Below are 230,686 nucleotides of genomic sequence, written 5' to 3' on the forward strand. Positions count from 1 at the left end.
GCCCCACCGGCACGCACAAAAAAATAAAGTCGGCATCCGCCGCCGCCTCTTCCATGGACAGAGTCACGGCGTCAACGACGCCGCGCTCCTCGATGCGTTTGAGGGATTCCGGACGGTGGGCATGACCGACGACCGTGATTCCCGGCTTGCCTTTGAAGCACAACGCCAGCGAACCTCCGATCAAACCAACGCCAAAAATGGCAATTTTCGTTGTCATCATCTCTCACTCATTTTCTGCGAATAAATTGGGAATTAGACCCGGGTTGCCGACTTGCCAAGCACTTTCTCCAATGCAGCCACGAATTTGGCGTTTTGCTCCGCCGATCCAACGGTCACCCGCACATAACTTGGATATTTGTGGAATCCACCCCGCACGATCATCCCCAGCTTCAATAACGACTCAAACATTTCCCCGGCCGGACGCTGAACGTCGACCATAATGAAATTGCCATGCGCCGGAAAATACTTCAGGCCCAACCGCTCAAACTCGCCGTAAAGATAAGCGATTCCCTCGCGGTTTTTGGCACGACAATCGGCTACGAATTCCTGATCGGCCAAAGCCGCTTTAGCTGCCGCTTGCCCAATCCGCGAAGTATTAAACGGCTCACGCACCTGATTGATCAGCTTGATTACAGCGGGCTGACCAACGCCATATCCGATGCGCAACGAGGCGAGACCGTAAATTTTGGAGAACGTACGAAGGACCACCAAATTCGGATATTGGCTGAGCAATGCGATCCCGTTCGTATAATCCGAATCGGTGACATACTCCGCATACGCTTCATCCAATACGACCAGCACATGTCCCGGAACCCGGTCCAGAAAAGCAACAAGCTCGGCATGAGGCACGATTGTCCCCGTTGGGTTGTTGGGATTGCAAATCCAAACCACCTTCGTTTTGTCCCCGATACGGGCAAGCATCCCCTCCAAATCGTGGGTGCCTTCCTTCAGCGGCACCTCGATGCTAACCGCACCTTCGATGTCGGCGTTACTCTTGTACACGCTGAACGTCTGATCCGCCATCACCGTCTCATCGCCAGGCAGGAAAAAAGCGCGAGCGATCAAAGCGATAATTTCGTCCGAACCGCAGCCAAAAATGATTTGCTCCTTCCCGACGCCAAGCCGGTCAGCTAATGCTTCGGTCAATTCAGCGGCACTGCCGTCAGGATATAAGCTTAAGTTCGCCAGCTCCTGTTCGATAGCGGCGCGGACGCGCGGAGAACAACCAAACGGATTTTCGTTGGATGCCAGCTTAATGACGTCCTTGAGCCCAAGCTCCTTCTTCACTTCTTCAATCGGTTTACCGGGTTGATATACCGGCAAATGGACGATTTGCGGTTTCGGCAACATTTATGGGTTCCTCCCTCAAATAACCTTATTGTGCAGTTCCAATGATCCAAAAAATCTATAATCTCAATTTTGCCACAAAGTCACGAATTTGCAACAATCCTTGCTCCCGGGTTGAAGGCTGAGTCAACAAAGGCAAGCTCTCTTCGATCTTGCGCACGATCGCGCTGCCGACAACCGCCCCGTCACAGATCGCTGCAAACCGCTCGACCTGCTCGCGGCTCGAGATGCCGAAGCCAACAGCGACGGGCAGATCCGTTTGTCCTTTAACCGACGCGATAAAATCGTTGACGCTGGCATGAAACGTAGCGCGCTCTCCGGTGACGCCCAGCGAAGACACGCAATAGACGAAACCGCGGGCGCGGGCCAAAATTTGAGCAATCCGGCCGCTGGAGGTGGGTGCAACGAGTGGAATCAATTTGACGTCAGCCGCATCCGCCAACGCCAGTACCTCCTCGGACTCTTCATACGGCAGATCCGGAATGATTAAACCGCTGATCCCCGCAGCCTTTAACTCGGCAAAAAAACGTTCCGTGCCCATCTGCAGCACCGGATTGTAATAAGTAAACAAGACGAACGGAAGACGGATGCCCCGTTCGCGGGCCTTAACCGCCGTCTCGATGCAGGAAGCAACCGTAACGCCATGGACCAGGGCACGTTCCGAGGCCCGCTGAATGACCGGTCCGTCTGCTAAAGGGTCGGAATAAGGTACACCTAGTTCCACTACATCGGCACCGGCCTCCTCCAGAACCGTCAAGATGTCGAGCGTGATCTCGGGGTCCGGATCTCCAACGGTCACAAACGGAATCAACGCGGTGTTTCCAGCTGCCTTCAGCTTCGCAAACGTTGCGTCAAGCAAATTTTCAGCCATGACACTCATACCGTCTCCCCGCCTTCCGTATACGCCATAATCGACTCCACATCTTTATCCCCACGGCCTGACAGGCAGATGACGATGATTTCGCCGCGGCTCATGGCGGGGGCCATCTTCACGACCTGCGCTACCGCATGCGCCGATTCCAGCGCCGGAATAATTCCTTCGGTCCGGCTCAGCAATTGGAGCGCGTCCAGCGCCTCTCGGTCGGTAATCGGATAATACTTCGCGCGTTCGATATCCTTCAGATAAGAATGCTCCGGACCAATCCCCGGGTAATCCAGACCGGCGGAGATTGAATGAGCCGGCAACACCTGACCGTACGCATCTTGCAACAAATAACTCATCGAGCCTTGGAATACGCCTTTCGTGCCTTTGGTCATTGTAGCGGCATGGAAGTCGGTGTCGACACCTTTACCTGCGGCTTCTACCCCCACAAGACATACATCCTGATCCTCCACAAACGGATAAAACATCCCGATCGCATTGCTGCCGCCGCCTACCGCCGCGACTAGCATATCCGGCAATCGGCCTTCAGCTTCTAAAATCTGCTTCCGCGTTTCATCACCGATCACGCGCTGGAAGTTCCGCACCATCATCGGATATGGATGCGGGCCGGTCGCCGACCCCAGAATGTAAAACGTGTCATGCACATTGCTAACCCAGTAACGCAACGCCTCGTTGCAGGCATCCTTTAATGTGCGTGTGCCGGACATGACTGGAACAACCTCCGCGCCAAGCAGCTTCATCCGAAATACGTTTAGCTGCTGCCGCTTCGTATCCTCCTCGCCCATAAACACCTTGCATTCAAGCCCCAGCAAAGCGGCTACGGTGGCGGTAGCCACGCCGTGTTGGCCTGCGCCGGTTTCGGCAATCACCTTTTGCTTACCCATCCGCTTAGCCAGAATCCCCTGCCCAATCGCATTGTTGATTTTATGAGCGCCGGTATGGTTCAAATCCTCGCGCTTCAGATAGATTTTGGCCCCGCCCAGGTGTTCCGTCAGGCGTTCCGCATAATACAGCGGCGTCTCCCGCCCAGAATACTGCTTCAGCAGATAAGCGATCTCCGCTTGAAACTCGGGATCATCTTTATATTTCAAATAGGATTCTTCCAGCTCGATCAAAGCGTTCATCAACGTTTCCGGTACGTAGCGGCCGCCAAAAGGACCAAACCGTCCATGTTCATCCGGTACCTGCTTCATCATCCCTTCACCCTCTCCACGAATGCTGTCATTTTCGAGATATCCTTCACGCCCTCGGTTTCCACACCGCTTGAAACGTCTACGCCATCCGGCTGCAACGTCTCGATTAACGTCCTAACGTTGCCGGGATGCAAGCCGCCGGCCGCTAGAAACGGAATGCCGCGTTCCTTCGCCCACCCTCGATAAGGCGCCGCAGCTGCCCAATCAAAAGCGATGCCGGAGCCCCCGCCGTACTTCGGGTCGTACGTGTCGAGCAGCAGCCCGTCCAGCACGCCGTCATACTCCGACAAAGTTGCGCCGGCATGGACCGTTCCGTCTGTCTTGACCGAAAAGGCCTTATAAATCTTGACCCCATAAGCGTCCTTCACCTTCCGGCAAAAATCCGGGCTCTCCGTCCCGTGGAGCTGCAGGATGTCCAGCGGCGCCTGCCGCAAAACCTCGTCCAGCTCCTCCAGGGTCGGATTGACGAAGACGCCAACGCTCTGCGGGACCTCCCCCGCACTCCATTCCTGAAGCACGGGAAGCAGCTCCGCCGCGCGGCTTCCGCTAATTTGGCGCTTGCTTCGGGCAAACACGAATCCGACATAATCCACGGGTAAGTTCACCATAGATTTTAGCACTTCAACGCTTTGAAGTCCACAAATTTTTACGGCCACATCACCCATGCGACGTCGTCCCTTCCCTATCAAATTGCGGTTCTCCGGCTTTCAACAGCAGACCCATCAAGTCATATACAGCGTCTCCTACGTTCTCCCGACGCATAAACGTCTCCCCGATCAGCACGCCCCGAGCGCCAGTCCGTTGCAGGAATTCCACGTCTTCCCTCGTTTGAATCCCGCTTTCGCTGATGAGCGTCACATCTGAGGGAACCAGCTCTGCTAACGCAGCGGTTGTCTCCAACGACACCTCAAAGGTCCGCAGGTTCCGGTTGTTAATGCCGATCAGCTTCGCCGCAGGAAGCGTCAGAACTCGCTCTAGCTCCGCGCGATCATGCACTTCAATCAAGGCGTCAAGCCCCAGCGTCGTAGCGATTGACAGATACTCACGAAGCTGTGTATCGCTCAGGATCGCGGCGATCAGCAGTACGGCGTCGGCGCCAAGCAGCCGGGCTTCATAAATCTGCCGCTCGTCGATCACAAAATCCTTGCGCAGCAGCGGAACATGTACCGCCTCGCGAATCGCGCTCAGGTAGGCGCCGCTGCCTTGAAAATACGTTTCATCTGTCAACACAGAGATACAGTCGGTGCCTGCTTCCTGATACGCCTCCGCTAGCTGAACCGGATGGAAGTCCGGGCGAATCAGCCCTTTGGACGGGGATGCCTTTTTCACCTCGGCGATTAACCCCATCTCGCGTTTCCGGCCCGTCGTAAGAGCCGCATGGAACCCCCGCGTTGGCCCCATCACCGCGATGAGGCGCTCCGCTTCGGCGAGGGAGAAGCTTTCCGCCAAACGTGCGACCTCCGTTTTTTTCGTCTCAACGATCCGCTCAAGATACATAACTTAATTCCCCCGTTGTCTGAATCAGCTGTTCCAGCTTGGCATATGCTTTTCCCGAATCAATCGCCTCCGCAGCGATGGCAACCCCTTCACGAACATGGTCCGCCAAACCGGCCACATATACACAAGCGCCTGCGTTCGCCAGCACCACGTCCCGATGAGCTCCATGCTCCCCTTGCAGCACGCGCCGAACGATATCTGCATTCGTCTGCGGATCGCCGCCGATCATCGCCTCCAGCGGATACGTATGAAGTCCCAAATCTTCCGGCTGAAGATCATAGGTCCTGATCTCCCCGTTTTTCAACTCGGATACCCGCGTAGGAGAGGAAATGCTGATTTCATCGAGGCCTTCCCGGCTGCTGACGACCAGCGCCCGCTTCGAGCCGAGCTCACGCAGCACCTCGGCGATCGTCGTCGTTTTGCTGCCGTCATAAATGCCGAGCACCTGGCGATCCGCCCCGGCCGGATTGGTTAATGGGCCTAGCATGTTAAACACCGTGCGGATGCCCAGCTCCTTGCGTGGAGCCGCTGCATGCTTCATCGAAGGATGATACAGCTGCGAGAACATAAAGCAGATGCCGATATCGTCGAGACAGCGCTTCGCCTGACTTGCGTCCAGCTGAATGTTGACGCCCAACGCTTCAAGGACATCGGCGCTTCCCGAACGGCCGGAGGCCGATCGGTTACCGTGTTTAGCAACCCGAACTGATACGGATGCCGCGACGATCGCCGCCGTTGTCGACACGTTGATTTTGTGGATACCGGAACCGCCCGTACCACAGGTGTCCAGCAGCTTCTGTGTTTCCGTCTGTATTCGGCTAGAGGCCCCGCGCATCGCTTCAGCAAAACCGGTGATCTCATCGACCGTTTCTCCTTTAATCCGCAGCGCCGTCAACAAGCTGCCAATCTGGGCTGGCGTCGATTCGCCGTTCATAATCGCCTGCATCACGCCACGCGCTTCTTCCCGCGCCAAATGCCGTCCTTCGATCAAGCGGCCAATGCCCGCCTGAACCGTTTGCTGTCCTGTCATCTCGATTCGCTCCTCTCTTTAGTTCCCTGGGGTATATTCGTAAAGGTAATCCTGGTTGATCACACCGTCGTTTCGGGCTGGCGGCGGAAACATCTGCTCAGCCGTACGGATCGCCGTCAGTAAGGCCTTGGCCTTATTCACCGACTCTTGATACTCGTTCTCCGGAATTGAGTCCCACACGATCCCCCCGCCGGCCTGTACGTAAGCTTTGCCTTGCTTGAACACGATCGTGCGGATCGTAATGCAGGAATCCATGTTTCCCGAGAATCCGAGATACCCGATCGCTCCGGCATATGTGCCGCGTGCCTCCCGTTCCAGCTCGGCGATAATCTCCATCGCCCGCAATTTCGGTGCACCGGAGACCGTACCTGCCGGCAGGCAGGACAGAAATGCATCGAAGAAATCCTTGTCATCCCGCAGCTTCCCGGACACTTTGGAGACCATGTGCATCACATGGGAGTACCGCTCAATATCCATATATGATTCGCAAGTTACGCTGCCGAAATCGGATACCCGCCCCAAATCGTTACGGCCGAGGTCGACCAGCATGAGGTGCTCCGCCCGTTCCTTTTCGTCCTGCAGCAGCTCCGCTTCCAGCGCCAAGTCTTCCGCTTCCGTCGCTCCCCGCGGTCTCGTTCCGGCAATCGGTCGGGTCTCCACCCGACCGTTCTCGACCTTCACCAGCGCTTCCGGCGACGTTCCCACGATAATTTCCTCGTCTAGCTTGAGGTAGTACATATACGGCGAAGGATTCAGAGTACGCAGGACGCGGTAAACGTGAAGCGGATCCACTTCAGTTTCGATATGGAACCGCTGGGACAGCACCACCTGAAAAATATCCCCCGCGCGAATATAATCCTTCGCTTTATCCACATTGGCGATAAATTGCTCTTTTGTCAGGTTGGATTTTACGTCTCCGAGATCTGTCACCGTCGGCAACGGCCGGCGGTTAAAGCTTTCGCCCGGTCCTTCCTGCTGCAGCAGATCCGCTGCCAGTTCCAGCTTCAGCTCCGCTTCCGCATAAGCCCGGCGAATATCCTCATCGCGATCGCCTGGTTTCACGTGTACGTTGGCCACCAGCAGAATCCGCTGCTTGACGTGGTCGAACACGATCACTTGGTCGCAGAACATAAACTGCATATCCTGCAGGTTCAGGTCATCAACCTGATGAGCCGGGAGCTTTTCATAGTACTGAAGCAGATCATATCCGAAAAACCCGATCGCTCCGCCCGTAAACCGCGGCATATCCGGAAGCTTCGGACTGCGGTAACCCCGCAGGATTGCTTTCAGCTCATCGACGGGCCGGGACGCGCGCAGCCGCTCTGTGCCGCCTTTCCGCTCGATCGTGATCTCGCCTTTCTTAGCCGAGATGGTTAGGAATGGATCGGTGCCGATAAAAGAATACCGCGCCCACTGACTGCCACCTTCCACGCTCTCCAGCAAAAATGCCCGCTCCCGCTGAGCGATGCGGCGGAAAATCCGGATCGGGGTTTCCATATCGGCGAGCAGCGTACGGGCAATCGGGATCAGATTGTATTCGTTCGCCAAAGCAATAACCTGTTCTACTTGCGGGGTTGCCATGTCTCTCACTTCCTTTTCGGGTTGGTTTAGAGCCAAATAAAAAAACCTCTACCGAAGTAGAGGTTCTGGGATTTGCGGTTTATGGGAAAGCACAGCTCCAAATGAGGCGATCGGCTCGTCTTTTCCCGGATAAAAGAAAACGACGAAGTACGCACCAAGGAACAGGCTATTCGCTCAGCTAAACTCAGCTCATCTCAACTTCACTCTACTAGGCTCTAGAAATACTCATTCACTCAAAGACTCAATTACTCAACTATACTGCTCTCATCTAACTTGCACTCATCTAAAATCTAAGATAACTATACCTTATCGGTTGCCCGTTTGGCAACCCAAAACTGTAGACGTAAGTGCATCCGGGGATATTGCTTCGCCTTCTGCGCTTAGGAATTGGAGGAGCTCAGGTCCGGGCGCAGGCTGCGGGCTTCGTTTAAATACACATGCTTCATATCCCGCTGTCCTTTGGTGGTGTTGACTTGAATCAACAGGCGGATGCACTTTGGCAGGGCGCCTTTGACCGGGATTTCCGTGGAGCACATCAGCGGAACCATCTCCCAGCCGCTCAACACACGGATGGCGCGGGCCGGGAAGGTGGCGTCGAGATCCGGCGTAACCGTAATCCAGACGCTGCAAATATCCTCGGGTACGATTTCGTTGTGCGCAACAATCTCCTTCAACAATGCGGCTGTTGCATCCAGAATTTCCTGTTCGTCGTTGTGGGCTACCGTTGTTGCTCCGCGAATACCTCGGTTATACATGTTGTCCCTCCTCTTTTAATTCAGCAATCACTTGGCGAACTTCATCCAACGTCATATCAGAGACAATTTCCACTTGTCCAATCGCAATCGGCAAAATAAAGACCATCGTCTGCTCCTTAAACTTCTTGTCGTGCATCATGGCATTAATCAAATCCTGCTCGCTCAGATGTGCCGGCATCGCCGTCGGCAAACCAAAGCCGCGCAGCAAGGATACCGTCTCCTCGTAGATTTGCGGATCCCGGCCCCGGTTCACCGCCAGCTTCGCCGCGGCTGCCATCCCGATCGATATCGCTTCCCCGTGCAAAAATTCGCCATACCCGCCGATCGCTTCGATCGCATGGCCCAGCGTATGCCCCAGGTTCAGGATTGCGCGTAGACCGTTCTCCCGCTCATCCACAGAGACAACCTGGGCTTTAATCGAGCAGCCCTGGGTTAATCCATAACCAAGCGCTTCGGGATCCAAAGCCAGCAAGTCAGCCGTATGCTCACGGCACCAGTCCGCAAAAGCCGCATCCCAAATCAAGCCATGCTTGACCATTTCGGACAAGCCAGCCCGAACGTCGCGCGGAGGCAAGCTTTGCAGGCTGTCCACGTCATACAACACCATATCAGGCTGGTGAAAAGCACCAATCATATTTTTGGCGAGCCGATGGTTAACTGCGACCTTCCCGCCGACACTGCTGTCGTGGGCCAAAATCGTCGTGGGCATCTGTACAAACGCCACGCCGCGCATATACGTCGCCGCCACAAAGCCGGCCAAATCACCAACAACGCCGCCGCCCAGCGCGACCACGACCGAACGGCGGTCCAATCCGCCCTCAATGGCCGCAGTCATGACGTCCTCGTAGACATCCAGCGACTTGGATTTTTCACCGGATTTGACCACCTTGCTAACCGTCCGGTAACCTTTGGCCTGCAATGCAGCTTCGACGACCGGCAAATACTTCGGCGCGACATGGTCGTCAGTGACGATCAGGACAGGGCTCTTCGTCGACAGCTTATGCTGCTCGAAGAAATCCCCGGCCTTCCCCAGCAACCCGCCGCCAATATAAATCGGATAAGAACGTTCGCCTAAATCGACCTCTAGCGTTCTCATCAATACTCCTCCAATTGAGCTAGATATCCTTTATAATTACGCTCGATCTCCTCGATGGAATCCCCGCCAAACTTCTCCAGAAACGCCTTGGCAACCTCCCAAGCGACAACGTGCTCAAGAACAACGCTGGCTGCCGGTACGGCGCAAGCATCTGAACGCTCCACTTGGGCTGCGAAAGCCTCGCGAGTGTCGATATCGACGCTTTGCAGCGGCTTATACAGCGTGGGGATCGGCTTCATTACGCCGCGGACAACGATCGGCATGCCGTTGGTCATCCCGCCCTCGAATCCGCCAAGCCGGTTGGTAGCTCGGTAATACCCGCGCTCCTCGCTGTACAGGATTTCGTCGTGAACCTTGGAGCCCGGCAGCGTTCCGGCTTCAAAGCCAATGCCGATCTCCACTCCTTTAAACGCGTTGATCGACATTACCGCTTGTGCGATGCGTCCGTCCAGCTTCCGGTCGTACTGCACATGGCTGCCCAGTCCAATCGGAACGCCTTCAACGATACATTCGACGATCCCGCCGATGGAGTCGCCTTCCTCTTTGACTTTATCGATGTAGGCTTCCATCTTCTTCTCCGTCTCCGCGTCGGCCACCCGAACCGACGAAGCTTCGGTTACGCGGGCCAGCTCGTCGAGCGGCAAATTATGCGGCGGCGCTTCGATTTCACCGATACGGATGACCTGCCCGGCGATGCGGATCCCAAAGCGTTCCAGGAGCTGCTTAGCCACTGCGCCGACGGCAACGCGTACGGCGGTTTCGCGCGCACTTGAACGCTCCAATACGTTGCGCAGGTCCTTATGATTATACTTCAAGCCGCCGTTCAAATCGGCATGCCCCGGGCGAGGACGGTGGACTCTGCGCTTCTCCTCATCCGTGCCTTCGATCGGCTCGATATTCATGATTTTCTGCCAATGCTTCCAGTCGTTGTTCTCCACGACTAACGCAACCGGAGCTCCAGTCGTATATCCGTGGCGGACGCCGCCAACAATCTGCGCGGTGTCCTTCTCGATTTGCATCCGCCGGCCGCGGCCGTACCCTTTTTGACGGCGGGCCAGTTCGAAATTCAACGCTTCAAAATCCAGCTGCAATTGGCTGGGTAAACCTTCAATAATCGCAGTCAACTGGGGTCCATGCGTCTCCCCGGCTGTTAAGTATCGCAAACTCATGATGTTACGTTCCCCCTTTAAACTGTTAAACTGTAAAGAGCTAAAACCCGATGATATCTTTGCTCATTATAATATTGATTGATGCATTCTGTCACGTGGTGATTCGCTTTTGCGGGAATTTCCTTGTTTAACAGACGGCTTGGCAGAGGAGCCGAAAAAAGTCATAGCGCGCGATCAGCCCCGGGATTACATTCATGGCGTAGTCCAAACTCTGAGGTTGAAAGGACTGATGTTATGAAGCCGCTTGACCGTTTTGAAACCTGCTTTCCTCTCTTAGAACAAAACGCTCGCACCTTCTTGAGCCCGGATGAATTGAAGGACTTCCGTTCCTTCTCCGGCGAAGAAGCGGCACGGCAGCTTAAGAATTTGCTCGAAAAACCGATCGCCGAATTTACGGTCATCAACGAAGTCTATTTTCGGGCACGTTGGGCGCAATTGCTTCAAATCCTCCATCCCGACGAGGATCTGGTCCTGCTGGAGGTCGCTTCGGGCGACGCCGATATGATTCCCCAGGCAATGGCTCGCACGCATCCGAAAGGCTTGTATATCACGGCTAATATGAACCAAGCGCTGAACGACAGTTTAACCCGCAAAACCCAATCGCTTGCCTTAAAGGTGAAAATCATTGAGGATGACGCCGTGCGTATCGCCGATCACACTGGCGAAGGCACCGTTGACGTCATCGCCTTCCAGCATGCCGTCAACGACGTGATTCAGTCCATCCTTTGCGATAAAGCAGGCGTCGACACCGTCCACGCCGATTGGATGGAACTGCTGCCGCGCATGATCGAACTCGTCCAGCAGGAGACGTCGCAGAACGCTTTGGCCGGCCAGGTCAAGGAACCCTTCCTGGAATTGATGCGCGTATTGCTGGGAACCCTGCGAACCGGCGGTTGCGTTGCGTTGAATCACTACATGTTCCAGCTCGACCTGGATTGGGGTTATCCTCCTCAGATCTTCGAGCACATGATTCCGATGACGCGCGAGTGGCTTCGCGAGCTGAATGGTTGCCGCGAAATCCAGCTCGACGGCTTTGACTCACAGTGGTGGATATTTCTACAGAAAACCGACAGCTAGCCGCCGGTTAATCTTCTCGTACCACTTCCTCCAAAACGGGCGCATCGGTTCGCTTGACTGCCGACAGCTTGCGAATCCGATGCTGCCCAACCTCGCGTACGGCGAACACATAGCCGTCATATTCGAATTCCGGCTTCTCATTGATCGTTGGGATGCGTTTGAGTTGGCCGATCATAAATCCACTCAGCGTATCGTAATGCTCGATCGGCAGCTTGATATCGAGGATGTCCTGGGCATCGTCCAGGGACATCGTACCGCTGAACAAGTAGCTGCCTTCGCCAACCAGCTCGTATTCGCGTTCCTCTTCGTCGTGCTCGTCATAGATGTTGCCGACGATTTCCTCCAGCAAATCCTCCATTGTGACGATCCCGGCCGTCCCGCCGTATTCGTCCACAACAATCGCCATATGGATACGATTTTGCTGCATTTCCTCGAACAGTTCATTGGTTTTTTTCGAGATTGGGATAAAATACGGCGGCGTTACCAGCTCCTGCAGGTTCCAGTTCGCCTTCTCCCCGTTTCGCAAAAAGCGGATCAAATCCTTGCTATGCAAAATACCAATCAGGTTATCAACTGTATCCTCATACACCGGGAACCGGGTATACTGCTCCTTATCAGCAATTTCAGCCACAGTTTGCTGGTCGGCATCCACAGGGATCGCCACGACGTCAATCCGGTGCGTCATAATATCGGACACCGTGAGGTTGTCGAAGTCAAAAATATTATTGATCATCAGCCGTTCGCTAGGATGGATCGTCCCCATTTCCTCCCCGGTATCCAGCATCATGCGGATTTCCTCCTCAGAGACCTCTTCATCGTTGGCGTTGGGATCGATGCCAAACAGACGCACGAGCAGGTTGGTAGACGTGGTCAACAGCTTGACGAACGGTGCGGTTGCTTTGGACAACACCGACAATGTCGTGGCTGCGAACATCGCCATGGCCTCGGCTTTTTTCATCGCCACCCGTTTCGGCACCAACTCGCCAAGGACCAGTTGGAAATAGGAGAGCAGCAGCGTAATGACGATGAGCGAAATCGTACTGAGCACGTTCTCGGGAATCGGCAGGCCCAGGCGAATCAAGTAAGCCGCCAAGTCGCCAGCAAAGCTCTCCCCGGCAAAGGCGCTGGCAAAAAAGCCCGCCAGCGTAATCCCGATCTGAATCGTAGCTAGAAACTTGCTGGGCTCCCCAAGCAAGCCGATGATAACCTTCGCTTTCCGGTGGCCCTGTCCGGCCATCGCTTTGATTTTATTATCGTTGAGGGAGATCAAGGCGATTTCCGATGCGGCAAAGAAGGCATTAATCAAAATTAAGATCAAAATGACCAATAGTTCAAACAATCCATTCCACCTCCAAAAATTTCCCCGGTTTAGTTTGAGGATGTCACCCCGCGGATATACGCAAAAAGGCATAACCCGCCGTCAAAAAAATGGACGCAGGTTATGCCTAAACTCCACCGATTTCAAATCGATTCATGTTCAATTGTTCTGTGTTGCTACTCTCCGGGTCGTCCGACTCGCTCATCGATGAAACCTCTCCTGACCTGAATTTATAAATATTATAGAAAGCCACCTACTAACTGTCAAGAACACCCCTTAAGCAACCCATGCAAAAAAGCGCCGGTTCCGCCTATTCCGGCGAAGATCGACGCTGCCGATTCTTTATTGGATTTGGACGTTTTCTATGATTATCTCAGTCCCGAAGCCGATTGATTCTCCAAGGGATCTCCCCTTCTCGGATCCATCGGAAAATCCTCCAGCATTCTTTTTAGATGTGCGCCTTCGATCCCCAACACCTGCGCACATTCCTGCGGCGTCAAGAATCCCCGTCGGTAAGCTTCGATCACTTTGCGCTTGTCCATGACCTGACCTCCATTGACTGTATGGTCCAAGTATAGGAAAGATCCAACCATTCTATACTATCGGCTTTTCATCATGAAGCAAATCACAGAGGTGGATTCGGCTTCGAATCTTGAACTTGACATCCAACCTTCTCGGCGCTATGAAGCCAAAATTGAATAGACAAAAAAACGTCCAAACCAGCCCGGATCGAGCCGATTTGGACGTTTTGCCTTTACCCTTTTTTGCGGTAAAAGAACGTCTCCGCCGCCTCCAGGTCGTATTGGCCTGGGGAGAAGATCTGTTCCGTACTTCCGACGAACAAGATGCCGCCGGGGCGCAATGCGCGAGAAAACTTATGATAAAGCCCGTGCTTCGCTTCTTCGGTAAAATAAATCATGACGTTGCGGCACACGATCAGGTCGAAGCCCTCTTCGAACGTATCGAGCAGCAGGTTTTGCTTCTTAAACGTAACCGCCTTCTTCAGCTTTGGATCAAAACGGTACATCGGTCCTTCCGGCGCAAAATATCGCTCGGCTACCGCTTTCGGCACATCCTTCAGCGAGCGTTCCAGATACAGCCCCTCCTGGGCCTTGCTCAGCGCCCCGTCATCGATGTCCGAGGCGAGCAGATAAGTGTTCGGCAGAAGCCCTAGATCCGCCAGGATCATCGTTAACGTATACGGCTCCTCTCCTGTCGAGCAGGCCGCGCTCCAGACCTTCAGCTTAGGTCGTCCGGCCGTCAGCTCCGGAAGCACCGAATCCCGCAGTACTTCCCAACGGTTGGGGTTCCGCCAAAACTCGGATACGTTAATTGTCATCTTGTCCAAAAATTCATAAAACAACGGCTTATTACTCATCATCGCCGTGTAAAATTCCAAAAACGTCGCATAGCCATTCTTGTTGCGCAACGTCGTGAGACGCCGCTTCATTTGCGCTTCCTTGTATTGGGCCAAATCGATGCCCGTACTCTTCTTGATGTTTTGGATAAAGCAAAGATAATCCGGGTCCGGTGCCGTCTCTGCGTTGTCTGCCCGAGGAAGGTCGGGAAAAATTCGGTTCAGATCCATGGGCTCACGCTTCTTGTATACTGCACAAGCTCCTGCGGCGCAAAGAAATTAGCGATCTCCCGCTCCGCACTTTCCACTCCGTCGGAACCATGAATCAGATTAAACGGCGTATGGGCGGCAAAATCGCCCCGAATCGTACCGGGAAGCGCCTCCGTTACTTTCGTTTTGCCGATGACCATGCGGGACAAGGCGATAATGTCATCCCCCTCCCATACCATTGCAAATACCGGCCCGGAAGTAATGAAGCCGACGAGCTCGTCGAAGAAAGGTTTGCCCTCGTGTTCTGCGTAATGTTTTTTCGCCTGGGCTTCCGTCACCTGAACCAGTTTGCCTGCGATCAGTTGAAAGCCTTTATCCTCGAACCGGCTGATGATTCTGCCGACCAGCCCGCGCTGCACGCCGTCCGGCTTCACCATTAAAAACGTTCTCTCCATGGTTCCCCTCCCGAAAATAAACAGCATCAATTCCGATTTATTAAACGGCCGCCAAGAAGGCGGTTTCACCAGCATTTTACCAGAAACTTGTGAAACAGGTAAAGCTTTTAATAGGAGCGTTTATTCACGAACTCCGCAATATCCTCCAAGTGGGAACGCGCCCCCGTAGCCGGCAGCTGCTTCAAGGCATCAAGCGCCTTCGCGATAAACCGGTCCGCCAGCGCCTCGGCTTTGCCGATTCCCGAACTGGTCCGGATCATTTCGATGGCCCGGGCTACTTCCCCGCTTCCGTCACCGGCCTGGATGCCGCGAATCTCTCGGAGCAGCGGCTCACGCAGCTCCGACTCCTGCAAAGCGAAGAGAACGGGAAGGGTAATGTTACCTTGGCGCATGTCGCTGCCCGGCGGTTTGCCAATCGTCTTCTCGGTACCAAACAAATCGAGCAGGTCGTCACGGATCTGGAAGGCCATTCCCACGTTGTAACCGTACCGATACAGCAGCGCGTTCACATTGTCCGGGGCGTCTGCGGCCATTGCTCCGAGCTGACAGCTGATGGCGATAAGCAGTGCGGTTTTACGCCGAATGCGCAGCAAATAATTGCGTACGCTTTGTTCCGTGTTGAAAAAATCGCGGATCTGCTCCATTTCGCCGATCGACATCTGAACCATCGCCTTGGCCAGTATGCGGTGTATGTATGGGTTCCCAAGCTCGGAAACCTGCAGCAGCGCCTTGGCGTAAATGTAGTCGCCGGTATACATGGCGATCCGGTTGTCCCATTTCGACTTCACCGTGGCCTTCCCCCGCCGCGTATCGGCATCGTCGATCACATCGTCGTGAACAAGGGAAGCCGAGTGGATCAACTCCAGCGGCACCGCGATATACTGCAGCTTCTGCAGATCGTAAGTCCCGAATTTCCCGCCGAGCAGGACAAAGATCGGCCGAAGCCGTTTACCGCCCGCCTTCAGCAGATGCAGGGACGTCTCGCTAAGCAGCTCGTCCTCGCCGTCGATGCTCCGATACAGCTGCCGTTCGATAAAATCCATATCTTTTTTGAGTGTACCGAAAATATCCAGTAGTTTCATTCTTTCACCCGTGTCAACGAATTGTGACTCCACATCTCTAGGTTAACCCGATGGTCCAGCAAGCCCATCTCATAAGCATAGTCAAAGTATAACGAGAGGCCTTGGCGGTGTGATTCATCAAAATCATAACGAATGTTCTGGCTAAAATAATGGCGCCAATACTCCGCCGTACCGCCGAGCTCCGCGCAAGCTTTGGCAACCAGCGGTGATACATCGCTTAAGCTCTTACGTTTGCTATCCACAAAAGCTTCCGTCACTTCAGACAAGTAGTCGCTGTTGGCTTCGGCAAACGACTTCTGTACGGCCCAGACCGCAAAGGTCATGCCATAGCCGGTCCATGATTTCCAAACTTCCCCCAAATCTGTCACGATATAGCCGTGATCCCGCCAGGAGGCCTGAATCGCGTGATCGCCGATCAACAGCGCAGCATCGCTTTCCGCCATCATCAACTCCAAATCAGGCTCACTATCCCAATAGTCAGGTTTGCCACCGTACGCTTTTTCCATAATGATCTTCAACAAGTTGATTGAGGTAGCCGATGTATTCGTCAGCGCGATTCGACCGTTAGCGATTTGCTCCGGCGGCTTCCGTGAGAACAGCAAAATCGAATTGACCGGTCCGTCGGAGCTGACCGAAAGGTTCGGCAGCAGCACGAAGCGATCTGAACCGTACCCATAAGCAAAAGAAGACACCGGGGAAATATCGAGCGTGCCGCCGAGCATACGGCGGTTGAGCTTCGAAGGCACCTCGGTGACCAATTGGCTTGCCTGTGGCAGGCGCGTAACGTCGAAATAGTGAAATACAGGCCAAACGTTGCTATATTTGATTTTGCCGATGAGGATGTTTTCATTCTCCCGGTTGTTCATCTTGATCCCCCCATCTTCTGAATAACGCATGCTCGATCCCCAAATTGTCGAGCACTTTGCCGACCAGGAAGGCGACCAGATCGTCGATCGTCTGCGGCCCGAAATAAAACGCTGGCATCGCCGGGATGATGCGCACGCCAAGTCTAGCCAGCTTCAGCATGTTCTCGAGATGGATGGCGTGCAGCGGAGTCTCGCGCGGGACCAGCACGAGCGGCCGGCCTTCTTTCAGCATGACGTCGGCCGCCCGGGCGATCAGGTTATCCGATGTCCCGTTTGCGATCGAAGACAACGTCCCCATGGAGCAAGGCATCACGATCATGCCATGCGTGAGAAACGAGCCGCTGGCGATTGAGGCGCCGATATCGGCGATCGGATGATAGACCAGCTCGCCGGGGAAGGAGCTGAAATGTTCTTGCAGCGCCGCATCCCGGTCGCTCGTATTCCAACCCAACTCTTCCTTGATTACCCGCCACCCCGCATTTGAAACGACGAGATGAACGAGGAAATTCATACTGAGCAGCGTTTCAACCAGCTTCACCCCGTAAATCGAACCGCTGGCTCCCGTGATCCCGACGACAATCGTTTTCGCTTTATCCATTAGTAATGACGCACCACCAAATCAATCAATGTAAAGGAAAATACCACGATGCTAAGCACGCCGTTCATGGTAAAGAAAGCGGTTTGCAGCCGGCTGAGATCGCCTGGGGACACAATATGGTGCTCGTAAAACAAAATGATATAAGCAATAACCATACCCGCGATATACCACCAGCCCAAATCCGTCATCAGCAACAAGCCGATGAAGCCAAGCGCGGTGATAATGTGGAAGGCTTTAGCAATCTTCAACGATTTAGCGACACCAAACCGAACGGGAATGGAATAAAGGCCCTCTTTCGTATCGAATTCCACATCCTGACAGGCGTAAATAATATCGAAGCCTGCGATCCAAAAGGTAATCGTCGCGTAGAACACCATTGCCGTCCAATCGACTTGTCCGGTGACCGCTGCCCATCCACCAAGAGGGGCCAATGCGATCGTCAGGCCAAGCACGACATGGCATAGCCAGGTGAAACGTTTCGTGTAGGAATACAATACCAGCATGATGACAGCGATCGGCAACAACTTCAGCGCCAGTGGATGAAGCTCGGCAGCTGCCCAGAACAGCAGTGCAAAGGAGGCGATGACAAACACAACGACCTCTCCGATTTTCAGCAGACCCGCAGGAATCGCACGATTTGCAGTACGAGGGTTCTTAGCGTCGCTGACGCGATCGATCAAACGATTTAGTCCCATCGCCGCGCTTCGAGCCCCGATCATTGCCAACAGGACCCAGCCGATTTGTGCCCAGGATGGCAATTCTTGATGAATCGCCACAGATCCCAATAAGGCCGCCATAAAGGCAAAGGGTAAAGCGAATACCGTATGTTCAAATTTGATCATTTGCAGGAAAATAACGATTTTCTTAAACATGTTGCGTCTCCTTCGTTCCGATGTGCAAGGCGGCAATTCCGCCGGTTAAAGGATACGCTTCGACCCGGGCAAGTCCCGTCTCCCGGAAAATCTCCGCCAGCTCCGCGCGGCCGGGAAATTGGACGAGGGAATCGGGCAACCATTTGTATTGCTCATACCGTTTAGCTACTAGTTTGCCAAGCATCGGAAGCATTTTCTGAAAGTAAAAATAATAAAGTCCTTTAAACGGCTGCCAGGTCGGCTTGGACAACTCCAAGCAAACGACCTTCCCTCCGGGTTTCACGACGCGCTGCATTTCCTGCAGCACCTGGCGTAAATCGGGGACGTTGCGCAAGCCGAAGCCAATCGTGGCGTAATCGAATCGGTTATCCTCAAACGGCAGTTCCATCGCGTTCCCCTGAATCAGGTTAATCCGCGAACACAGCCCGCGTTCTTTCACTTTACGGCGGCCGTATTCCAGCATTTGCTCGCTAAAATCCAGGCCGACGATCGGCCCACCGCTGGTTTCAGCCATACTGATCGTCCAGTCGCAAGTACCACAGCACAAATCTAACGCGGTATCCCCGGAGGACATATTCATTTTGGCCATTGTGAATTTCCGCCACGCTTTGTGACGTCTGAAGCTGAGCAGATCGTTCATCATGTCGTATTTCGGAGCGATGCTTTCGAATACAGAATGAACGAACTGTTCTTTGGTCTCGGATGAAGACGATTGACTCATCAGCTGATCTCCCTACCCTTCTTGCACGGAACGGCGTGCCGGCGACAGCGCGGCGATAAACGGCTCAAGGATGTTTTTGAGCTCCGTTCGCACCGTTTCCTTCTTGCATTCATGCAGCAGCGATTGTACATGATCCACCGATTGGTGCAGCATGGACATCAACTGCTCTTTGATGTTGTATTTTACCAGCATCAGCGTCCAGTCGCGTTCAGCGACTTTGCGTGCGGAGAGCGCATCCTTATCCTCAGAGGACCCGGTTTCCATGATTCGCAAATAAGCAAACCCTTTACGATCCTGCGGCAATTCAGAGGAGGATTGGATTTCATCCAGCATAACTTCGCAGCGGCTTAACTCGGTCAACAGCTTGCCCCACAGATTTTGTACGGACTTGTCCAAGACCTCCGTAAAAGAAAGAAAAAGCCCCATTTTGACATGGACGCATTCCTTCAGGTACTCCTCCGCAGGCAATACCACCCGCTTTAATTTGCTGTAGAGCTGAACTTTTAACCGGTTTACTTCACAGATCGCCGAGCTCATCAGCGGAACCATGCCGGTTTCCCCTGCTCCGGCGAGCAGATGATAAAATACGCCGCTGAAATAGTCGCCGGCCAGAACCTTGAGCTGGCGCGAACGCATCGCTCGAGTCGCTTCACCTAGTCCGGATGCCAGATCAATACGATCATGGGTATCCATGCCGAGCTGCACGAGGAAGGCTGCCAGCGCGCACGTTTCGGCTGACTCTGGCGATGCTCCCTCCCGCTCGTTTAAAAATGTATAAAGCAAACGAACACGGGGCACCGGAAACTCCGGAAGCGCCGTGTATGCGGTAATCATGTCATAACTGACATATTTATTGGCCAATTCTGTTATGCGATAAGGTTTCATCCTTTGCCTCCGTGCCGCTGATCTTTCAGTAATAAAGCTGTCACAATCTTGTCTATTATAGCATATGTTTTTTCACTGCGCACAGAGGCAAGACATGAATTCGACTCCTAGGCTGGACAAGTCGGCTACTCCTGAAGAAAACGCGACCTCCACAGCCGGGTCTCCGTTAGCCGCATCCGAACCCGCAGTGCCTCCGGCAGCTCGCCGCTCCCGGCATGCCGCAGCGCGTTCAGTTCCTCGGCCGAAAATTCGGCGCGACGAACATCGGCGGCCACAAGCAAATATTTGGTGCCGAGCCATCGGTCCTCGGCCATCAAACGCAGCAGCAGCTGGTCAATGTTACTCGTATGTTCGAACGCAAAAGAAATCATTTCGGCCATTCCCCGGTAAACGTCATCGGTACCGATCTTGTCGCCGTCAACCTTCAGGTCGACCGACAAGATCCCCCGGTTTAGTTCGACTTTTGCGATGGGCATCGGAAGCTGCAGCGGATCCAAGGCATCCACGAGGTTATCGTCGGTCAGCTCGGCCGGAGTTGGCCCGGCGAACACAGTGGCCGCCTGCCGCGGCTGGGCGGGATGTTCGCTGAGCCAAGCCGCACCCGCCATCGCCAGCGCGCAGCCAAACGTAAGCAGAATAGCCCGAATCGCTAAGTTTCGTTTCATGGGGCACTCCCCCTTCAGGTTCACTTGGACAGAAGGCTCCCCTCCTGTCCAAGAGGTTCTTATACCCCATTCTACATAGAAAAAAAGCAGGCTATGCCTGCAGAATTGAAATTCATTCTTCCGTATCGATCATCCCATGCTTCGTGTAAACGAGTGCTTTCCCGCGAACCTTGACCGCCGACGTATGATCGGTAAACTGGGCAATAAGCACCTCACCCTTGTCCAGTTTCTCGGTGTGATGGAACCGCGTGTCCTTTCCCCGGGTCAGCCCAATGACCGTAACGCCTTGTTCCTTGGCTTTGACCACAAAATAGTCCCCGCCTGTGGCTGCTTGATCGTTCCCACCGCTATGCTGATTATCCATGATGGCGCGCCTCTCCCTTCCTCAATTTGACAGACTGCTCTCCATCTACGCCTTCCGCGAAAAGAAAAAGCCGTGAACGAGAAGCCCACGGTCTTTTGCACGGAAAGATATGTAGAAATCTTTATTTAATTCCGTCTTTGAGCGCTTTACCTGGTTTGAAAGCAGGAATTTTGCTCGCAGGGATTTCGATTTCCTCTCCGGTTTGCGGGTTGCGGCCTTTACGGGCGGAACGCTCGCGAACTTCAAAGTTGCCGAAGCCGACCAGTTGAACTTTGTCTCCGTTTTGCAACGCTTCGGAGATCGCTTCGAAAACGGCATCAACCGCTTTAGTAGCGTCTTTCTTGGACAGCTCAGTGCTTTCTGCGACTTGAGAAATCAAATCGGATTTATTCATGTGTGATTCACCTCCCCATACGGAAAATAATACCACTTGCTATTTGTGTTTCCGTTTTACCGCAGAATATACGTGATTTTTGCAAATTCGTTACGTACAAATTCCCCAAAAACCTGATGAAATCGCACTTTCGGGGGCGCGGAACAAATTTATAGTAATACAGCCCATGCAGAATTTCAAGCTATTTCAAGGCTTCACGGCGATTTTTCCTCATTTCGCCCTACAAAATGGGGGAATCTGTCCCCTAAACAACAAAACAACCGCACGCAGCTAGAATCAGCATGCGCGCGGTCATTGAGGAGGAATTGCCTAAGTTAGGTATTCATTAAAGTTAAGAAGTCGGCTTTTCAGCACCGAGAAGGTTGGATGAAGCAATTCAAGATTCGACGCCGACTCCGTTTCCTCGGGTTAGCTTCGTAATCTTTTAATCACCTTACAAAATGATGGCGATAAGGCCGCCGGAGCCTTCGTTGATGATGCGTCCCAGCGTTTCCTGCAGCTTGTAGCGGGCATTGTCCGGCATCATGGCGATCTTGCCTTGAATGCCTTCGCGTACGATGGAGTGAAGGGAACGGCCGAAGATATCGGACTCCCAGATCTTGATCGGATCGTTCTCGAAATCCTGCATCAGATAACGCACCAGCTCTTCGCTTTGCTTTTCGGTCCCAATGATCGGCGCGAATTCCGACTCGACGTCGACACGGATCATATGGATCGAAGGCGCGGTCGCCTTCAGCCTTACGCCAAAGCGGGAGCCTTGACGAATGAGCTCCGGCTCATCCAGTGCCATTTCCGCCAGCGTTGGTGCGGCGATGCCGTAACCGGTCGTTTTGACCATTTCCAACGCCTCGGCGAACCGGTCGTATTCCCGTTTCGCATGCGTGAATTCCTGCATCAGCTGCAGCAAATGGTCTTTGCCGCGGATTTCCACGCCCACCACTTCCATCAGGATGCGATCATACAAATCGTCCGGCGCGTACAGATCGATCTCGGCTACGCCTTGACCCATATTCAGTCCGCTGAGTCCGGCCCGATCGATGAAATCGTATTCCATGAAGTTTCCGACAACCCGATCGACATCGCGCAGACGGCGAATATCCTTGACCGTGTCGCGGACGGAGTTCTCATAATTGCTGCGCAGCCAGTGGTTCTCATTCAGCACCATGACCCAGCTAGGCAGGTTGACGTTGACTTCGTGTACCGGGAATTCATAGAGCACTTCCCGAAGCACGCCGGTCACATCTTCTTCCGTCATTGTCGCTGCACTGAGCGTAATGACCGGAATGTCGTATTTCGCGGCCAGTTCGCCGCGAAGCTGTTGCGCTTCCTCACTGTTTGGCCGCGTCGAGTTGATCACGAGCACAAACGGCTTGCCGACCTCTTTCAATTCGGCGATAACCCGCTCCTCGGACTCTACGTAAGAGTATCGCGGAATATCGGCGATCGTTCCGTCGGTTGTGACTACCACCCCTAGGGTGGAGTGTTCTTGGATGACTTTACGCGTCCCGATTTCCGCCGCTTCTTGGAACGGAATCGGTTCCTCAAACCATGGTGTAGAGATCATTCGCGGCCCGTTTTCGTCCTCGTAGCCTTTTGCGCCTTCCACGGCGTATCCGACGCAATCGACGAGTCTCACGTTAACCTCGAGTCCTTCAGCCACCTTGATTTGCACCGCATTGTTCGGGACGAACTTCGGTTCGGTCGTCATGATGGTTTTGCCGGCGGCGCTTTGCGGAAGTTCATCTACCGCGCGGACCCGATCGGCTTCGTTCGCGATGTTCGGGAGAACGACCGTTTCCATGAAACGTTTAATAAAGGTCGATTTCCCGGTACGGACCGCACCGACGACCCCCAGATAGATGTCGCCTCCGGTTCGTTCGGCAATGTCCTTAAAAATGTCCACTTTCTCCAATACCAATGATATCCCCTCCTCAAATTTCGCCGAAGGAAAAATGCCCCGAGAGCATCCGCTTCGTGATTCGCCATGATTTTGGGCTTCGCTGCTACGGCAGGAGCGGCAGCCCCTCTTGCCCGTGTCCGCCGCCGCAAACCTGTGGAAGGAACCTGAACGAAGCGGCGTAAACTCGTACATGCATTTGGACTAGTAACATCTTATGTACCAGATGCGAGAATATGACGGTTAACACCGTCCAAGCCCGTTTTTTTTGCGAGGCCGCTCATTCAACCCGAACAAGGCGGGCACTTAACCGCCATACTCCCATTTGTATGAGTCTATCGGAAAAAGTATGACGCCCCGAAGAGAGGAAGAACCTCATTAGCAAAAAGAAGCCTTTCGGAAAGAGTCCGAAAGGCTTCTTCATATTAGCCGGCGTCAGGCACCGGTTCACTCCCGTTCCAACGATAAGGCAGCGATTTGACCGGAACAAACGCCGAGCGGTCCGTTAACCAGGTACGCAGATCCTCATCGCCTTGCGGGGGGGTATCTGACTGATCGATCGCCTGCATCATATCAAAGGCATAATCCACATATACCTGACCCTCTGCATCCATTAGATAGGGGAGGGTCTCCCCGGAGTATACGCTTGGCAGGGCTAGGCTCTCAGCCTGCAGCAACGCGAGACTGACAGTATGTAAGCCCGGATAGGTCTCCTCGGCAGCCTCATGCGGCAGGGCACCCCCATGGCTGGATTGGTAGGTCATCACTTTCCGCTGGATATCGTTCACCTTCTGCACCGTGTTTAAATCCATCACTTTCACCGTGGGGTTAGTCTCCTCATCGATCACGAGAAAATACACGCTCCCGCCTTGCTCGAAGGCCGCGGCCGGTATTTCTTCGAGGTAGCCCTCCCGCTTCAATTGGTTCAAGTCGATCCGGTACTTCTCGTACCGCGGGGTTTCCTCTCCGGCCGTGATGATCGGCAAGATTCCCTTGTCGTCCTGAAAGCGGTCCAAAGCCCGCTGGATCCGGTCTACGCTCTCCATATAGGAAACCGGGCCGCTTTGCTGCCTATCCCCGCGATACAAACACCCCGACAACAGGGAGGCCGTAAACATCAATAAGACAAGCAATACCGCCGATCGGACGCAAGTCTGCTTCAAAAAAGATAATTTCACCATGTTGAAATCCTCACTTTGTCCCCTTCATCCTCACCATAATTCCTCTTCGTCCCGCTGCCGTTCCAACTGCTTACGAATTGCCGCCTTAAGCGGGTCCTCCGGCAGCTGCACGGCCACTTCGCCGCAAACCTTCGCTTGGCATGCCAGCCGAACCCCCTGCTCCAACAGAGGGCCTAGCTTGCGCCGTTCGGCCTCGCTGGGCGGAGATAACGCCACGGCTTGCTCCGGATCAACCTGAACTTTACACATTAAGCAGCCGGCATTACCGCCGCAGCGAGTCGCAATCCGGATCCTCGCCTCGCTGGATGCCCTTAATACCGTCGTTCCCGGCCGAACCTGCACGGTTTTCCCTGACGGCAGAAACGTGATGCGCTCCCCCACCACGCGCTCCTTAAGCTTCCCCGCCGCGATGCTCGCGCCAAGGACGGGAAAGCAGCGGACGGTCCAACAACTCAGCCAGACGTCCAACCAGTTCTGCCGACCACTCATTTCGTTTCAGCAGCTCGTCCAGCAACGGCATGTGCCGCTCCGGTTCCCGGCGGATCATGGCGGCGATCGCCAAATAACGGTCCGGCCGCTCCCTCAGCAGGTTAAAGACCAATTCATGAGCAAGCGGCATCACCGAAAGGGCGGTATCCCGCAGCGTCACGCGCTGCGCTGCCGGCGCCAGTATCAGGTCAACCTCGGTTCGATATAAGGCCCTTGCGGTCCGGACTTCAAAGCCGCCTACCAGCTCAACCGTCGATTCCCCAATACGATAGTGGCTTAACTGAGAGCTGTATAACCCACTCCGGTCATGGCGCGGTTGATCCGTCGCAAACGGTTGGAGACGCTCGTGCAGCCGGGCTGCGGTCGCAAGATCGGCGTACACGTCGATGTCTCGCGGTGCCGCTGCAAGGGAGACTCCCTGCAGCCACAAGCCGCAGCTGCCGCCCAGCAGCCAGGCGCCTTCCACCTCTGCACAGCTGTCGGCTAACGTACATAAGGCTTGCGTCAATTCAGCATAAGCCTTGCTTTCTTGTTGTTGCATTCCTTTTCCTCTTCTCTCGGGTTCCGTGTTGTGAAGGTTCCTCTTAAGTTATCGACACAAGTCCGGTCAGAAAACCCGCCAGCATAATGATAAAGGCAAGCAGCGATAAAACTCCCCTGACAATCCCTTTGGTTTTCGTCCGTGCGAACGTGATCACAAAGACGGAAATCCCCATGATCAACACGGCCGCGATCGATAGCCACATTTTCGTCATTGCATCCATGAGTTTGAATCTCCTACTCTTTTTTTGCTTTAATATGATCCATATTATAGCATTATGCAGCTTTTCAGGCTACGCAACGTTCGGGATTTCCATTAATGGCCGGAACGTAAACAAAGCCCCGCGGCAAACGACCGCAGAGCTTAGGGGCAACAAGGAAACCGTATGATTATTTCTTGATCATTAATTTCATCAAGGCTTCCATATTGGATGGATTCATGCCGCTCTTTTTCACGGCGTTCACAATCTCCTGAATCGTAGTTTCCGATACGGGGACTTTCGCCATCGCCGATACTTGCTTGATTAGCTTCCGCAATTCGGCTTCATTTTGCATCGTTGACGGCTTGACGGTGCTGGCCAGCTTTTTGACCGAGCCTTCCGAAATGGTTTTGCCCGACTTTTTGTTGATGGCATTCAGGGCCTCTTTGGATATTTTGCTCACGCTATCGCCTCCTCCGCTGTCCTCTTCAACCAATGTATGAGGAGGCGAGGGCGATGGTGATATTATCCCAACAAAACGGGCTGTCGTCTTTTAATCACGAAGCCAGAAATTATTACTTCCCATTCAATAACAGTTCAAAAGTCGGCTTTTCAGCACCGAGAAGGTTGGATGAAGCTAGGGACCGAGCAGCGGAGCGTAGGTGAGCCTACGTGAGCAGCGGAGGGCCCTGGGTGAATTCAAGATTCGATGTCGAATCCTCATCTTTGAACTTACTTCGTGATCAAAAGTCGAGGTTTGAACTTCCCCTTGAACTTCCTCTCAGGTGTGCCATTGTTCCCAGGTTTCTAGGGACATGACTTCCATCTCCGTTTTCCGGTCGCGACCCATCAACGCCTCTACGGCGGTACGCGGATCTAGACCCTCGAACAGAACGTGGTACAGCTGCGCTGCAATCGGCATTTGCACTTGATATTTCTCGGAAATGGCGTGAGCGGCTTTCGTTGTGCGGATGCCTTCCACGACCATGCCCATCTGGTTTAATACGGTCTCCAGCGGCTTGCCTTCGCCCAGCATAAACCCGGCCCGCCAGTTCCGGCTGTGCTGGCTGGTCGCGGTCACGACAAGGTCGCCGATCCCAGCCAACCCGGCAAACGTCAGCGGATTGGCCCCCATCTCAACGCCGACCCGCGTAATTTCAGCTAACCCGCGGGTGAGCAGCGCCGCTTTGGCGTTGTCGCCGTACCCCAAGCCATCGGACATCCCTGCGCCTAGAGCAATGATATTCTTCAGCGCCCCGGCGAGCTCCACTCCAACCATATCGCGGTTCGTATATACGCGGAAATAAGGATTCATGAACAGGTCCTGAGCCAGTTCGGCCTGGGATGCGATCTGTGAAGCGACAACAACTGTGGTTGGGCAACGTTTGACCACTTCCTCCGCGTGGCTTGGTCCGGACATGACGACAATCCGCCCCTCCTCACAACCGAGCTCCTCAGCGATCACCGTCGACATCCGCTTCATGCTCTCGATCTCAAAACCTTTGGTGGCATGCACCACCAGCATATCCTCATGCCAAAAGGGCTTTAATGCCTTAGCCACCTCGCGTACGGCCGAGGACGGAGCAACCATCACGACCGCTTTGGCGCCGTGTACGGCAGTCTCCATATCGGTGGTCGCAATTAACCTTGGGGAGAGGTCAACTCCGGGCAAAAACCGTTCATTCCGATGCTTCGTATTGATTTCTTCCTGTTGCGCTATGTTGCGCGTCCACAAGGCGACTTCCATGTCTTTGTCAGCGAGCACGCTGGCAAGTGCCGTTCCCCAACTGCCCGCCACCAGCACGGCGGCTTTATTAGACAACGCGATCTCCTCCTTTGGAACCCAGCTTATTTTCTTTGCCGTGCACGATTTTCACGATATTCGTGCGATGTCTCCAGAAGGCGAATACACAGATGATGAGACTCGTCCAGAAATAAGGGCCAAATTCGCCGGAGACCGCCAGGAAAATCGGCGTCAAAAAGACGAAGATAAGTGAACCAAGCGAGACGTACCGGGTAATAACGATCGATAATATCGCGATAATCCCCGCGTACAACGCCGGGAAGAAGAACAGGGTAGCCATCACACCAATCGTGGTAGCGATCCCTTTTCCACCGCGAAAGCGGAAATAGAGCGGCCAGTTGTGGCCGATGATAGCGGCGATCCCGCAGAGTGCTGCGGTCCATTCCACACCGTCTCCCAGCCAGCGGCCGATCCAAACCGCCGCGATCCCCTTGAGCACATCCAGCGCCAGCACCAGGATGGCCGGGCCTTTCCCCAATACGCGAAGCGTGTTGGTCGCTCCCGCATTGCCGCTGCCGTGCTGACGAATGTCGATTCCTTTAAGCGCCTTCGCCAACACGACACTGAAGCTAACCGAACCAAGCAAATAACAAACGATTACAGCTACTACGGGTAAAATCACTCTATTCTCCCCTAACCTTCATCAGACTTACGACGTGTAAACAGCCGGATTGGTGTTCCCTCAAAATCGAACGCGGCCCGAATTTTATTCTCCAAATACCGTTCATAGGAGAAGTGCATCAGCTCCGGATCGTTGACGAACACCACAATCGTCGGCGGTTTGACCGCGACTTGCGTCACATAGTTGATCCGCAGACGCCGTCCCTTATCCGTAGGCGGAGGATTAATGGCGATGGCATCGGACACAACATCGTTTAACAGATGGGTTTGCACACGTTTGGTATGCTGATCCGCTACATGTTGAACCACCGGCAACAGTTTGTGTAAGCGCTGCTTCGTTTTGGCCGACAAGAAGACAACCGGTGCGTAGGTCATGAATAGAAAATGGTCGCGGATTTTTTGCTCGAATTGATGCATGGTTTTATCGTCTTTCTCAACCACGTCCCATTTGTTCACGACGAAAATGGAAGCTTTACCCGCTTCGTAGGCATATCCGGCGATATGCTTATCCTGCTCGATGATACCTTCCTCGCCGTTGATCAGCACCAGTACCACATCCGCCCGCTCGATTGCTTTCATCGCGCGCATGACGCTGTATTTCTCCGTCGTTTCATATACCTTCCCGCGCTTCCGCATACCGGCCGTATCGATCAGCACATAACGCTGGCCATCCTTCTCAAAAGGCGTATCGATCGCATCGCGCGTAGTTCCCGCAATATCGCTGACGATAACCCGCTCTTCTCCAAGAATCGCGTTCACCAACGAGGATTTGCCGACATTAGGCCGCCCGATCAGAGCGACGCGGATCACATCCTCATCGTACTCGTCATCCGCCAGTTCCGGCAGATTGTCGGCAATCGCGTCAAGCAGGTCGCCGATTCCGGTGCCGTGGCTTCCCGAAACTCCGATCGGATCTCCAAAACCCAAGTTGTAAAATTCGTAGATGTTATCGACGCGGCCGATATTATCCACCTTATTTACGGCAACGATCACCGGCTTGCCCGAACGATACAGCAAATTGGCAACTTCCTCGTCCGATGACGTCACCCCCGCTTTGGCGTCGCACATAAATACGATCACGTCCGCCTCTTCGATGGCCAGCTCCGCCTGCATGCGGATCGATTTTAAAATCGGCTCCTCATCGTCGAGCTCAATCCCCCCGGTATCGATGATGCTGAACGCTTTCCCGTTCCATTCCGATGCGCCGTAAATCCGGTCACGCGTGATCCCAGGCTTGTCTTCAACAATAGCCAGACGGTCTCCAATTATCCGATTAAATATCGTGGATTTCCCCACGTTTGGCCTCCCTACAATGGCCACAACGGGTCTTGCCATAGACATCCCTCCTAATTCGTATTTTTCAACCCTTACAAGTCGTTTTCATTTCTTCTATATAGGTTTCACTCGTTTGTTTGCGGATACACGTTATTCATCATAGCAAAAAAACGATGGCTTGGCTAACTCGGGGAACAAACAAAAAACGGCGAACCCGCTTCTTCAGGGTCCGCCGATGTTCGAGCTACATTTACCTGATTATTTCAGTTTGCTGAGTTTGTCGCCGAAGCGTTCGCCCAGCGTGATGCTCAGGCCTTGGTTGCTCAGCGATACGTTAGGGTTGTCGCCCAAATCTTCTTTTCTCACGCTGCTGCCTTTGGAAGGTCTTTCACTCTTCGGTGCAGGAGCCGGAGCTTCTTCCGTTTCCTTGATGCTGAGGCTTACCCGTTTTTCGCTTGGGTTCACGTCAAGCACCTTCACCTGTACCGTTTGGCCTTCTTTCAGCACTTCATGCGGAGTACCGATATGTTTATGGGAAATTTGAGAGATATGAACAAGTCCTTCTACCCCCGGTGCAATTTCCACGAAAGCGCCAAAGTTCACGAGGCGTTTCACTTCGCCGCTGACGATGTCACCGGTGTGGAATTGCTCGGCCGCAGTATCCCAAGGACCCGGTTGTGCCGCTTTGATCGAGAGGCTGATTTTGCCTTTTTCCGGATCGACTTTAAGTACCTTAACGTTCACTTTGTCGCCTTCGGACAGGACATCAGCTGGCTTGTCGACATGGTTCCAAGCGATTTCGGATACGTGTACCAATCCGTCTACGCCGCCTACATCAACAAATGCACCAAATTGAGTCAAGCGTTGAACCGTTCCTTCGAGAACTTGACCTTCTTTCAAGTCAGCCATAACCTTCAGTTTGTTCGCTTCGAACTCTTCGTCAAGCACATCCTTTTGGGAAAGGATCACTTTGTTGTTCTCGCGATCAAGTTCTTTAACTTTCACGCGCAGCGTACGGCCTTTATAGTCGCTGAAATCCTCAACGAAGTGGCGCTCCACCATCGATGCCGGAATGAAGCCGCGTACGCCTACGTCAGCAACAATCCCGCCTTTAACGACGTCAGCCACCGTTACTTCAAACGTTTCGCCGTTTTGGAACTTGTTCTCCAGCTCTTCCCAAGCGTTCTCGCTGTCGATCGCGCGTTTGGAAAGCACCAGGCGCTCCTTCTCGTCGTCGATGCTGACCACTTTCGTTTCGACTTCCTGACCTACTGCTACAGCGTCTGCAGCGTTGTCCAGGTGTACGGAGGACAGCTCACGGATAGGAATAACACCGTCGTATTTATATCCAATGCTTACGTAAGCTTGGTTATCTTCGATTTTGACGATCGTTCCTTTGACGGTGTCCCCTTTTTTCAAAGAGACGATTTGTTCCATCTCATCCTGGCTTGCGACTTCCGCAGCTTCTTGAACATTTTTTGTTTCTTCCGACATGTCAATAACCTCCTCAATTCAAAAACCCATTTATTTAAACCCGCTCTAAAGGTTGTTCAAAAAGTCATCTTTGGCTCATGAAGCAAAAACCTGACTTTCCAAACTTCCACTTGTAGCGAAGTTCAAAACTTGCCTTTAAGGTATAGCTTCCCTAATGTCTTCCGCCTTCATGCATCCCATCCGGGTAAAGGCAAGAAGAAATTAACGTTTCTTGAGCTCGGCGATGCTGGCCATAATTTTCTCCGTGGCCCGCTCGGCCGCGTCAGGCCCGCCGCTTTCTTTGAATTCCGTTAGATCTACCGGTGGTCCGTATACGACGCGCATTTTTTGAAACATTTTATAAGTGCCAATAATCGCGACCGGAATCACCGTTGCGTCGCTGCGGAGCGCGAAGGTTGCCGCCCCTTTCTTGCCGATCATACTCTCCTCGGCCCCTTTAACCCGTCGGCCTTCAGGAAAAATACCCATCACATGGCCATTGCGGAGCAGAGTTAGCGAGGTCTTGATCGATTCTTTGCTCACGCCTCCCCGCTTAACGGGAAAAGCGCCGAGCTGTCGGATCAGCCAACCGAAACCGAAGACTTGAAACAGCTCCTGTTTGGCCATAAAATGCACCTTGCGTTTCAACATGATACCGATGGTCGGCGGATCAAGCAAGGCGATGTGGTTGGAGCACAAGAGCACTCCACCCTCACTTGGGATATGTTCCAAGCCGGTAACTTCAAGACGAAAAGCCAGCTTGTAGAGGATCCGAAGTACACTTCGACAAAAACGATAGATCATTCAGGTTCAACTCTCACTTCCATAGGTTCTGCACAAAGATACGATATGGTCGGCCACCTCGTCCAAGGTCATGTGCGTCGTATCCAACAATCGGGCATCCTCCGCCTGGCGCAGTGGGGAAACCTCCCGCTCCCGGTCCAGCCGGTCCCGCTCCTCGATCGATCGCACGAGCTCTTCGAACGAAATTTCGTCCTGCTCTTTCATTTCCTTGTACCGGCGGCGTGCCCGCTCCTCAACGCTCGCGGTCATAAACACCTTCACTTCCGCATCGGGTAAAACGCAAGTGCCGATATCGCGTCCATCCATGACGACGCCTTTGCGCAAAGCCATTTGCCGCTGCAAAGAGACAAGCCGTTCGCGCAGCCCCTCGATTTGCGCATATCGGGACACCTGGGCATTCACGGCCAACGAGCGGATTTGCTCCGTAACGTCCTGACCGTTCACCCGAACCTGTTGTCCTTGATCTCCGGGCAACAATTCAATATCCAGTTCAGGTAAATCACGCAGCACTTTGTCCACTTCGTCCGGTCCGACACCCTTCTGCAGAAAATGCCATGTCGCTGCCCGGTACATCGCACCTGTATCGACATACACATAATGCAATCTGCCGGCAACCATTCGAGCTATCGTACTTTTCCCTGCCCCCGCAGGACCGTCGATCGCGATGTTGATTTTATCATGGGTTGTAGACGTCTCGCTTGCCAAAGGGGCATTCCTCCTCAAAACAAATCCTCAAGAAAAAAGCAGGCATTGCCTGCGACGTGAAAATTATACCACAGATAGCAAAGGGATGCAAAAGAATCGCACTCGCGTCTGTGTTTATTCGCCCTGCTCCCGGCGAATCGGTACCCCTTCGTATTTTTCTGCCGAGGCGAGAAAATATCGCAGTTCCGGAACCCGCAGCAGCACCTGAAACAAACATAAGATCGTGAGCAGCACCAGTACCCCCCGCTTTAACCAGGTTTCCGCCTTCTCTGAAAATGACAGAAACAACTCCGTATAGATTTCATCTTCCTGGGGCCGTTTCATTCGGCATCCCTCCCTACTCCCTAAATCGACTCACGCTTATCCGTTTGATCCTGCGCGTTCAAGTCTAGCTTATCCATCTAGGGAAAAAGAGAATCGCCCTCGTGCGGCCGAAATCAGCGATTTTTGAAATCAAACTGCCGTTCGAAGCAATACCGAATCAGCTTCTGCCGCTCCAGATCCGAAATGCTGACGAATTTGAGCATCACGACGGTACGCCCCGTCTCCAGCTTCTTCGTACGGACCACCTCGGCTTCAAATGGAACATGGTCTATCGTACCGTTCTTAAACGGGATTAGCAGCCAACAAAACAGCTGATCCCCTTGAGCCAGCTTAAATTCGCTGTTACAGATCAACGAAACCCCGCCGCCGCCAACATCCTCTGTATGAGTAACGAAGCGGACGCCATCCTTCATGAGAACGGCAATTTCCAATTCCGCAACCACTCGCAAAAAATTACGCCGTTGGATTTTTGTAATTGAATCCGGCTCGGGTTTACGAATGCGCACCAATTGGACGACATCATCAGCGAAGCCCAGCACGTATGTATTAAAGTAGTTTTTCACTCCAGATTCCGTCAAAAAATAAACGGATAACTCGTCCCCGATGTACAGTTTCTTGATGCGTCCGTTACCGCTTTCGATCGGCACCTCGATCAAAAACGACTCTTCCTCTACGTCCGCGATCCGTGATTTACACTCCTTCTCTTCACTTGGCTTGTCCGCCGAAGCGACTTGAATGTATACGAGATCGTTCACTTTAGGAAACAAGTTTCCCCACCGCCCTATACCATGGTAGTATTGCTACCTCCTGATTATAGCATGGCGAGGCGCAGCTGGGCCTAATTTCTTCTCCGCAAACCAAAAAGGAATCTTCCGGAGGACCGGAACATTCCTTGTGATACTGCCTTTAAGAAGGTGTAGCTCCTCCCTTATTGTTGCGGTTTCGAATCTCTTCGACAATCTCTTCGTTGCCGTTCTCGGCGTTGATGTAGATTTTGTATTGCGATCCGTTGATCGCACCGCCGAATTCGTAGGTCAGCACCTTCTCTGACTGCTCGTTCTCAATGAGAGCGAGGCGATGGTATCTCTCCTTATATTCCGGGTTCAAAAATTTACGCGCCTGTTCTAACGTCAGTTTTGGCTTTCCTACTTTTTCGCGGCTTTCTCGTTCATATACATAGTCGCTCGCCTGCATCCCGGTCACTTGCCCGTTATCCAAGGCCACACGAATCGTGATTTTCTCCGGATAAATCAGCACGTCGCCTTGTTTGCTAACGAACGTAAAGTTTCCTTCGTTATCAAACTCATCGTAGGAAACCGCTGTCAGCCCGGGATACCCCTTATTCTCCAGAAACTCGGTGGCCCGTTCCCTTGCGGTACCAACCTCCACCGCTTTAGGTCCAAGTTGGCGATGGTAGACATAGGAGATTAAATGACCGCCGTTCCGGGTAAAATCGAGCGACCAGGACTCCCCGCCTTTGTCGTTCTTCAGGTTCGCGGTATACGAAGCCCACTCCGTACCTTTCCCGTTCTCCACGACCTGGATCGCACCCGCATTCTGAACACCGGTAAAATCCGCCGTTTTGCGTTTGATTTCCTCGACTGTGATCGGACTTCCGCCCAGCTTCTTCACCGAGCGTTTATTATACATGCTGGAGATCGACGGTCCCCAATCCAGTTCCGGATATTCACCGACCTTTTTGTCCACGGTTTTAAAGCCGTCGATAATGGTATTGTCCCGCGGCTCTTTTTCGCTGGCCAGCGCCGTCTCAACGTCCATCCAACGCAGCCGGTTGGCGATAACTTTGTTTTGTACCCCCTGAAGGTCTTGGGCGATTTGCGCCGAACTTTTATATAGCTCCTTCAGGTTCTTCATTTCATTCTCACTCAGCGGCTGCTTGGTTAAATCGCGAATGGCGGTTTGATAGGAAAACTTAGCGATCCGCGACAGAAATTCTTCCGTTTTATTAAACGGGAGCAAGGTTAAGGGGAGTTGGTTGATTTCATTTTGCGCCTCGCTGGTGATCCGCCATACGTTAACCAATCCTTTACGCTGCGACCCGGTCGAGGCTGAATTTACCGCCAGGGTGTTGCCCAGCTCGCTATGGAGCTTATCCACGTGATAGGACAAATCGTGAAAAGCCCGCTGATATTGGTTTTCCGCCTTGATCAGAATCGAGTTTTTCTCCTGGTTCTCTTGATACCCCCATACCAGGGCGCCGATCAACAATACCGCGGTCACCGGAAACAGGATCGCACTCAGTCGTTTGTACATTGGGCTTATGCTCTCTCCCTTCTTCAACTAGGTTGGGATTAGTGTGACAAGAAGGAAAGAACTTTATGCATTATAATAAGGTAGTTCAAAAAGGTGTCTTCCGATCACGCTGCAATTCTTTGGAGCCTATTCGTCATCGGATCTTGGATTCACCCGGTCTCTCCGCGGCTCACGTAGCTTCCAGCTACGCTCCGCTGCGGCCAAACTGACTTTACTGGGCCTCTTCTTCGATCTCGAAGTCGTGTTGATTGTTGCATAAGCATTGCTTGAAGCCGGTATCGATATGGCCGCGTTCTTTTTTGCCGCGCAATACGAACCGCTCGCCGCACGCTTTACAAGTTATTCTAACCTTGACGCGCACGAAAAAAGGCACCCCCTTCTATTCAACTTCGCGCTCCGCCAAACTGCAGACGCGCGAATCGCTAGAATCAGGATGCCCTATTCTTTCATAAATTAGTCTTGCCCCTTGGCTCCGGGCGTTAACCGGAAAGGGGATCGATTGTTGGCCCGGTACACCTTGCCAAGACCTCCATACCATAAGAAGGCCATGAGCGGCACGATAAACCAAATCCAGTATTGTGTCGTGTTGTTTAAAATCCAGTCATATACCCCGTGCCAGAACAACGGGAAAACTAACGAAAAAACCAGGAACTTCTGGCTTGACCGACCGGTTGAAAATTTCGCCCGGCCCAAGTAATACCCCATCATGACGCCAAACATGGCGTGACCGGACACTGGAAGTAACGCCCGAACGATCATGGTACCAATCGAGGCGTGGCTCGCCAAAGCATACAAGACATTCTCGACCGTGGCAAAGCCCAATGAGATGGCGACTGCATATAAAATCCCATCATACGGCTCATCGAACTCCGTATGATTGTATATCATATGAAAGAGCACAAACCATTTCAGGACTTCCTCAACACCAGCCGAAATGCCAAACGCCGTCACCAGAGGGCCATCGCCCAGCCACATCGTCAATCCCCGCTGGATGATCATGACCGGTAATACGATCAGAAAGCCAAGCAGGAACACCTTGATGACCATATGCAACGGTTCCGCATCATACTTGTCCTTGAGATAAAAATAAGTTAGCAGTGCAATACCGGGAGCAACCGCTGCGCTTGCTATTGAGAAAAAGAGCAACGGTTATCCCCCCTTATTCGCCGCTTGCTGTTCTTCGTCTCTCTCATATGAATTCACGAGGATGCCTTCGTCGGATACATCCAAATTAATCCTGGCGCTTGAAGTGGCTGCAAATCGTGTCCACCGCATGGTCGGCCATGATCAAATTCCCGTACTCCTCCAGCATCGCTGTCGTTACTGATGTCGCTTCGCCAAACTCAGCTAGCACCGCGATTAAAGCAGGGTGTTTGCCCTCCTCCAATTCCTCCGGCTCCAGCTGAAGAACCCATTTCCCATTATATTTATACAGTCTGCCGGCATTCTGAAGCATCGTCTTAAGCACATGTGCCGCTTCGATTAAATTTTCGAAATCGTCAAAGGAATACAAAATCGTATCGCTTTGCTCCAGCGTGACTTCCATCTCGTATACTTCTTCCGGCAGTTCATCCTCATAAGGCGAGCCGATCCCGTGCTGATGGTGATCGTATTTGCCGCGCGTTACGATGACGACCATTCCTTGTGCAGGAAGGGCGAACACTTCCACAGCCAAAGGCCCGGTGGCATCAAAGCCCACTTCGTTATAAGCCTGATCCATCATTTCGGTGAACAGGTCATGGACTTTGGGAATTTCTTGCCACATGTCCTCTTTCTGTATACCGCGTTCGCTTAAATCGTCAAACGTGAGGAAAATCCGTATCTTATCCTGGCCTAGTCGTTCTATCTTCATACAGGATCCTCCTCTCTCTATGCCGTGTTATAAACAGATTATGAAACCTGCTGTTAAATGTGCTGGAAATGGTTCTTTGTATGTATGTTATCACTTATTTCCTCTAAATGCACGCTTTAAAATAGACCAAAAAAGAATCATTTTCCGATCCCCCGGTAAGGGGGCAGAAAATGATTCTTGAGCGGGTTTGCGGGCAGTCTTATTACAGTCCTGGAACCGGTGTTTTCGTCTCCTTGAGGATGGCTTCGACTTCACGGCGAACATCCGCATCGCCTTTAATAAAATCCGTCAGCTGCTTTAGACTGTATTCCTTCGAATGATTCGTACCGGTCGCTGATACCGTGCCGGAACTGGGATACACCTGGGCGTTGTCTGCCCCTTTTGCCTTTGTGACGGTTTCAGAAGCTGGACCTTCCGTCTTCAGCGCTGCCGAGATATCTTCGGTGGGGGTTTCATGACGATTCGAGGTCATCCCTGCAAACTTCAGGGCCGACCCTGCGCCGTTCATCACCGACATCAGGCTTTGCTTCCGTCTCGATGCCCACATCGCGGCGAAGACGCCAACCAGGATACCGCCTAAAAATGAGGAAGATTTCACGTAAAAAACCTCCTTGGTTATGTTAAAATCATCTGTAGTGTTCGCGGTTTGCCTTAAACTCATGCGGCATAAATACAGGAAAGCGAGATGACTCCTTTGCTCCACAAGAAACTCCTGCCCATCGCCGCCGCTTGTCTTATTCTTAGCTCATGCGGCCAAACTGATGCACCAACGAAACAAACCACATCCAACCAAAATGTGACTTCCCCTGCTGAAGCGACCGCACTGGGGGACAGCAATGAAGCCGGACAGGCTGACGGACAGCTTGAAAGCTCGACCCCAGCCGATTCGGGAGCGCCTTCCGGCAATTCATCCGGCTCACCCGGCAATGCTGCCGAGGTGGATAGCAATGAGGAGGGCTCCGAAGCAGAAGTTCCTCCGCTGCTGTACCACATTAATAAGGCGTATAACGTTGTTCCCAATGTGGAGACCGTGGACAAGAAGGTCGTGTTACTGACGTTTGACGACGGGCCGAAGGAAAAGGAAATGATCGACGGACTGATCGATACGCTGGATAAGCATCAAGCGAAAGCGATCTTTTTCGTCAACGGATACCGTGTGAAAGCTCATCCCGAATTGCTGCAGCTGATTCAAGAACGCGGACAAATCATCGGCAATCATAGCTGGGACCACATCAACTTGAAGAAAGAATCCGCAGCAAACATGCGCAAACAGATCGAGGACGTGCAAAATATCGTAGAAGAAACGATCGGCGAAGCGCCCCGGTTTTTCCGCCCGCCCTTCGGATCCGGCAACGAAACTACGCATCAAATTGCGGACGACAACGACCTGATTTACATGACCTGGTCCAACGGTTCCCTCGACTGGGACAGCAAAAACAAAAACAAGCCGGAGGCAGTTATCGCCAATGTACTTGAACAGCTTCATGCCGGAAGCAACATTCTGATGCACGAGCTTCCTTGGACCGTAGAGGCATTGGATGAATTGCTGACCCAACTGGAACAGAAAGGGTATGGATTTGTTGACCCGCGGAGCATCGGACCTGCTCCCGTCGAGGCGGAATCCGGAGGTACCAAATAAGAATACGCAAAAAAACCGTCAGGACTTCCCTGACGGTTTTTGGTGTCTTCCCTAAGATAACCCATGGCTCTTCCCCCAAGGAGAATCGCTTACGCCCCACCATAACAAATAAATGAGAATGATGACAAAAATATATAGAAGCGAATTGTAGAACCAACGGGTCATTTTTATACGCTGCGACGGAAACAGTTCTTTACGTGTAGGCAGCAGATCCACTTCCGGATTCACTTCCGGATCTATTCCCGGACTAGCCGGAGTCTCTCCACCCGACATCGTAAACCTACGCCCCAATTTATCGTCCTGCCCATCATCTGTATATGTCATTCTGAAATTCGGGGTCGAAGAGAACGCCGACGAGCGAATCGGTTCCTTCAATTTGGCTAATGCGGCGACGGCGGCAGACTCGAACTTACCCTCACGCGCGGCGCTCGATTTGACCGGCTCCAGCAATGACGGAGCCTGCGGCATTTGCCCCCGCCGTCGTTCCTCGGGGGACGACATCCGCGGGATCAGCAGCCGAACCATCGTCTCGTCACCGATCGCCGGCTTCTTCTCCTCGCGGGTGAGGGGGGGCTCAATCTCAACCCCCGCCAGATCGCCTCTGGAACGAAGGATTGAGGTTGGCAGATCGTCACCCGCTGCCAGCGCTTCCGGGGTAGGCTGAGGCGCTGCTATTCCGGAGGCAAGACTCCATGAGCCCACGGAACCGCCGCTGCGTTTCACTCGATTTGGCTGACCATAACGGTCCTTTCGGCTTAAATGCTCGTTCATGACTCCCTCCGAAATTTAATCACCAGTCCCGATACCAGGTCGATCAGGAAGTGACATAGGATCGGCGCCCAAAGCGTCCCTGTTTGTACATAAATAAACCCGAGACCATAGCTGCTCGCGAACACCCATGCCGTTGGAATCCAGTGCCGAAGATAACGGACATGAATCGCCGCGAATAGGATACTCGTCCAATATGGACCGATCCCATGCTGGATCGCTCCCCGAAACAAGAGCTCCTCGCATACGGCCACAACCGCCGAAATCACGGCGATATGCCAAATCGGCCGTTGGCGAAAGAGCAGCGAGTTAATGCCCCCGTCGTCCATACTCTCCTCAGAGATAAACCGGGATAACAGCATATCCGCACCAAACATCACCGCGGCTAACCCTGCCCCCCAGTACAAAAATTCGACACTTTTCGGAATGTCGAACAGGTGAATCGGGTTTCTTTTCTGAAATAACAGAATCACCAGACCGATAAATAAAGTAAGTCCTTGCGTTAAATACAAATTAATAAGCAGCAAACGATCATTCAGCTGACCGGGGTCGACTTTTTGGATTTTTACGTCGCGCAATTTGAACTTTTTCATAGTTTTTGTCAAACCCTGTCCTTTATATTATATTAGCGTATTCAATTCAAAATGGTAAGGAGCATCCTCATGATTCGTAAAAATAATGCCAAATTTGAAATGCTGTTTGTACTTGGTTTTCTCGCCACTCTGGTGATCGCGTTCGGAACCTTCTTCCTGGGGCTGAACATCGGCATTGACAAGACGGAAGCCAAGTACGCTTATTTAAAAACTACGCCGATTGGAGAAGAAAACGAAAGCTCTTATCAACAACAGGATTTGGTCACGTTCTACTACGTGGTGTTCCAGCCTTATCAACAGTTCAAAGAAGACTATCTCACATTGGTCGATGACATGTCTCGAAGCACCTCGAAATCGGTCTCTGCGGACGCGATGAAGGAAATCTGCGAGAAAGCGAAGGCCAGCTATGAACAAATCGCCGCACAGTCCATTGCAGATTCCTCCCCCTTGCTGAAAGAGGCACAAACTGACTATTTAAGAAGCTTGAAGCTGTTTGAGGACAGTATGGACCAGATCAAAACCAAGGCAGGAAGCAAGAAAGGCGCGGAGCTGGCCAAAGTGGTTAACCAGGACGAATTCACGGTAAGCGCCAAAAACTACGGCCTGCAAGCGCAAAAGAAATATTATTCCTCCATTCTGAAGTGGACCGCGAAAACAAAAACCGGCGTCCCCACCGAATTCACTATTAAAAATAACATCGGGACCAAGGAATGGACCGGATATTCGCTAGCCGTTAAAAACAAAGCAATCACCGACATGATGGTGAACGATCAGCTATATGTATCTTATCTGCCGCAGGATCTGACCGCTAAAATCGATCAATTGATCGGAAGCGGAAAGGCCGATGCACTGAAATTGACCTCCGTTGCCTCGATCGTTAAGGTTTTGACAGAAACGGACGCCGTTAAAAACAAGGAATTCGTCAAATGGAAGTCAACGTATTATGCCTCCGAATCGCTGCCGGAGCTGCCGTTCTTTGCGGAGGATTAGGCCTTGCGGCTTGTCGCCGGAATCAGACGCTTTTCGACATTAGTAAAATCATAACCAAAATTTTAGGCGGATTCAAGTTTAGTCAAAATCCGAACGACAACCGTCTATCTTTATAAAAATGTTCAGGTTAGTGTTGACACTTTGCCGGGGACCGTGTTACATTATGAAAAATTACATTTGATGAAACACGTTGAAGGAAAAAAGTGTTCGGAAAGCTTCCAGAGAGCCGGTGGTGCTGCAAACCGGTAGCGGAACGAATGCTTTAGCGCTCCCGAGTCGCTGCGTTGAATTCTTGAGTAGGCGCAGCCGGTGAACCCGTTATCGTTCTGTCAGCAATGACAACTGAGGCTGCTTCTGTGAAGGCGCAGCGAATTAGGGTGGTACCACGATGAACTCTCGTCCCTTACTACGGAAGTAGTGTGCGGATCGAGAGTTTTTTTAGTTTATCAAGCGCAGCTTGTAAACGAACGCGGACAACGATCTTCACGTCCTTAGGTACCTCCGTTCTTTTGCGCGGTGATAGGACACAGCGTCACTGGAGGACATTTCCTCTGAAACCCGTCAGCTTATGCTTCCGATGAAAGCGATGCATGTCGACTTTCCAGGAAGCCTTGCTATATAAAACTTTTAGGAGGGTCAATAATCATGTTTAAAGTGTTAGTATCGGATCCGATCAGTGACTTGGGAATTCAGCAGCTGATGGATGCAGCCGACGTTGAGGTCGATAAGAAGCCAGGTCTCAGCGAAGACGAATTGGTGCAGATCATTCCGCAATATGACGGTCTTCTGGTCCGCAGCCAAACGAAAGTAACCGAAAAAATCATGGAAGCCGGGACCCGCTTGAAAGTCATCGGCCGCGCAGGCGTCGGGGTCGACAACATTAATCTGGAGGCCGCAACGAAGCGCGGGATCATCGTCATTAACGCTCCAGACGGCAATACGATTACGACCTGCGAGCACGCATTTGCGATGATGATGGCATTGGCTCGCCATATTCCTCAAGCTTACGCCAAAACGATTAACGGCGAATGGGACCGTAAGTTCCTGGGCGTGGAGCTGCGCAACAAAACGTTGGGCGTGCTGGGCATGGGCCGGATCGGCAGCGAGGTTGCCAAGCGGGCCAAAGCGTTTGGCATGGATATCCTCGGGTATGACCCGTTCCTCACCGAGGATCGTGCCGAGAAGCTAGGCGTGAAGCTGGCCACCGTGGATGAAATCATTCGCAATGCCGACTTCATGACCGTGCATACGCCATTAACGCCGGAGACCAAGCATATGATCGCGCGTCCGCAGTTTGAGGTGATGAAAAAAGGCATGCGTATCGTCAACTGCGCCCGCGGCGGCATCATTGACGAAATGGCGCTGGTTGAAGCGATCGATCAGGGCATCGTCGCCGGGGCTGCCTTCGACGTGTTCGAGAAGGAACCGCCGGAAGCCGATCATCCTTTCCTGAACCATCCGAAAATTATCGTAACCCCGCACCTTGGCGCCTCAACTGTAGAAGCCCAAGAGAACGTGGCGATCGACGTCTCAGAGCAGGTTCTCCATATCCTGCGCAACGAGCCGTTCAAAAATGCCGTCAACATGCCGCCGGTAGCCGCCAGCGTCATGAACAAACTGCAGCCTTACTTTGAGCTTGGCGAGAAAATCGGGATTTTCCTGTCCCAGCTGAACAATCAAGCTGTGAAGGAAATCCATGTCGACTACGCTGGGGATCTGGCGGAAGTCGATACCCAACCGCTCACCCGCTACATTATCAAAGGGGTGTTGTCCCGCCATTTCGCCGGAGACGTCAATATTGTCAACTCGATGCATCTGGCGAAAGTCCGCGACATCAACGTTGTCGTATCGCAGGCTTCGGCCACCAAAGGTTTCACCAACCTGATCTCGGTGACGCTGAAGGCTCAAGACGGAGCGGAGCGCCGGGTTGCCGGTACGCTTCTTAACGGGTATGGCGCACGGATCGTACAGATCGACAAATTCCCGGTCGACGTTGCGCCGGAAGGCCATCTGATCTTCATCTCGCATAACGACAAGCCGGGGATCATCGGTCATGTAGGTACCCTGCTCGGCAAGAACGACGTCAACATCGCCTCCATGCAGGTGGGACGGAAGCTGGTTGGCGGCGAAGCCATCATGGTGCTGACCGTCGATAAGGCCGTGACGAAGGAAGTGCTCGACGAATTGACAAAGCTTCCCGAACTGAACAAAGCACAGCATATCATTTTTGCCTAATTGGTTTGAAATTCCGAGGATTGTTCCACGGTGAACAAGATTTATCTGCGGCATTCAACAAAAAAACATCCTTCTTCGCGAAGGATGTTTTTTGTTGATTACGTGGTTTGTCCCGATTCGACAGGAAGCAAGAAATGAAAAGCCGTGCCTTTGCCGATTTCACTATCGGCCCAGATCGAGCCATGATGAGCGTCAATGATATTCTTGACAATCGAAAGCCCCAAACCCGTACCGCCGTTTTCACCGCGAACCCGGGCCTTGTCGGCTTTATAGAAACGATCGAAGATAAACCGTAAATCATCGCTGGGGATGCCCACTCCGGTATCCGCCACGCTCACGTGAAGCTGCTTGCCTTGCGCTCCCGGTTCTATGCGAGCCGTTACCGCCACTTTCCCTCCTTCCGGCGTATGCCGGAAAGCATTGTCCAGCAGGTTGGTCAGCACTTGCTCCAGCCGGTCTTCATCGGCTTGCAGCTTCAGTCCCCCTTCGCTCAGTTCCAGCGCGAGCTCAACGCCGTTCTCCTTAGCCCGCACTTGAAACTTACGATCCACCCGCTCGGCCAACTCGCGGAAGTCAATCTGACGCATGACCATATCCGTATGCCCCGCCTCCATGCGGGCCAGATCCAGCAGGTCACGAACAAGCCGCCCCATCCGCAAGGACTCGTCATGAATGACTTGAGCCAGCTCCGCGCTTTCTTCCGGGGACGACGCCATGCCGTCCAACAACGCCTCGCTGTAGCCTTGCATCATCGAGAGCGGGGTCCGGATTTCATGGGATACATTCGCAACAAAATCGCGGCGCATCTTCTCCAGACTTACCTCTTCCGTCACATCGCGAAGCACAGCGACCGCCCCGCGAACCTCGCCGTCCGAGGATAGCGGGGCCATATGCACGGACCAAACGCCCTTCATGACATGTACGTTCATCTTCTGGTCGTTCTCCTGATTCAGGAGCCGGCGAAACATCGGTAGCAGCGGTTGCGGAACCACCTGCCCTTCTCCAGTAAGCACAGGCCGGTCCTCCCCCTCTTCCTCGGTCAGATCGCCCCACATTTGCAGAATCCGATCGCCCGGTGGATTGGTTAGGATCACATATCCCTCTCGATCTAAGGTGATCACGGCATCGTTCATGCTGCGCAGGACGCTGGACAGATGCTCTTTCTCATGCTTCAGGCTGCGGATCGTATTCTCGAGCTCCTCCGCCATATGATTAAACGTAATCGCTAGTTCGCCAATCTCATCGCTTGTGCGAAGCGACAAACGGGTGTCGTATTTCCCCTTGCGTACCGAATCTGCAGCCTGGATGAGCTGTTGCATCGGTTGGGTAATCTTTGTGAACAGAAACAACGCAAAAAACGTAGTGAGCGAAAATCCGATCATTGAGACGATCACAAACAAACGTTTGACCGCTCCGGAGTTCGTAAAATTCGTATCGATATACGGCAGGAGGAACAGCCCCATCAGCATCAGGACGCAGGCTACCAAGCAAATGATCGTGATCCACAGCTTACCGACGAGCGTTCTCCAGAAGTTCACTTATTTCGAAACCTCCAGCTTGTAACCCACGCCCCATACGGTCGTGATCATGGCGGCGGATTCCGGCGATACCTTGTTCAGCTTCTCGCGCAGCCGTTTGACATGTGTGTCAACCGTGCGCAAATCGCCAAAGAACTCGTAATTCCATACGTCCTTCAGTAACTCTTCCCGGGAAAATACCTTATCCGGCGAAACCGCCAGATAATGCAGCAGCTCATATTCCTTTGGCGTTAAGCTGACTTCTTGGCCGCTGGCGGTTACCCGGTGGGCGTCATGCTCTATAACGAGATGAGGGAACACGATATTGTTGCTAGTCCCGCTTTCTTTAGTTAAATAGGCCGTTGCTGAAGCGCGTCGCATAATCGCTTTGACCCGGTAGATGACCTCTCGAGGGCTAAACGGCTTCACGACATAATCGTCCGCTCCGACCTCAAAGCCCTGGACGCGGTTAATTTCCTCGCCCTTGGCCGTCAGCATCAGCACCGGGGTTGCTTTGACTTGTCTCAAACGGTTACAGACCTCGACGCCGTCAATGCCCGGCAGCATGACGTCGAGCAGAATCAACCCATAATCGCCGGAGGTCGCCATTTTCAAGGCGGTCTCTCCGTCTTCGGCTTCATCGATTTCGTAGCCTTCTTTTTCCAAGTACATTTTCAGCAGCCGGCGAATCCGCTCCTCGTCATCGACTACCAGAATGCGGTTTGCTTGATCTGACATTAACAACAACCCCTTCATCATCTTACCCAATCTGTTGAGCAGTCCATATGGTCTACTTGCTTGGTTAATCGGTACCCGCGTAGGAGTGCAGACCCGCGATGATCAAATTCACCCCTACCAGCGTAAACATTACAACCAGAAATCCCAAGACGGCTAGCCACGAAGCCTTGCGTCCCTGAAACCCTCGCGACAAGCGCAAATGCAGATAAGCACTGTAAAAGAGCCAGGTAATCAGCGCCCAAACTTCCTTCGGATCCCAGCCCCAGAATCTGCCCCAGGCCTGCTGCGCCCAGATCATGGCAAATACGAGCGCCCCCAGCGTAAAGATGGGGAACCCAATCGCAATCGCCCGGTAACTGATCTCATCCAGATCATCCGGATCGATGGCCCGAAGCGCCGGTGATAGGGCCGAACCAAGCGGTTTGCGCAAAATTAAACGAAGCAGCACATAAAGCACGATACCCGTTAGTATTGCCCAAATGACCGTGTTCAGCTTGCGGCCCGCCGTTTCCCCTTTCATCCAGGCAGGTGCCTCGAATAACGGCTTTGTAATTCCAAGGAACGGCTGAATTTGCTCCGGTTCACTTTGATGCGGACCGACGATCGGCGGCAGATTATAGATTTCTTTATCCTCTATTGTACTATCCTGATCTACTTGGCTGTCAATCGTTGTCTGATTTTGTACGAAGACGGCTTCATATCCGGCTGCCCGAAAGGCGAAAACGGAAACAATAAAGCCCAATACTATAATAATAGAAAAAAGCGTAAATTCAACCCACCATTTTTGCCGCCGACCAGGCCGATCGGTAGCCTTGAAGTCCACGGCGCGCAGCAGGTACATCAATCCAGCGATAAACCCGACGGCGAAAAATGACTCGCCGGTGGCTGCCAGCGTGACGTGGATATAAAGCCAAATGGAGCGGAGCGATGGTATTAATGGCTGTACGTCCTGCGGAAAAACCGCGGCATAGGCCATAATTAGAATCGCCAGCGGGAGCGCAAACACCCCGAGCAGAATTTTCCGGTAAATGATAAAGATGATGGTGAACGCCACCATAATCATCATAGACAAGAACGACATAAATTCGTACATATTGCTGACCGGCACATGTCCGCTGTAGGCCCAGCGCGTAGCGCAGTACACAAGATGCGACAACAGCCCCAGCGAGGAGACGCCAAACGACAAACGTCCCCATTTAGTTTCATGGCGCACCGGATCGCGATTACGCCACGTTTTCCCCGTTACAGCCACCACATAGAAAATAAAAGCCGCGCAATATAGCAAAAAGGCCGTCATAAATGCGACTCTACTGATTTCTAGAAAGTTCATGGACGTTTCCCCCTGTTTTCCAATGACTTCTCATCCGCTTCCAGGCCCATCAACTTCAGGAACCCAGACACTTCGCGGCGCATGCCAAACCAATTTTTCGTTGTGTGTCCGCCCAACGTCAACTGACGGTCGTCCACACGCAGCCAAATTCGGCGATGCTGCCAGTAAAACCCTAAAATCAACCCAAGCATCACAATTCCGAGCCCCAACCAAACAAACGGCATCGCCCGGTCGATCCGGATGTTCAAGTAACTGGACGCTTCGATAAAATCCACGTCCTCCATCCCAAGGACGTCCAGCTGCAGCTTCGACTGCACTCCGCCAAGCTGCTGGTTAATCGCCTCCTGCTGAAACCGCTCCTTGTCGACCTGCTTGGGAAAGTAAATGTACTGCGCGCCTTCTGCCGGAAGATCCGGTCCCTGGATCAAAAACAAAAAGGCTGGCGCGTTAGGCTCGCCGGAGATCGATACCGGCTGCCCCTCGTCGTTCAAGGAAAAATCCATATATTTATTTTGCAGCGTTAATCGATAAGGACCCACCTCATACTCGCGTTGTGGATCACGCATATCCAGTTTAAATTTACCGTAGGATTCCCCGGTTTTGGCATCCACCAAGGCCGGCTGCACGGATCTCAGCTTCGGCGTGAGATCGAAATCAAACTGGTACGCTTGAAGACCTTTGTAACTCAGCGGATCATTCACCCGGATCGCATGTCGCTCCACTTCCCGCAATTGAGGCTCCTTGGAAGGATCGTCGCAATCGCCCGTGCATTCATAAAGGACCGCTTGCGTTTCGTACAGTTTCGGCACGACTTTCTCCCTTGCTTTGAAATCCTCGGACATTTCGTCCTCACTGTAATATTCGACCGTAAACTTCTCATTTTTTAGATAAAGGTTAGTTTCCGGAATCCGTGTAATCTCTCCTTCGGGAAACCAGTAGTGTTTGTCCAAGTGAAGACCCGGCAAACCGCGGAACAAGACCGCAAGCAGAAAAATGATCAACCCGATATGAATGATGTAAGGGCCCCAGCGGCTAAATCGCTGCTTCTCAGCCAGTAGAGCGCTACCGTCCGTATACACGCGGTAATGCTTCTTTCGCAAAGGTTGTACGGCCCGCTGAACCCATTCAGCACCATCTTCATCGATTTCCCCTTGGTAGACGACTTTTTGCCGGGTGAGGAAATCAAGGTGCTTACGCACCTTTTGCTTTGAAAGCGCTTTGTATAACGGAAGCACGCGATCCAGGCTGCAGATCACCAGCGAAGCACCGATCATCACGAGCAGCAGGATAAACCACCAGGATTCGTACGTATGGGATAGGCCTAGGCGGTAATAGATTTCGCCGATCGTTCCGTATTTGTTTTTGTAAAAGGTGGACGGGTCGAAGTTGATAAAGTTACTCTCCTGCTCAAATACCGTGCCGAACATCGCACCGATGAGTGTGATGATGATCAGGTAAATGGCCACCTTCACGGAGGAGAAGAAATTCCAGATCCGATCGATTACGTTAGGATTGGCTCGCTGCGATCGCCGGGCGACCCCGTCATAACGCATCTCCAGCAGCCCGCCGGGCTGCTCGTCCTCAATTAGCGGTTTGCCGCAGGCTTCGCATAACACGGTCCCTACCCGATTCTGGTGGCCGCATTCACATTTTGTATTCTGAATCACCGATGATGTCCTCCTCTCGTGGTCAAAGCTCCATCAGCTGCTTGATTTGGTCATCCAACGTATCCAAGTTCAGCTCGCCTTGATGGATGGAGGAGATTTTGCCGTTCTTACCGATAAAAAACGTCGTGGGCATCGGCACGATCCCGTAATCGCGCGTCGTGGTATTATCGGAGTCATATAAAATGGGAAAATCCACACCGGTCTGCTTGACGAAATTTTGCACAGTCATCTCGTCTTCGCCTGTGTTAATCCCCAGCACAACGACGCCTTGATCGCGCCATTTTTCCCACTGGGCTTGCAATGCGGGCATTTCTTTCACACAGTAGGTGCACCAGGTCGCCCAGAAGTTCAGGACCACCGTTTGGCCTTTGTAGTCGTCCAGCGTATGTACCTGTCCATCCAAACCAAGCAGTTTAAAAGCCGGCGGTTTACCGCCTTGCTCTGGTTTATCGGCCTCGCCGCCGGACACCGCAGTCCCGATCGCATAGCCGCCCAGGACGACGATTAGCAACAAAATAACGATTTGGATTGGCCGTCTCGCCTTCCCCATAGTTAACTTCCTTTCTATGACAATAATCATAAGTGTTGAACAAATCGTGAACACTCTATGAACATTATAACGAAATTTGCCACAGTTTCAGCCCGGGGAAATATGAATATTATGTGACGCGCTGGAAATGAGGGGGGAATGTGTGGGGCAATGGCAGTAAAGTGAAAGATTCTTGCGAACATGCTGTCGCTTATAGGCTAATTTGACTTGAACAAATGGTTGGCTACGACTGGGGCAGCCGGGCAAAATGTTCTTACGATCGCTGTTGCTCGCGGAATTCTTTATAATTATGATTTCAAAGTAGAATTCCGCTCACAAAGGCAAACGCTTCGCTTCTTCAGAATCATTTTCCCCTTTTGCCACTCTCCGTGTTTCTGTTCAATCACAAGGCCTTGGCGCTTCGCTTTTTCAGAATCGTTCCACCCCGTTGCCTCTCACCCTCTCTTTCACCGCATTTCTAGCGCTTTGGAGTAGGGGGAGTGGTTGTGCGGGCTTGTTTATAGAGGCTTTCGACCTCTTCCTTGGTCAAATGGCGGTACAGACCACGCTTCAGGTTGCCGAGGTACAGATCGCCAAAGGAAATGCGCTTCAGCTTCGTTACAGGATGTGAGATCGCGTCAAACATACGGCGTACCTGCCGGTTTCGTCCTTCATGAATGGTGATCGAGATCGTCGAGAATTTACCCTCGGGATCGATGTCTTGATACTCCACCTCTGCCGGGGCCGTCATTCCATCCTCTAGCATCACGCCTTGCTTGAGCTTGTCTAGTGCCGAGCCATGCGGCACCCCTTTGACCGTTGCGTGATACGTCTTCGGCACATGATGCTTCGGATGCGTCAGCAGGTGAGCAAACTCGCCGTCGTTGGTCAGCAACAGCAGCCCTTCGGTATCATAGTCGAGCCGTCCTACCGGATATACCCGCTCGGTGATTCCTTTTAGATAGTCGGTGACGATTTTACGGCCCTGGGGATCGGAAGCGCTCGTGATCACCCCTTTGGGTTTGTTGAACACAAGGTACAGCTTCTTCTCCTTGCCGATCGCTTTCCCTTCGACGGTAATGACGTCAACAGCCGGATCCGCTTTTGTGCCCAGCGTCGTGACGGTCTCTCCGTTCACCTGAACTTTGCCGCTCAGAATCAATTCCTCGCATTTGCGACGGGAAGCTACGCCTGCGGCAGCCAATATTTTCTGTAATCTTTCCATTTTCGCTAAGTCACCTCATACACATGATACCCACCGGAGGGCAAAATCACAATAGCCGCGCGGAGAAACTGCAAAAACCGCCTCATCAGCGAAGAGCTGAGGGCGGTTTAAACTTGGCCTCATACAAGATATGTAGGATTTAACCAAATAAGAGCAGGCATACGGCGATCGCCGCGATAAAGCCAACAACATCTGAAAACAAACCAACCTTTAAGGCATAACGGCCATTCCGAATCCCTACGGCGCCGAAATAAACCGTCAAGACGTACAACGTCGTATCGGTACTCCCTTGAATTGTAGAGGCAATCCGGCCGATCATCGAATCCGGACCGTAGGTTTTAATCAAGTCGGTGGTGAACGCAAGTGAGCCGGTCCCGGTTAAAGGCCGAAGGAAGCCTAGCGGCATCACTTCCGGCGGAACCCGCAGCCAGGATAGCAAGGGAGCCATCCATCCGACGAAGAAATCCAGCGCCCCTGAAGCTCGGAACACGCTGATCGCCACCATCATGCCCACCAGATGCGGGATGATGCCGATGGCGGTGGAGAAGCCATCCTTGGCCCCGTCCACAAACGATTCGTAGACCGGTACTTTTTTGAAATAAGCATAAAGCGGAATAAATGCGATCATCACCGGAACCGCCCAAGCGGAAATCAGATTGATCCAGTCCAGCAAAGTGCCTCACCCTTTCAGCGAGATATTGGGCGGCGCCGTGGCCTGTGGCGGCGTACGATAAGTGTTGCGCTTGCGATACCAACGGTCGGCCACAATGGCCGCCAGCGTGGCGATTGCCGTGGCAAGCAGCGTAGAGCCTACAATCTCTGCCGGATTCGCGGAATGAAAATTGATCCGGATCGCTATCAGCGTGGTTGGAATCAGCGTGATGCTGGCGGTGTTGAGCGCCAGAAGCGTACACATCGCAGGAGAAGCCGTCTGTTTGTCCGGATTCAACTCTTGAAGCGATTGCATCGCGCGGATTCCCATGGGCGTTGCCGCATTGCCGAGTCCAAGCAGATTCGCGCTCATATTCGATAATATATACCCCATGGCCGGATGGTTCTTCGGGACATCAGGGAACAAATACCCCACGATCGGTCCAAGCATCCGGGAAATGGTCTTGACTAGCCCTGAATCCTCAGCCAGCCGCATGATGCCAAGCCAAAACACCAGGACGCTGATCAAACCAAAACATACGGTTACGCCGGTCGCCGCACCATCAAACGCCGCTTGCGTGACCACTCCGATGTCCCCTTTCACGGCAGCAAAGAGAAACCCGATGATGATGAGCGCGAGCCATATTTTATTAACCATCCTCTTCCCCTCCTTGCCTTGTCCTGCGAATATTCCTTTAGGAAACGTCAAACAGCAGGGATTTCAGCACTTTCTTCAGCGAGCCGGTCCAGTCGGAAGGCAACCGGATGACCTTGCTGTCCGAGGCAGCTCCAAAGGCTCCATCCGCTTTAGGAGTGCTCCCGTCTCCCGCTTTGGACGAGCTGTAGCTGAGTTTATCGTAGACCGGCACCGTACCGATCTCTTCCCCCTTCAAAAGTACGCTGATTTTCCCGCGGTAACCAAAGGAACCCGTACGCACTTCGGTCACCTTCAGCCTTCTTTCGATTTGCCCCACTTCCTCCGGTGCCAGCGCATATCTGAATTCCGCCCCGGTGACCATGCCTTCCTGTATTTCCTGCCCTTCGCTGATCAACGTTGTCAGCGGATAGTTGGCAAATCCATAGTCCAGCAGCTTCTGATGGTCGTTCCAATCGTCCCCGTCATTTAAAGTGACTACGGCGATTTGCTGACCGCTCCGGGTCGCGGAGCTCACCAAACAGCGTTTGGCGATTTTGGTATATCCGGTTTTAACCCCGTCCGCCCCATCGTAAAATCGCAGCATTTTGTTTTTGTTCAGCCATTTATAATCCCAGGGATCGTTTGGATTGGGCGCGGTTTTGCTGGGTGTGCGAACGATCTCCTTAAAATGCGGGTTTTTCAGCGCATAGCTTGTCAGCTTGGCCAAATCATTGGCCGTGGAATAGTGCCCTTTGGCGTCGAGACCGTGCGGATTCTGAAAATGGGTGTGCGTAAGCCCAAGCAGCTTGGCCTTTTCGTTCATCAGGTACACGAAGCCCTCTTCCGAGCCGCCAACATGCTCAGCAATCGCGGTAGCCGCGTCGTTGCCCGAACGGAGCATCAGCCCGTACAGCATATTTTCCAGGCTCATCTCTTCCCCTAAATGCAGATAGATGGACGAGCCTTCCTTAGCAAAAGCGTTCTTCCCAACCGTCACCGTATCCGTAAGTTTCCCATGCTCGATGGCGACGATCGCGGTCATGATTTTCGTCAAGCTGGCGATCGGCATTTCCTCATCGCCGCGCAGACTGTACAACAGTCGGCCTGAAGTCACGTCAATGACCGCAGCGGACTGAGCATGGATCGATGGCGCGGCAGCGGCAGGAGTGGCTTGTACGGCTTGCGAGCTTGACCAACCAAGCAGCAGCAGTGAAGCCAAGAAACTGCAAAACACGCGAAATCTGCGGTCCTTTGGTTTTTTCCTCATAAGCTGATTCCTCCGGTACAGGTACTGTTGCAAGTACTTGTTTACTTATATGCGAACCTTCGTGAGAGTATGTCCCACCTTCAATCAATAAAAAGACCCCTCCCGGAAGTCCGGAAAGGATCAACGGTCGAAAGACGATTACGCAAACGGGTTGAAACCCGTGCGCGCAGCCGATTCCTGCATTGCGTTTTGGGCGGTTTGCGCTGTGGCCATCGAGGTACCCGCAGTTGCATGTTGGTTCGGGAACATGGACTGGATTCTGTCGATAACGCCAGGCACCGAATCGATGATTTTTTCCACCAGGTGGGTCTGATTATCCAGCGGTACGATGTGGACGCCCGGCTTTCCAACGACGAGGAACGCGATCGGATTAATCGATACCCCGCCGCCGCTGCCGCCGCCAAACGGACGGGCTTTGCCGTGCTCGGACGAACCTGAGGCCGATTTATCTTGACCGTCCTCGATATTGAAATCACTACCCCCGGCGGCAAAACCGAAACCCACGCGGCTGATCGGAAGAATCACGCTGCCGTCCGGCGTTTCGACCGGCTCGCCCACAATCGTATTGACATCAACCATATCCTTGATGTTTTCCATGGCGGTTTGCATTAATCCTTGAATAGGATGGTCAGCCATTTTTTCACTCCTCCCTTCACTTTTAGCACGCGAACTATAAGTACCAGTCCAGCATATATAGCATAACCGCAGCGAATTTTCGCTATGCAGCGAAATTCCGTGGAAAATAACGGCGTACCATCAAATACGGGAACGACGAACAGCTTGGGTCTTTGCTTTAAAGAAATATGATGGGACAGCCACCCGACGAGCGTTGCTTTTACTCCCCATAAAGCTCCGGTTAATGTCGCGGTATGGGCCGCATCCTGTAAGCCAACATTCGTCGACCATTCCAACTGGCGGAACGATACGCGGCGGAGCATAGCTCGAAGCCAAACCCGAAAACCGCTGGTCGCCTTGAGCATACGTTCAAACTCGTCCATCCATTGTTGGACCTGGTCCTTGTTTACTTGGTGGTCAACGCTGGAAGATTCCTTTTGCAATACGTTTTCCGGCCGGTCTTTCTCGACTTGCAGACCGTCGCGCCAGTTCTTCAGGCGAACCGAGGGCACTTGATAGTGCATGCGAACAAAGCCGTAGAGCATCGTAACATCCAGCAGGATCGTATCGTCCCGATTCTTCTTGCGCAGGGTCAAATGGAGCGTGATTGTAGACAGCAAAATCAAGGCGGCTATTAGCAGCAGCAGGATCAGGATGCCTCCGAGCCAAATCCACACGGGAAAGCCCTCCATACCTATCAGATAAAAATTCTCCATCGTAGTATGGCTTGACGAATAGGAAAAAATTCGAATTCAACGCAAAAAACACCGGAGGGCTGCTCCGGTGTTTCCAGGTTCGATGTCAATTAGTCGTTGGTTGGGTTATCGTTATCCGAGTTCTCCACATCCTGCGGCTCCTCCGGCGGCGCCAGAGCCTCGTCGTTGACGTCGTCGAAAGTCAGTTGTTGTTCCTCCAGCCGTTGGAACAGCAGCTGCGTCTCTTCCTCGAGCTGCTCGGCACTCTCGAAATCGGCCATATCTGGCAGATCCTTCAAGCTAGCGAGTCCAAAATAATCGAGGAACGCTTTGGTTGTGCCGTAGAGGATCGGACGCCCAATCGCTTCGGCGCGGCCAACCTCCTCAATTAAATCCTTGTTCACCAGTGAATGAATCGCCCGCTCCGATTTAACCCCGCGAATCTCTTCAATCTCCACACGGGTAATCGGCTGTCGATACGCGATAATCGATAACGTCTCGAGCGCGGCCTGGGATAAGGTCGAACGCGAAGGCGAATAAGCCAGACGTTCGAAATACGGGGCGTGATCCGGAAGCGTCGCCAACTGATAGTTGCCGGCGATCTGCACGATTTGAAGGCCTCGGCCGGCTCGTTCGAAGGACGACTTCATATCGAGCAGGGCATCCGTAACCACCTCCTGCCGCTGCTCCGTCACTTCAGTCAGCTGCTTTAGGCTCAAGCCCTCTTCGCCAGCCAAAAACAGCAGCCCCTCAATAATCGATTTCAATTCCTGAAAATTCATCGATGTTTCCTTCCCCTCTCCACTCCATAACAATATCGTCGAATAGCCTGTTCTGATAACAGACGATCTGTTTCATCTTCATCAGCTCCAGTACGGCCAGGAACGTGACGACGATTTCATGCCGATACATTTCGGGATGCAGCAGCTTGGAAAATAACAGCCGCCCTCCCTTGCCCGCCTGCTGCAGCGCGGATACGACCTCCTTAAGCCGGTCCTTGACGGAAATCTCGTCGCGGTGAATCCGCGCCACCGTATTCCGTTTGGCGGCCTTCCGAATCGCCTTCTGAAAGACGGCGATCAAATCGGCGGCGTGCAAGCCCTTTACCGGGTTTTCCTGCACTTCCGGCATATACGGCGTTAAATCCTCCGGCTCCTTGGAGAAGATTAAGCTGCGCTCCCATTCGCGTTCATGCAAATGTTCGGCAATCCCTTTATATTTTCGATATTCGATCAGCTTGCGGATCAGCTCGTCCCTCGGATCCTCCTCATCCTCAAGCAAATAATCGAATTCATCGTCTAATTCGATGACGGGTGGTTTGGGCAGCAGCTGCTTGCTCTTGATCGACAGCAGCGTTGCTGCCATGACCAGAAACTCACTGGTCACCTCTAGCTCAAGCTCCTGCATGTCTTGCAAATATTCGAGGTACTGATCGGTGATCTCGCTGATGGAGATTTGATGGATATCGATCTCCGCTTTATCAATTAAGTGCAATAGCAAATCCAACGGACCCTCGAAGGTTTCCAGCTTATACGTTACTGTCGTCAATGAACATCCTCCACCCGTAAGCAAACATGTATGTACATAAGTTTACCTTAAAAATCGTTGGTTGCAAAAGAAAAATGTAGTACCCCAACGGATCAGGGGTACTACATTTAGATAAGCACTATTGCAGCTGTTTCGTCAAGTTTGCCATTTCGATCGCCGCCATCGCCGCATCCCAGCCCTTGTTCCCCGCTTTGGTGCCCGCGCGTTCGATCGCTTGCTCGATATTTTCGGTCGTTACGACGCCGAAGATCGTTGGTACGCCGGTTTTGAGCCCAACGGCGGCCACGCCTTTCGCGACTTCGTTGCAGACATAATCATAATGCGTGGTGGAGCCGCGAATGACCGTGCCCAGCGTGATCACCGCGTCGTATTTGCCGCTTTCCGCCAGCTTTTGCGCTGCAAACGGGATTTCAAAAGCACCGGGCACCCAAGCCACGTTGATCTCCTCCTCTTTGGCACCATGCCGTTTCAAGGCATCCAAGGCCCCGGAGAGCAGCTTGCTCGTAATGAACTCGTTAAAGCGTCCAACCACGATCGCATATTTTAACCCTTCCGATACTAAATGTCCTTCAAATACGTTTGCCATGATTCATCAAACCTTTCTATAGGTGGAATAGTAGATAATTTCGGGAGAAGCAACCTTAAACCCGGGAGGATTCATCTTGCTCCAAATCGTCAAATTGGAGCAAATGCCCCAGCTTGGCCTGCTTCGTGTGCAAATAGTTGGTGTTATCTTTGTTTTCCTTCATTTGAATTGGAACGCGTTCGACGATCTCCAGCCCGTAACCTTCCAGCCCTTTGATCTTCCGCGGATTATTGGTCATCAGCCGGATTTGGCGGACGCCCAGATCCTTGAGGATTTGCGCTCCGATCCCATAATCGCGCAGGTCCGCTGGGAACCCAAGCTTCAGATTGGCATCGACCGTATCAAAGCCTTGTTCCTGCAGCTTGTAGGCTTTCAGCTTGTTGATCAAACCGATGCCGCGGCCTTCCTGGCGCATATACAGAAGCACGCCTTGGCCCGCCTCTTCGATCTGGCGCAACGCCGCTTCAAACTGCGGTCCGCAATCGCACCGGTGGGAGTGGAAGACGTCCCCGGTTAAGCACTCGGAGTGTACCCGCACCAGCACCGGCTCGTCGCCGTTGATCTCGCCTTTGACCAACGCAACATGTTCTTTGTTATCCACGTCGTTAGTATAAGCGACAGCGCGGAATTCGCCGTAATCGGTGGGCATACGCACTTCCACCTCGCGCGTGACAAGCTTCTCTTTCTCATTGCGGTAATGGATCAGATCCTTGACGCTGATCAATTTAAGGTCATAGGTTTTGGCGATCTCCACCAAATCCGGCAATCGGGCCATCGTCCCGTCTTCCTTGATCACTTCGCAGATGACGCCTGCCGGATAGGCACCGCACATCCGGGCCAAGTCTACCGCCGCTTCCGTGTGGCCGGCGCGGCGCAGCACGCCGCCTTTCTTGGCGATCAGCGGGAACATATGCCCCGGGCGCCGGAAGTCCGAAGCCTTGGCGTTCGGATCCATAATCGCTTTCACCGTCAAGGAACGTTCATATGCCGAGATTCCCGTTGTCGTATCTTTATGGTCAATGGAGACGGTAAAGGCCGTCCCATGGTTATCGGTGTTTTGCGCCACCATCGGCTGCAGATCCAGCTCTTCCGCCCGTTCTGCCGTAATCGGCAGGCAGACCAGACCGCGGCCTTGGGAGATCATGAAGTTGATCACTTCGGGCGTCGCTTTTTCGGCCAGCGCCACGAAATCCCCTTCATTCTCCCGGTCCTCGTCGTCTACGACGATGATGACCTTGCCTCGCATTAGCTCGTAAATCGCTTCTTCGACGCGGTCTAATACGATATCACTCATGTTTTTCCCCTCCTTAGTAGATGTAGATCAAAAAATCGTTTTTCGATCACGAAATGGGCTCACGCTCCGCTACTTTATTAAACGAACCCGTTCGCGGCTAGAAACGGCAGGTTGATTCCCGACTCGCCGTCGCCAACACTCGCACTCGCCTCCGTATCTACGCTACCTCTGCCGTACTTCAGCAGATGGTCCACGTATTTCCCAAGCACATCGCACTCCAGATTGACTGTATCCCCAGCCCGCTTAAACGCGAGCACCGTCTCGGCCAACGTATGCGGAATGATCGATATCGTAAACGTGCCGCCTTCCGCTTCGACCACCGTTAAGCTGATTCCGTCCACGGCAATGGAGCCTTTCGGAATGATGTATTTGAATAAGGACGGTTTACCCGGTCGGATCTCAAACACAACGGCATTCTGATCCTGGCTGGTGCCAACAATCGTGCCGGTGCCGTCGACATGCCCCTGTACGATGTGTCCGCCAAACCGTCCATTCGCCGCCATCGCCCGCTCCAGGTTCACGCGGCTGCCTGGTTTCAAATCCTTTAGATTCGTATTGCGAAACGTCTGCGGCATCACATCGACCGTAAAGGAGGAAGCGTCGAACGAGGTGGCTGTTAAGCATACGCCGTTCACCGAAATGCTGTCGCCAAGCCGAATGCCTTCCGTGACAACCTTCGCCGAAATGCTTAGGAGCATGGCTTCACCCTTACGGCTAATCGATTTCATCGTACCGATTTCTTCCACTAGTCCTGTAAACATCAGTCGTCTCCCTCCTTTCCCTCAACCTGCGCCCAGACCGGTACTCCCCGGATGCACACATTATCCCCGATTTGCTCCACTTCCATGTCGCGCAAGGTAATGGCATCCCGCATAAGATCATACCCAGCAAAGTGAAAAATCCCGGGCGAGTCGCTACCGCCAATCAGCTTGGGAGCGAAAAACAGCACGATCTCATCAACCAGCCGATGCTCCAGCAGTGAGCCGTTTAAGCGGCCCCCGCCTTCAACGAGAACGGAGGAGATCCCCCGCTGCCCGAGTTGAAGGAGCGCTTCTCGAAGATCGACCTGCGGACCGATACCGCATCGGAGGATTTCCGCGCCCAGGGCGGTTAGACGATTGGCCTTATCCGGATCGGCCTGTTCCGTGGTCAAGATCCAAGTAGGGGCCGCCCCGTCCCGTAGGATCTGTGCCGTCTCTGGAATCCGTAGGGCGGAGTCGGCTACGATGCGAACGGGCGATAACCCCGGAACGGTTAACCGAGTCGATAGCTGCGGATCATCCGCGAGGATTGTGGATACACCAACCATAATTGCCTGATGACGGTGCCGCATCGTATGAACGATTTCTCTCGACTTCTCATTGGAGATCCATTTGCTGTCCCCCGTCCGGCTCGCCAGCTTTCCATCCAGCGTGCTGGCGGATTTAATCGTCACATAAGGCATGCCGCTGGTGATGAACTTGATAAAACGACGGTTCAGCTTCAAAGCCCGCTCGCGCAGTACGCCAACCGTAACCCCGATGCCGGCGGTACGCAGCATGTCGATTCCTTTTCCAGCAACCAAAGGATTCGGATCTTCGCAGGCAACCACGACACGCTGAACCTTCTCGTGAATCAAACGTTCTGCGCAAGGCGGCGTCAAACCATGGTGGCTGCAAGGCTCCAACGTGACATAAACCGTGCTGCCTTCGGCCTTGGAACCGGCCATGTTCAGAGCATGCACCTCGGCATGCGGAGTTCCTCGCTGCAAATGAGTACCCAGTCCTACCAACGCTCCATCCTTGACGACCACGGAGCCGACGACCGGATTGGTTCCGGTTTGCCCAAGCGCCCGTTCCGCCATGTCCAGCGCCAATCCCATGTAATATTCATCGTCGATCACCTTCACCAAACCGTCCTCCTTTCGCCAAACCATCAAGCTAATTAAACCAAAAACACCCCTGCCGCAATCCGGCAGGGGTGTATCATGAGAGTGGTTCTACGCAACATCAAAAAGAGCGCCTTCGCTTGCATCATGCCTGCTGCCCACCTTCGATAAATAGGGTCGACCTTGGCATGACGAAAAGCCAACAACACCAAGCATTCCACTTCACAAACAAACACTTGTGAAAAATGGAACTTGGTTGTTTGAAGCTCTTTAGGTATGAACACCATCGCAAATAAAAAACGAATGTGCTCTCGCGTTTTCCTTCTCCCATCCAGACTATACTGTCGGTCCCGGAATCTCACCGGCTCAGCCGCATGCTTACGAAAGCGCTGCGGGTCACGGACTTGTGCTGCATTGGATGAACTTCCAATGCGCCATCACCGTCGGTAGGGAATTTCACCCTGCCCCGAAGGATTGCTAAATATTAGGTTTGCATAACTGCAAGACGAATGTTAGCACTATTCCCTGCAAAAATCAAGCCTGCTCGTCACAACATAACACCACGATTCCATTCGGGTAGGGATAATCATCCCCCACCCGCGGCGAACCAAAGTGAATAAAAACCTCTCTAAACAGCCAACCTTAAAGTCGATATCGTAATACAAATCTCGATATTCAGGAGGAATGAAACGTGGCTAAACCGGACAACCGCTCTGACAATGTGGATAAGCTGCAACGGAGCATTCAGAATACCATCGAGAACTTCCGCGAGGGACAAGACTACCTCAGCGAGCATGCCGATGAAATCTCCGTCAAGGAGAAGAAGCAGATCGAGGAGAAGAACGATAAACGGCTTCACGCCATCGAAGGCTTCCGCGAAGAAGTGAAGGACGAAGCCGCTCATCAAAGAAAATCATAATATGACCAAAGGGGTGCTCCGCAGCCAAGTCTTGCTTGGTTTTGCGGGGCACCCCTTCACTTTGAACCTGATTAAGCTTCGTCCCAAACGGTAACTTCCTTCATTTTGTCGCCAGGGCGGACATTATCCACTAGCTCCATTCCCGAAGTCACTTTACCAAAAACGGTATGTACTCCGTTCAAGTGCGGCTGCGGCTCATATACGATGAAGAATTGGCTGCCGCCGGTGTCTTTACCGGCATGGGCCATCGACAGCACGCCGCGTTCATGCTTCGTTACGTTCGTATCCGTCTCGCATTTGATGGTATAGCCAGGACCGCCGGTACCATTGCCGATGGGGCAACCGCCTTGCGCTACAAACCCCGGGATCACGCGATGGAACGTGAGACCGTTATAGAATCCGGAATTAGCCAGTTTTTCGAAGTTTGCGACCGTACCCGGTGCTTCCTCAGGCAGGAACTGAATTTCGACCTCGCCGCCTTTTTCCAATACGATTTTACCTTTTTTCATATCCGTGCACACACCCTTCTAATTTAGCGTCATTGGACAAACCTCTTTCAGTTTACTAAAAAAAAGACCGGCAAGCAAAAAAAGGCCGAAAGGGGCCGGTATAACCGGTTCCCCCTCGGCCTTCAAGCTTGCTACACCATCCGCTTATTTCAGCGAAGGCTGTTTAGCGATCCGCTCCGGAATCACGTCACAGGCGATCAAGTCCTGCAGGGACTCCCGTTTCACGACGAGATCGCTGTGTCCGTCTTGAACGAACACTACTGCCGGACGGCGAATCCGGTTATAGTTGCTGGCCATAGCGTAGTTATAGGCGCCAGTACATGCCACGGCGAGCAAATCGCCGCTGTTCACCTTCGGCAAATCCACGTCCCAGATCAGCATGTCGCCGCTTTCGCAGCATTTGCCAGCGATCGATACAGTCTCTTCGTTCACATCGTTCCCGCGGTTGGCGAGCATCGCCTCGTATTTGGAGCCGTAGAGGGCCGGACGCGGGTTGTCCGTCATCCCGCCATCAACGGCAACGTATTTACGTACGCCAGGAATATCTTTGTTTGTGCCCACTGTATAAAGCGTCGTACCAGCGTCACCCACAATGCTCCGGCCTGGTTCAACCCAGATTTCCGGAAGCTGCGGATAGGCCGCGAATTCCCGCTTCACCGCATCCGTAATCGCGCCAACGTAATCGGAGACCTTCAGCGGCGTATCGCCTTCCGTATAGCGAATGCCAAAGCCCCCGCCCAAGTTTACCACTTTGAAGGTCACGCCGAGCTTTTCTTGAACTTGCAGGGCAAAAGCCGCCACCCGCTCAATCGCCATCTGGAACCCTTCCACTTCAAAAATCTGCGAGCCGATATGCGAATGCACGCCCAGCAAATGCAGATTCAGGCTGCGGTTGGCCAAATCCACCGCTTCCATCGCCGAGCCGTTGCCGATATCAAACCCAAATTTGGAGTCGGTTTGGCCGGTCGAAATATATTCATGCGTATGGGCTTCCACCCCAGGGGTTACGCGCAGCAGGACATTCACCGTAACGCCTTTCTCAGCGGCAAGCGCCTGAAGCATATGCAGCTCCGTAAAATTGTCTGCTACGAAACAACCGATCCCGGCGGAAATCGCCATTTCCAACTCTTCCGGCGTTTTGTTGTTGCCATGAAAATGGATTCGCTGCGCGGGAAATCCCGCTTGAAGGGCCGTAAACAATTCACCCTCGGAGACAACGTCCAGGGACAAGCCCTCCTCCTCGGCCAGCCGGCACATCGCCATGACGCAGAATGCTTTGCTGGCATAAGCAACTTGGAAAGCCAAGCCCGATGCCCGGAAGGCATTCATATATTCACGGCATCTTTGCCGCACAAGGGCTTCATCTACGACATACAACGGCGTTCCGAAGGTTTGCTTCAACTCGACCGTATCGCAGCCGCCGATTTCGAGATGGCCTTTTGCATTAATCTTGCTGGTACCGTGTAAATACATCTATGCAGTCCTCCACTTTCAAATTTTACACCAGTATAGCAAACAACCGGCAACCTGAAAAATGGATTTTTCTGAATAACATTTGTGTTATTTGTTGAACAAGCCTAAGCCGTCACCGTTTGCCCGGCATCCGCGTATTGTCCCGCGGCTTGTTGGAGGACGGTCTTTGCTTGGAGGTCATCACCGGAACGCGGAGCAATACCCCGGCCATTGCCTTTGCATTAAAAGGTATAAATGGCCACAAATAAGAAGAGTTGTTGGAGCGGCGCAGAGTTAGCCATAAGATAAACGCAGTTATCCCGACGACCAGTCCGGGGGCACCGAAGATCGCAACCGCCACAAGTAACGCCAGCCTCACGACGCGATTGGCGAGGCCCAGCTCATAGCTTGGCGTCGCAAACATCCCGATCGCTGCGACCGCCATATAGAGAACGACCTCGTTGACGAATAACCCGGTCTGGACGGCGATATCGCCGATTAGTATCGCTGCAATCAAGCCCATCGCGGAAGCCAGCGGGGTCGGCGTGTGCACGGCCGCCATCCGCATCAGATCGACGCCGAACTCAACCAATAGGAACTGGGCAATCAGTGGAATTTTCGCTTGCTCCTGAGGCCCGATAAAGGCAAGCCCCGCCGGTTTAAACTCCGGATGAACAACGATCAGCAGCCAGATCGGCAGCAGGAAGAGCGAGGCGAAGATCCCGAAGAAACGCACCCAACGCAGATAAGTACCCATAAACGGGGTCTGCCGGTTCTCCTCCGCATGCTGGCAAAGATCAAAGAACGTGGTTGGCAGGATCATCACGCTGGGCGAGGTATCCACGAACACGACGACCCGGCCTTCCAGCAGATGCGAAGCGACGACGTCCGGTCGTTCCGAATAACGCACCAGCGGATAAGGATTCCACCCTCGATGAATGATCGCCTCCTCCAGCTGTTTATCCGCCAAAGGAATGCCGTCGATGTTGACCGCTTTGATTTTTTCGCGGATTGAATCGACCTGGGTCTTGTCCACGATATCGTCGATGTAGGCGATACATACATCAGTGCGGGTTCGGCGGCCTACGCTGATCATCTCCAGCTTAAGACCCGGATCGCGCAGCCGGCGGCGGACCAAGGTAATGTTGGTCACCAGCGTCTCTGTGAATCCATCCCGTGCGCCGCGCACGACGCGCTCCAGGGACGGTTCCTCCGGGCTGCGCACCGGGTATTGCCGGGTATCCATCAGCAGCGCCGTTTGCTCGCCTTCGATAAACAGCGCGCTCATCCCGGTTAGCGTCTTGTTGATCGCATCGCTCAGCTTATCCGTTTTCTCAACCTGGATATGAGGAATATAGAGTTCGAAAAAAGAGCGGAGCGCTCCGGTCGTCAGATTCTCCGGCGTCAAATAGGTCAGCCGTTTGATGATCTCCTGCATCACGTCCGTCCGGGCGAACCCATTGATGAAGAACAGGCAGGTACGTTTGCCCCCAAAGGTCATGTCGCGGAACACGACGTCAAAGCTTTCCCCTAGTCCAACGACTTCCTTAAGCGTATGTTTCGTTGTCGTTAGACTCCGGCTGATCGCATCGCTTTGCTGCCAGTAGATGACCGATTCCTCAACGTTATCGGACCGTTCTGCTTCGCGTTTCCGTCGAATGGCCTCCTCCTCCGGATAGTTCTCCTGCAGAAAATTCTCCTCATCCTCGGGTACGAAGTCCGGCACCGCCTGCGGCTGCTCCACTCCATCCTGCATCGTATCTTGCGTATCCTGCTCCATCCAACCTCAACCTCCGTTTCTTCGATTCACGGTCTATAAATAAACCATTCAAACAAGGAGCCCGCCATTTTGCCAAAGACCATCGCGAGCAAGAAACCAAACAAATACCGCTGCATATGCAGGCGTTTAGCCAAAATCGGCAGCACGTTTAACACCTCAGTTAAAGCGGCTGCCAGCATGCCAACGAAAACGCCGTTAAATAAGCCCACCACACCGGTGGCCAACCAGGGCCCGGCTACCCGCCAATCCCAAAAGTCCGCTACCGTCCCGACCACCGCCCCGGCGATCATCGCCCCTTCATACCAGTGCACCTTATCATAAGAGTTCGTCACCTGAGCCAGGCGTGGGATCATGTCCAATACGATAAACAAAGCGATCACGCCTCCGCCAACAGCAATGCCGCCCGCCAGGCCCAGGAAGACGGCCAACCCTGCAGCGATGGGCGACATTAGCTTCGCTTCGCCGAGGTTTCGGCGCGGTGCATTTTTTTGTATTCTTCAGCGACGACGTATTGGTTCAGGTTCTCCTGGTAGAGGAACATCTCCACTTCAAGCGGGGTGGGTTCTTCGTTCCATTTTTTCTTGAATAAATGATTAAAGAACACGATCATCCCGAAACCGATGCCTACGGAATACGCTCCTTGAAACAGATACGGATGCTCGTCCTTCTCGCCCGTGATCATCTCCACAATCCGGACCTGCACCTCCGGCATGCTGACGTCGGCGTGGAAGTTCATGATGGTGAGGGCCGCCCCGAAGAAGAGCAGCAGCCAGACCAAGGCAAACAACAGCAAAGACGGCTTCTTCTCCGGTTTAACCATTTCTACAAGCACATGCGGTTCGCCGAGCAATTCGACACGCTGTCCGGGGAATCGGGCTTGGATGGCGGAGATGACCTGAAGCATATCGATGACGATTAAATTGCCATCGCGCTGTTCCGGCCGGACCAACTCCAGCTCCAGCAGCTTGGCCTCCAGCTTCGGCTCCGCCAGCACGCGGGCCACGTCACGCAGCCGGATCGGCGTCCCGGCGGGTATTCCGACCTGCTTGCGCAGACGCAAATAGACGATGGAAGCGGAATCTTTATCCATGCTGACCACCCTTCCACTAGCGTATTGCCCATAGTATGCCAAGCAAGGAGGGGCTTTACTCTTGATGATGATTTTGCAGCAACAAAAAAAGCATGGAGAGATGCTTTCGCATCGATTCCCCATGCTTGATTTGCTATGCAGCTCCGGAATTACAACGATACCGCCGTGTCCAGCGCCACTTCCATCATTTGTTTGAAGGTCGTTTGCCGCTCTTCAGCTGACGTCTCCTCGCCGGTCAGTAAATGGTCGCTAACGGTAAGAATCGTCAACGCCTTTGCGCCGTATTTGGCGGCCAGCGTATAGAGCGCTGTCGTCTCCATCTCCACTCCCAGCACGCCGTATTTCATCAACAGTTGAGTTACGCTTGTATCGTCGCGATAGAACATGTCCGAGCTGAAAATATTGCCGACGTGCAGCTTCAGCCCCTTTTCCACGCCGCGTTCATAAGCCGCTTTCAACAGCTCAAAGTTAGCGATCGGCGAGAAATCGTACCCGCCGAAGACATGGCGGTTCATGCTGGAATCGGTACAGGATGCTTGGGCTAAAATGACATCCCGCACATGGACATGCTGCTGCATGCCGCCGCAGGTTCCGACGCGAATCAGATTTTTGACACCGTATTCCTTCATCAACTCATTGACGTAGATGGAAATCGAAGGAATCCCCATGCCGGTCCCCTGAACGGAAATCCGCTTCCCTTGATACGTGCCGGTGAAACCCAACATCCCGCGCACCTCGTTATAGCAAATGACGTCGCTCAGATACGTTTCCGCGATAAATTTGGCCCGGAGCGGATCCCCCGGCAGCAGGATCGTTTCGGCGATGTCTCCCGGTTTAGCTGCGATATGTACACTCATGTTTCTGGTATCTCCCTTGCTAACAATTTTGGTGTAGCTGCCACTCTCCTATTATATAGGATGTGACGACCTGAGTACATGGATGCACCTATCGCAAACCTATTAAGGACGGATTAGATTTGATTGATCGTACACGTCCAGCGCCGCCTGAACGGCTAGCCCGGCGGGTACGCGGAAGCCCTGGCGAAGAAGCGCTGCCTCCAGGGCTCCAAGCAGCCGCAACACATTATCTGCGCGGCAGCTGTACCCCATCGTCCCGATACGCCAGATCAAGCCCTTCAGCGGGCCAAAGGAGCTGGCGATTTCAACGCCAAACCCCTCGAGCAGCAGCTTCCGGACTATTTCGCCGTCCACCCCTTCAGGGATATTGACGCAGGTGACCATCGGCATTTTGCAGGCGGGATCGCCGTACAGCGTTAATCCCATCGCGGTGAGCCCCTGCATTAGCGCCGACTCGTGCAGGCAATGGCGGGCAAACCGCGCCTCCAAGCCTTCCTCCAACACAAGCCGGATTCCCTCGCGCAGCGCGTAAAGCATGGAGGTCATTTCCGTATGGTGATTCAGCCGGAGCGGGCTCCAGTAATCCTGAAGCATCCCCAGATCAAAATAATTGCTCCGCACCGGCGTAACGTCATCCGCCAGACCCACTTCCGTCCTTAATCCGCGTTCCACCCGTTTGCGGGACAACAGCTTCTGTTCGGCACGGTCATTGTACGTGATTGGCGCCATGCCCGCCGGAACGGACAAGCACTTCTGCGTTCCGCCGATGACGGCATCCAGCAGCAAGCGGTCCGTATCCACGGACACACCGCCGATCGTAGCCACCGCATCGACGATCAGGAGGGCATCAACCTCGCGGCAGGCCGCCCCGATCCCTTCCAGCGGCTGCAACCGTCCGGTCGAGGTTTCGCCGTGCACCATCGCCACGATCTGCGGCTTGATCCGCCGAATCTCCGCTTGGATCTCGCCGGGCGCAAACACGCTGCCCCAAGGCCGCTCGAGCACATGCACCTCGGCCCCGCAGCGGTCGGCAATTTCATGCAGCAGATGGCCGAAGCGGCCGTAAATCGGGATCAACACGCGGTCTCCCGGGGCGATTAAGCTGACCATCACCGCTTCGATGCCCGAACGGGACGTACCGTCGATTGGATACGCCCAATGGTTTTGCGTAGCAAACAGCTCGCGCAGCATAGCCATCGTTTCGTTCATGATGCCGGTAAACTGCGGATCGAATTGCCCCAGCACCGTGTACGACATCGCCCGCAGCACCCGCGGATCCACCTCCACCGGACCCGGCGTCATGATCGATCGCAAGGACGGCGACAAGTCGTCAAACCGTTTCATGCCCCTCTCTCCTTTCACTTCCTGCTGGCCCAGCCGCACGGTCCTTCGATCCTTCCTCATATCCCAGCTTGTATAAGAGGGCGATCAGAACGTTCAGACCGGCGGCCAGCGCTTCCGGAGGCGTATACTCCTCTGGTGCATGGCTGATGCCGCCCCGGCTCGGGACAAAGAGCATCGCCGCCGGGCAAAGCGGGGCGAACAGCTGGGCGTCATGCCCGGCGCCGCTCGCCATGCTCCGCCAGCTGAGCCCCTGCCCGGCGCAGATCGCCGCAAGTTCTGCTTGCAGGCGGGCATCCATTGGCGCCGGGAGTCGGTATCCCGAATGAGGGTCGACAAAGCCTGGGGAGAGAGACGGAATTGTTGTATTTTGTCGACTTGAAGTTGGGTATAAGGGACAGGCGCAGGCCCATCGGCGTCGTGCCGGCGTGGTTCGCCGTTCCCCGAACGACGGCGGCGAACCGCCGCTGACCACAGATGGCGCTAACAATGCCAAGCTGCGTCCCTTCACGCTCCAGCACGATGCCCTGCTCAATGTGGAGCTCGACGTAAGCGGCCAGGCCGCTGCAAGGTGGCTTAGGCTGCCTCGGCCCAAGCGCACACCCCGCCATTGCCTCCTGCAAGGAGACGCCGCCGGCATCCCGGCAACCGGCAGCTTCGCTGACGTTGTAAAGCCCGGTCACGTGGCCCGACCCCCAAAACGTCAGCGGGAAGCGGCTGCCTTCCTCCTCGGCGAACGACACGGCGGTTATCGTCCGCTGCGGCGGGCCGTACGTGCGGCGCAAATACCGCAGCGCTGCCAGCGCCGCCGCGACGCCATAGGCTCCATCGTACCGGCCTCCGCTGACAACCGTGTCGATATGCGAGCCGGTCAGTACGATCGGCTCGGAGCTGCGGCTCCCGGTCAGCTCGCCATACACGTTGCCCACGTCGTCGGCATACCCCTCCAATCCGCTGTCGGCGATTTGCTCCAGCAAAAACTGCTGGGCCTGCATCCACTCCGGGCTGTACAACAGCCGGGTGACTCCTTCCCCCGGCTCACTAAACTCCGCAAGCTTCTCCAGCAGCCCCTGCATGTAGTTGGCGGCTTCCTCCGCCCCGGTCATCGTACCGGCTCCCGGTTGCCAAGACGGACCGGCTCTCCGCCACCGGGAGCGATCAGTCCATCTTTTAACGTATAAACCAGCCGGCCTCGCAGAAGCGTGGCGGTCACCCGGCACGACAACGCCATCCCCGTGTAGGGACTCATCCGATGCCGGTAATAGAGGTTCTCCGCTTGAAGGATATAAGGCATATCGGGGTGCAGTAACACCAGATCGGCATCCAGTCCGGCGGCGATCTTCCCTTTGCGCTCGGCCATACCAAACCGTTGGGCCGGGGAAGCCGCAAGCAGCCGCGCGATCAAGGGCACCGGCAGCCCCCGGCGGTTGACACCTTCGTGGAACAGGAGCTCCAGGCTGCTCTGTGCGCCGGAGATGCCGCCCCAAGCGGTGAAAAAGGACAACCCCGGATCCAGCTTCAGCTCGGGCGGACAAGGCGAATGATCGGAGGCGACTAGATCGATCTTCCCTGCAGCCAGCGCCTGCCAAAGCTTCTCCCGTTCTACCGGGCTGCGCAGCGGCGGCGCGCATTTTGCAACCGGACCCAGACGGCCCATATCCTCTTCCGTGAGCAGAAGGTAATGGGGACAGGTCTCGACGGACACGTCCTGACCACGCCGCTTCGCGGCCTCGATCAGCTCAACCGCAGCCGTCGTGCTGATATGCACGAAATGCAGTCTGCAGCCGGTTCGCTCCCCATACAGCAACGCCCGCGCGACCGCCTCCAGCTCGGCAAGCGGCGGCCGGGAAGCGGCGAAATCGCGCGCCCCTGTCCTCCCACTGCGTATCGCCGCTTCGCCAAGCACGGCGGTCATCGCATCATTTTCGGCGTGCAGCGCCAGGAGTCCGCCGAACTCCGCGATCTTCGCCATCCCTTCGTACAGCGTGGCATCGTCCACCTCGCGAAAGCGGCCCTCTCCTTCCCCGCCGGGATTGGAGATAAACGCCTTAAAGGCGGGAACGCCTGCGGCCCATAACTTCTCCAGTTCGCCGAGATTTCCGGGAACCAGGCCGCCCCAAAACGCATAGTCAACCGCTGATTGACCGGCGGCTCGCTCCGCTTTTAGCTGAAGCGCCGGAACGTTCACCGTCGGCGGATTACCGTTTAGCGGCATATCGATGTAGGTGGTGCAGCCGCCGGCCGCCAGCGCCGCCGAACCGTTGGCAAAACCTTCCCAATGCCCGAAGTTCGGCTCATTAAAATGCACATGCGCATCGACCATGCCCGGCAGCACGTAATGCCCTTCGGCGTCCAGCACCGTCTTCCCCGAGCTCCGCTCCAGGTCTTCCGTCAACTGGACAATTTTTCCGGAAGACACGGCAATGTCGAGTCGGGCAACCCTATCCGGCAGCACGACTTGGCCGTGTTTGATGATCAGATCGTAAGTTTCGCTCATGCTAAGCTTCCCCCTCTCCGATGACCTTCCGCCTTACGCTTAGCTTCCGCGGTAGGTGCTGTAACCACCTGGTGCCAACAGCAACGGAACATGATAATGGCCGCCTTCAGCGCTGATGTGAAATCGGATGGGAATGTGGCGTAAAAATCCGGGTTTCCCCATTCCTTCAACCGATGCAAACTGACCCATCTGACTGAAATAATCCTCCGCGTCAAATAAAAGCTCGTATTCGCCCGCCGTCATCTCCGGTCCCTCCAGGAGCGGAACGTCCAAGCGCCCCTCCGCATTGGTGCGGGCGGAACGAAGCAATGGGCGATGTTCCCCTTCCAGCCTTCTTAACTCCACATGCATACCTGCTGCCGGAACCCCCCGCGCCAAGTCCAGCACATGGGTCGTCAATCGGTTGTACGGCCCGCGTACCATGCCATTCCGCCCCCTTTCTTGTTCTGGCAAATCGCTTCCGGCTCGGCTCGATTAAGCAACAACGAGATCTTCCAACCGAAACCGGGTAATTTTGCCGATTTCGATCCATGCCCGCTCTTGCTCCAGCTCCAGGCTCGATTCGATCCGCTCGGCGATGGAACGAAGGATCTCGCTCTTGCTTTTGCCCCGTACCGCGAGAATAAACGGAAACCCAAACTTCTCCATATATCTCTGATTGCATTCGGCGAGTTGGGCGTACTCCTCGTTCGACAACGAATCGAGTCCTGCCCCCTGCTGTTCGGCTGCCGAGAGCGGTGATACCTTCATCCGGGTCGCTAAATCGGGATGGGCGCGCAGGAGCTCAAGCTGGGTTGTTTCCTCAGCATATCGTGCCGCTTCCAGCATGACTTCGTGCAGATGGGCCACAGAAGTAAACGGCCGCAACGGAAAAGCCGCTTCTGCCACCCAAGGCGAATGCTCAAAAATCCCGCCCAGCGCCTGCGTAAAATGCTGCCGATCCATGAGATTCAAATCGGTCAGCGTTAAGCAGGAACCTTCAGTTTTCATGAATGTCGCCCCCTTGTTCGATCGCTCGATTTACCGCGCGGAGAATGGACGCATATCCAGTGCAGCGACACAGGTTGCCCGACAACGCCTCCTCGATTTCCTCCGGTGCGGGCTGCGGGTTGGCTGCCAGCAACGCTACCACGGAAACGACCATCCCCGGCGTGCAATACCCGCATTGGAATCCGCCTTCCTCCTGGAAAGCCTGCTGTACCGGGTGAAGTCCTCCAGCGCTGATCCCTTCGATCGTGACGATGTCGGCGCCTTCGCATTGATAGGCCATCGTCAGGCAAGCGTTCACCGGTCGACCGTTCAGCAGCACCATGCAGGAACCGCAGCGACCTAGCTCGCAGGAGCGTTTCGTCCCGGTTAATCCGAGATCCTCACGAATCAGCGCCAACAGCCGCCGTGAAGGCGGCACTTCCAGGGTGACGGGATGCCCGTTTACGCGGAACCCCACCTGAAAACCTCGCCCCGCCTCCATCGTATCCGGGATTTTATCCAACATGCGAATCCACCGCCTTCCCGCTCATAAAAGGCATCTCTTGCAGCAGCTCCGGTTCGATCGGCAGCCGGTTCACCCGTTTGCCTACAGCTTGAAACACAGCGGAGGCTACCGCCGGGGCCAGGCACACCGACCCCACTTCCCCGACGCCGCGCGGACCGTAGGTGTCCTGCTCCGGCAGATCCTCCATCGGCTCGACCTGGATCCTGCCGTTGAAATCAAGAACCGTAGGGATCAGGTAGGTGTCCAAGTTTTTCGTTAGATAGAGGCCTTCATCCATCCGTGCATCTTCCGTCAACGTAAACCCGGCAGCCATTGCGGCCCCGCCTTCGATTTGTCCCAGATAACCTTGCGGATTCGCCACTGGACCGGCGGCAATCGCGTGATACTGATCAACGATACGGACCCTGCCGGTCAGCGTATTCACTTCCACCTTGACCGCAACCGCCGCGTAGGTATATAGAAAATGAGCGCCAACCCGCTCCATTGTCGTTGTTGGGTACGAGAACGCGGTTTCGCTTACGATAGGCTCCGACAAGGCTTGTGCCAGCTCAACGTACGTCATCACCTGGTTGCCGTCCTTCCACATCCCGCCTTTGCCGGGATGACAGCCTGCGCCCCCGCCAGCTCGTTCCACTGCGGCAGTCAGCTTAGCGGCAAAATCGGGTACGAGGCGGCGCAGCGCCATCCACATCATGCTGGTAGCCCGCGAGGCCGTGCTGGAGCCGCTGTTCGGCACCACGTCCGTATCCCCGATGATGATCCGCAAATCCTCGGCCGCGAAGCCGTATTGCTCGACCAGCATCTGCTCCATCGTAGCAATGAGGCCTTGACCAAACTCCTCGTAGCCGAACACCGCTTCGATCCGGCCGTCCGGCGCCAGCCGCAGCAGGCCTCCTGCGGGATCGGGAATGCCGAAGCCAAGCCCGGCCCCGTGCATGGCAATCGCCGCCCCGATGCCGGTTACCGTCCAAGGATCATAGGGCTCTCGAACCGGACTTCCCCTTCGTTCCACCATCAGCGAACTGGCTTCTAAGGCCTCCCACACCTGCCGGGCGCCATCGGTTGGGGCAATCGGCTGGCCGAGCGGACCGGGGTCGCCAAGCTTCCGCAGATTGCGGCGACGTATTTCCCACGGATCGATTCCGACCATCGCCGCCAGTCGATCGATCTGACCTTCCAACGCAAAAATCGCCTGGTTGCCGCCAAAACCCCGGAACTCCCCGGAAACGCCATTGTTGGTATACACGCATACGCTTTTCACATCGATATGCTTGATTTGATATGGCCCGATGACATGCTCCGTGGCGAAGTTCAGCACCTCGGCACCAAGCGTGGCATAAGCGCCGGTATCGGACACGACCCGAACGGTATGGGCCAGCAGTCGGCCTTCCCGGTCGCAGCCCGTGCGCATCGTAATCTTCATCGGATGGCGTTTCAGACCGGCCCGGACGGACTCCGCACGTGAGTTATGCATCCGTACCGGCCGACCCGTGCGCAGTGCAAGAAGCGCCCCATATGGCTGGACATTCAATTCGTCCTTGCCGCCAAACGAGCCTCCGATCGGGCTGGAAACGACGCGGATCCGCTCCTCCGGCAGCGCGAGGATTCGCGAGAGCTGCATCCGGTCTTTTAAGCCGTGTTGGGTGGCCGAATACACCGTTAACTTCCCGTCCGCTTCCGGAACAAACAGCCCGCCCTCCGTTTCCATATACGTATGCATCTGCCGCGGCGTAAAGTAGGTTTCCTCGGCCACATAGGCACAGGACGCAAACGCCGCTTCCGGTTCGCCTTCGCGGTATTCCGCGCGATGCAGCACGTTCCCTTCGGGATGCAGCAGGATGGCCTCCTCCCGCAAGGCCTCCTCGGGGTCGGTCACCACCGGTAACGACTCGTAGTCCACTTCAATCAGGGACAACGCGTATTCGGCCAGCTCCTCGTTCTCCGCAGCCACCGCAGCTATTGCATCACCGGTATACCGAACCCGATCGGCACAAAATACCGGCTGGTGAGGAAACGCAATGCCAAACGCGTTTAGCCCCGGTACATCCTCATGGGTTAACACGGCATACACGCCGGGCACGTTGGCGGCGGCCTCCGTGCGAATCCCCAAGATTCGCGCATGGGGCTTCGCACTTCTCAGCACACGGCCAATCAGCATCCCTTCCGCCGATCGGTCGGTTAGGTATTGCAGTTTGCCCGTCACCTTCTCCAGACCGTCCGGCCGCGTCCGCCAGCGGGCTCCGCTGGACTCTCGATTCAGCAGCATGGTCTCCTCCCCCTTCATGCAATGTCCTCTCCTATTCCGACGCCATTTCCCCCGGTGACACCGGTTGCTCCGGGGAGTGTTCCCGAGGATGAAGCAGCCTCCAGAGCTCAGCGGCAATCAGGTTGGCCGCCGTTTTTGTCTTATAGGCTCCTGTCGCAAATGCATCGCCAGAGGGTGCATATTCCTCATGTACCGTCTCGCAGAGCGAAGACATCAGCTCCGCGCTGAAGCGGCGGCCCTCCAGCAGCGCCTCCGCCTGCTCCAACCGGTGCGGGCGGCTACTTCCGCCGCCGGCGGCGATTCGCACGCCGCGGAGAACGCCGTCCTCCCCGATCGTTCCGACGAGCGCTGCCGTCACCAGCGACGGCGTAAACGCTTCGCGGCGTCCCACCTTGCGGTAGACCTCAAACCGCCGTCCACCGAGCTCAATACAAGCCGACGCCGAAGGCAAGCGTACGCCCGCCACGATCGTTTCCGGATCGTACGCGCTGCCCCAGCGATCCGCCAACCAAGCTGCCACCGGCACCCACGGGCTGGAATCCGGACCGCTCACGGCTAACTCCGCTTCAGCCACCAGCAACGCGGGCAATACATCCCCATAACCGCAGGTGATGTTCCCGCCAATCGTCGCTATATTGCGGACGGACGGAGCGGCAATCCCCCGGGCAGCTTCCCGCAAAACAGGAGAGGCCATCGCAATCTCTCCATGGCTTCGACAAGCCGATAACTCCGTCAAAGCCCCGATATATAGGTGCCCGTCTTCATGACGGACCCCCGAAAAGCCCGCCACACCGCGAAGGTCGATCAGCGCCTCCGGCAGAGCGGCGGTTCCGTTCTCCCACAGCGTACGCAGCAAAGTGCCACCCGCCGCGTAAACCGCCTTCGCCCCAAGTTCCCGCTTCAGCTTCCGCGCTTCCTCCAGGGTGCTCGGCTGATAAAGCACCGGTGTTCGAAGCAAATCTTCACGCCATTGCAACATAACCCTTCCCCACCCTTCCCCCTTATGCGCTAAAAACGCTGCTCCCGAACATAAGGAACACCCAGCGATTCCGGCGTACCCGACGGTTTGCCGCGATCGCGGTAGCCCAGGTACATCAATACAAGAATGGTAACGACGTAAGGGATCATTTTGAGGAAATACGGCGGAATGGCGCTGCCGAGCAGCTGCATCCGGAAGCCCAGCGAATCCAATGCGCCAAAGAAATAAGCGCAAAGCAGCGCCCGTACCGGATTCCACCTTGCAAAAATCACCAGCCCCACTGCGATCCAGCCCCGCCCGGCCGTCAACCCTTCGTTCCACGTCGGGGCAACGGTTAACACCATATCCGCACCGGCCAACCCGATCAACATCGCACCGGCGGTCACATAGCCGTAACGGATCAAGTGAACCCGGATCCCCATCACGTCAGCTGTCGCCGGACTGTCGCCAACCGCCCGCAAATGCAGGCCCCAGGAGGTGCGATGAATCAGTAGATGAAGTGCGATGACAAGCAAGAAGCTCAACCAGGTCAGCAGATCCAGCCTGCCAAAAATCACCCCGATCATCGGAATCGGTTCAAGGAATTCCAGCGGGACTCTAGGCAGCATACCGGGTAACGGGTTGCCGCTGACCGCCTTGCCGAGATAAGCGCTAAGCCCGCTTCCGAACAAGGTCATCGCGAGGCCGCACATCGTCTGGTTAGCCCGAAGCGTGACCGACAGGAACGCGTGTACCATCCCCAGCAGCGCCGTGACCGCCGCAGCCGCCAACAAGGCGAGTGCCAGGTTCCCCGAACGGATGAACACAAGACAGGTCGTCACGGCTCCCATCAGCATCAGCCCTTCGGCACCCAGTTGAATGATTCCGGCCCGTTCGGTAAGAATACCGCCAAGAGTAGCCAGCAGCAGCGGGGTCCCGGCGGTGATCGCAGCAAGCAGCAATTGCGTCACAAAATCCATCAAAGGAACCTCCTTCGCGTTACGCCGCCCTGCGGCGAACCCGGAATCGTGTGATCATATCCCCGGCGATCAGGAAAAACAAAATCGCCCCCTGCAGCATTTCCGACACGGATGATGGCAAGCCGATCGTCTGTACGCTGTAGCCGCCGACGATCAGTCCGCCGAATAATACGGCCGATACGATTAATCCGAGCGGATTCAGCTTCGCCAGCCAAGCAACGATAATCGCGGTATACCCGTAGCCCGGAGAGATGCCCTGCATCAGCTTGTGGCTGACGCCGGAAACCTCCGCCATCCCGGCTAAGCCGGCCAGCCCCCCGCTGATCACCATGACGAGCAAGATATGACGGGTGATCGGGATGCCGTTATATCGCGCTGCGACTGGATTGGCACCAATCATCCGCAGCTCGTAGCCCCAGCGGGTGAACCGAATCATCAAGTAATAGATCAGAACGGCGACAAGAGCCAAAAGCAAACCGATATGCAGCCGCGTTCCGCCTAGTGTAGGCAAGGATTGCGAGGCGGCGAACATCGGCGACCCCGGCATGTTGAAGCCTTCGGGGTCTTTCCAGGGCCCAATGACGAAATAATCCAACGCCAGCAGTGCCACGTAATTCAGCATCAGCGAGGTAATCAGCTCGTTGACCCCAAAATAGGTGCGCGGAATCGCGGTCAGCAGCCCCCAAAACGCCCCTGCCGCAACCCCAAGCACCAGCATCAGCAGGATCGACCAAACCGCGGGGATTCCGGGAAAATAGATCGTCACCGCCGTAGCGGCGATTGCGCCGGCCGTCAGTTGCCCCTCGGCCCCGATGTTCCAGACCGAAATGCGGTAAGCTACGGCGATCCCAAGCCCGCACAGCAACAGCGGAATCGCCTTGACCAGCGTCTCGGTGAGGCCATAGCCGGTTCCAAAGGCGCCGTTCCACATTTTCGCGTACACCGTCCAGGGATTCATGCCGTTGACGGCGATGAATCCTGCGCACAGCAGAAGCGCCAGCAGCACGGACAAGACCGGCGTCCACCAAGGCGAGCGAACCCGTATTGCGTCGAATTCCAGCCGCCAAACCCTGCTTTTTCCTGCGGATGCCGGGGAAATGACTGGCTTCAGCAACGTTTCGGCCCCTGCTTTTTGCCGGCTCATACGACCTTCTCCTCCTCGCCGAGGACTCCCGCCATCAGCAGGCCAAGGCGTTCCCGATCCGCCGACGCGCGGGTCTGCTCGCCAAGGATCCTCCCGTTATACATCACGAGAATCCGATCCGACAGCTGCATCAATTCGTCCAGGTCCTCCGAGATCAACAGCACGCCGCTGCCCGCTGCCCGCAGCTCCAACAGCAGCTCCTGCACGCCGGCTGCAGCGCCGACGTCCAACCCCTGCGTCGGATGCACGGCGACCATCAGCTTCGGCCGCTGCGTCACCTCCCTCGCAAACAGCAGCTTTTGCTGGTTGCCGCCGGATAACTGCTGCACGGGTGTATCCAGTCCCGGCGTCTTCACATCGAATCTTCGCACCAGTTGCTCAGACCACTGCCGGTTTCTGGCTGACTTCAGGATCCCCAGCCGCGAATGCGCTTCGGAGCGGTACGACTTGGACAGTAAATTGTCCACGGCCCCAAGGCTTCCTGCCAACCCGCTTTTCATCCGGTTCTCCGGGACATGGGCGATGCCGGAGGCGATGGCCTTGCGAACCGATGCCGTTTTAACCGGGACACCGTCAAACCGGATGCTCCCTTCCGTCCAACTCCTGAGCCCGGTCAGCACCTCGGCCAGCTCCTTCTGACCGTTGCCGGCTACGCCCGCCACGCCAACGATTTCGCCCCGGTGTACGGTTAGGGACAAGCGATCCAACGCTTTGTGTCCATGCTCGGCCATCGCACTGATCCGGTATACTGCCAGCAGCTCCCCGCCGCGCGTTCGCTCCAGCTCCCGGCGCTCCAGCGTCACTTCCCGGCCAACCATCAGTTGGGCCAGCTCACGTTCGTTCGTATCTTCGGTTCGCAGGGTCGCGATCATTTTCCCTTTGCGCATGACCGATATCCGATCGGAGGAAGCGAGCACTTCCTTCATTTTGTGCGTGGTCAGGATGACGGTTTTTCTTTCCTCTTTCATCCGGCGCAGGGTGCGGAATAACCCCTCAGCCTCACCCGGCGTTAACACCGAGGTCGGCTCATCGAGAATGATGATATCCGCCCCGCGGTACAGCGTCTTGACGATTTCCACGCGTTGCTGCTCGCCAACGGACAGCTGCCAGACCGGCCGGTCGACCGGGATGCTTAACCCAAAGCGTTCCGCGAGCTCGGCGATTTCCCGATGCTTGCGTTTGATCCAGGTTCGGCCGCGCCAGAAAGACGACTTTTCGCCAAGCACAATATTTTCCGCCGCTGTCAGCGTTGGCACGAGCCGGAAATTTTGGAACACCATGCCCACGCCAAGTCGAGCCGCATCTTTGGGAGAGCGAATCTGCACCTTTGTCCCGTGGATCCGGATTTCCCCTGCGTCTGCCCGATAAACGCCGGACAACAGGCTCATTACCGTGCTTTTGCCCGCCCCGTTTTCGCCAAGCAGTGCATGAATTTCCCCCGCATTTGCCGAAAAATCAACTTGATCACTTGCAACCACCGAACCGAAGGTTTTGACGATGCCGCGCATTTCTACTGAACACTCCCGCATGGGGAACGCCTCCTTCCTTCCGGTTGACATTCAGTGGGGAAGGTGCTCTCTCGAGCCCCGCCCCACCCGACGTATTTTTCCTACTTGGGAATCGTACCGACAACCCCTTCCGCCAGCCAGTTCATCCCAAGCACTTCATCCAGGGTCAGCGATTTGCCGGCAGGCACCTGCTCGTTACCCGCATTATCTTTGATCGGCCCGGTAAAAACGTTCAATTCGCCGCTGATGATCTTCTCCTGAGCTTCCAGCACCAGCTTCTGTACGTCTTCGGGCACCTTGTTGCCGAACGGCGCCAGCGTGACCATACCATCGGCCATGCTGCCGGAATATTGCTCATTCGTCCAAGTCCCGTCCATCAGCGCTTTGACGGTTTGGGTATAATACGGCCCCCAATTCCATACCGGGTTGGTCAAATAGTTATCCGGAGCGTACTTCTTCATGTCCGAGTCGTTGCCGCCCGCATACGCCCCTCGTTCTGCAGCCGCCTGCAGCGTCGCCGGCGAATCCTGATACGCGAGCAGTACGTCGGCCCCTTTATCGAGCAGACTGATCGCCGCTTGGCGCTCCGTGGTCGGATCATACCAGGTATTTGTCCAGACAACATCAACTTGAATATCCGGGTTAACGCTCAATGCACCTAAAGTAAAAGCGTTGAGGTTATAAATGACTTCACTGATCGGGAAGGCACCGACATAACCTAGGTGGTTCTTCTCTGTCATCTTCCCCGCGGCGATACCCGTCAGGTAACTGGCTTCATAGTTCTTGCCAAAATAAGTCCCCATGTTCTCAGCCGTTTTGTAGCCGGAAGCATGATCGAATTTAACGTCCGGGAACTTGCCTGCCACGTTTAAGGTGTAATCCATGTAGCCAAAGCTGGTGGTGAAGACGATATCGTGGTTTTGCGCCAGTTCCGTAATAATCCGCTCCGCATCCGGCCCTTCCGGGACGTTCTCGACCGTATCCGCGGTGATCCCGAGCTCCTTCTCCATCTCTTTGCGCCCCAGATCATGCTGGTAAGTATATCCGCCATCCCCCGGCGGTCCGATATACACGAACGCTACCTTGGGTTTCTCGGTTGCGCTTCCTGCATCGTTCGCATCTCCGTTTGATTCGGACGCCGCCGGTTCCGTCGACGCCGCGTTTGCATTCCCTCCTGCGTTGCCGCTTCCCGCATTGCTTGCGGGATTGCTGCCGCACCCCGCCAGACTTAATGTCGCAGTAAGCAGCAGAACCAGACTCCAACCGGTTAACAAACCCCTTTTGTTCATCGTTCTCCTCCTCCATCTTCTTGCGCTTGATATATTTTGATTTTAAATATACGAAGGAGGGCTTTCTGTGTAAATTTAGTTAACATACGTTTGTGCTTCATCCTAAAAAGTACAGGGGTTCTCTGTGCCTATTGCACGAATGCACGTGATTTTCATGAAGTTTATGTCATCTAACTTCACGTTGTTCGACGTTGCCATTCCAGCTGAACATCCCGCAATTGCGTTTCCGTATCCACGTCTTTGGCGAAGGAAGGCGATTCCGGCTCGACGACGATTTGGCCTTTGTATCCCGCAGTGCGTAAAATTCGCGCAGCCCCGCGGTCCCCTTCCAGCCGCTGCAAGGCCGGAAACACCGTTCGCGAGAACAAGGCCGGGACCATGCGGTCCACGCCGTCAGTGCAGGCTACGTAATCCAACTCCGGGAAGCGGTGAAAGGTCTCCAGCAGCCGAGAAAACAAAGCCGCCGTCACGAAAGGCTGATCGGCCAAAGCGATGACGACGGCATCCGGTTGGTATGACATGGCGGCATTGAGCCCGCAGCGGAGCGAGAAGGACATCCCCTGATCCGCATTGAAGCAAATTTCCGTCCGGCGAAGGATAGGGTTCGCAGCAGGCGGAAGCCAATCCAGCGGGTCGTCCGCCCGAACGACTACGATTAATGGGGCAACGCCGCTGTGTTCCAGTTCGCGCAGCGCCGCGCTTCCCAAAGGCACGCCCGGGGATAACTCACGCGAGATTTTGGAGCCGCCCATTCGACTGCCTCTCCCCGCTGCCAGATAGATCCCGCAAACCTTCATCGTAAAATCCTCCTTCATGCCACGGCGAACGGATGACCGCCCGCTTCTCCCGAATCAACTCGGCAACGATGCTGACGGCGATTTCCTCAGGCCCTTCACCTCCGATTGCTAACCCCGCCGGCGCATGCAGGGATAAGCCTTCCGGCCATTCCAGGGCCTCGGTCAACCGGGCGATCCGCGTCTTGGACCCTACAATGCCGAGATAGCGTGGTTGCCGTGGAAGCACCTGCTCGAGAAAATCGCGGTCCCGCAGAAACGAATGGCTGCAAATCAGCACGTAATCGCGGTTGGAAATATCCAACTGCCGAGGCGCCTCACCCGGCGGGCAAAGCACGCTTTCCTGCGCGGAAAATCCGCCCTGCAGCCGAGCTTCGCGCCAATCTGCGACCGCGATGCGAAAGCCGGCACGTGCCGCCAACTCTGCGATGGCACCGCTGTCGCTGCCGGCTCCGAACAATACCAGCCGCGGCATGGGAACCAGCGGCGTGGCGAACAACTCCCCCTCGGTCTTCTGCTGCAACCACTCCCCCTCTTCAAGCCGGTAAGCGTAAGTGTATCCCCGCGCTTGTCGGATGCGCCGCAGCACCAAGCTTTGCCCGGCATCCATACGCCGCTTAGCCTGCCGCAGCAGATCTCGCAGCTCTCCGATCACCGGCTCCAGCACAACCGTGATCCTCCCTCCGCAGCCGACGGCCTCGCCCCAGCCTACATCGTCCGGCGTCCGCATATCATACTCCACCGATGCGGTCCGGGCGGTTTCCCATACCGCTTCAGCCTGCAGGCTCAAATCGCTCTCCAAGCAGCCCGGGCTGAGACTGCCGAGAGTCCCGCTCGGATAGAAGAGCATCGCTGCCCCCGGCTTACGGTAAGAATGCCCTTCTGCAGCAATCAAGGTAGCCAGCACCGCAGGCCCGTCATCGTTAGCGACAAAGGCGCAGATCTCGTACATACTCATGACACTTCCCCCTGCTCCAGCATGTGACGGAACAGGAACGCCAGACGTAACCTCAGCAAATCGTCGGTTCTCTTAAAATCCACGTCCAGCAGCTCGCTCAACTTCTCCATTCGATACGTAGCCGTGTTGCGGTGAATGAACAATTTTTTCGCCGTATCGTTGATGTGGCCGTCATTGTCCAGGTACGCCTCCAACGTGGCCAGCATCTCTCGAACGTACTCCGGTTCCCGGCATAACAATCCGGCAAGCGTGCGGCTGCTGTACTTCCGCATCAATTCAGCAGGCACATGCCGCAGCACCATAGCCAGCTCCAAATCCCGGAAATAAGCCGCCTGCCGACCCGGGGGCCAATACGGCTTCAGCCGCATCGCTTCCTTCGTTTCCTGGTAAGCTTCGCGAAGATCCTCCGGCTTGCACTTCCGGCCTCCCACTACCGCAAGCGGATCTCCCGTTTCCCGGCTCCCCGCCACTCCCAAGCAGTATTCGATATAACCGCCTAACCGTTCCGGTGACATCCGAACCCCGGAATACAACGATAGCAGTCCTTCATCTACCATGAGGTGAAAAGAGTTGAGTTTAGCCAGCTCTGGATGCCGCCCGTACTCCTCCTTCATCCGCGTCAACTCATGGGGCCGAAGCTCACCGGCATCGGGAACGTCGGTGAGAACTAGGTGAAACGGAGCCTGAAGCAGACCGGGGCTTACGTTTTCCGCCGCTTTAACGAGCTCTGCGGCGGAGAAGTCTCCTTTTAAACAACGGCGGAACAGACGGGCGAAATCCCGATGCATCTCCTGCTCAAAATCCTCCCCGCTTCCCGTCCGTATATGGTGAGCAATAAGCTCCGCTCCTTGCACGAATAAGCTCTCCTCCACCGGCAACACCAGCGGATCGATCGGACAGAACACGAGAAAACCAACCGTTTCCTCCCCTTGCACCAGAGGAAGGCGGTACGCCGAAGCTTCGCCGATCCGGACTTTGCGGCGTTTCGTGGTCCAGGGCCAGCCGGCCAGCAGCTCCTTCTCCACCACATCTGAGTTGTTAAACAGCAGCTCGCCCCGCCGTCCGACGACAGCTAACGAGCGGCCGATGCAATCGGACACGGCTTCAAGCAGCGCTCGGCTGCGCACCGATTGCAGCGCGAGGCTCATCAGCCGCCGCTGCTTCTCCAGCACGCTTTGCAGCGCCCCAGTGCTGCGCGAGAGCTCCGCCCGGAACAAGCCGTTCATTTGATCGGAGAAGGTAAACTGAAACGGAAGCTCGATCAACGGAAAACCTAGTTCATCCGCTTCGGCAATGAGCCGCTCAGGTACCGCGTCCCAAAACCGCCCCAGCTTAATCCCTAGCCCTGACGAACCCCGGCGGTTCAGCTTATGGAGCAAAGAAGACGCCTGCTCCGGCTCATCCTTGATCAAATACGCCGTCGTCAGCAGCATCTCGCCTTCTTTGATCCAATCCGAGATATCCGGCGCATCCATCACGTTAATCGATTTGACGATCCGTTTCGTGCCTTTGGAGCCGGCAATCAGCCTGGCTTCCGATAATGGGTATACCGATAACGCCTCTTCTACCGTCAGATGCATACCGACCCCTCCCTACCGTCCTAGTTTGTGGCGACCTAACTTCGTGTTATATTATGTAACATTATAATCACAATAGCTTGTTTTGAAAAGGAGAAAAAACAAATTTGGGCTTATTAATGATATGTTTTATTACATATATATTACATACTCCTATCCTGAATCTTTCATAAGCTACAAAAGATACAAAAAGGCCACCTGACAAGGATCATCAGGCAGCCAAATTCGTAACGCCATTTATGAAAGCCGAACGGTTTTCCATACTTGGTTGATCCAGGCAAGCAGCCGCAAATCCCGTCCTGGCCCGGCGATCACGGATAATCCAAGCGGCAATCCCTCTGGTCCCTCCACAGGTAGCGTCACCTGCGGAAGCCCGGCTAACCCAGCAATGCAGCAGAGGGTAAGCGCTCCGTTTCGGTTACGCTCCAACTCCTCCCCTTTTCCGCCAGCAAGCGGAGCGCCCCCGGGCACTGTAGGAATGACCAGAACCCCGTCATCCCCTAGCAGATCGTAAAGACGCCGTACGATCGAGTGTTGCAGCGCTTCGGCGCGGGAATGATCTTGACCCGCCATTTGCTCCGCAATGGCGAATCTGGCGGCAATGTCAGGGCCAAATGCCGGGTTTGCCTCGCGGATCCAAGCCCCATGGGTGGCCCAAATTTGGCTGGCCTGCAGCACGCGGAACGCTTCCTTCCAAGCTTCCAGCCCTTCCTCCGCCACGCTGATCTCCACGGTGGCGGCAGCCCCCGCCTGAAGGGAACAAAGCGGCTCTGACCACCGATCTCCGCAGGATGGATCGATTAGGGCCCAGGCCTCCTTAGCCAGCAACAGCCTAGGGACGCTCCGGCCGGCATCTTCCGCTTCCGCAGTTTTCGCGGAGGCGAGCAGAACCTCCCCGACGCGCAGCAGCAGCTCGGGCGAACGCGCCATCCAGCCAATCGTATCAAAGCGCGGTGCCAGCGGGATCACGCCTCGCATATCGACGGCCCCATGACTTGGGCGGAACCCGTAGATGCCGCAGTAGGACGCCGGCACGCGAACCGAGCCGCCCGTATCGGTGCCCAGAGCGAAATCGACGCTGTTCGATGCAACCGCGACCGCCGAGCCACTGGACGAACCGCCGGGGATCCTTCCCCGGGCTCGCGGATTGATCGGGGTGCCGTAATGGATGTTTTCACCGCCGAGGCTGTACATCAGTTCGTCCGTATGCGTTACCCCCCGAAGCTCCGCCCCGGCCGCAAGCAGCCGTTGCACCGCTTCCGCATGCTCCTCAGCCGGCTGGTGACTGCGAAGCCAGGCGGGATTGCCTGCCGACGATACATGCCCACGTATAGCGATCACATCCTTCACGGCAAACGTAGTTCCGTCCAGCATTCCGCGGCTCGTCGGGCGAATCACCAGGTCCGGATTCATGTAAGCCCCGTATTTGTTGTTTTGGCCCATCCTTCTCCCTCCTAATCCATTTTCGCCCTCGTCTATGTCCCAGACTAACAAATGGCCCTGCTACCGGCCAATCGCCGCTCCGTCGCAGCGCGGGTCGGTTCCGCCGTACTTTCTGCCGTTCTCATCGATTACGATGACATGGGCATGGCCGGCCAGTCCGTCATAATCCGCAGCTGTCCGCACCTGATGACCGGCAGCGGCGAGGGCAGCCAACACCTCCGGCCCCACCCTTCTTTCCACCGTCAGTGCTTCGGTTGGCTCGCCCCAGGTTCGCCCCCAGACGAACCGGGGCTGGTCAACCGCTTCTTGCGGATTCATCCCGTAATGCAGCAGGCGGGTTAGCAGCAGCGTTTGCGTTTGCGGCTGGCCCTCCCCGCCTTGCGTACCATAAAGAATCGCGGGTTTTCCGTTTCGCATCGCAAGCGCCGGCATCAACGTGTGGAACGTGCGTTTGCGGGGAGCCAGCCGATTGATGGCGCTCGGGTTCAGCGAAAAAAACGAGCCCCGGTTCTGCAGGAGGATCCCGGTTCCACCCGGAGCGATCCCCGCGCCGAATTCGAAATAGAGGCTTTGGATAAACGAAACGGCATTGCCTTCGGAATCAACCACCGCCGCATAAGCCGTATCCCGTCCAACCGGCTGGCTAGTCACCGAAGAAGCCTTATCAAATGAGATGGAAGCGGCCAAGCGGGCCGCATACTTTTTGTCCAGCAGAACCTCCAAAGGGATCTCGGCAAATTCCGGATCAGTGAGCACCGCATCGCGGTCCCGGAAGCTTGCTTTAATCGCTTCAATCAGCAAATGATAATACGCGTAGGAACCATGGGGCACAGCTCCAAAATCGAAATATTCCAGAATATTCAGCGTCATCAAGGCAGTGAAGCCCTGTGAATTGGGCGGTACCTGATACATCGTGTAGCCGTGATAGGTTGTGGATACCGGCTCGCACCACAAGCCGCGATGCTCCGCGAAGTCCGCCGGCTGCAAGTAACCTCCCGACCTCGCCAGCCCGCCGCAGATCCTCTCGGCGATCTCCCCCTGATAAAAAACATCCCGGCCACCTGCCGCCAAAAGCGACAGCGAGCGAGCCAAATCCGGTTGGATGAAATGGTCACCGGGCTGGGGCATCCTTCCTCCCGGAATATAAATGGGGACCGCCTCACCGGATAACGCGGAACCGACCCGCAGCGTGTTCCGATGCTGGTCCGGCGACATCGGAAATCCTTCCGCCGCATAACCGATCGCACTCTCCAGCGCATCCGCAAGCGTTAATCGCCCGTATCGGCTTTGCACGGCCTCCCAGCTGTCCGCCATCCCGGGAACCGTAATCGCCGCCCGCGCACCCCGGCGCGGAATCTCGGATTCGCCTTCATAACACGTCAGGAGAACCTCCCCACCGGAACGGCCGCTCCCGTTATAAGCTCGAACTCGCTCTTCCTCGGCGCTATAGCAAAGCCAAAACGCATCGCCCCCCAGCCCCGTCATGTGCGGATAGACCACAGCCAGCGCTGCGCTAACGGCAACCGCGGCATCAAAGGCGTTTCCGCCCCGTTCCAGCATGCGGGCTCCCGCCGCCGAAGCCAGGTGATGCGGGCTGACGACCATCGATTGCGTGCCGTAACTCGGCTGCTTGCTCATCGGCATCCCCTCCCATGAAATTACTGCCATTTAACCCCACGTCCTCCGGCAAGTCAACGCAGGAGGGCGATCCTCGGTTCACCGGTGACGACATTTGTGTGCGCTGCACAATTTTATGCCGTCTGGCGTCCGTTACCCCCTATAATGAGATTGTGTGGTATTTCTAGGAATGAGCAAAATCGGGTAACTTAAACCTACAAAGGAGGGAACCGCGTGAAACCGCGTCAAAGAGATTACCTGGACCTCGGCGTGTCCATGGCCCGAACCGGGGTGTTGGGATACGGCGGCGGGCCTTCCGTCATCCCCTTGATCCGGCATGATGCCGTCAAGCGTTATCATTGGCTCAGCGACGAGGAATTTGGTGAAATCCTCGCCTTGGCCAACGCCTTGCCTGGACCGATCGCCACAAAGATGGCCGCCTACCTCGGCTACAAACGCAGAGGAGCCTGGGGAGCGGTATACTCTGTTGTTATGCACATCTTCCCTAGCGTCCTGGCGATGCTCCTGCTGTTATCCGCCGTGAATTTTCTGGCCGGTTCCCGTGTCGTCCAAGGGATGATCGCCGGCGTTTCCCCCGTTATCGCCGTTATGCTGGGGGTCATGGCCTATGAATTCGCGAAAAAAGGGATCAAGGGCCTCGGTATCACCGCCGGCATCCTGTTCATGCTGCTGGCCCTGCTGCTGCTGGAGGTATTCCAGGTACATCCGGCACTGGTCATCGTATTGTTCCTCGGATACGGTGCCGTCCACTTTCAAGCGGTTGCCCGCCTGCGCAGGAAACAGGACCCGCAACGGAAGCAGGATCAGGAAGGGGGTTCCCCTTGATTAACTGGCTGGAATTGCTGCTCGGCTTCCTGATTGCCAATCTGCTTGGCTACGGCGGAGGGCCTTCCTCCATCCCCCTGATGTACGAGGAGATTGTTCCCCATTATCACTGGCTGTCCGATGCGGAGTTCTCCAACATGCTCGCATTGGGTAACGCCTTGCCCGGACCCATCGCCACCAAAATCGCCGCCTACGTCGGCTTCGAGGTCGGCGGTTGGGTCGGGCTTGGACTGGCATTGCTAGCCACCGTGCTGCCCTCAGCGGCAGGGCTCATCCTGCTGCTCCGCATGCTCGCCAAATACCGCCAGTCCAACGTCGTCAAAGGCATGACCTTGCTGGTGCAGCCGGTGATTGCGGTCATGATGGTCACGTTAACCTGGCAGATGGCCAAAGAGCCCTTCACCGTCATCGGCATCTGGCAGACGCTGGGGATCGCAGTCATCGCGTTTTGGGCGATGGAGCGCCGCAAAATCCACCCCGCCCTCGTCATCGTGGCGGCGTTCATCTACGGTGGGCTGGTACTCCAACATTATGTCTAAGCCCGCCCGTTCACGATACGAAAGGCCGCAGGGAGTTTGCCCCTGCGGCCTTATGCTTTGTATCCAAGCTACTAGGATTGAGCTTTCGCTGGTGCCGCTGCCGGACGCCAGGTCACGGTAAACTCCGGCGTGTCATAGTTAAAGTAGGCGTCCAGTATTGCCGGCTTGTCATCGGTAAACAGCTGATCCGCAATACCGGCCACCAGTTTAGGGATGGCGTTGCGGGTTCCCGATATCGCCGAAGCAGACAAGCCGCAAGAGGCTAACGCCGAGTAATTAAAGACGAACAGCCCATGCAGGATTGCTTCCCCTTCCTCATTCCTTGGTCGCATCGCGAACCCCGGACTTAGATAGGGATGCTGGTCCAGCAGCGCGTTCTCCTTCCCGATCGGCGGAGCATATACGTCGCCCCAGCGCTTGATATGGCGTTCCAGCAGTCTCAGCTCCGGCCGCAGCGCCGGGTCGCTGATCAGACCGGTGCTGACGATGAGGAAGTCGAAGATCTCGCGGCCATGCGGTGTTGTTACGGTTATCCTTCCCTCGGAAGCTTCGACATCCAACCAAGGCGAACCGAGATGCAGAACGAACCCCGGCCAAGCTGCCGCACGCTCGAACATATCGGCCGTTGGCGGCTGATTCGTTTGGAAAAAATGCGAGATTACACGATATTTCTCCGCATCAGTCAGCGTATGGAACCGCTCGATCATTCCCGAGCCCTCCATCTGGCGGATCGGGTTGACGCTGGGCAGCTTGTCGCGCCGGACGAAGACATGCGCTTCCGCCGCACCTTCTGCTAACGCATGGTTGGCATTATCAAAAGCGGATGCGCCTCCGCCGAGGATAGCCAATCTTTTCCCCTGTAAGCTAGTAAAATCGATCGCTTCCGAGGTATGGGCATATAAGCTTCGCGGCAGGCGGTCCTCGATCATCGGCGGAACATGCCATCTGCCGCCGCCTTGAATCCCGGTTGCCAATACTACCTTGCGAGCCAGCAGATGGGCTCCTGGCGCTCCCGGCCCCTCCAGATGCAGGCGATAGAGACCTTGCTCTACCGGCTCGATTAACGTAAGCTTTGTTTCATTTACAACCGGAAGCTCCAGCACCTTACGATACCAGCGCAAATAGTCCATCCACGCGCCGCGTGGAATTTTGTCTAGCGCCTCCCACGCAGATGCCCCGTACAACGCTTCCCACCAGGCGCGAAAAGTGAGGGAGGGAATCCCTAAATCGATAGAGGTCAACCCTTTGGGAGTACGCAGTGTGACCATCCGGGCGTAGGTATCCCAAGGGCCTTCCCGCCCCTTTGGATTTTCGTCGATAACCAGAAGATTGGGGATCCGCTCGCGCATCAATCCGAAGGCGGCGCCAAGTCCGCTCTGTCCGCCTCCCACGATCACCACATCATAGATATGCCCCTCCGCGGAAGTTCGTGGCGGCACCCAGCCTGCCGCTCCATAATTCAGGTAAGCAAGATCCCGCTTCACCCGTTCGTTAAGTGCATTCAGACCCATGGCTCTCCCACCTTCCATCCGCCGCCTTGATTTTAGTAGCTATTATAGCTGGCGATACGGTACGGACGGAACGGGCCGAGCAAGTTGTTGGTTGCGTTGCCGAAAAACCAAGCCGAATTTTGTGCGCAGTACATGAAGGGTCTAAATGCTCATCCATGCAAAAACCCCTCCGGGTTCAGCGTGCCGTATGAAGGCTAGCGCTGCCCAAAGGGGCGTGCATGACAGGTCATTGCGCGATCTGGTCGCGAATGCTCTGCAATATTTTCTTCTCCAGCCTCGACACCTGAACCTGGGAGATGCCGAGCCGGGTCGCTACTTCCGACTGGGTCTGGTCGCGGTAGTACCTTAGGTATACGATCAGACGCTCCCGGTCGGTCAAGCCGCCGATCGCTTCGTGAAGCGCCAGCTTGTCGAACCAACGCTCCTGGGATTCATCGGCGATTTGATCCATCAGCGTGATGGGGTCGCCGTCATTTTCAAATACGGTCTCGTGAATCGACGCCGGCGGCTTGTTCGCTTCTTGGGCAAACACCACATCCTCGGGCGTAACCCCCAGCTCCTCGGCAACTTCCTTAACCGTCGGAAGCCGGCCCAGCAGCTTGGACAATTCATCCTTCTTCTTGCGAACCTTGTTCGCCATTTCTTTCAACGAACGGCTGACCTTCAGCGTCCCGTCGTCGCGCAGGAAACGCTGGATTTCCCCGATAATCATCGGCACCGCATACGTAGAAAACTTCACATCATAGCTGAGATCAAACTTGTCCACCGACTTGAGCAGGCCGATACAGCCGATTTGAAACAAATCCTCGGGCTCGTATCCCCGATTCATAAACCGCTGCACGACGGACCAAACAAGCCGAATGTTGCAGTTCACCAGCCGGTCTCTGGCAGCGTTGTCCCCGGATTGACTCAGGGCGATCAACCGTTTCACTTCCGTGTCGTCCAAAAACTCTCTCGAGATTTGCTTCACTTCGGCATCCATAGATCCAACCCCTAATTGTATAAAGCTTTCTTGGATACAATCCTCTTCTTCATCCGAATGCGCGTGCCTCCGCCCATCTCGCTGATCACATCGAATTCGTCCATGAAATTTTCCATGATCGTAAAGCCCATCCCCGAGCGCTCCAGCTCCGGTTTCGACGTATAAAGCGGCTGTTTCGCCAACTCCACGTCCTCGATCCCGCGGCCTTGATCCTCGATAATCAAGGTCACCGTATCCCCTTCAATCTCGGCGGAGATCGAAACGACCCCCTCCGGGTTCCCATCGTATCCGTGGATAATGGAATTCGTGACCGCCTCGGACACCACCGTCTTCAAATCGGTGATCTCATCCATCGTCGGATCCAATTGGGAGACGAAGGCCGCAACGGTTACCCGGGCAAATGATTCGTTTTCGGACTTCGCGGCAAACTTCAGCGACATGAAATTTCCGGTTTGATTCGCGTTGGTATTCACAGGGCCACCTCCAGGTCCGTCAGCGCCATATCCTCGTTTTCGAAGATGGACATGATCTTAAACAATCCCGACATTTCCAGCAGCCGGTAAACCGGCGGATTGACGTCGCATACGACCATCTTTCCGCCTTTTTGCTTGATCAGCTTATATCTTCCGAGGATGACCCCGATGCCGGAGCTATCCATAAACTGCAGCGATTTCAGGCTTAATACGAGATTGCGGCAGTTCCCGCGGGCGATTTCTTCATCCATCCGCATGCGGACGTCGTCCGCCGTATGATGGTCCAATTCCCCGCTCAAGCGTACGACTAACGTCTCGCGGTGTTTTTCCATTTCCACTTGCAAATTCACGTCTGTTCACTCTCCTCCCTGACATGAACACAACAATTCTACGATTTCGGTCCGGATTCCTGCCGAGTGACAAAACTAGAAGAAAAGCCCTATGAATCTACAAAAAACAAGTGTGCGGCCGTCCGCTTAAACAACGTCCACCAACCGGCTTTATCGATGTCGCTTGGTGCGGTCAGCTCAAATTCGGTCAGCACGCGGCCGTCTTGATAGACCACCAGTTTGCCGACGGATTGGCCGGCCTTGATCGGAGCGGCGAGTTTTTCCGGTGCGATCAGCTTGTGTGTGATGCTGTCCGGTTTGGCGCCTTTTTTCACCAGCACGTTCAACGGCTTGGACGTCGCCAACTCCAGTTGGGCGCGCATCCCCTTCTGCACCTTCACCTTGCCAATCGTTTCCCCCGCTTGATAAATCGGCAGCAGCGCGTATTGCGAGAAGGCATAATCGAACATGGCCGACACTTCGCTGTTCCGCGTCTTGGTGTTAGGCTCCCCAAGCACCACGGCGATCAGGCGCAGCCCGTCGCGTTTCGCGGTGGCGGCCAAGCAGAACTTCGCTTCCGACGTATAGCCGGTTTTCAGGCCGTCGGCCCCGCTGTAGAAGCGGACCAGCTTGTTTGTATTGACGAGCCAGAACGGCTTCTCCGTTCCCTGCCGCAAATAATCTTGATAAGCACCGGTGTATTTCGTAATCCCTTCATGCTTGAGCAACTCACGACTCATGACGGCAATATCGTGTGCGGAGCTGTAATGGTCCGCGACGGGCAAGCCGTTGCAGTTGGCAAAATGCGTGTCCTTCATCCCGAGCTGCTGGGCGCGTTCATTCATCATTTTCACAAACGCTTTTTCGGAGCCGGCGATCTTCTCGGCCAGCGCAACAGACGCGTCGTTCCCGGAAGCCATGGCAACGCCTTTCAGCATCTCATCGACCGTCATCGATTCCCCCGGCTCCAGAAAGATCTGCGATCCGCCCATGGAGGCCGCATACTCGCTGGCCGTCACCTTATCGGTCAGCTTTAACGTGCCGTTATCGATGGCTTCCATCGTCAGCAGCATCGTCATAATCTTGGTGATGCTGGCCGGTGGCAGCTTTTCGTGACTCTTTTTCTCGTAAATGATCGTCCCCGTATCGGCATCGATCAAAACGGCGGACAGCGCATTATCCGCCAACGCGATTTCATCATCCCCGACATGCGGTCCGCCATGCTCCGCGCTGGTGTAAGTCGGCCATACCGACACGGCCAGAACGAACGCGGCAAACCAGATCAACACCCGTCTTTTCAAGATTGATCCTCCTTTAGACATAAGTCTGGATTCTGCTAACCTAGTATCGGCATGAAAGCGGGATAATATTCCTTAGAAAAAGAAAAAACGCCTTTCGGCGTTTGCATTTCGCGGCGTTGGATGCCACAACGTTATGGAATAAGAGAAGTTTTAGGCCTTATTTTGTCGATGTTGGGAGTTTGTTTGAAAATAGAGGAACTTTTTTCCCAATTTATTAAGGCCATTTTATACCGCTATTTCGTCAGGTCTATCTAGGCTCAGAACCGCTTGACGCCGTCCGGCGTCACCAACGCAAACACCAGCGGTCGTCTCGGCACCTTCGTCCCGGAGATGCCGTAGGCGTTTAAGATCCGCTGCTCCGCTTCCGCGCGGCCCCCTTCATGGCTGCGGTTCAGATGCAGCACGGCCAGCGTCTCGCCAACCTCAACCGGATCGCCGATTTTCTTGCGCAGCTCCACGCCGGCGGCCAGGTCGATGACGGATTCCTTCGTTTCCCGGCCGGCTCCCAGCATCATGGCAGCGATGCCGATCTCCTCGGCCTGAATCGATTCGACGAATCCGCCCGCGCGGGCCTTCACGTCTACCTTCAGCTCCGCGGTTGGCAGCAGCTCCGGATGGTCGATCTGCTCCGTATTCCCGCCCTGCGCAGCCACCATCTGCTTCAGCTTCTCCAGCGCTTTGCCGCTGTCGATCTGAGCGGTCAGCAGGGCATGCGCCTCTTCTTCGCTCGCCGCCTTGCCGCCGAGAATCAGCATATGCGACGCCAGGATCAGGCAGACCTCCTCAAGGTCAGCCGGACCTTCGCCTCGCAGCGTGGCGACGGCTTCCTGAATCTCCAGCGCATTGCCGATCGCGTGACCCAGCGGCTGATCCATGTCGCTGATCACAGCAACTGTGCGGCGACCGACCTGGGTGCCGATATCAACCATGGCCTTGGCCAGGCGAATCGAATCCTCCAGCGTCTTCATAAACGCGCCGCTGCCGGTCTTGACGTCCAGCACGATGGCATCCGCACCGGCGGCGATCTTCTTGCTCATGACGCTGCTGGCGATCAACGGGATGGAGTCCACCGTGGCGGTCACGTCCCGCAGCGAATACAGCTTCTTGTCGGCCGGCGTCATATTGCCGCTTTGGCCCACAACCGCCAGTCCGATTTCGTTTACCTGACGGAAGAACTGCTCTTTCTCAAGCTCCACGGAGAAACCGGAGATCGCTTCCAGCTTGTCGATCGTCCCGCCGGTATGGCCTAGGCCCCGGCCCGACATCTTCGCCACCGGCACGCCAGCCGCTGCCACGAGCGGCCCCAGTACGACGGTCGTTTTATCGCCGACGCCGCCGGTAGAATGCTTGTCGACCTTGATGCCGTGAATGGAGCTGAGGTCGATCGTATCGCCGGAACCGGCCATCGCCATCGTCAGATCGGCCGTTTCCCGGGCGCTCATCCCTTGGTAAAACACGGCCATCGCCCAAGCCGACATTTGGTAGTCGGGGATCTGCCCTTCGCTGTACCCTTTCACCAAGAAGTCGATCTCTTCCCTCGTGAGCTCCTGGCCATCCCTTTTTTTACGGATCAGATCTACCGCTCTCATCGCTCCTTACCCCCGTTCCTTAGGCTTCGCCGATTTGCGGAATAATAGACAAAACAAGGCTCAAAAACTTCTCGCGCACGCGCTCGGTTGTTTCCATAACCTCTTCATGGGACAACGGCTGATCCAAAATGCCAGAAGCCATGTTGCTGATGCAGGAGATGCCCAGCACCTCAATCCCCGCATGACGCGCCACGATCGTTTCGGAGACCGTGGACATACCCACCGCGTCAGCGCCTAGCGTTCGCAGCATACGGATTTCTGCCGGGGTCTCATAGGTTGGGCCAAGCAAGCCGGCATAGACGCCCTCTTGCAAAGGAACCCCTTTATCCGCAGCAACCTTCCGGGCAATTTCGCGCAACCGGCGGCTGTACGCCTGGGACATGTCCGGGAAGCGGGCTCCGAGCTCGTTGTCGTTAGGTCCAACCAAAGGATTTCTGCCTGTCAGGTTCAGATGGTCGGAAATCAGCATTAAATCCCCCGGCTCATAGGACGTATTTACCCCGCCCGCTGCGTTCGTGACCAGCAGCGTCGTTACGCCCAACTCTTTCATCACACGAACCGGGAATGCAGTCATCTCCGGCCCGTACCCTTCGTACATATGGAAACGTCCCTTCATCAGCACGACCGGCGTGCCTTGCACCGTTCCGATCAATAGCTCGCCCGCGTGGCCTTCCACCGTCGACTGCGGGAAGAACGGGATATCGCGGTAGTCGATGCTGACCGGTTGCTCGATATGATCGGCCAATACGCCTAATCCGGAGCCCAGAATTAATCCTACCTTCGGCGTAAGCGCCGACCGGGAACGGATATATTCCGCCGCTTCCCGGATCATGCCAATGGTTAATGTCGTTGTCATCTCGAAGTCCTCCAAAATATAAAATAAATCTCGCTCACCTTACTTGAACTCCCTTTCTTAAATGAGTTCGTTTAAGAAGCTTTTGCCGTGTTCGGTGGCATGCACCCCGAAATTGTCGGCGATCGTCGCCGCCAAATCGGCATACGTGGCTCTGACGCCCAGGCTGCCCGGCTTGTTCAGGCTTGGCCCGTAAACAAGCAGCGGCACGTACTCACGCGTATGGTCCGTTCCGGCATGAATCGGATCGTTGCCGTGATCGGCGGTAATGACCAGAAGGTCGTTTTCGCCTACGTTCTTCAGCAGATCCGGCAGCGCCACATCAAATTCCTCTAACGCGCGGGCGTAACCTTGCGGGTCACGGCGATGTCCGTAGAGGGAATCGAAATCAACAAGATTCGTAAACAGCAAGCCGGAGAAATCCTGGCCGATCCGCTGCAGCGTTTCCTCGATCCCGTGCTGGTTACTCTTCGTCGGATGCGACGAAGTAATGCCTTCCCCAGAGAAAATATCGCCGATTTTCCCGACAGCGACAACGTCTTTACCGGCATTCTTCAGCGCATTCAGCACCGTAGGTTCCGGCGGCTTCACCGCGTAATCATGGCGGTTTGGCGTGCGTTGGAAGTTGCCCGGCTGACCAACAAACGGACGGGCGATGACACGTCCAACGGAGTGCTCCGGCTCAAGCGTCAGCCGACGTGCGATTTCACAGGCGCGATACAATTCAGGCAGCGGAATAACCTCTTCATGGGCGGCGATTTGGAACACGCTGTCCGCCGAGGTATATACGATCCAATTGCCGGTTTTCATATGCTCTTCCCCAAGCTCCACGAGAATCTCCGTCCCGGAAGCCGGCTTGTTGCCGATGATTTTCCGCCCCGTTTCCTGTTCGAAGCGAGCGATCAAATCGCGTGGAAACCCGTTCGGATAGGTTTGGAACGGCGTTTCGATCTTCAGCCCCATCAGCTCCCAATGGCCGGTCATCGTATCCTTGCCGGAAGAGATTTCAGCCATTTTACCGAAGAAAGCGGTAGGCTCGTCCACCGGGCTCAAATTCGGCAGATCCGCGATATTGCCAAGTCCTAATTTTTGCAGGTTCGGCAGCTTTGTACCGGGTACGGTTTGCAGAATATGGCCTAGCGTATGTGCACCCTCGTCGCCGAAGTTTTTAGCGTCCGGCAGCTCGCCGATCCCCACGCTGTCGAGAACGATGACGGTCATTTTTCTAAAACGAATTCCGTTTTGCATCTTCTATCACTCCTTTAATCTATGCAGCTATAGTTATCCCTTGCCTGAAGGGAAAACATTCTGCCTGTCTTTCGGTAATGCTTCCTCCGCGGCTTTCGGTGCTTCCGGCTCGCGTTTAGCTCGCGGATGGAAGGCATCGTAAACCGTTTTGAGATTAGACCGCGAACGGTTAACGTACATTTGAATCGTCGAGGCATCAGAGTGTCCCAGCAGCTCCTGTACCGACCAGACGTCCGCCCCCCGCTCCAAGAGATGAACGGCAAAGGAATGGCGCAGCGTATGCGGCGTGATGTCGCTCGAAATCCCGGCCTCCTGGCCGTACTTTTTGATCACTTTCCAGAAGCCTTGGCGGCTAATCCGTCCTCCCCGGCGATTCGGAAACAAGGCGGGATTGTCATCCTCGCCCACGACCATATGGAGACGTCCTTCCCGTAAATATCGGTCCAACCATTCCGCCGTGACGCCGCCAAACGGGATGATCCGCTCTTTCCCCCGCTCGCCGGAGCAGCGGAGAAAATGGAGCTCTAAGTTCACGTCATCTTGATTCAGCGAGATCAGCTCAGAGACGCGGATACCGGTCGCATAAAGCAGCTCCAGCATCGCTTTATCCCGCAGACCCAGCGGTGTATCGGGTTTCGGTGTGTCGAGCAACCGTTCGATTTCCTCAACGGTCAGCGCTTGCGGCGGTTTTTTTTCAACTTTCGGCACCTCCAGCATCACAAAGGGATCCTGGTCAATCCGCCGCTCCCGCAGCAAATACTGAAAAAAAGCGCGAAGGGTCACGGATACACGCTGAATCGTTGCCGGAGCTTTGCCGCGTTCTTTCAGATGAGCGAAATAGAGTAGAATCCCCGCACGAGTCACTTGGCGATAATCGTTGATCTGCTTGTCCTGCAAATAAGTTATGTACTGCTTCAGATCCCGCGCATAGGATTCCCGAGTCGCTTCGCTTAACCCCCGCTGCCCGGCTAAAAATGAAATAAAAGAGGCCGCATCCCGTTCCATGCGTTGCGCCTCCTTTCTAGGTTGTCGAATACCATGTATGTTCGCCATCGACTCTGTCTACTACTTCCACATCGTGACGGGAAATCCCTGCTGCTCTTGGCGACGGACTACTCTCCATACCAAAAAAACAGCTTGAGCCGATCCGCCATCGTCTCCATCCCGGCGCTTCCCGGAACACCTTCCCGGAATACCTTCACCGCCGATCCTTCGGGAACGCGGTACTTGTCCTCGTGGAATACATAGTCGTCCAAAAGACCCAACGCCTTATAAAAAGTATACGCAAGTGCAACGAATAGGATCAAATACTTCCCCGATCTCAGCCATTTGCGAAGCGATATGACCATATAAGCCTCTTCCTCTCTCTCGTTCGTACAGCATCCAGCTGCAAGCTTGGACGCGTCTATGTAATCAGTATATCGAGAGGAGTCGGCGAGTATGCGCCAACAGACTCAATCCGTCGGATAAACTCCGCTGCCGCCAAGGCAACGTAAAAAGCTCCCTACGGCAGGGCCGTAAAGAGCTCGGCTTAATGATCATGATTTCTTATTGCCAGTTCCCGGCGAGTCGTTGTTCTTGTCCTTGCATCGGTAACAAATGCCCTGAAAATCCAATCGGTGATCCAGCACCGTAAAATTGAATTCCTTCTCCAAGCGTTCCTCTAAGGGTCCAAGCCAATCCTCGCGAATTTCATCCATTGCCCCACATTGAACGCAGATCAAATGGTGGTGATGATGTTTTGTCGTATCGGTACGCAGGTCGTACCGGGCTACTCCGTCACCGAAGTTGATCTTCTCCACGACATGAAGCTCGCTGAGCAATTCCAATGTTCGATAAACCGTGGCCAGGCCGATTTCCGGCGCTTTGTCCTTGACGAGCATGAAAACATCTTCCGCACTGAGATGATCGTCTTCATTTTCGAGCAATACGCGTACCGTGGCTTCCCGCTGGGGCGTCAATTTGTAACCGTGGGATTGTAACTGCTGTTTGATTTTTTCGATCTTTGCTTCCATGTTATCCCTCCCCCAGCCCTTGCCGCACATCCAAAAAAAGTTCAATAACCACTTCTTTCATTATAGGGGGAGTTATTCAACAAAGTCAAACATTTTACTAGAGTTGTCTTCCTCCGGCAAGCCCTGTCATGATTCGATACCAAGCAAAAAAATAAGATGCCCCCGTAAAGTGAAATCTCACTTCAGAGGCATCCTGGAAAAATTTCAATACACAAGCTCCACTTTATGCAATCAACGGCGTCACCCAGCTCATCATCACCGGGGTCACCCAGGTTTCAAATGAGGATACCGCGAGCAGCACTGCGGCCATGGCCAGCGTCAGCCCCGTGTAAGACAGGAACGGACGGGTGGCATGCCCGGTACGGCTCATTAGGACGCGCGAGCGGATGATGTTCAGCGAGAAGCCAACGGCTGCCACGCTGGCGATCAACAGCGCCGGAATCACGATCAAATTGTGTGGTGCCACCGAAACCAGAGCGAACAGCAGCCCCTTCCAGGTATATTGGCCAACCAGACAGCCAACCGTGAAGCCGATCAGCACGCCTTTTAAAAAATCAAGGATCAGGATGCCCGGGAGTCCGATGACGGATAACCCAAGCAACCAGATCAGTCCCAGCCATTTCAAATGCAAGGTGGCTACGTCCCAAAACGATTGCGGCTGGAAATCGGCTCCACTCTCGTTGATCGATAGAAAAAAATCGCCCAAATAACGGGAGATATCCTGTTGTTGTTCCAAGGTTAACGCATTGACCATTAATGCGCCGAATACGACGCCCATCAAAAACAGCACGGAAACAAAAATGTAAAGCGGCGTTTGGTCTTTGAGCGCATGGCGAATGGGATGCAGCATCGAATTTTGCCTCCTAGCTTGTTCTATAGGGTCTTATCCTTAACCTATGAACAAGCCTGCTCGCCTATGCCTGCTTCTTGTCGGAGCGCTTTGGGCAAATCAGGATTTTTTGACTTTGCCGTAAATCCCGCCGCCTCCGGCACTGAGTTCAAGTCTGCCGCTGCGGGCCAAGCCAATCCGTTCCGCTAATTCGGCGCCCGCCACCTCGGCCAGTTCCCCCTCTGGTACATGATGCAAAATGTTCATCTCCGTGCCGAACCTTTTCAGCAACAGCTCTAATTTGGCCGGACCCAAGCCCGGAATAAACTCCAGGGGGACCTGGTAATGGTACGGCGGGCGATGGCCCGGAACCGTTGGCTCCGTTCGATCCGCGATCGAGCGGATGCGGTCGAGCACCCCCCGCACCAGCTTCGGGCTGCCGCAATACGGACAGCGTTCTACCGCCACCTCCGCCTCGTCGATGATATAGTTGCAGTTGCTGCAGTAGGTGCGATGATATTTGCCAAGACGCGGATTCAGCCCGTAATTGCCAGCCACGTGGCGTCCATCCTCGCGCCGCAGCGCTTTGGCGAATTCGAGGTAACTCGCTTCCTTTAGACGAAGCTCGTTGTACTCCCGCCCGATTTTGCCTAACGAGTGGGCGTCAGAATTGGTCAAGATCGTAAAAGGATCAAGCTCGCTGATTAACCCGGCCATGTCGGTGTCGGCGCTGAGTCCAAGCTCCACCGCGCTGATTAGAGACAGGTCCAGCACCTCCGACATCCTCGGGGCGCAGCTCCCATAAATGCTTCGATGGGGCGTAAAAATATGGGCGGGGATCATCATACCGCCGCGGGCATAAACCTCTTCCTGCAACACAACAGCCGGAGCGTACACGCGCTGCGAGCTCAATCCGACGTTTTTCATTCGAGGCTTCAGCCAATCGGTGAAACCTCGAATCGTCTCCAAATGGGGGAAAAAGGCCAATAAATGCGCCGGCCCCATTCCCGGCTCCCGAATCTCCAGCTCACTGCCGAGCAGAATTGTCGTCCCCTGATAAGCGATACCTCCATCCTTCAGCTCCTGCATTTCGCCCCGCTCCAGACAAAGCGCGATATCCTCCTGCACCCCGGGGGCATGGCAGTCGATGATGCCGACAAGCCCGATGCCCTTGCGCTGCGCCGCCTCCCTTGCGATACCGGCGAAGGTTAGATCTCGGCTGCCGCTGATTTTGACCGGTTCTCCTCGACCGGTTCGCCCGATGTGGATATGCAAATCGGCAAACAGGGTTGTCAGCTGATCCGAAACGGAATCGGAACGTTCGCTCATATCCCGGTCCCCGCCGATCCGCGTGCATTCCGGAGCTGCCAAATATAAACCGCCATAATCGTTTTGGCATCGGCAATCCGCCCTTCGGCGATCAGGTCCAGCGCCTCTTCCAGCGTCGCCTCCTGAACCTCCAGGAATTCATCCTCATCCAGCGACATTTCTCCCGGGCTCAATTGCTCAGCCAAATAAAGATGAATGATTTCATCCGCGAACCCTGGCGAGGTATAAAACGAATGCAAATGCGTCAGCTTATCGCAGCGATATCCGGTTTCCTCCTGAAGTTCGCGAACCGCTGCTTCCGCAGGATCTTCCCCCTTCTCCAATTTGCCGGCCGGAATCTCCAATTCGCAGCGCCCCATCGCCTGCCGGTATTGGTCCACCAGCAGCAAGCGCCCCTCATGCACCGCCAATACGGCTACGGCACCCGGATGCTTAACGATTTCACGGGTTGCCGTCGTTCCGTCCGGCAGCTGGACCGTATCGATTTGCAGAGAAATCACTTTTCCGCTGAATACCGGCTCCGTCGAGACCGTGGTTTCGTTTAATTTATTGTTATCTGCCATTATATTTCCTCCTTTATCGGGCCTAAGCCATTCCATCAATCATAACTTGTCCGCACCGGACATATGGTGTTATTATACCAAACCTGTTCGGAAAGGAGCCCCCTCATGAAAAGCTATTTCACAGCGGACTGCGTACGCGCCCAGGGCAAAGGCTGGCAAATTCGCGTCCTGTTATCCCAATGGATGAAAGAAGCCGGACGCGACATCAAAATCGCCGATTTGATCCAAACCTATCAAACTCGTTATTCAGTTAGGGCAATTCCGGTTAATAGAAGGAGGGGGTGAATTATGCGCAGTCCTACCGGACAGCCTCAAAACATGGGTAAACTTGTAGAAATGATTCAAAACGCCGTAACGACGGGACGGCTCGATGTCGCCGAACAACTGGCGGGACAAACGGACCACTATTTGCTTAGTGAGTTGGTACAATCCTTATATAAAGAAGGTTATGTCACGTTAGCCAAGGAACGGCTGATGCAGATGGAACCTCAATTGCTTCGCAACCCTTCCCCCCCATTTTTAGAGATCAGCCTGATCTGGGCGGAGATCTGCTACGATGAGAAGAGGTATGATGAAGCCGCCCCCATCTTTGAAGCGATCGCCGAGCAGAATCCCGATTTCGCTGCGGCCCGTTTTGGCGCGGCCTCCTGTTACTTGCAAGTGGCGATCGCCAATTTGGAGCGGCGCATCCAGCTGTACCACTCGCCCAAGGCAGAACAGGAGAAAATCTGCAAATATTTAGACGACTTCCACCAAGCCTTAAATCTGATTCAGACCTCAGGCTGGCATACCGAGTGGAACGCTGTGCAGGTTCGTCATTTCCCGGCCAAGCCGGCTACCCTGCTGCATTAGAGCGATTTCCTCTCAACGAATGGACGTCTTTCTTGAAAAAAGGCCCGGTGCCTATTCCCGCACCGGGCATCCGCGTATCCTCGGATAACGCTTAACTTAAGAGGATACGGATTGACGGACGATCTCCAGCGCAAATTGCGCGGTTTTGACGATATCGTCCTTCTTGATTCTTTCGCTTGTCGTGTGGATGTCCTCATAACCGATGGCCAAGTTTACGGTTGGGATCCCAAGGCTGTTAAATACGTTAGCATCGCTGCCCCCGCCCGTCGTAAACGTCGTCGCCGGCAGTCCAAGTTCAGACGCCGCTTGCTTGGCGATCCGCAGCACGGGAGCTTCCTCGGAGATTCGGAACGCTCGGTACAACACCTCGCTGCGGAATTCCCCTTTGGCTCCAAAATCGCGGCACGCGGATTCCACGGCTTCCTTCATTTCCCGCAGCTGCTTGTCAACTTTCTCCTGAGACATGCTGCGCGCTTCACCGTATAAAGTGACGTGATCAGGGACGATGTTGGTGGCGCCGCCGCCTTCAAATTTCCCGATATTCGCCGTCGTCTCATGGTCGATCCGCCCCAGATTCATCCGGGCCAACGCTTTGCCGGCCACCTGGATCGCGCTGATGCCATCTTCAGGATTGACTCCGGCATGGGCGGCTTTGCCGTAGATCTCAATCTCAACCCGGGCCTGCGTAGGCGCACCCACGCAGATCGTGCCTACTTCCCCGTTCGTATCGATCGCAAACCCGAACTTGGCATCCACGTATTGCGACTCCAGCGCCCGCGCTCCGCGCAGGCTCGACTCTTCGCCAACCGAGATGACGAACTGGATTTGACCGTGCGGGATCTGTTGCTCCTGAAGCACTTGAATCAACTCCAGCAACACCGCTACGCCGGCTTTGTCATCCGCCCCAAGGATTGTCGTGCCGTCGCTGCGGATCCAACCATCTTCGCCAACGATCGGCTTGATGCCTTTCCCCGGAGTCACAGTATCCATATGGCAGGTGAACAGGAAGGGGGCGGCGGACACGCCTTCGCTTGCTTTGAGGGTGGCGATCAGGTTCCCTGCGCCATGTCCCGTCTCCGCCTGCGAACCGTCCTCCACAACGTCCAGCCCCAATTCGCTGAATTTGCGTTTTAAGACATCGGCGATCTGACGCTCATGTTTCGTTTCGCTGTCGATCTGTACCAATTCCAAAAATTGTCCGATGACACGTTCTTCTTTAATCAATTGGACATTCCTCACTTTCTTGGTTACGATAATAGAGATGAGTATGAATCTACTTATAAGCAAAAGGAGTTACCGTTATGCGCAAAAATCGGATGAGAATCGTTGTGTTTTTGATGTTGTTCGCCATGCTGGCTTCGACGCTACTCGCTTTCCTTGAACCTCTCTTCATTCGTTGAACACGTCAAAGGGGCACGTTAAGTACCTGTTTAATAAGTCAGGTTTTCAGGATCGAGAAAGTTGGATGAAGCTTGGGCCCAGGCCCCTGAGCGTCCGAATACCGCGTTAAATTTCGGAACGATGTCTCTGGCCACCTGCTCGACTGTAAAAGAACGGCCAGTCACGTCCTCCAGCGACGTCACTCCATACTCTTGAATCCCACATGGAATGATTCCGCCAAAACCCTCCTCTTGAATACCGGTCTTCACGTTAAAAGCAAACCCGTGGCTGGTGATAAAGCCTTTATGATGCCTGCACTTGTTGAACTTCACGCCAATGGCGCAAATTTTCACGTTACCGACCCAAACGCCGGTATACTCCGGTTTACGTGTACCTTCAATGCCAAAATCCGCCAAATATTCGATAATCACTTGTTCCAGCTGGCGTAAATATCCGTGTAAATCCAGGCCGCGCCCGGCCTCCAGATATAGCAGTGGATACCCGACCAACTGTCCTGGACCATGGTATGTAATATCTCCGCCGCGGTCGATTTCAAACACTGAAATGCCGCGTTCCTGCAGTTGCTCAGCACTGAGCAGCAAATGCTCGGGATGGCGCTGGGAGCCGATCGTATAGGTCGGCGGATGCTGCAACAGCAGCAGGTGTTCATCCTGCTGCTGCGCATCCATCTCTTTCACGAGCCGTTTCTGCAAATCCCAGGCTTCCCCATATTCCATCATTGGATAATAGCGTACTGTCAAGCCTTCGTTCATCGCAACCTCGCCTCGATCCTTTTTATGCTCAATAAACCTGCGTTTCCAAATTGTAGCTTTCCATGTTTTCCTTCACCCGCTGCATAAAGCGGCCGCAAATCACTCCGTCCAGAATCCGATGATCCAGAGACAAGCAGAGATTGGCCATCGAACGGACAGCAATCATGTCATTGATGACGACCGGTCGTTTGACGATCGATTCAAACGTTAAGATCGCGGCTTGCGGATAGTTGATGATCGGCTGCGTCAAAATCGAACCAAAGGAACCGGTATTGTTGACTGTAAACGTTCCGCCCTGCATGTCATCCAGCTTCAGCTTGCCGGAACGAACCTTCGACGCCAGCTCTTCGATCTCGCGCGCCAAGCCGGCGATATTTTTTTGGTCGGCTTTTTTGATGACCGGCGTCAGTACAGAATCCTCGGTCCCCACGGCCAGGGAGATGTTGATATCGCGTTTGACGATGATTTTGTCCACCGCCCACACTGAGTTCATGATCGGATAATCCTTGATCGCTCCCACAACCGCCTTCAGGAGGAAGGCCAGGTACGTCAGGTTGACGCCTTCCTTCTGCATGAATTCCTGCTTGATCTTGTTGCGCAGCTGGACCAGGTTGGTCACGTCGACCTCAATCATCATCCAACCATGTGGAATTTCCGATACGCTTTGGCGCATCCGAGTAGCGATCGTATTGCGAATCGGCGTCACGTCGATAAAATATTCCGAACGGTCGCCCCCTTCCACTTCGATCGTAGGAATCGGCGGATTTTCCGTCAAATGCAAGCCAGAATGGCGTACCGGTCCGGCGGCAGCGTTCAGTGCGGTCGGGATTGCGCTTTGCGAGGCCGAGGCCGGAGCCGCAGAAGGCGCTGCGGCCACTGGGGCAGCCGGAGCTGCCGGTGGTGCCGGTGGAGCGGCAACCGCCCCGCGTCCCCCCTGCTCGACGAAGGCTAGCACGTCTTTGCGCGTGATGCGTCCGCCAAGTCCCGTTCCAGCGATTTGCCGCAGATCCAGACCATGCTGGGCAGCCAACGTCTGCACCGCCGGGGAATACCGACTGCGCTGTGATTCGTCCGCCTGTTCGCCCGCGTGGGTTGTCCCTGCTGTCGCTTTTGCAGCGCTAGACATCGTTTGACCGCCTGCATCTGCGGAGGACTCCTCGGCATTTGCCGTCTCGATCCTGCAGATGACGGCGCCAACTTCAACCTCCTGACCTTCCTCGGCCAAAAGCTCGCCCATCACACCGTCCAAGGTCGAAGGGATTTCCGCATTCACTTTATCCGTAATGACTTCCAGAATCGGTTCGTATTGCTCAACCGGATCCCCCGGCTTCTTCAACCATTTCCCGATCGTTGCCGATACAAGCGATTCGGCGAGCTGGGGTAAATGCACGTCAACTATTGTTTTATTGGATGGCATCGGTATACTCACTCCCAATTAATAAAGCGCCAATTGAAGCATCGCTTCTTTGACCTTATCTTTGCTAAGCATAAAGAATTTCTCCATCGGCGGGCTGATTGGCATGGCCGGAACGTCCGGGCCGCATAGACGGGCGATAGGCGCGTCCAGCTCGAATAAGCACTCCTCGGAGATAATCGCCGAAACTTCGGCGCCAATCCCGCCGGTCTTATTGTCTTCATGAACAATCAGCACCTTGCCGGTCTTCCGGGCCGCTTCGACAATCGCTTCGCGGTCCAGCGGCTGGAGCGAGCGCAAATCAAGAATATGAGAGCTGATCCCCTGCTCCGCAGCCAGCTCCTCAGCGGCTTGCATCGCAAAATGCAGCGGTAGGCTGTAACTGATCACCGTGATGTCGCTGCCTTCACGCAGCAGGTTGGCTTTGCCGATCGGGACCACGTAATCGTCCTCAGGCACATCCTCTTTGATCAGCTTATAGCATTTTTTGTTCTCAAAGAACAGCACCGGATCGGGGTCGCGAATCGCAGCTTTCAGCAAACCTTTGGCATCATAAGCCGAATAAGGTGCAACGATCTTAAGTCCCGGCGTGCCAAAGAAGATCGATTCCGGACATTGGGAGTGGTACAATCCGCCAAAAATCCCGCCGCCGATCGGGGCGCGAACAACGACAGGGCAATTCCAGTCATTGTTGGAGCGATAGCGGATTTTCGCCGCTTCGCTAATGATTTGGTTGGTCGCAGGCAGCATAAAGTCCGAGTACTGCATTTCCGCGATCGGTTTTAGACCATACATGGCCGCACCAATTGCTACGCCGGCGATCGCCGATTCAGCCAGCGGTGTATCGATCACGCGCATTTCCCCGAACTGCTCCTGTAGACCTTTCGTTGTGGTGAACACGCCGCCTTTTACGCCAACGTCTTCCCCCATTACAAATACGCTCTCGTCGCGTTCCATTTCTTCCTTCATCGCAAGACGGATCGCATCGATATATTCCATCACCGGCATGATTACTGCTCCTCCCCTTCGTTGGCATAGACATGAAGCAGGGTGTCCTCCGGTTTCGGGAATGGCGCGTTATCCGCCGCTTCCACCGCTTCCTTCAGCTGTTGATGGATGTCCTTCGACAGCGCTTCATCCTGCTCCTCGCTCCATAAGCCGTTATCGATCAGATACGACTTCATTTTGGGGATGCCGTCTTTTTTCCAATTTTCCTCGACTTCTTCCTTTGTCCGATACGCCAAATCGTTATCCGACGTCGAGTGTGGGGACAGCCGATACATCATCGCCTCAATTAGCGTGGGCCCTTCGCCTCGAACGGCGCGTTCCCGCGCTTCCTTCACAACCCGATACACCTCCAACGCATCGTTGCCATCCACACGAATCCCCGGGAAACCGTAACCCTGAGCACGGTCGCTAACGCGTCCGCCCAATTGCTTCTTCACGGGAACGGAGATTGCATATTGGTTGTTCTCGCACATAAATATCACCGGCAGCTTCTGAACTCCAGCGAAATTCAGTCCTTCATGAAAATCGCCCTGATTGCTGGAGCCTTCGCCAAACGTAACGAAAGAAACGATGTCTTTCTTCTGCATTTTCGCCGCCAAAGCCACACCTACCGCATGGGGTACCTGGGTGGTTACCGGGCTGGATCCCGTCACGATACGCAGCCGTTTGCTGCCGAAATGCCCGGGCATTTGCCGGCCGCCGCTGTTCGGGTCGTCCGCCTTGGCAAAAGCCGACAGCATCAGCTCCGTTAACGACATGCCGACGGCCAGGACGAACCCATAATCGCGGTAATATGGCAGGAAATAATCGCGCTGACGGTCCAGCGCAAAAGCCGCGGCCACCTGCGCTGTCTCCTGCCCGATTCCGGAAACGTGAAAATTGATTTTACCCGCCCGTTGCAGCAGCAGATTGCGCTCGTCGAATTTCCGCGCGATCACCATATATCTGTACATGTCTACGACTTCAGCGTCCGTTAATCCCACTTGCTTATGTTTGGGCTCGGTTTGAACTACACTTTTGGCATTCATGGGAGTTACCTCCTTCGATTGGGGCATCATATAACTTAATCTTAACACCAGGTACTAAGACTTGGAATAAGTTTATTATAATCCTTTTGCGGTGAAAAAGAAAATATCCTCTTTCGGTCCGTGTCCTCAAGCGTTTAAGGAGTTCCCGTCCACGGCCAACGCCGCTTCCCCGATAATTTCCGCCAGCGTCGGATGAGCAAACACCGCTTGTCCAACTTCCCAAGGCGTTGCATCCAGCACCTGAGCCAGTGCGGCTTGGCTGATCAGCTCCGTTACATGCGGCCCGATCATCTGAACACCAAGGATGTCGTTGGTGCGGGCATCGGCCACCATTTTGACGAAGCCTTCCGTTTCGCCGTGCACCATCGCCTTGCCGATCGCCGAAAACGGAACCTTGCCGATTTTAACCTCGAGCCCTTTGGCCTTGGCCTCTTTGGCAGTGATGCCGACGGAAGCCACCTCTGGACGCGTGTAGACGCAACGCGGGACTTGGCTCTCGTGATAGCCGTGTGAAGCTTCCCCGGCCATATGATGTACCGCCGTGATCCCTTCGTGACTGGCGGCATGCGCCAGCTGAAGTCCACCGATGCAATCGCCGATCGCATAGATATGCGGTTCGGTTGTCTGCATATGTTCATTTACCCGAATAAAGCCGCGTTCTAACCCGATGTCGGTATTTTCCAGTCCAATATTCTCCACGTTGGCCTGGCGCCCAATTGAAATCAGCAGCTTGTCCGCATCGAGGCGAATCGACTCGTCCCCCCGCTTGGCTGAAATCTGTACCCGATTGTCACTCATTTCGAAGGAGCCGGGATCCACCGAAACTCCCGTGAGAACTTGAATGCCGCGGCGTTGCAGCTGCTTCTGCAATTCGCGGGCTACGTCCTCGTCTTCCGCCGGCAGCAATTGATCCGCCGCTTCCACCACCGTGACCTGCACGCCAAAATCATTTAAAAGCGATGCCCATTCCACTCCGATGACGCCGCCCCCTACGATCAGCATCGAGCCGGGAAGCTCGGTTAACTGCAACGCTTCATCGCTGCTAAGGATATAGGTACCGTCGGGTTCGAGACCCGGCAGAGTCCGCGGGCGAGAACCAGTCGCAATGATCAGGTTCGTTGGTACGATGGTCTCCATTTCCCCATCCGGCAGTTCTACTGCCACCGCTCCGCTTTTTGGCGAGAAAATCGACGGCCCAATAACCCGTCCCTTGCCCTCGATCACGCGGATTTTATGTTTACGCATCAAATATTGGACCCCTTTATGGAGTTGATCCACGATGCCTTGCTTTCTTTCCTGAACTTTCGGGAACACCAGCGTCACTCCGCTAGTTTCAATCCCAAAGCTTACGCTGTCCTTCATTTGCGCATAAAGTTCGGCGCTGCGCAGCAGTGCTTTGCTGGGAATACAACCTCGATGCAGACACGTTCCCCCCAGCTTGTCCCGCTCGATAATCACAACGTCTTTCCCCAATTGGGCCGCACGGATGGCGGCAATATACCCGCCTGTACCTCCGCCCAGTACCGCTACATCACATGTAATTGCCATATCAGATCTCCACCCATTCTATTAAATCTGTCGCTTCCCCCTATTTTACCTTGTTTTTCCGTTAATACAAATCGGTGCCGCAAATAGACATCGGTTCGGGAAAAAGGTATGATATTTTTAACATTACATAAGCCATTTTTCGGATGGAAAGGACGAACCCCCTTATGAAGCTGAAGTTATCCCGGTTCATCGCCATTATATTGCTGGTGATACCCGGCATTGCAGCGATGATTGGTTTTTTGAAAATAAAAGACGCCCTTTTTGATTATATGTCCGCTCACGGCGATGATGCGTTAACCCGCGTCACATTCGATTGGCTGAACTTCGGACTTGGCGTCCTTCTGTTTGCGGCTGGTGCGGGATTTTTGGGAGGCTGGATCTTCTTCCGTGACCGCAAACGGAATTACCTCGGGCCGAGATTTCGCAAGAAAGACCCCGCAGCCTCCTCTAAAGAAATAGAGCCGGCTTCGCTTCAACACGATTAAGATCAGGATTTCCGATGTGCCGACAAAAAATAAACCTCTTTCGCCTTAAAATCTTGGCGGGAGAGGTTTTTTCAGCTTATTCGTATAAGGCTTCTTTCAACTTGGTCGACATGCGCGAGGTGTTCGGGGAAGAAGCTCGAAGCAACGCTTTGCGAAGCCGGGCATTTTCAGCTGTCACTTGCTCCAGATGCTCGATCAGCTCCAATAAGGCTTGCCGCTTCTCCTCCTCCAACTGGACCTGCTCCAGCATTTCCCGATAAGCCGCCGGATCAAATGTTTGAGACATATTCGCTCATCCTTTCTCAGTTTGCATTATACCATAAGCTCCCGATGCTGGATGTGCGGTGTTTCGACCTGGATGGTCGAGTGGCCGATATGGAACGTTTTCTCCAAGGCAGAGATGGCTTCCTGAAGTACAATTTGACTCTGACTGCCGTCCTCGATCATCAAATGACAGCTAAGCGCATCCATCCCTGACGTGATCGTCCAGATATGCAGATCATGCACTTCAACGACGCCCGGAATCCCTTCCAGACATTGCTTCACCTGGCTTTGATCGATGGTCGCCGGCGAGCCTTCCATGAGGATATGCACCGATTGGGCCATTACGCCCCAAGCTCCGCGTAGGATCAGCAACGCAACGACAACGCTGATAATCGGGTCAAAAATATACCAGCCAAACAGCGACATGAATATCCCCGCCAGGATGGCCCCAACCGATCCTAAAGCGTCCCCAAGGACGTGGAGATAAGCGCTTTTCAGATTCACGTTGCCTTTAACGTCGCCCTTCTTCATTAACGCAGCTGCACTCGCTAAATTGGCAAGCAAACCGATAACCGCGATCACGATCATTGTATTGCTGGAAACGGTTGGCGGATCAAGTAAACGACCGTAGGCCTCCCAGATGATAAACCCCGCGATCACGAATAACGTTACCCCGTTCAGCAGCGCCGCCAAAATTTCCATCCGGTGATACCCATACGTGTTCCGTTTCGAGGCAGGACGGGCCGCAAACCAAATGGCGACGAGGCTAAGCACCAACGAGCTGGCATCGCTTAACATGTGTCCGGAATCGGACAATAAAGCCAGGCTTCCCGTAAACAAACCGCCAAAGAACTCCAGAACCGCTATCGATGCCGTAATCAGTAATGCAATTAACAGTCCTTTTTTGTTTCCTGACCGAGCGGTATGATGATCGTGAAAATGGCCGGCATGCATGTGATCATGATCATGATGATGAGTATGATGATGATGATGTCCCATGAAACTCCCTCCTAATCGCATTTCGCATGTTGAATTGCCTGGGTCAATAGCGATATGACGTGATCGTCGTCACAGCTGTAATACATCGTGTTGGCTTCGCGACGAAACTTCACCAACCGCAAATTTCGCAGCAGACTCAGCTGATGGGATACCGCCGATTGCGACAAATTCAGCACCTCGGACATATGCGTCACGGAACATTCCTCTTCGGACAGCAGATAAAGAATTTTGATCCGGGTCGGATCAGATAAGGCCTTGAAAATCGTTGAAACCTTCTCCAGCGTATCCGGGGTCAGATAGGTGTGTACATTTTTATCCATAGAGTGGTCCCCTCCCCAAATCAAGTATATGAGCATATGTTCATATACAGAATAACCCTGTGAGTATGATTTGTCAATTGGTGGATGCGGATTTCTCACGAAAAAAATAAAAAACGGCCGCAGCTCGGTGTTTACCGAGAGGGACCGCCTTTCATCCAAATCTGTATAACTACGCAAGTGAACGACCATCGGCATGACCTCACCAGTCGTTATCACGTTCATTCGTTTCCTTAGACTTTCACGACACTTTATGCTCGATCCGCAGCTTATCTGCCACCATAGCGATAAATTCGCTGTTGGTTGGTTTGGATTTGGAGATGTTGATCGTGTACCCAAAAAGATGGCTGATCGAGTCGATATTCCCCCGGGTCCAAGCAACCTCAATCGCATGGCGAATGGCACGTTCCACACGGGATGGAGTCGTTTTGAATTTCTCTGCAATCGCCGGATACAACGTTTTGGTGATCGCGCCCAAAATTTCGATATTATTGTACACCATCGTAATGGCTTCGCGTAGATATTGATACCCTTTAATATGCGCAGGAACTCCGATTTCATGAATGATCGAAGTGATATTCGCATCAAGGTTTTTGCCTTTGCCCAGCGGCACGACGTTCGATTTCGTAAACGATGTCGACGGTGTGTTGGTAGTTAAGTTTTGAACACCAACAAGCTGACGAATGCGATTCGCCAAAACTTCCATGTCAAAAGGTTTTAAGATGTAGTAAGAAGCGCCAAGTTGAACGGCACGCTGTGTGATGTTCTCTTGACCAAAAGCGGTCAGCATGATGATCTTGGGCTGCGGATTCAAGTTGAGGTCGCGAATGCGCTCCAACACGCCGAGTCCGTCCAGATGAGGCATAATAATGTCCAGGATTAAGACATCCGGAACTTTTGCCGCATTATCGATCATCTCCAGTACTTCTTCCCCATTATAAGCGATTCCCGAGACGACCATATCGTCTTGCTCCGAAATATATTCCGCGAGCAAATTCGTAAATTCTCGATTATCATCCGCCAACAACACTTCGATTTTCTGCACTGCCTACTTCCTCCTTCAGGTAAATGGATGGGTTTTTATTTGTTTCTCCTCTTCCCAGAATAAGGATTCGACATGTAAAAGTAAATTCCTTCTGTCGAAAATTATTTTTATTTATTTTTTTGCAGGGTTGAGATATAATAAAATATTTATTTACATAAAGCGATTTGGTTCGGATGCATTCGACAAAAGCATACAGCATTTCCTGGTGGTTTGTCGATCCCCCGCAGGAGTTTCCAGGACAAAAAAAATCTTAAGGCAGCGTTTAGCTCGCCTTAAGATTTTGTAGTGCCCCTTTGTTGCTCTTCAGAATCCCGGCATCCTGCAGCATCCACTCGATAAAGCAACCATACCCGGATTTCGGGTCGTTGACAAATACGTGAGTAACTGCGCCAATCAGCTTCCCGTTTTGGATAATCGGGCTGCCGCTCATGCCTTGTACGATACCGCCCGTCTTCTCCACGAGCCGCGGATCGGTGATTCGAATAACCAGACCTTTGGTCTCCGGGGCATTTTGCTTGGAAACATGGACGATCTCAACCTTAAATCGTTCTACGCGTTGACCTTCCACCACCGTAAGAATTTCTGCCGGTCCTTCTTTAACCTCCTCCGCAAAAGCAACGGGGATCGGTTTTTGGTATACGCTGTACTCCGGATTTTGCGACATTTTCCCAAAGATCCCGAAGTGCGTATTCCGTTCGATATTGCCTAAGGTTTTACCTTCCTTCAGAAAATGAGCCCGTTTTTCTCCTGGTTCTCCGCTTTCGCTCTTAGAAATGGACGTTACGCTGGATTGCAATATCTGCCCGCTGCCAACTACGATCGGCGTCTGCGTGTTCATATCGGTAATAATGTGACCTAAGGCCCCATATACGCCATGATCCGGAGCATAAAACGTCAGCGTCCCCACCCCTGCGGCAGAATCGCGGATATACAACCCCAGCCGCCAGGCCCGATCTTGCTGATCGTAAGCAGGGCTTAAGGAGGTGCTAAATTCCTTGTCGTTCCGCTTATAAGTAATTTTAAGCGGGCGTTGGTGTTTGCCGGCTTCCGCCGCGATGTCGGCTACATCCCGGACATCCTTCAGCTTCGTACCGTTAATGTGGGTGATCAAATCACCGGCTTGAATTCCCGCGGCTTCGCCGGGAGATACTTTGCCGGTATCGGTGATAACCTGATGGTGCCCGACCACTAAGATCCCGGCGGATTTGACTTTGACGCCAATCGTTTGTCCGCCGGGAATCACTTTGAGGTCCGGAATGACATTGACCTTCACGGTCTTTAGAGGAATTTGACCGAATAATTTCATGCGGAGGTTGGCTTCTCCACTCCGAAGCGATGAGAGCTTGAGCGGATTTCCCAAGGATACTTTCATGGATGGGTTTGGTTGCCCGTTTACCATCACTACATCGGGTCGATCCACGCTGACTTCAGCCTGTACGGGCAAAGCCAATGAAATTTGTGTTCCCTGACCCTGAAACAGGCGCAACTCGTCCGGCAATACGGGCAGCCGCCCTTCAGCGGCAGACGTGCCGAGAAAACAAAAGAAGAAGGCAAGAAAAAGACCGAGCATTCTATTCCTGAGGTTCGGGTTCAATGGCTGTCACGCTCCCTTAGCTTCTTTCGCTTGACGAAAAGGTGGTCGCCAATTGCGTACCTATAAGATACCCCGGGTCAGGTGTTTTATTACTGTCAATCATTGTGCCGGACTTAATAAACCATCCTTTTGTGCCTGCGCCAGCTTCAGCATTTCCTGGGCATGGTGTTGGGTCTTCTCGGTGATTTCCACCCCGCCGAGCATGCGGGCCAATTCATTCACCCGTCCCGCTTCATCCAAGGATTCGATGCGGGTCATCGTGCGTCCGTCTTCAACAACCTTCTCGATCAGATACTGCCGATCGGCCATGCAAGCCACTTGCGGGAGGTGGGTGATGGCGAATACCTGGCACATCGCGGACAATCGCGACAATTTGTCGGCGATCGACTGAGCCGCCCGTCCGCTGACGCCGGTATCCACTTCATCGAAGATCAGGACGGGAACTTGGTCATGCCGGGCGAAAATACTCTTGAGCGCCAGCATCATCCGCGACAGCTCACCACCGGAGGCGATCTTGCTCAGCGGACGAAGCGGTTCTCCCGGGTTCGGCGAGATCAAGAATTCCGCATTATCGATGCCGTGCTTCCCGGGACGAATACGCTGCCCTTCCCATTCCAAGCCATGAGCGTCCTCCGTAAGGGTTAGCTTCACCTCCAACGAGGTTCTTCCCATTTGCAGATCCTTCAGTTCCGTCTCGATCTGAGCTGCCAATTCATCGGCCTTTTGACGGCGCACTGCACTCAGTTCAAAGGCTTGCTTCATTAACCGGACCGTCAGTTTCTCCCGCTCCGCCTGGAGCTGGTCCAGACGTTCATCCTTGTTCTCTAAAGCATCGGTTTCCTGACGGATCTTCTCATAATAAGTAAGGATGCCTTGAATATCGTCTCCGTATTTGCGGCGGAGCGTTGAGATTAAATCGAGCCGCTCCTCCACCTCTTCAAGCCGCTCTGGATTAAACTCGATCCGTTCACGATAATTCCGTAAGCTGAAAGAAGCGTCCTCCAGTTGATAATAAGCGGACTGCAGCTGATCCAGGAGCGGAGAAATCCCTTTAGTATCATAAGCGGCCACTTCGCTTAGCTTCGATACGGCTTTTGCGATCGCATCAAGTCCTTGTGGACCGTACAGCAAATCATAGGCTTTCGAAATGGACTCCATCATTTTCTCGCTATGGGATAGCTTGACCTTTTCTTCCGCAAGCCATTCATCTTCGCCCGGTTTTAACTCGGCTGCCGCAATCTCACCAAGCTGAAAACGGTATAAATCGAGCATTTGCAACGCCTGCTGGCTCGTATTGCGCAGCTCGTTGTATTCCTTGTCTATTCGCACGAATTCTCCATAAGTCGCTTGGTACGCCAACTTCACCGGATCAATCGATTCGGCTCCGTACGCATCCAGCAGCTCCAAATGGCGTTCCGGCCGAAGCAGGGTTTGGTGCTCATGTTGGCCGTGCAGGTTGATCAGCTCATCACCGACTTCGCGAAGCATCGATAAATTGACGAGTTGACCATTAATGCGAGCTGAACTCTTGCCTTGAACGCTGATTTCCCGACGAATAATAAGCAGTTCGCCCGGATCACCGGCGATCCCCAGTCCATCCAGCGTCGTCCAAACCGGATGTCCCGCCGGCAGATCGAAGGAGGCCTCCATCTCGGCCTTATCACAGCCATAGCGGATTAGATCGGCCGAACCCCGCCCGCCGGCAATCAAGCCGAGCGCATCGATGATAATAGATTTGCCCGCCCCAGTCTCCCCTGTGAGCACATGAAAACCGGAACCAAACGACACATCTACCGCTTCAACTACCGCCAGATTCCGGATGGATAAATGAACCAACATGCGAGGCACCCCTTCCCCTAACTTCAAACTGAATTAAGATATGTAACCCATGATCTGGTCGATTAAATACCGGCTGTAATCTTCATTCCGGCAGATCAGCAAAATCGTGTCGTCCCCGCAAATCGTGCCGAGCAAATCCGGCCATTCCATATTGTCGAGCAGCACGGCCACCGAGTTCGCTGTCCCCGGGAGGCACTTCATCACAACCAAGTTCCCGGTATGATCGATATGCACGAAGCTGTCAACCAGCGCACGCTGCAGCTTCTGCACCGGATTATAGCGCTGGGCCGTCGGCATGGAGTATTTGTACCTGCCGTCGTCTGTTGGCACCTTAATCAGCATCAGCTCTTTAATGTCGCGGGAGACCGTTGCTTGAGTGACCTGATATCCCGCTTCGCGCAACGCTTCCACCAGTTCGTCCTGGGTTTCGATTTCCCTTGCGGTAATGATTTCCCGTATTTTGATATGTCTATGCCCTTTCATTCTGCCCTCCACTTGCCTGCTGGTCGAAAAATTCGATTCAGGCGGTTTCATCTTCATCATCATCATCCGTCGTTAAGGAGATTTCCTTCAGTTCCCCTTGATCCGGATCCACGTACAATACGCCGGCGCATTCTGGATAAAGCAGCAGAAACGGCAGCATTTCCCTGCGCAGTCCGCTGCCTGTCCATTCCATCGGCAGGCGTTCCCGCGCGGTTCTTACCAGATAGAATTCCCCGTTCTTGACCGCAATATAGTCGATGAACAGACGGCTGCGCAGGAGTTCCCCGTCCACGCGAAAGGCGAGCGGCACCTTCAGTTTATCGCTGACGACCTCGTAACCCGCTTGCTCCAGCATGTCCACGGCAGGGTGCTCCAAAATCTCCTCATTCATTTCAAATCCGATGCCGGATCTCAAAGAGAACGGCTTGCGGACCCAGGAACGAAAACCGCGGTACAGCAAATAAGCGCCAATCCCCGCGATCACTACCATCAGAAGACCATCAGAGTAAACTCCCACCGAATATCACCTCATCCACTATTTCGACGCCACCTCAAACGGCTCCTGTCAGACGCAGTACAAAAATATGAGGGAATGAGGACAAAATCGCGGTTTTGATTCCATTATAGGGAACAGGCGTTCGATTTGCAAGCGGGAACATGCAAAAAAGACCCATCACTTGGATGGGCCTCCCGTAAAGGTATTCGCGGCTTCTTGGACAACGCTGGCCGCCAACTCGCGGACCGGCGCGAACCGATCCTTCTCCTGACCTTCCGTTCGATCAGCTGCAACTTCTTCTAGTCTGAGATGTGCCAAAAATTCGATATTGCCTTCACCGCCGGTGATCGGGGAGAAGGTTAAACCAGCCACCCCATAGCCTTGCTCCACCGCAAAGCTCAACACCGTCTCCAGCACTTCCTGATGAACCTTGGGGTCGCGAACCACCCCGGATTTGCCAACCTTCTCGCGGCCGGCTTCAAACTGCGGTTTAATCAGCGCGGCGATGTCCGCCGGTCTTTTCAGCAACGCGAGGAGCGGAGGCAAAATAATTTTAAGCGAAATAAAAGATACATCGATGCTCGCAAAATCCGGCTGCGGACCTTCCAAATCCTCCGGCGTCATGTACCGAAAGTTCGTCCGTTCCTTGACGTTCACCCTCGGATCGTTACGCAGCGACCAATCCAGCTGGTTGTAGCCTACGTCAATGGCATAGACATAACCCGCCCCATGCTGCAAAGCGCAATCGGTAAACCCGCCGGTCGACGAACCGATATCCAGCATCGTTCGGCCCGTCAGATCCAGGTTAAAAAGTTTGATCGCTTTTTCCAGCTTCAGCCCGCCCCGGCTGACATATGGATGAATTGCGCCTTTAACGGATAGCGCCGTATCTCGGGGGATCTTCGTCCCCGCTTTCTCCAGCCGCTCCTGTCCGCCGAATACCAGCCCTGCCATAATCGCGGCTTTCGCCTTCTCTCTGCTATCGAAATATCCCTGCTCCACGAGCAGGACATCTACGCGTTCCTTGGAAACCGACATGTCAATCTCCCGTCAATAATTTACTTTTTTGCCTAACGCCAGGTGCTGACCGTTCCGGAATCTTTGCACTTCACGAACAACATTCTCGGCCGTCAGGCCCACTTCCTCTAGCTGCTCCTTAATGCTGCCATGCTCGATAAACCGGTCCGGAATCCCCATCAGGTGGATATCGAGCCCGCTGATCCCTTGCTCAGCGTAGAACTCCAGAATCGCACTGCCCAAGCTTCCGGCTTGCGAGGCTTCTTCTAACACGATCATCTGACCGTTGCCCTGCGCCAGTCGACGCAACATATCTGCATCCAGCGGCTTCAGGAATCTGGCGTTGACGACCGCGGCGGAGACGCCTTCCCGCTTCAGCATATCCGCGGCTTCTTCCGCAACCTGCACCATCGGCCCGATCGCGATGATCGTCAGACTGTCACCTTCGCGCAGCTGTTCCCAGGATCCGATTGGAATCGGCACCAGCTCGGGATCCAGCGCTACTCCGGGCACGTTAATCCGCGGATAGCGGTAGGCGATCGGCCCTTCATTATATTCAAGCGCCGTCTTCATCATATGGCGCAATTCATTCTCATCCTTCGGCATCATTAAAACGATATTCGGAATATGCCGCATAAAAGCGATATCGTAAACCCCTTGGTGGGTCTCGCCGTCCGCGCCGACAAATCCGGCCCGGTCAATGGCAAACATCACGTTGGCGTTATGGCGGCAAATATCGTGGACGATCTGGTCGTACGCCCGTTGCATAAACGTAGAATACACGGCATACACCGGCTTCATGCCTTCCATCGCCATTGCGGCGCACATCGTGGCGGCATGCTGCTCCGCGATGCCAACGTCGATCATGCGACCGGGAAAACGTTCCCCGAACTTAACCAGCCCGGAACCGCCCGGCATGGCCGGCGTCACGGCTACGATGCGTTCGTCCTGCTCAGCCAGCTCGATAAGCGTCTGTCCAAATACCTCCGTATACATCGGATTTCCAACCGCCTTCAGCAACTGACCGGATTCGATTTTGTACGGCGTAATGCCATGCCATTTATGCGAATCCTGCTCCGCCGGTGTATATCCTTTGCCTTTGGTCGTGAGGACATGCACGAGAACAGGGCCGCTTACGTTATTCGCCTGTTTGAAGGAGTCGATCAACCCCGGTAAGTCGTGGCCGTCAACCGGTCCTAGATACTTGAAGCCCAGCTCCTCGAACAAAACGCCGGAGACCATCAAATATTTGAGGCTGTCCTTGACCCGTTCCACGGTCTTGGCGACTTTTCCGCCGATGGCCGGGATCTTCTTGAGCAGTTGCTCCACTTCGTCCTTCGCCCGCAAGTAATTGCGGTCAGACCGAATTTTGGTCAGGTAATTATGCAATGCTCCGACATTGGGAGCGATCGACATTTCATTGTCGTTGAGGATCACCATCAGATCCTTTTTCTCATGACCGATATGATTTAGCGCTTCAAACGCCATTCCGCCGGTCAACGCACCGTCCCCGATAATCGCGATCACTCGGTTGGACTCGCCCTTCAAATCCCGGGCCAGCGCCATCCCCATGGCCGCTGAAAGCGAGGTACTGCTGTGCCCTGCTTCCCACACGTCATGCTCGCTCTCACTCCGCTTTACAAACCCGCATAATCCCTGATGTTTACGAAGCGTGTCGAACTGGTCCATCCGCCCGGTTAACATTTTATGTACGTACGCCTGATGACCTACGTCAAAGATCAATTTATCCTGCGGACTGTTATAGCAATAGTGCAGGGCGATCGTCAATTCCACCACGCCCAAATTCGAAGCCAAATGCCCGCCGGTTGCCGACAGCTTTTCAATCAAGAACTGGCGGATCTCCGCAGCGAGCGGCGTCAATTGCTCCATGGACAAGTTTTTCAGATCGGCAGGCTCATGTATTTGCGAAAGCAGCACAGCCATTCCCCGCTTTCCTTAATGTATGGTTCAAAAAGCCGGCTTCCAAAACCGGCTCTTCATTGCAATAGATGATAATAGCCTTCATTATACCATATGTCACGTTGATGTCGAAATCACTTGCAGCGGATGACTGAGTCATTTTTCCCTGATTTCGCTTTGAGGCTCAGGTTCCTTAATGGTCCCGTCGAAGCAACATATCGGCGATTTCAAGCAGTCGCTGCGGGTACGGGATCATCCCGCTTGACACAGCCTCCTTCGCTTCGCGCGTCAGCCGATCGACTTCAGCGCGGGAAGCTTCGATCCCGATAAAGTAAGGATAGGTCACCTTCTGTTGTTTAACGTCGCTTTGCGTTTTTTTGCCGAGCTTGCTTTCGTCACCGATCAAATCGAGGATATCGTCCTGAATTTGAAAAGCGTGCCCCAATGCCCGACCGTAACACTCCAGGGCCCCCAGCTGCTCCGGTGTGCCGGAAGCAAGATGTCCCCCGGCTTTCGCAGAGAACACGATCAAATCACCGGTTTTGTGCTCATGGATATAGCGCAGTTGATTCAAGTCGGTTACCCCCTGCTCGCCTTGCATGTCGGCCACTTGGCCGCCCACCATGCCGCTGGGTCCGGCATATCGCGACAAATCCTCCACAATCGCAAGCACCGCCTCCGCCGGCACCCCGTGCGCGCGGCTCGCTTGGACTACACTGTAGAAAGCATGCGTCAGCAGGCCATCCCCGGCCAAAATCGCCATCGCTTCCCCAAACACCTTATGATTCGTTGGTTTGCCCCGCCGAAAGTCATCGTTGTCCAGGGCCGGAAGATCGTCATGGATCAGCGAATAGGTATGTATCATTTCCACGGCGCAGGCGACGGGCAATGCCGCTTCCCGACTCGCGCCGAGCGCCTCCGCCGCAGCCACGACAAGCAGCGGCCGCAGCCTTTTCCCTCCGGCCATCAGCGAGTAATCCATCGCTCGGCTTAAGGTTTCCGGCACTTCCCATGCAACCGGAAGGCTAGAGGATAACCGGGAAGTGACAACCTCCCCAATTTCCTTCATATACTCCTCTAAAGATAAATGCTGCCGCAACTAGATCACCGCTCCCTCAGAAATCTGCGCTTTCGCCCAGCGGCGGCTGAAACGGCTGTTTCTCGACCGCCCCGTCTTCTTCTACGATCATTTCGATCTTCTGTTCCACCTGGGCCAGCTTCTGGCCGCAGATTTGCGAGAGCCGCATGCCTTGCTGGAACAGGTCAATCGCCTTCTCCAGCGGTACGTCGCCGTGCTCCAGCTGGGACACGATGTCCTCCAGCTGGTTCATCGCCTCTTCGAAATTCAGTTCTGGTTGCTGCGCTTCCGCATTAACCTTAGCTTCCTGTTCCTTCATCTTCTCCCGCTCCTTCCGGCCTCATGCCCCAAACTTGACAATCCAGTTCTCCGTCCGTCACTTTCACGGTGATACGATCGCCGGGATCGACGTCCGACAGCGATTTGATTAGCCGTTCTCCTTGTTCATCGTAAACGAGGCTGTAGCCCCGCGCCATCACCTTAAGCGGGCTTAACGCATCCAGATGGCGGATCCCCGAGGCCAACTGGCTGGATTTCTCCCGCAGGATGCCTTGCATGGCCTGCCGCAGCAGGCGATCCGCCTCCCGCCGCCGTCGCCCTGCGAACAGTAGCGCTTCCTGAGGATGGAAGCGCAGGAGCCGCTGGTGCAGGCGATCCTGGGCCGCGCCGGCCAATTGCAGGCGCGTCTGCAGGCGCCCGGTCAGCCGCGAGGACAGCCGATCCAGCCGCTCCGCGTGCTGGAGCAGGCTGGCGCAGGTCGGCGACGAAATCGGCGATGGTGAAATCCGTCTCATGGCCAACGGCCGAGATGACGGGAATCGCCGATTCGTAGATCGCGCGCGCGACCTGCTCCTCATTGAACGCCCACAGCTCCTCGAGCGAGCCGCCGCCGCGGCCGACGATCAGCACGTCGGCCTCCCCCATCGCGTTCAGCGTCCGAATCGCCTTCACGATCGACGGTGCCGCCCCTTTGCCCTGGACGAGCGCGGGGTACAAGATCACTTCCGCTTGCGGATATCGCCGCCCCAGCGTCGTCAAGATGTCGCGGACCGCCGCGCCGGTTGGCGAAGTCACAACGCCAATCGTCTTCGGGAACCGCGGCAAAGGCCGTTTGCGTCCGGGAGCGAACAAGCCCTCCGCATCCAGCTTCTGCTTCAACTGCTCGAAGGCCAGATACAGGCTGCCTACGCCGTCCGGCTGCATATGCGTCGCGTAGAACTGGTACTGCCCGTCCCGCTCGTAGACGGAGACGTTGCCGCGGGCGATGACGCGCGTCCCTTCCTTGGGCCGAAACGGCAGCCGTTGATTGTGCGACGCAAACATAATACATTTGATCCGGCTGTCCGCATCCTTCAGCGTGAAATACATATGTCCGCTGGAATGATGCGTGAAATTGGAGATTTCACCGCGAATCCAAACGTCGGTGAGCACCTGGTCCGATTCCAGCTTCATTCGGATGTAGCGGTTCAAATCCTTCACCGTCAAAATCCGCTGCTGATCCAAAGATGCCGCCTCCTTTCCGAGAAATAAGGGAAACTTGTACCCTTATTCGGCGCATAATGCCCCTATTCGAAAAAATAAGGGAACTTTTTTCCTTTATTTGATCGCCAACTGCCTCATGAAGCGGTTTTTGCCACACTTTCCTCGGGAAAAGGACATAACCCTATTTACGCTAACCCTTGCAGCCGTTTCGCCGCAATCAGCGTATTTTGCATCAGCATCGTAATTGTCATCGGGCCAACGCCGCCGGGTACCGGGGTGATCGGACCGGAAACTTCCTTCACACTTTCGAAATCCACGTCCCCAGCCAGCTTGCCGTTGTCCAGGCGGTTCATCCCGACGTCGATGACTACGGCGCCCGGCTTCACGTAAGAAGCGTCCACAAAGTTCGCACGTCCGATGGCGACGACAAGAATGTCCGCCAAGCGGGTCAATTCCTTCATATTGGCTGTACGCGAATGACACATGGTGACCGTTGCGTTCTCCCGCTGCAAGAGCAAGGAAACCGGCTTGCCTACAATGTTGCTGCGGCCGATGACTACCGCATGTTTCCCGGCGAGCTCGACCCCTGTGCGTTTGATCAGCTCGATGACCCCTGCCGGCGTGCAAGGCAACAAGCTATCATCGCCGATCATTAAATTGCCGACATTCACCGGATGGAAACCGTCGACGTCCTTCTCTACGGAAATGGCATCGATGACGGCTTTTTCATTGATATGTTTCGGCAACGGCAGCTGCACCAAGATCCCGTGGATATTGGACTGATGATTCAGCTTGTCCACCAGGGCTAACAGCTCCTCCTGCGACGTCTCCGCCGACAAGCGGTGAACCTCCGAATAGTAGCCCAGGTCGTGGCAGGCTTTCTCCTTATTTCGCACATACACCTGCGAAGCTGGATCCTCACCGACAAGCACGACCGCCAGCCCCGGCGTAAAGCCTTGCTTTGCCAGCCGTTCTACCTCTTCGCGCAAATCCTTGCGAATTTCTTCCGAAATTTGTTTTCCGTTAATGATTGGTGCCGTCATGCTTGTCCTCTCCTCTACCCTAAAATGGAATTTTATCGTTTGCTTTTTAACTGGTCTAGATCTTGAATCATTTTACCGAGCACACCGTTGACGAACTTCCCGGATTCCGCGGTTCCAAAATGCTTGGACAGCTCAATCGCTTCATTGACGGCCACTTTACCCGGCACGTCGTCGCGGAAGATCATTTCGTAGGTGGCCAGACGCAGCACCTGCCGGTCCACCTTGGACAAACGGCTGATTTGCCAGCCTTTCAAATAGTCCTCCAGCAAGGCGTCGATCGCGTCTTTCCGCCCCCAGGTGCCGTTCACCAGCTCCAGCACGAAAGCACGGGTGGCATCCACGTCGGAAAGTTCAACCTCGCTCTCGTTCTCCTCCATCGCTTCCGTAAGCAGCATCGTTACCGCTTCGTTTGCGTCCACTTCATTCATTTCCATCTGATACATGCTTTGTACCGCAATCTCTCTCGCCAAACGCCGTTTCATCTGTTTCCTCCTAAAAATTTCTACGCTTTAACCCTCAACCTGCGCCTATCCTTCAGCATGGACCAAAACCGCCACAATCATCACCAAATGCGCCAAACTCACACACTTCCGTTTACACAAAAAAAGACCCGTAATCCGCTTACTCCACAAAAGGGGCAAGAACACGTTCCTAGCTCTTTTCCGGAGTAAGCCTATCACAGGAAACGGTAATGAGGAATTAGAAATCTCATTTAAAAGGACGCCAACGTGTAGACAGCCATTCCCAAATCATACTCCAGGGTAACAGCGGGCCTCCCTCCAAGTCCTTCTGCTTGCCGATCGTATACCCGATAAACAGCAGCAAGGCGCAGAACAACATATTCCAAAATCCGAAAAACAGATAGATCGGGCATAAAAACACGGCCGCCGCTATACCAAGCAGGCGTCCTTTGTGACTCTCCCACAATTGTTTCCAGAACACCCCGCTGCTCACCCCTATTCAACCCGGCTTTTGATGACCGGGGAATGGACCAGATTCGCAATGTAAACCGACACGTAGGATACGGGAATCCCCGTAATTTCCTCGACATGATCATGGACCTGTCTCTGAACTTCCTCCGTCAGCGCCGGGATCGATGTCTCTCCGTCAACGAGTGCACGTACCACGATTTCGAGTCCGGATTCGGTGATTCGAATCCGCGTCTTCACTTCCTTGATGCCACGCACGCGAGAAGCCGCTTTGTAGGACAGGTTCTCAATGGTGTCCACCGAGATTTGGATATCCCCGTATTCGTTGCGTTGGTCAATCGAGGTTGCTGAGCTGCGGTCCCTGCTGATCGATATGTAAAAAACGCGGATGCTGATAAGCAGCAATACGATCGCTACCACCCAGGTACCGACATAGAACGGTTGCCGATCCAGGAGCTCCAGGTTCAGAGGAACCGCATCCGTAAGCAATAGAATGACGAAAACAGATAGGATCGCGATGCTCAAGCTGTAAATAAACATCAGAATTCGGTCTAAAATTTTGGCCACGACAGGTATTGCCTCCTTAATAGAGGTTTGCTTCAGCTTGTCCCAGCTGAAAATTACAGTAAACCCCTGACCTGAGAAGCGGTCGGGGGTTCGTTACGATCGTTATTTCACGCGATGGGTCGCTTCCACTTCTTCCACACGTTCGGATGCTTTGAAAATGACGTCGTGAATATGTACATTCACTTCGATGACATTCAGCCCCGTCATGGTTTCGATGGAGCGCTTCACGTTGCGTTGGATTTCCGAGGCGACTTCCGGGAGACGGTTGCCGTATTCGACGATCACGGATACGTCTACCGCAGCTTCGCGTTGGCCGACTTCCACCTTAACGCCTTTGGAAAGATTCTTTCTTCCCAACAATTCGGCAATGCCGCCGGCGAATCCGCCGCTCATTCCGGCAACGCCCTTCACCTCAACGGTAGCCAGTCCGGCAATCACTTCGATCACTTCCGGGGCAATTTGAATTTCACCAATATCCGTACGTTCGAATTCCGTTGGCAAAGTGCTCATTCTATTCATCCACCTCTCAATAAGTATGACGCTGCTCTAGCGATAGATACCGCGCACTTATTATACATACTATATCATTTTGGGTTCATTATGACAAACTCGCGGAAGCTTTCTATATCTCGTTTTCTTCCAAAAATTTGATATCGAAGTCACCCTTGATAAACGTCGGATGCTCCAGCAGCTTCTGGTGAAAGGGGATCGTTGTATGAATGCCTTCGATGGCGAATTCGGACAGCGCCCGTTTCATTTTCGCGATCGCTTCTTCCCGCGTAGGGGCCCAAACGATCAGTTTGGCGATCATCGAATCGTAATGCGGCGAGATCATGTATCCCGGATAAGCGCCGCTGTCGACGCGAACGCCCGGTCCACCCGGCGGCAAATAGAAGCCGATTTTCCCTGGGGACGGCATAAAGTTGCGGGACGGGTCCTCGGCGTTAATCCGGCACTCGATCGACCAGCCGTTCAGTTGGATGTCCTCTTGCGTGAAGGAAAGCGGATTGCCTTCGGCCACGGAGATCATTTCCTGGATCAAATCAACGCCGGTAACCATTTCAGTAACCGGATGCTCAACTTGAATCCGCGTGTTCATTTCCATGAAATAAAATTGTCCGTCCGGACCCAACAGGAATTCCAGCGTTCCCGCGCCGGAATAGTTCACAGCCAGCGCGGCCCGAACCGCGGCTTCGCCCATCTCCTGCCGTTTCTCCGGCGATAGCACCGGACAAGGCGCTTCTTCGACCAGCTTCTGGCGGCGGCGCTGTACCGAGCAATCGCGTTCGCCCAGATAAACCGCGTTGCCGTGCTTGTCGGCAATGATTTGAATTTCCACGTGCTTCATGCCGGTCAAATATTTTTCCAAATACACGCCGGCATTGCCAAACGCTTTTTGCGCTTCCTGCTGGGCCGTCGTAATTTGCTTGATCAGCGATTCCTCGTCGTCGGCGATGCGGATCCCTTTGCCTCCGCCGCCGGCGGTCGCCTTGATGATAACCGGGTAACCGATGTCGCGCGCGACCATGACGGCTTCGTCCAGATCCTCGATCAGGCCGTCTGAGCCGGGAATGACCGGCACCTCGGCTTCCTTCATCGTTTGCTTCGCCATCGCTTTGTCGCCCATGCGGGTGATCGCTTCCGGAGAGGGACCGATGAACGTAATGTTGCAAGAGCCGCAAATTTCCGCGAAGTCAGCGTTTTCAGCCAGGAATCCATATCCGGGATGAATCGCGTCGCACTCCGTCAACGTCGCAACGCTCATTAAGTTGGTTAAATTCAAATAGCTGTCCTTGGACAGCGTAGGTCCGATACAATAGGCCTCATCGGCCAGACGTACGTGCAGCGAATCCTTGTCCGCTTCGGAATAGACCGCTACGGTGGAAATCCCCAGCTCGCGGCAAGCGCGAATGATCCGTACGGCGATCTCGCCGCGGTTAGCAATCAATACTTTGTGAAATTTCATGAGATTCTCGTATCCTCCTTTGGAAAGCTAGGGTAGCGGCCCTTGCTGGTGCATTAGGGACGGTACTCCTTCATTTACTCCGGCTTCACCAAAAAGAGAGGCTGTCCGTATTCGACCATCTGCCCGTTTTCCACGAGGATGTCGATGATTTCGCCTTTGATTTCCGCCTCCAGCTCGTTCATCAGCTTCATCGCTTCAATGATGCAAACCGTCGTCTTCTCGCCGACCTTGTCGCCGATGTTTACGTAAGGTTGGGCTTCCGGTGACGAGGAACGATAGAACGTCCCAACCATCGGCGAAGCAATGGTATGTAAGTTAGCTTCAGGCGCAGCGGAACGCGCGGCTTCCGTCGCTTGAGGAGCTGGCGTGGCTTCTTGGGCAACTGGCGCAGATACGGCGGCCGGAACAAATCCCGGAGCAGCCGCCGCCTGCATTGGCTGCACGTGAACGACTTCGCTCACCCCGTTCTTGCGGATGCACAAGCGAGCGCCTTCATTTTCGATTTCTAATTCATGCACGGACGTTTGGTCCAGCAGTTCGATCAATTCTTTGATTTCACTCAACTTAAACATATTCTCACTCTCTCCTTCAGCTTTGTAGGAAAAGCCTTGGCCTTCAACCATAAGCCTTCTCGGCTCATAACTTTATGTATTATATCATAATCGATCAAAATGGAAAGAGTCCAAGTTACCTCGGACTCTTCCCGCAATGGGAACCTATCGGTTCGCTATTTAGCTATGCAAGAAACCCTTATTGCGTCACGTATTGTACGCTGACTTTATCCTGGGATACGCCCAGTTCCTTGATCACCAGGTCCATAATGCTTACGGCTTCTTTGGCCTCCATCTTCTCGCTCACGACGACGACTTTATATTTGTCGTCTGCTTCTTGTACGACGGCATTCGCATATTGTTGTTTCAATCTTTCCTCAATGTCGTAGATCTTCGCTTCCTTTTCTTCAAGAGCGCTTAATTCCTGTTGGGCCATCGCCGCGGCCTCCAGCGATTCGTTCTCGCTAATCGCTTGCATCAGCTCTTCTTGCTTCTTCATGTTTTCCTGAGTACGGGCGAATTGGTAAGCATTTAGAGTGTCTGTGGAGGAGACGCCTTGGGCTTCCAGTTGACTCAACACATCCTCATCCGTCGCAGCTTGCTTCTGACCCCCGTCCGTTGCCGGGGTGCCTTCCGTAGCCTTACCGGTATCCGTCGTTTGCGCATCGCCGTTAGCGGCAGCATCGCTGTTAGCGGTAGCTTCCTCTTGCATCGCCGCGTCAGGCTTCTCGCTGTCTTCGTTCCCAACTGCTTGTTCCGTTTGATCCGCTGCAGCGGCATCATCTGTGATGACGCTGCTGTTTTCACTGCCATCCGTTGTCACTTCCGAGAGAATCACGTCATCTCCTGTCGCGTTTCCGCTCATCCCGTTATTGGTTGTACTCACTTGCTGTCCGTCGGTTGGCGTCGACGCCTGCGGACTGTCTTCCGTAAACAGATAATACGCAGATAAAATGACCATCAAGCTCAGCATGGAAACCAGCCAAATCGTTTGTCTTTTGGATTTCATAATGGGATTCCTCCTCAAAATTTAAATGAACGAACTGCTACATGATTCCGGTTGATCGATTATTGAGATTGCTTGCGCGGGACGACGGAGATTCGGTATGCCGGTACGTTCAATCCCTTTTCAACGGCGTCTACGATCAAGCTTTTCACCGTTTTGTTCTCGGCTCCCCGGGCGACAACCAGCACGCCGCGAACCTTCGGTTTGATCTTCTTGGTGACGATCGGCTGCTCGCTGCCGGAAGCCTCATAGGTGACGATCTCACCGTCCCGGGTATATTGGGTGATGTGCCGTTTCCCTCCGTCCGCGTCGCTTTCTTCCGTTAACTCCTGTGAGTCTTTAACGTTGCGCTGAACCACGATTTCCTCCGTCGAATCGATCGTTACCAGCACGTCGACCGCACCAACGCCGACGATTTTCTCCAGGATCTCTTTCGTTTTGCCTTCGAGCGTCATTTCGATGCTGGTGAAATCATCGTCCCCCGCACCTCCCGCAAGTCCGGCCGAACCGGCGAGATCCTGCATCATCGGCGGCTCGCGGCTCCCCTCGCCGTTAGGCTCGAGCTGCTTTACATTTACGAAGGAATTGAACAGCATAATGGCGATCCCGACCAGCCCGAGGATCAGCAGCCAACGAAACGTACTTATGGTTTTTTTGCCTTCTGTTCCTCGGCCAAGCCATTGCTCCAGTTTCTTCAGCCATCCCGGCACTTTCTTCACCTCCCCGCATGATCTTCGCTTGGATTCACGGCCCCGAGGACCGTTATTGCTTCTTTATCTACACCCCAGCTCTGCTGGAGCAGCTCTTCGATTTGCACAACCAGTTGGATAGTCGCCGGCTTGCCCCCGGATTTCGCATTTGCCTCTGGGTCGGTTTCGCCCCCCGCTTCATCTCCGGAGCCGGCCATCACCGCACTGCTTTGCGCTTCGTTCTGGCCTTCTGCGTCCCCGGCCTTGCCGGAATCTGTGTTGACGCTGATTTTTATTTTTTCCACCGGTGCGATCGATACCTCCGGCCCCCGTCCAGCTGCACCGGGAGCAGCGTCCCCTTCCGGCTTGGCCTGCGCCATGACCACCTCAACGGAAGAGATAACCGGCTCAGCGGCAAGCGGATGTGTTGCGTCGGCTCCAGTTGGCGCTTTTACGGGTTCCGTTCTCAGCTTGACAGTGACCCGGTCCACCTGCTGTCCTGTCGACCGTTCGATTTGCTCCTTCATTTGCCTTGCCGCCTCCTCGCCCGCCCAAGCCAGCGCTTCGGACTCCTGCTTTTGCCTCAACTTCTCCCCTTGCTGCAGAATTACCTCCGTGCTTTGGCCCGCAGAATCGTTCCCCAGTCCGTCCCAACTGGTCGCAAACGCCGCCTCGAGCTGGTCCTTAGCATCTGCCGAGAAGAATCGCATGACCGGGGACAGCAGCGTCAGGAGGATCAGCAGGCTGACCACGAATTTGACGTAGCGCTCCATCGCACGGTTGGGCAGCAGCAAATCGATAAATACCGCGATCAGCACGATAAAGATGATTTCTCTCAGCCATCCCGCCAGCCAGTCCACGCATGATCACCACCCCTTATGAAATCGTTCTTGTCCCCCGGCGTTACCTCATCATGACGGTGATGTTCCCCGCGGTCAGCATAATCGTGATGGCCAGGAAGAACATCATCCCCACCGCGGCCAGGGCGGCGAAAACATACAGCATGCTCTTGCCGATCGTCTCCAGGCAAGTGATAACCGGGGAATCGCCAAGCGGCTGCATGACCGCGGCTGCCAGGTTAAAGATCAGCGCCAGCGTGATGATTTTGATTGCCGGAAAGGCGCAGAGGAACAGCAGGATAATGACCCCCACGAGGCCGATGGAATTCTTGACCAGCAGGGAAGCGGAGATGACCGTGTCCGTGGCGTCCGCGAACACTTTGCCGACGACAGGGACGAAGTTGCCGGTCAAGTACTTGGCCGTCCGCAGGGTAACTCCGTCCGCCACCGATCCGGCGATACCTTTCACGGAGATCACGCCGAGGAAGACGGTGAGCAGAACTCCCAGTAAAGCCATGCTCACCGTTCGGAGCAGATTGGCCAATTGGGTCAGCTTATACTTGTCGGATAAGGAGCTTACGATGTGCAGCACGGCCGAGAAGAACAACAGCGGGAACACCACCGTATGCACCGCCGTCCCCACCGCATGGACCATAAACACCACCAACGGGTGGGTCACCGTCACCGTCACCGCATTACCCAGGGAGGCCAGCAGCGTGAACAGCAGCGGCACCATCGCCATCATGAAGTCGATCATCCCGCTGATCGCATTCGTGGCATACGTAATCGCGACATGGAAGCTATTGATCGCAAGCACCAGAATCACCATGTAGCAAATTGAGTATGCGACCTTGCTGACCTGCTTGCGTTCGAACGCCGTTTGCAACGTCTCCAGAATCATGCTGAAGATGGAGAGCAGCACGATGGTCACCAGAATGTGCCCGTTATACAGCACTTCGTGCCACATATACCGCATCAGGCCGCTTAGCCCCGACTTTAGACTGAAGCTTTGATCCTGTTGCAAGAGCATATCCATGAAGGATGGAACCTTCTGATCCGGAAAAAATCCGCCGTACTCCTTCATCAACTGCTGCCAATACGTTTCGACCTGATCGGTGGGAAGCTCCTCGGCCTGCCGCTGGATCCAGTTGTCTCCTTCCCCTTCGGCGGAGGCGATGACGGGCATGTACCAAAACAGCAGGATCCCGAGGAAGATCAAGAGCAGCGTAGGGCCGCGCCATCGTTCATTCGTAGCGAGCATAAGTCCTTCTCCCCAATCTGATGCAATGCAGTCTGCTAAGCCGGCAACAGCTTGATGACCGTTTCGATAATAATGCTGATGATCGGAATGGCAAGCACCATGATCAGCACTTTTCCCGCCATTTCAATTTTGCTGGCGATGCTCTCCTGCCCGGCATCCCGGACGATCTGGGCGCCGAACTCGGCGATGTAGGCGATGCCGATAATTTTCAGAATCGTCTTCAGATAAATCATCTGGACGCCGGATTTCTCCGCCAGATCCTCCAGCACCTCGATGATCCCGCCGATTTTGCCGATCAGATACAGAAAAATCAGAACGCCCGTACTTGCAGCGATGAGGAAAGCGAACATCGGCTTTTGTTCCTTGACGACCAGGACCAGCACGGTTGCGATCAGCCCGAGGCCTACAATTTGGATGATTTCCACGGAGCGCTCACCTACTGGAATAAGAAGATCGATTTGATTTCCTGAAACAGACTGTCAAGCAGCCGGATGACCATAAACAGGACGACTACGAACCCGATCAGCGTCACCCAATGCGCCATGTCTTCTTTGCCCATCTGCTTCAACACCGTATGAATCATGGCGATAATGATACCGATGCCCGCAATCTGAAAAATGGCGTTCACTTCTATGTTCATTGATTTGGCACCTCACTAACGATTTCACAGGCGACAATCAGCCGTGGAGGGAAATGGTATTCAGTAGAACAAAATGACGATGAACGCTCCGCACAAAAGACCCAAGCTTCGATACATTTTTTCATAGCGGGCTTGTTCTTCCCGTGCCGCAGATTCCTCGCTTTCCAGCTGTCGCACCGCCGTGGCCAGGTGACCCAATTGGTCCTTCCGGTCGCTTGTCCCGAGCGTCAAGCTAAGCTGCCGGATGACCTCCTGCTCGGGTGCCTTCATCGCGGTATATTTCCACAGCTTCATCACGGCTTGCTCCAGGCTTTCTTGGGCGGTTAGCGGATGGGCAGCGCTCATATTGTCCGCCGCAGTCACGAAGATCGCCCGGATTGGCTCTCCGCTTTGCTCGCCGATTCTGCGAAGCGCATCCGGCAGCGGGGTAAAGCCGTACATGATCTCGGTCTCGAGCCGCCTCAAGGCAAGGATCAGCCGCCGAATTTGGCTAGGCCGGGCGGCGAATTGCCTGGCCTGCAGCCAACCTGCCAAGGTGGCGGTCAGCAGGACGAGCGCAGCTCCAAACATCTTAAGCATGCTCTTCCCTGCCTTTCCAGCTCGGGGCGGCTGCCGGGATCCCTCGGCGTTTGCCATCCCACAGCTTGAATGCCAGTCCCTTGTCCGTCCTTGCGAGCACCGCGTACATCTGGAAGAAGGAACTCTCCGCCAGCTTGGACAACGCCGGACGAGCGCCCAGATCATCCACGCTTGACCCGTGCGCCGTGGCAATCACCCGCACGCCGGCGTGCAGCGCTTCGGCTAAAGCCTCGGCGTCCTCCGGCCGCCCGATCTCGTCGACGATCAGCACGTCTGGCGACATCGAGCGAATCATCATCATGATTCCCTCGGCTTTTGGGCAGCCGTCCATCACATCGGTGCGCGGACCCACGTCGAAGCCGGGCACGCCCCGCTTGCTGCCGGCGATCTCCGAGCGCTCGTCGATGACCGCGACCTTCAGCCCCGGCCAACCCGCCTCGGGGTGCCCCCAGGTTCCGTTGCTGATCTGTCGGGCCAAATCGCGAATCAACGTCGTTTTACCTTGTTGCGGTGGCGACAGGATCAAGGTGTGTTGCACCGTCTTGTGCTTGAAGTCCAGCAGCTTGGGCAGGATCGGATCCGCGATGCCTCGAATCTCTCGGGCAATCCGCACATTAAACCCGCTGATATCGCGCAAGTGCTCAACCCTTCCTCCGCTTAACAGGGTTCTGCCAGCCAGTCCGATGCGATGGCCGCCGGCTATTGTGATAAACCCTTTGCGAAGCTCTTCCTCCATCGTGTAAAGCGAATGGTTGGTGATGAGATCAAGCAGGCGGTTGCCGTCCTGCTTACTCGGCTTGTATGCGGTGTCCGGATTCCTCGTCATCTCCCCATCGGGTGAAAGAAAAAAGTAGCGGCCGCCCGCATTAATCTCTAATGGACGTCCCTCGCGAATGCGGATTTCTTCCAAACCCGGAAAGATAGAGGGCGGGAGCTTCAGCAGCAAGGCCCGGAGATTGTCGGGAAATACGGTCAACCAACTCGGGTTCATAGGCGTACCCCCAAAACTCTTACTTTCATGCATGTCCATACCGTCTAATGCTTTCTCTTAATTGGATTGTTTTTTGCTATATCACATGTGTATGCTTGTACTTTGCCATTATGCTAGGGAAATCTATCATTTCTTTAAAATCCCGATTAAGAGACACGTCACCCCGCAGCCGATCCATACCATCTTCCCCCACGACAGCTTGTCGGCCATGCCGGCCAGTCCGATGGATGTAGTGACGAGCAGAATCGTCGGTCCAACGAACGCGAGCGCCGAATTGACGGCAAGTGCCTTGTCCACTCTGCCCAGCTTCAGCATGAGCAATGCAGCAAGGATTTCGATCGTTCCCGAGAAGATGCGCAGGGCTGCCATGCTGGTCACAAATTTATCAAGCATAAGTACCTCCTTCTTGTCCCATCTGTTCTCTTAACGATATGCCCGAATATCTCTATTTATTAAAAAAAATCCCCCGAAGCCATAGCTTCAGGGGATTCCCATTTTTCGCGTTTGATATGTTCTGTGGGTTATGCGGGTTTAGCGGCGATCCTGCGGCCCGCCAACAAAAGCGGTGCTTTCCGCATCCAGGCCGTATGCCGTATGCAATGCGGTTACAACCTCGTTCAGCTTACTTCCTTCGATCACGCAGGACACCTTGATTTCCGAGGTGCTGACCATGACGATATTAACGCCTTGCTTCGAGATGACGTCGAACATCTGTGCTGCGACGCCCGGATGGCTGACCATGCCGGCGCCTACGATCGACACTTTCACGAGCCCTTCCTCGGAAGTTACCTTCTCATAAGGCAACTCGCCGCGGATGCCTTCCAGTACCTTCACTGCATTGTCGCAATCGGACAAGGCCACCGTAAAGGAGAAGTCCGCTTTGCCGTCCGTTACGCCGCTTTGAACGATGATGTCCACGTCGATTTTCGCAGCAGCCAGAGAACCAAACACCTTGGCCAGCACGCCGGGCACATGCGACACGCCCATGATGCTGATCCGCGCCACGTTTTTATCATAAGCGATCCCGCTCACTACCACACCTTGTTCCATATTGACTTCCTCCTTCACGACCGTACCTTCATGATAGTTAAAGCTGGAGCGAACCACGAGCCGAACCTTGTTGTGCTTCGCATATTCCACCGCGCGAGGATGCAGGACCGCCGCACCTAGGTTCGCAAGCTCAAGCATTTCGTCATACGAGATTTCGTTCAGCTTGCGGGCGTTCTTCACGATCCGCGGGTCGGTGGAATACACGCCGTCCACGTCCGTATAAATCTCGCAATAATCCGCTCCCGTCGCCGCGGCCAGGGCCACCGCCGTCGTGTCGGAACCGCCGCGCCCAAACGTGGTGATCTCCCCGTCCTCCGTCATGCCCTGGAAGCCGGCAACGATGACGATATGACCTTCGTCCAGCGATTTCAACACCCGCTCCGGTTGAATCTCGGTAATCCGGGCTCTGCCGTGCTCCGCCTCCGTGCGGAAGCCAGCCTGCCAGCCCGTATAGGAAACGGCTTTAGCGCCAAGCGCGTCGATGGCCATCGCCAACAACGCGATGGAGATTTGCTCGCCGGTCGTCATCAACATATCCATTTCCCGCAAAGGCGGATTTTGATTCAGCTGTTTGGCCTGATCAATCAAATCATCCGTCGTGTCGCCCATCGCGGAGACAACAACCATTACTTGATGCCCTTCCTGCTGTTTTTCCACAACGCGCCGGGCGACGCGCTGCATACGCTCCGTATCGCCTACGGAGCTGCCTCCAAATTTCATCACGTATAAAGCCAAGTCAGACCCTCCCTAATGGTGCCCCGAATCGGAGCATTCAGCCCATTGAATCCAGTAACGCTTTAAACCAGTATAATACGAAAGACCCGAAGTTCGTCAATGGTTTTGCGGATATTAACAAAAATTCCCCCACCTGATTCAGATGGAGGATGCCCTTTACGGCCAAGGCCCCGCCTGAAGCGGAGCATTGTACCAAACAACCGCAGGGTGTGTTATGCCCGCGAAATATATTTGCCTTCGCGCGTATCGATCAAGAGGACGTCGTCTTCATTAATGAAGAGCGGAACTTGAACGTTCAAACCGGTTTCGACTTTGGCGTTTTTGGTTGCGCCGGTAGCCGTATTGCCTTTGATCCCCGGTTCGGTTTCAATAACCTTCAGCTCAACGCTGTTTGGCAGGTTAATCCCAAGGATTTCACCTTGATAGCTGACGATCTTCACGTTCATATTTTCTTTCAGGAAGTTCAGCTCCCATTTCAACTGATCCGAAGTCAATGTGAATTGATCGTAGGTTTCGTTGTCCATGAACGTATGCTCTTGGCCGCTGGCATACAGGTATTGCACGTCGCGGTTTTCAATCATCGCCCGGCCGATAGTTTCACCAGCGCGGAACGTTTTTTCCACCGTGTTGCCGTTACGCAGGTTTTTCAGCTTGGAACGGACGAACGCTGCGCCCTTTCCCGGTTTTACGTGTTGAAACTCCAGCACCGTATAAATGTCGCCGTCCACCTCGACGGTCAAGCCTGTTTTAAAATCGTTTACTGAAATCACAAAAAGTACCTCCTCAAGTGGGTTAACACCTCTATTAAAATTGAAAAATACCTAATATTCAAGCTGCCCACGTAAGCTGCCGTTTCCCCACGTTTGGAGTCCCTGCGAAACCACGTTATTACAGCCGGGCGTCCGGCCTTCTGAAAACCGGCGGCAACCCTAGTTTAACCAAGCGAGATCCAATCCTTCGTCGACTCTGTCAAGCGGCGAACTCCGGTTTCCGTGATCACAACGTCGTCCTCGATGCGAACCCCGCCGATTCCCGGCAAATAAATCCCCGGTTCCACGGTGACGACCATCCCCGGCTTTAACACCGTGTCGCTCGCTTTGGATACGCGCGGAGCCTCATGCACTTCCATCCCGAGACCATGTCCGGTGCTGTGACCAAACTCTTCACCGTAACCGTAACGGGTAATCACGTCGCGTGCCAAGGCGTCCGCTTCTCGCCCCGTCATCCCCGGACGCAGGAATTCCAGCGTATGCATCTGGGCTTCCAGGACGATATCGTAAATTTCGCGCAGCTTGGCACTTGGCGTTCCCAAAGCCACCGTCCGCGTAATATCGGAGCAATAACCTTTATACAAAGCGCCGAAATCCATCGTTACCAGCTCGTTCGCTTGCATGATGCGTTCGCTGGCTCTCCCGTGAGGCAATGCGGAGCGTTCACCGGAAGCCATAATCGTATCAAACGAAGGTCCGGTCGCGCCGTTCTTCTTCATGAACGTTTCCAGCTCTAGTGCGGCATCCCACTCGCTCATTCCCGGCTTCAGGACGTCCAGCATATGCAGGAAGGTCTTGTCAGCCAATTCGGCGGCTTCCTTCATGATCGCCAATTCCTCGTCGTCTTTGAAGATCCGCAGCTCTTCTACCAATCCGCTTAGCGGAACCAGCGTCACCGGCTTCAGCTCACGCTCGTAAGTCCGGTAGGTGGCGAACACCATCTGCTCTTCCTCAAAGCCAAGCCGGTTGATGTTCTCTTGCTTCAGCAGGCTTTGGATGGTTCCGGTGACCGAAGGCCCGTGGTCGACGATTTCGAACCCGGGTGCCTGTTCGGCCGCCTGCGTCAAATAACGGAAGTCCGTCAACAACCATGCCTTGTGAGGCGTAATCAGGACATAGCCGGAACTCCCCGTAAATCCCGTCAAATAGCGGCGGTTCACTTCTCCGGTAATCAGCACGGCTTCGATCTGCTGCGATTTTATCGCCTCGCGGAGCCGTTCTACACGTGTACTCGCCATACCCAACTCTCTCCCTTATTATAAGGTAGTTCAAAAGGTCATCTTTGGATCACGAAGCATACTTTCATTCGCGCGAAATCCCTGCATTTGTGCAGTTATTCATCTCAAACCAACCGATCCAAATGACGCTTTAATGCCAACAAGCCCATTTCATATCCGTAGGCTCCGAAGCCGGAGATCTGTCCGACGGCGATCGGCGCGATCACCGAGGTGTGCCGGAACGCTTCGCGGGCGTGGATATTGGACAAGTGGACTTCAACCACAGGAAGACTCACCGAAGTCAGGGCATCCCGCAACGCATAGCTGTAATGCGTCAGTGCGCCCGGATTCAGCAATATCCCGTCTGTATTTCCGTAGGCGGCATGAATTCGATCGATCAGCTCACCCTCATGGTTGGACTGAAAGAAGGACAGCTCCAGCCCGCTTTGCGCGGCCAGTTCCTTGAGCTTGTCTTCGATGTCACTGAGTCGCTCGGAACCGTAAACGCCGGGCTCGCGCACGCCAAGCATATTCAAGTTTGGTCCGTTCATCACCAGGATGCGGTACATGGCGGCTCCCCCTTTCCGAAAAATAACCAAAAATAATTTTAACATAGGAGGGAGTCGCTTGAGAAGCTATAACTTTTTAGCCTACCTTTATTGAAGTGCTTGTTCCCGAGCCTTGTTTGGTTCGCGCGACCGTTCGTCCGTATATTCCTCCGCCGTGGTATAGCCAATGAACAGCCCCCACAATAAATAGAGGCAAAATTCGCTGATAATCGTGGTCCGCGACAGCTCGCGTAATGAGGGAATCAGGTCGAGCAGCGGGCCTAGCACCCCAAATAAAATACCCCACCAGGCGATGCCGTACAGAATCCCCGGGCCGGGGCCCTTCAGTTTGCGGAACGCCAATACATAAAGCATCGTTGCCAGAATGGACAACACGATAAATGACAACCATCCGATGTAATACCCGGCTTGACTATGCAGGAACGAATTTTTGAAGAAAGGCTCCACCAGATAACCGGGCAGAACCGAGGTAAAGCCCATGTAGAAAAACACCCCTTTTACCCCTCCCCAGATTAATCCGGCAAATAAGCCGATCTCCAGCGAGTACATCCAAATGTTGGTGTTTTCCCGCCGTTGCTGACGCCAAGGCTGAACCTTCCCCCTTGATTTCTCCTTGTCCGCTTTCATTCGCATCCTTCCCTTCCATAGAAATATTTTCATTTCCTTTTTTGAAGGTTAGTATGCGCATTTCCAAAAAGACTAATCAAACTAGAATTTGCCCGCAAAGTCCGTTACAATGGAATCATTACAAATCTTCAAAACCAAGCCGTTTACGCCACACTAAACTTATCTATTGTAGGAAGGTGAAAGTTTTGCCTGAACAATCTGCACCGACGATTTACGGCGGCCAAGCCGTTATTGAAGGCGTCATGTTCGGTGGAAAATATGTCAACGTGACCGCCGTACGCCGAAAGACCGGGGAAATCAGCTTTTTGGAGGTCCCCAAGGAAGATAAGGATTGGGTCAAACGGCTGCGCAAAGTTCCGCTGATTCGCGGAATTGTCAGCATCGTCGACTCCAGCGCCAAAGGCTCCAAGCACCTCAACTATTCGGCAGAGGCGATGGCCGATGACGAAATGGAACCGGAGGAACGCGCCAAACAGAAGGAAAAGGAAGAATCCGGCTTTTCCCTAACGATGCTGCTGGGTGTAGCAGTAGTTGGGGTCCTGTCCTTTATTGTGGGCAAGCTGATTTTCACCGTGGTACCCGCGCTCTTGGAGCAATACTTGTTCCAGCACGCTTTCGCCAGCCAAACGCTGCATACGCTCATAGAAGGTGTCATCAAAATTATTCTGTTGCTCGGTTATCTCTTCCTCATGTCCCAGACGCCCGTCATTAAACGGCTATTCCAATATCACGGGGCAGAGCATAAGGTTATCTCTGCGTATGAAGCAGGGGAAGAATTAACCCCGGCCAATGTGCAAAAATATAGCCGTCTGCATTACCGTTGCGGCAGCAGCTTTATCATTTTGACCGTAATTGTCGGCGTGATCATCTATTCCTTACCGATTTTCAGTTGGGATTCCATTTGGGAACGCGTCTACATTCGGGTGCTGCTGCTCCCGCTCGTCATTGGTCTCTCGTTTGAGATGCTGCGGTTCACCAATGCGGTTCGCGACATTCCGGTGTTGCGCTTCCTCGGATACCCTGGACTCTGGCTGCAGCTGCTGACGACAAAGGAACCGTCCGATGATCAGGTGGAAGTCTCCATCGCATCGTTTAATCGGATGCGCGAGCTGGATGCCCAATTGGAGCAAGTCGGCGTGATTGAGACGCCGGTTGGTACATCTTTGGATCCCTTGAAAGGATGAATAACATGAGAAAACAAGGCATCATGTTTTGGATCATCGTCCTTCTAGTTGCCATCGGCATTTTTGACAGTCTGTTTATCAGCCATCAGATTCCATGGAGCAGTATCATCATTCCAGTCGCTGTCGTTGGTATCGTGTTCCTGCTTTATAAATTCCCGCCGCGGAAATACCGGAAGACGCAACCGAAAGTCAAACCTTCGGCGCGCACGATGGCCAAGGTCGCCGCAGAACGCAAGCCGGCCCGAACCGAAAAACGCAAGGCGTATCCGTTTCAGGTCATCGAAGGCCAAAAAGGCAAAAACGACGACGATTTGCCTAAATATCATTAAATGTTGAAAGGACGGGGCTGCATCATGCGGCTCCGTCCTTATTTCTGCGCGACAAAAGATTGTTGGTACTTCTTAAACTGATCCTCGTAAACCTGCATGTTCCAGCTGCCAAAAAATCGGTCCCCCGCCAGAAATCCCGATTCGAACAACAGCAGGCTTTCCTCATCGCTGATATCAAATTGCGTTGTACCTATACCAAGCGTGGGGATCTTCACCGTGCGGTACCGGTTGGATTGCTCGATGTACCGCTCGTCATGGGCGGACAGCATGGTCTCGACGATTGCCTGCAGCATCGAAAACGGTCCGGTAATGCCATGCGGCTTGTTCGTGTTTTTCCCCACCATTTGAAAGCCTACGGTTGGAACCCGCCTCTCCCCTTGCCGCGGCTCCTCCCGGTCAAACAACCATAGGGGAAAGTTGCTGAGCAGCCCGCCGTCAACGATATGCAGAAATTGCTCAGCGAACGGTTTGCCTTTGGCCAGCTTCGGCGGAAGCCGCAACAGTACCGGATCAAAAAAATAAGGGATGCTGCAGCTCATGCGCACGGCTCGGGCCACCTCAAACGTTGCCGGGTTGATGCCGATCTTATCCAGATCATCCGGCAACACCATAATTTTGCCGCTGGTGATGTCCGAGGCGATGATGGTCAACTTCCCCGGAGTTAAGTCCCCAAACGTGCGAATCCCTTTAGCCAGCAAAATCTGGCGGACCCACTCCTCCAGCGCCTCACCTGCATATAGGCCTTTTTTGAACAAGATTCGCAGGGCCGGACCAACTAAAGCCAAATTGAAAATCGGCGCCCTCTTTAGAAATTTCGAGAAGGACGTGGTCATAATCAAATCTTTCATTTCGTCCGCAGAGTAACCTGCTGCAATCATGGAAGCAATGATCGAGCCGGACGAGGTTCCGGCCACGCGATGAAACCGCGCTCCGTATTTCTCGGCCGCCCGAACCGCACCGGCTAACGAAATTCCTTTGACCCCGCCGCCCTCAAACACTCCGTTCACCAGCATCAGGCACCTCCCTCCAACCCACATTCCGTCTACTGCTTATGTATGTCGGGAAAGGCTGTACGTATGCCTAAAGAACTTGTGCCGGAAGAAGCCGTTGTACCGCCTCGTCCAAGGGAATTAACTCCCGCTTCATCGAGGCCCGCTCCACCCATTCGACCTGACCTTGATCCGCGGTTTTGCCGATGATTACCCGATACGGAATTCCCAGCAGATCTGCATCATGGAATTTGCTGCCCGGACGTTCTTCCCGGTCATCCAGCAGGACCTCAACTCCGGACCGAGTCAACTGTTCATACAACTGCAAGGCGAGGTTCATTTGCTGCGGATGCGACACGGAGATCGGAATGAGGTGCACATGGTAAGGAGCGATCGATACCGGCCATTTCAGGCCATGTTGATCCTGATGTTGTTCGGCGATCGCAGACATCAGCCGGGACAGACCGATTCCATAACAGCCCATGATCATCGGCTGTTGATGTCCTTGAGCATCCAAAAATGCTGCGCCAAGCGCTTGGCTGTACTTGGTTCCGAGCTTAAACACATGGCCAACCTCAATGCCTCGCAGCAATTTGAGCTGACCCTCATGACAGCGCGGACAGGGATCCCCGTTAACAACGTTACGGAAGTCGCCGACGGTAGCTTCAGGCACATCGCGAGCTGGATAGACCCAGCGCAAATGGGTGTTGGCGGCATTTGCCCCTACGATGACATCTTTTATGCACGAAGCTTCCCGATCCAGGAGCACCGGGATATCCAGGCCGATCGGACCGGCATATCCCACCGGGGCGCCGGTTATTTTCTCGACAATCTCGCGATCGGCAAGCTGCACCGAATCCACGCCTAACCAAGCTGCCACCTTCAGTTCATTCACTTCGTGATCGCCACGCACAACGACCGCTATCGGTTCTTTTCCCTCAGGGACGTAAATCAGCGTTTTGAGGAATTGTTCAGGACCTGCGTGAAAGAACTCGCATAACTGTTCGATCGTATGCACGTCAGGCGTATCAACGGCCTCCGGAAGGGCTGAATCCGGGGCTTGATTCGGTTGGCTTTCGCTCGGTGGTGCCGAAGTTGCTTTTTCAAGATTTGCCGCATAATCGCAATCCCCGCACACGGCCACAAGATCCTCGCCGATATCGGCTAGGGCCATAAACTCATGGGTGCCTCCTTCCCCGCCAATCGTTCCAGGGTCGGCCTCTACTGCCCGGTATTCCAAGCCGCAACGCTGAAAGATCCTCTCATACGCAGCAACCATGGCATGGTAGGCGCGATCCAAGCCGGTCCAATCGGTATCAAAGGAATAGGCATCCTTCATCAAGAACTCTCGTCCGCGCAGCAAGCCAAACCGGGGGCGCCGCTCATCACGGAACTTCGTCTGAATTTGATAGAGCATAAGAGGCAACTTCCGGTAAGAATTCACTTCATCCCGCAGCAGCGAGGTGATCACCTCCTCATGCGTTGGACCTAGTGTAAATTCACGATCATTTCGATCCTTGAAGCGGATCAACTCGGGACCGTAGCGTTCATAACGACCGGATTCCCGCCACAGCTCGGCTGGTTGCATCGCCGGGAGCAGCACTTCCTGGGCTCCGGCCCGGTCCATCTCCTCGCGTACAATCCGTTCGATTCGATGCAGAACTTTTCGGCCCATCGGCAGGTAAGTGTAGATCCCCGCTGCTAATTGGCGAATATAACCGCCGCGTAGCAAATGTTGATGGCTCATCGCCTCGGCATCGGAAGGAGCCTCCCGTAAGGTTGGGGACAATAATCGACTTTGGCGCATATCAATGACCTCCTTCATCTGAAAAACAAAAAAAGACACATCCGTCAAGGGACGAATGTGTCGTGGTACCACCCTAATTCCACCACTTCAACTTGAAAGAGCTCAAGCAGTGCTCAAACCAAGGTAACGGTTGGCGACCGGCACGGGTTATTTTCCGCCAGGAAATATCCCCGTACAGCTCACAAGGCGGGAAAAATTCACGTGCGACAGAGACCTTCCAGCTCGCGGGTCTCCTCTCTGGGGACGCAGACGTTAATTTCGATCCTTGATCATAGCCGATGGAACGTTGAACTGATATTGAAAACGAATTTACCTTATTTGATTTTATCTGTCAAGGTTACATCCCATAGTAAGACTGCAGCAGCGGGATTAATCCCAGCGGGTTCTTGCGCAAATCCTTGGCGCTAAAGAAGATGCTGCCGCTGATTTCGGGAACCTGCCGGTTGTATTCCAACTGATCGATGATTTCCTGTGCGCTGGACCATCCGATCTCCGGCGTCCCCAGCTTATAAGGTGCATGGCCAATGTACAGCTTCACATTGGTCCCTCTCACCTCTCCGGCCCACCAGTCAGCCAACAGGTCGTAACGAACCTCTTTGCGTGTCATACTCCAATAGATTTGCGGAGCGACGTAATCGATCCACTCATTTTTGATCCAGGTCCGTACGTCGGCATAAGTGCTGTCGTACGCAGTGACACTGGCTTTCGTATCGGAGCCGGTCAAATCGCTGGACTTGTTCCGCCATACCCCATACGGGCTGATGCCATAGGATACGTTTGGTTTGGCTTGGGCAATGCTTTGGCCCAGCTTCTGGACGAACTGGTTGATGTTATCCCGGCGCCAGTCGCCTTTGGTTGCGATCTTCTTGGCGTTATAAGATTTAAACGCGGCGTCATCCGCGAATTTCTTCGAGGCGGTTTCTCCGGTCGGATAGAAATAATCGTCCAAATGAACGCCGTCGATATCGTATCCGTTCACCACTTCCATAATCGCACCAATAACATGATCCCGCGCTTCCGGAATCCCCGGATTGATATACAGCTTCCCGTCGAACTTCACGATCCATTCCGGATGTTGATTCGCCACGTGATTGGCCGGAAGCTTGCTGGCATCGCTGCCCGTGCTGGCGCGAAACGGATTAAACCAGGCGTGAAACTCCATGCCGCGGCGGTGCGTCTCCTCGATCAGGAACTGAAGTGGATCATATCCCGGATCCTTGCCGGCGGTCCCCGTCAAATAAGTGCTCCAAGGCACCAGCGACGACGGATAAATCGCATCCGCGGACGGGCGGACCTGAACGAACACCGCGTTCATGCCCATCGCCTGCACTTCATCCAGCAGTTGTACGTATTCGGCTTTTTGGGCCTCCACCTTGCCGTACGAGCTTTTGCTTGGCCAATCGAGGTTGGAGACGGTGGATACCCAAACCCCACGTAACCCATTCGCCGTATCACCTCCAGCCGGCGGTTGAGGCAGATGACTTGGCGGAACTTCTTCCACCGCGCCTGTGTCGGGAAGTGATGGAGTTATCATGGACCCGCTCGTTAAGGTGATCGTCCGCGTTGGTCCATTCCAGTCAACGGCAATCCCAAGTTGCTCGCTGACAAAGCGCAGCGGCACCATCGTTCGGCCGGAGCTGATTTCCACGGAAGCTTCCAAGCTGACGGTGCTCCCGCCTACTTGTACCGCGGAAGAACCTAGCGTAAGAACAATCGTGCTGCCGTCTTTTTGAATCGTTGCCGTTTTATCGGCTTGGGACCAGGCAACCTGGGCCCCCAGGTTCTCGCTGATAACCCGAAGCGGTACCATCGTGACGTTGGCCCCGGGCTTAATATACGGCGAAGCATCGGTGGACAACGCTTCTCCGTCAAGAATAATCCGAATGTCCGTTGCGGCAGCGGCCGCCGGCGTATTCCCGGAATAAGGCCATAAGAAGAGTAACACGAAGAAAGGAATAAACCATTTGCGAAATTTCATCAGAATCCTCCACATCATCATTATGTACGGACAAACCGCGCTACTCTCTTAAACGTCCCGTGGAGGCTAAGAGTTGCGCTCCCATGGCAAAAAAGAAAAAAGCATCTGCCTTATTCGAAAAGACAGATGCTTCCTCTATGATTCGTTGATTAACTCTTGATGGACATGCTCCAGATCGCGGATCCGGGAGCTGTCGCGTTTGAAATATTCTACGAGTGTGGCAATTCGTGTAATAGAGTCCCAGCTCAAGTGATGCTCGATGCCTTCGACGTCTTTATAAATGTTCTCGTGCTCGACCCCGATCATGCCGAGAAACTCCTCCAGCAGTTGGTGCCGGTCCACAAGGCGTTTGCCGATTTTTTTCCCCTTGCTGGTCAGAACCAGGCCCCGGTATTTTTCGTAGATTAAATATTCATCCTTGTCCAATTTTTGAATCATCTTTGTGACGGAGGAAGGATGAACCTCCAAACCTTCCGCGATATCGGACACGCGCGCATATCCTTTCTCGTCGATCAGTTTGTAAATACGCTCCAAATAGTCTTCCATACTGGGCGTTGGCATCTATCGATTCCCTCTTTTCCATGAGTTGACGCGGACAAACATGTACGCAGGTTAACATTACTCTGTTAATGATACATGTTCTGATTGTCCGTTGGCAAGTGCGCATACGCACACCTCCCCTTCGTCTTCCCCTAGAACTTCAGCCACTCCGGCGTGATCTGCTGCAGCCAAATCGTAATTTGGGCCATGCGGTTCGTAAAGAGCAAAATCCCCATCAGCAGCATCAGGGCACCGCCGATTTTCATCATCAATGCGGAGTAACGAAGAATCCATTTGGTCGATCCGATAAAAAAAGCCAGCGCAAAAAAAGGCAGGGCAAATCCAAGCGTATACGCGGTAATTAGTCCAATCCAGGTTCCCGGCTCCGTCACGGCTAAAGCGATAATCGCCGCCAGGATCGGGCCAACGCAAGGCGACCAGCCTGCGGAGAAGCCGATGCCAAAAATAAACGAGCCAACGTACCCGGCCGGTTTAAATTTTAGGTCCATTTTCCGCTCCTTAAGCAAAAACTGCGGTTGAAAGATCCCCATGAGGAATAAGCCCATACAAATGATCAAGATGGCGGACAATTGCCGAATCAACCCGCGATATTGGTTGAAAAACTCACCAAACAGACCGGCGCCGAAACCCAGCGTGTAAAAGACAACGGAGAAGCCGAGAATAAACGCCAGCGTATGCGTCATCGTCCGGAACCGGACGTCCCGCTTGCTTTGCTCCGTCTTCAATTGCTGCACGGACATCCCGGTGATATACGACAAATAGGATGGATATAAAGGCAAGCAGCAGGGCGAGATGAAAGAAGCCACTCCAGCGCCAAATGCAATCCCGAGATGGATGTCAGCCATAAGAACCCCCTATGTACCCTTGTGGACTAAGCCGAAAATCCCCTTTTGCCCAGCAAAGTTAATATCAGCATACAGATCAGCAATAACACGATCGTCGCGCCCGGCGCCAGATTCCAAATCCCTGCAATCATAAGGCCCGCCACCACGGCGATTTCGGCAATGATCACGGAGAAAACCACAGAGGATTTGAAGCTTCGCGCGATAAGCAAGCTGCAAGCCGCCGGAATCGTCAGCAACGCCGAAACGAGCAAGGCGCCAACGATTTTAATAGCTGTACTGATTACAAGTGCGGTCATTACCGTCAACAGCAGGTTCAGCACCTTGACCGGAATTCCGCTTACCGCGGCAGCGTCCTCTTCAAAGGTCAATAGGAAAAACTCTTTGAAAAAAGCAGCCACAACGATCACCACGATCAAAGTGACGGCAAGAACCACATAGACATCGGTCGTATCCAGCGTATAAATGCTGCCGAACAAATAACTGACGACATCCGTATTGTAACCCATTCCCAGCGTGAAGAACAGAGAAGCCAGTGCGACGCCACCGGACATAATGATGGCGATCGACAGCTCCGCGTAGCCTTTGTAGGCTTTACGCAGCTTTTCAATCGCAAATGAAGCGACAAGGGCAAAGGCCAGGCCGATACCAACGGGGTAGACGCCAACTAGAAAGCCTAGCGCTACTCCGGCAATTGTGACGTGGGCCAACGTATCTCCAATCATCGAGAGGCGGCGCAGCACCAGAAAAATCCCGATCAGCGGAGCCGTCAGCCCGATCAGTAGACCGCCGGCCAACGCTCTTTGAAAAAAATCAGCGGATAAAATCTCCAAAGTGAACAACTCCTAAACCAACGAATGCTGCAGATCCGGGATCGCGCAGTCCTGCTCGTGCGAGTGGCGCACGTAAAATTTAATCGCCCCGCAATGGTCGCGGGGCTCCTGGCCCAGCTTCCCTTCAATCATGCTGATATCGTGGGAGACCATCAGAAAAGTCATATGATGATGGGCGTGCATATGAAAGATTAATTCAAAAAAGTCGGCTTGTGTTTGCGCGTCAATGCCAACGGTTGGTTCATCCAACACGAGCAAATCAGGCTTGTTTACAAGCGCTCTCGCCAAAAATACCCGTTGCTGCTGGCCGCCCGACAGCTGACCGATCCGCTTATCCTGGATTTCACCGATGCGCATCACTTCCAGCGCATCATCGCATTTGCGCTGCTCCTCGCGGCCAATCCGGCGGAACAGCTTCTTGTTGTTGTATAAGCCAGACAACACCACTTCACGGACCGTCGCCGGAAATAGCGGGTTAAAGGCGTTTTTTTGTGGCACGTAGCCGATGCGTTCCCAATCGCGGAACCGCCGAATCGGCTCGCCAAACAAGCGAATTTGTCCTTCCGTTGGCTGCAGCAACCCTACCATCATCCGCAGCAGCGTCGTTTTCCCCGCTCCGTTGGAACCAATCACGCCGACGAAATCCCGCTCGCGAACCCGAAAGCTGAAGTCGGAGATCACTTTCTGCTCCTGATAGGCGAAAGAGACGTGGTCGAGCTCGATGACACTGTCGTGACAAACGGCATCCTGTACCGTATTTTTGTCGGTTTTCATTTCCTTAGCGTCCTTCCGGTACTAGTAGTTTCTTCTTATTGTAGAGCTTGGATCAGATTTTGCAAATTTTTCTCCATGAGCGTAAAGTAATTGTCCCCCGCCTGCGCTTGAGCTTTCGTCAACCCTTCGACCGGATTTAAGACCAAGGTCTCCACCCCCGCCTCTGACGCCAAGGTCTTCGCCAGTTTATCCGATACGAGCTCCTCGAAGAAAATATATCGAATGCCCTCTTCCTTCACCAGCTTCGACAATGCCACCAGGTCTTGGGCCCGCGGCTCCGCTTCCGGCGAAAGTCCCATAATCGCGTGTTGCGTTAACCCATAATCCCGGCATAAATAACCAAAGGCTTGATGGGAGACGACGATTTCCTTATTGGGCAGCGCGGACAATTGCTCGGTAAACTTGGCGTCCAGCGCCTGCAGTTGACCCAGCAACTCCTGATACCGAGCTTCATAGGCTTCCTGATGCTCCGGATCTACGCTCACATAACTGTTCTTGATATTCTCCGCCATAACGATCGAAGATTTCGGGCTGACCCAGGTGTGCGGGTCCACGTGATGATCGGCCGCTTCTCCCTCATGCTCTGAGTTCGACTCCCCTTCATGCTCCGCTTCCTCGCCGTGTCCATGACCGTCGTCCCCATCCGCTTCAATCAAATCGATGCCTTGGCTGACCTCGACAGTTTCCACTTTGGCGTCGTTACCTAAACCTTTCAGAAAATTCGGAACCCAACCTTCCAGACCCGCACCGTTATACAAAAACAACTGGGCTTTGGACGCATTCAATATATCCTGGCTGCGTGGGGTCCAATCATGTGGCTCAACACCGGTCGGCAGTAAATTAATTACGTTAGCATCTTCCCCGCCAATCGCCTGGGCAAATTCATAAATCGGATAAAAGCTGGTAATGACGTTCACCTTACCCTCTACGATGGTTCCCCCGCTCGAGTTCTTCCCGCAGCCTGCCAATACCAACAGTAACGGAAGCAATACGGCTAAGAAGATGAGCCCCCGTTTATATCTATGTAAATACATCCCTAACTCCCTCTCTTAATCGTAATGATTACCAAAAGGATTATAGGCTCCTCCTCTGCTATTGTCAACCTCTATTATTCTTCCTTTAATAAAGGCGCAACAAACAAAACCGCCAGAGGAATGCTCCTCTGGCGGTCCGGACTACCGCGTTGTTCCGCGGTTGGCTCAAGTGTTGCTATTACTTCACGATAGCGCCGTTTGGCATTGTATCCGGCACCGTCGCCAACGTCAGTTGGTCCCCTTGCGAAGCGGCGAGGATCATCCCTTGCGACAGCTCACCACGCAGCTTCACCGGCTTCAGGTTCGTGACGCAAATGACTTTGCGGCCCACCAGCTCCTCCGGCTTGTAGAACTTGGCGATGCCTGATACGACTTGGCGCTGTTCGTACCCGAGAGAAAGCTGCAGCTTCAACAGCTTGTCGGCCTTTGGCACCGGCTCGCAGGCGAGCACCTGCGCCACGCGCAGCTCCACTTTGGCGAAATCGTCGATGCCGATTTCCTCCTTCGACTCCGGCTTCTCTACCTCCGGAGACGGAGCTGCTGCAGCTGCCGCCGCCCCGCCGCTCATCGAGTTTGAAATAAACTCGATTTCCTGCTCCGCGTCAAGCCGCGGGAAGATGGGCTCGCCTTTGACCAATTTCGTTCCGGCCGGAATCCGGCCAAACGTCTTGGCGCTCTCCCAGGTCGTGAGCTCCCCGGGAGCGATCCCCAGCTGCGCCCAGATCTTCGCCGGCGCCTGCGTCAAGAATGGCTGCAGCAGGATCGATGCAATCCGCAGCGACTCGGCCAGATGGGCCATGACCGAAGCAAGATCGCCTCGTTTCGCTTCGTCTTTTGCCAGCACCCATGGCTGCGTCTCGTCAATGTATTTGTTCGTACGGCTGATAAACGCGCCGATATGGGTGAGTGCTACGGAAAATTCCATATTCTCCATCACGTTCTCCACCTTGTGAACCGTATCCAACGCCGCTTGCTCCAGTTCGGCATCAAACGCCGTTGCATTTGGCTCGTAAGACGGTACTTCCCCGCCAAAGTACTTGTCAACCATCGCCACGGTGCGGTTCAACAGGTTGCCAAGGTCATTGGCGAGATCGGAGTTAACCCGTTGTACGAAGCTTTCCGGCGTAAACGAACCGTCCGAGCCAAATGGCACTTCGCGCAGCAAATAATATCGGGTTGCATCAAGCCCATAACGGTCGATCAGTACATTAGGGTCCATGACGTTGCCTTTCGATTTGGACATTTTGCCGCCCTTCATCAGCAACCAGCCGTGGCCAAACACCTTCTTCGGCAGCGGCAGCCCCAACGCCATCAGCATAATTGGCCAATAGATCGTGTGGAACCGGACGATTTCCTTACCGACCAGATGAACGTCCGCCGGCCAGTAGCGCTCATACAGCTCCGGATTGTCCGAGCCGTACCCCAGTGCTGTGATATAGTTGGACAAGGCATCGATCCACACGTACACCACATGCTTGGGATCGCCTTTAACCTTCACGCCCCAGTCGAAGGTCGTACGCGACACAGCGAGATCTTCGAGCCCTGGCTTGATGAAGTTGTTGATCATCTCGTTCTTGCGGGACTCCGGTTGGATAAACTCCGGATTTTCCTCATAATACTTCAGCAATCGGTCGACATATTTGCTCATCCGTAAGAAGTAACACTCTTCCTTCACCAGCTCCACGGCATGACCGCTCTCCGGACTTTTCCCGCCGATCACTTCACCTTTGTCATTACGAACGACATCCACCAGCTGCGATTCCGTATAATACGTCTCGTCGGGAATGCTGTACCAGCCTTCGTATTCGCCTTTGTAAATGTCCCCCTGCTTCAGCAAACGGTCGAAAATCTCCTCCACGACCTGTTTATGCCGCGGTTCCGTGGTGCGGATATAGTCGTCGTAGGAAATGTCCAGCTTCTCCCACAACTGCTTAATCCCTACTACAATGCCATCGACGAATTGCTGCGGGGTTTGGCCTTTTTCTTTGGCCTTCTGCTCGATCTTCTGTCCATGCTCATCCGTCCCTGTCAAATAGCGGACATCAAAGCCGCGCAGCCGCTTGTACCGCGCCATGGCATCCCCGGCTACCGTCGTATAAGCATGGCCGATATGCAGCTTATCGCTTGGGTAATAGATCGGCGTCGTGATATAGAATGTTGGTTTGTTGGACATCGCGATTCATCTCCTTTTATTCATGAAAAACAAAAAAACTCCCACCCCATCATGGGGCGAGAGAGTTCTCACGCGTTACCACCCAAATTCCCCGTACCTTCGCAGGCAACGGGCTCCATTGGTCGAAATCGACCGTCCGTTAACGCCGGACCTACGCCATTCCCTTACCCGGCACTGCGCGATAACCGCAGGCAACGTAGCTCGAGAACAGTTCCTCCCGGACCATATTCCAAAGACGATCCAGACCGGTTTGCAGCTCCCCCGGCTCTCTGTGGCTGGATCCAATCCCTGTACTCATCCGTTCACTGGAAACTATAGAGGTTGTTCAAAAAGTGATCTTCTCATCACGAAGCAGTTTTTGAACTTTCATTTATATTAAAAAAATTTCCAAACCGTGTCAAGCCGTAAGCAAGGCGGCTTTATCCCAGATACGATCAGGCTTGTCCGCCATTCAGCGGCGGTGTGCCCTGCTCTCCTCCGGGCTTCTTCTCCACCTTAGGGGGGACCGGATCATAACCGCCCGGATGGAACGGCTGGCATTTGACGATCCGTTTGGCCGCCAGCCAGGATCCTTTCAGCGGGCCATGCACCTCAATCGCCTCTAAAGCATACGCCGAGCAGGTCGGATAAAACCGGCAGGTTGGCGGCTTAAGCGGGGAAATAAATTTACGGTAAACATGAATTGGTGCCTGAAACGTTTTGCGGACCACGCCCATCTCAGGACACCTCGTTTGGCTCCGGTGCGGCATCCTGCGGCTTGCCGTCCGGACGGCAATTTTTACAATACCCGAAAACCTCGAATTTATGCTTCACGACCTGGAACTGCTCCGGCGCGTCCGTCAGCGGCATCGGGCAGAAATGGATTGGATACGTCTTCTCGCATTGCAGGCAGATCATATGATGGTGGTGATGGCCCTCGCTGCTGCAGCTGGCTCTGAACTTCAAGCCGTCCTCAAATACGACCTGCTCCAGCACGCCCAGCTCTTCCATGACCCGGAGATTCCGGTACACGGTATCAAAGCTGAGACCGCTGTACTCTTTGCCCATATATTCATAGACGTCCTTCGGGGTCAAATAACCGTCCCGCTCGGCAAACAGCTTGGCCAAACTTTTACGTTGGTCGGTAATCCGCAGCCCCCGGCTGGACATCACTTTAATAATTTCTTCGGTCGACAGCATGTGACATTCCTCCCGTCTGCACCTTGCTCCATGCGTCTTCTCTAATAATGCCCCAAATTATCAGCAGCGTCAATGCGATGGGATACAAGTCCGCGAAACCTAAAAGAACCCCTTTGCCTTAATGACAACAAAGGGGCGTTGGCGACGATCTCAACAATTCAAAATAAACCGGTTCCACTTCTGCTGCCAAGCTACGTCGGACCAGAAGGGATGATGTGGGGCACAGTTCGAGCAGAGCACCATCCCCCAAAATCCATACTCCATCCCTTTTCTTATCGCATACTCAGCGATGGCTTTGCCAACGGGACCTTCTTCGAATTGGGCGAGTAGCGGTGTATAACCGATATAACCTTCGCCGATCACGACCGGAATGCGGCGTTCCTCCGCCCAATCCGCGGTTTCCTGGAACCGTTCGTCCACCTTCTGCAACATCGCCTGCTTATGCGCACCGTAGTGATCATATAAGTACAAATCCCATTTCACCGGATCGCACCAGTCATGGATATACATGAGTTTAAGCCCAACCGGATTTTCATGCATTCGCCATTCCTCACCGTAGGGCAGTCGATAGTCCTCAAACGGAGGAGCATCCTCTCGGAGTAAAGAGCGCACCCCATCATTCGGAAACTCGAGATCCGGGTTGCGGATGCCCGTCTCCTCCATCAATTGCTGCAGTACGCCATTAATATACATATGAAAATGAGCAACCTGCTCGTTATCCGGTACACTGTCTTTGGAATAGGGTTCGTTCAGCGTGTAGCACCCGGTGATTCGCAGATCAGCATGCTGCTCTTGCAAAAAGGCAAGCGCCTCTACTACATAAGGCTTCGTAAACCGAATCAGCTTCCCTAACTCCCGGGACGGGATGCCCGCCTCCAACGCCATTTGACTCAAACGCCCAAATTCGATCTCATTATGCAATTCCACGTAAGCGATGCGGTCCCCTAGCCCAGCCGCTTTAATGAATCGGATCAGTTGATCCATCGACCGGGCCAACGCGATAAATCGTTCCTGCGGAGGAATCGTCTGCAGCGCTTCGAACAGCTCCGGCGTCCTCAGGAAACTTGGGCTCTGTTGGTATTCCCAAGAAGAGAGGATAATGAACATGTCGTATTGCTTGGCTAGTTTGAACAGATTTAATAGATGCTGGTGTCCGTCGATTTCCGCACCGCCCTTGCAATTATACCAGCGCGTCCTCACTCCCACTTGGCCAAGATTGGAGAAGGCCAAACGGATATTACGCGGGCCGTCCGCCGTAAACAGCAGATACGGCATCGCACAGATTCGAATCGTGTTGTAGCCCCTTTCTACCGCCTCCTTGAAGCATTGCTCCAAATCGTGAAACGGTTCCCCTGGCATCGTCATCGTATACCAGGAGAAATCCCACATCGTAATCGTCAGTTTGCGGGGAAGATGCGTCGTGATCTTGTTCATTCGATTCTCCTCCTTTGCGTAGAAGCTTGATTCCGACATTTCCGTTGCGCCCTTATCCCTTCACGGCTCCTGAAGTAATTCCTTTGATGAAGGAACGGCTTCCAAACAGGAAGATAATTAGAACAGGCAACGTCGATAACCCCAGCGCCGCCATTCGGGCACCATAATCAGTCCGGTGGACAAACCCCAGTGTTGAAACGAACAGCGGGATCGTATAGTTGTCGCTGTTATTGATGGTAACCAACGGCAGCAAGTAGTTGTTCCATGACCAGAGAAACACCAGCGTCGCTAGCGTGGCCAGCCCCGGCTTAATTAACGGAATGACGATGTTAAAGAAGATTCGCGGCTCCGACGCCCCGTCGATCCTCGCACACTCGATCACTTCATTTGGCACCGTGTCCTTGATAAATTGCACCATAAAAAAAGCCCCAAACGACCAAGCGCTCCAGATTAGGATGACGGAGAGCAGCGTGTTGCCGAACCCCAGCGTTCTCATCTCGATAACGTAGCCAATCAAGCCAACCTGACTGGGGACCATCATCGTAATGATAATAAAATAGCGTAGAAAACTCCTCAGCTTAAACTGGTATTTCGCTACCGCATAACCGATCAGAGTCGCTGTGAAAACGCCGATAAAAGCAGCGGAAATCGAAACGATCATACTGTTAAAGTAAACCTGAACAAAGTTGGTCTTAAATACGGTTTTCATGTTTTCCAGCATATAATCGGAAGGAATCAACGGCAGGCCCTTAAAGATATCTTCAGAATAGTACGTCGACATCATCAACATTACATAAAAAGGGAACAGCGATACGAGGGTAACTAGGCTGAGGAACGTCCATTTTACGACCTTCATTCCTGATCCCCCTTCCCCATGGAAAGTTTATAGCTGGCAATGGAGAAGACGACAATCAGCATAAATAGCGCATACGCAATCGTCGCACCATACCCAAATCGGACATTCATAAACGAATCGTTAACGAACTTCCAGATAATCGTCAGGGCCGCATTGTCCGGTCCGCCGACCTGGCTGGCCGTCCACCCCCCATACAACAGCTTCGGCTCATCAAACAGCTGCAGGCTGCCAATGATCGAAGTGACGATCAGAAATACGCTGATATTCCTCAGCAGCGGCAGCGTGATGCGAGTAAAGGTGTGGAAGCCTGTTGATCCGTCTACCTTCGCTGCCTCGTAGACATCTTGGGAAATGGCGGTCATCCCCGCCAAGTAGATCGCGATAAAGTAGCCCAGATTCCGCCACACAATCATTATTGCAATGATGATACGTGACAGCCAAGGGTCCTGTAACCAGTAGATCCCTTCCGTAAGGAAGCCCATCTTTACGAATAAGGCATTGATGATCCCGGTCTGCCAATCAAACATAAAGGAAAAAATGAAGCCGATGGCGACCGGCGTAGTAATATAAGGCAGAAAATTCGCCGTTTGAAATAACATGCGACCCTTGACCATGTTAAAAATAAGATAAGCCAACACCATACCGGATAAGATCAGAACAGGTAATGACATCAGCATGATCACAACCGTGTTATAGATCGATTTATAAAACAGCGGATCCTTCGTAAACAGCGTCACATAGTTACTGAATCCAACATACCGTTTGTCGCTAACGCCGTTCCACTCATGAAGGCTTAAGAAAAACGAGTAGATGACCGGATAAAACTGAAACGCCAAGTACAGAAGCACGAACGGCAGCGAAAATAAGTATGGCCACAGCCGAATTCCAAACCCCTTCCTCGGCTTGCGATTGACGATCGTTTGAGCACTCATCGTGGTTGGTCCCCCCTTCAGGAATTGTTTGGGGTGAGAAACGAGACGTTCTCACCCCGGCAATTCTCCGATTAGTTAATCGTCGCCTCAGGGGCCTGATTCTTGACGGCTTCCTTAAATTGCTCCAGAGCGCCGTCCACACCGATGCTCGTATCCTTCATCCACAGCGGGAACAGCGAATTAAACGCCGTCTGCACGATCGAATCGTATTTCGTTTGGGTTGATCCCGTCACTTCGGGCACGATGTCGTCGTAGAACGTCAAGCTCAGGTTTTGATTAAAGAACTGATCCAGCTCCGTTCCAGCCTCAAGCCAATCGCGATGCTCTTCAAAAAAGCTTTTGATCCCCGGCATATTCCCCAGCTTCTTGTAGTTCGTTTCCATGCCTTCCGTGGACAAATAGCAGAAGTAAATGTAAGCCCAGGCCGCTTCCTTGTTTTTGCTGTTCTTGTAGACACTGACGGAGGTTCCTCCGTACGTGAAACCGCCTTCAGGCGCGGCCATCAGTCCCCAGCGCCCGATGCCGTCCGGATCATTGGCTTGCACGTTCCATTTGGGACTCCACGGAGCCATCGGATAGAAAATATTATCGCCTTTCGCAAACGACGCGTTCCACCCCGGGGTATACCCCTCGTATTTACCAAGAATACCGGCGTCCCGCATGGTGAACAGTTTCTCGAACGGCGCCTTCATACGCTCCGTCAAGTCAATGGTGGATCCATTAATGTACGGCTGCTCGGTTTGCCCTTTCAACACGCGGTAGGCATCGTCGAAACTGGCGATCATCGTGACCGCACCACCGCTTTTTTCTTTGACTTCAACCCCTTTTTGGGTGAAGGTATTCCAATCCGGCAGCAACTTGGACAATTCGCTTGGATCGTCCGTACCCAGGTATTCCTTGGCAAGGTCTCGCCGGTACCCAAGTCCGGCGGGTGTAATCGATTGATCGACGCCAACCAGCTCGCCTTTGGTGTTCGAGAGAAGCGGCGGCAAATAATCCAGCAGTTGATCCTTGGAGAAGTGGTACGGAGCTTGCTCCAGATTGTCGAGCACATCAAGATCAAACAATTGCCCGCGGAAATTCATCTCGCCCAAGATGACGTCAGGCACCTCCGATCCGGAAGCAATCCCGCTTTGCAGCTTTTGCATGTAGTCGTTATTGTTGACGACGGTGTATTTCACTTTGACGTTTGGAAAGGTTTTGTTGAATTCCGGCACCATCGCGGTCAGGAAGGCTTCATCCCAGTCCCACACGATGATTTCGCCTTCGATATTTGTGGGAACCCCGCCGAGCGTTGGAGCTTCCCCTTCGGTATTGACCGAAGTCCCACCCGAAACCGACGGCGGCTCACCGGTGTTCCGATTGGCGGCAGAATCGCTCTTCGCGCACCCCGCCAATATCGCCGTGATCATCATTGCCAGCACCAAGAGCGTCACCCCACTCTTTTTCAGACGTTTGTTCTTCATATTAACCCCTCCCACAATCTTTTTGTATCCGCTTACACCGTGATCTTATCACCGCTAGATATGGGGTTAAAATGTCACAACCCGGTTATTTTGCTCATAATTCGGCTGTCTTCGGTCGTAGAGTTCCCCTCCTCGACGGTAAAAGGGAGGTGAATCCTTACTTCCGTCCCTTCGCCTGTAAAGCTCTTAACCTCGAGGCCGGCCTGTGCACCATAGTGAAAGTTCAGGCGTTCCCGAATATTCGTGAGTCCGATTCCGGTAGAGGCCTTCGGAGGAGGAAGCGCCGTTTGGGAGGTGCTGATACCGATCCCATTGTCGATGACGGACACCTCGATCCCCCGGTCCGTTCTCTGGGCCGAGATCCCAATCCAACCTTGCCGTTCGGAGGGGAATATCCCGTGATAAAGCGCATTTTCAACAAGCGGCTGCAGCAACATTCTTAAGACCTTGCAGGGCATAAGCACTTCCTGGATGTCCCATTCGATCCGAAATCGTCCCGGATAGCGGCAGTCTTGGATGGCAGCGTATTTTTTCACCAACTCCACTTCTTCCTCCAGGGTCGTAAACCAGGCATCATCGCCAATTTTAATCGTGTTCTGCAGAAGATGGATCAATGAGGCGGTCATGTCGGCTACCTCCTTTGTCCTCCCAGCATGCGCTAAATAAATCACCGTATTTAACGTGTTATAAATAAAATGAGGATTCATTTGCGATAACAATAGTTGGATTTGCATATTGCGTTTTTCCTTCTGTTCCTGCACAAGGGATTCAATCAGCGAGTTCAAATCCTTCATCATTCGGTTAAATCCAAGCCCGAGCAGCTCCATTTCGTCTCCGCTTCGGATATGCAATTCGGTGTTCAGGTCGCCTGCGGATACCCGTTTCATCGCTCGAACCAGCTTCGAGATCGGCCGAGTCAGTTGCACGAGCAGCGGAAGCAGGATCATCATGACGACAATCAGGCTGACAGCCACAATCAGCGTGTAAAAAAGCAGAAGCTTGTTTACGTGCTCATACAGGCGAGATTTAGAGATAACCGCGACTTGTCTCCATCCTTCCCCCACGGAATCGTCTACGATTTCGATATACTTCCCATCTCCCAAACCGATATCGGTCCAACGAGTCTCTCCAGGGCTGCTATCAAACAAGGGTACCCCGTCTTGATTCAAGAGAAGCAGACGTTCGAAATCCCTGTTGCTCTGCTCAAATAAGCTCGCCAGATCTTTTTGGTTGAAATCCAGTACCAGGTAGTACCTCTCGTTTAGATCGTCTTTAAAGTTCCTGTAATTCACGATATAGCTAATCACCTGTTGCCTTCGGTTAAGAAATATGAAGTCATGCGGATCCGAAAATCGCGACTCGCTGCGCCCCATCCGATAATCGGCAAACCAAGCCTGGTTTAGATAGTCTCTGTAATAGCTGTCATATCCTTGATAATTGGAAAACACCTCGCCGTCCGGCCGGATAATCATCACGTTCAATAAGCTGGAATTCATCACAGGAAACAGCTTTAGCTTCTCCCTAACCTTATTTTTCTTAAAATAGCTCTGTTCGTACGTATCGTTTGGATCTTTGACCATCAACACATTCACCTCGGAATCGCTGATGATATATTCCGCCGTTTCACGTAATTGCTCTTGCATGCGATTGATAAAGGAAGACGTCTGTTCCAGTTTCGTCGTATTGTCCCGGACAGCTTGCTCCCGCATGATATCCTTGACGTACGAATAAGTGACCCAACTGCTGATGAGCAGCGACGAGGACAGGATCAGAGCGCATGCGGCAATGATTTTCGTGCGAATGCGAGCGCGCATCTTAAATCCGGATAAGTTACTCATTGCCATCCTGTTTCCTTTCCGAGAACTCCAGCGGATGCTGTCCGGTCACGCGTTGAAACACTTTACTGAAATAATGACTGTTGCGGTAACCCACTTTTTCGGCCACCTCATATAACTTGTATTGGCCTGTCACCAAGTAGCGTTTGGCTTTCTCCATGCGAACCTCCGTTAAATAGTCCAGGATCGTGCGGCCGGTTTCATTTTTGAAGCAATGCCGCAAGTGGTCACCGCTGATTGCCAGATGCTCAGCGATTTGTTCGATGCTTAGATCTTTAGCGTAATGCCGGCGAATGTATTGGATCGCTTTCCTGACCTTCGCCGAATAGATGTCCCCATGCTCGTCCTCCATCATGGCTCGGAACTGGTTTTTGAACCAACGCGCGATTCCGGACAGCGAACTCCAATCTTCAGTGCCTTCAATCTCTATGTAAGATTCATTGCGAAATGCCTGCCTTCCCTTGCTCGTACGAAGCCGATCCAGCTCCTTGGACAAATCATTGCAGACCTTCCGCAATCCCTCAAGTTGGGCGGTTGTCTTGACGAGAGCAAACATAGTTTCGATCCCCTCTTCGACTTCGGCAAGTCGATGCTCCTCCACATCATGGACGAATTGATACATCCGCGCTTCCCAATCTATCTCCTTGCGAACCGCTGTTGGGACAGCGCCTTCCTTTTCTTCGGAATACATCATGACGTTGTCCATCCCCGTGAAAATTCGCAGATCCAGCGCCTTGTCCGCCCACGTCGCAGCAGGAAACAGCCCAGTCGCTTCCTGAAACACGAACGAACATGCGACGGATACGGTACCTCCTAAAGAAGATAAATGCTCTGAATAAGCTTGTTTAAAATACGTGCTCCACTGAAAAAGCTCCTCGTGTTGCCGCCTCCGGCTGACCATACCGTCAAACCCAAGCAATACGCCGACCCGAGTTCCCTCCGTCGCAAACGTCTCCATGCAGCGATAATTCGTCCCGTCCTCGACCTCCCATGTCATCTGAACGCCCGTTTCTTGTCTGACCGCAGGTTGACCCACGACTGGATAGGGAGTATCGATCTCCAGAGCAATGTACACGTATTGGGATCCAAACGCTGCCATATAGTTAGCAAGCGCTTTCATTTCTTCGTTCGAAAGTTCATTCCCTGCCCTCGCCTGCTCAAGCAACGTCTTGCTCATTTTTCTTTGGATGGCCTTATCTTTGTCGATGGTATACCGCAACTTCTCCAGCTCCAGCATTAAGGACTCCGACGTTAATTCGTGCTTCACCCAGTAATCGTGTACACCAATTCGCAGCGACCGTTTGACGTATTCGAATTCCTTATACGAGGTAAGAATCACGATCTTGGCTTGACTTCCGGCTTCCGCCAGCCACTCGCTCAGGATCAAGCCATCCACGCCGGGCATCCGAATATCCACAAAGATCAAATCCGGTTTCAGCTTTGTCGCCAATTCCAACGCTTTCCGCGGATGCACGGTCTCTCCCGCCACCGTATACCCCAGTTCTTCCCAACGGACCAAACGCTTCAAATGCTCGATGGCCAAAATCTCATCGTCGACAATCATCACCTTCAAGTGGTTCACAGGCTACCCGCTCCTTTCTCCCTGCTTTCTTTCAACTTACAGGAGAAAGCGAAATCGCACAATTGATTTCATGCGTAACTTGATGGAGGATCTTCGGATTTTGGACGTAAAAAAACACGGCGCTCCCGCGCCGTGCCTTCATGTTCACTTATGCTTATTCGCTTTTCTTCTCCGGCATTTGCTGGAACAGCAGGTTGACGGACAAGTTGCTGCCTGGAGCCGCCGTAAAGATTAGATCCACGGTTTGCTCGCGCTCTCCGGTGCGGAACAACACGGCGTTCTCGTTCGGCGCGCTGAGTCCACCGGAACTTGGTAAGCCCACGATATTGCCGTTCACCATAATCGATCCCATATAGTTACCTCCGCGTGGGTTAAACGTGATGAGCGTGTTCGGCGCGACGCGGTACAGCTTAATCCGATACAGGACGCCGAAGTTGCCGGCGTTCATTCGATATTCCCCAGTTGGACCGTCGTAACCGATCAGGAACGGGTCGCTGGAGTTATCGCCAATTAACAGCCGGGTTGGCGTATTACCGATCAGGTCGGTGACTTCGATGTTGCGATTGGCTTCCATATAAGTGCCACGATTATGGACATCCGGTGTTAAATTCCCCAGATAAGGTAACGTCTTAAATGGATCCTGCTCCTGACCGACCATAATAACCGTGTAATTTAACGTATGATCACTATACAAGTCAGCGAACAACGAGATGACATCGCCTTGCTTCATCGCTGTCGCGCTAAGCTCGTTCAGGATGATCTTGCTTTCCCCCGGAGCAAACCATGTGTCCTTATATTTGTTGCCGGTCTGCATCGATTCATAGTAACGCACAACCGATGCTTTTCCTGCCGCCGTGGCGTAATTGCTTGGACCGCCAAAGCCCAGATTGCTCTGCGTCAGGCGGGTCGTTTCGCTGTTGTTGTTTGTAGCGATCACGTACATTTTGACCGTTTTTCCCGTCGCATTGGCATGATGGATCATGAAGCGCGTATTCCCAATCGCGGATTCCTTGTACACGATCCCCTTGGAATAGACGGTTTCCGGGCTGTTGCTGCGAATCAACGTCACCGCATCGGAAGTGAAGGCGTATTTGATCCGTTCCCAGCTTGGAACTTGTGTGCCGTCGAACGTATATTCTTCGCCGACCGGTACAAACAGCTTGTTGAATTCATCCCGCGTATAGAGCGTCTCGTTCGTAATCGTAATCGTCTTCTCCACAGTCGAATACAAGCCGAATTTATTGACAACCTTCAAGCGAATGGTCATTTGCCCCGGCGTAAAGAAGGCCAGCTGTTTATTTTCCCACACGCGTTCGGTGATGCCCACTTCATCCGTACTAAGGTCGGTATAAGTGATCATTTCACCCATTTTGTAGGTGTCTTTGTCCGTTGTAAAATTCGCCACCGGCGGGGTATGCGGTTTGCTGACATGAATCGTCAGTGTAAACGGATTACTCCATTGGCCGCTGGAATCCTGAACCCGGTAGCTAACGGTGTAATCCCCCGGCGTCGTGAACATATCCTGACGTCCGATCCATTCTTCGTTTACGATCGGAAGTCCGATCGGCGAGGAAGCATTGGTCACATATTGAACCTGCGTTTCCCCTGCAATCACTTCTTTATTGCCGATCGTAAATGAAGCTGTCGGCAGCGTGTTCAAATTGACGATGACCCGTTTGCCAACCGAATCATACGAGTATGAGATATTTAAGGCCTTCGTGATCGCCGTTAACGGCACCATGAAGTTATTTTGGGCGGAATAGGATTTCCCCCGCATGGTTTGCGTTACGCCGTTCACCTTATAGGAGGTTGTGTTTAATTTGAACCGAAGCTCATCGTTGCCTCGCAGAATAATCGTTTCTTTGGTTGTATTGTCAAAAGACAGCTGGAATCCGGCACGTTCCACAATCGCTCGGATGGATATGTAAGATACGCCGTCCTTCACTTCCATCGGATAACCGGCAAGGTATTCCTTCCCGTCTTGATACATCTTCTTGCTGTTCACCATCAGAATCAATTGGCCGGAGTTGCCTTGGTTCAGTACGCCTTGGTCCGCAGGCGGTGTAACCGGACTCGTTGGCGGTACGGTTTCGTCACCGGTTTCTGTTCCTTCCTGGTCGTCTCCCGGAACCGTATCCCCTGTAGGAGTTCCCTCATTCGTATCCGGCACACCTGACGAATCGCCCGGTAGCATGGTGTCGGCTGGATCGATTATCGTCCCGTTATCTGCTGTTTGCTGTGTTACAGTCGACGAATCGACGCTGTTCCCTTGCCCGATTTCCTCCGCGCTAGCCGGAAGCACCATGGCGATTTGTGAGGCTATCAATATCGTGGTGATCAACAATCTCTTTAAATTCATGCTTAAACTCCCTTTACTCTCCCATTTTGTCTAGCTCCCATTCATTCACAATGTATTAAACGCAAGTAAAAAGGAAAAGTTGCTGACACGCACCACAATAAATTGCCAAATGCAGTCGTTTGCTGCTGTGTTTTCCTTTATTTTTTGACAAATCCCCGCAAAAAACGCCCGGAAATCACTCCCGGGCGTTACCAAATCCCCTTCTATTTAGGCTTGGATCAAGCTGACGGGCAACACACCCTGAGGCTGCAGCTCGCCGACCAAAACCTGGGCCGCCGCATCCAAGGAAAACGGACGGTTCTCGTATAAGCATAAGTACGTTTCGATCTCCGAAAACGCGTTTAAATCGTATGGATTTCGCGTAGACACGACGATAACCCGTTTGCCTGAAAGCTGCTGAAGTTGACGCACCAGCGATTGCTGGCCTTCGGGGATGCTGCCCTCTGCCGTATAAGTGGCTACAACGATCTGGTCGACCTCTTGGCTCCGTTCCAACACCGCGGCAATCTCCTCGTTGTCGGGCTGCGTCCCAATCACCGCCAAGAGCACCTGACCATGAAGCGGCTGCAACGCATCCGCCAGCGTATATTGATGCACCGCCGGCTCATCCACCTCGGTGCGATGCCGCAGCTCCGGCCAGACGACCAGCACCGGCTGGTCGCTCTCGAGCGGCAGGCGGTCCGCACCCTTCACGAGCGTCACGCTGCGCTCCGCCGCTCGCCGTCGTCCCATACCCGGGCTGCTAACAATAAATCAATCCATACCTATTCCAATTCTGAAATCTCAACCGATCATATACACCTGTCTTAGATTCACATCTGGATGTGTATAAAAGACAGGCGTCGGCCACCCGCTCGATCGCTGCCCGCTGGTCGGCCAGCGTGTGGCTCACAAGCACGAGGTCCGCACCAGCTTCGATCGCCTGCACCGCCCCTTCGGCGATGCCGTAGTGCCCCGCGATCGCCTGCATCTCCAGACAATCGGTGACGATCAGTCCGCCGAAGCCCAGTTCTTCACGAAGCAAGCCGGTCAGCACCCGGTGCGACAACGTCGCCGGGATCTCTTCCGGCTCAAATGCCGGGAAGATCACGTGCGCCGTCATGATCGCATCGACGCCCGTCGTTATCGCTTCCCGGAACGGCGCCAGCTCGACCTGGTGCAGGCGCTCCTTCCCGTGCGGGACGCTGGCCAAGCCGCGGTGGGAATCCACCGCCGTATCCCCGTGGCCGGGAAAATGCTTGGCCGTCGCGATCACGCCTTGCGCTTGGTAGCCGCGCACCGCCGCGGCTCCGTGGACGGCCACAAGCTCCGGCCGCTCGCCAAACGAGCGCACGCCAATCACGGGATTGGCCGGATTATTGTTGACGTCGACGCAGGGCGCAAAGTTAAAGTTAATACCGAGCTGCAGCATCTCCTTCGCCGCCAATTGCGCTACTTCCTCCGTCAACGCCGGATCATCGGCCGCCCCCAGCGCCATATTGCCGGGAATGCGGCTCATCCCTTCATGATCCAGCCGGGCCACCATACCGCCCTCCTGGTCGATTGAGATGAAGAGCGGAAGCTCCGGCTTGCGGCGAGGCAGCCCTTGCAGGCTCCGCGACAGCTCGGCGAGCTGCTCCACCGACGCAATATTGCGCCGGAAATAAACGACGCCGCCAACATGATAACGTTCCACTAACGTACGAATCTGTTCGTCCGGCACCAAGCTATGAAAACCGCAAATAAACAGCTGCCCAATCTTCTCCTCCAACGTCCATGCCTTCAAATCCACAAGCTGTCCCCCTTAAGATACGTTTGATTCCTTCTGCCGGAAATCCGACGGCGTCATGCCGGTATATTTCTGGAAGACCTTGGTGAAATACCGCCGTTCTTGATAGCCAATGGAGGTCCCGATCTGCGCGATCGAACGCTCGCTGCTGCGCAGCAGGCATTTGGCCATCTCCATCCGCTGCTTCGTTAAGTACTCCACAAACGTTTCGCCAAAATGGTTCTTAAAAAGCAGACAGAAATAGCTGCTGCTGATCCCAAGATAATCGGCGATATCCTCAATTCCAAAATCTCGACCGAGATGGTTCTGGATATAGTTCTGCGCGGACATCATCAGCAGCTCCGTGGACTTCTTCGCCGACAGGCAGCTTCGCGAATGCTCGATCAGCGAAACGATCAGCGACAGCAGCTCCATCAGGCTCATCGGCTCCTGCAGCCGCTGCCACAGCGCTTCTTCCTGCTCTCGCGGCAGCATTTGCAGCTCGCGCATTTCGCGCAGCAGATGGATCAGCAGATAGTGCATCAGCTTCTCCGCTGCACCGGCCCGTTGTTCATCCAAGCCACCGATGTACGTTTTCAGCTCTCCGGAGATACGGTCCAAAACCTCCTGACTTCCGTTACGCAACCCGGTTCCAAGCTGCTCGATCCAACCCCACTGCAGCTCCATGGCATCGGTACCGGAGCGGGCGTCGTCCGCCGGTGCCGTGTCGACCCTAACGAACCCTTCCTGCACCGAACCTAAAATCAACCGATGCTGCAAGCGATGGTACAAATCCGATAATTCTTGAAAACGGTGAGGCTGTGCGGACATGCACATGCGTACCGGCAGCTCCTCCTTGCTGTGGATCAACTGCCGGATCCGCTCAAATCCAGGCACCAGCGCCTCCTCCTCAACCGATTGATCCGATTCGGTGACCGGAAACACCATACACCATTCTCCCTCACGGATTTGGAGTACGGTCAAGCCGGCAAGCACCGCACCAAAGGTTTCTTTTAACACATGCTTGATGTGCAAGTTCCAGGCTTTACGCTCATGGAGCGTCCAAGCGATTGAACGATGAGAATACCCTTCCAGATCCATCAGAAGCATGGCGTAACGCCGTTGCTCGACTTCACCGTCCTCGTCGTCCCATAACAGCCCTTCTCCTTCCGCTTCCTGTCCCAACAAGGAATGCAGCAAGAAGTTTTCATTCGCCAGATCCACCACCTGATTTAGCCGCTGCTCCTTGTTCAGGTTTTTGCGTTTCTCACGAATCTGCTTGGCAACGCCCCGAACCGTATCCTCCAGTTCAAAATAATTGATGGGCTTACAAATATAATCCTTTACCCCATAGCGGAGGGCAGTTCGAGCATACTCAAATTCCTGATAGCCGGTCAACAGCAGGATTTCGCAGGGAATTCCCAGCTCGCGGACCTCCTGCAGCAGTTGGATGCCGTCCATCACCGGCATGCGGATATCGCTTAAGATCAAGTCGGGACGATGTATCGAGGCCATCTCTAACGCTTCCTTTCCGTTCTTGGCCAGCAAGACGGATTCGAACCCCATTTCTTCCCAAGGCAATACCTTCGACAAGTTCGTGAGAATATGAATTTCATCGTCAACCAGCAACGCTTTTAATCTCATCGTTATCACCCGCCCCATATCTTGGTATCACACACTGAATCGTCGTCCCATACCCGGGCTGCGAACAAATAAACAATCCATACCTGTTCCCATACTGGAATCTCAACCGATCATATACACTACGGAGTCCCAGACCCCGGCGTTCATGATTGGGATACGGCGCCATGGACCGATAGGTCGGATCGTCCAGATCCGCGTATTGAATCTTTGCCAATTGCTCGTTGGTCATCCCAATTCCGTTATCTTCAATCCGCAGCAGGATACGGTCTTGCTCCATTCTCCCCGTGACCGTGATCTTGCCTTTATAATCGATACCCTCAAACCCGTGCTGAATGCTGTTCTCCACAAGCGGCTGCAGGGTTAATTTCAAGAGCAGACAATTCATCATTTCATCCGGAAGCTCGATCGAATACTCGAACAGCTCTTCGAATCGAAACTTTTGAATTTCTAAATAACTCCGCAGATGCTCGACTTCCAGGTTTAACTTGATTTCCTCTTTATCTTGAATACTGATTCGCAAAATACTCGCCAATCGCAGCACCATTTCACTTACTTTGCGTCCCTCGTTCTGAACCGCCAACACGTTGATCGACTCCAGCGTATTAAACAGAAAATGCGGCTTAATCTGAGCCTGGAGGACGCGCAACTCCGCATTGGCTTTCTGCAGCTGTTCCCTTTTGACTTGCTCGAACAGCTCGTTGATTTTATCCATCTGGTTGTTGAAGCCTTTTTGCAGCAGAAGCAGCTCGTCATCGCCCTTCTCATCCACCCGTGCATGGAGGTCGCCGCTCTCGACCTTGCGCATGAACCGCACGATCACGCCGATCGTCCCCGTAATTCGGTTCATAAACAACAGGTTAAACAACATCGCCGTCAATACGCATACGCAGATAATCGCGACAAACCATTTGGCAAAGGTCGTCACCTCTTGCGATAAATAGCTCCAGGAGGTTACCGATACGAGGCTCCATGGGTAATCCTGCAATTTGTAGATCGAGATCACGCTCTCTTGGCTGTTAAACTTCCCTTTAAAACTCCGATATCCGTCGCCGAACTCCCATTCCTTCGGTAAGAATGAGCCGATAGGCTGACCGTCCAGCTCCGATTGATAATCGTAGAGAATCAGGCCCTTGTCGTTAACCAGCATAAACCGGGTATCCCGCATTTGGCTGCCCAGCTTCAGGTTCTGAAAAATCTTCTCGAACTCCCAGTTCTTGATTTGCACCACCAAAACGCCAACCCGTTCCAGATTGCTGAGCTCCTTAATCAGACGAATCTGCGTAAACACATTGTCCGAGCCGGTCAATTCCGGGTATTCGTGCGGAGCGATCCATTTGGGTTGGCCGTTGAGGGCCATCACGTCATTATATAAAGGATGCTCCTTGAATTGCTCATAGGGCAGCGTCTCAAAATTTTCCTTGTTAAAGATGGCGATGACATTGGATTTCCGGCCCCCGTGAATGTTGTACAGAAACGCATAGTCGATCGCCGGGTGACTGTACAGCAGGGACCGGAAATTCCGCTGATTGGCGTTCAGCTCCAGCTGGCTGGTGGCCGTCAAATCCTGAGTATCCGGATCCTTGGCCGATAAAGCAGCCTGGAACACCCCTTTGGCGATGCCGTTATCCGTAACGTTATCCATCTCCTGAAAGACGTTCTTGATGCTGTAGCCGATCGCCTTCAGCGAATATTCCGCCTGCTGGCTGTATTTCTTCTCGATCGAATTAAACGTGATTAAGAACGTAATGATGCCAAGGACAAATAAAGGAATAATGACTAACCCTAAAAAGGCGGTAAACAGCTTAATACGCAAATTCATCGGCGGCAGCTCCCAATTGCTAAGACTAACCTTATTCTAACACGCCTCCGTCTATCCTTTAACGCTGCCAGCCGTAACGCCTTCAATTATTTTTTCCTGGAGGATGGCATAGATGATCATGACCGGCAGCACGCTGAACACGATCCCTGCCGACATCTGTGCGTAGTTCGTGTTGTACGCATCGCGGAAGCCAACCATGCCCACCGGGAGCGTACGCAATTCTTCACTGGACAGAAAATAGTTCGCCAGCAAAAATTCGTTCCAGTTGCCGAGGAAATTGATAATAAACACCGTTACGATCGCCGGTACTGTCAGCGGGAGCATAACTCGGAAGAACATGCCGGCCGAACCTAAGCCGTCCATTACCGCGGCTTCCTCGATTTCACCGGGGATGGAGCGCATAAACGCCGCCAAAATGATCACCGAAAACGGAATTGCGTTCGCTACGTAAGGTAAAATTAACGCCATATGCGTATCGAGCACGTTCAGATTGCGCATCATGCCGTAAATCGGCAGCAGCAGCGAGTTGTTGGGAATCAACATCCCCAGCAGGATGAGCTGGAACACGATGGCGCTGATCCGGTTGAACCGCATACGCGTGACGGCAAACGCCAGCATCGCCGCAAACAGGATGGAAAGACATGCCGACAATACGCCGATGTACAAGCTGTTAAAGAAAAAGGTACTGATCTTGGCGTTTACCCAAGCATTGACGTAATTGTCGAAAATGATCGACGACGGCAGGCCAAATGGATTGGATGCGATCGCCTGGTTATCGGTTTTGACCGAGGAAAACAACACGAACAGAAATGGATACAAAATGATGAGCAGATACGCCATCAGAAACAGATGTGGGATCGTCTTTTTTAGCACTCTCATCAGTATTCAATCCTTTCTGTGCGTCGGACCACGAGGATTTGGTACAAGGCCGTAATGATGATCGTAAATACGAAGATGAGCACGGCGATGGCGTTACCGAAACCATGGCGGAAGCTGGTGATCGCGTAGCGGATCATATAGGTCGCCATAACGTCTGTTGAACCGGCCGGCCCGCCTTTGGTCATCACGAGCACGATGTCGGCCGCTTTCATCGCACCGGCCACCGACAGCATGACTACTACGCTGATGATCGGCATGATCAACGGGATCGTGATTCTAAACGCCCGTTGGATGCCATTCGCTCCGTCAATCGCCGCAGCCTCGTCCAGCTCGCGGGGGATCGCCAAAATTGCCGCCAGCACCATCACGATGTAGAATCCTGTCCACTGCCAAGCATTCGTGATAAGGATGGAGATCATCGCCCAATTCTTGTCAGACAGCCAGTACACCGGAGAAATGCCGAACAACCCCAGCAACTCGTTCATCAAACCGTAATCCGGGTTGTAGATGAACCCCCACAAAATGCCGATAACGGCGGTAGACATTATCGAGGGCATAAAGACGGCTGTCTTGTAGAGGCCTTTCAGCTTCTTGACGTTGGCAATTAATAGAGAGAAGAAAACGATCAGCGGAACTTGAATTAAACAGGAAAACAAAATGAAATACACATTGTTCCGTACCGATTTCCAAAAGGCTTGATCCTCAAATGCCATCACATAGTTGTCCAAACCGATGTAATTCATATGCTTGGAAATGCCGTTCCAGCTGGTAAAGCTGTTGTTGATGGCCGTAAAGATCGGATAGATGAAAAAGGCAACAAACAAAATTAATGCCGGGAGAACAAATAAACCATAAATCAGAGGACTTCTGAGCGCTTTGTTCATGCCAATACCTCCGTAGTTGGAAGCAAGGGCGTCCCCAGGACCGCTGCCGGCGGGTGACGCCCTTGCTCAATGATCATACTAAGCGGTTATTCCGCTGCGGCATTGGCCGCCTCTTGCGCCGCTTGCACATTTTCCAGCATCTTCGCCGGTTCGATTTCGCCGCCGATGATTTGTTGGATGCCCATACTAAGCGCTGTGTTGACTTCGGCTTGCACCAACGCGTCAAACGCCGGGAAGGAAGTGCCGATTTCGCTCACCGCTTTGAAAATATCCTGCATCAACGGGTCGTCGGACGCCGTTTTCATCTGCTCCAGATCCATCTTCATGGCCGGCAGTACGCCATCTTCCTTCAAGCCGCGCAACTGCATTTCATCCGTCCACATATTCTTGATGAACTCCTTAACGGCAGCGAGCTTGCGCGGATCCTCCGCAACAGCGCTGGAGAAGCCGTAACCGTTGTTGGCGTCCTGCATCACGACCACCGGATCGCCGGCGTTCACCGGCGGCATGTTGAAGAAACCGATTTTGCCGACCATATCGCCGGCTTGAGCCGGATCGCGGAAGACGGAGTTGGCCCAGGAGCCGTCCATCATCATGATCGCTTCGCCCGTAATGACTTGGTTTCTCATATCCGCGTATTCGAAGCCAAGCTCGCCTTTTTTGTAATATCCTTTTTGCACCCATTCTTGATGTTTAGCGATCGCCTTGACCATATTCTCGTCGGTCCATTTCGTAGTACCCGTCTTGAATCCGTAAGTGATTTCCGGTCCGGCGTAATACGACCACAGGTTGTTGGTCGTCATCAGCGGAATCCAAGCATCCTTAGAGGATTGAGCAAACGGGATCTTGCCGTCCGCTTTGATCTTCTCGGCAAGCTGCTCCAGTTCGCCAAGCGTCTTCGGCACCGTTAACCCCTTGGATTCGAAATAATCTTTATTGTAGAAGTACCCTTCGATCGAACCCCCGATCGGCAGGCCGTACACTTTGCCGTCCAAGGTAAACGGATCCAGTGTCGTAAATTTATCTTTAATCCCCAATTCCTCGATGATTGGCGTTAAGTCCAGCATCAAGCCTTCTTTTGCATACAGCTGGGCATCTGGACTGCCAAATACGTCGAAGATTTCCGGCGGTTTGCCGGCGGCCATTTCGCCCCGCAGCTTTTCTTTGCGGTTTACTTCAGAATCTACCGCATCCAGTTTGATGGTTAGGCCCGGTACAGCAGCTTCCGTTTGTTTGACGACGTCTTCCAGCATCGCTAGGCGGAATTTCTTCGATTCCCCAACCTGCGTGTGGCGAATCGTAATTTCAAACGGATCATTATTCGTTTCCGTTTCCGTTTCCGTCCCCGCATTCGACGTGCCTTGACCTTCATTTGCAGGGGCAGCGTTCTTTCCGTTGTTGCCGGAATTGCCGCAGCCCGCTAGCAGCGCGGATGCGATAAACACAAGAGACAGCAGCAGCACTAAACTCTTCCTCATGTTTTCTAGACCCTCCTCAAACTCGTTTATGTGATACACCCTCATTATAGAAAGCGCCACCACCTTTGATAAGGAGGACATTTTTCTATTAAGGGGATAATATCATCTAAATCGCAAAATGAAAACGGTTAAACCTAACATGCACTGAAAGGTTTAACCGTTTTGGATGGATTGGTTTGATTTTTATGTTAGACATTATGACATGAAGTTTAGAGTTTCGCTGCGGTTTGCTGCTCCCCTTCGCGAATCAACTGATGGGCTCGTTCGATCTCTTCATCCGTTGGGGAAGGAACACCTTCCAGCGGGTAAGCCCAACCGAGCTCCTGCCATTTGTAAACGCCCATTTGGTGATACGGGAGAATTTCGAATTTCTCCACGCCTTTCAGACTGCCGATAAATCGCCCAAGCTCCAGCAAATCCTCCTCATCGCCATGGATCCCGGGTACGTAAACGTGGCGGATCCACATTTTACGATCATGGTCGGACAACCAGCGGGCGATCTTTAACATCCGATCATTAGGCTTGCCGGTCAGCTTGATATGCTTCTCATTGTCGATATGCTTCAAATCCAGCAGGACCAAATCGGTGACGTCCAGCAAATCGCGGATCTTGTCCCCATCGTTATACCCGTTCGTATCCAGCGTTGTATGAAGGTTCCAGCGTTTCTTCACTTCTCGGAACAGTTCCGTTACAAACGGCGCCTGCAGCGTCGCTTCACCGCCGGATACCGTAAGTCCGCCGCCCGAGGTACGGTAATAGTTCAAGTATGGCTCGATTTCGGCGAGAACCTCTTCTACGGTCATTTCTTTGCCTTCCGTCAGACTCCAGGTGTCCGGGTTGTGGCAATATTGGCACTGCAGCAAGCAGCCCTGCATAAAGAGTACGAAACGAATTCCCGGCCCGTCTACCGTTCCGAAAGTCTCCAATGAATGTATGCGCCCCTTAAGCATCTTTCGTCACCCTTTCATGGTAAGCCGTCCGATAAAGGAATGGGGAGAAAGGCGATCAGGCCTAACTCCCCATTCGTTCGTGCAGCTTCAATTGTTGCTGCCTGTTTGTTTGCAGATAGGTTGATTACATTTTACCATGGAATGTCCGGTTGATTACATCCAGCTGTTGTTCACGAGTCAGCTTGATGAAGTTCACCGCATAACCCGATACCCGGATCGTCAGTTGCGGATAGTTTTCCGGATGTTCCATAGCGTCAAGCAGTTGTTCACGGTCAAATACGTTGACATTCAGGTGATGCGCATGGCTGCCGAAGTATCCGTCCATCATCGAAACGAGGTTCGATTTACGGGCTTCTTCTTCTTTACCCAGTGCTTTAGGCACGATCGAGAAGGTATTCGAGATGCCGTCCAAGCTGTGCTCATAAGGCAGCTTCGCAACCGAGCTCAAGGAAGCAAGTGCGCCCTTCTTGTCACGGCCGTGCATTGGGTTCGCACCCGGAGCAAACGGTTCGCCTGCTTTACGTCCGTCAGGCGTTGTACCTGTTTTCTTACCATATACAACGTTCGAGGTAATTGTCAATACCGATTGCGTCGGCAGCGAGTTGCGATACGTTTTGTGCTTGCGGATCATGCCCATGAACGTTTCAACCAGCTCAACAGCAATTTGGTCAACGCGATCGTCATTGTTACCGTAGCAAGGGAATTCACCCTCGATTTCGAAATCTACGGCAATTCCGTTTTCGTTGCGAATCGGTTTGACTTTAGCGTATTTAATCGCGCTAAGCGAATCGGCTGCAACGGACAAGCCGGCGATACCGCAAGCCATCGTACGGAGAATGTCGCGGTCATGCAGCGCCATTTCGATCCGTTCGTAGCAGTATTTATCGTGCATGTAATGGATTACGTTCAGCGTATTGACATACAGCTTAGCCAGCCATTCCATCATCGGAACAAAGCGTTTCTTCACTTCGTTGTAGTCGAGATATTCCGAGGTAATTGCCGGATATTCAGGGGCTACTTGAGCTCCGGATTTCTCATCCTTACCTCCGTTGATCGCGTACAACAGGGCTTTCGCCAAGTTCGCACGAGCGCCGAAGAATTGCATTTGTTTCCCGATTCTCATCGCGGAGACGCAGCAGGCGATCCCGTAATCGTCGCCGTAGATCGGACGCATCAGATCGTCGTTTTCGTATTGAATCGAGCTGGTTTCGATCGATACCTTCGCGCAGTATTTCTTGAAGGCGTCAGGCAGTTGTTCCGACCAGAGTACCGTCAGGTTCGGTTCTGGAGCCGGACCCAGGTTGTAGAGCGTGTGCAGGAAGCGGAAGCTGTTCTTCGTTACCAGCGTCTTCCCGTTCACCGACATCCCGCCAATCGATTCCGTTACCCAAGTTGGGTCACCGCTGAACAGTTCGTTGTATTCAGGGGTTCTCAGGAACTTCACGATACGCAGCTTCATTACGAAATGGTCAACCAATTCTTGAGCCGTTTCTTCGGTCAACGTGCCTTCAGCCAAGTCGCGTTCGATGTAAGCGTCAAGGAACGAAGATACGCGTCCGAGGGACATGGCAGCACCGTCTTGTTCTTTGACGGCAGCAAGATAACCAAAGTACAGCCATTGGAAAGCTTCTTTCGCATTGTTCGCCGGTCTGGAAATGTCGAATCCGTACATTTCGCCGAGTTGTTTCAATTCGCTTAAAGCGCGAATTTGTTCGGAAATTTCTTCGCGAAGGCGGATTACATCCTCATCGATGACGTCCACTTCAAGCGAATTCAATTCTTGTTTCTTTTGCTTGATCAAGAAGTCTACTCCGTAAAGCGCTACGCGGCGATAGTCCCCGATGATACGACCGCGGCCATATGCGTCAGGAAGACCTGTGATGATCCCGGCTTTACGCGCTGCTCTCATTTCCGATGTATAAGCATCAAATACGCCTTGGTTATGCGTTTTGCGAATTGTTGTAAACAGGTTTACGATTTCAGGCGGCAGATCAAATCCATAAGCTTTGCAGGAGTTGATAACCATGTTGATTCCGCCGAAGGGGTGAATCGTGCGTTGGAAAGGAGCAGAGCCTTGAACGCCTACGATTTGTTCCTTCGCTTGATCCAAATATCCGGGAGCATGGGAAGTGATCGTGGATGGCGTGTTCACGTCTACATCCAGGACCCCGCCGGCTTCCCGTTCTTTCACGGACAGCTGCGATACGATATCCCACAATGCTTTCGTGTTGGCTGTTGCACCTTTCAAGAAGGATTCATTGCCTGCATAAGGATTGATGTTGCTTTGGATAAAATCGCGAGTATCCACTTCTCTCATCCATTTGCCAGGTTTGAAGCCTCTCCATGCGTTTTGCTCTTTCGTTTCCGTTACTTCTCTTTCGATCACCGACATCTTTATTCCCTCCATTTATATAGTGGTCGCGGTGTGAAGGATATATCCCGCGCCTCATGATCCCTTTAAATTTGTGATACTTTTCACAACTCAGACAAATATTGTGCCCGGCCATTGACCGGGGTTCCACTCCATCATCTCTATGAGGGATCATTTATACTGTAATCATAGCTTAACCGCCCTAAAAAGATTGTGACAAATATCACATTAAGTGATATTTGTCACGTTTTCATGCAAGGCTGTTCACTTATTCTTCAAATCTTCCATAGAAGGCGTCGCGGTATACTTCGGCCAGCTCGCTAACCAGCGGCAGCTTCGGATTCGCCGTTGTACATTGGTCTTCGAATGCACGGTCCGCCAGGTAATCAACACGCGATTCGAAATCCTTCGGATCGAAGCCAAGCTCCTGGAACGTTTCCGGAATTCCCAGCTTCTTGTTCAGGTCGCGGATCGCTTTGATCAAGCTCTTTACGCCTTCTTCCGTTGTGCGTGCCGGCAGACCCAGGATGCGGGCGATTTCTGCGTACCGCTCGTCAGCCACGAAGTTCGTGTATTTCGGCCATGCGGCGAATTTCGTTGGTTTCTTCGCATTGTAGCGGATGACGTGCGGCATCAGGATCGCATTGGTGCGTCCATGTGCCGTATGGTATTGACCACCCCATTTATGCGCCAAGCTGTGGTTGATGCCGAGGAACGCGTTGGCGAACGCCATCCCTGCGAGCGTCGAAGCGTTGTGCATTTTCTCGCGGGCCAGCTTGTCGCCGGTCAGCGCCGATTTCTCCAGGTATTGGAATACCAGCTGAATCGCTTTGATCGCCAAACCGTCCGTATAGTCGTTCGCCATGACCGAAACGTAAGCTTCGATCGCATGGGTCAGCACGTCCATACCCGTGTCGGCTACAGCCACTTTCGGCAAGCTGTATACGAACTCAGGATCGATGATTGCTACGTCTGGCGTCAACTCGTAATCGGCCAGCGGGTATTTCGTGTTGCCGTTGATTTTATCCGTAATTACCGCAAACGAGGTGACTTCGGAACCGGTACCCGACGTTGTCGGAATCGCAACGAATTTCGCTTTTTGACCCAGACGTGGGTATTTATAGATCCGTTTACGGATATCCATGAATTTTTGCTTCAGGTTATGGAAGTCGGTATCCGGATATTCATAGAACAGCCACATGCCTTTCGCAGCATCCATCGGCGAACCGCCGCCCAAGGCGATGATGCAGTCCGGTTGGAACTTGGCCATCAGCTCGGTACCGCGTTCGACTGTCGTAGTCGACGGATCCGGTTCAACGTCCGAGAAGACTTCGATGGCAACCGGCGTTTGGCGTTGGCGCAGATAGTGCTCAACTCTTTCGACATAACCGAGCTTCACCATCATTGGGTCGGTAACGATCAGCACGCGGGAAATGTCCGGCATTTTGGCCAGGTATTGCGTCGAGTTTTTCTCAAAGTAGATTTTGCTAGGCACTTTAAACCATTGCATATTCACGGTACGACGATTCACCCTTTTCACGTTGATCAGATTGATTGCGGTGACGTTCGACGAAGTCGAGTTACGACCGTACGATCCGCAGCCCAGCGTCAGCGACGGCAGGTTCGTGTTGTAGATGTCGCCGATACCGCCCTGCGAGGATGGTTGGTTTACCAGGATCCGGCAAGTTGGCAGCTTATCCGAGAATTTTTGGATCACTTCTTCATTGTTCGAATGAATGACCGAGGAGTGACCCATACCGCCGAATTGAACGACTTCCAAGGCACGTTCGATCCCTTGTTCCGCGTTTTTCACTTTGTAGCAAGCGAGCACCGGGCTCAGCTTCTCAGCGGACAACGGGAATTTCGGGCCAACGCCGTCGATTTCGGCTACGAGAATTTTCGTTCCAGCCGGGACATCGATCCCGCACATTTCTGCGATTTTTACGGCCGGTTGGCCTACGATCGCAGGGTTCACTGCACATTTATCGGCAATGATGGCGCCTGCGGTCAGCTTGGCAGCTTCGTCTTTATTTACGAAATAACAGCCGTTGGCGATCATTTTCTTCTTCACTTGGTCAAAAATCGGCTCTTCGATAATTACCGCTTGCTCGGATGCACAAATCATACCGTTGTCGAACGTTTTGGACAGAATCAGGTCGTTAACCGCTTGATCCAGATCAGCGCTCTTCTCAATGAAGCAAGGTACGTTACCAGGGCCAACGCCAAGGGCCGGTTTTCCGCAGCTATAAGCGGCTTTTACCATCGCGGAACCGCCGGTAGCCAGGATGCAAGCCACGTCCGGGTGATTCATCAGCGCGTTCGTGCGGTCCATGGAAGGATTTTCGATCCATTGGATACAGTCCGCAGGTGCCCCGTGTTTAACGGCAGCTTCGAGCAATATTTTAGCGGCTTCCGTGCTGCAGGCTTGAGCGGATGGATGGAAACCGAAGATGATCGGGTTGCGTGTTTTGATGGCGATCAGAGATTTAAAGATGGTGGTCGACGTTGGGTTCGTGACCGGGGTAATCCCCATGATGATCCCAACCGGCTCGGCGATTTTTTGGAAGCTGTCGTAAGGATTGTCTTCGATGACGCCTACCGTTTTGTCGTACTTGATGCTGTGCCAGATATACTCGGTCGCAAACATGTTCTTAATGATTTTGTCCTCGTACACCCCGCGGCCGGTTTCTTCAATCGCCAGTTTTGCAAGATGCATGTGTTTGTCGAGCCCTGCCAAAGCCATAGCTTGCACGATGTTGTCGATTTGCTCTTGATCCATGCTCATGAATGCTTCGGATGCTTTCTTCGCTTTGTCAATCAAGGTCTGAATGTAATCTTGTGCGGTTGCCTGTGCTTTTGGAGCCACTTCGTTTTTAACGGCCATCTCTCTCATCCTCCTAAGATTTATTAAGGATTTGCCTGCAAATAACGGGTGATATTACTCGTGAAAATTTTCACTTGCAAGCCTGCCCTTACGAAGCTTGTGCGCTTCTCTTTATGTCTTGATCATAGCACAGGGTTTTGTCTTTGTATAGTGAATTTTTTCACATACTTTAAAAAAGTTGAAAGTTTTCACTTGCCATGATTTTATTTTCATATATACTTTACAATGTGCGGAAAATCCGACATTCTTTTTTTTGGGGAATAGCCCTTTATCTTGCGCCTCGTATAGCGCATTTCTACGATTCAACAAAGTGAATTTTCTCACAATGTTGAAATTTCGACACTTTTTCAGGCTTTACAGCCCCCAAAAAATCAAAAAAACGTTATATAATTAATTTAAAATTTTCAGAAAAATTTGGAGTACAAAGGGGAAATCGATGATGAGTGAAATTGTAAATGCCACCCTACCCCGCGGTAATACGAGCTGTTTTACAGAGCAGAACTTCAATCGCCTACTCGTTACGATGAAAGACAAGGCCTACCCCGAGGGGACGCATTTATTCTGGGAAGGTGACTTTTCCGATAAACTGTTCTACATCAAACGCGGCCGCGTGAAGTTGACGAAATCGACGGATGAAGGCAAAGAACTGATCCTGTACATGTACGGACGCGGCGACATGGTCGGTCAGGCTGACCCGTTCTTTAGCTCGAAGCACAGCTTTACCGCCGAGGTCATCGAAGACTGCGAAATTGGGGTCATCGAGCAGAAGGATCTGGAGATCATGATCTGCCAGCATTGCGATTTCGCCATCGATTTCATGAAATGGATGGGTATTCATCACCGACTGACGCAAACCAAATTCCGCGATTTGATGATGTACGGCAAACCGGGCGCTCTTTGCTCGACGTTAATCCGCCTCAGCAATACGTACGGCGAACAACATGGAGACACGATTCTGATTAACAAGAAAATCACCCACACCGACTTGTCCAACATGATCGGGGCTACGCGCGAGAGCGTGAACCGTATGCTGAGCGACCTGCGCAAGAAGGACGCACTGGAATACGAAAACGGCATGATCGTGATCAAAGACCTCGTCATGCTGCAGGATATTTGCCACTGCGAGCTGTGCCCGAACGAAATTTGCCGCATTTAATCGGCGGCAGCTTTCGCCATATAGACAGGAGCTCCAGCTTATCGAACCGTCCCTTTCTGATCGGGCGGTTTTTTGCTTTGTTCTTTTTGACACGCAAAACATCCCCAAGCCGCATCTCTACCCGATCGACTTGGGGATTCAGTGCAAATTAAGCGCCCTATGCCTTCTTGCGAACGGGCGAAATAAACCAGTAAGCCATACCGACGAATACCGCACCACCCACCATATTACCCAACGTGACCGGCACCATGTTATGCAGCCAACCGGCGATCGTAACCGTATCCGGATGATTCGGCAGCAGCAGCGACAGGCTAAGCAGGGTCATATTAGCCACGCTATGCTCGTAGCCGCTGGCGATAAACGCATAGAGACACCACCAGATCAGAACGAGCTTGGCGATATCCTCCTTGGCCCGGTTCGCCATCCACAGCGCGAGGCACACGAGCCAGTTACATAGAATCCCGCGAAAAAACAGCTCCGTCACCGGGGCCCCCATCTTCTTCGCCGAAGCGGCAAAGATCAAATGCTCCGGCGCGGCCGTCTTGAACAAGCCGCTGCCGACGATCAGCAGGCAAAGCACTAGCGCGCCCGCCAGATTGCCAAGAAATACGAGCGTCCAGTTCTTCGCCGTATCTCCCACCGTCGTCCGCTTCGCGAGTGTGCTTGCTGTAAAAAACATATTGTTACCGGTAAACAGCTCGGATCCGGCGAACACTACCAGCGTCAGGGCGAGACCAAAGGACATCCCCATTAGCATCGTCTGATACGGTGATTTAACCGCCGCCAGCGGCCCGCCGATGCTGAAGATTAAGATAATACCTAGCCCGACATATGCTCCTGCCAACATCGCCGATACGAGATATCTCGGCAAGCTTTCGTTCATCTTTTCCTTCTTCTTGACCGCCGCTTCCACAATGGCTTCTACATTAGGTGTAAACATTTTGGCTCCTCCCCAATTTCTGCTTACAAGCTTCAATCATAACCACCCGTCCAACGGGTGGTTTGCTCTTGGGGTATAACCCCCTGTTACCAAACTGCGCCTAAAGACGCCAGCCTGACAACATGGTTGTTCAGGCTCAATGTAATTTGTCACCTTCACTCACCCGTTAAACGGGTTTATTTCTTTTTGCTGCTATTACTGCTAAACGGATCTTCGTATTCTTTTACACTCAATTTATCTATGGCTTGGTCGTGTGCTTCTTGTTCACGAATGTATTTGGCTACTGTGGCTTCATTTAGGCCTACTGTACTCACATAATAGCCCTCTGCCCAAAATTTTCGATTCCCATATTTGTACTTCAGTTGGGCATGCTTTTCAAAGACCATCAGCGAGCTTTTCCCCTTTAGGTATCCCATGAACGATGCTACCGATATCTTTGGTGGAATCGCGACCAGCATGTGCACATGATCTGGCATCATGTGACCTTCTAAAATTTCCACCCCCTTGTATTTACATAGACGTTTGAATATTTCGATCAAATCTTTTCTCACTTGATTGTAGATCTCTTTCCGTCTATACTTCGGGGTGAACACAATGTGGTATTTACACATCCACTTTGTGTGAGCTAGACTGTAATTCTTGTTTGCCATCTAAGACCATTCCTTTCATTTTGAGCCTGAACATCTCAATTTTATCGGAATGGTCTTGTTGGTCAAACCCTAGGTCCCTCCACCCGCATAGCGGGTGGTTTTTTGTTTCGCACGCTTCGCGAGCTCAACCGGCTAAAGCCGCAAAAAAAGCGCGGCGACCTTCCGATCACCGCGCCGGCATTCGCCGCGTTACACTTGCTGCAGCTCGGCTGCGGCAATGAAAACTTGCCCGTTCTCCACCTTCACCGGAACCATCGCTACCTGTCCCGTATCCGGGGCTTGAACAAGCCCGGTGGTCAGGTCGATTTTCCAGTCGTACAACGGATCATACAGATAATGACCCGAAACGATGCCCTCGGCCAGCGGTCCGCCCTTCGGATGTGGATTTTGGTTCAGCGCCGCAAAAATGCGGCTGTCCGACGTGCGGAACACGGCGATCGATAGGCCGCCCAGCTCCACAACGCGTCCGATCTGTGGCAGAAAATCCTCCAAGGCGCCAACCGGGTAGAACGTTTCGCCGTTCATCTCCATTTTCATTGCTCCATAACCCCTTTCGCTTTAAACGTTGTGTTACAGCTGGTTGCTCATTTCCAACGAATGATACAATTTGCCGCGTTGCTCATCGTCGTTCAGTACTTTTTTCCAAGGATCCGTCACTTGCTTCAAGGCAAATTCAATCCGTTCCATTAGTGCTTTGCGGTTCTCGAGATTGTCGACCACGACCGAGCGGATGTGTTCAAGGCCCAACCGTTCTACCCACTCCGACGTTCTCTCCAAGTAGTTGCCGGTTTCGCGGTAATACTGCATAATTGCACCGCACAGCTCGATCAGTTCCTCATCGGTTTTCACCTTGCACAGCGAATCTGCTAACCGCGCCTTGATCCCGCCGTTGCCGCCGATAAAGATTTCCCAACCGCCGTCGTTACCGACGATGCCGATATCCTTCGTACACGATTCGGCGCAGTTCCGTGGACAGCCGTTGACCGCCATCTTAAATTTGGCCGGGAAGTCAAGCCGCTCGAACTTGCGTTCCAGCAGCGCGCCCATCCCCATCGAATCCTGGGTGCCGAAGCGACAGAATTGCGAGCCCACACATGTTTTGACGGTACGCAGCGATTTCGCGTAAGCATAACCTGACGGCATATCCAGCTCCGCCCACACGTTAGGCAGATCCTCTTTCTTCACACCGATCAGATCAAGCCGCTGACCGCCTGTGACCTTAACCACTTTGACATCGTATTTCAGGGAGACATCCGCGATTTTCTTCAGATCTTCCGGCGTCGTTACGCCGCCGTACATCCGCGGCACCACCGTATACGTACCGTCCTTTTGAATGTTGGCGTTCATCCGTTCGTTGACGAAACGCGAAGCCTTCTCATCCTCATGCGTATCCGGATAGATCATACCCAAATAGTAGTTGATGGCCGGCCGACACTTCGAGCAGCCTTCCGGCTGCGACCATCCAAGCACGTTCATGACCTCTTTGGTGGTTTGCAGTCCTTTCGCCTTGATCTCCGCCACGATCTCGTCGCGACTGAGCGTAGTACAACCGCAGATGCCCTGCTTTGCCGTTTGCGTAAAGCCGTCACCAAGCACATATTGCAGGATTTGCTCGACGACCGGTTTACAGCCGCCGCAAGAACGGGTCGCCCCGGTGCTAGCCTTGATCTCGTCCACCGTGGTCATGCCCCGGTTCACCACGCAATCGACGATCGTACCTTTGGTGACCCCGTTACATCCGCAAACAATCTCCTCATCGCTCATCGTTTCGACCGAAGCCTTCTTCTTGCCTCCGCCGCCGCAGCAGCCGCCGCCCATCAGCGACTCGTACAACTCGTCGGTCATTTCTGCGCCTTGCTTAATCAGCTTCTGCAGCTCGGCCGAATCCGAGATGTCGCCGAACAACACCGATCCTACCAGCTTGCCGTCCTTCAGCAGGATTTTCTTATACGTGCGTTTCCAATCGTCCTTGCTGGCGATCACCGTATGTTCCGGCCCGTCGATAAATTCGCCGGTGGAGAATACATCCACGCCGGAAATCTTCAGCTTGGTCGATACGACCGAGCCTTCATAAGGAGCGGTGTCCACGCCGCTGATATGCTTCGCCATCACGATCCCCTGTTCGAACAACGGTGCCACCAGGCCGTAGCAGATCCCGCGATGCTCGGTGCATTCACCCACCGAATAGACGCCTTCCAGCGAGGTTTGCATGTAGTCGTTCACCACGATCCCGCGGTTCACTTCCATGCCGCTGGCTTTGGCGACGGCAACGTTGGGTTTGATCCCAACAGCCATCACGACAAACTCTGCCTCTAACTCGGTGCCATCGGCAAAGCGCAGGCCGCTGACCCGGCGGTCGCCAAGCAGCTCCGTCGTTTGCGCGCCCATCTTAAACTTGATGCCTTGCCGCTCAAGCTCCGCCTTCAGCATGCCGGCCGCTTGATGATCCAACTGGCGTTCCATCAAGTCTTCCATCAAATGCACAACCGTAACGTCCATCCCCAATTGCACAAGCCCTTTAGCCGCTTCCAAACCAAGCAATCCACCGCCGATGACCGCCGCCTTCTTGCAGGTTTTCGCCGCCTCCAGCATTTGCTCGCAGTCCGCGATATCGCGGAAACCAACAACCCCTTCTTTATCGCTGCCCGGAATCGGCAAAATAAACGAAGTGGAGCCGGTAGCGATCAGCACCTTGTCATAAGGAATGCGTTGCCCGCCTTCAGCCACCACCTCTTTGGCTTCGCTGTCGATCCGCTCGACCGTTGTTCCCATGTGCAAGGTAATGCCGTTGTCGTGATACCAATTCAAATCGTTTAGCACGATGTCATCCATCGTCTTGCTGCCTTCCAGCACGTACGACAACATAATCCGGTTATAGTTCGGATGCGGCTCGCTTCCGAATACCGTAATGTCAAATTTCGTAGTCAGCTTCAGGATTTGCTCCACCGCGCTGATGCCGGCCATCCCATTCCCGATCACGACTAGTTTCTCTCTGTCAGTACCCATGTTCGTAATGCCTCCTCCAATAATTACCTTGATCTCTAACTCTCCACGATAGTTCAATTTTTAAGTGATGAACCTAGTATATATTTTAAATTGTAGGTACCTTGTGATTACATTCACATTAATTGTGAAAGTTTGAACAAAGTTTTGTCATAACTATTTGGGGAAACCTATTGAAATAAAAAAAATCCGCCCCGGTAATAACCGGGATGCGGATTCCATCCAAAAAATTTCTCATTCGCACTATTTTTGTTTCAACACGATCTCCACATTATCCTGAGGTTTTAATCTCATGTCCAGGCCGGTATCCAGCAGCTTCTTCCCATTCACCTTCAGGGTCCACTGTTCATTCTCCTTCGGCGTATACCCGCCAACCGAAACGATGGATTTATTGTTGGGAGTAAACTGAACGATATTGCTGCGCTTCAGAAGATCCCGGACCGTCGTATTGTCGTCATATTTATTCACATAATACTTCTTCTGGCTGCCCCCGTCGATAATCAGCAGCAAAGATGCTTGATGTGGGATCGCCTCAAAGCTGTCAACCGTCTTGACATAAACCAGCAGCTTGTCCCCGACCTGCAGATCTTGATCCCAGCCGCTGGAAGCCAGCTCTTTGTCATTCAATCGGGTACCCCATTCCAGCGTGGAATCCAGCGACACTTCCCCAACCGATTGGATCGCTGCCCGATCCTCGGTAAACCTGACGATCCCGCTGCTCTCCAGCGCACGCCGCGCCGTTAACCCATCCCGATAATCGTAATGCAGGCTGCGCGTCACATCGGGAATAAAGGTCCCCCCATCGATCATCAACGAGATATCGTGGGACTCCTCTTTCTCCGTAAGCTGCGTTTCCGTCGGCGCCGGTTGATCGGTAATTTGGCCTTGGGCGCAGGCCGATACGAGTAACGCTATACCTGCCATCCATCCCACAAGCCATCGCCATCTCTTTCGCATTGCCATCGCCGCCCCGCCTTTCTTATTACATTGTCCCAACCCGGGCAGTAGAATATTCCCTACCTTAAGGATACCGGACAAGACGCAGGTTCTCAAATCAGATTTAGACGATGGGGCTGAAATTAAAGTAAGCTATTCGGTGTAACGCGGAAATAACACGTTATTCTCCAGATGCACATGGGTAAAGGTCATGCCTTCCAATTCCTCCAGACGCGCGTAAGTCAAGCGGTACGTCGTACAAGCATGCATCGGCGGCTGAAAATCTTCGGTTAACTCGCGCAGCTGTTTTAAGATATCTCCTGCACCATCATGCTCCGCTTCCAGCTCGGTGATCGCCGCCTGCAGTTTCTCAAGCACCTCCGGCTCTTGGCCAACCTCCCAGTTGAGCATTTTCGGGAACACCTCCGCCTCTTCCTTATCGGTATGCTCCAACAGCTCGCGCCGCAAATCCCCAAATAGGCGAGCGACCTCCAGCAGGTGGGTGTCGGATTCCCCATGAACGCGGGCAACCTTGGTTACGTACTTCTGGATCTCGGGGAGCTCCTCCCGTAAATATCGGTGATGTTTGCCTACAATATGTCCAACCAGATCCGCGGAGGAGGCGTTCAGCCAGTTCTCTCCCTCGCTGGTATGCGGATGCTCCGCCAGCATACGGTTCAGATCCTCCAGCAGCGGGTCTGCCGAAATACCTCGTTCGGCCGCTGCTTCGTCTAACGGACGATTCCCACCGCAGCAAAAGTCGATCTTTTGTTGCCGGAAATAATCCGCGGCTTTGGGAAACCGCAGTACGATATCTCGAACTTTATCGGTCAATTGAAAATGCATTGAATTAGTTTCCATTACTTAAACCTCCCGAGAAAATTGAAGTTCATTTACCTCTTCACCTTACTTCACGGGAGCCCCTGTCTTGGTGATTGCGCTCACTTTGCGGCCGCAAGCCTTGCATTTGCATAAATAAAAGGCCTCCTGTTCAGGAGGCCTTCCTATGTTCCGATGGATTACTTAAGTACGTCGTGATCTACATAACGCTCGCCGTTCAGCTCGCTGATCAGCTCGATTGCGACCTTAGCGCCGTCGCCGGCAGTGATAATCGTGTGCACGCTTACTCCGGCAACCGTTCCCGCCGCCCAAACGCGCGGGATGCTCGTACGGCCTTCGCCATCCGTAGCGATCACCGTTTTGATGCGCGGTTCGCGGCCTTCCTTCAATTCTAAGCCGATAGCGCTTGCAAGATCGGTTAATGCGCCGGTGGCCAATACGATATGGGAAGCTTCGTAACTGCGGCCGGATTCGGTCTTGACAGTCACTTTCGATCCGCCGTTAGTATCCACGCCCGTCACTTTTTCCTCAATAAATTTCGCGCCGAACTTCTCCGCTTGCTCTCGCCCGATCTTCAGCAGATCCGGTCCAGAGATATCCTTCGCGCCGTAATGATTTTCGATCCATGCCCGTTTGGTCATGCTGGCGTTGCTGTCCAGAACAAGCGTTTCTTTCCCTGCTTTAGCCAAGAAAAGCGCTGCGCTGGCTCCCGCCGGTCCTGCTCCGATAACAATGACCTCAGCCACAAGTACACCCACTTTCTATTTGTTATCATGCCGCCCGCTCGCCGGTAACGGCATGCCGATCACTTGATCCACTCCGTCGCCCAAGCCTGAACCTGTTCCATGACGGGACGAAGCGCCCGCCCCTTCTCGGTCAACTCATATTCAATCCGGACCGGAGTCTCAGGGTAAACATGACGGATCAAGATCCCTTCACATTCCAAATCCTTCATCCGCTCCGACAACATTTTATCGCTCATGGAAGGAATCTGATTGGAAATATCCTTGAATCGTTTCGGCCCGCTCATCAGCGTATTGATGATCAATCCGTTCCAACGCTTGCCTAGAAACGAAAAAGCCGATTCAAACCGCGGACACATCGCATGAGAATGCTCATCCATAAATTTCACCTCGTTATCATTGCCCGCCTAAAGGCTTAAAACTTACGTTTTGTTAGTATATTTCATAATAGCACATTTGTCCTTGGAAAGTAAGGGGGGGACCCGGTCATTTGAAAAAACGGCCGCCCAGGCGGCGGCCGCTAATATAGTATATTACGCTGGTTGTAACTTATACCCACCACATTTCTGCGGCTGAGTCCTCCATCAGGACTTGCTGTAGATGACGTACGGCTTTCGTTAACCCTTCGTCGATCGACATCAGTCCGTCCTCATGCTCAATGCTGACCACATAGTCGTAACCATATAGACGTAATGCGCTGATGATATCCGCCCAGGTTTTCGAATCATGACCATAACCAACGGTGCGGAATTGCCAAGCCCGGTCCAGCATGTTCGTGTAAGGCTGCATATCCGTCAAGCCGTAACGGTTCACGTTCACCGGATCGATCGTCGTATCCTTGGCATGGAAGTGATGAATGGCACCGGCCCGCCCAAGGATGGAAATCGCCTGGACCGGATCAATCCCTTGCCACCACATATGGCTGGGGTCCAGGTTCGCACCGATCGACTCACCGGCTGCTTCGCGTAAGCGCAGCAGCGTGGCCGGCGTATGCACGGAGAAGCCGCCGTGCAGCTCCAGACCGATCTTTACGTGATGCTCCGCCGCATAACGGCCCATCTCCGTCCAATATGGAATCACCTTGTTGCTCCACTGCCAGTCGAGGATTTCTTGATAATCGTTGGGCCATGGCGCTACCGGCCAGTTCGGGTATTTCGCGTTTTCGTGGTCGCCTGGGCAGCCCGAGAACGTATTAACGACCGGCACCTCCAGCAGCTCCGCCAATTGGACGGTCTTGACGAAAGCATCATGGAATTCCTTGGCAACCGCTTTTTGCGGATGCAGCGGATTCCCGTGGCAGCTAAGGGCGCTGATCATAAGCCCGCGCGATTCAACCGCCTTCTTGAACGCCTCCCGTTCCGTCTTACTCTCCAATAGTAAATCCGGATTGCAATGTGCGTTGCCAGGATAACCGCCGGTCCCGATCTCGACCGCTTTCAACCCCTGGGCGGCCGCCTTATCCAACGCCTGCTCCAGCGGGAGCCCTCCGAACAATACGAGAAATACGCCTAATTTCATCCCAGGTCCCTCCCGTGATTAATCAAAATAAACCGTTTTTCCGGTTCTGGCCGACTCGTAAATCGCCTCCAAAATCTCCGTTACAACAAGCGCTTGCTCCGGCTTCACCAGCGGCTCCTCCTCTTCAAGAATCGCCTTGACCCAGGCTCTCGCCTCACGCGTGGCATCGGTATCTTGCTTGCCTTCGTAGAACGCGACGCCACCTGCATTCAGGTCAATCTTCGTCTCATACAAGCGGCTTAACTTCTCGCCGTTGATGCGCAGGCCATTGGTCATGTCCGCGCCGCCTTCCGTACCGCACAGGAGCGTTTTGGCTTCGCCGGTCTCCACGACGTTTAGCGCCCAACTGGATTCAAGGATGATCGTTGCCCCGTTTTTCATCGTGATAAAGCCAAAAGCGGAATCCTCTACTTTAAATTCCTCCGGATTCCAGGGCCCAAAGGCGTTCGCCGCATTTTCACGGTTACCGAGCTTATGGAAGACAGAACCGGTCACACTCTTTGGCTCGTAGTTGTTCATCAGCCAAAGGGTCAGGTCCAGCGCATGGGTGCCAATATCGATCAGCGGCCCGCCGCCTTGCTTCTCCTCATCCAGGAACACGCCCCACGTCGGCACCGCCCGGCGGCGAACCGCCAGCGCCTTGCCGAGATAAATATCGCCCAGCTCGCCGTTCTCACAGAGCTGCTTCAAGTACAAGCTGTCGCTGCGGAAACGGTTCTGGTAAGCGATCGACAGTTTTTTGCCCGTGCGTTTGGCCGCATCCAGCATTTGCCGGGCCTGCTCCGCCGTCTTAGCCATCGGCTTCTCGCACATGACATGACGTCCGGACTCCAGCGAAGCTACTGTAATCTCCGCATGGGAATCGTTTGGTGTACAAACATGTACGACTTCAGCGTCGCTCTCCGCCAGCAGCTGATGGAAATCAGTGTAGATCTTGGCCCCCTCCGCCCCGTATTGCTCGGCGGCTTTCGCGGCGCGTTCCTCAATGATATCGCAGAATGCTACCATTTCCACTTCAGGCTGCTGCGCCAGGCTTGGTAGGTGTTTGCCATTCGCAATCCCGCCGCAACCGATGATCGCAACCTTTAACGTTTTAGACATGAAGTTGACCTCCTTTTTCCACGTAGGCTCGCACCCATTCCATGCTGGTCTTGATGCTCTCCAGCGAATCTCCGGCGCAATGGTCCTGCTCAACAATCAGCCATTCGACTCCGGCAGCGATCGCCGCATCACCGATCTCCGTTATGGCGATTTCCCCGCGGCCCAGCTCAACCGTATCCGGCGAACCGTCCGACTTCTTGGTCAGGTCCTTCCAATGAACCAGCGGCAACCGACCCTGGTATGTAGCGATATATTCCAGAGGATTGTACCCGGCAAACGAGACCCAGCAGGAATCAAGTTCAACTTGCAGCAGAGACGCGGGCACTTGTTCGTAGATTGCATCCAGCGCCGGCTTGCCGTCGTGCTGCAATGTGAGCTCAAAATCATGATTATGATAGCAAAGCACCAAATCTTCCTTTTTACAGCGTTCGCCGAATTTTTTCAGATCCTCAATAATCTCACTCCAGCGGTTGCGATCGGCTTCTTCCAAAAACGGAACGATAATATAACGGCTGCCAATCGCTTTGTTAAAGGCTAATTCCTCGTCCATCTCTTCTTTCAGCCGGGTATACGCGGTATGCGCACCGATCGCGGTTAATCCGGTTTCCTGCAAAATGGCCTGTACCTGCTCCACCGAACGGCCGTAAAATCCGGCAAATTCCACGCCCTTATAGCCAAGCTCCGCCACCTTGCGCAGCGTTCCTTCAAAATCCTGTTCCAAATGATCTCTTACCGTATACAACTGCAAACCAATCTGCGTCATAATTTCGTTCACCTCATCCATATTCGTAGTAATCGTCTTGAACTCTACTTCCGTCAAGCATAAAGCCAACTTTATCTGAAGCGCTTCCATGTACCATGGTATTTCAAAACGCTCCGTTGTAAAATGAATAATATGATTGAAACATGAACAATCTGGCTATTTTTTTCGGAGAACCTTGTGGAGGATACCATGAACGAAGCTACAAACCTGCAAATTTTGCATGCCGGCTATTCGCTGCACCGCAAGCCGTTCCACACAACCCAATGGGATGGGCACGAAAATTACCTGATTCGACTGCAGACATCGGGCAAATGCCGCACGCGGTTAAACGGCCGACTCGAGCTGCTGGAGCCCGGTGATTTGCTGCTGTTTGCCCCTGGGGATCCCTACGAGTTAAAAATTGAAGCCGAGCCCAACGGAACCACAGGTGAATCGGCGGTAACCAGCGGTGATTATCATATTTTTCTGTCCGGGGAATGGATCGAAGCCTGGTGGAGCCGCCGGCCGCTGCCCCATCGCTTGAAGGTCCCCTTGTCCGAAGGCATCGTGGGGGCTTTCCGGCAGATCATGCTGGAGCAGCGCCGGATCTCCAATCCGACGCCGGAAATCTCCGAGTATTACTTAAAAATCCTGTGCTTGGAGATCGAGCGAAACCTGCTGGAGCAGCCGCAGCCTACCTACCCCACCTATCTTGCCCACCGCCTGAAAAATTATATTGAAGAGAACGCGTCCTCTCCCTTTAAGCTGGAGGATGCCGCTACCCACGTTGGCATCAGTGTATCGCGGGCAGTGCATCTGTTTAAGCAGGCATTTGGCACCAGCATGATTCAGTACACGCTGGAGGTGCGGCTGAATATGGCGCGCGAGCGGATTATTTTCAGCCCCTTGTCGCTTGAGCTTGTCGCGGAAAGCTCCGGCTTTCCCAGCTACAACTATTTCCATAAAGTATTCCGCAAGCGGTTTGGGATGTCTCCCAAGCAATTTCGCCAAACCGCCCGGGACAACGGAAATTAGGACATATACGCAAACAACGCCGCGGCAGCCTGTGAAATCGGCTGCTCGCGGCGTTGTTTATTGTTCAATAACTATTATCCCCCGTTGGTTTGCGGTACGGCTTGTTGACGAAGACGCGCTTTGCGTTTCTTCATTTGAGTACCCAGCAGCACGACCGCAACGATGACAAGAACTTCGAAGCCGTATTTGATCCAAGCGCTGGCGAACCAATCGTGAATCAACGGCTCTTCGACGATCATCTTAGCCGAGGTCCAAGCCAGCACTGCAGCACCAATCGTGATGACGATGGGGTAGCGTTCGGTCAGCTTCAGAATCATCGTGCTGCCCCAAACCATGATCGGTACGGAGACGGCCAGCCCGATGATCACCAGCAAGGTATCGCCATGTGCAGCCCCGGCTACCGCAAGCACGTTATCCAGGCCCATCATCGCATCGGCGATGATAATCGTGCGGATCGCCGCCCACATTTGGTTCCCTGCTTTGATTTCGTGGTTCTTCTCCTCGACCAACAATTTATATGCGATCCAAACTAAAGCCAGACCGCCGGCGAGACGCAATCCCGGGACGTTTAGCAGCTGCACGACGAGCAGCGTCATGATCACCCGGATCACAACCGCACCCACGGTTCCCCAAATAATGACTTTCTTCTGATCCTTGTGCGGGACGTTGCGGGCAGCAAGCCCGATCACGATCGCGTTATCCCCTGCTAGGACGAGATCAATCAGGACGATGGAAAATAAAGCCATCCAAAATTCCGGCGAAAATAAATCCATGTTTTCTCCCCTTTCTCATTTTCCATGCAGCAGACCCATTCTTTTTGGAAAACCGCCTTGCGATCGACCACCGATCGTCATAATAGGTAGTGTAACGGGCTGGAGGCCGATTGATACGGCAGGGACTACGGGAAGAATCCCCATCTAGGATCCAAAAAAAATACGCCGTGTCCGTATTGGGCACGACGCATATTTATGCATCAAAAAAGACCTTCACCCAATACTCGCTACGGGCAAAGGTCTCGCTAACAACTGTTCGTTGCCAATAAAGCCGGGGGTATGTATAACTCCCGTAATGACGACTTTATTGTAGCAGCTACTCCCCTTTGGGAACCATGCATGTTTAATGGAATTATTATAGCACGTACTTTAGGAGAGCACCAGCCTTTTATCCAGGCATTTTGGGTTTGGTGACAAAACAAGTTATAATAATAAACGAAACGGAGGGATCACAATGAGTCCAGCGTCAAATTCCAATGTCAAACTAGCCACTTTTGCCGGAGGTTGCTTCTGGTGCATGGTATCGCCATTCGAGGAGTTGCCCGGCATTCACGGCATCATTTCCGGATACACCGGCGGTCATACGGTTAATCCTACCTATGAAGAGGTTTGCGCCGGACATACCGGCCACTACGAAGCCGTACAGATCACGTACGACCCGACCGTGTTTCCTTACCGCAAGCTGCTTGAGCTGTATTGGCAGCAAATCGACCCGACGGACGAAGGCGGACAATTTCATGATCGCGGGGAATCGTACCGTACTGCGATATTTTACCATGATGAGCAGCAGCATCTGGAAGCAGAGGCCTCCAAGCAGGAGCTGGCCCAAAGCGGACGCTTCGACAAACCGATCGTCACCCCGATTCTACCGGCGGCGCCTTTTTATCCTGCCGAGGAGTATCACCAGCAATACCATAAGAAGAATCCGGGACATTATAAGCTGTACCGCAAAGGATCCGGCCGCGAGGATTTCCTGGAACGTCACTGGTCCGGTCCGGCGGATCAAGAGGAACTAAAACACCGGCTGACGCCGATGCAATATGAAGTGACGCAAAACAACGCGACCGAGCGACCTTTTACAGGCGAGTACTGGGATCATGAGGAAGAGGGCATCTATGTGGATGTCGTTTCCGGCGAACCGCTGTTCAGCTCGCGCGACAAATACGATGCCGGCTGCGGTTGGCCCAGCTTTACACGCCCGCTGCGCAGCTATCATGTCAAGGAGAAAACCGATACCAGCCATTTTATGATCCGCACCGAAGTGCGCAGCCGGCTGGGCGATTCCCACCTTGGCCACGTCTTCGAGGACGGACCCGAACCAACGGGGCTTCGATATTGCATCAATTCCGCGGCGCTCCGCTTCGTGCCAAAGGCCGATCTGGAGAAGGAAGGATACGGGGAGTATCTAGATTTGTTTGAATCTCCTTCTAAGGAATAGAACTTGCAGTATGAAATGCAAAAATGCAGTTCCGCTGAGTTAATTTAGCTTTATTCAGGTGATCAAATGCAAAAGTGCAGTCTATTTCCGGCAAATCACCACTTTTTCTGGAATTCCCCCCGAATGAAATGCACTTATGCACTTCATCAGCGGAAAAGGTAGATTTAGCCGAGATTTAGCTGCACTTTTGCAGTTGGTCCACAAGTCTTCTTTTGTTAATTATTCGAACGCCAATGGTTCACCCCTTTGGATTTGGGGGATCCGCCTTCTTGCGCGCTCGGAACCGCCGTACCTTCATCAGGTTGCCGCACATTTTATCATCGCAGTATTTCTTCGTCCGATTGCGCGTATCATCATAAAAAAACCAGCGGCAATCAGGGTTATCGCACACCCGAATCCTTGCCGTTTCCCCATGAAGCAGCGTTTCACCAAAGCTGGCGGCGATCTCTGCGCGTACATGGCGCCAGTCCTCCGTCACCGGAACTAATTCCAGCCGAACGGCTCCCGGTTCTCCGCTCAATCGGCGGCTTACCGCATCCAGTGCCAACTGCTCATTCAGCAACTGCCAATCCGCTTCGTCCATGCTGCCGCCTTTCGCCAATTTGACCGTCAAGGCATGCAGGCGCTCCCGAAAATCACGCATGGCCAAGGCCTCTTCTGCTGGCATCGGTACGGGAGCAGTCAATTGCCATTCGCTAAGCAACCGTTCTTGCCAAGCCGGCTTTTCCAGCCGATCTTCGCTGCGTCCGCTCCCCCGCCAATCATGCCATTCGCTGTTCAGAAAATCGCTCCATAATGTCTCCACGTCAAAAGCCCCCAAGGTTGTAACGATCTAATTAATCAATAAATGGTTACACTTCTCATTTCATCTGCTACAATACCATTGTAACCCTTAAAATCTTAATTAGCCAGTTACCATGGATGAGGAGGAGGAATTGGAATGAGCGTCACGGCCTTGGATTTACTCGTAGTGCAAAAGGACAATAATTGGGAGGTAGAGGAATGGATCGTCCCCTTGTCGACAGCGTTGGCAGGTTTGACCGCCGAGCAAGCCGCTTGGGCCCCGCCGGGAGGTGGCAACACGATCTGGCAAACGGTCAACCACATCAATTATTATAACGGGCGGATCCTCAGCCGTTTGAAAGGAACCGAACCGGGCGCTCGCGTGGAAACCAACGAAGAGAGCTTCAACGGTACCGGAGGAGCTCAGGACGAAGCCGCTTGGGCCCACGTCCTCGCCGAAACGAAGCAAATCCAGCTGGAATTGCGCGAGGCGATCGCCGCTTTGACCGCTGAAGAATTGGATGCCCCTTATGCCAATACGGGCGAGCCGTACGGACGCGAGCTCTCCCGCTGGATGCTGCATGACGCCTATCATGCAGGACAAATCGTGCTGATCCGCAGACAGCAGGGATCCTGGAGATCCTAAAAACCCAATCGGGTAGGAGGCTACCCATTAATTGAGTAGCCGACCTCCCACACCACCGTACGTACCGTTCGGTATACGGCGGTTCCTAAGTTTACGCAGTTACTTGTCGATAATAATCCGAGAAGAAGAGAAATCCTAAGCCCTTGAGGGTGTTATTTCCGAGGGACTTCGAGAGGACGGGGCTATTGGAGATTCTCCAGTAGCCCTTTCTCGTGTTTGCGTATTCCCATGCTTTTTGTCCTTGGATTCCGAGCGATTGCAGTTTCTCGAATTTCGTCCTCACTCGTTTCCACTGCTTCCAGAAGATCATGCGAATCCGCCTTCTCATCCATTCATCCGTGGATTGGAGCATACTTTTCATATCCGCTATTTTGTAGTAGTTGATCCACCCCATGATGTAGCGTCTAAGCTTTTCGGCTCGTTCTTCATTTCCCATCCCGTTGCTTCTGGACGTGAGCTCCTTTACTTTGGCTTTCATCTTGGCAGCGGATTTCGGATGAATGCGGACTCGTGTCTCTCCTTTCCTTTTGTAGAAGGAGAACCCAAGAAATTTAACCTTCCACGCCTCGTCCACCACTGTCTTTTCCCGGTTCACTTTGAGAAACAACTTCTTTTCAATGAAGGGAAGAATGTTCTCCAGTGTCCGTTCCGCGCTCCTTTTGCTTTTGTTGAAGATCAGGAGATCGTCCGCATAGCGCACGAAGCGGTGCCCGCGGCTTTCCAGTTCCTTGTCCAGTTCGTTCAGCATAATGTTGCTGAGAATTGGACTCAGATTGCCCCCTTGCGGTACGCCGATTTCCGTATCCTCGAAGCGGTGCTTCACGACAACGCCGGCTTTCAGGTACTTGTGGATGAGCGAGATGACCCGCCCGTCTTTAATGGTTCGGGATAAGACTTCCACCAATTTGCTTTGGTTAACGGTGTCAAAGAATTTCTCCAAGTCCATATCGACCACGTATTTGTACCCTTCTTCGATGTTTGATTGGCTTCTCTGAATAGCGTTATGTGCGCTTCTCTTGGGTCGGAATCCGAAACTGTTCTCCGAAAACTGTTTTTCGTAGATCGGGGTAAGCACTTGAGCGATCGCCTGTTGGATAACTCGGTCAACAACCGTAGGAATTCCCAGGTTTCTCTTCTTTCCGTTCTCTTTCGGGATTTCTACCCTTCGAACAGGATTCGGACGGTAGGTTCCGTCCAGAATGGATTCCTTGATGGTTTCTCCGTTCTCTCGGAGATATTGTAGAAGTTCATCTACTCCCATCCCGTCGATTCCGTGAGATCCTTTGTTAGTTTTGACCCGCTTGAACGCTTCGTTCATGTTGTCTCTGCTAACGATTTTCTCAAGCAACTCGTCCTTCGACTCGGTTGCGTCGGTGCTGTCGGTTTCAGGTATCCGCTCAGGACTGTGCGCTCCCGCATATTCTCCATGTTCCGCATGTACGTTTTGCGTCGAGCCTTCTCTTCGAAGTTGGCTGCACTTGACTCCTGTTTCGGTACCATTCATTAACCCACACCTCCTTAGGTTCAGCCCTTCCCTCAAGTTGTCGACTAACCGAGGTACTATGGCGTCTGCTGACTTCTCATGATAAATCTTGTTTCAACCATGATTTGAAATTCATCTCCTCACGTCCATGAGACCTCCCACGGTAAGACGCGTAACTTTCATCCCGTATACCCGCCGCATTTACATCCGCGTGTCCGTGCAGTTTATTGGATTTCGTCTTGTTTAGCAGACTCATCCCACTTTGGATGCCTGATGCGATTCGTGTTCCTCAGGCCGGGACTTTGCCTCCAGCTTCCTTCAGATTCCACCTCACGATGGACACCCTTGCTCTTGGCTAATGGTTGGCAACTGCCAGCCCCCATAGCGGACTTTCACCGCCTAGCTACGCGCCATGCGTGGCGCACTAAAAAAAACGGCCCGAGCCTTAAGCTCGAGCCGTTTTCTCTTTCAATGGGTTAGGCAGACGCATCGGCGTCAATTGTCCTTGACCGTAATGGACGGTCCAGGTGATCATTTTGCCGGCGATCAGCACGGCCAATATGGTAAACATCGTTTCTTTGAATGGTAAATATAACAAGGAGACCGTCAGCACGATCGCATCCATGATGAAAAACATCGTACCGATTTTGATGCCGGACCACTGGCTTAGCAGCATGGATAAAATATCGTCCCCGCCGCTCGCTCCGCCTGTCAGCAGCACAAGTCCCGCCCCGAAACCGGTGAGCAGACCTGACAATAACGCGGCCAATGGCAGATTGCCTTGCAGGTTCATCGTCAGCGGCGAATATTGCTCGCATAGCTCGTAGACCAGAGAGAACGTCAGCGAAGCTGCGATCGTATGGATGACGAACTTACGGCCTTTCAGCCACCATGCGAGTACCACGATCGGCAAATCCAGCAAGATCATGGTTAAGGCCGGAGGCAGGTTAAACAGGTATTTGCCAAGCAAAGCCAAGCCGACAAATCCGCCTTCCGACAATCCGTTCTGAAAATTGATGTGGTAATACGTAAACGCCAATAAACTAGATCCAGCTAACATCGTTAATAATCGAGTACTGTACGTTTGCCAACTTGCTTTTGTCCTCATTTGGAATCCCTCTTATCGTAGTTTGGTTGACCTTTCGGCAACACCCTACAGAGCAGATCCATGAGGAGTTCATCCTTCGCATGATTTCACGCTTCTTTCGTAGGTTTGTCGCCGAATTACCGACTATCTACGAAAGGAGCTAAGTATAAGAGAGATCACAACGTTTCCAAATCGTCCTTTGGGATTTCGTCCTTCGGGGACACATGGTATCCTGATCCTTTCTGTTAGAATTTCTTCTATTCATATTATACCACAAATCGAATCATGACTCCACGGGACAGCCGTCAAGCTTTTTTATTTTTGGGCGAATAATGTGATAGATGTCATTGCATTTTAGTAACAGTTCACATTTCGGAAACTTTCGATGTGACGGTAGTCACCTTTCGGCCTCCCCACGCTCCCTATACTGAGATGGAACAAAATTTCCAGGAAAGAGGGTTCACCGATGCTTGACGCTCAAACCATTGCTATCATCAAATCAACCGTACCGGTTCTGGAAGTCCACGGACAAACGATTACGAAAACCTTCTATCAGACGATGTTCAAAAATCATCCCGAGCTGCTCAACGTATTTAACCATGCCAACCAACGTCAAGGAAAGCAACCTACGGCGCTGGCCAACGCGGTTTACGCCGCCGCCGCACATATCGACCGTCTGGAGGAGATTCTTCCGGTCGTTCGCGGCATTGCCCAGAAGCACCGGGCGCTGGGGATTCAGCCGGAGCATTATCCGATCGTCGGCGAGAACCTGCTCGCTGCCATCAAAACCGTGCTCGGCGACGCTGCCACCGAGGAGATCCTTGACGCCTGGGCCAAAGCCTATGGCGTCATCGCGGACGTATTTATCAGCGTTGAAGCCGAAATGTATCGGGAAGCCGCGGAGAAAAAAGGCGGTTGGCGCGGATTCCGCCGCTTTGTGGTTGACCGCAAGGTGAAGGAGAGCGATGTAATCACCTCGTTCTATCTGAAGCCGCAGGACGGTCAAGCGATCGCCTCTTATGAACCGGGGCAATATCTAACCGTCCGCGTAAAACCGGAGGGCCAGGAGTTTACCCATCTGCGCCATTACAGCTTATCTACGGCACCGGGGCAGCCGTATTACCGGATTTCGGTGAAGCGGGAGGATGCGGTCGAAGGTCGCCCAGCAGGCGTCGTCTCCACCTATCTGCACACCCGCATCGGAGAAGGCGACGTACTTGAGCTTAGCGCGCCGGCTGGCGATTTCACGCTGGATCCATCGTCGAACCTGCCGCTCGTGCTGCTTAGCGGCGGCGTTGGCCTTACGCCGATGATGAGCATGCTGGAAACGGCGCTGCAAAGCGGAGCCCAGCGGGAGATCGTCTATATCCATGCTGCCCGCAGCGGTAAGTTCCACGCCATGAAGGAGCAGGTTGTCGAACTCGCGCAGGCTCATGATAACCTGCGTACCTACACCGTTTATGAAACGCCGGAAGCCGGCGAAAGCAGCGATAAAACCGGCTACATCGATCTGGCTTGGCTGAAGTCGGTGGCGGCCGCTGACAGCGACTTTTATTTCTGCGGCCCGGTTCCGTTTATGAAGGCGGTTCGCCGCGCTTTGAAGGAGTGGGGTGTACCCGACGAGCGGATTCACTTTGAATTTTTTGGCCCGGCGGACAGCCTGGAGGATACGCTCAACTAACAACGGGAGAAGCACAAAAGCGCGGACCCGGGAAAGCTCCCGTCGTCCGCTCTTTTGCTGCCATGTCATCAGGTTAAGCCTACTCGTGGCCATGGCCGCGCAGCAGCCGGTTCACCGTCTCTCGCCGCACGCCGATCAACTGGCCGATCTCTTCCTGGGTTAAATAATCGGTCAAAGGTACGCCATGGGCGTGCTGTCCCAGCCATTTCGACAGCAGTTCCAACCGTTCAGCCGGCGTTCCTACCGTCAAATGATCAAGGCGCTCCTGCATGAACCGCACCTTCTCCTGCAGGAGCTGCGCGACCTCCAGCGGTTTCTTCGGATCCTCTTGAAGCTCGCGGTACCATACCTGCGCCGGGATCGCCTCAACCTCGCTGCGCATTAAGGCGATCGCCGTCCCGTGCACCTCTTTTGGGGTAATCAGGGAGTGATGAGGCACCGTTTCCCCCGGGTACAAAATATTAAACAAGACCATGTTCCCGTTCTCGTGCAGGCGCGTTACTTTGAACAGCCCGCTTTTGATATGGTACAGAAAAGAACCGTCGTCCCCTTGGCGGAACAGGATTTCACCCTTATGTAAAATCATGCCAATCTCTCCATTTCCACAAAACGCAATTAATTCTATTATAGCAAAAACGGAGAAGGCTGTCCTAATGACGTCCGGGTCTCATGCGCAAAGATCTCCAAACAATTCAAAAGCTGTCCCGTCTATATCTGTGGGACAGCTTTTGGTTTTTCACGGCCCGCCGAGTTTGTTATGCCAAGCTTCATAGCTGTGAACGGCGATCCCGGCAAAAGAGTCGTGCTTTCTTCCGAGCTCCTCCAACCTTTTCATTTCCCGGTTCAGCGACGCAAGTGGCTGCTCATAGAAGGAGATGCCGGGCCCCTCCCGACTTTCACCCAACTCGACGCCAACCCATACCCGCTTGTCTTGTCGATCCGCTTCATTCAGCGTACGCTGCGAGATTTCATAGATGCGGCCCGCGGCATCCCGGTAAGCCATAATCGCCAAATAGTCGAACTGGTCTACCATCCAGTCGCCGAGCGGCAGCTTCAAGGTCCCGCTTGGATGGTCAATTTGGTCCAACCAGAACGGAACGGCCGCGCCGATGGCTAGATCGTTATACCGCGCCTCTTCAGTCCACGCGCGGACGCCTTCCATCCACTGCTCCACCACGGCTTCTTGGTCTTTCTGCCAGCGGTCCAGCAGATAGGGCTCAACGTCCAGCTGGATGCCGGCAAACCGTTCTTCCGCCTTCGCTTCCCGATTGAAGTCGATCACCCATTTCAGAAACGCCTCGGCTTCGTTCCGGCGTTCCCGCAGCGCCCAATCCGGATGGCCGCTTAAGGCATGCACCCGGATACCGTCCTTAGCGGCGGCCCGGATGAAGCTGCGATAGTTTTCCGGCTTCACCCCGCCGCCGATTTGCAGGAAGATCGTATCCACGCTCTGCTTCCGGACAAAGTCCAGCAGCTCGGCAGGATGCTGCTCGATCACCGTAGTCTCCCAGATCCAGGTGGCTTTGGCTTGCGAACCCGACGGCCGGATAAAAGCCAACAAAACAAGCAAAGCCATCACCAGCATCCCGCCGAACGCCAGCAGGACCGGCCGTTTACCTTCCGAAAACGCCCGAAGGCGGACGAAAATCGGCTTTTTGAACATCAACCTTCTTACCCTTAACCTACGATCAGCGCCGCCGTCTCTTCGTTAACCTGAGCAACGGAGTGGCCGATCTTATAAACATGAGGCAGCGGATAATCGCGGAACGCATTACGCGTATCGACGATCGGCACGCCGAGGCGAGCGATTCCCTCGTAATCGAAATTGCTGTGATTGGTTACCAAGACGATGCAATCGTAGGTTTTGAATTTATCGAGCTCGTAAGCGACGCTGTGTACCACGCCTCCCGATTTTTCACGGAAGCTGGCGGCATACGGATCATAATACTCCACGTTCGCTCCGCTGTCCTTAAACAGCTCATATACGGATAATCCCGGTGATTCGCGCAGGTCGGCGATATCGGGCTTGTACGCCATGCCGAGGATCAGGATACGGGACTTTTTGATCGATTTGGCGTATTCATTCATGATTTTGGACGTCTTATTCACGACGTAATAAGGCATGTTGTCGTTGGTGGACTGCGCCAGCTCGATGAACTGGCTGTAGAAGCGGAAGCCTTTCGCTTTCCAGCTCAGGTACATCGGATCCAACGGAATGCAGTGACCACCGATCCCCGGTCCCGGATAAAACGGCATAAACCCAAACGGCTTGGTCTTCGCTGCGTCGATGACTTCCCAGATGTCGATGCCCATCCGGTCGCACATCATCGCCATTTCGTTCACAAACGCGATGTTCACGCTGCGGAACGTGTTCTCCAGCAGCTTGGACATCTCCGCTACCTTGGGCGAAGAGACCGGTACGACCGTTTGGACATACCGGGAATACAGCGCCGTCCCCAAATCCAGGCAAGCCTTCGTGGTTCCTCCGATGACCTTCGGGGTATTGTACGTATTAAATTTTGAATTGGACGGATCGACCCGTTCCGGGGAGAAGCACAGGAAGAAATCCTCGCCGGCCGTATAACCCAGCTTTTCCAGCTCCAGCTGGATCAGCTCTTCGGTCGTTCCTGGATAAGTTGTGCTCTCCAGCGTGATCAGCATGCCTTTTTTCATATAGCGTTTTAACTGATCCACCACGGTGACGATATAGGAGGTATCGGGGTCCTGATTTTCGCTTAGCGGCGTTGGCACGCAGATGCTGACCGCGTCGAGTTCGGACAAATTCGCATAATCCGTGGTCGGCAGAAACCGGCCCGAGGCCATCGCTTCCGCCAACGTTTGTGAAGAGATATCGTGAATATAAGAATCTCCGCGCTGGATTTTATCGATTTTCGTGGCATCAAGATCGATCCCAACGACCCGGAAACCCTGCTTTACCATTTCGACCGCCAGCGGCAGTCCGACATAGCCTAGACCCACAACGCCCAGTACGGCGGTTTTCGATTCAATCGCATTCATCAGCTTCTGGTAATGATTATTCACAGGTTTCTACCTCCATTTTTTTGTCTGTCATTGATTCGGGTCCGATTATTGGATACAGCGGCGAATTCGGGCGTCCAGCTCCACCGGAGAGAACGGCTTCGTAATGTAGTCGTCCACCCCGTTCTGAAAGCACAAGCTGATCGTCTTCTCGACCCGTTGCTCCGTCAGGACGACGACTTTCGGCATCTCTTCGCCGCCTACCTTCTGGATTTCATGAATATACGGCAGACCGTCGATCCCGTACAAGTTCAGCTCCGTCAGAACCAAATCCGGCTTCCAATCGACGATCAAATCCAGGGCGGTCGTGCCGTTATCGGCCGTCATCGTCTCATACCCCTGCATATTCAATCGAATTTGCAGAAACTCGCGAACCGCCGGGTCCCCTTCCACGATCAGGATCCGACTTTTAACAAGCAACAGGTCGGCTTTGGTGAAAATATGAATATCGTCAGAGTAGTTCTGCTTGGCTTTTTCCTCCATTTGACTTAGCAGCTGCGGCGTAATCTCCGCCCGCGAGGAGAAGCTGGCCAGCGCCATCTGCGGACGATAATCGGCAACGCGCTCCTGCAGCTGCTGCTTCAGACGCAAGCCTTGATAGTGGACGGCATTCAGCGTCAGACCCGGCAGCAGCACCGCCACGCTTCCCGGCTCATCCCCGCCCCATACGTCAAAGTGAAGTCCCGGTTCAGATTCCAGAATTCCCCGCACTTGGGAAGCCACGTAAGAGGGGCCACCTGCGGAATAAATGAACAGCACCCCGTTCACCTCGTTGGCCGTCTCCCTCACGCGTTGCTCCATATCGGCATATAAGCCGGATCGTTCCGTTTGGTTATGCAGTGCCATCAGGTTTGACATCATTCATTCCCGCCTTTCTTCTTCCGTAAGTTTATCCTAAAGTTTGGTTATTTCATGGATCCAAGCCTTTCCTTTGCCCTATCATCCCCTTTCCGGCCACCCGGCCGCGAAGCGGGGCAGGAGAGATGCCCGAAAGCTACGCGGATTTGGCCGGTTTCGTCGCTTTGGCGGCCGCCTCCCCTTTGTCCTGCCAGCTTTGTCGGGTCATCGTCCCCCAGGAATTGTTGTTGCGCAGAAATTGGATATGCCCTTGAATCCGCCACAATCCCCCGAGCTGCGCGTAACCGAAAAACTTGAACGCCGAAAACATCAGCAGCTTGCATAGATCCGACAGCTTATTGAAGCGCTTGAATGCCAGCTCCTCAAGCAGCAGCGCCCCGATGCTGAGCACGTAACCGCTGAGGAAATTGATCAGCCAGAACACCGCGAGAACCCGCCAATGCGTCATATCGAGCAGCGTATACCCGATCAGGGCGAGCAGCCCCGTGATTTTGAAATAAGGGTTTAACGCTTCAAAAATAATGTTGTACGGCATCGTCAGAAGCCCCATCACTTTGTATTTCGGATTGAAGGCCATGTCATAGTTCTCGATCATGTTCTTCAGGTTTCCGCGGCCCCAACGCTTGCGCTGGTTGGACAAGATCCGGTACGAGTCCGGCGCCTGCGTCCAGCACACCGCCTCCGGACAAAACGCGATGCGGTATTTCAGCTTGTTCTCCAGCATGTAGCGGTGGAGTTTAATGATGATGTTCATGTCCTCGCCGGGATACCCGCCGCGATAACCGCCGACGGCGATCACGTAATCCTTGCGGAACAAGCCAAACGCCCCCGACACGATGATCAGCCCATTGATGGAACTCCAGCCGATCCGGCCGCCGAGGAACGCCTTCAGGTATTCCGTAGCCTGGAACATCGGCCAGATTTTGCGGGGCAGCGAAACCTCTTTCACCGCCCCGTTCTCGATCACGCAACCGTTGGCGATCCGGACATCGCCACCGATGGCCACCGTCTCCTCCGGATTCTCCATATACATGCGAGCCATCCGAATCAACGCGTCCTTCTCCAGCAGCGAATCGGCATCGATCGAAGAGATCAGCGGATAATGCGACAGGTTGATCCCTGCATTCAGCGAATCGGCTTTGCCGCCGTTCGGCTTGTCGATGACGTACAGATGCGGGTATTTCGGATTATGGTACACCGCCGTAATCGGCTGGCAGTCAATCGTGTGACGAATGTCCGGATTCGGCAGCGGCATCAGCTCAAATTCGTCCCGCAGCACGCCCAGCGTGTTGTCCTTGGACCCGTCGTTAATCACGATCACCTCATAGGTCGGATAATTCAGGGTCAGCAGGCATTTGACGTTCTCAATCACCGTGACCTCCTCGTTAAAGGCCGGCACCAGCAGCGAAACCGGAGGAACCAGCTCGGAGCCGGATAACGTGTTGTATTTCGAAAAGGCTGCCCGGCGGAAGATCGTCAGAATCTGGCGGAACGAGAACGTCATAATCGAAAAATAAACCAGGTTGACCGTCATGACGTAATACGTCGCGAACAGTCCATAAATCAGCAAAATATCCCTAAGCAGTGGTCTCCCTCCTCTCAAGCGCAAACGCAAAACGTCCCAGCGCCGCTGCCTCCCCCGGCACCTCTTGTCCCCGCATTGCGGCCAGCGCCACCTTCACCAGATCCGGGTTATCTTCCTTCAGCAGTTGAAGTAGAAGTCGGCTGGCGTCTAGCCGCGTCTCCATCAGAATATCAGCGGCCAGGTGGTGAATCGGCTTGCCGTGGCGCAATAGATGGATCAGCATATCCCTGAGCTGCTGCTCGTGCTCCGCGCTTTTGGCGATCGAGCGGGCAAGCACGATACTCAGCGGGCTGTATTTCTGATGCTTCAACATCGCGAGCAGCCGCGGCACCGCTTCAGCCGCCCGCATTCCGCCAAGGCGGTAAGCAGCGGCGATCCGCCGGCCATAGAATAAGCTGTCGAGCAGCTTCAGGTCTTCCCGGACAAAACCGGCGTTATAGCATAAATCGATCAGGTTCTGCTGCAAGTCGCCCTTAAACTGTTCGATCCATTCGGTCACCCGCTGCTGGATCACCCTCCGCTCCAGATCGCTCAACTTGCCGGGCGGCAGAGGAAGCTCCTCCGTATCGCCCAGATGAGCCTGAAGGAATAGGAAGTAATCCTGATGCTTCCGCAGGTATTCGTTGGTTTTGCGCTGAATGCGCAAATGCCGGATTTTCATATAAAACAAGAGCAGCATGCCTATGACGATCAGCCCCAGGCATACATAAATAAAGGCAATTGCCAGGCCAAGATGCTGACCCGCCATCATCGTTTCCTCCTCTCGGCGCCAGGTTATTCTCCCGTGGTCCGACGATCCGGCAAGGTCTGGTAGAACGCCTGCAAGGCGTAATAACCGGACTTCAGCCGCTCCGTGTACTGTACGGTTTCCCATGGCTGCCATACGTATTTCGGGAACGCGTCTAAAGTGACCACTTCCCCGGTTGCTCCGCTTTCTGTTCCCGGGCCCTGGACTTCTGCTTCGCCCCGCTCCGTAATCCAGGGCACGAAGGTCAGTCCGTCCGTCTCGGTTGTCGAGAACGCGCGGTCCTCCTTCAGCGGTCGGTAGTCTATGACCTGCCGCGAGCTGGGGTCCGCAAAGCCCAGGAGCATCCATGGGATGCGAAGTTCTATCTCATTGCCGCTGTACTGCCAAGAAGCAAGCGAATTGAAGTTGGCGCTTCCCGGATCGGTTGTACCGCGAATCAGCTTGCCGACGGTCATGTCCTGAAACGGATGAGCCGAACGGGTGTCGGGCGGCGTCATCGTCAAGCTGACCGCGAGTTTCCAGGGTTGGAACTCCACGGTTTGCTTCTCTGTGGGATCATCCAGCATCCAATATCCGTACCGTCCGTATAAGCGGCGATGGAAATCATAACTTGGCGCGACCCGCACTTCGGTCTCCTCGTCACTTCCGATCGCCACGATCGCCTCCAGGCCATCGCTTAGCATTCGCCCCGGAAGCTCTGCTGTCGGCTGGTTGCCGCCGGGCTGTGTATCGGCCCCCAGTTGGATCAACCGCTTGCCCGGATCAAACGGCTCGCTTAGTTGCAGCCCCACGTAGACGTAAGCTTCGTCGTGCGTAACCTGCAGCCGGTCGATTCCCGGGGACGGACGATCCCAGGCTTGGACTTCTCCCTCCGGCAGCGCCTCCCAATCGTCCAGCTTGCCGTCGATCGTGAGGTCGTCTTCTTTGCCGGAGCCCATGCCCAACACGCCAAACTGCTTCTCGTTGGTTAACACGTTAAGCCAGAAAGAACGCCGATCCTCCGGAATTTCGAAGCGCATCGTATTCCAGGTTTTCTTAAACCATTCGTCTTGCCACATAAACAAGATCGCGCCGGCATACCCGGTATCGTAAATATCCTTCGTCAAGGAGACGTTGATCTCTCCCTGCTCCTGCTCGTTGTGGCCCCCCTGGTTCCGGCCACCACGACCGAGATGGGAAACGCCCAGCGAAGAAGGAACACCGTATTCAGTAATCATCACCGGGATGTCCTTATAGTAAGCTTTCAGGTCCTGCAAATAAGCCTTATAAGTGTTGAAGTCCCCACTCCCGTCCGGGATCGTCTCCAGCGTTTTATCCAGATGGAAAAAGTCGGGATAGTACGGATACGCGTGATAGGCGGCGAAATATCCTGCTTCCCATTTCACCGGCTGGATATGAGTGGCATCGACGCTGGCAAGGTCCTCTTCGAACAGCGGTTCGCCGGGATGCTTCAGCACGTCGGTCGTGACCCAATTCGTAAAGGTAATCGGATGCTCCCAGCCGTAAGCGCGCTCCTGCCGGGCGGTGTCGTCCACCAGCTCCGCCAACCAGCTCTCAAACGGACTCGCCTCCCCCGTCGCCGCAAAATACTGCCCTTGATACGCCGCCATATCGGCGTGCTTGCGATTCGTGTTATCCACCATTTCCGGATCCCATTCGGTGCCGATATGCCAAGCCATCAGATAGGGACCGGCGTTGGCGGTATATTTGCCGCCCGACGTTCCCGGCTGCTTTGGCGCCTTCAAATCGCCGTAAACGGCTTTGACCGCTTTTTCAATCTCTCGGTGAAAGGCTTCCTTGATCCCGGGAATATAAGCATCCTGCTGCTCGATAAGCTGCTCCTCCGGTGACCAGATGCCTTGAATGAAATAGAGGGGATCCTTCCCCTTGTCCCGGTTGTACTTCACCAGAGACTTGTAAAACACCGGATTATGCACCGTATAAATTCGAATGACGTTTGCGCCCATGTCGTCAATTTGTTGGAACCAGCGCAAGTAATCGTCTTCCGTAATCGGAAATTCCCCAGGAAAATGTCCCGGTACCGTCGCCCCCAGGTTGACGCCCTTAACGAACATCTCCTCCCAGCGGCTCTCCCCGTCATAGGCTAAAAACTTGTCGCCTTTAGTGCGGAACTTCAGCTCGGTTCCGTCCTCGGCCGCATAGCTGTAATGAGGCGGCGGCCAGTTTAGCACGACCAGCACCACGCAGCCTGCGATCAAGATGCCCGCCAACACGAGCCCGACCGCCAATCGTTTTTTCGCTAATGTTGTCATCGGATTTACCCTTAGTTCACCTCGCTGTTCTTCTTTTCGTGCACGTTCCGAAACATCGAAGCCCCCAGCCGTACCCGGCCTTTCCCGGAGAGCACCGTCCTTTCGAACGGCCGCTTTCTATGCAGCTATGCAGGTGATGATGCAGTATGGCCGATTCGCACCTCCGCTTCTCAAAATCACTATTTATCATGAACCAAGCGCCCCTATCGTGTAACTAGGCTAATGGGAGTGTTTTACAGCTGGGGCTGTTTTCCGGGGGAGACGGATTTTCGGCATCCTTGTCCGGCTGGGTCATTTCGTGATAATAGACGTACAAAATTCAACTAGGTTTCGCTCAATTTTTACACCCTTTTCCATAATGGTTACAAAATTGATACCAAAGTCTTGTCTGAAAATCGCGTCATGATGCGGTTTTCCACGATTTGCCTTAGTTACAGCCCAAGTTAAAAAAAGCTTCCCTGGTCCCAGCTTGGGACTAGCGTTGTTTCGTCGTTTGGAGTGACGGATTTCCGTCGGGCCATCCTGACTCGGGTGGCGACTTCCTTCCTAAAAAATGACGTTTTCCCGCACTTGCCCATTCCGGACACGGAAAATAGATTTCACCGGACGTTAACAAATAGAGCTGCCGATCCGCCAGCGGCGGTTCAGCAGCTCTATTCCTTTAACGTTCGTTTTACGCACTTTTACCCGCCGTTGACCTGGCTAATTGGCCTCGGCTCCTAGAATGTCCGCGAACGCGATCCATTCCGGGCCGGCCTCGGTCTGAAGGCATGCCCGCCGCCCGCCGGGATCCACTCGCGTCACGGTTCCTAGGACCTCACGCCCCTGCCATTCCCCGAAGAGGCGCAGGCGCACCTGCGTTTTGCCCTGCAGCGAAGCCGTGAGAATGCGGGAAATCCGCTCCAGCTCCTGCTCGTCAAGGACCGTCCGCTGCTTGCGCTCCTCACTGCGGCTGCTGCGTAAAATCGCCTCCTTATGCTCCGGCAGCATCATCCGGGACGACTCCCACAATCCGTTGCCATATAACTTTCCTTTCATCGGTAATGCCCTCCAATCTTGCCGGCCCGATCCCGGGCCTGACCGGCGCCGGTCAGCGATACCGCGCGAAAAATCGCCGATTCCCCAAAGCGGCGTTTAATTTCATCGGTCGCCCGCTCCAGCGCCTGGTATCTCGGCCGCTCGTCGAACAGGGTCAGCTGGTATTCATCATCCCGCACCAGGCCGGTTAGCGTGACCCCCACCTTGCGGACCGGCTGGCCGTCCCAATGACGGCGGAACAGCCGCATCACCCCGTCGTACACCTGCTTGGTCACGTTGGTTGGATCAGGCAGCTTCATCTGCCGGTAAAATCCGGTCGGATGATCAAAATCCGCTCCCCGGCAGCCTACGCTGACAACCCCGCCCATGTAGCCCTTTTCCCGGCAGCGGCGGCAGACGAGCTCGGTCAGCTCGAGCAGCGGCACCGCCGTCTCCTCCAGCGAGTAGTAGTCGCGGGGCAACGTCATTTCATGCCCGATCGACTTCTCCCCTTGATGACTGTTCGGATCTACCGGCGAGTCATCGATGCCGTTCGCCAGCCGCCACAGCACCTCGCCGTTCACGCCCCAGCGCTGCCGCAGCCGCGCCAGCGGCAGGTTCGCCAGCTCCCCGATCGTGCGAATGCCCATCCGCAGCAGGTGGCGCTCCATGCGGGAGCCGACCATAAACATTTGCCGGATCGGCAGCGGCCACAGCACCTTCGAGACCGCCTCGCGCGGCAGAACGTACAGGCCGTTGGCGTTTTTCTTGGCGAAATTGTCGCAGGCCATTTTGCTGACCGCCTTGTTGTAGCTGATGCCGAAACGGCTGTAAATGCCGGTCTCGCGGCGAATTTTTTCCTGGATCATCAGGGCCAGCCTCTTCGGTTCGCCGAACAGCGACAGGCTGCCGGTCACATCGAGATGCTGCTCGTCGATGCTGTACGGCTCCACCAAGTCTGTAAACTGCTTCATGATGTTGGTGATCTGCATCGATACGGAGATGTACCGCTCCATGCGGGGCCGCATCACCACCAGGTCCGGGTATTTCGCCAAAGCCGTGCCCAGCGTCTCCGCCGTCGTCACGCCATACTGTTTCGCCAGCGGACAAGCAGCCAGCACGATGCCCGAGCGGCGCTCCGGGTCACCGGCCACGATCAGCGGACGATCCTTATGCTGCGGGTGATCTGCCTTCTCCACGCTGGCATAGAAGGACTGGCAGTCGGCCAGCATGACCACGCGTTCCGATTTCATGAGAACATCCCCTCCTTCGTCACATCGATCCCAAGATAAGCGCAAAGCCGGCTGATCAGTTCGGCTTTGACCAACCCCCACAGCATGGAAAACTCGTACGTGTAGCCCCGGCATAAATACCGGGCCTCAATCCCCAGCTTCGTCCGCCGCTCTTCAAACACCTTTAGTCCATGCTCTCGCATGCTTTGCCGCACCCGGGTTAAATCGGCGGTCGCGGCGTTCTGCAGCAGGCCGATCAGCCCCTTATACACCTGCGGCAGCTTTAACGAAGCCGACGCCAATGCGCGTTGGTCCCGTTCCAGCGCGTCGAGCAGCAGCGGAAGCAGCACGTACTGCTTGATCATCTCCGCCTCCTCCTGCGTTTGCCAAGGAATAGGTTTCATGCCGTTCCCTTCTTCATGCTGTCTGTCAATAAGCTCACCCTCTAGTCAGAACGTTTGTTCCTATTATATTCATAATACGAACAAACATTCCCCATATCAACAGGTTTATGCTGGATAATTTGGCAGGGCCAGCGCGCGCAAAAAAGGCTGATCCCCTTGTCCTTTCGGACTTTGGGAATCAGCCTCGTTTTCCTGTTCACCCTTATTGGAGAGTTAAAATCAACGGCCCCTCCGCCGTTAACGCGATCGTATGCTCGAACTGGGCCGACCATTTGCCGTCGGCTGTACGCGCGGTCCATCCGTCATCGTCAATCGCAATGCGGAACGTACCTTCGTTAATCATCGGCTCAATCGTGAACACCATACCTTCTTTGAGGCGAATGCCCTTGCCCGCCACGCCGATGTGCTCATAGTTGGGTTCCTCATGCAGGCTGCGCCCGATCCCGTGACCCAGCAGATCGCGCACGACGGAATAACCGTTCGACTCCGCATGCTTCTGGATCGCCGAAGTTACGTCGCCCAGCCGATTCCCCGGGAGCGCTTGGGCAATCCCCAGCTCCAGGCATTCCTTCGTTACCCGCATCAGCTTCTCCGCCTCGGGACTCACCTGGCCTACCGCATAACACCAGCACGAATCGCCAAACCAGCCGTCCGCTTCCGCGACGATATCCAGCTTCAGCAGATCACCGTTCTCCAGCGGTCGGTTCGAAGGGAACCCATGGGCGACGACATCGTTGACCGACGCGCAGGTTTCAGCGGGAAACCCGTTGTATCCTTTCGTAAACTGCTTGCCGCCCAGCTTCGTAATATGCCGGGCTACGAAATCATTGATTTCCTTCGTCGTGATGCCGGGCTCGATCCGTTTGGCGACCTCCCGATGACAATCCGCGACGATTTGGTTCGCGCGCTTCATTTCTTCAATCTCCCGCGGCGATTTTAAGATGATCATTTGGCTTTCACTCCTTCAAGGTTCAATCGGGTCCGCTCCGACAGCCGATGCAATAACAAACGCGCGATGTCCGCGGCCTCGCCATCCAGCGTTCCTTGACGCAGCGGCGAGCCGGCGCAGCCGGCCAAGGCAGCCAACAGCATTTCCGCCTGCCGGACGCGCTCCGCTTCAGCCACTAACCCCGCCGCTTTGGCAGCCGCGGCCGCTTCAGACCCGCGCCGCAGTCCGGGTTCCAGCACCTCCGCAAAGGGCAACAGCACCTCGCGGCGGAACGCATCGGCCAGCGGCAACGCCCGCGCTTCCGGTAACAGACGGAAGCCTTCCGCCGCCAGTTTGCACAGCAGGTAAACGGCATGATCCTGAGCCCACAGCTTCAGCAGGCGGGTGCCTGCCACCACGAGGGGATCCGAAGCCGCTTCCTGATCCTCCGGGCCACCCCGGTCCATCCATTCTCCAGCCCGGTCCATCGCCGTCCATAGCACGTCGTGCAGCAAATCCCCTTTATTGCTGTAATAGTGGTAGACCGTGCCGTAACCGAGCCCGGCTTCGGTCGCCACATCCCGAATTTCCAGCGCTAATCCTTTATCCAGAAATACGTCGGCGGCCGCAATCCGAATTTGAGCAAGCCGCCGTAGCCGGATCTCTTCGTTTTGTTCCTTCGTTCGCGGGGTCATCCGCCTCAGCCTCCTTTTATCTTTGACCTACTATCATGTCAATATAAAACAAAAGAAGAAATTTGGCAAGCGGTATGACTCCCGGATGCAGATCGCTTCGTCGATGAGTTCTTGTTTAGCATATCCTGCGGAATCCTCGCTCATCCCTTCCCGAGAACCCTCTCCGGAAATAGCAAAAGGCCGCCGGGGCACGTTCCCCAGGGCCTTGTTACCCGTCCCGCCGCTCGCCATCATACGCTACTCTAGCGGAACATTCCCCATAACCGCAATAAATGAAGCGTATTCCGCGGATCGATTCGTTGATCGATGACGAATTGGACGATTTGCTCTTCTTGAGCGCCGCTCAGCCGTTCGCCAAGCACGGAAGCAGCCGTTCGAACGAGCCGGCGCACCTTGACGCGATCCTGCAAATCCGCGCGGGTGAGGCTATCGACGACCTGTTTGATCCGCTCCTTGATCGCCGGATTTTTCATTTTGAGTTTGACCCGTTCGACCAGCTGCGGACTGATTCCATATTGATGATAACTGGGCACCGTGACTAGCACCTCCTGTCCCGTCAATTCCGGACTTCACCTCTACTATATGATGGGAAGGCTGTCCATAGTGCCTGAAAAACCAAATCCGCTCGAAACCCGTTAGCTCTGTTTGAGGAACGTTGTTGCTTCATGGGTTTGCCCTAATCTGACGATCGTCTCCTCGTATTGCATTGAAGCGTACGCAAAGAACAAAATATCGATCATCACCAATTGCGCCAACCGCGAGCCGGACGCCCCGCTGCGAAGGGTCGCTTCCGGCGCCTGCGGCGTGTACAGCATCAAATCGGCCAGCTCGGACACTTTATGGTTGCCGAACCGGGACAAGCCGATGGTGCGAACCCCGTACTTTTGGGCAACCCGGAACAATTGCAGCACTTCCTTGGTGTTCCCGCTGTAAGAGACGCCCATAAACAAGGCCCCCGGCGGTGCGCTTGCCAGCGCGGCCGCAATTAGATGCTCGTCCTGCAGCGCGAACGCTTGCTTCCCCAGGCGCAGCCATTTCTGTGCGGCGTCTGCCGCGACGATCGCCGAAGCCCCCACCCCGTACATATGGATGACGGAGGCCTGTCGGAAGCTGTCAACCACCTGCTCAATCAATTCCGGCTGCAGGTGAAGCATCGTATCCTGAATCGCTTGGACACTGTTGGAAACCGTCTTTTGAATGACGGTCTGAATCGTCTCCCCGCGCTCGATATCGTAATAACCCGGTCTTTGCGGTTTGGCATTATCAACGGACAAGCGCATTTTCAGATCCGGAAATCCGCTTAGCCCCAGCGAACGGCATAGCCGGGTAATCGCCGCGGCGCTGGTCCCCGCTTTATCGGCGACCGCATGAATACTTAAGCCGGAGACCTCCGCCGAAGCCGTCAAAATATATTGGGCCGCTTTTCGTTCTGATTCGGGCAGTTGCTCCAGTACCGCCTCCATTTGCGTAAGTATGCTTCCCGTCGTCACGGTCATCCCCTCCGTATTTCCCAATCCGTCTGCCGCCGCCGTTTCCGTAAACGCAAAAGAAACGCGGCGGCCCGAATCAGGCCGCCAAACGTTCCTCTGCTGGCTGATATTATCTATTATGCTCTATAAGCATCTGCTTTGTAAAACCAAAGAAATACGTAAGAAAGAAGCCGGCCACATAGGAGATGATCAAACCGGATAAGTAACCGAGAATCGTCATGCCAATTCCCATCGGTCCTTGAATCAGCGGGATCAGAACGAGACCGGAAGGACCGATCGCTACCGAACCGACGAAGTTCCCCGTCATCGCGAACAAGCCCAGCACAGCGCCGCCAAACCCACCGCCGAGACAAGCGGTCACAAACGGCCGGCCCAGAGGCAAGCTGACCCCATAAATGAGCGGTTCGCCGATTCCGAGGAATCCGACGGGCAACGCCCCTTTGATCATGTTGCGCAATCGTGTGTTATGCTTCAGCTTGATGTAAATGGCGATCGCCGAGCCAACCTGCCCCGCCCCCGCCATCGCCAGGATCGGCAACAAGGCCGTGTATCCGACCTGCGAAATCAATTCGGCATGAATCGGAATAAGCGCCTGGTGTAAGCCGAACATGACCAGCGGCAGGAACAGCGAAGCTAGGACAAAACCGGATAGCGGTCCGCCGTGGGCTAGCAGCCAGGTTGTGACCTGTCCGATGCCCTGGGAGATAATGCCGCTGACCGGCATCAGGAAGAACACGGTAACCAAGCCGGCAAGGAGCAACGCAATGGTAGGAGTAACGATGATATCAATCGCAGCCGGCATCCGTTTCCGGATCCATTTTTCCAGCAAAGAGATCAATCCTGCGGCCAAAATCGCCCCGATGATTCCGCCCTGCCCTGCATTTAGCTTAATTTCACCAAACAAGGGATAGGTGTAGGAGATATTCGCCACCGCCGGTGCCACAATGATTGCGGCCACGGCACCGCCAAGCGCAGGCGTCCCTCCAAACTCTTTCGCCGCGTTCACCCCGGCGAAGATCGTCAAATAGCCGAAGAATGCCGAGCCAATCACACTAATAATCGGTTGGAGCGTAAGCAGCCAGTCTGCGGCGTTGCCGGAGGTCACCAGGTTGTTGATCAGACCGGCAATCCCGTTGATAATCCCCGCTCCCACCAATGCGGGAATCAGCGGAATGAAGATGTTGCCGATTTTTCGCAGAAAGTTTTTGAACGGCGTGTTGTTCTTCTGCTTGAGCTCCGCTTTGATCTCCGAGCCTTTGCGGAGCGGCGCCGTTTGGTCGCCATCCGCTGCCCCGTAGCCGCCGTGCCCCTCCGCCTGAAGAAGCTTGCCAAATTCCTCGGCTACCTTGTTGACAACACCCGGCCCCAGAATAATCTGATACGTCTCGTCATCCACCGCACCAAGTACCCCATCGATCTGTTTGAGCCCGGTTTCGTCGATCCGGCTGCGATCCACGACCGAGACACGCAACCGGGTCATGCAGTTTGTAAATTGCTCCACATTGTCGGAACCACCGATGGATTCCAGGATCCGTTTCGCCATAATTTCAAATTTGCTCATTGGGAAGCCTCCTGCCTCTATGGGATGGTCTTGCTTGATTCTTCTTCTTCACTGCATCGCAGACTTCGCAGCCTTACCGATAAACCCTTGGTTCTGCTCCAATTTCTCCAAGGCTACCTCATACGTGCATCCCGTCAAAATCATCAAAATCGCCGGTTTCGGTTTCCCTTCGGCCAGGTGCAAGCTGTTCTCCGCGGTTGCGGCATCGCAGCCGGTGGCCTCCATCACGATCCGCTTGGCCCGATCCGCCAGCTTCTCATTGGTGGGCTGAACGTCAACCATCAAATTGCCGTACACCTTACCTAGGCCGATCATCGATGCCGTAGACAACATATTGCAAACCAGCTTCTGCGAAGTTCCCGCCTTGAGCCGGGTGGATCCGGTCAACACTTCGGGACCGTTTTCAATCTCGATCGCGATGCCTGCGATGGCGCTGATCGCCGCATGCTTGTTGCAACTGATGCTGATCGTCTTGGCACCGATCCGCTTGGCGTATTCCAATCCGCCGATCACGTAAGGTGTACGCCCGCTGGCGGCCAGCCCGACCACCGCATCATTAGCGGTAAGCCCAAGCTGCTGCAAATCTGTCGCTCCCAGCTCGGCCCGATCCTCCGCTCCCTCAACGGCTTTGATAAAAGCGTTGCTTCCGCCGGCGATAAGGCCTACCACCTGCTCCGGAGAAGTGCCAAACGTCGGCGGACACTCCACCGCATCCAGCAACCCGATCCGTCCGCTCGTACCGGCTCCCATATAAATCAGCCGGCCCCCTTTACGGAGAGACTCCGTGATGACGGTCACGGCCTCGGCAATTTTCGGAATCTGCTTACTTACTGCCCCGGCTACTTTGGCGTCCTCTTCGTTCATCACCGTCAGCAGCTCGGTCACACCCATTTCATCCAAGCGCATCGTTCGCTCGTTTCTCGCCTCGGTAGTCAGATTTTCCAGCATATCAGTTACTCTCCTTTGTGTGTGTTCATCCTAGTTGTGATCGTTTTCGACTCGATTATAATCCAGTTGAGATATTATTTCAATATATTATTTTTTACATGAAATTATATTTCAGACCATGTCACTTTTGATGGCTTTAGGCGCAAAAAAGAACCGCCCGCGTCTCCCGCGAACGGTTCTATTCTTGCTTTCTGTGCTTTCAGTTATGCTAATCGATCAACTCGCCTTGAAAAACCTGCTCCCGCCGCAGATAATCCCGCAGCGGGTCGTATTCGGGCGACGTCCAGAAGGCCTCGCCCGCCACCAGCTGGGCGGCGTCGTCCCGCGCCGCCTCCAACACCGCGTAGTCGCTGACCATGTCCGCGACGCGAAAATCCGGCACACCGCTTTGCTTCGTGCCGAAAAAATCCCCGGGACCGCGCAGCTCCAGGTCCCGCCTTGCCACCTCGAAGCCGTCGTCCGTGTCGGTCATGACCTTCATCCGCTCCTGACCCACCTCCGACTTCGGATCGGCGATCAGCACGCAATACGAGGCGTGCTCCCCCCGGCCCACGCGCCCGCGCAGCTGATGGAGCTGGGACAAGCCGAACCGGTCGGCGTCCATCACGATCATCAGCGTGGCATTGGGCACGTCGACGCCGACCTCAACCACGGTCGTCGAGACGAGCAGCTGCACCTCGTTCTCATAGAACTCGCGCATGACCTCGTCCTTCTCGGCGGCCGTCATCCGGCCGTGCAGCAGCCCCACTTTCATGTTCGGGAACGCCTGCTGCATCGATACGTACAGGTCGATGGCATTCTGCACGTCCAGCTTGTCCGACTCCTCGATGAGCGGGCAGATCACGTAGGCCTGCCGGCCTTGCGACACCTCCCGCTCAATAAAGCCAAGCACACGGTCCATCATGCTGTGCTTCACCCAATAGGTCGTGATCGGCTTGCGCCCCTTCGGCCGCTCCGAGATCGTCGAAACGTCCATGTCGCCAAAGGCGGTAATCGCCAGCGTGCGCGGAATCGGCGTTGCCGTCATCGTCAGCACGTCAGGGTTAAAGCCTTTGCGCCGCAGAATACTGCGCTGGTTGACGCCAAACCGATGCTGCTCGTCGGTAACCACCAAGCTAAGCGAGCGGAAAAACACGTCCTCCTGAATCAGCGCATGTGTGCCAACAACGATGTCGGTGATCCCCATTTGCAGCGAGCCCAGCAGATCCTTGCGCTTACGCCCCGTTACGCTGCCGGTCAACAGGCCCACCGTAATGCCAAACGGCTCAAACAGCCGGGTCAGCGAACGCATATGCTGCTCGGCCAAAATTTCCGTCGGCACCATAAAGGCTCCCTGGTGCCCCGACTTCACCGCCGCATACAACGCGATCGCAGCGATCACCGTCTTGCCGGAACCAACGTCCCCCTGCAGCAGCCGGTTCATGCAGTAAGGCGAGCGCATATCCTGGAGGATTTCCAGCTCCACCTTCTTCTGCGCATCGGTGAGCTCAAACGGCAAGCTGCGCACGAATTCCCGGATCGTGGCGTTATCGACGACATGCGCCACCCCGTCCATGCGATCGTGGTTCATCGCCCGGTAGGCTTGCAGCTTAAGCTGGAACAGGAACAGCTCCTCGTACACCATGCGACGCCGAGCGAGTTGGCCCTCCTCGTTGTCCTGCGGCTGATGCAGTCGCAGAATCGCCGCCTTGCGAGGCATTAGGTCGTACTTACGCAGCAGCTCGGGCGGCAGGTTCTCCGGGATCATCTCCCCGTATTGCAGCAGCGCTTGACCAATCGTTTTGCGTATCCACTGCTGTGTAATTTTGCCGCCGACAGAGTACACCGGCTGCAGGCTGCCGCTGCGCAGCGTCCCGCGATCGGGGAACTCTGACTCCGTTACGGTAAGCTGGCTGCGGCGCATGTCCCATTTGCCGGTCAGGATAATCTCCCGCCCCGTGGTCAACTGGTCCTTAAGGAAATGGCGGTTAAACCAAGTCGCCGTAAACATCCAGTCCTCCGCGACCATTTTGCAGGTCAGACGGGATTTGCGCCCGTACCGCTGCAGCACCGGGAGGCCCATGATTTTCGCCTGCACCGTCACCTTGTCCCCATCCTTTACTTCCGTCAGGGAGCGCAGCCGGTAGTCCTCGTACCGGAACGGATAATATTCGATCAAATCATTCACCGTAAAGATGCCAAAGGCGTGAAGCTCTTCTTGTTTAAGAGCGCTCACGCCGCTGACTTGCTTTACGGGGATGTTATGTAAATCCAACTTCATCCCCCCACTTTTTAAGAGGTCGTTCAAAAAGGCATCTTCGGAGCACGAAGCTCTGGCAATGGAGCCATTTCGACGGCGAATCTTGAACTCAGCCGGTCCTTCCGTTGCTCACGTACCCAAAACGTACGCTCCGCTACTCACTCCCTAGCTTCATCCAACCTTCTTGGTGCTCCAAACCCGCCTTTTTGAACCTCTATTGAAACGGTCGCTCAAAAAGGCATCTTCGGAGCACGAAGTTAAGGCAAAGGAGCCATTTCGGCAGCGAATCTTGAATTCAGCCGGTCCCTCCGTTGCTCACGTACCCAAAACGTACGCTCCGTCCAACCTAACGGACACCAGGGACGTTATTCGCCCGTTTCCCGGCAACTTCCGTTTCTAACGGACCGAGAGGCCCTTATTTCGGACAAAAACAACCAAATGACTGTCCTATGTGCCAAATAAGGTCTCTGAGGTCCGTTAGCGCGGGAAATGGCCGGGAAATAAGCAAATAAGGTCTTTACGGTCCGTTAAGTCCACGTTACGGTCCATCCCGTTAGGTTCGCTGCCCAAGCCATACCAGTGCTTCTTCCAACATCGCCAGTTTGAGGTTCACCCCAACCCCAATCACTTCGCCGGCCAAATAAACGTGGCCACCGTACCCGGACCCACGTGCGTGCCGACAACCGCGCCGATACTGGTGCGGACGACCTCGTGCAGCGTAAAGTGTTCGCGGAGCATCTCCAGGATCTCCTCGGAGCCTTCCGGATTCACGCAATCGCAAACAGCGACGTTGATGTCCTTCACCCCGCCAAAATCATTCACAAACAACTCGATGACCCGGGCCACCGCCTTCTTGCGCCCCCGGACTTTATCGACGGCATAAATCACGCCTTCCTGGTCTACCGACAGGATCGGTTTGATGTTCAGCAGCGTGCCCAGAATGGCCGCGGCCTTGCCGATCCGTCCGCCTTTTTGCAGGTATTCCAGCGAATCGACGAGAAAATATAACCGCCGCGCTTTTCCTAACCGCTCAACCTCTGCCTTAATCTCTTCAACCGAAGCCCCTTGCTTCGCCATCCGCGCGGCATGCACAACCTGAAGGCCAAAGCCGTACGTTGCGCATAGCGAGTCGATGACCGTGACGTCTACCGAATGGCCTAGTTCCTCCTCCAGCATCTCCTTGGCGAGCACCGCGGACTGATAAGTCCCGCTCATGCCCGAGGAGATGTGGATCGAAATGATCGGCGACCCGGGATAGGCCGCCAGCAAGTTGCGGTACACCTCCACATATTGGGAGGGAGAGGTCTGCGACGTCGTTGGCAGGTCCTTCGACTTCGTCAACTTATCGTAGAACTCTTCCGCCGTGATGTCGATGCCTTCGAGGAAAGATTGATCCCCAAAGGCCAGCCGCATCGGCACGATGTGAATACCGTATTCCGAAACAGTCGCCTGCGGGATATCCGCCGTACTATCGGCAATGATGACAGCCTGATTCATAGGTATCTTCATCCTCTCATAGGGATCAGGATTCTACCGAAAATAAATAATAATAAATCGGTTGTCCGCCGTTATGGACCTCTACTTCAACGTCGGGATATTCCTCATGAATCCAGGCTACCAACGCGTCCGTCATCTCTCCGTCGGCTTCCTCGCCGGCCAGAACCGTTACGATTTCATCGCCGCCAGTAAGCATTTTGGCCAGCAACCCCCGGCTGGTATCCAGCAGGCCTTCTTCGGTGGCTACAATTTTGGAATCGGCGATACCGATATAATGGCCGGCCGTAATTTCCAAATCGTCGAACGTTGTATCGCGGACCGCATACGTGACTTGCCCCGTTTTCACGTGGTGCACGGCGTTCTGCATGTTATCTTCGTTGGCTTCTACGCTTTCTTCCTCTTGGAAAGCAAACGCTGCGGCAATCCCCTGCGGAATGCTCTTGCTAGGGATCACCGTCACGCTGCGTTCCCCTTCAAGCAAATCACGCGCTTGCTGCGCGGCCAAAATAATATTGGAGTTATTCGGCAACACAAACACATGTTGAGCGGAGATCGACTGGATCGCCTTCACGAAATCCTCGGTGCTTGGGTTCATCGTCTGCCCGCCGGACAAAACGACATCCACGCCCAAGCTGGTGAAGATCTCCGAGATCCCTTGACCTGAAGCGACGGCGATAAAGCCGTAAGGCGCCAGTTCATCGGCCGGCAAACCAGCCGGATCTACCGGACGGGCCGGTTCTGCCGGGATTTCAGCAAACAACTCCGGCATCGGCGCTGCATCCATCCCCGCAATCAACAGATCGCGATGCTGCTCGCGCATATTCAAAATATGAATTTGCGTAATTTCACCGTAACGGAGCGCCAAATTCAGCACGTCGCCCGGCGTTTTCGAGTGAACGTGGACTTTGATAATTTCGTCGTCCGCGATCACGATGATCGAATCCCCATTGACCGAAAGCGCTTTCCGGAACTGATCCTCATCGAAATTGGCATCCTTGACTTCACCGATTTTTCGATTAATGAAAAATTCCATGTCGTACAAGAACTCGATATCCTCGGTTTCCAGCTTGGCTTGAGCCGAAGCCGGAACATGTACCGGTACAGCCACTTGCGTATGAAACTCTGGTTTGGCAATAGTCGCGGGGGCTTGTCCCAGCGTTGCTGCTGCTTCGCTGCTTGCTCCGCCAGTCAAGCACTGCAAAAATCCTTCATAAATATAAACGAGTCCTTGACCACCCGAATCCACAACGCCAACCTGTTTCAACACCGGAAGCAACTCCGGCGTGTTCGCAAGCGCTTCCTTCGCTTTGGCCAGCACCTCGGTCATCAACTCCGTGATATCCGTTGTTCTGCGCGAATAATAAACGGCATGCTTGGCAGCTTCCTTCGCCACCGTCAGGATCGTACCTTCGACCGGTTTGACGACCGCTTTATAAGCCGTATCCACCCCGCTTTGCAAAGCGGAGGCAAATTGAGCCGTATTCATTTCCTCCAATGAAGCCGCATAACGGCCAAATCCGCGGAACAGCTGAGACAAGATCACGCCCGAGTTCCCGCGTGCGCCCATCAGGAGGCCTTTGGATAACGTAGCGGCTCTGCTGCCCAAACCTCCGGTTCCGTGATTCTTCAGTTCCGTTACGCCGGCGGTCATCGTCAAATTCATATTCGTACCGGTGTCCCCATCGGGAACCGGAAATACGTTCAGAGAGTTGACGTGTTCAGCATGCTCCGTCAGCCGCTGTGCACCTGCCAATACCATAGCGGTGAAATCTGTTCCAGTTAAAGAACGCTTACTCAATGAAAATTCCCCTTCCTAGCTTGATACGCGTACGCCTTGGACTACGATATTCACCTGATCCACTTCGAGTCCAACGATTTCATTTAATACGTATTTCACTTTGAGCTGTATGTTGTGTGCGACCTCGGAAATTTTCGTGCCATAACTGACTATAATATAAAGATGAATAGCTAATCGATGATTATCCAGGTTCACTTCCACACCCCGGGCCAAGTTCTCTCGCCCCAGCAATTCGGCAATGCCGTCCTTCAACTGTTTTCGGCTTGCCATTCCTACCAGTCCATAACACTCCATGGCGGCCGATCCGGCGATAACCTTGATGGCTTCCTCCGAAATATCGATTCGTCCATATTCGGTCGTAAGATTTACAGCCACGCCAACCTCACTCCTTCCATAGAAATTATTATGGACTAAACTATATTGTACTATAAGAACAGAGAGAAATAAATAAAAGAGTCCAGCGTCAATATCTGTTGACGGGGCTTTTTTTACTGTGATATTATATTTAAGTATTGTCAATAACCGTGATTTAAAGAGAAACTGTTATTTTCAAGACAGTGTGTACTGGAACAGGAGGTGTAATGAATGGCTCGCAAATGTTATGTGACTGGCAAAAAGCCAGGCAGCGGTAACCATGTATCTCACGCAAACAATCGCAATCGGCGCTCTTGGGGCGTAAACGTGCAGAAGGTCCGGATCTTGGTAGACGGCAAACCGAAACGCGTATACGTCAGCACTCGGGCTTTGAAATCCGGTAAAGTGACCCGCGTGTAACGGACGGGACGAACTATAGACAAAAAGCACCTTTTCCTATGAGGTGCTTTTTTACTGCGCTTTTTTCTTAGGAGCTGGTAATAATTGCCGCCAAAAAGGCTAACGCCAACTGCATGGATAGCTGCGGCCTAGGCATTCCTTTCATGGCGGGAACCGCCAGGCGCGCCCTTTCGCTGCTTGGGGCGGGTTCTCAGGCCCCGCCCGCTAGTTCTTGTGAAACGTGTTCAGTACCGCCTTAACGAATCCTCCCAAAAACTTAGGCAGCTTGAATGTGTAAAATTTCATCGTTCACCCTCCCCATCGTGCTCATGCCTTCACCCATATTCTATGTTTGATGTCATTTACCCGTGTATTCCCGCCACAAAAAAAAGGCTACATGAGAACCTTCGCTCATGTAACCAATGTATGCGCATCTTGATGCGCCTATGCCAATCCGGCCAGGCTCTCGCGGATTTCTGCCATCGCGGCGCGGCGGTCGGCTTGGCCAAACACCGCATTTCCGGCAACCAGGACATCCGCCCCGGCTTCCACAACCAGCGGCGCTGTTGCCGCCGCGATCCCGCCGTCCACTTCGATCCGCAAATCACTAAGGCCCAGTTCATCCTTCCAGGCTTTGAGCTGACGAATCTTGCGCAGCGTGCCCGGAATAAACGCTTGTCCGCCAAAGCCGGGGTTTACCGTCATGACGAGGACGAGATCCACGTCCTCCAGCACCTCGCGAACGGCCGAAGCCGGCGTAGCCGGGTTGATCGCCACCCCCGCCTTAACCCCGTGCTCCTTGATCAGGTGCAACACCCGGTGCAGATGCACACAGGCTTCGGCGTGGACGGTAATAAGATGCGCGCCTGCTTTAGCGAAGGCTGGAACGTACTCCTCCGGTTTCTCGATCATCAGATGGACGTCCAACGGCAGCTTGGTTTGCGGAGCAATCGCCTGCATCACCAGCGGCCCAAACGTCAGATTCGGTACGAAGTGTCCGTCCATGACGTCCACATGCAGCCAATCGGCGCCTCCCCGCTCGACGTCGGCGACCTCCTCCCCCAGCTTGGCGAAATCGGCCGACAAAATCGACGGCGCAATATAGATGTTGTTGCTCATGACGTCAATACCTCCGCTTCTTCTCCTTCATCTCACCATGGAACTGTACGTAATGCTCATAACGGCTGGCGGCGATCTCGCCTTTGTCCGCAGCCTCTCTTACTTTGCAGCCCGGCTCATGCAGATGACTGCAGCCGCGGAATTTACAGCCTTCCGCATACTCCGCAAACTCACGGAAGCAGGTGGACAGCTCCTCTACACCCAGCTCCAGGAAATCCAGCTGGCTGAAGCCTGGCGTATCAGCCACATACCCGCCGTTCTCCAGTTCAATCAGCTCGACATGCCGCGTCGTATGACGCCCCCGGCCCAGCCTCAAGCTGATTTCACTGGTCTCCAGCGATAACCCGAGCATGGCGTTGAGGAGCGACGATTTCCCGACCCCCGATTGACCCGAGAAAACGCTGATTTCTCCAGCCAAACGGGATTTCACTTCCTCGGTCCCCATCCCGGTCACCGAGCTGGTCACGATAACGTCGTAACCGATAGATTCGTACAACGCTTTGACCTGGTTAATGATTTCGGGCGTATCTTCCGCTCCGTCCTCTCCCAGCAAATCCTCTTTGGTGAGGCAGATCAGCGCCTTGAGACCGGCGTGTTCGATATGCACCAGAAACTTGTCCAGCAGCTGCAGGTTCAGATCCGGCTCCCGCAGTGAGAACAGCAGCACAGCCAGCTTGGCGTTGGCGATCGGCGGACGGATCAACTCGGTTTCCCGCGGTAAAATCTCATCGACGGTGCCTTCCCCGTTTTCGGTTGGGGAATAGATCACTCGATCGCCCACCAGCGGGCTCTCGCCCCGTTTCTTAAAAATCCCGCGGCCACGGCACTGGACGTAGGCATCCGCTGCCCCGTCCGTAGCCCCGCCCTGCGCTGTCGCCGGCTTCACGTAGTAATAACCGCTTAATGCCTTCACAATCAAGCCTTCAGGCATAGATGACGGCCTCGCTTTCGTATCGGACTGACTTAATTGCCATGTTTGTTTCGTTTGCCCGCCTTTCCTTTTCCGTTCACTGAACCTTGCTCGTTCTGGAGCGAAGCCAGTTTGCCGGACAGAATCATGCCGGTATCAGGCGGGTTATCGCCCGAATTCATATCCATCGTATCTTCATCGGTCCCGCCGGTATCCGGGAATTGCGGTACCGGAACGGTCCCCTGCTTCGCATCGATGTACGAAATTGGGTAAGTATCCAGTACGACGCCGTCGCGCGTTACGGTTACATACCCGTTCTTGTTCGGCGCCAGAACGAGGTCAACCGCGAGATACTGCGCTTTACCTACCTTTTGCGTACCCCATTCGCGGCCTTCGCCTCGAGCATCCCCGTAAACGATCGAGTATTTGCTGATTTGGCCTTCCTGTGCCGGCGCGGCCGGTACCTGGAACGTATAGTTGATCGCCTCCGGCGGATACCCGGTGCTGATAAACAAGGTCACTTTTGAACCCGGTGCCACCAGCTCATCCGGAGAGTAAGGCCACTGTTTCGTGACTTTACCCGCATCGACCTCAAAGCTTGGCTCTTCCTTGATCCCGTCCTCAGCCAACTCCAGTCCTGCGTCCCGGATCAATTTTTCCGCTTCCGCCTGCGTCTTGTTCACGAGATCCGGCATTTTCACCTCAGACGGTCCTTTGCTGACCTTCAGCACGACATTCACCGTCTCCGGATCAAATTCCTCACCGGCTTCCGGCGATTGGCTGATGATCATGCCCGGCTCAACCTCGGCGTTATTTTCCTCCACTTTCGTCACGCGAGCCTGGTCTACACCAAGCTTCTTGAGTTGTTGCAGCGCGTCATCATAGGTTCCCGTTAACTCCGGCATCGGGCTGAGCGGCTTCTCAATACTGACCTTCAGGTCGACCGCTGATCCTTCCTTCACCATCGTCCCCTCTGGCTTGCTCTGCTCATAAACGATCCCCTCGTCTACACCTTCCTTGTATTCCCGAGTGATATCCCCGACGGTGATACCTTTATCGGTCAGCGCCTGAATCGCCTCTTTCTCTTCCAGGTTAAGCACGTTCGGAACCGCAACCTCAGGTACAGTAACCAAGCTCGTAACGTACCAGGCCACGCCGGCCAATGCGAGCAGAACGACCAGGGTCAAGCTGACCCAGAGCGCAGGCCTGCCCGAAACCTTTTTCTTCTGGGCGCTGTCCCGTTCCTCTACCATCACTCCGCCATCGCGACCGTCGCGAGACAGTTTGGAAGAACCTGCCGGTGAACCTTGATTTTGCGGCCGGATTGCCGGAATGATCCGCGTGCTGTCTTCGTCATGATCTTCAATAAAGGCCAGTTTGGATTCCGTTCTTCGTTCCGGCAGCAGGCAGGTTTCCAAGTCGCGCAGCATCTCCTTGGCAGATTGATACCGCTCGCTTGGATTTTTGCGCATCGATTTGAGAATGATATTCTCCACGCTTTGCGGAATCATCGGGTTCACTGCCCGCGGTTCGTCGAATTGCTCTTGCAGATGCTTCAGCGCTACGCTGATCGGGCTTTCGCCAAGGAACGGCAGCCGGCCTGTCAGCATTTGATATAACACGATCCCCAGCGAATACAAGTCGGATTTCTCTCCGGTAGCCACGCCTTTGGCGTGCTCCGGCGAGAAATAATGCACCGATCCGACCACCGAGCCGGTCTGCGTAATCGTCGCCGATGTGACGGCGCGCGCGATCCCGAAATCGGTCACTTTAACGCGTCCGTTTCGCCCAATCAAGATGTTATGAGGTTTAATATCGCGATGAATGATTTGATTGTGATGGGCATGATCCAGCGCATCGGCGATTTGCGATGCGATGCGGACGGCCTCGTCGACCTGCAACGGAGCGCGTTCCTTAATGATTTCGTTTAAGTTTTGTCCTTCAACGTACTCCATGACGATATAATGGACTTCGTCCTCTTGTCCGACGTCATACACGCTGACGATATTCGGGTGCGACAAGGATGCGGCAGACTGGGCCTCCCGGCGGAAACGCCGAATAAATTCCTCGTCATTCACAAATTGTTGACGCAGCACCTTGATAGCCACGTAGCGGTTCAGCAGCAGGTCCTGCGCTTTATATACCAGCGCCATGCCCCCTCCGCCGATCCGTTCGATGATTTGATAACGACCGCCCAATTCGTGTCCGATCATGAATTCCACTCCTTTGTGCCTGACCCGGCATCCTCATGTTGTTCCAGTAGAGCGACGCTGATGTTATCGTCGCCTCCCGCATTGAGCGCCAGCTGGAGCAAGTGATCGGCGCGACCCTGCAATCCAAGATCGTCCGAGCCAAGCGTCAGAGCCATTTGTTCCGGCGTCACATAATTGCTAAGCCCGTCGCTGCAGAGCAGCAAAATATCCCCCGGCTCCAGCGACACCCGGTTCAGGTCGACCTCCACCCGCTCGTCGGTACCCAGCGCGCGGGTCACGACATTGCGATGCGGATGGACCGTCGCTTCCTCCTCGCTGATCTGCTTGCTCTTGAGCAACTCGTTGACCAGCGAGTGATCGTCCGTCAGTTGGACAATCTGGCCATGCCGGTAATGGTAGGCCCGGCTGTCGCCGATATGGGCGATGATCCCGTCGTTACCGGCAAAGATCCCGGCGACGACCGTCGTGCCCATGTTGTGGTATTCCGCATGCTCCGTCGCTTGGCGGAACACGGCTTCGTTCGCGTGAAGAATCGCTTTCTTCAATTCTTCGCCGCAAGCCTCCGCCGACAATCCCGTCGGCAATGCTCCCAGATCCCCGATGATGGTGTCCACCGCCATCCGGCTGGCAATATCCCCGGCTTGGTGGCCGCCCATTCCGTCCGCGACGATCGCCAGCGTGTATCCCGACTCCAACTGGTCTACCCACGTGCAATCTTCATTGACGGAACGGACTCGTCCCACATCACTCACATAAACACAATTCATCACATTTACTCACCTCGCACCAGACTCCATGTGCTTCGCCCGCAGTTGCCCGCAGGCCGCGGCAATATCATGGCCTTGCTCGCGGCGGATCGTTACATTAATGCCGTTGTCCGCCAGTATGCGCTGAAATTGAAAAATATCGTTCCGTGACGTTCTCACGTATTTCCGCTCCGGCACATAGTTCACCGGAATCAGATTGACGTAGCACAGCATATCCTTCAACACGCCGGCCAGTTCCTCCGCATGCTCCGGCTGGTCGTTCACCCCGCCGATCAGCGCGTATTCGAACGTGATACGGCGGCCGGTTTTGGCGATATAATAACGCAGCGACTCCATCACGTCGTCAAATGGAAAGCGCCGGTTCACCGGCATCAGCTTGGAGCGGAGCGCGTCGTTTGGCGCGTGAATCGAGATCGCCAAGTTGATTTGCGTGTTCTCGTCCGCAAACCGGTAAATGTTCGGGACAATCCCGCTCGTTGATACAGTAATATGCCGTTGTCCGATGTTCAAGCCCTTTTCGTGGATCATAATCCGCAAAAATTTCATCGTGGCATCATAATTCTCAAACGGTTCGCCCGTTCCCATGATGACGATACTGCTGACGCGTTCCCCTCGGGTATCGAGGATTTTCTGCGCCTGTACGACCTGGGCGACGATTTCTCCCGGCGTCAGATTACGCTTTAAGCCACCAAGCGTCGAGGCGCAAAACGTACAGCCCACTTTGCAGCCGACCTGGGTGGTTACGCAGATGCTGTTGCCGTAGTTATGCTTCATGATGACCGTTTCGATCGCATGATCATCATGTAATCCGAACAGGAACTTTACCGTCCCGTCCTTCGATTCCAGCTTGGTGATCTCCTGCAGCGTAACGAACGCAAATTCGTCGGTCAGCTTCTGCCGGAGCGGTTTAGACAGGTTAGTCATCTCTTCAAAGGAGCTGACGCGCTTCACGTACAGCCAATCGAAGATCTGGCCTCCGCGAAACGCGGGTTCCCCCTGCGAAACGGCCCATTCCTGTAATTCTTCCAACGTATAATCATATATAAAAGGTTTCATTTTCACACACCTGTCCATATTTAAATTCTGAATATCCCTACTCATTCTTCCCATTTTAACATAAATCGCCTTCCGACTAAAGTCGTCCGCCGCAGCGCGGCCGCGCAAAAAGGCCAAGCCCGCCGATCACGGCGGCCGCTTGACCTCTCCTGTCGTTAGTTTCCTTCGAACTTCTTGCGCAGCCGGGCGATATAAAATCCGTCCGAATGGGCGTCCTGCGGCAAGATTTGCAGTCCTGTCTCCACCCGGCCCGCGGCCACTTCCAAGGACGCCCGCCCCTTCCAGCCGGCCGGTTCGTCCGCCAGCTCAAACTCCGGATGGCGGCTCAGGAAGGAGGCGACCCTCTCGGCATTTTCACACGGCTCGATCGTGCAGGTGCTGTAAACGAGGAGACCGCCCGGTTTAAGCAATCCACTCACGGAATCGAGCAATGCTCGCTGAACGCCGGCGATCTCCGTGACGTCCCCCGGCGTTTTCGCCCACTTCAAATCCGGTTTGCGCCGGATGACGCCAAGCCCGGAGCATGGGGCATCCAGCAAAATCCGGTCGAAGGAGGCCGCATCCAGCCGTTCAGCCAACTGCAAGGCGTCGCCCGACAATGTCTCGACATTGTCCAGCCCTAATCGCAGCGCATGATCCTCGATCAGCTTCGCTTTGTGCGGATGGATGTCGTTCGCCAGCACCCGGCCGCGGCCCTCCATGATCTCGGCGATATGGCAGGTCTTGCCTCCGGGCGCGGCGCAGCAATCCAGCACGGCCATGCCCGGTTGCGGGTCCAGCGCCTCGGCCACCAGCATGGAGCTTTCGTCCTGTACGGAAATCCGTCCTTCCCGGTACCAGGAGGTCAGCGCCATATTGCCGCCGCTATGGACCACGATGCCGTCCGGCGAGATCGGCGAGGCCGAGGCGTGCAGCCCCTGCTCCGCCATATGTTGCAGCTCCTCATCCCGGCTCGTTCTCGTCCGATTGACCCGCACGCTGACCGAAGGCGGCTCATTGTTGGCGCGACAAATCGCCTCCGCCGCAGCTTCGCCGTATTGCTGAATCCAGAGCGAGACCATCCACTCCGGATGGGAATGCTCGAGCGCGATGCGCCGCACGGGGTCCAGCCCCTCCGGCAAACGCAGCTCCTCCTTCCGGCGCAGCACGTTGCGAAGCACGCCGTTCACCATGCCGGAAATGCCTTGATGCCCCTTCTTTTTAGCTAGGTTCACCGCTTCATTTACTGCTGCATGCGGAGGAATCCGGTCCAGATAATGCAGCTGGTAGAAGCTAAGCCGCAGCAAATTGCGCACCCAAGGCGCTAATTTGGCCAACCCCTTCGTCACAAACGGTTCAAGAAAATAGTCGATCGTATTAAGCCGCTGGATGGTGCCGTAGACCAGCTCGGTCGCGAGACCTGCGTCCGGTCCGGTTAATCCGGACTTTTGCAGCGCTCCATTCAGCAGCAAATTGCTGTATGCCCCTTCCTGCTCCACGGCAGTCAGCACCTGCAGTGCCACGCTGCGAGCTGATGCGCCCGCCCCGTGGCGACCGCCGCCAGACGAAGCCGAGGCTCCGGACGAGCGAACCGGCCCTCTGCCGCGTCCGGCTTGTCCAGCCGCTCTCGCGCCTGAGCCCGATCCTTTACCGCCGCCCGAGCCCGATCCTGAACCGGATCCCACTCCGGAGCCCGGTCCCTTCCTTGCGCCGCTCATGACAGAACCGTCCCGACACTCATCACGCCGCCGCGGATGAATTCGCCGGCCTCCATCGCCTTTTTCCCGGCAGGCTGAACCCGGGTGAGCCATACGAAGCCATCGCCGGTTTTTACTTTAATCCCCTGCGCCGCAAGCTCCAGCACCGTCCCCGGCGCTTGTCCGCCCGTCGACGGCTCGCCCCCCGCAGCCGCTCCGCTTTCCGCAGGCTTAGCCACCGCCCAGACCTTGAACACTTCGCCGTTCCAGGTCGTAAACCCGCCGGCAAAAGGCACCAGCCCCCGCACGCGATCATAGATTTGCCGCGAGGTTGCGCTCCAATCGAGGCGTTCATCCTCCCGCGTCAAATTTGGCGCATAGGTTGATTCCGCATCGTTCTGCGGAATACGTGCCGCCTTGCCGTCAAGGATCAGCGGCAGCTGCTCCAGCAGCAGCCGCGCCCCGGCTTCACTCAGCTTCTCGAATAACGTGCCTGACGTATCTTCATCGTCAATCGGCACCACCGCCTTGGCGATCATATCGCCGGTGTCGAGTCCTTCGGCCATATACATTAAGGTGATCCCCGTCTCTTTCTCACCGTTAATAATCGCCCGTTGGATCGGTGCCCCGCCGCGGTATTTCGGCAGCAGCGAGCCATGCACGTTCAGGCAGCCGTACTGCGGCAGATCCAGCACGCCTTTCGGCAGAATTTGGCCGTACGCCGCGGTCACGATCAAATCCGGCTGCAGCGCGGCAACCTCCGCCACCGCCTCCGACGCACGCATCCGCGAGGGTTGCAGCACGGGAAGGCCATGGCGCAAAGCCGCTTCCTTCACCGGCGTTGGCGTCAGTACCTTTTTCCGGCCCTGCGGCCGATCCGGCTGCGTGACGACACCTACGACGTTGTATCCTTCGCGCAGCAAGCCCTCCAGCGAAGGCACCGCAAACGCCGGCGTCCCCATAAATACGATATTCATCGGGCGATACTCACTCCTTCTCTTCACCTTCAGGGGTAATCTCGTACACTCTTTCTGCCACGTCCGTATACAAAACGCCGTTCAAATGGTCGATTTCATGCTGAAATGCTCGCGCCAACAGCTCGGAGCCTGTATAAGTCACTTCCTTGCCGTTGCGGTCCAGCCCTTTCACCGTGACCGTCATCGCCCGGCGAACATCTCCGCGATACCCTGGAATGCTGAGGCATCCCTCCGGTCCGAATTGTTCCCCTTCCGTGGATACGATCTCTGGATTGACCAGCTCGATCAGTCCATGTTCATCCCCAACATCCACCACGATCACTCGCTTGAGGATGCCGATTTGCGGAGCTGCCAGACCCACGCCTTCGGCGTCATACATCGTATCCGCCATATCGGTCAACAGCTTCTGAATGTTGGGCGTAATTTTTTTCACTTCCTTGGCTACCTGGTGCAGCACTTCATCCGGTTCCTTTACGATGATCCGAATCGCCATGATGGCACTCCCTTTCCCGTCTTCACTTTGCTAGTTTCTATTGCTCTTTTCCCTATTCTATCCCAAATATATGCCATCGGATAAAAAATGGATCATTTCAAGCCCTCATTACATCACATTAGCATTTGCGGATCAACATCGATGCTGATCTGAAGCAGCGCATCGCGCAACTGGTCCAACGTCGCCGCCGCCGTCTCCCGGACCAGTCCCACCGCATCCAGGTCGCCGCGGTATTTCACCATACACTGGAACCGGTAACGGTTCTTAATGCGCGGAATCGGCGAAGCCACCGGGCCCAGAATGTCCAGAGCCGCCGGCGCAAACCGGTCCAGGCTGCCGAACCAACCTTGCCGCTGAGCCTTGACCCGCAGATCACCGGCAAAATTCTCCGCCATCCGCAGCAGCAACGGCAGCTTCTCATGCGACAGCGTAACCAGAATCAGCCGACTGTACGGCGGATAGTGCAGTGTTTTGCGCGTTTTCAGCTCCTCGCGAACAAACGACAAATAATCGTGGCCGCTGGCGTGAACGATCGAATAATGCTCCGGCATATAGGATTGGATAAACACTTCCCCGGGAAGCTGATGCCGCCCTGCGCGGCCGGCCACCTGTGTCAGCAGCTGGAACGTCTTCTCCGCCGAACGGAAATCGGGGAAGTTCAGCGCCGTATCCGCCGCAATCACGCCAACCAGCGTGACGTCGGGAAAATCCAACCCCTTCGCGACCATCTGCGTACCCAGCAGGACATCGCCTTTTTTCTCGCGAAAAGCTTGCAGCAGCTTCTCATGGGCCCCTTTCTCGCTGGTGGTGTCCACGTCCATGCGAATGACGCGGATGCCGGGAAACAGCTTGGCCAGCTCTCCCTCCACCCGCTGGGTTCCGGTTCCAAAGTAGCGGATATGCTCGCTGCCGCATTCCGGACAGACTGACGGCGCCACCTCGGCATACCCGCAGTAATGACAACGCAGGTTGTTCGACTTCTGATGATAGGTCAGCGAAATGTCGCAATCCGGACAGCCCGCCACGTACCCGCAGGTCCGGCACATCACGAAGGTGGAATATCCGCGCCGATTCAGCAGCAGTACGGTCTGCTCCCCGCGCTCCAGCCGGGCGGCGATACCTTGATGCAGCGCGCGGCTGAACATCGAGCGATTGCCTTCCTTCAGCTCCTCGCGCATATCGACGATCTGAACGCCGGGCAGCTGGCTACCAGCCGGACGCTGCTTCATTTCCAGCAGGACCGGGGCAAACTCCCCGTGATCACCGCCACCCGAACGTGCCGCATGGTAACTCTCCAGCGACGGCGTGGCCGAACCCAGAATCACGGCCGCCCCGTGCTGGCGAGCACGCTTAACCGCCACGTCGCGGGCGTGATACTTTGGCGTCTCCTCCTGCTTGTAAGAGGTTTCATGCTCCTCGTCCATCACGATCAGGCCCAGGCGGCTGAATGGGGCGAAGATAGCCGAGCGCGCACCAATCGCCACTTCCACGCGGCCTTCGCGAATTTTGCGCCATTCGTCGTAACGTTCGCCGGTAGACAGGCGGCTGTGCATCACCGCCACCTTGGCGCCAAAACGCCCCTTAAACCGCTCAACCATTTGCGGGGTCAGTGAAATCTCCGGCACCAGCACGATCGCCTGACGTCCGGAAGCGATGCAGCGTTCGATCGTCTGCAAATAGACTTCCGTTTTGCCGCTACCGGTAACGCCGTGCAGCAGAAACACCTCATGCCGTTCCTCGTCCAGCGTTTCCGCCAGGCGGCGGTAAACGATCTCTTGCTCCGGCGTGCGGGTCAGCGGCACGCTGCCTTGAAAGCGCCGGCCCTGGTACGGATCGCGGAACACCTCGACGTCCTCGATCACGGCGAATCCCTTC

The 230,686-nt window shown here is 54.1% G+C and carries 228 protein-coding genes, 3 pseudogenes, 1 riboswitch and 1 other annotated feature (2 of these 233 running past the window's edge); of the genes and pseudogenes, 19 read left to right on the top strand and 212 right to left on the bottom strand.

All coding sequences use genetic code 11. The features are described from left to right. The 11 genes from BN3277_RS13230 to aroC form a co-directional block, all read right to left on the bottom strand. A protein-coding gene (locus tag BN3277_RS13230; RefSeq protein ID WP_059043380.1) for a prephenate dehydrogenase crosses the window boundary here: on the bottom strand, positions 1-217 show its start. Its footprint begins 878 nt before the window's first position; only the first 217 of its 1,095 coding nucleotides appear in the window; it begins with the start codon at positions 215-217; its stop codon lies off the left edge, out of view. 35 nt (positions 218-252) lie between these two features. Further along, a complete protein-coding gene (hisC, locus tag BN3277_RS13235) occupies positions 253-1,350 on the bottom strand; it encodes a histidinol-phosphate transaminase (protein WP_059043381.1) in 1,098 nt (365 codons plus the stop codon). 55 nt (positions 1,351-1,405) lie between these two features. Beyond that, positions 1,406-2,227 (bottom strand): tryptophan synthase subunit alpha, encoded by an 822-nt coding sequence (gene trpA, locus BN3277_RS13240; RefSeq protein ID WP_059043383.1) that lies wholly within the window; start codon positions 2,225-2,227, stop codon positions 1,406-1,408. Next, on the bottom strand, positions 2,224-3,423 hold the full coding sequence (trpB, locus tag BN3277_RS13245; protein WP_059044783.1) for a tryptophan synthase subunit beta: 1,200 nt from the start codon (positions 3,421-3,423) through the stop codon (positions 2,224-2,226). The genes trpA and trpB overlap by 4 nt, the downstream gene beginning before the upstream one ends. Further along, the gene (locus BN3277_RS13250) at positions 3,423-4,088 is read right to left on the bottom strand and encodes a phosphoribosylanthranilate isomerase (protein WP_059043385.1); all 666 of its coding nucleotides are present in this window, start codon (positions 4,086-4,088) and stop codon (positions 3,423-3,425) included. Before BN3277_RS13250 ends, trpB begins: the two co-directional genes overlap by 1 nt. Beyond that, positions 4,081-4,920, bottom strand: coding sequence for an indole-3-glycerol phosphate synthase TrpC (gene trpC / locus BN3277_RS13255; protein ID WP_059043387.1), 840 nt, complete (start codon positions 4,918-4,920; stop codon positions 4,081-4,083). The genes BN3277_RS13250 and trpC overlap by 8 nt, the downstream gene beginning before the upstream one ends. After that, entirely contained in the window at positions 4,910-5,950 is a 1,041-nt protein-coding gene (trpD, locus tag BN3277_RS13260; RefSeq protein WP_059043389.1) for an anthranilate phosphoribosyltransferase, read from the bottom strand. The genes trpC and trpD overlap by 11 nt, the downstream gene beginning before the upstream one ends. Positions 5,951-5,968: 18 nt before the next feature. Next, a complete protein-coding gene (gene trpE / locus BN3277_RS13265) occupies positions 5,969-7,531 on the bottom strand; it encodes an anthranilate synthase component I (protein WP_059043391.1) in 1,563 nt (520 codons plus the stop codon). A gap of 380 nt (positions 7,532-7,911) precedes the next feature. Then, a complete protein-coding gene (aroH, locus tag BN3277_RS13270; RefSeq protein ID WP_059043393.1) occupies positions 7,912-8,286 on the bottom strand; it encodes a chorismate mutase in 375 nt (124 codons plus the stop codon). Next, positions 8,279-9,382, bottom strand: a complete 1,104-nt coding sequence (gene aroB / locus BN3277_RS13275) for a 3-dehydroquinate synthase (protein ID WP_059043395.1) — start codon at positions 9,380-9,382, stop codon at positions 8,279-8,281. The genes aroH and aroB overlap by 8 nt, the downstream gene beginning before the upstream one ends. Beyond that, positions 9,382-10,551 (bottom strand): chorismate synthase, encoded by a 1,170-nt coding sequence (gene aroC / locus BN3277_RS13280; protein WP_059043396.1) that lies wholly within the window; start codon positions 10,549-10,551, stop codon positions 9,382-9,384. Before aroC ends, aroB begins: the two co-directional genes overlap by 1 nt. A 234-nt stretch (positions 10,552-10,785) precedes the next feature. Here aroC and BN3277_RS13285 point away from each other — a divergent pair, with 234 nt between their 5' ends. Next, positions 10,786-11,628: a hypothetical protein gene (locus BN3277_RS13285; RefSeq protein WP_059043398.1), complete on the top strand. Its 843-nt coding sequence runs from the start codon at positions 10,786-10,788 to the stop codon at positions 11,626-11,628. Between the two features lie 7 nt (positions 11,629-11,635). On the opposite strand, the gene BN3277_RS13290 is transcribed toward BN3277_RS13285, so the two are convergent. The 32 genes from BN3277_RS13290 to BN3277_RS13435 form a co-directional block, all read right to left on the bottom strand. Further along, positions 11,636-12,967 (bottom strand): hemolysin family protein, encoded by a 1,332-nt coding sequence (locus BN3277_RS13290; RefSeq protein ID WP_059043400.1) that lies wholly within the window; start codon positions 12,965-12,967, stop codon positions 11,636-11,638. Positions 12,968-13,314: 347 nt separating this feature from the next. Beyond that, positions 13,315-13,488 carry a hypothetical protein gene (locus tag BN3277_RS25785; RefSeq protein WP_187380074.1) on the bottom strand — a complete coding sequence of 58 codons (174 nt, stop codon included), beginning with the start codon at positions 13,486-13,488 and terminating at the stop codon, positions 13,315-13,317. 212 nt (positions 13,489-13,700) lie between these two features. Continuing rightward, on the bottom strand, positions 13,701-14,534 hold the full coding sequence (locus BN3277_RS13295; RefSeq protein ID WP_059043402.1) for a CheR family methyltransferase: 834 nt from the start codon (positions 14,532-14,534) through the stop codon (positions 13,701-13,703). Next, on the bottom strand, positions 14,525-14,968 hold the full coding sequence (gene ndk / locus BN3277_RS13300) for a nucleoside-diphosphate kinase (protein WP_059043404.1): 444 nt from the start codon (positions 14,966-14,968) through the stop codon (positions 14,525-14,527). Before ndk ends, BN3277_RS13295 begins: the two co-directional genes overlap by 10 nt. A gap of 107 nt (positions 14,969-15,075) precedes the next feature. Further along, on the bottom strand, positions 15,076-16,050 hold the full coding sequence (locus tag BN3277_RS13305; RefSeq protein WP_059043405.1) for a polyprenyl synthetase family protein: 975 nt from the start codon (positions 16,048-16,050) through the stop codon (positions 15,076-15,078). Then, positions 16,047-16,916, bottom strand: a complete 870-nt coding sequence (locus BN3277_RS13310; RefSeq protein ID WP_059043407.1) for a menaquinone biosynthesis protein — start codon at positions 16,914-16,916, stop codon at positions 16,047-16,049. The genes BN3277_RS13305 and BN3277_RS13310 overlap by 4 nt, the downstream gene beginning before the upstream one ends. Then, positions 16,897-17,514, bottom strand: a complete 618-nt coding sequence (locus tag BN3277_RS13315; RefSeq protein ID WP_059043408.1) for a UbiX family flavin prenyltransferase — start codon at positions 17,512-17,514, stop codon at positions 16,897-16,899. The genes BN3277_RS13310 and BN3277_RS13315 overlap by 20 nt, the downstream gene beginning before the upstream one ends. After that, positions 17,514-18,386: a UbiA-like polyprenyltransferase gene (locus BN3277_RS13320; RefSeq protein ID WP_059043410.1), complete on the bottom strand. Its 873-nt coding sequence runs from the start codon at positions 18,384-18,386 to the stop codon at positions 17,514-17,516. The genes BN3277_RS13315 and BN3277_RS13320 overlap by 1 nt, the downstream gene beginning before the upstream one ends. After that, positions 18,379-19,107 carry a demethylmenaquinone methyltransferase gene (locus tag BN3277_RS13325; RefSeq protein WP_059043412.1) on the bottom strand — a complete coding sequence of 243 codons (729 nt, stop codon included), beginning with the start codon at positions 19,105-19,107 and terminating at the stop codon, positions 18,379-18,381. The genes BN3277_RS13320 and BN3277_RS13325 overlap by 8 nt, the downstream gene beginning before the upstream one ends. 12 nt (positions 19,108-19,119) lie before the next feature. Beyond that, positions 19,120-19,992: a heptaprenyl diphosphate synthase component 1 gene (locus BN3277_RS13330; protein WP_059043415.1), complete on the bottom strand. Its 873-nt coding sequence runs from the start codon at positions 19,990-19,992 to the stop codon at positions 19,120-19,122. 125 nt (positions 19,993-20,117) lie between these two features. Then, on the bottom strand, positions 20,118-20,657 hold the full coding sequence (locus tag BN3277_RS13335; RefSeq protein ID WP_059043416.1) for a hypothetical protein: 540 nt from the start codon (positions 20,655-20,657) through the stop codon (positions 20,118-20,120). Between the two features lie 112 nt (positions 20,658-20,769). Then, positions 20,770-21,021: a trp RNA-binding attenuation protein MtrB gene (gene mtrB / locus BN3277_RS13340; RefSeq protein WP_059043417.1), complete on the bottom strand. Its 252-nt coding sequence runs from the start codon at positions 21,019-21,021 to the stop codon at positions 20,770-20,772. A 121-nt stretch (positions 21,022-21,142) separates the two neighbouring features. Then, a complete protein-coding gene (locus BN3277_RS13345) occupies positions 21,143-21,415 on the bottom strand; it encodes an HU family DNA-binding protein (protein WP_059043418.1) in 273 nt (90 codons plus the stop codon). Between the two features lie 433 nt (positions 21,416-21,848). Next, positions 21,849-23,327 (bottom strand): stage IV sporulation protein A, encoded by a 1,479-nt coding sequence (gene spoIVA, locus BN3277_RS13350; RefSeq protein WP_059044785.1) that lies wholly within the window; start codon positions 23,325-23,327, stop codon positions 21,849-21,851. Positions 23,328-23,737: 410 nt separating this feature from the next. Continuing rightward, a complete protein-coding gene (locus tag BN3277_RS13355) occupies positions 23,738-24,493 on the bottom strand; it encodes a DUF3939 domain-containing protein (RefSeq protein ID WP_059043419.1) in 756 nt (251 codons plus the stop codon). A 30-nt stretch (positions 24,494-24,523) separates the two neighbouring features. Then, positions 24,524-24,874: a 2Fe-2S iron-sulfur cluster-binding protein gene (locus BN3277_RS13360; RefSeq protein ID WP_059043421.1), complete on the bottom strand. Its 351-nt coding sequence runs from the start codon at positions 24,872-24,874 to the stop codon at positions 24,524-24,526. A 10-nt stretch (positions 24,875-24,884) separates the two neighbouring features. Continuing rightward, on the bottom strand, positions 24,885-25,523 hold the full coding sequence (locus BN3277_RS13365; RefSeq protein WP_059043423.1) for a nucleotidyltransferase family protein: 639 nt from the start codon (positions 25,521-25,523) through the stop codon (positions 24,885-24,887). Positions 25,524-25,566: 43 nt separating this feature from the next. Next, a complete protein-coding gene (locus BN3277_RS13370) occupies positions 25,567-25,746 on the bottom strand; it encodes a DUF2768 family protein (RefSeq protein ID WP_059043424.1) in 180 nt (59 codons plus the stop codon). 166 nt (positions 25,747-25,912) lie between these two features. Beyond that, complete coding sequence (locus tag BN3277_RS13375; protein WP_059043425.1) at positions 25,913-26,185, bottom strand: stage VI sporulation protein F; 273 nt, start codon at positions 26,183-26,185, stop codon at positions 25,913-25,915. 318 nt (positions 26,186-26,503) lie between these two features. After that, a complete protein-coding gene (locus tag BN3277_RS13380) occupies positions 26,504-27,544 on the bottom strand; it encodes an NAD(P)H-dependent glycerol-3-phosphate dehydrogenase (protein ID WP_059043426.1) in 1,041 nt (346 codons plus the stop codon). Next, a complete protein-coding gene (plsY, locus tag BN3277_RS13385; RefSeq protein ID WP_059043427.1) occupies positions 27,537-28,148 on the bottom strand; it encodes a glycerol-3-phosphate 1-O-acyltransferase PlsY in 612 nt (203 codons plus the stop codon). Before plsY ends, BN3277_RS13380 begins: the two co-directional genes overlap by 8 nt. 11 nt (positions 28,149-28,159) lie before the next feature. Next, a complete protein-coding gene (gene der / locus BN3277_RS13390; protein ID WP_059043429.1) occupies positions 28,160-29,482 on the bottom strand; it encodes a ribosome biogenesis GTPase Der in 1,323 nt (440 codons plus the stop codon). Positions 29,483-29,680: 198 nt separating this feature from the next. Next, positions 29,681-30,916: a 30S ribosomal protein S1 gene (gene rpsA, locus BN3277_RS13395; RefSeq protein ID WP_059043431.1), complete on the bottom strand. Its 1,236-nt coding sequence runs from the start codon at positions 30,914-30,916 to the stop codon at positions 29,681-29,683. A 201-nt stretch (positions 30,917-31,117) separates the two neighbouring features. Beyond that, positions 31,118-31,699: a lysophospholipid acyltransferase family protein gene (locus tag BN3277_RS13400; protein ID WP_059043432.1), complete on the bottom strand. Its 582-nt coding sequence runs from the start codon at positions 31,697-31,699 to the stop codon at positions 31,118-31,120. A gap of 6 nt (positions 31,700-31,705) precedes the next feature. Continuing rightward, entirely contained in the window at positions 31,706-32,404 is a 699-nt protein-coding gene (cmk, locus tag BN3277_RS13405; protein WP_059043435.1) for a (d)CMP kinase, read from the bottom strand. Positions 32,405-32,518: 114 nt separating this feature from the next. Continuing rightward, positions 32,519-32,728, bottom strand: coding sequence for a hypothetical protein (locus tag BN3277_RS13410; RefSeq protein WP_059043437.1), 210 nt, complete (start codon positions 32,726-32,728; stop codon positions 32,519-32,521). A 113-nt stretch (positions 32,729-32,841) separates the two neighbouring features. Further along, entirely contained in the window at positions 32,842-33,495 is a 654-nt protein-coding gene (locus BN3277_RS13415; RefSeq protein WP_059043439.1) for a flagellar brake protein, read from the bottom strand. 139 nt (positions 33,496-33,634) lie between these two features. Beyond that, positions 33,635-35,002 carry a germination protein YpeB gene (ypeB, locus tag BN3277_RS13420; RefSeq protein WP_059043441.1) on the bottom strand — a complete coding sequence of 456 codons (1,368 nt, stop codon included), beginning with the start codon at positions 35,000-35,002 and terminating at the stop codon, positions 33,635-33,637. Positions 35,003-35,213: 211 nt separating this feature from the next. Beyond that, positions 35,214-35,363, bottom strand: a complete 150-nt coding sequence (locus BN3277_RS25790) for a hypothetical protein (protein WP_187380075.1) — start codon at positions 35,361-35,363, stop codon at positions 35,214-35,216. Positions 35,364-35,455: 92 nt separating this feature from the next. Further along, positions 35,456-36,148, bottom strand: coding sequence for a glutamic-type intramembrane protease PrsW (prsW, locus tag BN3277_RS13425; protein ID WP_059043443.1), 693 nt, complete (start codon positions 36,146-36,148; stop codon positions 35,456-35,458). Between the two features lie 85 nt (positions 36,149-36,233). After that, complete coding sequence (locus BN3277_RS13430; protein ID WP_059043445.1) at positions 36,234-36,854, bottom strand: genetic competence negative regulator; 621 nt, start codon at positions 36,852-36,854, stop codon at positions 36,234-36,236. A gap of 202 nt (positions 36,855-37,056) precedes the next feature. Then, positions 37,057-37,452, bottom strand: a complete 396-nt coding sequence (locus tag BN3277_RS13435) for a hypothetical protein (RefSeq protein ID WP_232436423.1) — start codon at positions 37,450-37,452, stop codon at positions 37,057-37,059. An 87-nt stretch (positions 37,453-37,539) separates the two neighbouring features. Here BN3277_RS13435 and BN3277_RS13440 point away from each other — a divergent pair, with 87 nt between their 5' ends. Continuing rightward, positions 37,540-38,493: a polysaccharide deacetylase family protein gene (locus BN3277_RS13440; RefSeq protein WP_059043448.1), complete on the top strand. Its 954-nt coding sequence runs from the start codon at positions 37,540-37,542 to the stop codon at positions 38,491-38,493. Between the two features lie 51 nt (positions 38,494-38,544). Here BN3277_RS13440 and BN3277_RS13445 read toward each other — a convergent pair whose 3' ends face one another. Both BN3277_RS13445 and BN3277_RS13450 read right to left on the bottom strand, forming a co-directional pair. After that, the gene (locus BN3277_RS13445; RefSeq protein WP_059043449.1) at positions 38,545-39,264 is read right to left on the bottom strand and encodes a hypothetical protein; all 720 of its coding nucleotides are present in this window, start codon (positions 39,262-39,264) and stop codon (positions 38,545-38,547) included. Beyond that, a complete protein-coding gene (locus BN3277_RS13450) occupies positions 39,261-39,854 on the bottom strand; it encodes a CPBP family intramembrane glutamic endopeptidase (protein ID WP_059043450.1) in 594 nt (197 codons plus the stop codon). Before BN3277_RS13450 ends, BN3277_RS13445 begins: the two co-directional genes overlap by 4 nt. 69 nt (positions 39,855-39,923) lie before the next feature. Between BN3277_RS13450 and BN3277_RS13455 the strand changes: the two genes are divergently transcribed. Both BN3277_RS13455 and serA read left to right on the top strand, forming a co-directional pair. Next, complete coding sequence (locus BN3277_RS13455) at positions 39,924-40,844, top strand: hypothetical protein (RefSeq protein WP_059043452.1); 921 nt, start codon at positions 39,924-39,926, stop codon at positions 40,842-40,844. Positions 40,845-41,025: 181 nt separating this feature from the next. After that, positions 41,026-41,251: a binding site (T-box leader), on the top strand. A 238-nt stretch (positions 41,252-41,489) separates the two neighbouring features. Further along, positions 41,490-43,079 (top strand): phosphoglycerate dehydrogenase, encoded by a 1,590-nt coding sequence (gene serA / locus BN3277_RS13460; protein ID WP_059043453.1) that lies wholly within the window; start codon positions 41,490-41,492, stop codon positions 43,077-43,079. 98 nt (positions 43,080-43,177) lie between these two features. On the opposite strand, the gene BN3277_RS13465 is transcribed toward serA, so the two are convergent. The 17 genes from BN3277_RS13465 to ribD form a co-directional block, all read right to left on the bottom strand. Then, positions 43,178-44,617: an ATP-binding protein gene (locus BN3277_RS13465; protein ID WP_059043455.1), complete on the bottom strand. Its 1,440-nt coding sequence runs from the start codon at positions 44,615-44,617 to the stop codon at positions 43,178-43,180. Continuing rightward, complete coding sequence (locus tag BN3277_RS13470; RefSeq protein ID WP_059043456.1) at positions 44,618-45,334, bottom strand: response regulator transcription factor; 717 nt, start codon at positions 45,332-45,334, stop codon at positions 44,618-44,620. A 64-nt stretch (positions 45,335-45,398) separates the two neighbouring features. After that, a complete protein-coding gene (ccsA, locus tag BN3277_RS13475) occupies positions 45,399-46,664 on the bottom strand; it encodes a cytochrome c biogenesis protein CcsA (RefSeq protein WP_059043458.1) in 1,266 nt (421 codons plus the stop codon). Beyond that, positions 46,661-48,331, bottom strand: coding sequence for a cytochrome c biogenesis protein ResB (resB, locus tag BN3277_RS13480; RefSeq protein ID WP_059043459.1), 1,671 nt, complete (start codon positions 48,329-48,331; stop codon positions 46,661-46,663). Before resB ends, ccsA begins: the two co-directional genes overlap by 4 nt. Positions 48,332-48,353: 22 nt before the next feature. After that, positions 48,354-48,881 (bottom strand): peroxiredoxin family protein, encoded by a 528-nt coding sequence (locus tag BN3277_RS13485; protein WP_059043461.1) that lies wholly within the window; start codon positions 48,879-48,881, stop codon positions 48,354-48,356. Between the two features lie 457 nt (positions 48,882-49,338). Then, complete coding sequence (locus BN3277_RS13490) at positions 49,339-50,085, bottom strand: pseudouridine synthase (protein WP_059043463.1); 747 nt, start codon at positions 50,083-50,085, stop codon at positions 49,339-49,341. Positions 50,086-50,224: 139 nt separating this feature from the next. Next, positions 50,225-50,758 carry a spore maturation protein gene (locus BN3277_RS13495; RefSeq protein WP_059043465.1) on the bottom strand — a complete coding sequence of 178 codons (534 nt, stop codon included), beginning with the start codon at positions 50,756-50,758 and terminating at the stop codon, positions 50,225-50,227. Positions 50,759-50,764: 6 nt separating this feature from the next. Then, a complete protein-coding gene (locus tag BN3277_RS13500; RefSeq protein ID WP_059043466.1) occupies positions 50,765-51,394 on the bottom strand; it encodes a nucleoside recognition domain-containing protein in 630 nt (209 codons plus the stop codon). A 37-nt stretch (positions 51,395-51,431) separates the two neighbouring features. Next, positions 51,432-52,640: a D-alanyl-D-alanine carboxypeptidase family protein gene (locus BN3277_RS13505; RefSeq protein WP_059043467.1), complete on the bottom strand. Its 1,209-nt coding sequence runs from the start codon at positions 52,638-52,640 to the stop codon at positions 51,432-51,434. Positions 52,641-52,778: 138 nt separating this feature from the next. Beyond that, the gene (gene ytfJ / locus BN3277_RS13510; RefSeq protein ID WP_059043469.1) at positions 52,779-53,276 is read right to left on the bottom strand and encodes a GerW family sporulation protein; all 498 of its coding nucleotides are present in this window, start codon (positions 53,274-53,276) and stop codon (positions 52,779-52,781) included. Continuing rightward, positions 53,249-53,932 carry a DUF2953 domain-containing protein gene (locus BN3277_RS13515; RefSeq protein ID WP_059043471.1) on the bottom strand — a complete coding sequence of 228 codons (684 nt, stop codon included), beginning with the start codon at positions 53,930-53,932 and terminating at the stop codon, positions 53,249-53,251. The genes ytfJ and BN3277_RS13515 overlap by 28 nt, the downstream gene beginning before the upstream one ends. Positions 53,933-54,060: 128 nt before the next feature. Beyond that, on the bottom strand, positions 54,061-54,732 hold the full coding sequence (scpB, locus tag BN3277_RS13520) for an SMC-Scp complex subunit ScpB (RefSeq protein WP_059043473.1): 672 nt from the start codon (positions 54,730-54,732) through the stop codon (positions 54,061-54,063). Next, positions 54,701-55,498, bottom strand: a complete 798-nt coding sequence (locus BN3277_RS13525; RefSeq protein ID WP_059043475.1) for a segregation and condensation protein A — start codon at positions 55,496-55,498, stop codon at positions 54,701-54,703. Before BN3277_RS13525 ends, scpB begins: the two co-directional genes overlap by 32 nt. Before the next feature lie 118 nt (positions 55,499-55,616). Next, a complete protein-coding gene (gene ribH / locus BN3277_RS13530) occupies positions 55,617-56,084 on the bottom strand; it encodes a 6,7-dimethyl-8-ribityllumazine synthase (protein WP_059043479.1) in 468 nt (155 codons plus the stop codon). Positions 56,085-56,139: 55 nt separating this feature from the next. Next, positions 56,140-57,378 (bottom strand): bifunctional 3,4-dihydroxy-2-butanone-4-phosphate synthase/GTP cyclohydrolase II, encoded by a 1,239-nt coding sequence (locus tag BN3277_RS13535; protein ID WP_059043481.1) that lies wholly within the window; start codon positions 57,376-57,378, stop codon positions 56,140-56,142. Between the two features lie 77 nt (positions 57,379-57,455). Beyond that, on the bottom strand, positions 57,456-58,139 hold the full coding sequence (gene ribE / locus BN3277_RS13540; protein WP_059043483.1) for a riboflavin synthase: 684 nt from the start codon (positions 58,137-58,139) through the stop codon (positions 57,456-57,458). After that, positions 58,139-59,266: a bifunctional diaminohydroxyphosphoribosylaminopyrimidine deaminase/5-amino-6-(5-phosphoribosylamino)uracil reductase RibD gene (gene ribD, locus BN3277_RS13545; protein ID WP_059043485.1), complete on the bottom strand. Its 1,128-nt coding sequence runs from the start codon at positions 59,264-59,266 to the stop codon at positions 58,139-58,141. Before ribD ends, ribE begins: the two co-directional genes overlap by 1 nt. Before the next feature lie 294 nt (positions 59,267-59,560). After that, positions 59,561-59,723: riboswitch (FMN riboswitch) on the bottom strand. Positions 59,724-59,936: 213 nt separating this feature from the next. Here ribD and tlp point away from each other — a divergent pair. Continuing rightward, positions 59,937-60,164 (top strand): small acid-soluble spore protein Tlp, encoded by a 228-nt coding sequence (gene tlp, locus BN3277_RS13555; RefSeq protein ID WP_059043488.1) that lies wholly within the window; start codon positions 59,937-59,939, stop codon positions 60,162-60,164. A gap of 71 nt (positions 60,165-60,235) precedes the next feature. Here the strand turns inward: tlp and BN3277_RS13560 are convergent, their stop codons facing one another. The 24 genes from BN3277_RS13560 to ggt form a co-directional block, all read right to left on the bottom strand. After that, entirely contained in the window at positions 60,236-60,673 is a 438-nt protein-coding gene (locus BN3277_RS13560) for a peptidylprolyl isomerase (RefSeq protein WP_059043490.1), read from the bottom strand. 144 nt (positions 60,674-60,817) lie between these two features. Continuing rightward, entirely contained in the window at positions 60,818-62,146 is a 1,329-nt protein-coding gene (gene lysA, locus BN3277_RS13565) for a diaminopimelate decarboxylase (protein WP_059043493.1), read from the bottom strand. A gap of 112 nt (positions 62,147-62,258) precedes the next feature. Further along, positions 62,259-63,881, bottom strand: coding sequence for a spore germination protein (locus BN3277_RS13570; RefSeq protein ID WP_059044786.1), 1,623 nt, complete (start codon positions 63,879-63,881; stop codon positions 62,259-62,261). Between the two features lie 50 nt (positions 63,882-63,931). Next, the gene (locus tag BN3277_RS13575) at positions 63,932-64,354 is read right to left on the bottom strand and encodes a stage V sporulation protein AB (protein WP_059043495.1); all 423 of its coding nucleotides are present in this window, start codon (positions 64,352-64,354) and stop codon (positions 63,932-63,934) included. Continuing rightward, positions 64,354-64,995, bottom strand: coding sequence for a stage V sporulation protein AA (locus BN3277_RS13580; RefSeq protein WP_059043497.1), 642 nt, complete (start codon positions 64,993-64,995; stop codon positions 64,354-64,356). The genes BN3277_RS13575 and BN3277_RS13580 overlap by 1 nt, the downstream gene beginning before the upstream one ends. Before the next feature lie 149 nt (positions 64,996-65,144). Beyond that, positions 65,145-65,852 (bottom strand): purine-nucleoside phosphorylase, encoded by a 708-nt coding sequence (gene deoD, locus BN3277_RS13585; protein ID WP_059043499.1) that lies wholly within the window; start codon positions 65,850-65,852, stop codon positions 65,145-65,147. A gap of 102 nt (positions 65,853-65,954) precedes the next feature. Continuing rightward, complete coding sequence (locus BN3277_RS13590) at positions 65,955-67,196, bottom strand: pyridoxal-phosphate-dependent aminotransferase family protein (RefSeq protein ID WP_059043501.1); 1,242 nt, start codon at positions 67,194-67,196, stop codon at positions 65,955-65,957. Further along, a complete protein-coding gene (locus BN3277_RS26240; protein ID WP_262362872.1) occupies positions 67,183-67,494 on the bottom strand; it encodes a M20/M25/M40 family metallo-hydrolase in 312 nt (103 codons plus the stop codon). Before BN3277_RS26240 ends, BN3277_RS13590 begins: the two co-directional genes overlap by 14 nt. Then, entirely contained in the window at positions 67,406-68,299 is an 894-nt protein-coding gene (locus BN3277_RS26055) for a hydantoinase/carbamoylase family amidase (protein ID WP_059043506.1), read from the bottom strand. Before BN3277_RS26055 ends, BN3277_RS26240 begins: the two co-directional genes overlap by 89 nt. Then, a complete protein-coding gene (gene allB / locus BN3277_RS13605) occupies positions 68,296-69,690 on the bottom strand; it encodes an allantoinase AllB (protein WP_059043508.1) in 1,395 nt (464 codons plus the stop codon). The genes BN3277_RS26055 and allB overlap by 4 nt, the downstream gene beginning before the upstream one ends. A 39-nt stretch (positions 69,691-69,729) precedes the next feature. Further along, positions 69,730-70,113, bottom strand: a complete 384-nt coding sequence (gene uraH, locus BN3277_RS13610) for a hydroxyisourate hydrolase (RefSeq protein WP_059043512.1) — start codon at positions 70,111-70,113, stop codon at positions 69,730-69,732. Positions 70,114-70,164: 51 nt separating this feature from the next. Then, positions 70,165-70,680, bottom strand: coding sequence for a 2-oxo-4-hydroxy-4-carboxy-5-ureidoimidazoline decarboxylase (gene uraD / locus BN3277_RS13615; protein WP_059043514.1), 516 nt, complete (start codon positions 70,678-70,680; stop codon positions 70,165-70,167). After that, the gene (locus tag BN3277_RS13620) at positions 70,670-71,185 is read right to left on the bottom strand and encodes a (2Fe-2S)-binding protein (RefSeq protein WP_232436424.1); all 516 of its coding nucleotides are present in this window, start codon (positions 71,183-71,185) and stop codon (positions 70,670-70,672) included. The genes uraD and BN3277_RS13620 overlap by 11 nt, the downstream gene beginning before the upstream one ends. Further along, complete coding sequence (gene pucD / locus BN3277_RS13625) at positions 71,175-73,451, bottom strand: xanthine dehydrogenase subunit D (RefSeq protein ID WP_059044791.1); 2,277 nt, start codon at positions 73,449-73,451, stop codon at positions 71,175-71,177. Before pucD ends, BN3277_RS13620 begins: the two co-directional genes overlap by 11 nt. 31 nt (positions 73,452-73,482) lie before the next feature. After that, the gene (locus BN3277_RS13630) at positions 73,483-74,430 is read right to left on the bottom strand and encodes an FAD binding domain-containing protein (RefSeq protein ID WP_059043515.1); all 948 of its coding nucleotides are present in this window, start codon (positions 74,428-74,430) and stop codon (positions 73,483-73,485) included. Between the two features lie 29 nt (positions 74,431-74,459). Next, positions 74,460-75,389 (bottom strand): ABC transporter permease, encoded by a 930-nt coding sequence (locus BN3277_RS13635; RefSeq protein WP_059043518.1) that lies wholly within the window; start codon positions 75,387-75,389, stop codon positions 74,460-74,462. Positions 75,390-75,408: 19 nt separating this feature from the next. After that, entirely contained in the window at positions 75,409-76,533 is a 1,125-nt protein-coding gene (locus BN3277_RS13640) for an ABC transporter permease (RefSeq protein ID WP_082691451.1), read from the bottom strand. Beyond that, positions 76,530-78,062 carry an ABC transporter ATP-binding protein gene (locus BN3277_RS13645; protein WP_059043520.1) on the bottom strand — a complete coding sequence of 511 codons (1,533 nt, stop codon included), beginning with the start codon at positions 78,060-78,062 and terminating at the stop codon, positions 76,530-76,532. Before BN3277_RS13645 ends, BN3277_RS13640 begins: the two co-directional genes overlap by 4 nt. Before the next feature lie 80 nt (positions 78,063-78,142). Continuing rightward, on the bottom strand, positions 78,143-79,330 hold the full coding sequence (locus tag BN3277_RS13650; RefSeq protein ID WP_059043522.1) for a BMP family ABC transporter substrate-binding protein: 1,188 nt from the start codon (positions 79,328-79,330) through the stop codon (positions 78,143-78,145). 176 nt (positions 79,331-79,506) lie between these two features. Further along, positions 79,507-80,127, bottom strand: coding sequence for a nucleotidyltransferase family protein (locus BN3277_RS13655; protein ID WP_157688719.1), 621 nt, complete (start codon positions 80,125-80,127; stop codon positions 79,507-79,509). Beyond that, positions 80,057-81,082, bottom strand: coding sequence for an XdhC family protein (locus BN3277_RS13660; RefSeq protein ID WP_059043526.1), 1,026 nt, complete (start codon positions 81,080-81,082; stop codon positions 80,057-80,059). Before BN3277_RS13660 ends, BN3277_RS13655 begins: the two co-directional genes overlap by 71 nt. Next, the gene (locus BN3277_RS13665; RefSeq protein WP_059043527.1) at positions 81,079-82,662 is read right to left on the bottom strand and encodes a PucR family transcriptional regulator; all 1,584 of its coding nucleotides are present in this window, start codon (positions 82,660-82,662) and stop codon (positions 81,079-81,081) included. The genes BN3277_RS13660 and BN3277_RS13665 overlap by 4 nt, the downstream gene beginning before the upstream one ends. Before the next feature lie 234 nt (positions 82,663-82,896). Then, positions 82,897-84,102 (bottom strand): amidase, encoded by a 1,206-nt coding sequence (locus BN3277_RS13670; protein ID WP_059043528.1) that lies wholly within the window; start codon positions 84,100-84,102, stop codon positions 82,897-82,899. A 60-nt stretch (positions 84,103-84,162) separates the two neighbouring features. Beyond that, positions 84,163-85,740: a gamma-glutamyltransferase gene (gene ggt / locus BN3277_RS13675; protein ID WP_089153352.1), complete on the bottom strand. Its 1,578-nt coding sequence runs from the start codon at positions 85,738-85,740 to the stop codon at positions 84,163-84,165. Between the two features lie 213 nt (positions 85,741-85,953). On the opposite strand from ggt, the gene BN3277_RS13680 reads away from it, so the two are divergent. Both BN3277_RS13680 and BN3277_RS13685 read left to right on the top strand, forming a co-directional pair. Continuing rightward, entirely contained in the window at positions 85,954-86,565 is a 612-nt protein-coding gene (locus BN3277_RS13680; protein ID WP_262362873.1) for a chromate efflux transporter ChrB, read from the top strand. Beyond that, a complete protein-coding gene (locus BN3277_RS13685) occupies positions 86,562-87,104 on the top strand; it encodes a chromate efflux transporter ChrA (protein WP_187380077.1) in 543 nt (180 codons plus the stop codon). The genes BN3277_RS13680 and BN3277_RS13685 overlap by 4 nt, the downstream gene beginning before the upstream one ends. A gap of 71 nt (positions 87,105-87,175) precedes the next feature. Here BN3277_RS13685 and BN3277_RS13690 read toward each other — a convergent pair whose 3' ends face one another. From BN3277_RS13690 to BN3277_RS13755, 14 genes are all read right to left on the bottom strand, one after another. Then, entirely contained in the window at positions 87,176-88,615 is a 1,440-nt protein-coding gene (locus BN3277_RS13690) for a flavin-containing monooxygenase (protein ID WP_059043529.1), read from the bottom strand. 226 nt (positions 88,616-88,841) lie between these two features. Beyond that, positions 88,842-89,597, bottom strand: coding sequence for an RNA polymerase sporulation sigma factor SigF (gene sigF / locus BN3277_RS13695; RefSeq protein ID WP_059043530.1), 756 nt, complete (start codon positions 89,595-89,597; stop codon positions 88,842-88,844). Between the two features lie 11 nt (positions 89,598-89,608). After that, positions 89,609-90,037, bottom strand: a complete 429-nt coding sequence (gene spoIIAB, locus BN3277_RS13700) for an anti-sigma F factor (RefSeq protein ID WP_059044801.1) — start codon at positions 90,035-90,037, stop codon at positions 89,609-89,611. 29 nt (positions 90,038-90,066) lie between these two features. Then, complete coding sequence (spoIIAA, locus tag BN3277_RS13705) at positions 90,067-90,420, bottom strand: anti-sigma F factor antagonist (protein WP_059043531.1); 354 nt, start codon at positions 90,418-90,420, stop codon at positions 90,067-90,069. Positions 90,421-90,509: 89 nt separating this feature from the next. Then, entirely contained in the window at positions 90,510-91,700 is a 1,191-nt protein-coding gene (locus BN3277_RS13710) for a D-alanyl-D-alanine carboxypeptidase family protein (RefSeq protein ID WP_059043532.1), read from the bottom strand. A gap of 257 nt (positions 91,701-91,957) precedes the next feature. Next, the gene (locus tag BN3277_RS13715; protein ID WP_059043533.1) at positions 91,958-93,289 is read right to left on the bottom strand and encodes a pyrimidine-nucleoside phosphorylase; all 1,332 of its coding nucleotides are present in this window, start codon (positions 93,287-93,289) and stop codon (positions 91,958-91,960) included. Positions 93,290-93,308: 19 nt separating this feature from the next. Further along, entirely contained in the window at positions 93,309-94,145 is an 837-nt protein-coding gene (locus BN3277_RS13720; RefSeq protein ID WP_059043534.1) for a purine-nucleoside phosphorylase, read from the bottom strand. Positions 94,146-94,202: 57 nt separating this feature from the next. Then, positions 94,203-95,390: a phosphopentomutase gene (deoB, locus tag BN3277_RS13725; protein ID WP_059043535.1), complete on the bottom strand. Its 1,188-nt coding sequence runs from the start codon at positions 95,388-95,390 to the stop codon at positions 94,203-94,205. Positions 95,391-95,423: 33 nt separating this feature from the next. Further along, positions 95,424-96,395, bottom strand: a complete 972-nt coding sequence (xerD, locus tag BN3277_RS13730) for a site-specific tyrosine recombinase XerD (RefSeq protein ID WP_059043536.1) — start codon at positions 96,393-96,395, stop codon at positions 95,424-95,426. A 107-nt stretch (positions 96,396-96,502) separates the two neighbouring features. After that, on the bottom strand, positions 96,503-96,739 hold the full coding sequence (locus BN3277_RS13735; protein ID WP_059043537.1) for a DUF4227 family protein: 237 nt from the start codon (positions 96,737-96,739) through the stop codon (positions 96,503-96,505). Positions 96,740-96,928: 189 nt separating this feature from the next. Continuing rightward, positions 96,929-97,405, bottom strand: coding sequence for a ferric iron uptake transcriptional regulator (gene fur, locus BN3277_RS13740; protein ID WP_059043538.1), 477 nt, complete (start codon positions 97,403-97,405; stop codon positions 96,929-96,931). 223 nt (positions 97,406-97,628) lie between these two features. Further along, positions 97,629-98,255, bottom strand: a complete 627-nt coding sequence (gene spoIIM / locus BN3277_RS13745; RefSeq protein ID WP_059043539.1) for a stage II sporulation protein M — start codon at positions 98,253-98,255, stop codon at positions 97,629-97,631. A 99-nt stretch (positions 98,256-98,354) separates the two neighbouring features. After that, a complete protein-coding gene (locus BN3277_RS13750) occupies positions 98,355-99,563 on the bottom strand; it encodes an endonuclease Q family protein (RefSeq protein WP_059043541.1) in 1,209 nt (402 codons plus the stop codon). After that, positions 99,560-100,126, bottom strand: a complete 567-nt coding sequence (locus tag BN3277_RS13755) for an NUDIX hydrolase (protein ID WP_082691453.1) — start codon at positions 100,124-100,126, stop codon at positions 99,560-99,562. The genes BN3277_RS13750 and BN3277_RS13755 overlap by 4 nt, the downstream gene beginning before the upstream one ends. A gap of 105 nt (positions 100,127-100,231) precedes the next feature. On the opposite strand from BN3277_RS13755, the gene BN3277_RS13760 reads away from it, so the two are divergent. Continuing rightward, positions 100,232-100,411 (top strand): hypothetical protein, encoded by a 180-nt coding sequence (locus BN3277_RS13760; protein WP_059043545.1) that lies wholly within the window; start codon positions 100,232-100,234, stop codon positions 100,409-100,411. A 3-nt stretch (positions 100,412-100,414) separates the two neighbouring features. Continuing rightward, on the top strand, positions 100,415-100,978 hold the full coding sequence (locus BN3277_RS13765) for a tetratricopeptide repeat protein (protein ID WP_059043548.1): 564 nt from the start codon (positions 100,415-100,417) through the stop codon (positions 100,976-100,978). A 96-nt stretch (positions 100,979-101,074) separates the two neighbouring features. Here the strand turns inward: BN3277_RS13765 and BN3277_RS13770 are convergent, their stop codons facing one another. Continuing rightward, the gene (locus tag BN3277_RS13770) at positions 101,075-102,202 is read right to left on the bottom strand and encodes a M20/M25/M40 family metallo-hydrolase (RefSeq protein WP_059043551.1); all 1,128 of its coding nucleotides are present in this window, start codon (positions 102,200-102,202) and stop codon (positions 101,075-101,077) included. Between the two features lie 77 nt (positions 102,203-102,279). Here BN3277_RS13770 and prli42 point away from each other — a divergent pair, with 77 nt between their 5' ends. Then, on the top strand, positions 102,280-102,378 hold the full coding sequence (gene prli42, locus BN3277_RS25340) for a stressosome-associated protein Prli42 (protein ID WP_089153353.1): 99 nt from the start codon (positions 102,280-102,282) through the stop codon (positions 102,376-102,378). Between the two features lie 30 nt (positions 102,379-102,408). Here the strand turns inward: prli42 and lipB are convergent, their stop codons facing one another. The 5 genes from lipB to lpdA form a co-directional block, all read right to left on the bottom strand. Next, complete coding sequence (gene lipB, locus BN3277_RS13775) at positions 102,409-103,131, bottom strand: lipoyl(octanoyl) transferase LipB (RefSeq protein WP_059043552.1); 723 nt, start codon at positions 103,129-103,131, stop codon at positions 102,409-102,411. A 28-nt stretch (positions 103,132-103,159) separates the two neighbouring features. Further along, complete coding sequence (locus BN3277_RS13780; protein WP_059043554.1) at positions 103,160-104,548, bottom strand: dihydrolipoamide acetyltransferase family protein; 1,389 nt, start codon at positions 104,546-104,548, stop codon at positions 103,160-103,162. 18 nt (positions 104,549-104,566) lie between these two features. After that, entirely contained in the window at positions 104,567-105,553 is a 987-nt protein-coding gene (locus BN3277_RS13785) for an alpha-ketoacid dehydrogenase subunit beta (RefSeq protein WP_059043556.1), read from the bottom strand. 2 nt (positions 105,554-105,555) lie between these two features. Beyond that, positions 105,556-106,581: a thiamine pyrophosphate-dependent dehydrogenase E1 component subunit alpha gene (locus BN3277_RS13790; protein WP_059043558.1), complete on the bottom strand. Its 1,026-nt coding sequence runs from the start codon at positions 106,579-106,581 to the stop codon at positions 105,556-105,558. Between the two features lie 126 nt (positions 106,582-106,707). Continuing rightward, the gene (gene lpdA, locus BN3277_RS13795) at positions 106,708-108,129 is read right to left on the bottom strand and encodes a dihydrolipoyl dehydrogenase (protein WP_059043561.1); all 1,422 of its coding nucleotides are present in this window, start codon (positions 108,127-108,129) and stop codon (positions 106,708-106,710) included. A 164-nt stretch (positions 108,130-108,293) separates the two neighbouring features. Between lpdA and BN3277_RS13800 the strand changes: the two genes are divergently transcribed. Further along, positions 108,294-108,614 carry a DUF2627 domain-containing protein gene (locus tag BN3277_RS13800; protein ID WP_059043563.1) on the top strand — a complete coding sequence of 107 codons (321 nt, stop codon included), beginning with the start codon at positions 108,294-108,296 and terminating at the stop codon, positions 108,612-108,614. Between the two features lie 76 nt (positions 108,615-108,690). Here BN3277_RS13800 and BN3277_RS13805 read toward each other — a convergent pair whose 3' ends face one another. The 34 genes and pseudogenes from BN3277_RS13805 to BN3277_RS13970 all read right to left on the bottom strand — a co-directional run bounded on the left by BN3277_RS13805 (position 108,691) and on the right by BN3277_RS13970 (position 137,177). Then, on the bottom strand, positions 108,691-108,900 hold the full coding sequence (locus tag BN3277_RS13805) for a hypothetical protein (protein ID WP_059043565.1): 210 nt from the start codon (positions 108,898-108,900) through the stop codon (positions 108,691-108,693). A gap of 26 nt (positions 108,901-108,926) precedes the next feature. Then, the gene (locus BN3277_RS13810; protein WP_059043567.1) at positions 108,927-109,877 is read right to left on the bottom strand and encodes a cation diffusion facilitator family transporter; all 951 of its coding nucleotides are present in this window, start codon (positions 109,875-109,877) and stop codon (positions 108,927-108,929) included. A gap of 11 nt (positions 109,878-109,888) precedes the next feature. Then, positions 109,889-110,197 (bottom strand): ArsR/SmtB family transcription factor, encoded by a 309-nt coding sequence (locus tag BN3277_RS13815; protein WP_059043569.1) that lies wholly within the window; start codon positions 110,195-110,197, stop codon positions 109,889-109,891. Positions 110,198-110,435: 238 nt separating this feature from the next. After that, complete coding sequence (gene spo0A, locus BN3277_RS13820) at positions 110,436-111,239, bottom strand: sporulation transcription factor Spo0A (protein WP_059043570.1); 804 nt, start codon at positions 111,237-111,239, stop codon at positions 110,436-110,438. Positions 111,240-111,501: 262 nt separating this feature from the next. Beyond that, positions 111,502-112,833, bottom strand: a complete 1,332-nt coding sequence (gene spoIVB / locus BN3277_RS13825; protein ID WP_059043573.1) for a SpoIVB peptidase — start codon at positions 112,831-112,833, stop codon at positions 111,502-111,504. A gap of 99 nt (positions 112,834-112,932) precedes the next feature. After that, positions 112,933-114,672: a DNA repair protein RecN gene (gene recN, locus BN3277_RS13830; protein ID WP_059043574.1), complete on the bottom strand. Its 1,740-nt coding sequence runs from the start codon at positions 114,670-114,672 to the stop codon at positions 112,933-112,935. Between the two features lie 33 nt (positions 114,673-114,705). Further along, positions 114,706-115,155 (bottom strand): transcriptional regulator AhrC/ArgR, encoded by a 450-nt coding sequence (gene ahrC / locus BN3277_RS13835; RefSeq protein WP_059043577.1) that lies wholly within the window; start codon positions 115,153-115,155, stop codon positions 114,706-114,708. A gap of 37 nt (positions 115,156-115,192) precedes the next feature. Next, entirely contained in the window at positions 115,193-115,672 is a 480-nt protein-coding gene (locus BN3277_RS13840) for a hypothetical protein (protein ID WP_082691454.1), read from the bottom strand. 156 nt (positions 115,673-115,828) lie between these two features. Next, positions 115,829-116,689, bottom strand: a complete 861-nt coding sequence (locus BN3277_RS13845; RefSeq protein ID WP_059043581.1) for a TlyA family RNA methyltransferase — start codon at positions 116,687-116,689, stop codon at positions 115,829-115,831. 12 nt (positions 116,690-116,701) lie between these two features. Further along, entirely contained in the window at positions 116,702-118,612 is a 1,911-nt protein-coding gene (gene dxs, locus BN3277_RS13850; protein WP_392396631.1) for a 1-deoxy-D-xylulose-5-phosphate synthase, read from the bottom strand. A 169-nt stretch (positions 118,613-118,781) separates the two neighbouring features. Beyond that, positions 118,782-119,657: a polyprenyl synthetase family protein gene (locus BN3277_RS13855; protein ID WP_059044805.1), complete on the bottom strand. Its 876-nt coding sequence runs from the start codon at positions 119,655-119,657 to the stop codon at positions 118,782-118,784. A gap of 46 nt (positions 119,658-119,703) precedes the next feature. Continuing rightward, positions 119,704-119,985: an exodeoxyribonuclease VII small subunit gene (gene xseB, locus BN3277_RS13860; protein WP_059043582.1), complete on the bottom strand. Its 282-nt coding sequence runs from the start codon at positions 119,983-119,985 to the stop codon at positions 119,704-119,706. Then, positions 119,966-121,118, bottom strand: a pseudogene (xseA, locus tag BN3277_RS13865) (exodeoxyribonuclease VII large subunit). Before xseA ends, xseB begins: the two are co-directional and overlap by 20 nt. Before the next feature lie 215 nt (positions 121,119-121,333). Then, positions 121,334-122,191, bottom strand: coding sequence for a bifunctional methylenetetrahydrofolate dehydrogenase/methenyltetrahydrofolate cyclohydrolase FolD (gene folD / locus BN3277_RS13870; RefSeq protein ID WP_059043584.1), 858 nt, complete (start codon positions 122,189-122,191; stop codon positions 121,334-121,336). Positions 122,192-122,223: 32 nt separating this feature from the next. After that, complete coding sequence (nusB, locus tag BN3277_RS13875) at positions 122,224-122,673, bottom strand: transcription antitermination factor NusB (protein WP_059043587.1); 450 nt, start codon at positions 122,671-122,673, stop codon at positions 122,224-122,226. Between the two features lie 226 nt (positions 122,674-122,899). Further along, positions 122,900-123,133: a DUF2273 domain-containing protein gene (locus tag BN3277_RS13880; protein WP_059044810.1), complete on the bottom strand. Its 234-nt coding sequence runs from the start codon at positions 123,131-123,133 to the stop codon at positions 122,900-122,902. A 14-nt stretch (positions 123,134-123,147) separates the two neighbouring features. Continuing rightward, positions 123,148-123,687: an alkaline shock response membrane anchor protein AmaP gene (gene amaP, locus BN3277_RS13885; protein ID WP_059043589.1), complete on the bottom strand. Its 540-nt coding sequence runs from the start codon at positions 123,685-123,687 to the stop codon at positions 123,148-123,150. Between the two features lie 102 nt (positions 123,688-123,789). Continuing rightward, positions 123,790-124,197 (bottom strand): Asp23/Gls24 family envelope stress response protein, encoded by a 408-nt coding sequence (locus tag BN3277_RS13890; protein WP_059043591.1) that lies wholly within the window; start codon positions 124,195-124,197, stop codon positions 123,790-123,792. Between the two features lie 112 nt (positions 124,198-124,309). After that, positions 124,310-125,653, bottom strand: a complete 1,344-nt coding sequence (gene accC, locus BN3277_RS13895; RefSeq protein ID WP_059043592.1) for an acetyl-CoA carboxylase biotin carboxylase subunit — start codon at positions 125,651-125,653, stop codon at positions 124,310-124,312. A 74-nt stretch (positions 125,654-125,727) separates the two neighbouring features. Then, the gene (gene accB, locus BN3277_RS13900; RefSeq protein ID WP_059043594.1) at positions 125,728-126,225 is read right to left on the bottom strand and encodes an acetyl-CoA carboxylase biotin carboxyl carrier protein; all 498 of its coding nucleotides are present in this window, start codon (positions 126,223-126,225) and stop codon (positions 125,728-125,730) included. Between the two features lie 178 nt (positions 126,226-126,403). Further along, positions 126,404-127,213 (bottom strand): SpoIIIAH-like family protein, encoded by an 810-nt coding sequence (locus BN3277_RS13905; protein ID WP_059043596.1) that lies wholly within the window; start codon positions 127,211-127,213, stop codon positions 126,404-126,406. A gap of 59 nt (positions 127,214-127,272) precedes the next feature. Next, on the bottom strand, positions 127,273-127,920 hold the full coding sequence (gene spoIIIAG, locus BN3277_RS13910; RefSeq protein WP_059043597.1) for a stage III sporulation protein AG: 648 nt from the start codon (positions 127,918-127,920) through the stop codon (positions 127,273-127,275). Between the two features lie 5 nt (positions 127,921-127,925). After that, positions 127,926-128,759 (bottom strand): stage III sporulation protein AF, encoded by an 834-nt coding sequence (spoIIIAF, locus tag BN3277_RS13915; RefSeq protein ID WP_059043599.1) that lies wholly within the window; start codon positions 128,757-128,759, stop codon positions 127,926-127,928. A 43-nt stretch (positions 128,760-128,802) separates the two neighbouring features. Next, positions 128,803-129,999 (bottom strand): stage III sporulation protein AE, encoded by a 1,197-nt coding sequence (gene spoIIIAE, locus BN3277_RS13920; protein WP_059043601.1) that lies wholly within the window; start codon positions 129,997-129,999, stop codon positions 128,803-128,805. 35 nt (positions 130,000-130,034) lie between these two features. Further along, on the bottom strand, positions 130,035-130,424 hold the full coding sequence (gene spoIIIAD, locus BN3277_RS13925; protein WP_059043602.1) for a stage III sporulation protein AD: 390 nt from the start codon (positions 130,422-130,424) through the stop codon (positions 130,035-130,037). A gap of 11 nt (positions 130,425-130,435) precedes the next feature. Continuing rightward, positions 130,436-130,639, bottom strand: coding sequence for a stage III sporulation protein AC (spoIIIAC, locus tag BN3277_RS13930; RefSeq protein ID WP_009225775.1), 204 nt, complete (start codon positions 130,637-130,639; stop codon positions 130,436-130,438). 60 nt (positions 130,640-130,699) lie between these two features. Beyond that, a complete protein-coding gene (spoIIIAB, locus tag BN3277_RS13935; protein WP_059043604.1) occupies positions 130,700-131,218 on the bottom strand; it encodes a stage III sporulation protein SpoIIIAB in 519 nt (172 codons plus the stop codon). Next, complete coding sequence (gene spoIIIAA, locus BN3277_RS13940) at positions 131,211-132,209, bottom strand: stage III sporulation protein AA (protein WP_059043605.1); 999 nt, start codon at positions 132,207-132,209, stop codon at positions 131,211-131,213. The genes spoIIIAB and spoIIIAA overlap by 8 nt, the downstream gene beginning before the upstream one ends. Before the next feature lie 126 nt (positions 132,210-132,335). Beyond that, positions 132,336-132,602: a YqhV family protein gene (locus BN3277_RS13945; protein ID WP_059043607.1), complete on the bottom strand. Its 267-nt coding sequence runs from the start codon at positions 132,600-132,602 to the stop codon at positions 132,336-132,338. A gap of 138 nt (positions 132,603-132,740) precedes the next feature. Continuing rightward, positions 132,741-133,994 carry an aspartate kinase gene (locus tag BN3277_RS13950; RefSeq protein ID WP_059043608.1) on the bottom strand — a complete coding sequence of 418 codons (1,254 nt, stop codon included), beginning with the start codon at positions 133,992-133,994 and terminating at the stop codon, positions 132,741-132,743. Positions 133,995-134,206: 212 nt separating this feature from the next. Further along, entirely contained in the window at positions 134,207-134,764 is a 558-nt protein-coding gene (efp, locus tag BN3277_RS13955; protein ID WP_059043609.1) for an elongation factor P, read from the bottom strand. 164 nt (positions 134,765-134,928) lie between these two features. Then, entirely contained in the window at positions 134,929-136,002 is a 1,074-nt protein-coding gene (locus BN3277_RS13960) for a M24 family metallopeptidase (protein WP_059043611.1), read from the bottom strand. A 104-nt stretch (positions 136,003-136,106) separates the two neighbouring features. Next, entirely contained in the window at positions 136,107-136,550 is a 444-nt protein-coding gene (gene aroQ, locus BN3277_RS13965) for a type II 3-dehydroquinate dehydratase (RefSeq protein ID WP_059043613.1), read from the bottom strand. Positions 136,551-136,637: 87 nt separating this feature from the next. After that, a complete protein-coding gene (locus BN3277_RS13970; RefSeq protein WP_059043615.1) occupies positions 136,638-137,177 on the bottom strand; it encodes a YqhR family membrane protein in 540 nt (179 codons plus the stop codon). Positions 137,178-137,362: 185 nt separating this feature from the next. Here BN3277_RS13970 and BN3277_RS13975 point away from each other — a divergent pair, with 185 nt between their 5' ends. Next, entirely contained in the window at positions 137,363-138,361 is a 999-nt protein-coding gene (locus BN3277_RS13975; protein ID WP_059043617.1) for a DUF1385 domain-containing protein, read from the top strand. Positions 138,362-138,366: 5 nt separating this feature from the next. After that, the gene (locus BN3277_RS13980; RefSeq protein WP_059043619.1) at positions 138,367-138,690 is read left to right on the top strand and encodes a hypothetical protein; all 324 of its coding nucleotides are present in this window, start codon (positions 138,367-138,369) and stop codon (positions 138,688-138,690) included. 38 nt (positions 138,691-138,728) lie between these two features. Here BN3277_RS13980 and BN3277_RS13985 read toward each other — a convergent pair whose 3' ends face one another. The 27 genes and pseudogenes from BN3277_RS13985 to adhE form a co-directional block, all read right to left on the bottom strand. After that, positions 138,729-139,703 (bottom strand): patatin-like phospholipase family protein, encoded by a 975-nt coding sequence (locus BN3277_RS13985; protein ID WP_059043620.1) that lies wholly within the window; start codon positions 139,701-139,703, stop codon positions 138,729-138,731. A 67-nt stretch (positions 139,704-139,770) separates the two neighbouring features. Next, positions 139,771-141,486, bottom strand: a complete 1,716-nt coding sequence (locus BN3277_RS13990) for a proline--tRNA ligase (RefSeq protein WP_059043622.1) — start codon at positions 141,484-141,486, stop codon at positions 139,771-139,773. A gap of 337 nt (positions 141,487-141,823) precedes the next feature. Further along, on the bottom strand, positions 141,824-143,464 hold the full coding sequence (locus BN3277_RS13995) for a family 10 glycosylhydrolase (RefSeq protein WP_059043624.1): 1,641 nt from the start codon (positions 143,462-143,464) through the stop codon (positions 141,824-141,826). Positions 143,465-143,599: 135 nt separating this feature from the next. After that, positions 143,600-144,025 (bottom strand): transcriptional regulator MntR, encoded by a 426-nt coding sequence (mntR, locus tag BN3277_RS14000; protein ID WP_059043626.1) that lies wholly within the window; start codon positions 144,023-144,025, stop codon positions 143,600-143,602. Positions 144,026-144,156: 131 nt separating this feature from the next. Beyond that, positions 144,157-144,870 (bottom strand): cytochrome c biogenesis CcdA family protein, encoded by a 714-nt coding sequence (locus BN3277_RS14005; RefSeq protein ID WP_059043628.1) that lies wholly within the window; start codon positions 144,868-144,870, stop codon positions 144,157-144,159. 26 nt (positions 144,871-144,896) lie between these two features. Further along, entirely contained in the window at positions 144,897-145,700 is an 804-nt protein-coding gene (locus tag BN3277_RS14010) for a metal ABC transporter permease (RefSeq protein ID WP_059043629.1), read from the bottom strand. Between the two features lie 12 nt (positions 145,701-145,712). Continuing rightward, a complete protein-coding gene (locus tag BN3277_RS14015; protein WP_059043631.1) occupies positions 145,713-146,474 on the bottom strand; it encodes a metal ABC transporter ATP-binding protein in 762 nt (253 codons plus the stop codon). 35 nt (positions 146,475-146,509) lie between these two features. After that, positions 146,510-147,508 carry a metal ABC transporter substrate-binding protein gene (locus BN3277_RS14020; protein ID WP_059043632.1) on the bottom strand — a complete coding sequence of 333 codons (999 nt, stop codon included), beginning with the start codon at positions 147,506-147,508 and terminating at the stop codon, positions 146,510-146,512. Between the two features lie 178 nt (positions 147,509-147,686). Continuing rightward, entirely contained in the window at positions 147,687-149,681 is a 1,995-nt protein-coding gene (gene metG, locus BN3277_RS14025) for a methionine--tRNA ligase (RefSeq protein WP_059043634.1), read from the bottom strand. Between the two features lie 434 nt (positions 149,682-150,115). Next, positions 150,116-150,397 (bottom strand): membrane protein insertion efficiency factor YidD, encoded by a 282-nt coding sequence (yidD, locus tag BN3277_RS14030; RefSeq protein WP_059043636.1) that lies wholly within the window; start codon positions 150,395-150,397, stop codon positions 150,116-150,118. Position 150,398: 1 nt separating this feature from the next. Next, positions 150,399-150,860, bottom strand: a complete 462-nt coding sequence (locus BN3277_RS14035) for a Fur family transcriptional regulator (protein WP_059043638.1) — start codon at positions 150,858-150,860, stop codon at positions 150,399-150,401. Between the two features lie 150 nt (positions 150,861-151,010). Then, positions 151,011-152,294 (bottom strand): cellulase-like family protein, encoded by a 1,284-nt coding sequence (locus BN3277_RS14040; protein WP_059043640.1) that lies wholly within the window; start codon positions 152,292-152,294, stop codon positions 151,011-151,013. 52 nt (positions 152,295-152,346) lie between these two features. Continuing rightward, a complete protein-coding gene (locus BN3277_RS14045) occupies positions 152,347-153,150 on the bottom strand; it encodes a carbohydrate ABC transporter permease (RefSeq protein ID WP_059043642.1) in 804 nt (267 codons plus the stop codon). Beyond that, positions 153,147-154,082 carry a carbohydrate ABC transporter permease gene (locus tag BN3277_RS14050; protein WP_059043643.1) on the bottom strand — a complete coding sequence of 312 codons (936 nt, stop codon included), beginning with the start codon at positions 154,080-154,082 and terminating at the stop codon, positions 153,147-153,149. Before BN3277_RS14050 ends, BN3277_RS14045 begins: the two co-directional genes overlap by 4 nt. Positions 154,083-154,153: 71 nt before the next feature. Beyond that, positions 154,154-155,548 carry an extracellular solute-binding protein gene (locus BN3277_RS14055; protein ID WP_059043645.1) on the bottom strand — a complete coding sequence of 465 codons (1,395 nt, stop codon included), beginning with the start codon at positions 155,546-155,548 and terminating at the stop codon, positions 154,154-154,156. 74 nt (positions 155,549-155,622) lie between these two features. Further along, positions 155,623-157,386 carry a sensor histidine kinase gene (locus BN3277_RS14060; protein WP_059043646.1) on the bottom strand — a complete coding sequence of 588 codons (1,764 nt, stop codon included), beginning with the start codon at positions 157,384-157,386 and terminating at the stop codon, positions 155,623-155,625. Continuing rightward, positions 157,379-158,965 (bottom strand): response regulator transcription factor, encoded by a 1,587-nt coding sequence (locus BN3277_RS14065; protein ID WP_059043648.1) that lies wholly within the window; start codon positions 158,963-158,965, stop codon positions 157,379-157,381. The genes BN3277_RS14060 and BN3277_RS14065 overlap by 8 nt, the downstream gene beginning before the upstream one ends. Positions 158,966-159,119: 154 nt before the next feature. Then, positions 159,120-161,324: a stalk domain-containing protein gene (locus tag BN3277_RS14070; protein ID WP_059043650.1), complete on the bottom strand. Its 2,205-nt coding sequence runs from the start codon at positions 161,322-161,324 to the stop codon at positions 159,120-159,122. Between the two features lie 207 nt (positions 161,325-161,531). Next, positions 161,532-163,095: pseudogene (gene nagZ / locus BN3277_RS26425) on the bottom strand (beta-N-acetylhexosaminidase). Between the two features lie 12 nt (positions 163,096-163,107). Then, a complete protein-coding gene (locus tag BN3277_RS26245) occupies positions 163,108-164,715 on the bottom strand; it encodes a response regulator (protein ID WP_059043652.1) in 1,608 nt (535 codons plus the stop codon). Beyond that, positions 164,690-166,534, bottom strand: coding sequence for a cache domain-containing sensor histidine kinase (locus BN3277_RS14090; protein ID WP_059043654.1), 1,845 nt, complete (start codon positions 166,532-166,534; stop codon positions 164,690-164,692). Before BN3277_RS14090 ends, BN3277_RS26245 begins: the two co-directional genes overlap by 26 nt. A gap of 51 nt (positions 166,535-166,585) precedes the next feature. Next, complete coding sequence (locus BN3277_RS14095) at positions 166,586-167,413, bottom strand: carbohydrate ABC transporter permease (RefSeq protein ID WP_059043656.1); 828 nt, start codon at positions 167,411-167,413, stop codon at positions 166,586-166,588. Next, positions 167,413-168,297 carry a carbohydrate ABC transporter permease gene (locus BN3277_RS14100; RefSeq protein ID WP_059043657.1) on the bottom strand — a complete coding sequence of 295 codons (885 nt, stop codon included), beginning with the start codon at positions 168,295-168,297 and terminating at the stop codon, positions 167,413-167,415. Before BN3277_RS14100 ends, BN3277_RS14095 begins: the two co-directional genes overlap by 1 nt. Positions 168,298-168,383: 86 nt before the next feature. Beyond that, positions 168,384-169,775, bottom strand: a complete 1,392-nt coding sequence (locus BN3277_RS14105; protein ID WP_059043659.1) for an ABC transporter substrate-binding protein — start codon at positions 169,773-169,775, stop codon at positions 168,384-168,386. Between the two features lie 209 nt (positions 169,776-169,984). Continuing rightward, positions 169,985-170,725 carry a pyruvate formate-lyase-activating protein gene (pflA, locus tag BN3277_RS14110; RefSeq protein WP_059043661.1) on the bottom strand — a complete coding sequence of 247 codons (741 nt, stop codon included), beginning with the start codon at positions 170,723-170,725 and terminating at the stop codon, positions 169,985-169,987. 124 nt (positions 170,726-170,849) lie between these two features. After that, positions 170,850-173,117 (bottom strand): formate C-acetyltransferase, encoded by a 2,268-nt coding sequence (gene pflB / locus BN3277_RS14115; protein ID WP_059043662.1) that lies wholly within the window; start codon positions 173,115-173,117, stop codon positions 170,850-170,852. A gap of 247 nt (positions 173,118-173,364) precedes the next feature. Then, complete coding sequence (gene adhE / locus BN3277_RS14120) at positions 173,365-175,980, bottom strand: bifunctional acetaldehyde-CoA/alcohol dehydrogenase (RefSeq protein ID WP_059043664.1); 2,616 nt, start codon at positions 175,978-175,980, stop codon at positions 173,365-173,367. A 439-nt stretch (positions 175,981-176,419) separates the two neighbouring features. On the opposite strand from adhE, the gene BN3277_RS14125 reads away from it, so the two are divergent. Next, a complete protein-coding gene (locus BN3277_RS14125; RefSeq protein WP_059043666.1) occupies positions 176,420-177,136 on the top strand; it encodes a Crp/Fnr family transcriptional regulator in 717 nt (238 codons plus the stop codon). Between the two features lie 157 nt (positions 177,137-177,293). Here BN3277_RS14125 and BN3277_RS14130 read toward each other — a convergent pair whose 3' ends face one another. The 11 genes from BN3277_RS14130 to BN3277_RS14180 all read right to left on the bottom strand — a co-directional run bounded on the left by BN3277_RS14130 (position 177,294) and on the right by BN3277_RS14180 (position 187,630). Beyond that, a complete protein-coding gene (locus tag BN3277_RS14130; RefSeq protein ID WP_059043668.1) occupies positions 177,294-178,076 on the bottom strand; it encodes a formate/nitrite transporter family protein in 783 nt (260 codons plus the stop codon). A gap of 176 nt (positions 178,077-178,252) precedes the next feature. Then, positions 178,253-178,726 (bottom strand): IS200/IS605 family transposase, encoded by a 474-nt coding sequence (tnpA, locus tag BN3277_RS14135; RefSeq protein WP_059040449.1) that lies wholly within the window; start codon positions 178,724-178,726, stop codon positions 178,253-178,255. Between the two features lie 189 nt (positions 178,727-178,915). Further along, on the bottom strand, positions 178,916-179,263 hold the full coding sequence (gene nirD / locus BN3277_RS14140; protein WP_059043670.1) for a nitrite reductase small subunit NirD: 348 nt from the start codon (positions 179,261-179,263) through the stop codon (positions 178,916-178,918). A 33-nt stretch (positions 179,264-179,296) separates the two neighbouring features. Next, entirely contained in the window at positions 179,297-181,732 is a 2,436-nt protein-coding gene (gene nirB / locus BN3277_RS14145; RefSeq protein WP_059043672.1) for a nitrite reductase large subunit NirB, read from the bottom strand. 240 nt (positions 181,733-181,972) lie between these two features. Continuing rightward, positions 181,973-182,692 carry a DUF4430 domain-containing protein gene (locus BN3277_RS14150; RefSeq protein WP_148501046.1) on the bottom strand — a complete coding sequence of 240 codons (720 nt, stop codon included), beginning with the start codon at positions 182,690-182,692 and terminating at the stop codon, positions 181,973-181,975. A 126-nt stretch (positions 182,693-182,818) separates the two neighbouring features. Further along, complete coding sequence (gene ric, locus BN3277_RS14155; protein WP_232436425.1) at positions 182,819-183,526, bottom strand: iron-sulfur cluster repair di-iron protein; 708 nt, start codon at positions 183,524-183,526, stop codon at positions 182,819-182,821. Between the two features lie 158 nt (positions 183,527-183,684). Beyond that, positions 183,685-184,251, bottom strand: a complete 567-nt coding sequence (locus tag BN3277_RS14160) for an FAD-dependent oxidoreductase (RefSeq protein ID WP_059043676.1) — start codon at positions 184,249-184,251, stop codon at positions 183,685-183,687. Between the two features lie 59 nt (positions 184,252-184,310). After that, the gene (locus tag BN3277_RS14165) at positions 184,311-184,628 is read right to left on the bottom strand and encodes a winged helix-turn-helix transcriptional regulator (protein WP_059043677.1); all 318 of its coding nucleotides are present in this window, start codon (positions 184,626-184,628) and stop codon (positions 184,311-184,313) included. A 169-nt stretch (positions 184,629-184,797) separates the two neighbouring features. Beyond that, positions 184,798-185,766: a sugar phosphate isomerase/epimerase family protein gene (locus BN3277_RS14170; protein WP_059043679.1), complete on the bottom strand. Its 969-nt coding sequence runs from the start codon at positions 185,764-185,766 to the stop codon at positions 184,798-184,800. An 18-nt stretch (positions 185,767-185,784) separates the two neighbouring features. Then, positions 185,785-186,867: a Gfo/Idh/MocA family protein gene (locus BN3277_RS14175; RefSeq protein WP_059043681.1), complete on the bottom strand. Its 1,083-nt coding sequence runs from the start codon at positions 186,865-186,867 to the stop codon at positions 185,785-185,787. Then, positions 186,860-187,630 carry a sugar phosphate isomerase/epimerase family protein gene (locus tag BN3277_RS14180; protein ID WP_059044814.1) on the bottom strand — a complete coding sequence of 257 codons (771 nt, stop codon included), beginning with the start codon at positions 187,628-187,630 and terminating at the stop codon, positions 186,860-186,862. The genes BN3277_RS14175 and BN3277_RS14180 overlap by 8 nt, the downstream gene beginning before the upstream one ends. 189 nt (positions 187,631-187,819) lie before the next feature. Between BN3277_RS14180 and BN3277_RS14185 the strand changes: the two genes are divergently transcribed. Beyond that, positions 187,820-188,644, top strand: a complete 825-nt coding sequence (locus BN3277_RS14185) for an AraC family transcriptional regulator (protein WP_059043683.1) — start codon at positions 187,820-187,822, stop codon at positions 188,642-188,644. A 74-nt stretch (positions 188,645-188,718) separates the two neighbouring features. Here BN3277_RS14185 and BN3277_RS14190 read toward each other — a convergent pair whose 3' ends face one another. Continuing rightward, positions 188,719-189,417, bottom strand: coding sequence for a TerC family protein (locus BN3277_RS14190; RefSeq protein ID WP_059043685.1), 699 nt, complete (start codon positions 189,415-189,417; stop codon positions 188,719-188,721). Between the two features lie 454 nt (positions 189,418-189,871). Between BN3277_RS14190 and msrB the strand changes: the two genes are divergently transcribed. After that, positions 189,872-190,855 (top strand): peptide-methionine (R)-S-oxide reductase MsrB, encoded by a 984-nt coding sequence (gene msrB / locus BN3277_RS14195; RefSeq protein ID WP_059043687.1) that lies wholly within the window; start codon positions 189,872-189,874, stop codon positions 190,853-190,855. 238 nt (positions 190,856-191,093) lie between these two features. Here the strand turns inward: msrB and BN3277_RS14200 are convergent, their stop codons facing one another. Then, positions 191,094-191,660, bottom strand: coding sequence for a CGNR zinc finger domain-containing protein (locus BN3277_RS14200; RefSeq protein WP_059043689.1), 567 nt, complete (start codon positions 191,658-191,660; stop codon positions 191,094-191,096). 135 nt (positions 191,661-191,795) lie between these two features. Between BN3277_RS14200 and BN3277_RS14205 the strand changes: the two genes are divergently transcribed. Beyond that, a complete protein-coding gene (locus BN3277_RS14205) occupies positions 191,796-192,284 on the top strand; it encodes a DinB family protein (protein WP_059043691.1) in 489 nt (162 codons plus the stop codon). Positions 192,285-192,375: 91 nt separating this feature from the next. On the opposite strand, the gene ltrA is transcribed toward BN3277_RS14205, so the two are convergent. Further along, a complete protein-coding gene (ltrA, locus tag BN3277_RS14210) occupies positions 192,376-193,788 on the bottom strand; it encodes a group II intron reverse transcriptase/maturase (protein ID WP_059041086.1) in 1,413 nt (470 codons plus the stop codon). 424 nt (positions 193,789-194,212) lie between these two features. Continuing rightward, positions 194,213-194,875: a YitT family protein gene (locus BN3277_RS14215; RefSeq protein ID WP_059043693.1), complete on the bottom strand. Its 663-nt coding sequence runs from the start codon at positions 194,873-194,875 to the stop codon at positions 194,213-194,215. A gap of 445 nt (positions 194,876-195,320) precedes the next feature. On the opposite strand from BN3277_RS14215, the gene hmpA reads away from it, so the two are divergent. Beyond that, complete coding sequence (gene hmpA, locus BN3277_RS14220; RefSeq protein ID WP_059043695.1) at positions 195,321-196,535, top strand: NO-inducible flavohemoprotein; 1,215 nt, start codon at positions 195,321-195,323, stop codon at positions 196,533-196,535. A gap of 79 nt (positions 196,536-196,614) precedes the next feature. On the opposite strand, the gene BN3277_RS14225 is transcribed toward hmpA, so the two are convergent. From BN3277_RS14225 to BN3277_RS14325, 20 genes and pseudogenes are all read right to left on the bottom strand, one after another. Then, a complete protein-coding gene (locus BN3277_RS14225; RefSeq protein WP_059043697.1) occupies positions 196,615-197,121 on the bottom strand; it encodes a Crp/Fnr family transcriptional regulator in 507 nt (168 codons plus the stop codon). Between the two features lie 150 nt (positions 197,122-197,271). Continuing rightward, on the bottom strand, positions 197,272-198,198 hold the full coding sequence (locus BN3277_RS14230) for a hypothetical protein (protein ID WP_232436426.1): 927 nt from the start codon (positions 198,196-198,198) through the stop codon (positions 197,272-197,274). Between the two features lie 14 nt (positions 198,199-198,212). Then, positions 198,213-199,553 (bottom strand): nucleotide sugar dehydrogenase, encoded by a 1,341-nt coding sequence (locus tag BN3277_RS14235; protein WP_059044816.1) that lies wholly within the window; start codon positions 199,551-199,553, stop codon positions 198,213-198,215. A 69-nt stretch (positions 199,554-199,622) separates the two neighbouring features. Then, positions 199,623-200,435: a response regulator transcription factor gene (locus tag BN3277_RS14240; protein WP_089153354.1), complete on the bottom strand. Its 813-nt coding sequence runs from the start codon at positions 200,433-200,435 to the stop codon at positions 199,623-199,625. A 133-nt stretch (positions 200,436-200,568) separates the two neighbouring features. Further along, positions 200,569-201,966: a glycosyltransferase family 2 protein gene (locus tag BN3277_RS14245; protein ID WP_059044820.1), complete on the bottom strand. Its 1,398-nt coding sequence runs from the start codon at positions 201,964-201,966 to the stop codon at positions 200,569-200,571. Positions 201,967-202,009: 43 nt separating this feature from the next. Further along, positions 202,010-202,768 (bottom strand): hypothetical protein, encoded by a 759-nt coding sequence (locus BN3277_RS14250; RefSeq protein ID WP_187380078.1) that lies wholly within the window; start codon positions 202,766-202,768, stop codon positions 202,010-202,012. 23 nt (positions 202,769-202,791) lie between these two features. Continuing rightward, complete coding sequence (locus BN3277_RS14255; protein WP_059043706.1) at positions 202,792-205,038, bottom strand: hypothetical protein; 2,247 nt, start codon at positions 205,036-205,038, stop codon at positions 202,792-202,794. A 702-nt stretch (positions 205,039-205,740) separates the two neighbouring features. After that, positions 205,741-206,076 carry a YolD-like family protein gene (locus BN3277_RS14260; RefSeq protein WP_059043708.1) on the bottom strand — a complete coding sequence of 112 codons (336 nt, stop codon included), beginning with the start codon at positions 206,074-206,076 and terminating at the stop codon, positions 205,741-205,743. Next, complete coding sequence (locus BN3277_RS14265; protein ID WP_059043710.1) at positions 206,073-207,308, bottom strand: DNA polymerase IV; 1,236 nt, start codon at positions 207,306-207,308, stop codon at positions 206,073-206,075. Before BN3277_RS14265 ends, BN3277_RS14260 begins: the two co-directional genes overlap by 4 nt. Beyond that, positions 207,305-207,691 carry a YhjD family protein gene (locus BN3277_RS14270; protein WP_059043712.1) on the bottom strand — a complete coding sequence of 129 codons (387 nt, stop codon included), beginning with the start codon at positions 207,689-207,691 and terminating at the stop codon, positions 207,305-207,307. The genes BN3277_RS14265 and BN3277_RS14270 overlap by 4 nt, the downstream gene beginning before the upstream one ends. A 202-nt stretch (positions 207,692-207,893) precedes the next feature. Beyond that, positions 207,894-208,640, bottom strand: a complete 747-nt coding sequence (gene map / locus BN3277_RS14275; protein ID WP_059043713.1) for a type I methionyl aminopeptidase — start codon at positions 208,638-208,640, stop codon at positions 207,894-207,896. Continuing rightward, positions 208,637-209,314 (bottom strand): TetR/AcrR family transcriptional regulator, encoded by a 678-nt coding sequence (locus tag BN3277_RS14280; RefSeq protein WP_059043716.1) that lies wholly within the window; start codon positions 209,312-209,314, stop codon positions 208,637-208,639. Before BN3277_RS14280 ends, map begins: the two co-directional genes overlap by 4 nt. 242 nt (positions 209,315-209,556) lie before the next feature. Continuing rightward, positions 209,557-209,847 (bottom strand): stage VI sporulation protein F, encoded by a 291-nt coding sequence (locus BN3277_RS14290; protein WP_082691457.1) that lies wholly within the window; start codon positions 209,845-209,847, stop codon positions 209,557-209,559. A 102-nt stretch (positions 209,848-209,949) separates the two neighbouring features. Beyond that, positions 209,950-210,804: a MurR/RpiR family transcriptional regulator gene (locus BN3277_RS14295; protein WP_082691504.1), complete on the bottom strand. Its 855-nt coding sequence runs from the start codon at positions 210,802-210,804 to the stop codon at positions 209,950-209,952. A 109-nt stretch (positions 210,805-210,913) separates the two neighbouring features. Then, entirely contained in the window at positions 210,914-212,365 is a 1,452-nt protein-coding gene (locus tag BN3277_RS14300; protein ID WP_059043722.1) for a PTS transporter subunit EIIC, read from the bottom strand. 48 nt (positions 212,366-212,413) lie between these two features. Beyond that, positions 212,414-213,319, bottom strand: a pseudogene (gene murQ / locus BN3277_RS14305) (N-acetylmuramic acid 6-phosphate etherase); the annotation flags it as partial. A gap of 202 nt (positions 213,320-213,521) precedes the next feature. Beyond that, positions 213,522-215,573, bottom strand: coding sequence for an ATP-dependent DNA helicase RecG (gene recG / locus BN3277_RS14310; protein ID WP_059043726.1), 2,052 nt, complete (start codon positions 215,571-215,573; stop codon positions 213,522-213,524). Positions 215,574-216,176: 603 nt separating this feature from the next. Continuing rightward, the gene (locus tag BN3277_RS14315) at positions 216,177-217,049 is read right to left on the bottom strand and encodes a DegV family protein (RefSeq protein ID WP_059043728.1); all 873 of its coding nucleotides are present in this window, start codon (positions 217,047-217,049) and stop codon (positions 216,177-216,179) included. Positions 217,050-217,074: 25 nt separating this feature from the next. Continuing rightward, on the bottom strand, positions 217,075-218,847 hold the full coding sequence (locus BN3277_RS14320) for a DAK2 domain-containing protein (RefSeq protein ID WP_059043730.1): 1,773 nt from the start codon (positions 218,845-218,847) through the stop codon (positions 217,075-217,077). A gap of 15 nt (positions 218,848-218,862) precedes the next feature. Continuing rightward, positions 218,863-219,222 (bottom strand): Asp23/Gls24 family envelope stress response protein, encoded by a 360-nt coding sequence (locus BN3277_RS14325; protein WP_059043732.1) that lies wholly within the window; start codon positions 219,220-219,222, stop codon positions 218,863-218,865. A gap of 210 nt (positions 219,223-219,432) precedes the next feature. Here BN3277_RS14325 and rpmB point away from each other — a divergent pair, with 210 nt between their 5' ends. Next, positions 219,433-219,621: a 50S ribosomal protein L28 gene (gene rpmB / locus BN3277_RS14330; RefSeq protein ID WP_009225259.1), complete on the top strand. Its 189-nt coding sequence runs from the start codon at positions 219,433-219,435 to the stop codon at positions 219,619-219,621. A 204-nt stretch (positions 219,622-219,825) separates the two neighbouring features. Here the strand turns inward: rpmB and spoVM are convergent, their stop codons facing one another. The 10 genes from spoVM to priA all read right to left on the bottom strand — a co-directional run. Continuing rightward, positions 219,826-219,906 (bottom strand): stage V sporulation protein SpoVM, encoded by an 81-nt coding sequence (gene spoVM / locus BN3277_RS14335; RefSeq protein WP_036621610.1) that lies wholly within the window; start codon positions 219,904-219,906, stop codon positions 219,826-219,828. 138 nt (positions 219,907-220,044) lie between these two features. Further along, positions 220,045-220,719: a ribulose-phosphate 3-epimerase gene (gene rpe, locus BN3277_RS14340; RefSeq protein ID WP_059043734.1), complete on the bottom strand. Its 675-nt coding sequence runs from the start codon at positions 220,717-220,719 to the stop codon at positions 220,045-220,047. A gap of 4 nt (positions 220,720-220,723) precedes the next feature. Then, the gene (gene rsgA, locus BN3277_RS14345; RefSeq protein WP_059043736.1) at positions 220,724-221,650 is read right to left on the bottom strand and encodes a ribosome small subunit-dependent GTPase A; all 927 of its coding nucleotides are present in this window, start codon (positions 221,648-221,650) and stop codon (positions 220,724-220,726) included. Between the two features lie 32 nt (positions 221,651-221,682). Next, positions 221,683-223,842, bottom strand: coding sequence for a Stk1 family PASTA domain-containing Ser/Thr kinase (gene pknB / locus BN3277_RS14350; RefSeq protein ID WP_059043738.1), 2,160 nt, complete (start codon positions 223,840-223,842; stop codon positions 221,683-221,685). Continuing rightward, on the bottom strand, positions 223,839-224,612 hold the full coding sequence (locus BN3277_RS14355) for a Stp1/IreP family PP2C-type Ser/Thr phosphatase (RefSeq protein WP_059043739.1): 774 nt from the start codon (positions 224,610-224,612) through the stop codon (positions 223,839-223,841). The genes pknB and BN3277_RS14355 overlap by 4 nt, the downstream gene beginning before the upstream one ends. 6 nt (positions 224,613-224,618) lie before the next feature. Then, positions 224,619-225,665 carry a dual-specificity RNA methyltransferase RlmN gene (gene rlmN / locus BN3277_RS14360; protein ID WP_059043741.1) on the bottom strand — a complete coding sequence of 349 codons (1,047 nt, stop codon included), beginning with the start codon at positions 225,663-225,665 and terminating at the stop codon, positions 224,619-224,621. 155 nt (positions 225,666-225,820) lie between these two features. Next, positions 225,821-227,362 carry a 16S rRNA (cytosine(967)-C(5))-methyltransferase RsmB gene (gene rsmB / locus BN3277_RS14365; protein WP_232436427.1) on the bottom strand — a complete coding sequence of 514 codons (1,542 nt, stop codon included), beginning with the start codon at positions 227,360-227,362 and terminating at the stop codon, positions 225,821-225,823. After that, positions 227,359-228,318, bottom strand: a complete 960-nt coding sequence (fmt, locus tag BN3277_RS14370) for a methionyl-tRNA formyltransferase (protein ID WP_059043743.1) — start codon at positions 228,316-228,318, stop codon at positions 227,359-227,361. The genes rsmB and fmt overlap by 4 nt, the downstream gene beginning before the upstream one ends. A gap of 10 nt (positions 228,319-228,328) precedes the next feature. Continuing rightward, a complete protein-coding gene (def, locus tag BN3277_RS14375) occupies positions 228,329-228,811 on the bottom strand; it encodes a peptide deformylase (RefSeq protein ID WP_059043745.1) in 483 nt (160 codons plus the stop codon). Between the two features lie 113 nt (positions 228,812-228,924). Next, a protein-coding gene (priA, locus tag BN3277_RS14380; RefSeq protein WP_059043746.1) for a primosomal protein N' crosses the window boundary here: on the bottom strand, positions 228,925-230,686 show its 3' portion. It continues 797 nt past the right edge of the window; the window shows 1,762 of its 2,559 coding nt (coding positions 798-2,559); its start codon lies beyond the right edge, outside the window; the stop codon is at positions 228,925-228,927.

It is taken from the genome of Paenibacillus rubinfantis, assembly GCF_001486505.1.
Lineage (GTDB): Bacteria > Bacillota > Bacilli > Paenibacillales > Paenibacillaceae > Fontibacillus > Fontibacillus rubinfantis.

Bases quoted from the DNA above. Each gene is read 5' to 3' on its own strand.
- spoIIM (WP_059043539.1), bottom strand. From the start codon at position 98,255: ATGCTGCATCCCATTCGCCATGCGCTCAAAGACCAAACGCCGCTTTAC.
- BN3277_RS14125 (WP_059043666.1), top strand. From the start codon at position 176,420: ATGAGTGAAATTGTAAATGCCACCCTACCCCGCGGTAATACGAGCTGT.
- BN3277_RS14260 (WP_059043708.1), bottom strand. From the start codon at position 206,076: ATGAAAGGAAAGTTATATGGCAACGGATTGTGGGAGTCGTCCCGGATG.
- rlmN (WP_059043741.1), bottom strand. From the start codon at position 225,665: ATGAAACCTTTTATATATGATTATACGTTGGAAGAATTACAGGAATGG.
- BN3277_RS14280 (WP_059043716.1), bottom strand. From the start codon at position 209,314: ATGACCCCGCGAACGAAGGAACAAAACGAAGAGATCCGGCTACGGCGG.
- BN3277_RS13320 (WP_059043410.1), bottom strand. From the start codon at position 18,386: ATGTTTAAGAAAATCGTTATTTTCCTGCAAATGATCAAATTTGAACAT.
- fur (WP_059043538.1), bottom strand. From the start codon at position 97,405: ATGGAAGCAAAGATCGAAAAAATCAAACAGCAGTTACAATCCCACGGT.
- ccsA (WP_059043458.1), bottom strand. From the start codon at position 46,664: ATGAACTTTCTAGAAATCAGTAGAGTCGCATTTATGACGGCCTTTTTG.
- BN3277_RS13590 (WP_059043501.1), bottom strand. From the start codon at position 67,196: ATGAAACGGTTTGACGACTTGTCGCCGTCCTTGCGATCGATCATGACG.
- spoIIIAC (WP_009225775.1), bottom strand. From the start codon at position 130,639: ATGAACATAGAAGTGAACGCCATTTTTCAGATTGCGGGCATCGGTATC.
- ahrC (WP_059043577.1), bottom strand. From the start codon at position 115,155: ATGAAAGGGCATAGACATATCAAAATACGGGAAATCATTACCGCAAGG.
- BN3277_RS13295 (WP_059043402.1), bottom strand. From the start codon at position 14,534: ATGGATCTGAACCGAATTTTTCCCGACCTTCCTCGGGCAGACAACGCA.
- BN3277_RS14130 (WP_059043668.1), bottom strand. From the start codon at position 178,076: ATGTTTACACCTAATGTAGAAGCCATTGTGGAAGCGGCGGTCAAGAAG.
- pflB (WP_059043662.1), bottom strand. From the start codon at position 173,117: ATGTCGGTGATCGAAAGAGAAGTAACGGAAACGAAAGAGCAAAACGCA.
- dxs (WP_392396631.1), bottom strand. From the start codon at position 118,612: ATGGCTGTGCTGCTTTCGCAAATACATGAGCCTGCCGATCTGAAAAAC.
- BN3277_RS13815 (WP_059043569.1), bottom strand. From the start codon at position 110,197: ATGGATAAAAATGTACACACCTATCTGACCCCGGATACGCTGGAGAAG.
- BN3277_RS13785 (WP_059043556.1), bottom strand. From the start codon at position 105,553: ATGCCGGTGATGGAATATATCGATGCGATCCGTCTTGCGATGAAGGAA.
- adhE (WP_059043664.1), bottom strand. From the start codon at position 175,980: ATGGCCGTTAAAAACGAAGTGGCTCCAAAAGCACAGGCAACCGCACAA.
- BN3277_RS14175 (WP_059043681.1), bottom strand. From the start codon at position 186,867: ATGTCTAAAACGTTAAAGGTTGCGATCATCGGTTGCGGCGGGATTGCG.
- BN3277_RS13810 (WP_059043567.1), bottom strand. From the start codon at position 109,877: ATGGGACATCATCATCATCATACTCATCATCATGATCATGATCACATG.
- BN3277_RS14060 (WP_059043646.1), bottom strand. From the start codon at position 157,386: ATGAGTAACTTATCCGGATTTAAGATGCGCGCTCGCATTCGCACGAAA.
- aroH (WP_059043393.1), bottom strand. From the start codon at position 8,286: ATGTATAACCGAGGTATTCGCGGAGCAACAACGGTAGCCCACAACGAC.
- BN3277_RS25785 (WP_187380074.1), bottom strand. From the start codon at position 13,488: ATGGACAAGCGCAAAGTGATCGAAGCTTACCGACGGGGATTCTTGACG.
- BN3277_RS13485 (WP_059043461.1), bottom strand. From the start codon at position 48,881: ATGGGGAAGGCGAGACGGCCAATCCAAATCGTTATTTTGTTGCTAATC.
- lipB (WP_059043552.1), bottom strand. From the start codon at position 103,131: ATGAACGAAGGCTTGACAGTACGCTATTATCCAATGATGGAATATGGG.
- deoD (WP_059043499.1), bottom strand. From the start codon at position 65,852: ATGAGTGTACATATCGCAGCTAAACCGGGAGACATCGCCGAAACGATC.
- BN3277_RS14170 (WP_059043679.1), bottom strand. From the start codon at position 185,766: ATGAAATTAGGCGTATTTCTCGTATTGTTCGGAGGGCTCCCGCTGGAG.
- BN3277_RS13365 (WP_059043423.1), bottom strand. From the start codon at position 25,523: ATGCAACAACAAGAAAGCAAGGCTTATGCTGAATTGACGCAAGCCTTA.
- trpB (WP_059044783.1), bottom strand. From the start codon at position 3,423: ATGAAGCAGGTACCGGATGAACATGGACGGTTTGGTCCTTTTGGCGGC.
- trpC (WP_059043387.1), bottom strand. From the start codon at position 4,920: ATGTATCTTGAGCGGATCGTTGAGACGAAAAAAACGGAGGTCGCACGT.
- BN3277_RS13760 (WP_059043545.1), top strand. From the start codon at position 100,232: ATGAAAAGCTATTTCACAGCGGACTGCGTACGCGCCCAGGGCAAAGGC.
- ypeB (WP_059043441.1), bottom strand. From the start codon at position 35,002: ATGTACAAACGACTGAGTGCGATCCTGTTTCCGGTGACCGCGGTATTG.
- pflA (WP_059043661.1), bottom strand. From the start codon at position 170,725: ATGCTTAAGGGGCGCATACATTCATTGGAGACTTTCGGAACGGTAGAC.
- msrB (WP_059043687.1), top strand. From the start codon at position 189,872: ATGAGTCCAGCGTCAAATTCCAATGTCAAACTAGCCACTTTTGCCGGA.
- BN3277_RS13450 (WP_059043450.1), bottom strand. From the start codon at position 39,854: ATGAAAAAGTTCAAATTGCGCGACGTAAAAATCCAAAAAGTCGACCCC.
- BN3277_RS13470 (WP_059043456.1), bottom strand. From the start codon at position 45,334: ATGTCAGATCAAGCAAACCGCATTCTGGTAGTCGATGACGAGGAGCGG.
- BN3277_RS13400 (WP_059043432.1), bottom strand. From the start codon at position 31,699: ATGATCTATCGTTTTTGTCGAAGTGTACTTCGGATCCTCTACAAGCTG.
- def (WP_059043745.1), bottom strand. From the start codon at position 228,811: ATGGCGATTCGGATCATCGTAAAGGAACCGGATGAAGTGCTGCACCAG.
- ribE (WP_059043483.1), bottom strand. From the start codon at position 58,139: ATGTTTACAGGACTAGTGGAAGAAATCGGTACGATGAAATCGATTAGC.
- BN3277_RS13355 (WP_059043419.1), bottom strand. From the start codon at position 24,493: ATGGTGAAATTATCTTTTTTGAAGCAGACTTGCGTCCGATCGGCGGTA.
- BN3277_RS14235 (WP_059044816.1), bottom strand. From the start codon at position 199,553: ATGAATGCGATTGAATCGAAAACCGCCGTACTGGGCGTTGTGGGTCTA.
- trpD (WP_059043389.1), bottom strand. From the start codon at position 5,950: ATGACAGGACAGCAAACGGTTCAGGCGGGCATTGGCCGCTTGATCGAA.
- BN3277_RS13490 (WP_059043463.1), bottom strand. From the start codon at position 50,085: ATGGAAAGATTACAGAAAATATTGGCTGCCGCAGGCGTAGCTTCCCGT.
- BN3277_RS13970 (WP_059043615.1), bottom strand. From the start codon at position 137,177: ATGAAAGCGGACAAGGAGAAATCAAGGGGGAAGGTTCAGCCTTGGCGT.
- BN3277_RS14315 (WP_059043728.1), bottom strand. From the start codon at position 217,049: ATGAATCAGGCTGTCATCATTGCCGATAGTACGGCGGATATCCCGCAG.
- aroB (WP_059043395.1), bottom strand. From the start codon at position 9,382: ATGAGAACGCTAGAGGTCGATTTAGGCGAACGTTCTTATCCGATTTAT.
- BN3277_RS13995 (WP_059043624.1), bottom strand. From the start codon at position 143,464: ATGAAATTTCGCAAATGGTTTATTCCTTTCTTCGTGTTACTCTTCTTA.
- BN3277_RS13735 (WP_059043537.1), bottom strand. From the start codon at position 96,739: ATGGTCATATCGCTTCGCAAATGGCTGAGATCGGGGAAGTATTTGATC.
- BN3277_RS13890 (WP_059043591.1), bottom strand. From the start codon at position 124,197: ATGAGCACTTTGCCAACGGAATTCGAACGTACGGATATTGGTGAAATT.
- ribH (WP_059043479.1), bottom strand. From the start codon at position 56,084: ATGGCAAACGTATTTGAAGGACATTTAGTATCGGAAGGGTTAAAATAT.
- pknB (WP_059043738.1), bottom strand. From the start codon at position 223,842: ATGATCGGACACGAATTGGGCGGTCGTTATCAAATCATCGAACGGATC.
- BN3277_RS13960 (WP_059043611.1), bottom strand. From the start codon at position 136,002: ATGGCGAGTACACGTGTAGAACGGCTCCGCGAGGCGATAAAATCGCAG.
- BN3277_RS14070 (WP_059043650.1), bottom strand. From the start codon at position 161,324: ATGAATTTAAAGAGATTGTTGATCACCACGATATTGATAGCCTCACAA.
- BN3277_RS14005 (WP_059043628.1), bottom strand. From the start codon at position 144,870: ATGGCTGACATCCATCTCGGGATTGCATTTGGCGCTGGAGTGGCTTCT.
- ggt (WP_089153352.1), bottom strand. From the start codon at position 85,740: ATGAGCAAGCAGCCGAGTTACGGCACGCAATCGATGGTCGTCAGCCCG.
- aroQ (WP_059043613.1), bottom strand. From the start codon at position 136,550: ATGTACCGCATCCTGGTGATGAACGGACCAAACTTGAATATGCTTGGC.
- BN3277_RS13430 (WP_059043445.1), bottom strand. From the start codon at position 36,854: ATGAAGATAGAACGACTAGGCCAGGATAAGATACGGATTTTCCTCACG.
- BN3277_RS14225 (WP_059043697.1), bottom strand. From the start codon at position 197,121: ATGATTTTACATAAGGGTGAAATCCTGTTCCGCCAAGGGGACGACGGT.
- deoB (WP_059043535.1), bottom strand. From the start codon at position 95,390: ATGCAAAACGGAATTCGTTTTAGAAAAATGACCGTCATCGTTCTCGAC.
- rsmB (WP_232436427.1), bottom strand. From the start codon at position 227,362: ATGAGCGGCGCAAGGAAGGGACCGGGCTCCGGAGTGGGATCCGGTTCA.
- aroC (WP_059043396.1), bottom strand. From the start codon at position 10,551: ATGAGTTTGCGATACTTAACAGCCGGGGAGACGCATGGACCCCAGTTG.
- BN3277_RS13285 (WP_059043398.1), top strand. From the start codon at position 10,786: ATGAAGCCGCTTGACCGTTTTGAAACCTGCTTTCCTCTCTTAGAACAA.
- BN3277_RS14180 (WP_059044814.1), bottom strand. From the start codon at position 187,630: ATGACGCAGATTGGTTTGCAGTTGTATACGGTAAGAGATCATTTGGAA.
- rpsA (WP_059043431.1), bottom strand. From the start codon at position 30,916: ATGTCGGAAGAAACAAAAAATGTTCAAGAAGCTGCGGAAGTCGCAAGC.
- BN3277_RS14250 (WP_187380078.1), bottom strand. From the start codon at position 202,768: ATGATGGCGGGTCAGCATCTTGGCCTGGCAATTGCCTTTATTTATGTA.
- pucD (WP_059044791.1), bottom strand. From the start codon at position 73,451: ATGCTGCTGAATCGAGAGTCCAGCGGAGCCCGCTGGCGGACGCGGCCG.
- rsgA (WP_059043736.1), bottom strand. From the start codon at position 221,650: ATGCCTGAAGGCTTGATTGTGAAGGCATTAAGCGGTTATTACTACGTG.
- BN3277_RS13645 (WP_059043520.1), bottom strand. From the start codon at position 78,062: ATGCGGGAGTGTTCAGTAGAAATGCGCGGCATCGTCAAAACCTTCGGT.
- prli42 (WP_089153353.1), top strand. From the start codon at position 102,280: ATGCGCAAAAATCGGATGAGAATCGTTGTGTTTTTGATGTTGTTCGCC.
- BN3277_RS13370 (WP_059043424.1), bottom strand. From the start codon at position 25,746: ATGGATGCAATGACGAAAATGTGGCTATCGATCGCGGCCGTGTTGATC.
- BN3277_RS13500 (WP_059043466.1), bottom strand. From the start codon at position 51,394: ATGGTTAATAAAATATGGCTCGCGCTCATCATCATCGGGTTTCTCTTT.
- mntR (WP_059043626.1), bottom strand. From the start codon at position 144,025: ATGCCAACGCCCAGTATGGAAGACTATTTGGAGCGTATTTACAAACTG.
- nirB (WP_059043672.1), bottom strand. From the start codon at position 181,732: ATGGGTACTGACAGAGAGAAACTAGTCGTGATCGGGAATGGGATGGCC.
- BN3277_RS13800 (WP_059043563.1), top strand. From the start codon at position 108,294: ATGAAGCTGAAGTTATCCCGGTTCATCGCCATTATATTGCTGGTGATA.
- BN3277_RS13505 (WP_059043467.1), bottom strand. From the start codon at position 52,640: ATGAGGAAAAAACCAAAGGACCGCAGATTTCGCGTGTTTTGCAGTTTC.
- hisC (WP_059043381.1), bottom strand. From the start codon at position 1,350: ATGTTGCCGAAACCGCAAATCGTCCATTTGCCGGTATATCAACCCGGT.
- spoIIAB (WP_059044801.1), bottom strand. From the start codon at position 90,037: ATGTCGCTGAAGTTTGCCGCGAAGTCCGAAAACGAATCATTTGCCCGG.
- BN3277_RS13665 (WP_059043527.1), bottom strand. From the start codon at position 82,662: ATGCATCTGACGGTAGAAGAGGCGTTATCGGTATACCCATTATCGGAA.
- ndk (WP_059043404.1), bottom strand. From the start codon at position 14,968: ATGGAGAGAACGTTTTTAATGGTGAAGCCGGACGGCGTGCAGCGCGGG.
- BN3277_RS13620 (WP_232436424.1), bottom strand. From the start codon at position 71,185: ATGTTGGATAAAATCCCGGATACGATGGAGGCGGGGCGAGGTTTTCAG.
- BN3277_RS14045 (WP_059043642.1), bottom strand. From the start codon at position 153,150: ATGAAGGTCGTAAAATGGACGTTCCTCAGCCTAGTTACCCTCGTATCG.
- BN3277_RS26240 (WP_262362872.1), bottom strand. From the start codon at position 67,494: ATGGATGCCCGCCTGCAAGCAGAACTTGCGGCGATCTGCGCCGGGCAG.
- BN3277_RS14150 (WP_148501046.1), bottom strand. From the start codon at position 182,692: ATGGCAATGCGAAAGAGATGGCGATGGCTTGTGGGATGGATGGCAGGT.
- BN3277_RS14215 (WP_059043693.1), bottom strand. From the start codon at position 194,875: ATGAGGACAAAAGCAAGTTGGCAAACGTACAGTACTCGATTATTAACG.
- BN3277_RS13945 (WP_059043607.1), bottom strand. From the start codon at position 132,602: ATGCTTGATAAATTTGTGACCAGCATGGCAGCCCTGCGCATCTTCTCG.
- hmpA (WP_059043695.1), top strand. From the start codon at position 195,321: ATGCTTGACGCTCAAACCATTGCTATCATCAAATCAACCGTACCGGTT.
- BN3277_RS13310 (WP_059043407.1), bottom strand. From the start codon at position 16,916: ATGAACAACCGGGAGAATGAAAACATCCTCATCGGCAAAATCAAATAT.
- BN3277_RS13780 (WP_059043554.1), bottom strand. From the start codon at position 104,548: ATGCCATCCAATAAAACAATAGTTGACGTGCATTTACCCCAGCTCGCC.
- BN3277_RS13535 (WP_059043481.1), bottom strand. From the start codon at position 57,378: ATGAGTGATATCGTATTAGACCGCGTCGAAGAAGCGATTTACGAGCTA.
- uraH (WP_059043512.1), bottom strand. From the start codon at position 70,113: ATGGTACGCGGGCCGTACAACCGATTGACGACCCATGTGCTGGACTTG.
- BN3277_RS13985 (WP_059043620.1), bottom strand. From the start codon at position 139,703: ATGCTGGTGAACGGAGTGTTTGAGGGCGGCGGGGTCAAAGGAATTTCG.
- BN3277_RS13655 (WP_157688719.1), bottom strand. From the start codon at position 80,127: ATGAAGGTTTGCGGGATCTATCTGGCAGCGGGGAGAGGCAGTCGAATG.
- uraD (WP_059043514.1), bottom strand. From the start codon at position 70,680: ATGAAAACTGAAGGTTCCTGCTTAACGCTGACCGATTTGAATCTCATG.
- BN3277_RS13315 (WP_059043408.1), bottom strand. From the start codon at position 17,514: ATGGATAAAGCGAAAACGATTGTCGTCGGGATCACGGGAGCCAGCGGT.
- BN3277_RS14015 (WP_059043631.1), bottom strand. From the start codon at position 146,474: ATGAAAACCGACAAAAATACGGTACAGGATGCCGTTTGTCACGACAGT.
- nirD (WP_059043670.1), bottom strand. From the start codon at position 179,263: ATGAAAATGGAGATGAACGGCGAAACGTTCTACCCGGTTGGCGCCTTG.
- trpE (WP_059043391.1), bottom strand. From the start codon at position 7,531: ATGGCAACCCCGCAAGTAGAACAGGTTATTGCTTTGGCGAACGAATAC.
- spoIIIAA (WP_059043605.1), bottom strand. From the start codon at position 132,209: ATGAACCCGAGTTGGTTGACCGTATTTCCCGACAATCTCCGGGCCTTG.
- BN3277_RS13660 (WP_059043526.1), bottom strand. From the start codon at position 81,082: ATGAGTATGTACGAGATCTGCGCCTTTGTCGCTAACGATGACGGGCCT.
- ltrA (WP_059041086.1), bottom strand. From the start codon at position 193,788: ATGAATGGTACCGAAACAGGAGTCAAGTGCAGCCAACTTCGAAGAGAA.
- BN3277_RS13650 (WP_059043522.1), bottom strand. From the start codon at position 79,330: ATGAACAAAAGGGGTTTGTTAACCGGTTGGAGTCTGGTTCTGCTGCTT.
- spoVM (WP_036621610.1), bottom strand. From the start codon at position 219,906: ATGAAATTTTACACATTCAAGCTGCCTAAGTTTTTGGGAGGATTCGTT.
- BN3277_RS13575 (WP_059043495.1), bottom strand. From the start codon at position 64,354: ATGTCGCCCATCGCTGCAGGGTTGGCCGTCTTCCTGGGCCTGGCGGGC.
- BN3277_RS13580 (WP_059043497.1), bottom strand. From the start codon at position 64,995: ATGGATAAAGATTCCGCTTCCATCGTCTATTTGCGTCTGCGCAAGCAG.
- BN3277_RS14205 (WP_059043691.1), top strand. From the start codon at position 191,796: ATGAGCGTCACGGCCTTGGATTTACTCGTAGTGCAAAAGGACAATAAT.
- BN3277_RS13905 (WP_059043596.1), bottom strand. From the start codon at position 127,213: ATGAAATCCAAAAGACAAACGATTTGGCTGGTTTCCATGCTGAGCTTG.
- accB (WP_059043594.1), bottom strand. From the start codon at position 126,225: ATGTTTAAGTTGAGTGAAATCAAAGAATTGATCGAACTGCTGGACCAA.
- rpmB (WP_009225259.1), top strand. From the start codon at position 219,433: ATGGCTCGCAAATGTTATGTGACTGGCAAAAAGCCAGGCAGCGGTAAC.
- BN3277_RS13345 (WP_059043418.1), bottom strand. From the start codon at position 21,415: ATGAATAAATCCGATTTGATTTCTCAAGTCGCAGAAAGCACTGAGCTG.
- BN3277_RS14165 (WP_059043677.1), bottom strand. From the start codon at position 184,628: ATGGATGAGCATTCTCATGCGATGTGTCCGCGGTTTGAATCGGCTTTT.
- BN3277_RS13635 (WP_059043518.1), bottom strand. From the start codon at position 75,389: ATGGATTTTGTGACGCAATTGCTGCTTGCTGCGATCACCGCCGGGACC.
- BN3277_RS14265 (WP_059043710.1), bottom strand. From the start codon at position 207,308: ATGAAATCGGAACGCGTGGTCATGCTGGCCGACTGCCAGTCCTTCTAT.
- BN3277_RS14040 (WP_059043640.1), bottom strand. From the start codon at position 152,294: ATGAACAAGATCACGACGCATCTTCCCCGCAAACTGACGATTACGATG.
- BN3277_RS14255 (WP_059043706.1), bottom strand. From the start codon at position 205,038: ATGACAACATTAGCGAAAAAACGATTGGCGGTCGGGCTCGTGTTGGCG.
- BN3277_RS14105 (WP_059043659.1), bottom strand. From the start codon at position 169,775: ATGAGGAAGAGTTTAGTGCTGCTGCTGTCTCTTGTGTTTATCGCATCC.
- nusB (WP_059043587.1), bottom strand. From the start codon at position 122,673: ATGAAACGGCGTTTGGCGAGAGAGATTGCGGTACAAAGCATGTATCAG.
- serA (WP_059043453.1), top strand. From the start codon at position 41,490: ATGTTTAAAGTGTTAGTATCGGATCCGATCAGTGACTTGGGAATTCAG.
- scpB (WP_059043473.1), bottom strand. From the start codon at position 54,732: ATGAATTTTCAGGAATTGAAATCGATTATTGAGGGGCTGCTGTTTTTG.
- spoIIIAB (WP_059043604.1), bottom strand. From the start codon at position 131,218: ATGCTTAAGATGTTTGGAGCTGCGCTCGTCCTGCTGACCGCCACCTTG.
- BN3277_RS14020 (WP_059043632.1), bottom strand. From the start codon at position 147,508: ATGTATTTACATAGATATAAACGGGGGCTCATCTTCTTAGCCGTATTG.
- ytfJ (WP_059043469.1), bottom strand. From the start codon at position 53,276: ATGGCTGACCATCCTATTCAAGGATTAATGCAAACCGCCATGGAAAAC.
- sigF (WP_059043530.1), bottom strand. From the start codon at position 89,597: ATGGATGCCGAAGTGAAGCAAATCTCGAGAGAGTTTTTGGACGACACG.
- BN3277_RS13250 (WP_059043385.1), bottom strand. From the start codon at position 4,088: ATGGGTGATGTGGCCGTAAAAATTTGTGGACTTCAAAGCGTTGAAGTG.
- BN3277_RS13305 (WP_059043405.1), bottom strand. From the start codon at position 16,050: ATGAAACTACTGGATATTTTCGGTACACTCAAAAAAGATATGGATTTT.
- xerD (WP_059043536.1), bottom strand. From the start codon at position 96,395: ATGGAACGGGATGCGGCCTCTTTTATTTCATTTTTAGCCGGGCAGCGG.
- BN3277_RS13640 (WP_082691451.1), bottom strand. From the start codon at position 76,533: ATGAGCCGGCAAAAAGCAGGGGCCGAAACGTTGCTGAAGCCAGTCATT.
- fmt (WP_059043743.1), bottom strand. From the start codon at position 228,318: ATGAATATCGTATTTATGGGGACGCCGGCGTTTGCGGTGCCTTCGCTG.
- BN3277_RS14090 (WP_059043654.1), bottom strand. From the start codon at position 166,534: ATGAATTTGCGTATTAAGCTGTTTACCGCCTTTTTAGGGTTAGTCATT.
- ric (WP_232436425.1), bottom strand. From the start codon at position 183,526: ATGGAAACTAATTCAATGCATTTTCAATTGACCGATAAAGTTCGAGAT.
- rpe (WP_059043734.1), bottom strand. From the start codon at position 220,719: ATGAGCAACAACATCTATATTGCGCCGTCGATTTTGTCGGCCGATTTC.
- allB (WP_059043508.1), bottom strand. From the start codon at position 69,690: ATGAGCGAAACTTACGATCTGATCATCAAACACGGCCAAGTCGTGCTG.
- map (WP_059043713.1), bottom strand. From the start codon at position 208,640: ATGATCATCTTAAAATCGCCGCGGGAGATTGAAGAAATGAAGCGCGCG.
- BN3277_RS14095 (WP_059043656.1), bottom strand. From the start codon at position 167,413: ATGAGAGTGCTAAAAAAGACGATCCCACATCTGTTTCTGATGGCGTAT.
- BN3277_RS26245 (WP_059043652.1), bottom strand. From the start codon at position 164,715: ATGAGATTAAAAGCGTTGCTGGTTGACGATGAAATTCATATTCTCACG.
- BN3277_RS14190 (WP_059043685.1), bottom strand. From the start codon at position 189,417: ATGGATTTATTTTCGCCGGAATTTTGGATGGCTTTATTTTCCATCGTC.
- BN3277_RS14270 (WP_059043712.1), bottom strand. From the start codon at position 207,691: ATGAAACCTATTCCTTGGCAAACGCAGGAGGAGGCGGAGATGATCAAG.
- BN3277_RS13670 (WP_059043528.1), bottom strand. From the start codon at position 84,102: ATGGGCCAAAACAACAAATACGGGGCTTACATGAATCCGGACCTGGTG.
- BN3277_RS13855 (WP_059044805.1), bottom strand. From the start codon at position 119,657: ATGAAGGAAATTGGGGAGGTTGTCACTTCCCGGTTATCCTCTAGCCTT.
- BN3277_RS13335 (WP_059043416.1), bottom strand. From the start codon at position 20,657: ATGAAACGAAACTTAGCGATTCGGGCTATTCTGCTTACGTTTGGCTGC.
- BN3277_RS14035 (WP_059043638.1), bottom strand. From the start codon at position 150,860: ATGCTGTCGACCGAAGAAATTATTAAAGTGATGTCCAGCCGGGGGCTG.
- lpdA (WP_059043561.1), bottom strand. From the start codon at position 108,129: ATGGCAATTACATGTGATGTAGCGGTACTGGGCGGAGGTACAGGCGGG.
- BN3277_RS13715 (WP_059043533.1), bottom strand. From the start codon at position 93,289: ATGAGAGCGGTAGATCTGATCCGTAAAAAAAGGGATGGCCAGGAGCTC.
- BN3277_RS14230 (WP_232436426.1), bottom strand. From the start codon at position 198,198: ATGTTCAAAAAGCCGATTTTCGTCCGCCTTCGGGCGTTTTCGGAAGGT.
- metG (WP_059043634.1), bottom strand. From the start codon at position 149,681: ATGTCCAACAAACCAACATTCTATATCACGACGCCGATCTATTACCCA.
- BN3277_RS13765 (WP_059043548.1), top strand. From the start codon at position 100,415: ATGCGCAGTCCTACCGGACAGCCTCAAAACATGGGTAAACTTGTAGAA.
- BN3277_RS13455 (WP_059043452.1), top strand. From the start codon at position 39,924: ATGATTCGTAAAAATAATGCCAAATTTGAAATGCTGTTTGTACTTGGT.
- xseB (WP_059043582.1), bottom strand. From the start codon at position 119,985: ATGAAGGAACAGGAAGCTAAGGTTAATGCGGAAGCGCAGCAACCAGAA.
- BN3277_RS26055 (WP_059043506.1), bottom strand. From the start codon at position 68,299: ATGACCGGGGCGGAGGAAGCCGCCAACTACATGCAGGGGCTGCTGGAG.
- BN3277_RS13325 (WP_059043412.1), bottom strand. From the start codon at position 19,107: ATGAGTCAATCGTCTTCATCCGAGACCAAAGAACAGTTCGTTCATTCT.
- yidD (WP_059043636.1), bottom strand. From the start codon at position 150,397: ATGGGCGTGGTCCGCAAAACGTTTCAGGCACCAATTCATGTTTACCGT.
- folD (WP_059043584.1), bottom strand. From the start codon at position 122,191: ATGACGGCACCAATCATTAACGGAAAACAAATTTCGGAAGAAATTCGC.
- BN3277_RS13790 (WP_059043558.1), bottom strand. From the start codon at position 106,581: ATGAATGCCAAAAGTGTAGTTCAAACCGAGCCCAAACATAAGCAAGTG.
- BN3277_RS14055 (WP_059043645.1), bottom strand. From the start codon at position 155,548: ATGAAGAACAAACGTCTGAAAAAGAGTGGGGTGACGCTCTTGGTGCTG.
- BN3277_RS14240 (WP_089153354.1), bottom strand. From the start codon at position 200,435: ATGATGTCAAACCTGATGGCACTGCATAACCAAACGGAACGATCCGGC.
- BN3277_RS14185 (WP_059043683.1), top strand. From the start codon at position 187,820: ATGAACGAAGCTACAAACCTGCAAATTTTGCATGCCGGCTATTCGCTG.
- recN (WP_059043574.1), bottom strand. From the start codon at position 114,672: ATGTTGGTTCATTTATCCATCCGGAATCTGGCGGTAGTTGAAGCGGTA.
- BN3277_RS13445 (WP_059043449.1), bottom strand. From the start codon at position 39,264: ATGAACGAGCATTTAAGCCGAAAGGACCGTTATGGTCAGCCAAATCGA.
- accC (WP_059043592.1), bottom strand. From the start codon at position 125,653: ATGAAATTTCACAAAGTATTGATTGCTAACCGCGGCGAGATCGCCGTA.
- spoIIIAE (WP_059043601.1), bottom strand. From the start codon at position 129,999: ATGCTCGCTACGAATGAACGATGGCGCGGCCCTACGCTGCTCTTGATC.
- BN3277_RS13560 (WP_059043490.1), bottom strand. From the start codon at position 60,673: ATGAAAAAAGGTAAAATCGTATTGGAAAAAGGCGGCGAGGTCGAAATT.
- BN3277_RS13990 (WP_059043622.1), bottom strand. From the start codon at position 141,486: ATGCGCCAAAGTCGATTATTGTCCCCAACCTTACGGGAGGCTCCTTCC.
- BN3277_RS14245 (WP_059044820.1), bottom strand. From the start codon at position 201,966: ATGACGGTCAACCTGGTTTATTTTTCGATTATGACGTTCTCGTTCCGC.
- BN3277_RS13805 (WP_059043565.1), bottom strand. From the start codon at position 108,900: ATGTCTCAAACATTTGATCCGGCGGCTTATCGGGAAATGCTGGAGCAG.
- trpA (WP_059043383.1), bottom strand. From the start codon at position 2,227: ATGAGTGTCATGGCTGAAAATTTGCTTGACGCAACGTTTGCGAAGCTG.
- BN3277_RS13845 (WP_059043581.1), bottom strand. From the start codon at position 116,689: ATGTCGGTTTCCAAGGAACGCGTAGATGTCCTGCTCGTGGAGCAGGGA.
- BN3277_RS13750 (WP_059043541.1), bottom strand. From the start codon at position 99,563: ATGAGCGAACGTTCCGATTCCGTTTCGGATCAGCTGACAACCCTGTTT.
- BN3277_RS13690 (WP_059043529.1), bottom strand. From the start codon at position 88,615: ATGGGTCTGAATGCACTTAACGAACGGGTGAAGCGGGATCTTGCTTAC.
- BN3277_RS14300 (WP_059043722.1), bottom strand. From the start codon at position 212,365: ATGAGCAAATTTGAAATTATGGCGAAACGGATCCTGGAATCCATCGGT.
- mtrB (WP_059043417.1), bottom strand. From the start codon at position 21,021: ATGGATAATCAGCATAGCGGTGGGAACGATCAAGCAGCCACAGGCGGG.
- lysA (WP_059043493.1), bottom strand. From the start codon at position 62,146: ATGTATTTACACGGTACCAGCAAGATTAATGCAAAAGGCCATCTCGAA.
- BN3277_RS13755 (WP_082691453.1), bottom strand. From the start codon at position 100,126: ATGGCAGATAACAATAAATTAAACGAAACCACGGTCTCGACGGAGCCG.
- BN3277_RS14100 (WP_059043657.1), bottom strand. From the start codon at position 168,297: ATGAACAAAGCGCTCAGAAGTCCTCTGATTTATGGTTTATTTGTTCTC.
- BN3277_RS13330 (WP_059043415.1), bottom strand. From the start codon at position 19,992: ATGAAACCTTATCGCATAACAGAATTGGCCAATAAATATGTCAGTTAT.
- der (WP_059043429.1), bottom strand. From the start codon at position 29,482: ATGGCAAGACCCGTTGTGGCCATTGTAGGGAGGCCAAACGTGGGGAAA.
- BN3277_RS13720 (WP_059043534.1), bottom strand. From the start codon at position 94,145: ATGACAACGACATTAACCATTGGCATGATCCGGGAAGCGGCGGAATAT.
- BN3277_RS14050 (WP_059043643.1), bottom strand. From the start codon at position 154,082: ATGAGTGCTCAAACGATCGTCAATCGCAAGCCGAGGAAGGGGTTTGGA.
- BN3277_RS13440 (WP_059043448.1), top strand. From the start codon at position 37,540: ATGACTCCTTTGCTCCACAAGAAACTCCTGCCCATCGCCGCCGCTTGT.
- BN3277_RS13570 (WP_059044786.1), bottom strand. From the start codon at position 63,881: ATGCAGGATGGAGTGGAGCAGCCGCAGGCGGTGCCGGACTTCGTACCC.
- BN3277_RS13410 (WP_059043437.1), bottom strand. From the start codon at position 32,728: ATGAAACGGCCCCAGGAAGATGAAATCTATACGGAGTTGTTTCTGTCA.
- tnpA (WP_059040449.1), bottom strand. From the start codon at position 178,726: ATGGCAAACAAGAATTACAGTCTAGCTCACACAAAGTGGATGTGTAAA.
- BN3277_RS13630 (WP_059043515.1), bottom strand. From the start codon at position 74,430: ATGTTGCAATGGCGTGAAGATTTGCTTCGAACACCGGTGCTTTATCAG.
- BN3277_RS13980 (WP_059043619.1), top strand. From the start codon at position 138,367: ATGAGAAAACAAGGCATCATGTTTTGGATCATCGTCCTTCTAGTTGCC.
- recG (WP_059043726.1), bottom strand. From the start codon at position 215,573: ATGAAGTTGGATTTACATAACATCCCCGTAAAGCAAGTCAGCGGCGTG.